Raw genomic sequence first — 220,927 nt, forward strand, 5'->3', positions numbered from 1 at the left:
GACAACGACCGACGCCGCGCCTTGTAGGCGCGGCGAGGATATCCTTTGCTTGACAGACCCAGCCCAAAAAGAGAAGCCCGGCCATTCTTGACCGGGCTTTTTTCGACGGGCGCTGCGATCAGCGCTTGGAGAGCGGCACGTAGTCGCGCAGCGGTGCGCCGATGTAGAGCTGGCGCGGACGCCCGATGCGCTGTTCCGGATCCTCGATCATCTCGTTCCACTGGGCGATCCAGCCGACGGTGCGGGCAAGCGCGAAGAGCACCGTGAACATCGTAGTGGGGAAGCCCAGCGCTTTCAGCGTGATACCGGAATAGAAGTCGATGTTCGGGTAGAGCTTCTTCTCGATGAAGTACTCGTCCGTCAGCGCGATGCGCTCGAGTTCCATCGCGACTTCGAGAAGCGGATCGTCCTTGTGGCCGAGTTCGGCGAGCACCTCATGCGTCGTCTTCTGCATGATCTTCGCGCGCGGATCATAGTTCTTGTAGACCCGGTGACCGAAGCCCATCAGGCGGAACGGATCGTTCTTGTCCTTCGCCTTGGCGATAAATTCCGGGATGCGGTCGACCGAGCCGATCTCGGCGAGCATGTTGAGGGCCGCTTCGTTGGCACCGCCGTGAGCGGGACCCCAGAGGCAGGCAATGCCGGCGGCGATGCAGGCGAACGGGTTTGCGCCCGACGAGCCGGCAAGCCGCACCGTCGAGGTCGAGGCGTTCTGCTCGTGGTCGGCGTGCAGGATGAAGATGCGATCCATCGCCCGCGACAAGACCGGGTTCACCACATATTCCTCGCAGGGCACGGCAAAGCACATGCGCAGGAAGTTCGAGGCGTAGTCGAGATCGTTCTTCGGATAAACGAAAGGCTGGCCGATGTGATACTTGTAGGCCATTGCCGCAATCGTCGGCATCTTGGCGATCATGCGCAGCGACGCGACCATGCGCTGATGCGGGTCGGTAATGTCGGTGGAGTCGTGATAGAAGGCCGACAAGGCGCCGACGCAGCCGCACATGACGGCCATCGGGTGCGCGTCGCGCCGGAAGCCGGTGAAGAACCGTGACATCTGTTCGTGAATCATCGTGTGATGCGTCACGCGATAGTCGAAGTCGTCCTTCTGCGCCTTCGTCGGCAACTCGCCGTAAAGAAGAAGATAGCAGACTTCCAGGAAGTCGCCGTGATCGGCCAGCTGCTCGATCGGGTAGCCGCGATGCAGCAGCACGCCCTCGTCGCCGTCGATATAGGTGATCTTGGATTCACACGATGCCGTCGACGTGAAGCCGGGGTCGTAGGTGAACAACTTGGTCTGCTTGTAAAGCGAGCCGATATCCACCACGTCCGGGCCGATCGATCCCGATCTCACTGGCAGGTCCGCTGCTTTTCCATCGATTGAGATTGTCGCGCTTGTTCCTGACATGGGACCCTCCGTCTTTTGGCGCTGTGGCACGTCGTCCTATGCCACCAAATTAAGCGTTGCGAATTTGCTATATGATTTACTTTCGACTGCCAAGCTGTACGAAAGGCAAATTGTGCGATGCGAAAATGTGCATATGGCGGCGCAACAATCGCATGGTATGGCAATATATCCGCAAAGATCAATGATCGCTAATCTCACGGCTTAGGCTGGTCAGTTCAGCTCTGCCTATTTTTTTGGCAGGTAGTCTTACGATTGCAATAAGGTTCCTTTGGTTGCAGGATCGGTGCGGGCGGCCAGAGGGGGCAGAGCAGAGCGAAATGCGGGAGGGGCAGGGACCGGCAGTAATGCGCGACGCGGAGCGCGGCGCATGGAGCCTGTCAGCCGCCGACTTTGTCGTCGATACGCGCGAAAACCCGCAGATCAAGGCGCACAGCGGTTCCGTCGTAAAGGCCGATCGCCGCTCTTACGCCGGCCGGCTTCGATCTCGGACCGCCGCCGTTGCCGGTTCTCTGCGCGCGATGCTGCGCGAGGAAGACGATTTCGGCCATGGCTTCGTGTTGGTTCCGGTGCTTCTGGCGCTCGGGGCGCTTATCTGGTTTTCGCTGCCGGAGAACGTCGGACTTGCCAAACTCGCACCGCCGCTTTGCGTTTTCGGCATATCTGCATTGCTGTGCCGGGGGAAACTGCGTGCGTGGCGGCCGCTCTTGCTCGCGCCAGCAATCGTGGTCGCTGGTATGCTGCTTGCGGTGATCGAAACGCGCCGTGTCGATACGGTCATCCTTGATGGCCCGGTGACGACGAACCTGCGCGGCACCGTGCTCTCGCGCGAGCCGGACGACAAGGGGCGGTGGCGCTATCTGGTCGAGATCGTCGGCACCTCGGAGCCGACGCTGCGCAGGCCGCCCGGGCAGGCGACGCTGGTGGCCCGCAGTCGCCACGAGCCCTTCGCCATCGGCTCGGCCATCGAAGGCAAGGTTCGTCTCTCGCCGCCGTCCGGACCGGCGCTCCCGGGCCTCAACGATTTCGCCTTCGATGCCTATTTCAAGGGCGTGGGCGCCGTCGGCTTTTTCTACGGTGCGCCGCACAGGCCGTCGGACGCCAACGGCGATCTCTCCTTCTCGTTGCAGATGATCGCCCGCCTGTCGGCGTTGCGGGAAACGGTCGGCAATCGGATTCGGGCGGCAATCGGCGGCGACACCGGCGCCATCGCTGCAGCATTGGTAACCGGCGAGGAGCGCGCCATCAGCCGGGAGATCGTCGAGACGCTGCGGGCCGCCGGCCTTTCGCACGTCCTGGCGATTTCCGGGCTCAATATGGTGTTGGCAGCGGGCACCTTTCTCGTCGGTGCCCGAACCCTGCTGAGCCTGGTTCCCGGCCTTGCGGCGAAGCGCCCGATCAAGAAATACGCGGCCGCCGGCGCGCTCACCATGGTCTTCTTCTACATTCTGATTTCCGGCGGTGCGGTGTCGGCGCTCAGATCCTGGATCATGATCTCGATCATGCTTGTCGCCGTCCTCTTCGACCGCGTCTCCATCAGCCTGCGCAATGTCGCGCTTGCCGCGCTGATCATCATTGTATGGTCGCCCTCGGCCGTGGCGGGTCCCGGCTTTCAGATGTCCTTTGCCGCGACACTGGCGCTTGTTGCCGGCTACGCTCGCTGGCGCGACCATCGGCTACGGAGTGCAGAGGAGAGGCGTTCTCGGCTGAACCTCGGCCAGGTCTCCGGTCCCGTCGTCGCTACCGTCGCGACGTCGCTCATTGGCGGACTGGCCACTGCCGTCTATGCGGCAGCGCATTTCCAGCGGCTGCCAGCCTACGGACTGCTCGCCAATGTCCTGACGACACCGCTGATCGGCATTCTCATCATGCCCTTTGGCCTCTTTGCCATGCTGCTCATGCCTTTCGGGCTGGAATATTACCCCTTGATGGTGATGGGGCAGGGGCTGGATTGGATGCTCACCGTCGCGCGCTACGTGGCGACGCTCGACGGTGAGTGGGTCACCGGACGTATTGGCGCGGCAGGTTTCTTCCTGCTCGCTTTCGGCGGCGTGTTGCTCTGCGTTCTCAGGACCCGGCTCGCCTTCGCCGGTGCGGCGTTGATCCTCGTGGGCGGGTTGTCCGTCGCGTTGGACCGCCAGGCGGAACGGCCCTCCATTACGATTTCCGAAGACGGACAACTGGTCGGCCTGATCGCCGAGGACGCGATTGCGACCAACAAGGCACGTCCGCCGGCGTTCATCTTCTCGCAATGGCAACGCGCGCTTGCCCTTGAGAGCCACCTTGCGCCTGTCGAAGCGTCCGCCGAAGGCCGCGTCCGGGAGGGTGTCGATCGCTCCGCGCGGAGTGCTCCAGGCGCTCAACCCGCCAACAGGATAGCGAGTGGGAACGCCATGCCGTATCTGGCTGCGGCGAAGCCGGGCGCCTTTATTTGTCGCAAGGGCGAGTGGTGCGTCGGTCGCAGCCGGCAAGGTTGGGCGGTTGCGGTGATAGAAGCACCGGATGCCTTCGCGGAGCTGTGCGGCCGCGTCGACCTGATGGTTGCCGCGACAAGGCGGGCGTTGCCGGTCTGTTCGTCGGGCAAAACGCTGGTGTTTACCGGCAGGACGTTGCGGCAGACCGGCGCGATCGAGATTTATGCCGACGCGGCGCAGCCTGCTCGCATGCGCGTCATGACGTCTTTTCTATCGACGCAGAGGCCGTGGCAGCAGCACCGCCGCTATGATTGGCGCAGTGACAGTTTTTCCTCCGAACCGCCCGCGTTCTAAAGGGTCTGCAGCGCCGTTTCGGCGTTGCCTCGCCATTATTCCTGATTATTATACTCCAGATATCCTTGTCATCCGAGCCGGCTTTGCGTAAAGACCGTGCCGGCGAGGAAGTCTGGCCGCTTGCGACCAGCGCCCTCGATTGCCCGAAGCGCCGACGTTGATCGGGAAGCGCGCGAAATAATGAGGAACGAGATGTCGAATCGGAGCCGACCGACCCAGAACCTGTTGCTGGCGGCGACACTTGCCATTTTCCTTTCCGGCCCGGCCATGGTCGCAGCCCAGACGGAACCATCGGCGCCAGTCGGCGAGCAGACCGTTGCCCCGCTGCCGGCCGAGGGTGGAAGCAGCCCGGCGCCCGTAACGGCGCCGGCGCCGGCCGAAGGCGGCGCGATCGCCGCCGAAGGCGCGCCGAACCTTCCGCACGACCTGTCGCCGGTCGGCATGTTCCTCGCCGCTGACGTGGTCGTCAAAAGCGTGATGATCGCACTCGCCCTGGCCTCGGTGGCGACTTGGGCGATTTTCTTTGTGAAGACCCTGGAACTCGCCTTTGCGAAGGTGCGGATGAAGCGCGCGGTACGCGCGTTGACGGCGGCAAACGGTCTGGCAGCGCTGAAACTCGACCGCAAGGCAGGGGTTGCGGGCGAAATGATCGCCGCCGCCGTCGATGAGATGGCTCGTTCCGAGGCGGTCCTGGACCAAGCGCCGGCGACAGGCGTCAAGGAGCGCGCCGCCTCGCTGCTTTCCCGCATCGAGATCCGCGCCGGCAAGAGGATGAGCGCCGGCACCGGCGTTCTGGCTTCGATCGGCTCGGTCGGTCCCTTCGTCGGTCTGTTCGGCACCGTCTGGGGAATCATGAATTCCTTCATCGGCATCAGCAAGGCGCAGACGACCAATCTGGCGATCGTCGCGCCCGGCATCGCCGAAGCCCTGCTGGCGACCGCCATCGGGCTTGTCGCTGCCATTCCGGCAGTGGTGATCTACAACTACTTCGCCCGCTCGGTCGGCGGATACAAGCTCATCCTGGCGGATGCCGCCGCCGCGGTTGAGCGGCTGGTAAGCCGCGATCTCGATCACCGCCAGATCCGCAAGCCTCAGCCGCGCCGGCAGGACGGTTACGGCCATGGTGCCGATGCGTCGATCGCCAGGATCGGGTGAGCGGATATGGCGGGACGGATATCTGAAGGCAGCGGCGACCTCGACGAGAACAGCGAGATCAACGTCACGCCGTTCATCGATGTGATGCTGGTGCTCCTGATCATCTTCATGGTGGCTGCGCCGCTGGCGACGGTCGACATGAAGGTGGACTTGCCGCAATCCGTCGCCAGGCCGACGCCGCGTGACGACAAGCCGGTATTCGTGACCTTGAAGGCGGATCTGTCGCTGGCGATCGGCAATGAGGAGACGGGACGTGACGCCTTCGTCGCCGAACTCGATCGAATCACCAACGGAAACAAGGAAACCCGCGTTCTGCTTCGCGCCGACCGGCTGGTCGACTACGGCGAGTTGATGACCGTCATGAATCTCATCCAGGGCGCGGGCTACGGCAAGATCGCCCTTGTCGGGCTCGAGGCCGCTCCCGGCCGCTGACGATCCCGTCGCACCAACGCCATCAAGCAACCGCATTCGAGCCGCCGGCCTTTCGCTGGCGGCTTCCTTTTTGCGGGCCGAATGCCGCGGTCGCTTGAAACCCGCGGTGCGGCGAATTATGAGCTTAGGCATGTGGCTCTCACGCAGCCAGGCTAGATCGCGCGGAATTCCCAAGATGGCGGCGCCGCGCCCATTCGCACACGAGGCAGCATCATGAACTTCGAAGCAGCGCGCATTAAGATGGTGGACAATCAGATCCGCACGACGGATGTGACCTCCCACTCGGTTCTGACTGCCTTTCTCTCCGTGCCACGCGAGGAATTCGTGCCGGCGAAGATGAAGGAACTGGCGTATATCGACACGGATATCGCGCTCGTCGGCGGCATCACCCCGCGCTACCTCATGGAGCCGTCTCCGCTGGCAAAGCTGCTGCAGCTCGCCCAGATCACCAAATCGGACAAGGTGCTCGAGATCGGCTCGGGGACGGGCTATGCTTCCGCCCTGCTGTCGCTCATCGCCGGCTCGGTCGTGGCGCTGGAGAGCGACGAGGCGCTGGCGGCTACGGCGACTGAGACGCTGGCGCGTCTTGGCTATGGCAGCGTCAGGATGGCAAGAGGCGATCTCACCAAGGGGTACGCCGCCGAAGCGCCCTATGACGTGATCTTCATCAACGGCGCGGTGGAGACGATTCCCGCTTCTCTTTTCGAGCAGCTTCGCGACGGCGGTCGCCTAGTCGCCGTGGAAGGGTTTGGTAACGCATCGCGTGCGAAACTCTACATGCGAGAATCGGGCAGGACTTCCGAGCGATCCGATTTCAATACGTCCGTGAAACCGCTGCCCGGGTTCAATCGCGAGCGGTCGTTTATTTTCTGAGGTGCCACTTATTGAGGCATCTCAGCACACGCCTCTCTGGCTGAAATTTGCAATGTTGCCAATCGGCAACGTGTCATGTGTTTCTTTTTGAAATGCCCCCCTCGCATGCAGTGTACGGTTGTCGTAAGGTCGAATCCGGGGTTCAAAGTGGAACGACGAGGTGATTTGCCCGCCGAGGGGCGGCTGGGCGGATTGCCGCATGGGGATTGAACAGGCCGCCCACGGGGATTTGGTCTGCTGGAAATTGCCGGGTGCGTGACGCCCGGCTGAACGGAGGGAAGATGGTGTCGATTGTCCGCAAAGCAGCCTTGTGGGCGGCTGTCTCGACCAGTGTATTGCTTGCGCCGCACGCCGTGCTCGCTGAGACGATCTTCGGGGCAATGGCCAAGGCCTATGCGAACAATCCGGATCTCAATGCCGCGCGCGCCGGCCTCAGAGCTACCGATGAGGGCGTTCCGATCGCGAAGTCCGGTTACCGCCCCCAGGTTTCTGCCTCTGCAACCGGGACGCTGACGCGCATCGACGCCGAAACCGGTAGGCGGGATACGCATGATGGGCAGGTCGGCATTTCGATCACCCAGACGATCTTCGACGGATTTCAGACCTTGAACAACGTCAGGGCGGCGCAGTCGGACGTCTTCTCCGGACGGGAGACACTGAAGGCTAACGAGATCCAGATTCTTCTGTCGGCTGCCCAGTCCTATGCGAATATCGCTCGCGACCAGCAGATCGTCTCCATTCGCCGTCAGAACCTCGCCTTCCTCCGCGAACAGTTGAACGCCGCCCAGGCGCGTCTCGATGTGGGCGAAGGCACTCGGACCGACGTGAGCCAGGCGGAAGCCGAACTCGCCAACGCGCAGTCGCTGCTCGTCGCTGCGGTTGCCCAATTGAAGCAGAGCGAAGCGGTCTATGTTCAGATCGTCGGCGCCGCCCCGACGGGTATCCGTCAGCCCCGTCCGGCAACGAAGGGCATGCCGCGATCTCTCGATCAGGCAGTTGCCACCGGCCTGCGGGAGAACCCGCAGATCCTCGCAGCGCAGTACAATGTCGATTCGGCGGGCTTCCAGGTAAAATCGGCCGAGGGCACGATGCTGCCGGGCGTCGTCCTCCAGGGATCGGTTACACGCAATACCGGCAATTCCGGCACGGGCATTGATGACACCACTGCGAGCGTCACCGCCCGTCTTGAAGTGCCGATCTACCAGGGTGGCGCTGAATACGGCCAGATTCGCCAGGCGAAGGAAGTTCTCGGTCAGCAGCGCATCCTCGTCGACTCCGCGCGCGCCTCGGTGCAGCAGACGGTCGTTTCCGCCCATGCGCAGCTCGAATCCGCGCTTGCCCGGATCACCGCCAGCCGGTCGCAGATCTCGGCCGCGAATCTTGCTCTGGAAGGCGTCATCGAAGAACGCAAGGTCGGCCAGCGCACCACGCTTGATGTGCTCGATGCGCAGCAGGACGTTCTGGATGCGCAGGAATCACTTGCCGCCGCTCAGCGCGATGCCGTCGTGGCGAGCTACGCCCTGCTTGCGGCCATGGGCAAGCTGACCGTCGCGGTTCAAGGTCTGCAAGTGGCCGAGTATCGTCCGGAACAGCACTACGAAGCCGTCAAGGACAAGTGGTTCGGCCTGCGTACCGTAGACGGACGCTAAAGTTTCAGCCGCATCGTTCTCCTTGAGCCGCCTTCGGTTCAAGGAGAGGGATGATGTTGCCAAGTAGTATGGCGCGCCGTGGGCTACCACCGGTGCGCCATTTGCTTTCGTAGCCTTGGCACCTCCTTTAAAAAACAAATCTGTGCAAGAATTTCCTCAGCTGATTCGCGACATTTGTTTCGTTCGCGAACTCACATAAGGTTCGTTCGAAATCGGCACGCGGACCGCTTCTGACATGCGATTGTCCGCAGCAAACGAGGATTGAAATGGCACAGCTCAATGTCGCACGAGAACCTTCGATGGATGAGATTCTGGCATCCATTCGCAAGATCATCGAGAACAACGAGCCTGGTCTGGCCGGCGCCTCTGCACCGCAAACATTCGAGGACGGCTCTGACGACGAAATCGAGTTGACGATCGACTCCGAAATCGATGCTGAGGCACTCTCGTCCGAACACCGCGTTCCGTCCCGCATCTCCCTGACGGACGCCGAGCCGGCCAATAGCGGCGCGGGAGAGGCGACGGCATCCTCTTCGTCGCCGCTTTCCCTTGCGGACGTGGCGGCGCGCGTGCGGGCGGCCTCCGAGCGCCATGCATCGCATTACGCCGCTAAGGAGCCTTCAATGCTCGAGCGGGCCAGTTCCGTAGAGCAAAACCCGGTGGAGAAAAGTCCGGCAGCGGAGAGCCCGGTGATCACATCGCGGATGGCATCCGTTCCGTTTTCGAATGCGCCCTCGGCCGCGGCCGAGAAGCTGTCCGAAGGCGTGTCGCTGCGCAGCTTTGCCGAAGAGCCCGTGGCTATGGCGGCGGTTCCGTCAGCGCCGGGCTACCCGTTCGTTCCGGAAGCAGCCGGGAGAAGCGACGAGGTCGGCGGGGCGATCCTATCGCCCTCCGTCGGTCGGCAGGTGGCGCGTGCTTTTGACGATCTGGCCCATGCGGTGGATCAGGGGCCGCGGCGGTCTTTCGACGAGATCGCCGAGGCGATGCTTCGCCCGATGCTGCAGGAATGGCTCGACGACAATCTGCCGACGCTGGTCGAGAAATTGGTGCGCGAGGAGATCGAACGGGTCGCGCGCGGTCCCCGGCGCTAAAGCCTTGCGGAACTCCTAAAGGGCGACCGAGCGCTGCTTCTGAGCCTTCGGTGCATCGAGCCGTTCAGAAAAAGACGGCTGGCGGACATCCTTGAGTTGACAGGCCAAAGCCGTGATCGTCGCGGCTTTTTCCCCGTTTGTGTTGACTTGGACGGGCCGTTCCGGTTTACAAACCCTGACATCAATCTCGAAAATCGGTCAAAGAATGCTCGACAAGACCTACGATTCCGCATCCGTCGACCCACGTATCGCCAAGAAGTGGGACGATGAAAACGCGTTTCGTGCCGGCGCCGGCGCAAAGCCGGACGCCGAAACCTTCTGCATCGTGATTCCGCCGCCGAACGTCACCGGCTCCCTGCACATGGGTCACGCTCTCAACAACACCCTGCAGGACGTCATGGTGCGCTTCGAGCGCATGCGCGGCAAGGATGTCCTTTGGCAGCCGGGCATGGACCATGCCGGCATCGCCACGCAGATGGTCGTCGAGCGGCAGCTCGCTGAGCGCCAGCTGCCGGGTCGTCGCGACATGGGACGTGAGGCCTTTATCGACAAGGTCTGGGAATGGAAGGGCGAATCCGGCGGCCTGATCTTCAATCAGTTGAAACGGCTCGGTGCCTCCTGCGACTGGTCGCGTGAGCGCTTCACCATGGATGAGGGGCTGTCCGAAGCGGTCGTCGAGGTCTTCGTCAGCCTCTACAAGGAAGGCCTGATCTATCGCGACACGCGTCTCGTCAATTGGGATCCGAAGTTGCAGACGGCGATTTCGGACATCGAGGTCGAGCAGGTCGAGGTCAACGGCCACCTCTGGCATCTGCGCTATCCGCTCGAAGAGGGCGTCACCTATCAGCACCCGGTCGCCTTCGACAACGACGGCAAGGCCACCGAGTGGGAAACCCGCGACTATCTGGTCGTTGCCACCACCCGTCCGGAAACGATGCTCGGCGACACTGGCGTCGCGGTGCATCCCGATGACGCGCGCTACAAGGGGATTGTCGGCAAGCACGTCATCCTGCCGATCGTCGGACGGCGCATACCGATCGTCGCCGACGAATATCCGGACCCGACGACAGGCACCGGCGCTGTGAAGATGACGCCGGCCCACGACTTCAACGATTTCGAAGTCGGCAAACGCCGGGGGCTTCGCCAGGTCAACGTGCTGACCGCGGACGGCCGGGTCACGATCACCAGCAACGAGGACTTCCTCGAGGGTCTCGATCAGCCCGCAGCGCTCCACGGCGCCTGGGATGAGCTTGAGGGCAAGGACAGGTTCGAGGCGCGCAGGCTGATCGTCGAAACGCTCGAGGCCGCCGGTCTCGTTGACCATATCGAGCCGCACAGGCACGTCGTGCCGCATGGCGATCGCGGCGGTGTGCCAATCGAGCCGCGCCTGACCGAACAATGGTATGTCGACGCAAAGACGCTGGCCAAGCCGGCCATAGCTTCGGTCAGGGAAGGGCGCACGAGCTTCGTCCCGAAGAATTGGGAGAAGACCTATTTCGAGTGGATGGAGAACATCCAACCCTGGTGCATTTCGCGTCAGCTCTGGTGGGGCCACCAGATCCCGGCCTGGTATGGTCCGGATGGCCAGGTTTTCGTCGAGAAGACCGAGGAAGAGGCGCTGCACGCGGCAATTCAGCACTACATCGCGCATGAAGGACCGATGAAGGCCTATGTTGAGGACCTGCTCGAGAACTTCAAGCCGGGCGAAATCCTGACGCGTGACGAGGATGTGCTCGACACCTGGTTCTCGTCCGCCCTCTGGCCCTTCTCGACGCTCGGCTGGCCGAGCGAGACGCCGGAACTCGAAAAATACTACCAGACCGACGTTCTGGTCACCGGCTTCGACATCATCTTCTTCTGGGTGGCGCGGATGATGATGATGGGCCTGCATCTCATGAAGGACGCCGACGGCACGCCGGTCGAGCCGTTCCACACCGTCTATGTCCATGCGCTCGTTCGCGACAAGAACGGGCAGAAGATGTCGAAGTCGAAGGGCAACGTCATCGACCCGCTCGAACTGATCGACGAATACGGCGCCGATGCGCTACGCTTCACGCTGGCGATCATGGCGGCCCAAGGACGGGACGTGAAGCTTGATCCGGCCCGCATCGCCGGCTACCGCAACTTCGGCACCAAGCTCTGGAACGCTACGCGTTTTGCCGAGATGAATGGCGCCACGAGCAGCGAGGGCTTCATCCCGGAAGCCGCCTCGCTGACGGTCAACCGTTGGATTCTGACCGAACTTTCGCGCACCATCCGCGATGTCACCGAGGCGATCGAGGGATATCGCTTCAATGACGCGGCGGGAAGTCTCTACCGCTTCATATGGAACCAGTTCTGCGACTGGTATCTCGAACTGTTGAAGCCGGTCTTCGGCGGCGAGGACGAGACCGCCAAGCGCGAATCGCAGGCCTGCGTCGCTTACGTACTGGACGAGACCTACAAGCTCTTGCATCCGTTCATGCCCTTCATGACGGAGGAGCTCTGGGAGAAGACCTCCGGCCCGGGCCGTGAGCGCGCGACGCTGCTCTGCCACGCCGAATGGCCGGCCGCCTTTTACGCGGACGATCTGGCCGCGGATGAAATCAATTGGCTGATCGATCTCGTCTCGGGGATCCGTTCGGTCCGGGCGGAAATGAACGTCCCGCCGGCGGCGATGGCGCCGCTGGTCATCGTTGGCGCCAAGGGCTTGACGAGCGAGCGGCTCGATCGGCATGGCCCGGCGATCAAGCGGCTGGCGAGGGTGGAGAGCATCGAGTACGCGGCGGTGGCGCCGCGCGGCAGCGCCCAGATCGTCATCGGCGAAGCGACGGCCTGCCTTCCGCTCGGCAGTCTAGTCGATCTGGTGGCAGAAAAATTGCGCCTCGAGAAGTCTATTGCCAAGGTCGAGGCCGAGCGCGAGAGAATTCTCGGCAAGCTGGCCAACGAAAAGTTCGTCGCCAATGCGAAGCCGGAATTGGTCGAAGCGGAGCGGGAACGCTTGGCCGAACTCAACCTGCAGAAGGACTCGCTCGGCGTTGCACTAAGCCGCGTTTCGGAAGCGGGTTAGGCCAGTTCAAGCTTGGATATGATAGTCCGCGGCAGAAATGCCCCGGACTTTTTCGTATCGAAGGCAACTTCGAATCAGTTTCCCCATTGGTCGATCAAGCTGCGAATTACACGCGTGGGTTTTGTTGCGGCGTTTTCCCACGGACAGCGGCGGGTTGTTTTGCAAAAAGCAATATTGTTGTCGTGACGTCACACATTGCTGCATTGTTGGAAAACTCTTCTAATTTGGCGGAAATCATACTCCACATGAGAAAAATCATTCCTCATTATTTGGAATGAGGCCGAATCATGAAATTCTTACGTAAATTTTATGACTGAATTCGTCGCCTTTAGTCCTCCGACTACGAATTGCCAATCACGGCATCGTGACGAATAGTCAGCCCAATTGCGGTGGCGCGAGGTGAACGCCGCATTCATTGAAATGCAGGGGAGGAGCTGAATGGCTCGAAATGGACTGAAGAAGAGCATTCTCGCAGCGGTTGCCGGAGTGCTCGTCGCGTCGGCTGCGCAGGCTGGGGGGCTCGAGCGCAGCGGCTACAATATCGATCTCTTGTTCGATCCCTCAGATTATGCGGCGGAAGCGACGGCGACTTATGTCAACCCGCAACGCGAGCTGAAGGACGTGGAGGATATCAGGCCGGGCAATGGGGTCGGGTCAGACGGCATAGGCGGCGGCAGCACCAGCGTTCAGGATACAGAGAGTTATTGGGCGCCCCGCGTGGGCGTAAAGGCTGGTTTGGGTGACAGCGTTGACTGTATGGCGGACTACTCCCAGCCTTGGGGCGCCCATACCAATCCTGGCAGGAACTGGATGGGCGCCAACGACAATATCGAGACCAAGGTCGAAAGCGATAACTACGCGGCCACCTGTTCTTACAAATGGGATATGGGTCCGGGCTTTGTCCGTTTGATCGGCGGTGCGTTCTATCAGGAGGTTGGCGGCTTTAAAGAGCGGCTCGTCGCGCCTGGTGCCATCGGTCGGCTGGACTTGGAGGGTTCCGGATGGGGTTGGCGAACTGGTGTGGCGTATGAAATTCCTGAATACGCAATGCGCGCCAGCCTAGTCTACAACAGCGCAGTCGATCTGGATGACCTATCCGGTACAATCGATCTGCGTCAGTTTGCGCCGATCGGCGTCAAGTATGACGTTTCCGGTTCCGCCTCGATGCCGGATTCGTTGGAACTCAAGGTGCAGACTGGTATTGCTCCCGGATGGCTGGCGTTTGGCTCGGTCAAGTGGACCGACTGGAGTCAACTCCAGGTCCTCAACTTCTGCCCAGCAACGGGATCTCCGCTTCCGTGCACAAGCCTCGATCTGCTCTATCAGGACGGTTGGACGATCACCGGCGGCATCGGCCACAAGTTCAACGATCAATGGAGCGGCGCGGTCAGCGTGGCCTGGGACCGCGGCACGAGCACCGGGATTGGTACGCAGACGGACACTTGGACGCTCGGCACGGCTGTTACGTATTCCCCAACGCAGAACGTCGAACTGCGGCTTGCCGGCATCGTCGGTATCCTGACCAGCGGGGAGTCAGGCCCTACGACCTATCAGGGAACGACCTACGGCAACGAAGCGAGATATTCATTCGACAACGACTTCGTCGGCGCGATCTCGACATCGCTAAAAGTCAGGTTCTGATTTCCATCGATCATCATTTCAAGGCCCGGTTCTGCCGGGCCTTTCTTTTGGCGGACGGGCGCATTTCGGCCGCCGCTTATAAGCAATCGCGAATGTGACGATTCAGCAACACATTTATTACTATGCTTTGCTAGTATCCGCCCCGTGTCGAATATGTCCATTTCCCGCCACAAAATGGGAGCAGCGATAATAGCGACAAACGTGCGAGTGCCGTGTTTGCGTTTGAGGTGAACTGAGTTTGTGTGCCGCCATGACATCCCTTAGCAACTGGCGCTTGGCGCGTGGTCGGGCCGATATCGATCGCGACGGCGCTGGCGTGCGCGGCAACCGAACCAGCCGGCTGGCGTTGATACGCCAGGACGCTGAAGCGGCACGGGGCCGGGGACTGGTCGATGTGCATGGTGATTGGGTCGGCATAGCCGGTCGGGACGGAAGAAGCTGATTGTGATGCGCGCGGGTGAATTAAAGTCGCTGAAAATGGCGGTGCTGGGCATGTCCCTGGCGGTTGGCGCCACCGCTGCAGGACCGGCGCGAGCCTTCGATCCATCCGCGGGCGTGACAAAGGAGTCGGGTCCGTTCGCGCTCTTCAAGTTCGGCTTCTCCGCCTATAAGAGCGGTCGCAAGGACGAGGCGGTCGAGGCCTACCGCTATGCCGCCGAGAAGGGCCATACGGGGTCGCGCTGGGCGCTTGCCAACATGTACGCCTATGGCGATGGCGTCGCGGAGAACGATCTCGAAGCATTCAAGATCTACAGCGAGATCGCCCAGCAGGGCGTCGAGCCCGGTTCCGAGGATACCGGCTATTTCGTCAACGCGCTGATCGCGCTTGCCGGCTATTACCGACGCGGCATTCCGGACAGCCCGGTCGAGGCTGACCTGCCGCAGGCGCGGCAGCTCTATTTCCAGGCGGCATCGACCTTCGGCATCGCCGAAGCGCAGTTCCAGTTGGCGCGGATGCTGCTTTCGGGCGAGGGCGGCACCGTCAATGTTCAGCAGGCCAAGAAATGGCTGAACCGGGCGCGCAAGAACGGCCATGCCGGTGCCATGGGCGTCTTCGGAAACGTCATCTTCCAGGAAGGCCAGACGGTGCGCGGCCTCGCCTATATGACGGCGGCGCTCGACCAGTGTTCGCCGAAGGACAGGCCGTGGCTCCAGTCCATGCAGGAGCAGGCCTTCTCGCTTGCGACCGAGGACGACCGCCGCGTCGCGATCGCCATGGCCGAGAACATGCATCACCACCAGGCCGACGAGTAAGCCCCTTAGAAAGCAAATTCGGCAGCAACCGGCACGTGGTCGGACGGCTTTTCCCAGGCGCGGACATGCTTTTCGATCGATGTGGAAACCAGCTTGTCGGCCGCCTCGGGCGACAGCATCAGGTGGTCGATGCGGATGCCGAAATTCTTCTGCCAGCAGCCGGCCTGATAATCCCAGAAGGAATAAAGCGGCACCTCATCCGTCGTGGCGCGCACCGCATCGGTGAGGCCGAGATTGCGCATCTGCCGAAAGGCTGAACGCGTCTCAGGCAGGAAGAGCGCGTCATTGCGCCAGACATTAATGTCCCAGCAGTCATGAGCCTCGGGAATGACGTTGTAGTCGCCGGCGAGGATCAGCGGCTCTTCGAGCATCAGCCTCTCCTTGGCGAAGGACGTGAGCCGCTGCATCCATCCGAGCTTGTAGGGATATTTCTCCGTGCCGACCGGATTGCCATTCGGCAGATAGAGGCAGCAAACGCGAATCGATCCGCCTGCAACGGAAAAGACGCCCTCGATGAAGCGCGACTGCTCGTCGGAATCGTCGCCCGGCAGTCCGCGGTTCACTTCGTCAGGCCGCAGCTTGGAAAGCAGCGCCACGCCGTTGAAGCCTTTTTGACCGTGGGTTTCGATATGATAGCCGAGCGCCTCGATCTCCTCCCTCGGGAACGCATCGTCGACCGACTTGATCTCCTGCAGGCAGGCGATGTCCGGGTTCGATGCCTTGAGCCAGGCAACGAGACCGTCGAACCGCGCCTTGATGCCGTTGATGTTCCAGGTGGCGATCTTCATGGGCCGCATCTGCCTTTCTTTTTATGGTCTCGCATTGGCGCCGAGTCGTTTTAGCGGCTGCGGTTTCTTTTGACAAATCTCCGCGGCAGGACGCAATTGGCGCTCCAAAGGCCCGTTTCCTTGCGCCTTCGCTTGAGGAAATGCAGCCGTCGGTGGCGGAATTGATTCCTCATTCGGTCCGTCTATAGTCCCGCGCATGATCGCGTTCATCGAGAATTACTGGCCGCATTTCCTGGCGCTCCTGTCCTTCGCGCTGGGGGTGCCGGCGATCATTCATGCGGCCATGACGAAGGACGATGTCCGCGCCGCCGCCGGCTGGGTCGGCGTCGTTCTCCTCTCGCCAGTCATCGGCGCGGCGATCTATGCGGTCGCCGGCATCAACCGCATTCGCCGTTCCTCGATCGGTCTGCAGCGCTCGCTGCTGCGCGCGAGCGGCCCGGACCCGTTTCTCGGTTCCGACGTCACGGATGAAAACGTGGCAGTCCGATTCGGGCAGCGATTCGCGGCGATGAAGATCCTTGGGGACCGCGTATCGCGTTTTTCGATGTCGACCGGGAACCACATTACCACGCTGGAGGGCGGCGACGAGGTCTATGGGGCGATGCTCGAGGCCATCGACGGCGCTCGCCGTAGCATCCTCTTCGAAAGCTATATCTTCGATCGCGACCCGATCGGGCTTCGCTTTGCCGATGCGCTGATCGCCGCGGTCAAGCGCGGCGTCAGCGTGCGGGTCCTGATCGACGCGGTCGGCGCTCGCTATTCGGTGCCGAGCATCGTCGGCTATCTCCAGGAAGGAGGCGTCACGACCGCGGTCTTCAACGGCAATATCATCATGGGCCTGCGGCTGCCCTATGCCAATCTCAGGACCCACCGGAAGATCGTCGTCGTCGACGGCGCTGTCGCCTTCACTGGCGGCATGAACATCCGCGCCGGCTTCACCACCGAGGTCGCCGGAATCGCCGCTTCGTTCGACACCCATTTCCTGGTTAGCGGGCCGATCGTCGCCGACATATTCCAGGTGGCGGCCGAAGACTGGCAGTTCTCGAGCGGAGAACTGCTCTCGGGAGAAGCCTGGCGGCTAGCGGACCTGGAGGAGCGGGGCGATGCGCCGTCGGTGCTGATGCGCGCCGTGCCCTCGGGACCCGACAGCACCAATGAAACCAACCACAAGATGCTGATGGGGGCCTTCTCGATCGCGCGTCGGCACATCCGGGTCATGTCGCCCTATTTCCTGCCGGACAGGGAACTCATCAGCGCGCTGGTGACGGCTGCGCGACGAGGCGTCGAAGTCGACATCATCGTGCCTGCGGTCAACAACCTGACGCTGGTGGATCGCGCCATGACGGCGCAATTCGACCAGGTGCTCGAAGGCCATTGTCGCGTCTGGCGGGCGAAGGGAAGCTTCAACCATTCGAAATTGATCGTCGTCGACGGCCATTGGGCCTATGTCGGATCGAGCAATCTCGACCCGCGCTCGCTGCGGCTGAATTTCGAGTTCGACCTGGAGATCCTCGATGACGCCTTTGCGCAGGCGATCAGCGACAAGTTTTGCGCGGCGCGCGAGATGGCCGCCGAAGTAACGCTCGCGAGCCTTGAAGCGGAGCCAATGCTCAACCGGCTTGCGAACCGCCTGCTCTGGCTGGGTTCACCCTATCTCTAGAGGCAATCGGGGAAGGCGCTTAGACGGAGAAACTTGTTCCGCAGCCGCAACTTGCAACGGCATTCGGATTCTTGATCTGAAAGGACTGGCCGAGCAGGTTGTCGACGAAGTCGATTTCCGAACCACCCATATAGACCAGCGAGAGGCTGTCGATCAGCACCTTGGCGTTGCCCTTCTCGAGAACGAGGTCGTCGTCGTTTTCCTTGTCCACCAGGTCGAACTTGTAGGAAAAGCCAGAACAGCCGCCGCCTTCGACGGAGACGCGCATCGCCGTCTTGTCGTGTTCGGTCTGGAGTATGGCGGCGATGCGCCGGGCGGCCGCATCCGAAAGCGTCACTGTGTCCTGCATCATGTCTGGCCTCCTGCCGGGGTCAAGAACCGGAGAGATTCGTTTGCAACCTGGCGCTACAATTGCTGGGCTCGAGAAGCGAGCCCCGGGAATTCGCGGTGATTAAGCAGCTATTCCCTCGTCGCTTTCCTGCAACGCATACTATAGGTATGAAGGCTTGAATGTCCCGTCAATGGGATGGCATCACAGGTGTGAAATGGCTTTCGACAGACAGGCCCTGGGTTTCGGTTATGGTGAGCACGCGACCTTTGCTTCCAATCCCTGGGCGTCACGCGGCCGGCTCTATCCCGAAGCTTCCAGTCCGACCCGTTCCGACTTCCAACGCGACCGCGACCGCATCGTCCACACCACCGCGTTTCGTCGCCTGAAGCACAAGACCCAGGTGTTCATTGCCGCCGACGGCGATCACTACCGTACCCGGCTGACGCACACGATCGAAGTCGCGCAGATCGCGCGCGCCCTGGCACGGGCGCTGAAACTCGATGAGGATCTGGCCGAGGGGGTGGCGCTTGTCCACGACTTCGGCCATACGCCGTTCGGCCATACCGGCGAGGATGCGCTGCACGAGGTGCTGAAGCCCTATGGCGGCTTCGACCACAATGCGCAGTCGCTGCGGATCGTTACAAAGCTCGAGCGCCGCTATGCGGAATTCGACGGCCTGAACCTCACCTGGGAGAGCCTCGAAGGACTGGTCAAGCACAATGGGCCGCTGATGACGCCGGAAGGCGAGGGCATCCGCGGCCCGGTGCCGCAGCCGATCCTGGACTATTGCGCCCTCCATGATCTCGAACTGGCGAGTTTCGCAAGCCTCGAAGCCCAGGTCGCAGCGATCGCAGACGATATCGCCTATAATACCCATGATATCGACGACGGATTGCGGGCCGGCTATCTGACCTTCGACATGCTGGAGGACGTGCCGTTTCTCGGCCGCCTGATGTGCGAGGTCCATGACCGTTATTCGAGCCTCGAAAGCAGCCGTTTCACGCACGAGATCATGCGCCGGCAGATCACCGCGATGGTCGAGGACGTCATCGGCGTCGCCCAGGCGAGACTGCGCGACATTCGACCGAAGAGCGCGAGCGACGTGCGCAGGGCCGGCAAGGTTATCGCCACGTTCTCCGAGGAGATGAGCGAGACCGACCGGCAGATCAAGAACCTGCTGATGACGCGCATCTATCGCCACCCGGAGGTGATGCGGGTGCGGCAGGCGGCGGCATCGATCGTCACCGATCTCTATCGGGCGTTCATGGCCGACCCGCTGTTGATGAAGGAACACTACTGGATCGACCAGATCGCCGGAATGGCCGAGCCGGCCCGCGCGCGCCATGTGGGAGACTATCTCGCCGGCATGACCGATACCTTCGCGATCAGCGTGCACCGGCGCTTGTTTGACCACACGCCGGATTTGCGGTAGTGACGCGCCGCGCGGAGGCTGCAGGTTCCCTACGGACCCCGGCCTCCTTTTTGAGTTTTGCGCCATTCTCCAGTTGAACTGGGAAAGAGCGGATGGATCAGATGAACCTTTTCACAGACTTCGAATCAAGAGTTAAAAATATTCTGGAATCACTTGATATCGTTCGTGAAAAGCGATCGGAGATTGATTTCGGGCGGGTCAATATTGAGCCGCCGCGGGACCTCAGCCACGGTGACGTCGCGACGAACGCCGCAATGGTTCTTGCAAAGTCGCTGGGCACGAACCCGCGCGCCCTTGCCGATCTCATCGTCGACAAGTTGCGCCAGGATCCCGAGGTCGCCGAGGTCTCCGTTGCCGGGCCGGGGTTCATCAATGTTCGGTTGTCGGTTTCCTATTGGCAGAAGCTTCTTTCGGCAATGGTGCGGGCGGGGACGGATTTCGGACGCAGCACCATCGGTGCCGGGCGGAAGGTGAACGTCGAATATGTTTCGGCGAATCCGACGGGGCCGATGCATGTCGGCCACTGCCGCGGCGCCGTCGTCGGCGACGCCCTGGCGAACCTTCTCGCCTTCGCCGGCTACGACGTCACCAAGGAATACTACATCAATGACGCCGGCTCGCAGATCGACGTGCTCGCCCGCTCGGCCTTCCTGCGCTACCGGCAGGCGCTCGGCGAAGAGATCGGCGAGATACCGGCGGGACTCTATCCCGGCGATTACCTCGTACCGGTTGGCGAGGCGCTTGCCGACGAATTCGGCACGAGCCTCAGGATTATGCCGGAAGACAAGTGGATGCCGCTCGTCAAGGAGCGGGTCATCGACGCGATGATGGCGATGATCCGCGAAGACCTGGCGGCCCTCAACGTCAACCATGACGTCTTCTTCGCCGAGCGAACGCTGCACGACAATGGCGCCGCCCGGATTCGCACGGCGATCAACGACCTGACTTTCAAGGGGCATGTCTACATCGGCACGCTGCCGCCGCCGAAGGGCCAATTGCCCGAAGATTGGGAGGATCGCGAGCAGACGCTGTTCCGTTCGACCGAGGTGGGCGACGACATCGACAGGCCGCTGATCAAGTCGGACGGCAGCTATACCTACTTCGCCGCCGACGTTGCTTATTTCAAGGACAAGTTCGACCGTGGATTCCACGAGATGATCTACGTCCTCGGGGCCGACCACGGCGGCTATGTCAAGCGCCTGGAGGCGCTGGCGAGGGCAATATCCGAGGGCACGGCGAAGCTGACGGTGCTCTTGTGCCAGCTGGTCAAACTCTACCGGAACGGCGAACCGGTGAAGATGTCGAAGCGCTCGGGCGACTTCGTGACGCTGCGCGACGTGGTCGATGAAGTCGGGCGCGATCCTGTCCGGTTCATGATGCTCTACCGGAAGAATTCGGAGCCGCTCGACTTCGATTTTGCCAAGGTGACGGAACAGTCGAAGGATAATCCGGTCTTCTACGTGCAGTATGCGCATGCACGCTGCTGCTCGGTGTTCCGCCAGGCGAAAGAAGCCTTCCCCGACCTCGATTTGTCTTCGATCGATCTTGCCGGTGCAGTGATCGGGGCGATCGTTGATCCTGCCGAATTGCAGCTCGTCGCCAAGCTCGCAGAGTATCCTCGCGTCGTTGAGGCTGCGGCACTCTCGCAGGAGCCTCATCGAATCGCTTTTTACCTGTATGATCTTGCTGCAGCCTTCCACGCTTTCTGGAACAAAGGTAAAGAAAATCCGGAATTACGTTTTGTTAACGATAAGAACAGAGAATTAAGCATTGCCAGACTCGGGCTGGTGCATGCTGTCGCCTCGGTATTGAAGTCGGGTCTGTCCGTTACGGGCACCTCGGCGCCGGAAGAGATGCGGTAAGTAGTGTCACCATTTCCCCACAATGCGCTGGCAATTCAACGCAGGCAGTTGTGAGTGGAAACTATGGCAGACAAACAATTCGCACGAAGCGGGCCGGCAGAATTCGATAAATTGGCCGATGATGATCCGTTGAGCGAACTTGCCCGCATTGTCGGTTACGATGCTCGGCCAGCTGTTCAGCAACTGCAGGAGTTGCAGCGACATCAGGAGACGATCCGGCGCGATCCGACCTTTGATCTTGAAGACGAGCTGCTGCGCGCATTCGACAGCTATGATGCCCCGCGCGCGGCACCGGTGCACCCCGATAGCGGGCTTGTCGAGCACCCAGGCGCCCATTCGGCGAGCTCGCCTGAGCCTGTGCTGGAAAGCCAAGAGCCGGAAAAGCAAGAGCTGCTCATGGAGCCTTCGGCGCCGGCCGTCGAGCTCGCCGAAGAAGTATCCGGAGAGCCGGTAGCGTTCTCTCCGGAAGATGATCAGGTGTCGAGCGATGGCGAGGCGGATGTCTTTGCAGCGCCGGATGTCGATTCCGCGGTCGATCTGGAGCGCGAACTCGAATTGTCGCTCGGCTATGAAGATCTGTCGGCCGAAGCCGCGCCAAGCGGCGAAGCCATGCATGCGGGTCAGCAGGTCGAGGCGCCGGAGCTCCCAGTATTCGAAGACTGGCAGGAGCCGCTTGCCTCCAGGCTTGCTGCCGCCGGCAAGGCTGCCGAACGTGCCAATATCGCGGAACCGGTTTACCTGGATATGGCGGAGCCCGAACTGCCCCAGGAGGCAGCGGTCACCGAGGCGGTTGCTGCGCATGTATCGCCGGCCCTGCCGCCCGAGCCGGCGGCTCCCGACCACGTGGATCGGCTGCTCGCTGACGTGGAGCGCTTTCCAATAATACCGGTCGTCCCGGCTACAGCCGTTGCGGCCGCATCGGTTGCCGCGCAGTCGGCGCCCGCTATTTCGGCTCCTGTTGCAAAGAAGAACACGTACCCATTTACGCCGACGTTCAGCCGCGCGACGCCGGTCGCGTCGGTGGCCGGTGCGTCTCAGCAGCGAGCCTACGCCACTCCGATCCCGGCGCCTGCCGCCTTGCAGGCGCCCGCTCCGGTCGTCGCACCCGAGGCGCCCGCCGAGCCGGAACCCGTGACCGCGCAGAGCAGCTCATCGCAGGCTGAATCCGAGCCGAGCTTCGATCTCGACGATTTCGAGCTGGAACTCGCCGACATCGCCCTGGACATGGATCTGCCGAAAGACGATGCGCCGAAGGCAGCTGCGGAAGCGCCTCCGGTCGTAGGGCATCCTGCGCTGGTGGAGCCGGCGGCTCAGCCGTTCCTGCAGGCGCTCGCTCCGGCGAACGAGCCGGAGCTGCGTCGTGAACAGGCGCCGGCACGCACGGCCGTTCAAGCCCCTGTGGTTGCCGAGGCCGAAGAAACGTCATCGGAAAGTCCGCTGCCATTCGATCCCGCCATGATCGGCGAGATGGAAAGCGGCGTCGCGCCGATCGCCGATCTCGATGTCCCGCAGCTGCCGTCTCTGGAAGCCGAGGAGAAGCCGGTTTCCTATCCAGGCGATTTCGACCTCGATATCGACGCGGAAATGGCACAGCTCTTCAACACGCCGGCGCCGGCCGCAAAGAGCGGCGCACGTTCCAGCCAGGCCGACATCGCGCCCGCCATGCGCGCCGGATCAGCGGGCAATGGCAGCGCCCCTCTCGCCTCGCTCGACGATTTCGAGGAGTTCGAGAAGGCGATGGAAGAGGACTTCCAGCGTTCGATGTCGGAGCGCCGCAGCGCCGCGCAAGATGCCGAGCGGGTGGCGGCGGTCCCGGGCGCCGAGACCGACGATTTCGCCGAACAGGGCTATGGCCGCCGCTCGCAGCGCACGATGCTGCTGGCCGCGAGCGTTGCCGGTGTCATCATCCTCGGCGGCGCCGCCGTCTACGCCTGGATGGGCGGGAGCAGTGCGGTCTTGTCGGGGGACGGACCCAAGATCATTCTTGCCGACAAGGACCCGGTCAAGATCGTCCCGGAACAGAAGGGCGGCAAATTGGTGCCGAACCAGGACAAGGCGGTCTACGATCGGGTGGCGGGCGACCAGGGCAATGGACCGCGCCAGGAGGCCCTTGTCTCCTCGACGGAAGAGCCGATGGACGTCGTCCAGAGAACGCTGACGCCCGAATCCTTGCCGCTTGAAGGCAGTGAAAACGGGGATGCCCTGCCTGGAGTATCTCCTCCGGAAGAGGAAGAAGTCGCGCGCCTGACGCCGGATGCATCGGCGGAGAATGCCGCTGCCGATGAGGAAGCTGCCCCGGCGGTCGCGCCGCGCAAGGTCCGGACCATGATCGTCAAGCCGGACGGGACGCTCGTCCCCCGTGAGGAGCCGGCCGAAACAGCCAGCACGGCTACGGCTGCCTCTCAGCCCATTCCCGCCAATGCTTCGGCGGAGGCGGGCACTTCCGGCTCCCAGGGCAAAGCAGCGGTCGCGGTTGCGGCAGCCGAGCTGCGCGCCGCCGAAGAACCCGCCGCGCCGGCCGGGAAGGTCGCGCTTGCGGCACCGAGCGAGCCGGCCGGGAACGAGGTTGCGCCTGTTCGCAGCGTCAAGACGACGGCGGTCGGCAGCGAACCGGCACCATCGGCCAAGCCCGCCGCAGAAGCCCCTTCAGCCGCCACCCCGGCTGCAGCGCCGGAAGCTAAGCCGGCCACGCAAACGGCGGCTGCACAAGCCACCGCTCCGCTCGCTACCGCGTCCGTTCCGGCCGGCAGCTACGTCGTCCAGATTGCCTCGCTGCCTTCCGAGGCGGAGGCGCAGAAGAGCTACAACAATCTCTCGGCCAAGTTCGCGAGCGTTATCGGCGGTCGCGGCGTGGATATCCGCAAGGCGGAGATTGCCGGCAAGGGTACCTACTACCGCGTCAGGATACCGGCCGGTTCGCGGGAAGAAGCGAATGCCCTTTGCTCGCGCTACAAGAGCGCCGGCGGAAGCTGCCTCGTGACGAAGTAACCGCTAAGGCTTAAAAGAAAACTGGGCGGGCGCGGCAGAAATGCCGCGCCCGTTTCGTTCCGCCATGCGCTTGCCTGTGCATGGACGCGCCGGCAAACGCTTTGCGGCTTCGCGGTTCGACCGCGGGACACTATGATCGACGCATGAGCGAATCAAAGGCATTCATCTCGGGCTGCAAAGGCCTTTCCCTGACGGCGGAAGAGCGCAGCTTCTTCGCCGGCGAGCGTCCCTGGGGCTTCATTCTCTTCGGTCGCAACATCGGTGAGAAAGAGCAGATCTGCGATCTGGTCGCGGCCCTGCACGACAGCGTCGGCAATCCGAAAGCACCGGTTCTGATCGACCAGGAGGGCGGCCGCGTCCAGCGCATTCGCCCGCCGCTCGTACAGCAATATCCAAGTGGTGCAGCCATCGGCGAGATCTACCGACGCGACGTCGAGATGGGGCTGCGTGCAGCATGGCTGCTCGGGCGCCTGCATGCTTTCGACCTCATGCGCTTCGGCATCACGGTCGACTGCCTGCCGGTTCTCGACGTGCCGGTGCCTGGTAGCCATGACGTCATCGGCAACCGGGCCTATGGCCACGATCCGGCGACCGTGACGGCGATCGGCCGTGCTGTCAGCGAGGGCCTGAAAGCGGGCGGCATGCTACCGGTGATGAAGCACATGCCCGGCCATGGCCGCACCTTCGTGGATTCGCATCACAACCTGCCGGTGGTCGACGCCTCGCTGGATGAATTGAAGCGCGTCGACTTCCAGCCTTTCGCCGCCATGAAGGACGAGGCGATGGCGATGTCGGCGCATATGGTCTTCACGGCGATCGACCCCGACAATCCGGCAACCACCTCTTCCAAGGTCGTGCGGGAGATCATCCGCGGTTATATCGGCTTCGACGGCCTGTTGATGTCCGACGACGTTTCCATGAACGCCCTTGCTGGGGATATGACCACCCGCGCTCGAGGGATTGTCGACGCAGGCCTCGATCTCGTCTTGCATTGCCACGGCATTATGGAAGAAATGAAAGCCGTCGCCGATGTCGTGCCGGTTCTCTCGGGCGACCTGCTGCGCCGCGCGAAGGCGGCGGAGGCCGCCTTCCGGCAGCCTGACGGTTCGGACGAAGACATATTGCGAGCGGAGTTCAATGCGATGTTCTCGCTCGCCTAGAGCATCCTGCTTCCGGGTGGACAGGCAGAAGGCAGAAAAGATACTCTAGATTCAAAATTGTAGAGCGTTTTTTTGCGGCTTCGCATGAAGGTGGGCGATCTATTTGGGAAACGCGGCGCCGCCGCGTCGAAAGGGCATGGGGTCGATGGGGTCTGACGAAAGGCAGGGACAACCTGTGGCAAAGGCGCCGATGGAGCCTTTGTGGCAGGACGAGTCTGCCGATCGCGGCTTGCACGAGGAAGAGCTCGTCGTCGACATTGGTGGCTTCGAGGGTCCGCTCGACCTGCTTCTCCATCTCGCCCGCAGCCAGCGCGTCGATCTTTCGCGAATCTCCGTTCTGGCGCTTGCCGAGCAGTATATCGCCTTCATCGAGCGGGCGCGCTCCATCCGCATCGAGCTTGCCGCCGATTATCTCGTCATGGCGGCATGGCTTGCCTATCTGAAGTCGCGCCTGCTGATCCCCCAGCAATCGAAGGACGAGGGCCCCTCGGGCGAGGAAATGGCGTCCGCCCTTGCTTTCCGCCTGAAGCGCCTCGAGGCGATGCGCGATGCCGCGACGCGGCTGGTCAACCGCAACAGGCTGGGCCGAGACGTTTTCGCACGCGGTGCGCCTGAGCACCTCGTACCGGAACGAAAGTCCGGCTACGACGCTTCGCTCTACGACTTGCTGACGGCCTACGCTACGCTCCGGCAACGGCAGGCGATAACCCAGGTGACGATCGAAAAGCGCCATGTCTGGTCGCTTGCCGATGCGCGCCTCATCCTCGCCAGGATGGTCGGCAGCCTCGAAGACTGGACCGCGCTCGACCATTTCCTCATCCGCTACATGACAGGCCCGAAGGAGCGCGCAACCGCAATCGCGAGTTCTTTTGCCGCGTCGCTCGAGCTAGTGCGGGAGGGACGGTTGGAAATCCGGCAGGAAGCCGCTTTCGCGCCGATCTATTTAAGGCGCGGGCCGAAGCCGATCGATGCCGCGACCCTGGCGGAAATGGAGGCAGCGCGTGGCTGAGGCGCAAAAATACCTGCCCGGACTACCCGATGACGAGGACGACCTCGAGGTGTTCATCGATCCAGGGCTAGCGGAGGAGGCGGAGCGGATCGCCGAAGCGCTCGTCTTCGCATCGGCGCAGCCAATCTCCGAGAGCTATATCGCCAGCCGGATACCCCGTGGCGTCGGTGTCGGCCGTGTCATGGCACGGCTGAAAGCGTCCTATGCGAGCCGCGGCGTCAATCTCGTTCAGGTCGCCGACCACTGGGCGTTCCGCACCGCGGCCGATCTCTCCTTCGTCGTGCAAACTGACGAGCAGGAGATCAAGAAGCTCTCGCGCGCCGCGCTCGAAGTCCTGGCCATCATCGCCTATCACCAGCCGGTGACGCGTGCGGAGATCGAGGACATCCGCGGCGTTCAGACTTCCAAGGGCACGCTCGATGTGCTGATGGAGGCGGGCTGGGTGCGGTTTCGCGGCCGAAGACGCACGCCGGGGCGGCCGGTCACATTCGGAACGACGCGGGATTTCCTCGATCACTTCGGGCTGGAAGAAATCCGCGACCTCCCGGGCATCGAGGAATTGAAGGGCGCCGGTCTCCTGTCCGGTCGGGTTCCCTCCAACCTGCATATCCCGGTCCCTGCCGGTGAGGACGAACTTTCCGACAATGAGGATCCCATCACCCAGATGGACCTCGAGGAACTGGGCCTCTTGACTCCGAAGGCTGAAGGGGACGATTAGGAATCCTGAGTTGGGCTATCGGCTTTAAGGCCGCTATCCCTCCGGAAGGCCTTCGGTCAAGGAATGCGGGTATGGGTTCAGACACGCTCAACGGCGCCGTTGCGACGACGAGACGCCAGGGTGTGTCCTTTGCGGCGAGCCTCGCATTCGAAAACATCAGCCACCGCTATCATTCGAAGGACACGATCAAGAACGTCTCGCTGACTGCCGAGGCCGGCGAAGTGCTGTGCCTGCTCGGCCCCTCCGGGTCCGGCAAGACAACCTTGCTCCGGATCGCGGCCGGCATCGAGATGCAGACCGGCGGCCGACTTCTGCTGAACGGGCAGGAAATATCCGGTCCCTCCGTCTTCCTGCCGCCGGAAAGGCGTGGCGTCGGGCTGATGTTCCAGGATTTCGCGCTCTTCCCGCACATGACCATTCGCGACAATGTCTGCTTCGGCTTGAACGACCTGCCGAAGAAGGAGGCTTTGATGCAGGCCGATGCGGCGCTTGATCGCGTGGGGCTGTTTCATTACGCAGATCGTTACCCGCATGTGCTTTCAGGCGGCGAGCAGCAACGGGTGGCGCTCGCGCGAGCGCTCGCCCCGCGGCCGGCGGTGCTGTTGATGGACGAGCCTTTCTCGGGTCTCGATTCCCGCCTCAAGGACTCCATTCGTGCCGACACGCTGGCCATCCTGCGTGAAACGCGGGCGACGGCGATCGTCGTCACCCATGACGCGGAAGAGGCGATGCGCATGGCCGACCGTATCGCGCTGCTGAAGGATGGCTGTCTCGTTCAGGTCGGCACCGCCGACGAGCTCTATCGCAAGCCTTGCAATCTCTTTGCCGCCGGGTTCTTTTCCGAGATCAACGTGTTCGATGCGCGCGTGCGCGGCGGCCGCGTCGAAACGCCGCTCGGTGGCGTGCCTGCCGGAGAATACAAGGAGGGGCAGCCCTTGAGCGTGGCGGTGCGACTCTCCGGTGTTCAGTTGGAGCCGGAGGGCGGCGACATCCCGGCGCGCATCCTCTCTCGCCGCTTCCTGGGCGTTGTCGAGCTGCTGGAACTCGCCGTGCCGCAGTCGGAGCGGACGGTACGGGCCCGCATCCGCGCCGATCTGTTGCCGCAAGGATTGCGTGACGTCACGCTTTCCGTTAACGAGCGCGACATATTGGTGTTTGAAAAAGACGCCTCGACATCTTAGGTTCGGTCAGAATGACGGCGCGCCTTCAAGCAGCGCCCGAAAAATGACAACGTGATGGCTTTAAATCGATAAAGCCTGAGGGAGTAAGTGGATGGGTTCGTTTAGCATCTGGCATTGGCTGATCGTTCTGGTAGTCGTGCTGCTGTTGTTTGGCCGTGGCAAGATCCCGGAATTGATGGGCGACGTTGCCAAGGGCATCAAGAACTTCAAGAAGGGCATGACCGACGAGGACGCCGCCTCGGCCGACAAGACGATCGACGGCAAGACCGTCGAGCACAAGTCCGACGAAGTCCGCTGACGATCGGAAATGGTCAACCGGCGCGCCTGGCGCCCGGTGAGCCGCATTACGGGTTTGTAGGGCGCGTCGGATGCTTGATATCGGCTGGACCGAGCTTGTTGTTATCGCAATCGTCTTGATCGTCGTCGTTGGACCGAAGGACCTGCCGCCCATGCTGCGGGCCTTCGGGCGGATGACGGCACGGATGCGGGGCATGGCCTCCGATTTCCGCCGCCAGTTCGATGAAGCGTTGCGCGAGGCCGATCTCGACGAGGTCCGCAAGACGATCAGTGATGCGCAAAGCCTCAATCCGACCACGGCGCTTCGCGATGCCATGAACCCGTTGCGCCAGCTCGGGAACGAGATCAAATCCGATTTGCAGCGGGCGACGACGCCCGACGCACCGGCCCAGGCCGTGGCGCCCGAGGCTCCCGTCACGCCTGAACCTCAAATCGAGCCGGCGCTCGCGCCCGCTGGATCGCCGGCGAAGCCGGTCGAGACGGTGGCAGCCGCGGCGGTGGGGTCTGCCTCCCGGCAGATGGAACGCGCAGCGGCGGAGGAGGTAAAAGTTGCGGAGCCGAAGGCGGCCGAGGCGACGCCGAAGCGCGCGGCCAAGCCGAGAGCCGCTTCGCTGAAATCGTCGAGCGGCAAGGAACCGGCTACGAATGGAGCCGCCAAGAGGACCGCCTCCTCGGCCGCGCCGAAGAAGGCGGCCGTCAGGAAGACCACAACTGGCGCGGACGCGCCCGCTGTCAGCGCCGAGAAGACAAGCGCAGCTTCGCGCAAGAAAAAAGGTGACGCATGAGCGGCGATATCGAGGACAAGCCGCAGCCGTTGATCGAGCACTTGATCGAGCTTCGCGCGCGGTTGATGTGGGCGGTCGGCGCCTTCTTCGTTGCCTTCCTTGTCTGCTTCTATTTCGCCAAGCAGCTGTTCAACCTTCTCGTGCTGCCGTTCAAGTGGGCGGTGAGCTGGGCCGGTCTCAGCCATCGCAACGTTGAACTCATCTACACCGCCCCACAGGAATTCTTCTTCACCCAGATCAAGGTGGCGATGTTCGGGGCGCTGGTGATTGCCTTTCCGGTGATCGCCTCGCAGGTCTACAAGTTCGTCGCGCCCGGGCTCTACAAGAACGAGCGGGCTGCCTTTCTGCCGTTCCTGATTGCCTCTCCGCTTCTTTTCCTGCTGGGTGGGGCGCTGGTCTATTTCTTCTTCACCCCGATGGTCATGTGGTTCTTCCTGGCCATGGAGCAGGGCGGCGGTGAGGGGCAGGTTGCGATCCAGCTGCTGCCGAAGGTCTCGGAATATCTGAGCCTGATCATGTCGCTGGTGTTCGCCTTCGGCCTGGTCTTCCAGTTGCCGGTCGTCACCACGCTCCTGGCGCGCGTCGGCTTCGTTACCTCGCAGGGGCTTGCCGAGAAGCGCAAATATGCCATCGTCATCGCTTTCATCGTCGCAGCCGTGCTGACGCCACCGGATCCGGTTTCCCAGATCGGTCTTGCGCTGCCAGCCATCCTTCTCTACGAGATTTCAATCTATACGGCGCGACTCGTTGAAAGGCAGCGGGAAGCTGAAGCACTTGCAGGCGAGTCTGCGTCTTCGCAGGAAGGTTCTTCGGGAACGGTCGGGCCCGCCCAGGGCTGACGTAATCGCGCCGTGACCTGACCGACCAACGCGTGGGACGACTATGCTCGACATCAAATGGATTCGTGAGAATGCTGACCTGCTCGACAATGCGCTCGCGAAGCGGGGCGCGGAGCCGTTGTCGGCATCGCTGATCGCGCTTGACGAGCGCCGTCGCACGGTCTTGCAATCGCTGCAGGAGATGCAGTCGCGCCGCAACGCCGCCTCGAAGGAGATCGGCGCCGCCATGGCGCAGAAGAACGGCGAGCTCGCCGAAAAGCTCAAGGCCGAGGTCGCCGAACTCAAGGACGCCCTGCCGGCTGCCGAAGAGGAAAGCCGCCGGATCGAAGCCGAGCTCAACGATACGCTGTCGCGCATTCCGAACGTTCCGCTCGACGATGTCCCGGTCGGCGCGGACGAGAGCGGCAATGTCGAGAGCCGGGCTGTCGGCGCCAAGCCCACGTGGAATCACAAGCCGCTCGAGCATTTCGAAATCGGCGAAGCCTTGGGGTTCATGGACTTCGAAGGGGCCGCACGCATTGCCGGCTCGCGCTTCACCATTTTGAAGGGTCAGCTTGCCCGGCTGGAGCGCGCCCTTGGCCAGTTCATGCTGGACCTGCATACGCAGGAGCACGGCTATATCGAGGTGCAGCCGCCGCTGCTCGTCCGCGACGATGCGATGTATGGGACCGGCCAGTTGCCGAAGTTCGCGGAAGATCTCTTCCGCACGACGGACGACCGCTGGCTGATTCCGACGGCGGAGGTTCCGCTGACGAACATGGTGCGCGAGCAGATCCTAGAGGGCGAGAAGTTGCCGCTGCGCTTCACGGCCCTGACGCCATGCTTCCGCTCGGAGGCGGGGTCTGCCGGTCGCGACACACGCGGCATGCTGCGCCAGCATCAGTTCAACAAGGTCGAACTGGTATCGATCACCGACGCCGAGAGCTCGATCGACGAGCATGAGCGGATGACGGCCTGCGCCGAGGAGGTGCTGAAGCGGCTCGGTCTGCATTACCGGGTCATGACGCTCTGCACCGGGGATATGGGCTTCGGCGCACGCAAGACATACGATCTGGAGGTCTGGCTGCCGGGGCAGCATACCTATCGCGAAATCTCGTCTTGCTCGGTCTGCGGCGACTTCCAGGCGCGGCGCATGAATGCGCGCTACCGCACCAAGGAAGAAAAGGGCACGAAGTTCGTCCATACGCTGAACGGTTCCGGCGTCGCTGTCGGCCGTGCGCTGATCGCCGTCATCGAGAACTATCTGAATGACGACGGCTCGGTCTCCGTGCCGGAGGTTCTCGTTCCCTACATGGGCGGACTCAGGCGGATCGAGAAGGCGGCCTGAAGCACGGGCAAGCGAAAGAGACCGGAATGCGCATCCTGCTGACCAATGACGATGGCATTCATGCCGAAGGGCTCTCTGTCCTCGAGCGGATCGCCCTGACGATCTCGGATGATGTCTGGGTCGTCGCTCCGGAAGTGGACCAGAGCGGTCTTGCCCATTCGCTGACGCTCTCCGAGCCGCTGCGGCTGCGGCAGGTCTCGGAGAAGCGCTTTGCGCTCCGGGGAACGCCGACCGACTGCGTCATCATGGCGGCGCGCAAGATCCTCGACCGCAAGCCGGATCTCGTCCTTTCGGGCGTCAACATCGGCGCCAACCTCGCCGACGACGTCACCTATTCCGGCACGGTCGCCGGCGCGATCGAAGGCACGCTGCAGGGAATCCGGTCGATCGCCGTCAGCCAGGCTTACCGGCATGCCGTCGGCGGCGCCGTTTCGTGGGCTGTCGCCGAGACCCATGCGCCCGCCTTGATCCGCACCTTGATGAACGTCGAGCTTCCGGATGGCACGCTTCTCAATGTGAACTTCCCCGATTGCGCAGCTGATGCGGTGGGGGGCGTCGAAGTGACCTCACAAGGCAAGCTCGAATTCGGCCTCAGCATCGACGAACGTATCGATGGTCGCGGATTTCCCTATTTCTGGCTCCGCTTCGGCGAGCGTTCCGGCGACTTTCGCTCCGGCACCGACATTCACGCTGTGCGCGATAACCGGATTTCGGTAACCCCGCTTAAACTGGATATGACTGACTATACTGTCCAGGAGCGCATTGCGCGCGCGCTGCGGGAAGGGACAGGGGCTTGAACGAACGCGTTTCGCAGCAGGAAGGCTTTGCAGCGATGGCGCTGCGCCTTCGTTCCGCCGGCGTGGTCAATCACGATTTGCTCAAGGCCGTCGAGCAGACTCCGCGCCGCAATTTCTGTCCGCCGCAATACCAGGACGACGTCTATTCCAAACGCTTGATCCCGCTTGATTGTGGTTCGTTCATGGAAGGCTGCGACTTCGCCGTCCGCCTGCTGCATTGCCTGAACATCAAGCCGGGCCAGCGTATTCTCGAGGTCGGGACAGGCAGCGGCTTCACCGCCGCGGTGATGGGGCGTATCGCCGAACGCATCCTGACCATCGACCGCTACCAGACATTGGTGGGTTCGGCGCAGAAGAACCTCGAAAAGGCCGGCATCCGCAATGTCGTGGTCAGGCATGCGGATGGCAGTTCCGGAGTGCCGGGCGAGGGGACCTTCGACCGAATTCTCATCACTGCCGCCTTCAGCAGCCTTCCCCGCATGTTTTCCGATCATCTCGTCTCCGGCGGTACTCTGCTCGTCCCGATCATGATGAGCGAAACACAGTGCCGCATCGTCCGGGTCAGCCGGACGGGCAGCCGTTTCGATCGTGAAGACCTGTTCGATGCACCCTATCTTCCGATCGTACCGCAGCTCGCTTCGTATCTTTGAAGGAAGGCTGATCTGATTCTCGGCTGCCGGGGCCGGCGCAGGCATCGTTACGACGTTGCGTCGATACAGCAAACGCCTTTCAGATCAGCCCGTTAACGCATTCTTAACCAAATCCAGCTTCGCGCAAGCTTCAGCCCTTAGCTCGGACGGGCACGATGGCTGAAGGCAGGTTTGCCTCGCGCCTGGCGTTGATCGCTTCATCGTGCCAGTGACGGAGACGGTGGATGGAGATTGCGAACAGGCTGACTGCAGCGACAACCGGCGACGGTTTGGGCAATCTCGCCGGCCGTCCCGCCGGGCAGGTCGTCTCCGGAAGCAAGGACGACGGCGGTGTCCAGGCACCGCCCGTAAGCTTCTTTGACCCGTCGCCGCGCATCTCGCTGTCGGTCGATGCTTTGCTCTATCTCAGCCGGACAAGAAAGACGCCGGAGAAATTGCCGCCCTTGACCCGGGACGAATGGAATAACACGCTTTCCCCGCAGCTTGCCGCGCGCGAATATCAGGCCTTCGGAAAACATGCCGAAACCAGCGACTACAGGGCCTACTACAGTTCCTTCATCGACTACTATGACAATCTCCGACCGGAGGACCAGAACAGCCTGCGTTATTTCGGCACGAGGGAGGCGGCCCTGGCCGGCTTGCGCTCGCTCGAATACGATGCCGGAAGCGGATTGGACACGGGCGGAAATTTCGAAAGGCTCGTCAGCGTCTTCCTGGACGAGGACAAGACTGTCACATCAGTCGGGTCCACCGACCTTCCGGTCCGCGAAACTCCTTTCGTCGGCTGGGACGTCGGCAGCATCAGCTATGAGGAGCAGCCGCCTGAATCGCGATCGCTGTCGGAAATCGAGCGCCTCTATTCCGAGCTCCTTTGAGCTTTGCCACTGCGGCGCTTTGAGCAGAACGGCGTCCGCCGTCCGGACGAGCGGACATCCTATGGTTAGCATTTCGTCAAATGAGTCCCGCCCTTAACCGGGCGGTAACTCTAATGCGCTTTAATCATTCCACAGCGAGTTGCGTTCGGAGTGGGTAAGCGTCATGCGTCATTTTTCATCTCCCGGTGCAGGGAAGTCTTTGATCCGCCTGTGCGGGGCGGTTTTGCTGGCAAGCGTCGCGACCGGTTGCAGCTCCGACGTCAGCCGTTTTAACGGGCTCTTTTCGAGCTCGGATGACATTACGACCAGTTCCATCCCGGGCAATGTGCCGCGTGGCGATGTCTCTGGCGGCCAATTGGCCTCGTCCGCCGGTTCTGGCGGCGGCTCTTACGGTCAGGCTTTTCCAACCTCCGCGCAGACCGCCTCCTACGATCCGATGAGCACGGCGAGCACGCCGGTCTCCAGCGCTCGGGCCGCCTCGACGCCGGTCAGCGTTCAGCGCACCGCCTTGGCGGAGCCGGCGACGGCCGCATCGCGTCAGCCACAGGCGCTTCCCGCCGCCCGCCAGCCGCAGCCCATACTCGCCAAGGCTGAGCCGTTGCCGGCGGACATCAAGGCGACTCCGAGCAAGGGTGGCTGGACGACGGCGAACGCACCCACGATCATGGTGCGCCCGGGCGACACCGTTGCCGTATTGGCCCGCCGCTTCGGAGTTCCGGAAAAGGAAATCCTCAAGGCAAACGGCTTGAAGTCCGCAAGCCAGGTGGAGCCGGGTCAACGCCTCGTCGTGCCGACCTTTGGCGGTGCGAGCAGTGCCGCAAAGGCCGCAGCCTCCGGTTCCATCGCCGACTTCGAAGGCGGCAAGAGACAGCCTTCGCCGCTGCCTGCCAGCCAGCGCGAGATGGCGATCCTCCCGGGCCAGTCCCAGTCCCGTGAAAAGAGTGAAGGCCGCAACGACGTGGCTGCGGGCAAGCTCAACAATGCCGGTGCGGGCGACGGCTCGGATGGCGGCTACACCGTCAAGCCGGGAGATTCGTTGAACAAAATCGCCAGGGCCAACGGCGTCTCGGTTGCAGCGCTGAAGCAGGCAAATGGCCTGACAGCGGAAGCTATTCGCGTCGGCCAGAAACTGAAGGTGCCTGCTGCTGGAGCAAAGGCGACCGATGCAGTCGTCACGGCTTCCGTGCCGGCCAAGGCGGAAACGAAAGTGGCGTCGCTCGACCAGGGCAAGCCGGCGGAATACAAGGCTCCGGTCGCCAAGGAAAGCGTTTCGGACGTCGCCATCAAGAGTGATATCGATGAGGAGTCTCCGAAGTCGACCGGCATTAGCAAATATCGCTGGCCGGTGCGCGGCGCGGTCGTTGCCCCCTATGGCGCCAATGTCGACGGCAACCGCAATGACGGCATCAACATTTCGGTGCCTGAAGGCACGCCGATCAAGGCCGCCGAGAATGGTGTGGTCATCTATTCCGGCAGCAGCCTCAAGGAATTGGGTAATGCCGTCCTGGTCCGCCACGATGACGGCACCGTCACGGTATATGGCAACGCCTCGCAGCTCAAGGTTCAGCGTGGCGAGAAGGTACAGCGCGGCCAGACGCTTGCCGCTTCCGGCATGACGGGCAAGGCGAGCCAGCCGCAGGTGCACTTCGAGGTGCGGAAGAACGCGACCCCGGTGAACCCTTCGACCTTCCTCGAATAGTCTTCACCGGGCGCTCGGCGCGTCCGGTCAGGCCGTCGCGTCCAGTTGGCGGCGCAGACGGCCAGCCAAATCCTGAATGAATTGCCAGGCAACGCGGCCGGATCTCGATCCCCGCGTCGTCGCCCATTCGAGGGCCTCGGCGTGCAGCGACGCCGGTTCGACGGGCAGGCGGAAATAGCGGGCATAGCCGTCGACCATGGCCAGATAGTCGTCCTGGCTGCATTTGTAAAAGCCGAGCCACAGCCCGAAGCGGTCCGAGAGCGAGACCTTTTCCTCGACGGCCTCCGAAGGATTGATGGCCGTCGACTGTTCGTTTTCCATCATGTCGCGCGGCAGAAGGTGCCTTCGGTTCGAGGTCGCATAGAGCACGACATTCTCCGGACGGCCCTCGACTCCGCCGTCAAGAACGGCCTTCAGCGATTTGTACGACGTATCGTCGTGATCGAAGGAAAGGTCATCGCAGAAGACGATCACCGGCATATCGGCTTGCCGCAGGATGTCCATCAGGGCGGGGAGGGAGGCGATGTCCTCGCGATGTACCTCGACGAGCTTCAGGCCGCTGCCGCCATCACGCGCCACCTTCGCATGGACCGCCTTGACCAGCGAAGACTTGCCCATGCCGCGTGCGCCCCAGAGGAGCACGTTGTTCGCGGGAAAACCCTCGGCGAAGCGAAGTGTGTTGTCGAAGAGGATGTCGCGGACATGATCGACACCGGTGATCAACGAGAGATCGATGCGATTCGGTTTGGTTACCGGTTGCAAATGGCGGGTAACGGGTGCCCAGACGAAGCACTCCGCCTTGTTCCAGTCGTTCTCCGCCGGCGCCGGTCCGGCGATCCGGTCGAGCGCTGCCGAAAGCTTCTGCATTTCGTTGATCAGAATCTCGAGCTTGCTTTCGCGCATCTCTCTATCTCCAGGAATGTCGTGGTCTGCGGGCTTGGCTCTTGCTCTTGGCGAAGTATGCGGCGCCGGGCAATTGCTTGATTGGTCGGGGCTGCATCTCCTCCGGACGTGGCGATTTTGTCGGTAGCACGGCGGTTTGCGCTGGAAAAGCCTGGCTGCGCGCCCTCAAGGGGTTCTCCTGTTGCGGAAATTGTGTCAGAGGCAGGAGCAACGGAGAAGGGGGCCGACATTTGTGTCGTGGGATTGCTTCCCTATATTCCCGACGGATTTCGCGCGGGCAGGTAACCGCGTGGGTTGAACTCAAGGAGTGATCGATGTTCATTACCGAAGCTTTTGCGCAGACTGCCGCGCCCGCCGCCGGCGGGGCCGACATTTTGATGTCCATCCTGCCGTTCATCCTCATCTTCGTCGTCATGTACTTCCTGATCATTCGCCCGCAGCGTGCGCAGATGAAGCGTCGCGAAGAGCTGTTGAAGAACATCCGCCGCGGCGATCAAATCGTTACCGGCGGCGGTATCATCGGCAAGGTGACGAAGGTCGTCGACGATGCGGAACTCGAAGTCGAAATCGCCGAGGGAACCAAGGTCCGCGTGGCCCGCAGCGGCGTGTCCGAAGTTCGCGTGAAGGGTGAGCCTGTCAAGGAATAACCTCACCTGCCACGGCCGGCCGGGCCTGGCGATGGAGCATCTTAAGGCATGCCCAAGTTCTCGCCGCTGAAGAACACCCTGATCTGGCTGGTCGTTCTGGCCGGTTTTGCCTTTGCTCTGCCGAACATCGTTCCGAGGGAGCAGCTTGCCGGATGGCCGACGTGGCTGCCGCATCGGCAGGTGCCGCTCGGCCTCGATCTCAAGGGCGGCTCCGACATCGTCCTGAAGGTCGATCGCGACAGCATCGTTGCAGATCGGCTGGAAACCACGATCGCAGCGATTGCGCAGGCGCTGAGGAATGCCGATATCGGCTATACGGGTCTTTCCGGCAGCGGGCAGGAAATACAGTTTCGCCTTCGCGATACGTCGAAATCCGCGGCGGCCCGCAAAGCCTTCAGCGCACTCACCACGCCGGTTGAGGCACCAGATCGGCCTGCGAACCCGATCCGGGAATTGGTCGCTGACGAGACCACGGCGCAGGAGCCGGTTCGGCTGCGCCTGACGAATGAGGGCATCGATTTCCGGCTGTCCGCAGCGCTCACCCAGTCAATCGAAGCGGTACGCCGCCGCGTCGGGGAGGTGGTGGCCTTGGAGTCGGTGATCCGGCGCCGCGGCAGCGACCGCTTGAGCGTCCAGATACCCGGCTTGGAGGACCCGCAACGGCTCAAGGACCTCCTGGGCCAACGAGGCAGCGTCGCTTTCCGGTGGCTCGACCCATCGATGCCGGCGCAGCAGGCCCTCGACACACGGCCGCCCGCCGCCTCAGAAGTTCTCTATTCGCTGGACGACCCGCCGGTTCCCTATCTGGTCGAAAGGCAGGCCTTCGCCTCCGCCCAGGACTTTTCCGATGCGCAGCCCGGCATTGATCCCAAGACCGGCGAGCCCGTGGTCGATATCAAGATGACGGCCGAAGCGTCCCCGCGGCTCGCAACGCTGTCGCAAGCTGCGTCGAACCGGCAATTCGCCTTCGTGCTCGACGGACAGGTGGTCTCGACACCGGCGCTTGGCGACGTCATCGAAGGCGATATGGTCCGGCTCTCCGGCGACTTGTCGGAGGAGGGCGCGGAGAATCTCGCCGCTCTGCTGCGAGCCGGGCCGCTTCCGACCTCACTGACGGTCATCGAAGAGCGCACCGTCGGTCCGGAAGTCGGCACGGACGCGATCGCCAACGGCTTAACGGCCGGGTTGGCCGCGGCAGCTGCGGTCGCCGCCTGCATGATCGGGTTCTACGGTTTCTTCGGCCTTGTCGCCGTGGTCGCGGTGATCGTCAATCTCGTGCTCATCATCGCGGTGCTCTCCCTTCTCGGAATTACGCTGACCCTGCCGGGGATCGCCGGGATCATTCTCACGATCGGGGTGGCGGTCGATTCGAATGTGCTCATCTACGAGCGGCTGCGAGAGGAGGTGCGCAGCAGCAGTGAGCCGCTGCGCAAGGCCCTCGACAACGGCTTTTCGCGCGTTTTGAGGAGCATAGTCGATGCGAACCTGACGATGCTGATTGCGGGCGTCATCCTTTTCCTGCTGGGGACAGGGGCGATCAGCGGGTTTGCGGCGACGCTCGCCATTGGCAGCCTCACGACAATCCTGACGGCGCACAGCCTGACCCGCCGGCTGATCCGCGGATGGTATCGCCGCCGCCGGCCGAAACATTTACCCCGGGGCATTCGCACAGGCTTCTTTGCCGAAGCGGACATCCGCTTCATGGCCCTCCGCAATCCGGTGTTCATCCTGATGGCGTCGCTCTCGGTTGCTTCGCTCGTCCTGCTGGTCAGCCTCGGGCTCAACATGGGTGCCGACTTCAAGGGTGGTTCGCTCCTGGAGCTCCGGTCGAAGCAAGGCGCTGCCGACGTCGCGGACGTCCGCGCCCGCCTCGACGAGCTGAACCTCGCCGAGGTTCAGATCCAGGAGCTTGCCTCGGCGCGGGATATCCTGCTGCGCATCCCTTCGCAGGAGGCCGGCGACAACGCCGATCAGACCGCAATGGGGTTGGTCCGCGCCGAACTCGAAGATGACTACACCTTCCGGCGTGTCGAGGTCGTCGGCCCGGCGGTGTCCGGAGAACTGACGCGCGCCGGTTCACTCGCCGTCGCGGCGGCGATACTGGCGATTATCTTCTATGTCTGGTTGCGTTTTGATTGGAAGTTTGCTGCCGGTGCCGTCATCACCACGCTGCACGACGTGCTGTTGACCATGGGCTTCCTGGTGTTGACCGGCATCGAATTCAACCTCGCGAGCCTCGCCGCGCTTCTGACCATCGTCTGCTACTCGCTGAACGACACGATGGTGATCTACGACCGCGTCCGGGAGAACCTTGCACGCTATCGGCGAATGCCGCTTTCGGTCTTGATCGACGCATCGATCAACCAGACCCTGTCGCGTACGATCCTTACGGCGATGACGACGGCACTGGCCCTCGTTGCGCTTTACCTATTTGGCGGGAGCCGCCTCGTGCAGTCCTTCAGCGCAACGCTCCTCTTCGGCGTGGTTATCGGAACGATTTCGTCGATCTATATCGCCGGGCCGCTGCTCATCCTCTTCAACCGCCGAAACAATCGTCTCGGACACGGAACGACGCCGCAGGGTACGGCAACGGGGAGGGCGGCCTGATGGCAAAAGGCATCGAAATGCGCGAAGCGCACTTCCCAGGACGCGCGCCGATCGACGCTTACGGCAATGGCGGCTTCCGCTTCGCCGACATGTCGCACCGCGGCTCGGTGCTGATGCTGCCCTCCGGCGTCTATGCCTGGGACGTCGACGAGGGCGATCCATTGGCGATCGACAAATTTCGGCGCGTTCTTGAGGAGGCTCAAGCAATCGAAGTCCTGCTCGTCGGGACCGGCCGCGACATCAGACCCTTGCCGGCGGATCTGAAGGCGACATTGAAAGCGGCCAATATATCGTCCGATCCGATGAATACCGGCGCGGCGGTCCGCACCTACAATGTCATGCTGGCCGAATCGCGCGCCGTGGCTGCAGCCCTGATTGCGGTGTGATCGAGCGCCGAAGGAATTCCAGCGTGCAAGTGCCAGATGCCCAGATACTCGCGACACTGCGGGACACCGATCGTGATCGCTATCTTGCATGCCTGCTCGCCCCGCCGGAAAAGCGGCACTCGCTTGCCTGCCTCTACGCCTTCCATGCCGAGATCGCCCGCATCCGCGACCTGGTGCACGAGCCGCTTCCCGGCGAAATTCGGCTGCAATGGTGGCGTGACCTGCTGGAGAACCGTTCGGGGGGCGAGGGCCACCCGCTGGCGGAGGCGCTGCTTGCCTGCATTTCCGAGCATCATCTGCCCGTTGCGGTTCTGCAGAACATGATCGACGCGCGCATTTTCGACCTCTACGACGACCCGATGGAGGACACGACGGCGCTGGAAGGCTATGCGGGCGAAACGGCATCCGCACTCATTCAACTGGCTTCTCTCACTCTCGACCCGGCGAATGCCCGAATGTCCGCAGATGCTGCCGGTCATGCCGGCGTTGCGCAGACGGTCGCCGGCCTTTTGCTACTCCTGCCGGTCCATTCTCGGCGCGGCCAGGTCTATTTTCCCGCCGACCTCCTGCGGGCGACCGGGCTCGACCGGGAGACGCTGTTGGACGGGCGCGACGAGGTCGCGATTGGCAGGGCCGTTCGCGCATTCTGCGGGCTCGGCCGCGATCATCTCGCCAAAGCGCGCAGTAGTTTGGATTCGATCTCGCCGCAGAATTTCTCGGCCTTCATTTCCGTTGCTCTTGCCGAGCCGGTGTTTGAGCGCGCCGAGGCCGCCGGAGCGCGGATCCTGCGGCAATCGATCCAGCCGCCCCAGTGGCAACGGCAATGGCGGATGTGGCGCGCAAGCCGCCGCCGGCGTTTTTGACGCATGCCGCTGTTCAAGCTGGCGCAAGCCTCGAGCGATAAGAATGGGCGTTACTTATTCCTGTCGTCCGAAGGGGACGGATGATGCTTTGGTTCATACTCATCGCTCTGGTTGCGTTCGTCGCCGCGTTTTATGTCTGGATGAATGCACGCGCCGAGCGCGACTCCAGCAATCCCGATACCGGTTCTGCCATGGTCGAGTTCGGCCGAGCCTTTCCGGATGAGGCAATCCGGGCGCTGCATTCGACTATCGATGGCAAGGCCATCTTTCTCCGCCTACACGACGGCAAGGCCGGCTTCATCCGGTCTCACGGCACCCATTACGTATGCCATGTCATTCATCCCGATAAGCTGCGGGTGAACAGCTCCGAAAGCGGGCAGGGGCTCATCGTCCATTTCCCGGATTTCGCCTATCTGGACAACAGCTTCGAATTTCGGACGGCGGCCGAGGCGGCAGAGGTCTCGCTGTGGCTGCTCGGCAGCTTCAGCCCGAAATCCGAGCTCGATGCACCGGTCGAAGAGAGAGCGGCGACGCAGACCACCGACTGAAGTTGTTAGAGCGCTTGGTTGCCCAGCCAGTCGCCGCAGTCCTTGAGTGCTCTGGCCGCAGTCGCCTGCTTCTTGGCCAGTGCCTTTTCCTTGCCGCGGAAGCGTTTGGCACCTTCGGGCCTCGTAAGCGCACCCGACTCCAGCGGCGGAAACAGGCCGAAATTGATGTTCATCGGCTGGAACGACCGCTTGCCGGGCTCGTCTTCCGAAACGATGTGCCCGCCGGTGATGTGGTTGAGAAGCGCGCCGAAGGCCGTCGTGTCCGGCGGCAGCGACAGCACTTCGCCCTTGCGCTCGGCAGCGGCGAACCGTCCGGCGAGAAGCCCGATGCTGGCGCTTTCCACATAGCCCTCACAGCCGGTGATCTGGCCGGCAAAGCGCAGGCCGGGACGGGATTTCAGCGTCAGCGAGTGGTCGAGAAGGATCGGCGAGTTGATATAGGTGTTGCGGTGCAGGCCGCCGAGTCTTGCAAATTCGGCGTTCTCCAGGCCCGGAATCATCCGGAACACTTCCGTTTGGGCGCCGTATTTCAGTTTGGTCTGGAAGCCCACCATGTTGTAGAGCGTGCCCAATGCATTGTCCTGACGCAGCTGCACGACGGCGTAGGGCTTGACCGTTGGGTTGTGGGCATTGGTGAGCCCCATCGGCTTCATCGGGCCGTGGCGCAGCGTCTCGCGGCCGCGTTCCGCCATCACCTCGATCGGCAGGCAGCCGTCGAAATAGGGCGTACCTTCCCATTCCTTGAAGCCGGACTTGTCGCTGGCGATCAGCGCATCGACGAAGGCGTTATATTGCTCCTCCGTCATCGGGCAGTTGATATAGTCCTTGCCGGTGCCGCCCGGACCGACCTTGTCGTAGCGCGACTGGTGCCAGCAAATATCCATGTCGATCGTCTCGGCGTAGACGATCGGCGCTATGGCGTCGAAGAAGGCGAGAGCATCGGCGCCGGTTTCGCGGCGGATCGCCTCGGCCAGGCCGGGAGCGGTGAGCGGACCGGTGGCGACGATCGCAAGATCCCATTCCCTGGGCGGCAGGTCGCTGATTTCCTCGCGAACCACCGAGATCAGCGGGTGGCTTTCGATCCGGGCGCCGACCGCCTGCGAGAAGCCATCCCGGTCGACAGCAAGGGCGCCGCCGGCGGGCACCTGGTTGCGATCGGCTGCCTGCATGATCAGCGAGCCGGCGAGGCGCATTTCCGCATGCAGTACGCCAACGGCGTTGCTCGTCGCGTCGTCGGAGCGGAAGGAGTTGGAGCAAACGAGTTCGGCGAGGCCATCGGTCTTGTGCGCGTCCGTGCCGCGCACGCCGCGCATTTCGTGCAGAATGACCGGCACGCCGGCTTCGGCGATCTGCCAGGCGGCTTCCGAGCCGGCCAGCCCGCCGCCGATGACATGAATGGGCGAGTAAGGAGAGGTGGTCCTGTTCATGCGCGGCTTCCTAGCATAGCCATGCCGCGCTTCCAACAAAAACGGCGCCCGTAGGCGCCGTCTTTGAAGTTCGAGGCTTCGTTCCGATTATCGGAAGGAGCGGGCCGCAATGTTGCGGATATCGTAGCGGGTGATGCCGATATCGCTCAGGGCGTGGTTCGAAAGGCCGCCGAGTTCGGCGACAGTGCGGCGGTAGTTGATCCAGCTCTTTGCAAGGCGAATGGGGTTCATGGTCGTTTTCCTCAGATCATTGGGCGCGACAGTGATTTGTCTGCGTCGTTGAGGTTCTTATACGCCTGTCTAATTGGCAGGTGGAGTGCAAAGAAAATGCATCTGCTATGCATTTGTGCACTGCATCGATGTTTTGCTGTGCAGGGGCTCGGAGGAGCCCGAAAATGCATCGCATCTTAGCGGCGGTTAATCTCCGTCCCGTCGCCGTAGCGCGTTGTTTCGCAGCGGTTTTCGCGGACGCTGCCATTGGACGCGAGCCGTTCCAACAAGGCTTTCAGGACCGCCATTATTGCAGTGCGAAATAGATGTGCCAAATGGACTAAACGCGTCCCGTCGCCGAGCGCCAAGCAGGCAATGAAAAACGCCCTCCGGCAGGGCCGGAGGGCGTTTGGAAACAGCAGCCGTCTGTCGCTTACTTGACAGCCTTGCGAGCAACGTAGGGAATGTCCGCGCGGCCGATGCCGAGGTCGTTCAGCTCACGGTCGCTCATGCGGCCGAGCTCGCTGCAGGTCTGACGATACTTGCGCCAATTGTTGAAAGAACGTGCGAGGTTCATGATCCTATTCCTTTCAGGGTCGTTCGCCAGCGCTCTATCTCTCTTGCTGGCCATCATCTTATGGACGGGAATATAATCGATTTGTCCTCGGAAAACAGAGACGATGCTGCATCGCACCCATGCAGCTTTTGCAATCCTCTGTCGGCCGTTAATCCAGTGTTAATTTATGGTGATGACGGGTGTGCCTTGAATCGCCTCGGGTGAGGCGGCGAAGATCGAAATGTGGCTCGAACCGCACAAAAAACAACGCCCGCTGGGGGAGGAGATCCAGCGGGCGTTGCTTGTTCTGATTGGCAACTGGGAGGAGGAGGTTGCCAATCCGTATCGGGGGCGCTGGGAGGAGGAGTGCGCTGCCCGATCGATGATCTGAAGATAGGCGTGCACCCCTAATTTGTATAGGGACACTGCGGAATGGCACATATGCGCGTGATGCATGGCTGCGACGGTCGCCTGGCGGAAGTGCTTCAATACTGTGCAACCACGCTCAGCCTAACTCCACAAGCGTGAAGATCTTATCGCAGGTGCGAAGAACGAAAAACGCCCGCCGGGGGAGGAGATCCGGCGGGCGTCGTTAAGGTGATTGGCAACCGGGAGGAGGATTGTTGCCAATCCTATCGAAACAGCGTTGGGAGGAGGAATACGCTGCCTCGAATTCTGTCGAGCTTCGGCTCGGGGTATTTCCGGAAGTCCGGGAGGGAGACCAACCGCGGGCGGCTTTGTTTCTTCCACGCCGCTCTCAATGTCAGCAATATAAGTCGGCTGGGCGCATTTGTGCAGTGCGATATCGACATGGAAGATCTGCATCCTGCGCAAACCGTCTTTTGCAGCGATCGAATGGCTGCAGCGGCGCTGCGGTCGTGTCACGATGGTGCCCGGTGAGGGACTCGAACCCCCATGCTCTCGCGCTTGGACCTAAACCAAGTGTGTCTACCAATTCCACCAACCGGGCAACGGAGGTGCTTGCGAAGCCTGTAGAACAATGAAAGGCATTTTGGCAAGCCTTGCATAAGGGCGAGCAGGGCGCCGGTGCTGCCTTGGCGTCATCTCGCGCTGCCGGCGCGGCGCGCCGGAAATGCTTGCCATTCGGCTGCCATCGGGTGTATTTGGCGCCCGTGACGAAACCGCGAAGCGTGCCATGACTTCGTGACGCCCTGTCGAGAGCGATAGGACGATTACGGCTAAGTGATTGGGTTCACTGGCGTCTGGTCAACGACATCTCCGTGGCGGTGATTTGAGCCTGCGCAGCAGAGAGATACTGGTTCCAGTCTTTCGAATTGCTCGGGGAGACAATATCTCGGCCACATAGGGGTATTCGACGGTGAGGAGGGGCGGCAAAGTGCCATTTTGCTTGCAAAACGGTTGCGGAATTGCGTAAAGCCACTCCCGGCAAATGGATCGGCTCACGTGCTCGCCGGAACTTATCTAGGCAACAGCACGGTCAACGTGAAGTGAAGGTTTGAACATGCAGGTTATCGAAACGCTCGCTCAAGGGCTGAAGCGCGAACTCAAGGTCGTTATTCCGGCCGATGAAATGGAAACTCGGATGAACGAGCGTTTGGCCGAGGTGAAGGACCGCGTCCGCATCAACGGCTTCCGTCCCGGCAAGGTGCCGGTCTCGCATCTGAAGAAGGTCTACGGCAAGTCGATCATGGCCGAGCTCGTCAACGACATCGTTCGCGAAAAGCCGACCGAAATTCTGACGAGCCGCGGCGAAAAATCGGCCACGCAGCCTGAAGTCGCCATGACCGAGGACGAGGCCGAAGCGGACAAGATCCTCAACGCCCAAGCCGATTTCGAGTTCACGCTCGCCTACGAGATCATCCCGGCGATCGAGCTCAAGGATGCGACCGGCATCAAGGTGACCCGCGAAGTCGTCGAGATCGGCGACGACGAAGTCAACGAGCAGATCCTGCGCATCGCCGAAAGCGCCCGCAGCTATGAATCGAAGAAGGGCAAGGCAGCCGACGGCGACCGCGTCACCATCGATTATCTCGGCAAGGTCGACGGCGTTGCTTTCGACGGCGGCAAGGACGAGGACGCCGAACTGGTTCTCGGCTCCAACCGCTTCATCCCCGGCTTCGAAGAACAGCTCATCGGCGTCAAGGCGGGCGACGAGAAGACGATCACCGTCACGTTCCCGGCCGACTACCCGGCTGCCAATCTCGCGGGCAAGGAAGCAACCTTCGACATCACCGTCAAGGATGTCGCCGGCGCTGCGCCGATAGAGATCAATGACGAACTGGCAACGAAGCTCGGCCTCGAATCGGTCGACAAGCTGAAGGAAATCGTCCGCGGCCAGATCGAAGGCCAGTACGGCTCGGTCACCCGCCAGAAGGTCAAGCGTCAGCTGCTCGACCAACTGGACGAGCTCTACCAGTTCGAAACGCCCGAGCGCCTCGTCAACGCCGAATTCGACAACATCTGGCGCCAGATCAACACCGACCTCGAGCAGGCCGGTAAGACCTTCGCCGATGAAGAGACGACGGAAGAGGAAGCCCGCGTCGAATACCGCAAGCTCGCCGAGCGCCGCGTCCGTCTCGGCCTCGTCCTCTCCGAAATCGGCGAGAAGGCCGGCGTTCAGGTGAGCGATGACGAAATGCAGCGCTCGCTGTTCGAGCAGCTTCGTCAGTTCCCCGGCCAGGAGAAGCAGATCCTCGACTACTTCAAGAACACGCCCGGTGCAGCCGCTTCGCTGCGCGCGCCGCTCTTCGAAGAGAAGGTCGTCGATCACCTGCTTTCGGAAGTCTCCGTGACCGACAAGACGGTTTCCAAGGAAGCCCTGATGGCCGAGGACGAATCCGAAGACAAGCCGGCCAAGAAGGCGCCTGCCAAGAAGAAGGCGGCCGCCAAGGCCGAAGCTGCCGAAGGCGAAGAAGCCGCGGCTCCGAAGAAAAAGGTTCCGGCCAAGAAGAAGGCCGCCGACGAAAGCGCCGAGTAATCGGCCCGTACAGAATCGTTAAAGGCCGCCTTCGGGCGGCCTTTTTCGTTTGCGCAGAGAAAAGCCGCCGAAACCGGCGGCATGAATTGCAGGAGGCAGAGGCGGAAACCTACACCGCCTTGATTTCGCCCATGCGGTTCCAGGCATCGAGCCCGGCAATCTTGTAGGCCTCGGCAAGCGTCGGGTAGTTGAAGGTGTTTTCGACGAAATATTCGACCGTGCCCTTCAGGTTCAGAACCGCCTGGCCGATATGCACGAGTTCGGTGGCACCTTCGCCGATGATGTGCACGCCGAGCAGGCGCCGGGTCTTCAGCGAGAAGATCATTTTCAAGAGGCCCGCATCGAGTCCCATGATGTGGCCGCGCGACGTTTCCCGGAACCGCGCGATTCCGCATTCGTAAGGGATACCGCGTTCCTTCACTTCCTCTTCGGAGAGCCCGCAAGTGGAGATTTCCGGCACCGCATAGATGCCGTAGGGGAAGTATTTCTGCGGCTCCTTGGCGATCGCGCCGACCGCGACACGCGCAGCGACGCGGCCCTGTTCCATCGAGGTCGATGCGAGGCTCGGGAAACCGACCACGTCGCCTGCGGCATAGATGTTCGGAACCGCGGTCTGGAACGTTTCCGGGTTGACGCTGAGACGCCCGCGGCTGTCCGCTTCGAGGCCGGCAGCCGGAAGATTGAGCGCATCGGTTGCTCCCATTCGGCCGGCGGCAAACAGCACCATTTCCGTGGTGATCTTGCGGCCATTGTCGAGCGTAAGCATGACCTTACCATCATCGAGCCTCTCCACCTTCTCGGCTTTCTGGCCGAGATTGAGCTTCATGTTGCGGTCCCTGAGCTGATAGGTGAAATCCTCGACGATTTCCTTGTCGATGAAGTCGAGCATGGTGGCCTTGGGATCGATCACCGTCACCTGCGTGTCCAGCGCGCTGAAGATGGTAGCGTATTCGATGCCGACAACCCCGGCGCCGATCACCACCAGCGAACGCGGCAGATCCTGAATCTCGAGGAGCTCGTCGCTGTCGAGAACGGTCTTCCCGTCGAAAGGTATATAATCCGGTCGGAAAGGTTTCGTGCCGACGGCAAGCAGGATGCTGGTGCCGGAAACCTGCATGCTCTCGCCGTCGTCCTTGACGATTTCGAGGGTCGTCGGATCGACGAAGCTCGCCTTGCCGCGGATGTGATGGACGCGGTTGCGTGCGAATTGATGCTCCAGCACCTCGACTTCGTGGTTGAGCGTGATGATGAGGCGCTGGCGCAGATCCTCGGCGCTGATCTCCTGCTTCACGCGATAGGAGCGGCCGTAGAAGCCGCGCTCGCGCCAGCCGGAGAGATTGAGCGCCGTCTCGCGCAGCGTCTTGGACGGAATTGTTCCGGTGTGCACGGAGACGCCGCCGACCCGCTTGCCCTGCTCGATGACGAGCACTTTCCTGCCGAGCTTGGCCGCCTGGATTGCGCCTCTGCGTCCGGCCGGACCGCTGCCGACGACGATAAGATCGAACTGGTTCATGAGCGCTTCCCCTGATCCAAGCGAGAATCGTTTTTGCAATGCGGCAAAATTCGCGCATGGACATCTATATCGTCAATCGCGCGGCTTGATGAAGTGGCAATGCCGCACCGATCTGTCCTGGATGCGTCCGATCGCAAATATCGCTATGCTGCGCATTCGGCGGAGAAGGAGGAACGGACAGGCATGGCGCTCGAGTGGATGAAGGATCCAGGTTCTCAGACAGCGCAAGGCAATGGCGATGCGCCAGCGCTCGACGGACCGCCGAGCAATCGGCCCGGCGTCGTGGCGGCCGCCGTCTATCAGAACGGCCGACGGGTTCGAGACATAGAGATCGAAGAGGCCGGAGAGTGGCGAAATCGCGAGAATGTCGTCGTTTGGATCGGCCTGCACGAGCCAGACAAGCAATTGCTGCGGCAGGTGCAGAGGCAATTTGACCTGCACGATCTGGCGATCGAGGACGCCGGCAAGGCGCATCAGCGCCCGAAGCTGGAAATCTACGGCGATGCGATCTTCGTCGTGGCGCGCACGGCCCATATGGTCGAGGACGAGATTGCCTTCGGGGAGACGCATCTGTTCGTCGGGCGCGGCTACGTCGTTTCCGTGCGTCACGGCGCCTCGACGTCCTATATGGCGGTGCGGCAGCGCTGCGAGTCTTCCCCGGCGGCGCTGGCCCATGGCGAGAACTACATTCTCTATTCGATCCTCGACTTCATCGTCGACAACTACATGCCGGTCGTGGAGACGATTCACGGCGAGGTCGAGGAACTGGAGGACCGGCTGCTGCGCTCGCGGTTGGACAAGGCGCATATTGAACGGCTCTATCTTATGCGGCGCAATCTGCTGAAGTTGCGCAATGCCGTCGTTCCTCTCGTCGATGTCTGCCGACGGCACGAACATCTCGAACTGCCGGGTATGGACGCGGCCATGCAGCCGCTGTTCCGTGATGTCACCGATCACGTTCGCCGCGTTCAGGAGGACATAGACGCGCTTCGCGAAGTGCTGGCCTTCACCTTCGAGGCAAGCCTGATGATCGGCCAGTCCGAGCAGACGGAAATTTCCCGCAAACTCGCCTCCTGGGCGGCGATCCTGGCGGTGCCGACGGCGATCGCCGGCATCTACGGCATGAACTTCGAAGATATGCCGGAGCTGCACTTCCGCTACGGGTATTTCATCGTGCTGGCGGTGATTATCGGGCTCTGCGCGACGCTTTACCGGCTTTTCCGGCGCGCTCGCTGGCTTTGACCAGTCTCCGTGCGAAGAGGCCTAGAACAGCCGCAGCCCCTTCATGCTGACGTGCCCGTCCTTGCCGATGATCACGTGGTCGTGGACGGTGATGCCAAGTGGTTTGGCGGCTTCGGCGATCAGTTTCGTCATCTCGATATCGGCGCGCGACGGCGTCGGATCGCCTGACGGATGGTTGTGGACCAGGATCAAGGCGGTCGCCGAAAGCTCCAGCGCACGCTTGACGACCTCGCGCGGATAGACGGGCGTATGGTCGATCGTCCCCTGCTGCTGTACCTCGTCGGCGATCAGCGTGTTGCGTTTGTCGAGAAACAGGATGCGGAACTGTTCCTTCGTCTCGTGCGCCATCGCAGCATGACAATAGTCGATCACAGCGCTCCAGGAAGACAGGACCTGCTTGTTGCGCAGCTCACTCTTCAGGGTCCGTTGCGCAGCGGTGGCGATGAGTTTGAGGTCGAGCGCAACGGATTCGCCGACGCCCTTGACCTCCTGCAATAAGTGCTGCGGCGCGCCGAAGACGCCGGCGAGCGTGCCGAAGCGCGCGAGAAGCTCCTTGGCGATCGGTTTCGTGTCGCGGCGGGGAATGAGGCGGAACAGAATGAGTTCGAGAATCTCGTAGTCGGCGAGCGCCGCATCGCCCTGTTCGCGGTAGCGGGCTCTCAGACGATCGCGGTGGCCGTGATAGTGCGCCTCGGCAGTGCCGCCAAGCGTCGGCACCTTGTCGAGTTTCCGCGCCTTTTGTGGCGCGAAGAACTGCCGCTCGTCGGCGGCCTCTCCTTCGTCCGGTTCAGGTAAAAGCGGCGGCTTCGTCACGCCGTCCCCAATGCGCGGACGCCAGGCATGAAAAGACCGGCCGGTGAAAGCGTGAAAACTTCGCAGCCATTTGCCGTAACGCCGACGGTGTGCTCATACTGCGCCGAAAGCGACCGGTCGCGCGTCACGGCCGTCCAGCCGTCCGAGAGCACCTTCACATGCGGCCGGCCGAGATTGATCATCGGCTCGATGGTGAAAATCATGCCTTCCTTGAGTTCAGGACCTTCGCTGGCATTGCCGTAATGAAGGATGTTTGGAGCATCATGGAACAGGCGGCCGACGCCGTGACCGCAAAAGTCCCTGACGACCGAGCAGCGCTCCGACTCCGCATAGGACTGGATGGCCTCGCCGATCGCTCCGGTGCGGGCGCCGGACCGGACCGCCGCTATGCCGCGCATCAGGCATTCGTGCGTGACTTCGAGCAGCCGTTCGGCGGCGCGCTTGATCTCGCCGACCGGGTACATCCGGCTGGAGTCGCCATGCCAGCCATCGACCACATAGGTGACGTCGATGTTGACGATGTCGCCCTCGCGCAACGGCTTGTCATTCGGAATGCCATGACAGACGACGTGATTGATCGAGGTGCAGGACGACTTTGTATAGCCGCGATAGTTCAAGGTGGCGGGCAGGGCTCCGTGGTCCATGCCGAACTCATAGACGAAACGGTCGATCTCTTCCGTCGTTACGCCTGGCTGTACCCTTGATGCCAGTTCATCCAGGCAGCGTGCCGTCACCCGACAGGCCTTGCGCATGCCTTCGAATCCGTCCGGGCCGTAGAGACGAATGACGCCGGTGTTCTTGTAAGGGGCGGCGCCGGCCTCGATGTAAGTTACCATTCCAAGACTTTCGATGTTTCAGGCGGTTTTCTTAAATCAGCATGGACCGGTTCGTCCACTATCATCGCTCCGGCCGGCACGATCTCCAGGGGCGATACGGAGCATCTGATCGCATAGGCTTCGACGCCGCGTTGAGCCGCCCGCTCGAACGCCCGAGCATAAACCGGATCGAGGTCGCGGCATATCCGCAAGACGCCGCAGTCGTTTCTTTGAACAAGATAAAGCATGATCGCCCGGTGTCCCGCTTCGACCATGTCGCCCAGCTCTTCGAGGTGCTTGGCGCCGCGCTCAGTCGGGCTGTCCGGAAACTCCGCCAGGGCCGCGGCGCGGCTGAAGTGGACATTCTTCACCTCGACATAGGCAAGACCTTTAGCCGGGTCGCTGAGCAGAAGGTCGATTCTTGAATTGCGCCCATATCTCTGCTCACGGCGGAGCGTTTCATAAGTGTGGAGGTCGCTGACCAATCCGGCGGCGATCGCCTCCTCGGCGAGCCGGTTTGGCAGGCCGGTATTGATGCCGACCAGCGTGCCGTCCGCCTCCACGATCTCCAGCATGTGGCGATATTTGCGGGTCGGAGAGTCATGCTCCGACAGCCAGATTGCCGATCCCGGCGACGTCAGCCCGCGCATCGAACCGGTATTCGGGCAAGAGCCGGTGATGCGCGTGCCGTCGGCAAGATCTGCGTCGAAGAGAAAGCGCTTGTAGCGCTGCAAGAGCGTTGCCTGAACGAGCGGACGGGAAAAGTTCACGGTGCTTTCCGCGTCTCAGGCACGTACGCGCACGAAAGATCCCGGCGCTTCTTCGATGGAGTTGAGCGGCCCTCCGGCCTTGCGCGCCGGAACGCGCCGCTTGTCGAGCTTTTCGACCCAGTCCTGCCAGTGCGGCCACCAGGAGCCTGGCGTTTCCTTGGCCTTGTCCAGCCACTCTTCCAGATCGCCCTTCGGGGGGCCACCCGTCCAGAACTGGTATTTGCTCTTGTCCGGCGGGTTGACGACGCCGGCGATGTGGCCGGACCCCGATAGAACGAAAGTGACCTTGCCACCAAAGGAACCGCTCCCAAGAAAGACCGATTTCGCCGGCGCGATGTGATCCTCCTTGGTGGCCAGGTTGTAGATCGGGATCTTCACGTCGCCAAGCGAGACCTTGCGACCGGCAAGCTCCATCTCACCCTTGGCCAGCTTGTTCTCGAGGTAGCAATTGCGCAGATAGAAGGAGTGGTTGGCGGCCGGCATCCGCGTCGAATCGGAGTTCCAGTAGAGCAGGTCGAAGGGCAGGGGATCCTGGCCCTTGAGATAATTGTTCACGAAATAGGGCCAGATCAGCTCGGATGCGCGAAGCATGTTGAATGCCGTCGCCATTTTCGAGCCTTCCAGATAACCGGTCTTGCTCATCTTGGCTTCGAGTTGCTCAATCTGGTCGTCGTCGACGAAGACCTTGAGGTCGCCCGCATAGGTGAAGTCCACCTGAGTGGTGAACAGCGTCGCCGAGCGGATCCGGTCGTCGCCTTCGGCGGCATGGAGTGCCAGCGTGGCGGCGAGCAGCGTGCCGCCGACGCAATAGCCGATCGCATTCACTTCGCGCTCGCCGGTTGCCTGCTCGATCGTATCGAGCGCAAAACCGACGCCTTCGCGCGCATAGGCTCCCCAGTCCTTGCGGGCGTGGCGTTCATCCGGATTGACCCAGGAGATGACGAAGACCGTATGACCCTGGTCCACCGCCCATTTGATGAAGGACTTCTGTGGGTTGAGATCCAGCACGTAATATTTGTTGATCCACGGCGGGCAGATCAGCAGTGGCCGCTTCAGCACCGTTTCGGTGCTCGCTTCATATTGGATGACCTGGCAAATATCGGATTGCGCGATGACCTTGCCGGGGGTGATCGCGATATTCTCGCCGATGGCGAACTTGCTGGTATCCGTTTGCCTGAGCCGGAGGTCGCCGCGCCCGGCGGCGATGTCTTCGGCGAGCATCTGCATGCCCTTGACGAGATTCGCCCCGCTGGATGCCACCGTTTCCCGGTACAGTTGCGGATTGGTGGTGATGAAATTGCTGGGAGAGAGCGCGCTGGAGATCTGGCGGACGTAGAAGGCCGCCTTGTGCCGGGTATGGTCGTCGAGTCCCTCGGCCTCGTTGACCATGTTCTCCGCCCAGTCGGATGTCACGAAATAGGCCTGGCGAATGAAATCGAAAAACGGGTTTTTCACCCAGTCCTCGTCCGCAAAACGCTTGTCGTTGCGTTGCAGGCTCTCCGATTCGGCGACATCGTCGCCGGCCATCCGGTGCAATGTCCGCGACCAGATGTCGAAGAAGCTCCCCATCAGATGCGTCTGCGCTTCGAGCGTCCGTCGCGGGTCAGAGAGCCAGTATTCGGAGACTTTGGAGAGCGTCTTGACCATGTCGGAGACAGGCTCGGCATAGGTGTCTTTCTTCTCGCCGGCCTCCCGCGGCGCCAGCCATGCGGACGCGGCTTTTCCCATCTGTTCGACGGCGCGGGCCATGTTGATGGCCAGGTTCTGGGGGTCCTTGACGATATAGGGCTCGACCGATTTTGGATCGAAGCCCGAATAGCCGCCCTTGCCCGTGGTGTCCTCGGCCTTGTCTGATGTCACCCGGCGTCCTCCACAGCACGTTGTTTGTTTTGTATTTTTACATTCTGCCCGAAAATGATTACAAGGGCTAGCGCATCGTCGCACCCTAAAACAGAGGTCATCGCCAGCATGCTCGTCGTCGGAAACCAGCGTTCGCTTTCCCGGATTTCCGGGTTGATTCTTGCAGGCATGCTTGCCGGATGCAATTCGACGGCGGATCTCGCCACCTATCCTTCAGTCTATGGGCAGAAGCCTGCCGCCATGCAGCAGATGACCGACGAAGAGGCGGTGAACATGCAGGGCAGGCTGACGGCGCTTGCCGCCCAGCGCAGATCCGGCGCCATCTCCGAAGCGGAGTATCAGCGCCGTCTGAAGGAATTGCAGTTGCTGGCCGAACAGCATGGGCCCGAAGCGCTGAAACAGATCGAGAATTAGCACTTGCCTTTCTGGCGATTTGGCCGCAAAGCGTTGATTGGCCGTAATGACGGCCTTTCACCCCGCGCATGTTGAGCGATTGCCGATGAGGCCCAAAAACGCGCGCCAAATGAGGTCTGGAGATGGAAGAGTTTCATAAAGTCCGGCGTTTGCCGCCCTATGTTTTCGAACAGGTCAACCGTTTGAAAGCAAGCGCGCGAGCCGCCGGTGCTGACATCATCGACCTCGGCATGGGCAATCCCGATCTTCCCACCCCGCAGTCGATCGTCGACAAGCTCTGCGAGGTCGTGCAAGACCCGCGCACCCACCGCTATTCCTCGTCGAAGGGCATCCCGGGGCTGCGTCGCGCCCAGGCCGCCTATTACGCCCGCCGTTTCGGCGTCAAGCTCAATCCCGAGACCCAGGTCGTCGCGACGCTCGGCTCGAAGGAAGGCTTTGCCAACATGGCGCAGGCGATCACCGCGCCGGGCGACGTCGTCCTGTGTCCGAACCCCACCTATCCGATCCATGCTTTCGGCTTCCTGATGGCCGGCGGCGTCATTCGCTCGATCTCGGTCGAGCCGGACGAGAGCTTCTTCCCGCCGCTCGAGCGCGCCGTGAAGCACTCGATCCCGAAGCCTCTGGCGCTGATCCTCAATTATCCGTCCAACCCGACGGCCCAGGTCGCGACGCTCGATTTCTACAAGGATGTCATTGCGTTTGCGAAGAAGCACGACATCATCGTGCTGTCGGACCTCGCCTATTCGGAGATCTATTTCGACGACGTGCCGCCGCCCTCAGTTCTGGAAGTGCCGGGCGCGATCGACGTTACGGTCGAATTCACCTCGATGTCGAAGACCTTCTCGATGCCCGGCTGGCGCATGGGCTTCGCCGTCGGCAACGAACGGCTGATTGCGGCGCTGACGCGGGTGAAATCTTATCTCGATTACGGTGCCTTCACGCCGATCCAGGTGGCCGCGACGCAAGCGCTGAACGGCGATGGCAGCGACATCGCCGAGGTCCGCAACGTCTACAAGCGCCGCCGCGACGTGATGGTCGACAGCTTCGGCAAGGCCGGCTTCGAGGTGCCGCCGCCGCCGGCGACGATGTTCGCCTGGGCGAAGATCCCGGAGAAGTTTCGCCATCTCGGCTCGCTGGAATTTTCCAAGCTGCTCGTCGAGAAGGCGGATGTCGCGGTCGCTCCGGGCATCGGCTTCGGCGAGCAGGGTGACGACTATGTCCGCCTGGCGCTCGTCGAGAACGAGCACCGCATCCGCCAGGCGGCGCGCAACATCAAGCGCTTCCTGTCGACGGCGGATGAGACGATGCACAATGTCGTCTCACTGAATGCACATCGGTAACGGAAAAGCCGGCTTTCGCGCAAAACAGCCCCGCCAGTCCGGCGGGGCGCCTTCTACATGTTAGGAACGTGCTATGGCAGATGCCCTCAAAATCGGCGTTGCGGGCTTGGGGACGGTTGGTGCCTCGCTCGTGCGGATTCTCCAGGAACGTCACGAGATGCTGGCAACAACGTGCGGAAGGCCGATCGAGCTAATCGCCGTGGCGGCAAGGGATCGCACCAAGGACCGCGGCGTTGATCTTTCGAAGGCCGTCTGGTTCGAGGATGCGGTGGCGCTCGCTTCCGAGGCCGAGATCGACGTCTTCGTCGAGTTGATGGGCGGAGCAGGTGATCCTGCCTATTCCTCTGTCAAGGCGGCACTCGAGCGCGGTATCCATGTGGTTACCGCCAACAAGGCGCTACTTGCCAAGCACGGCATCGAACTCGCCGGCATCGCCGAGGAACAGGGCGCGCTGCTCAACTACGAGGCGGCGGTCGCGGGCGGCATTCCGGTCATCAAGGCGCTTCGCGAATCGCTGACGGGCAATACCGTCTCGCGCGTCTACGGGATCATGAACGGCACCTGCAACTACATCCTGACCAAGATGGAGAAGGAGGGGCTGACCTTCAAAGCCTGCTTGGAGGAAGCGCAGCGTCTTGGCTACGCCGAGGCGGACCCGACCTTCGATATTGAGGGCAACGACACCGCCCACAAGCTCTCGATCCTGACCAGCCTCGCTTTCGGCACGGCGATCGCCGCCGACGATATCTATCTGGAAGGCATCACCAATATCTCGATCGAGGACATCCAGGCCGCCGCCGATCTTGGCTACCGCATCAAGCTGCTCGGCGTCGCGCAGCGCACCGACAGCGGCATCGAGCAGCGCGTCCATCCGACCATGGTGCCCCATGATTCCGTGATCGCTCAGGTCGACGGGGTGACGAATGCGGTCGCGGTCGAGTCCGACATTCTCGGCGAATTGCTGATGGTCGGCCCCGGCGCCGGCGGCAATGCGACGGCTTCGGCCGTGCTTGGCGATATCGCCGACATCGCCAAAAGCCGTCCGGGCGCCCAACATGTGCCGGCCTTTGGACGGCCCACCACGGCCCTCATGCCCTATAAGCGCGCCCGGATGCAGAGCCACGAGGGCGGCTATTTCATCCGCCTGAAAGTGGTCGATCGCACCGGCGTCTTCGCCAACATTGCCGGCCATATGGCGGAGAACGACATCTCGCTCGAATCGATCATGCAGCATTCCAAGCATTATGCGGATCCTGCCGAACCGAAGACGATCATCCTGGTGACACATGCGACGCACGAAGCTTCGGTGCGCAAGGCGATCGTCTCGATCAAGAGCGAGGGCTATCTCGTCGGAGAGCCGCAGGTGATCCGCATCGAGCGGCCCAAGGACTGGTGACCCCGCTCTTGCATTAAATCTGTTGAGAAACCGCTCCGGCATGCCTGTCGCAGGCCGGAGCGCCCGGCCTGCCGGTTTTTCCGCCCCAAAATATTCGTTAAGAACGGATGGAGTTCGGGCGGACGGGTAGCATGGACGTATTGGCGGATCCGATAGAGCGGGCATTTCTCGGCGTCGAACGCTCGGTCAGCGGTCAGCGCTGGGTCTCGCGCCTGGATCGGGCCGGGCAGAACCGGGCGTTGGCAATCAGCCAGGTGCACGGCTATTCGGAGCTCATTGCACGGGTACTGGCCGGCCGCGGCATCGGCTTGGATGATGCGGCACGGTTTCTCGATCCGACGCTGCGCGCGTTGATGCCCGACCCGGACGTGCTTACCGATTGCCGCAAGGCCGCGGAGCGGCTCTCCGGTGCCATTCGCCGGGGCGAGAAGGTCGCGATATTCGGCGATTACGACGTCGACGGTGCGGCCTCCTCGGCACTGATGCTTCGGTTCCTGCGCCATTTCGACATTCAGGCCGAGACTTATATTCCTGATCGCATTTTCGAGGGCTACGGGCCGAACCCGCAGGCGATCGAGCAACTGATTGGCAACGGGGCCGGTCTGATCGTCACCGTCGACTGCGGTTCTACAAGCCATGAGTCGCTGGCCGTCGCCGCCGAGCGTGGGATCGACGTGGTGGTCATCGATCACCACCAGGTTGGCGCAACGCTTCCGCCGTGCCACGCCCTCGTCAATCCGAATCGCGAGGACGATTTGTCCGGGCAGGGGCATCTCTGTGCCGCCGGCGTGGTCTATCTGGTGCTTGTCAATACGTTGCGGGTGCTGCGGCTTGAGGGGAATGCGCGTGCCGGCAGCTTTGATCTGCTGTCACTACTCGACCTGGTTGCGCTCGCCACTGTCTGCGACGTCGTGCCGCTCAAGGGGCTGAACCGAGCCTATGTCGTCAAGGGATTGATCGCGGCGCGCCATATGGGCAATAGCGGCCTGGCAGCCCTGCTGCGCAAGGCTGCGATCGGTGGCCCGGTGACGCCCTATCATCTGGGCTTCCTGATCGGCCCGCGCATCAATGCGGGCGGGCGGATCGGCGATGCGGCCCTCGGTAGCCGCCTCCTGACCCTCGACGACGCCACGGCGGCCGAGGTGATCGCCAGCCAGCTCGACGAGCTCAATCGCGAGCGGCAGGCGATGGAGGCAGCAATGCTTGCCGAGGCCGAGGCCGAAGTGCTCGCAGAGTACGGTACGGGCGAGGGGGCCTCGGTCATCGTCACCGCCAGGGAAAGCTGGCACCCCGGCATCGTGGGCCTGATAGCGGCGCGCATCAAGGAGAAGTTCCGCCGCCCGGCCTTTGCCATCGCCTTTGACCCGAGCGGCCGCGGCACGGGTTCCGGCCGATCGATCACCGGGTTCGATATGGGCAGACTCGTTCGCGCGGCCGTCGACAATGGCCTCCTCGTCAAAGGGGGTGGGCATGCCATGGCCGCCGGCTTGACGGTCGAGCGCGCCAATCTCGGGCGACTGCGCCAGTTTTTCGAGGAGCGCGCCGAGAACCCGGTGCGGGAACTGGTGGCCGTCGAGACCCTCAAGCTCGATGGTGCACTGGCAGCGGCCGGAGCGACGCTCGATCTCGTCGACCTTCTCGACCAGGCAGGCCCCTATGGCTCGGCCCATCCGCAACCGGTCTTCGCCTTTCCCCAGCATCGTCTGCGCGACAGCCGCCAAGTCGGCGCCAACCATGTCAAGGTTACGCTCGAGGGTCACGACGGCAGCCGCATCGACGGCATCGCTTTCCGGGCGAAGGAAACGCCGCTCGGCGATCTCCTGCTCGGCAATCGCGGTTCGACAGTGCACGTCGCGGGCTCGGTGTCGGCGGATCTCTGGCAGGGAACGCGCCGCGTGCAACTGCGCGTGACGGACGCGGCAAAGGCAAGCTGATCACGTTCATCCGCGATAGGGTTGCTAAGCCGGATCAACCGGTTGTGCAATTTGTTTGAGAAGATTTCTGAGGATCGTAATGGCACGCCCAACGGGACTCGAACCCGTGTTTCCGCCGTGAAAGGGCGGCGTCCTAGACCGCTAGACGATGGGCGCCTGCTGCAGCGACCTTGTGCGTCCAAGAACGCGCGGTGCTGTAAGACAAGGCGGCTTATAGAGAGCGCTTCGGATTCCCGCAAGGGAGCAGGAGCCCCAAAAGTTCGATTTTTCTTATGAAAACGAAAACGTCGCACAGCTACTTGGAGCGCAGGCGGTTTTCAGGTCTTGGGTGGGTACCTTCGACCTCGCGCCAAATTGTCCAATGGAAAGAAAGATATGGTACGCCCAACGGGACTCGAACCCGTGTTACCGCCGTGAGAGGGCGGCGTCCTGACCGCTAGACGATGGGCGCCTAAGCCGAAGCGACAGCAACATACTATGAAAAAGACGAAATGGGAAAGGGGAGGAATAGCGCGCCAACGATATTGCCGCTCGCGTTGCTTTTGATGAGCTTTATTGGTGAACGGCTGCTCCCGTTCGCCATCCCGTTACGGTTCGCACGGGTGATATGACCAGCCCCGCACTCTTCTCTAGCGAGGAACGAGCCAAGGCAGTATTATGGCAAGTCGCCCGGCGGGGACACAGCTATGGCAACGCGCAGCCTCACTTTTTTCTGCCTTGTTTTGCTCCTTGGGTTTCCCACAGGAGGACAAACAGCAACTGCCGACAGACCTGCCAACGACATGCTCGAATTGCGTGCAGCGGCCGCGAGGGCGTGGATCAACGATTTAGCTCAGTTGGTGGGGCGCGAACGCGCCAGGGACGCCGCACCCGAGGGAGTACTCCTCGCGGCGAGCGGGGCCGTCGATACGCCCAAAAACGACATGCAACTGGCCGCTGGCAAGCTGGAGGAAATTCTCCGCCGCGCCTTGGCGGCGGCCAAGAGGGACCTCGAGGCGATGCGCCGGGTCGCCGAAAAGCAGCGCCAAAGAGCCGATAGACTCGAGCGCGATCTGACGATGGTGCTGCAAGTCGTCGAAGAGTTGGAGACCAGCGCGGCCGGAGCAACGCGGTCAAAAGCTGCCGCACTCAGGGCGCGGGACGCAGCGGAAGCGTTGCTGGTTGATGCGAGACGGGCACTCGCTGAGGCGCAGCGAAAACAGGAAGCCTACGAGCGCGATCTTACGCAGGCCCGTCCGTCGGCCGCCGTCCCGGAGGCTGGCGGCAGTTTGGCAGCCGCAGAGAAGGCTGCCGCCGTGCAGGCCCGCCAGAATGCCGAGGCTGCGGCGAGGCGGGCGGGTGAAGAGCTCGCATCGGAACGTGAGAAGGCACGGTCGCTCGCTCGGGAGCTCGACGCTGTTCGCCAGGAACGCGACGCCGCGATACTCGCAGCGAAACAGCGGGCGACGGAAAATGAGCGCGATCTTGCGCAGGCCCGTCAGTCCGCCGCGGCCCAGGAAGCTGGCGTCAGTTTGGCAGCGGCGGAGAAGGCTGCCGCCGTGCAGGCCCGCCAGGTCGCTGAAGACGCGGCAAGGCGGGCGGTTGAAGAGCTGGCGTTGCAACGCGAGAAGGCACGGTCGCTCGCTCGGGAGCTCGACGGCCTTCGCCAGGAACTCGACGCCGCAACACTCGCAGCGAAACAGCGGGCGGAGGAGGGTGAGCGCGATCTTGCGCAGGCCCGCCAGTCGGCTGCGACCCAGGAGGCTGGCGTCAGGTTGGTAGCGGCGGAGAAGGCTGCCGCCGTGCGGGCCCGCCAGATTGCCGAAAATGCGGCAAGGCAGACTGACGAAGAGCTTGCATTGGAACGTGAGAAGGCACGGTCACTCGCTCGGCAGCTCGACAGCCTTCGCCGGGAACGCGACGCCGCGATACTTGCAGCGAAACAGCGGGCGACGGAGAATGAGCGCGATCTTGCGCAGGCCCGTCAGTCAGCCGCGAGCGAGGAGGCTGGCGCCAGTCTTGCAGCGGCAGAAAGGGCTGCCGCCGTGCAGGCCCGCCAGATTGCCGAGGCTGCGACGAGGCGGATTAGCGAAGAGCTCGCATCGGAACATGAGAGGGCACGTGCGCTCGCTCGGCAGCTCGACAGCCTTCGCCAGGAACGCGACGTCGCGATACTCGCAGCGAAACAGCGGGCGACGGAGAATGAGCGCGATCTTGCGCAGGCCAGTCAGTCGGCCGCGAGCGAGGAGGCTGGCGCCAGTCTTGCAGCGGCAGAAAGGGCGGCCGCCGTGCAGGCCCGCCAGGTTGCCGAGGCTGCGACGAGGCGGATTAGCGAAGAGCTCGCATCGGAACGTGAGAAGGCACGTGCGCTCGCTCGGGAGCTCGAGGCTGTTCGCCAGGATCGCGACGCCGCAATACTCGCAGCGAAACAGCGGGCGGAGGAGGATGAGCGCGAACTCACCAAAGCCAGCCAATCGTCCGCTGCCCCGGAATTGGACGCCAACTCGGCAGCGGCGGAGAAGGCGGCCATCGTGCTGGCGCGCCAAGTGGCGGAGACCGCGGCAAGTCGGGCTGCCAACCAGCTCGCATTGGAGCGCAAGAAGGCACGGTCGCTCGCTCGCGAGCTCGACTCCGTCCGCGAGGAACGCGACGCGACAAAGAAGCAATTGAACCGGATCTTGGCGGCACAACGGCGTGGGTCGGAGGAAGCGCGCGATCGGGGCACCGGCCGCGAGCGTGCGGCGGAGCCGATGGAAAATGGCGCCCGCAAGAACCGTAATTCGCGCCGCGAGGTGGTGATCCAGCCTATGCCGGAGGCGCTGCCCGATGCGCTCCTCCCCAGACGTCTGGTGCCCGGCCTTTGGTAAGGAGCGAGGATTGATATGCGAAGATGAGGACGTTGGCGATGCGCACTCATACGTCTGCCACATTCCTTGTTGCCTTTGCGCTGGCCCTGGCGCCGGCTCTTGAGTTTGGCGAGGTCGGAAAATTCCGCAGTGTCGGGGTCATCGCCGCCCCGGGTGGCACGGGTGGCGGCTCGTCAAAAACCAGCACCGCTGGCCGGACAAACGCCGGAGCGTCGGCCGGCGCAAAAGCGGGAAAAAGCAGTGGCGCTGCAAGCAATCAAGGGACATCGGTGGGAAGTGGTGTGGCGAGTGGCGGGAGTGGCGGCTCGCCAGGGACGAGTGCCGGAGGCGGAACGAAGGCCGGAGCCTCGGCCAGCGTAAAGGCTGGGAAAAACAGTGGGACCAGCGGCAATGTCGGCCATAAGAGTGGCGGCAAACTGACGGGTGCCGGCAGACGAGCCGCGGTGCCGAAAGGCAAGGGAGCGCCTCCTGCTTCGAGCGGTGCTTTGGCTGGTCCGGTCGTAGGCGCTGGAACTCCAAAGAAGAGCAGGACGCCAAACAGTGTCCGTGCACGAGCGATTGCTGGCATTGCTCCCGCGACGGGCGCGTCGCCATCCGTCGGACTGCCTTCTGCCCTTTGGCCCGTAAAGATTCGGCTCGGCGAGCGCGGTGAATACGAGCAAGGTATTTTTGGCAATCCCGTGACGGACCCGATGATAACGGGAGCGATTTCGGATGGGGCGGGCGGCGTGGTTCGTGCCTGCCTCCAGGCGATCACCTCGGCTGCGCTGCCGCTTGGCGCCGTGCGTATACGCGCGGCCAGCGCCGGCCCTCTCGTCCGCCAACGCGACGGCGCGCTCATGGCTCCAATTACTGTGCGGATTGAATATGCAGCAGGGGGCCTCGTCGAGGTCCGTCAGGCGCGCGTCAGATGCCATCTCGACTCGAACGGCTTGGTCGTTGCCGTGACCTAAGCGTAGCGGAGCCAGGGGGGCGCCGTCGTGCTTAGCTGCGCATTGCGAGTCGAGGCCGTGAATGGCGTTGGGCCTCCTTCCACCATCAAAAGGCGTACTGCGGTTTTGACAGCCAGACAGGCTAGAATGCCTGGTCCATGCACCAGGAAAGGACCACAGGCCATGCACATGATCAGAATGCTCAGCGCCGCCGTGCTCTTTCTCGCCGGTCCAGCCTTCGCGGCCGACTTGCTGCCAGAACCGGTGTCGCCGGTCAGCCACGGCGTTTCGCCGGCCGATCAGCCGACCGTCGACCGCTGCAACGAGGCAATCGCCCAGTGGGCCGCGCCGTACAATCCGGCTGCCATCGACACAAGTCTGACCGAGCCTGTGCGCGCAGGCGCTGCCGGCGAGCGGATAGCCACGCTCGACGTCAAGATCGACTACGAGCGCGAGGGCGCCATCGAGCCGCGCTCGGCGACCATCGCCTGCACGGTGGCGTCGGACGGAGAGGTCAGTGTCGCGGTCGTGAAGCAAGGATAAGACGCGATCAAGCCGAGGCGACGTGCGCCTGCGGCTCGCCGGTCGTCGGTGTCGGTTCAGCGACGCACGCGGGAGGCAGTGACCGATAACGCAACTCGAATCCGCATTACCGCCGTGAAGGGCGGCGTCCTGACCGCTGGACAATGGGCGCCTGTGCCGAAAACCCACCCCAAAAGGAGGGACGTGGCATGAAAGTCGGTATTGTTGGAACAGGCATGGTTGGCAGTGCGGCTGCTTACGCCCTGGGATTGCGAGGGGTCGCGAGCGAGGTTGTACTGGTAGATCTCGATTCGGCTCTGGCCGAAGCACACGCCCTGGACATCGCACATGCGATGCCCTTTGCCTCAGGAACCTCAATCGCTCATGGAGGCTACGACCGCCTTCGAGATGCGGGTGTCGTCATCATAGCCGCGGGGGTCGCGCAGCGATCCGGGGAAACACGGACCGATCTGTTAAGCCGGAACGCCGCTGTCTTCCGCGTCGTTGTGGGAGACATCATGCGTGTCTGCCCCGATGCAATTCTGATCATCGCGTCGAATCCAGTCGATATCATGACCCAGGTCGCCAGTGCCTATTCGGGACTGCCAAACCATCGGGTGATCGGCTCGGGTACGATTCTCGACACTGCGCGGTTCCGCAGCCTGCTAGGGGCGCACCTTCGGGTGTCGCCGCGATCCGTTCATGCCTACGTGCTAGGCGAACACGGCGACAGCCAGGTGCTGGCCTGGTCTGGTGCCAGGGCGGGCACAGTTCCTATCGATCGCCTAGGTGCACAGATTGGCGCGCCCATCACCGAATCTATCCGGGCAGAGATCGACAGCAAGACCCGCAACGCGGCCTATACCATCATCAAGGGCAAAGGCTCGACCTACTACGGAATTGGAGCTGGACTTGCCCGGATCGTCGCCGCGATAAGACAGAATGAACAAGCGGTGCTCTCGGTTTCGAGTGTCACCGCGCTGGTCGAAGGAGTGAGGAATGTAGCTTTGTCGGTTCCCCGCGTCGTGGGTCGCGAAGGCATTTCCACCGAGCTGCTTCCTGATCTTGACGCAAAGGAACGCGCTGGACTTCAACGAAGCGCTTCTCTGCTTCGAGGTCTGTTCGAGTCGGTGTCGCTCTGAAATGAAGCGATGCTGCGCCCGTGCACAGGCCGACCCACCGCACGGGCGGCAACGATCACTGTGAAGCTCATACGCCGCGGCATCCTCAGTCGTTGAATTTCAGCCGCCGGATCGGTCGGGGATGCGGAGGAGAAGACATGGGGGAGGGCGCTTCCGGCTGCGGCAAGAGGATACTGCGTGGGGCTTGCGCGACAGAGGCCGAGCGCAGCTCATGACAAGCACTTGGGGAACTGTATCAGTATCTCAAATCTCTAGAGAGTGGCACGCCCAACGGGACTCGAACCCGTGTTTCCGCCGTGAAAGGGCGGCGTCCTAGACCGCTAGACGATGGGCGCCCAAGACAGGGCGGCTTATAGAAGGCGCTTGGGATTCCTGCAAGTCGTCTGAAACAATATTTTTTATTTTTCTGCCGAGATTGAAAAGCATCGGTGCAGAGGCTTGTCACACACAAACACAGATGCGTGACGAATGAAAATGTCAAAGTATCCGCAAGTATTGGAAAAGAAGAATGGCACGCCCAACGGGAATCGAACCCGTGTTTCCGCCGTGAAAGGGCGGCGTCCTAGACCGCTAGACGATGGGCGCCCAAGACGAAGTGGCTTATAGAGAGCACTTCGGATTCCCGCAAGCGGCAAATCTCACTTTTTCTCAAAAATTTACATCGCGGTGGCAGCCATTCCTCAGCCGTTGCGACGGCGGCAGCGCCAATTCCAATCGCGCTGCCGGCCGATGTCGATATGCACGGATTCGGTGTGGCAATAGGTGCCGACGCCGCCGCGGCCGGGCAGGCTTCTGAGATATTCGGCGAGATCCCACTTGCTGACGCCTTTGACCTGGATGTCAGCCGCTTCGCAGCGCGTGTGAAGCGATTGGCGTTTCCGGTTGACCTTGATCGGCCGAAGCCCCGAGGTGACCATCACCTTTTGACCGTAATGCCGCTCGACGCTCTTCAGCATCTGGAGAAGCGCCGGCTTGAAGCAGCCGGTTTCGACGCTCTCCGTCTGCAGGATGAGGCCGCTTGGCGCCAGACGGGCGAGACCGGAGAGATTGGCAACCTCGACCGGCGCGTCGTCCTCTTCACCCGCGTGGTCGGCATGGTCCATGTTGAACAGCGGATTGAGCTTGACGCCGGGAAGCGCGGTATAGGCGAGCGATGCGACCTGAGGTTCAGCCGCGTTCGCGGCAGTGATCGTCCGCTTCTCGGCGGCGCCGACGTTGCTCTCGCCGCTCATCCGCAGCTTCGGCTTGCGTTTGGCGGCAAAGAGACTTGCGAGCGTCCAGCTCTTGCCCGTGCGCTGCTGGTCCTTCCCGTCGTCCTCGGGGGAGGTGGGCTGAGTGGCGGCCGCCACGGGCGGCGTCACCTGTCCGGCGGATGCGACTTCAACCGCCTGTAGAGGACCGGATGTTTGATCGCGGCGCGCCGCCTGCGCGCTCGTGGGCAAGGGGACGGCGGCGGGAAGATCTGCAGCGCTGGCAGTGCTTTCCGTATCGGGCTGGGCTTTTGCCGGAATTGCGTTGCTCGCGCCTTCCTGGTCCGGCAAGACAGGCGCTGCCGCCGGCTGAGCGCCGGTGAAGAGACTGTTGTTCGTCGCATTGACGCCGGGCTGGGCATCGCCGCCCGATGTTTCCGAGGTTTGGGCGGCGCTTGCAGGCGCGGTCCCCGCGGCGGGCGACTGCCGGTAAATGCTCGACGCGGTGGCATTGAGGCCGGTGCTTTGCATCGTCAGGCCCCGGCGCAGGGCGGCTGAATCCGCCTGGGCGGCCGGATCGTCTGTTTGCTGTTGAGCGCCGACGCCGGATGCGGCGGCCTGGTCATCTGGGCGACCGTCTTCCGCGTTCGGTGTCGTCATGCTCGCTGGAGCTGCGGCTTGCGGCGATTCGACCGAATTGGCGCCCTCGCTCTCCGCAACCGCCGAGACGCAACCGGCGAGCGTAAGGAGTGATACGGAGAACGCCGCGGCGCGTCCGATCGAAAGGAGCGCGCGTTTTGAATCCAGCTGTTGCAACGTCTTATCCCCGCTCTCCGTGCATATCCCCGGTTATCGTGGATCATGCGCAAGTCTCGGCTCCGAAACATTGTTCGGAACAGACAACTTTTCTCTCGCGGCGAGAAGTTCTCCCGCCACGGGAAGGTCAGGCCAAGTAAGGGCGCCGCAAATGATTGCGAAGCATAGCCCCGTTTCAACTATGGCGCGGAAATTAGTGGATACCGCGCAATTTGTAAACTGGCGCTAACCTTCCGCCCACGATCACATGCGAAAGCCCGGCGCGTTGGCCGGGCTTTGATCGTCAGTCGACTCTGTTGATCTTCGCATTCGGTCCTGTGCCGACCTTGGGCGCTCGGGATTGTGCGAGGCTTACCAGGTGCCGGTGTTGGCCATGGAGGCCCAGGGCTCCTCAGCGGAGAGGTGTTCTCCCTTCTGCAGAATCTCGATCGAAATACCGTCGGGCGAGCGGACGAAGGCCATGTGACCGTCGCGGGGCGGTCGATTGATCGTCACGCCATTATCCATCAGGTGCTTGCAAAAGGCGTAGATGTCATCGACCTCATAGGCGAGGTGACCAAAGTTGCGTCCGCCGGTATAGTCCTCGGTGTCCCAGTTGTAGGTCAGTTCCAGGCAGGGCGATACCTCTGCCTTGGCGCGGTCGAGGTCGCCGGGTGCGGCGAGGAAGACGAGGGTGAAGCGGCCTTTCTCGTTCTCGTATCGGCGAATTTCCTGGAGTCCGAATAATGTGCAGTAGAAATGGAGAGCCTTGTCGAGGTCCCTTACACGAACCATCGTGTGCAGATAGCGCATTGGATTGTCCCTGTTTTGCAGAAGATGGCGTATACTTAAGGGACAGCAAGCCAGAGGCAAGCCTGCGGCCCCATAAATGACCTCGGCCAATTTATGTCGAGGGACTTGCGCATGCGCAGCGGGACGATGTTATTCTGGTCCATAAGAATCAGTTAACCGTATCGAGAGTTGCGCGTAACGAGGGGCTGGGAGAATGGCGGACAGAACATCTTCAAAAGGCGTCATCGAGAATGACGGCCTTGGTAATGACGCTCTCGATCTCATCGAGATCACCGGCGTCATCAAGTGGTTCGACGTCGCCAAGGGTTTCGGCTTCATCGTCCCCGACAACGGCATGCAGGATGTCCTGCTGCACGTCACTTGTCTCCGGCGCGACGGCTACCAGACGGTGCTTGAGGGCGCTCGCGTCGTGGCACTCGTGCAAAAGCGTGAGCGCGGCTACCAGGCCTTCCGTATCCTTTCCATGGACCAGTCGACCGCGGTTCACCCCTCGCAACTCCCGCCGGTACGCACCCATGTCCAGGTCACTCCGACGAGCGGACTGGAACGGGTGCTGGTGAAGTGGTTCAACCGCACCAAGGGTTTCGGCTTCCTGACGCGCGGCGAGGGCACCGAGGACATCTTCGTGCATATGGAAACGTTGCGCCGCTTCGGCTTGACGGAACTGCGCCCCGGCCAGGTGGTGCTGTGCCGCTTCGGTGACGGAGAGAAGGGCTTGATGGCTGCGGAGATTCATCCGGACGGCCCGACACCGACGAATCGGTCGCATTGATGCGCATGCTTCACGGCCGCCTTGCGAGAAGCGCCATTGCGGCGCTTTTTTCGTTGTCGCTGTTCCTCGCGTCGCACGCTGCGGCCATCACCTTCGAGAAGGACAGAATCCGGCTCCTCACCAGCGGGGGGAAGGCCCATGACCTGACCGTGGAACTGGCGATCGAACCGGAGCAGCGCGAACAGGGGCTGATGCACCGCCGCCAGATGGCGCCGGACCACGGCATGCTGTTCGATTTCGGCGAGACGCGGCGGGTGATGATGTGGATGCGGAACACCTATCTGCCGCTCGACATGCTCTTCATCGCCGCGGATGGCACCGTCGAAACCATTCATGAGAACGCCGTCCCGCTGTCCGAAGCGATCATCGATTCGAAAGAACCGGTCGCCTTCGTGCTCGAGCTCAACGCCGGAACCGTGCAACGCCTCGGGATAAAGCCTGGCGCCCGGATCACCGGCGCCCGCATCCCGGCCGGAGCGCGCTGAGCCCGCCCTGTGGTCGGTACAGCCAAATTTGCTGTTGCAGGTAAAAGGCGAAGCGTGTATCTCCGCCTTCGTCGGCTCGGAGTGTAGCGCAGTCTGGTAGCGCATCTGGTTTGGGACCAGAGGGTCGGGAGTTCGAATCTCTCCACTCCGACCATTTAAGTCCTTGATCCTGTATCCTATTGAGACCGCGGGCAGTCGATGACGACTCGGGCGGCGACTGCGGGAAAAACTTGCCATCTCGACACGGCCGGCGCGGGCTTGAAAAAGCTATATTTCCGTGTCGCAAGTCATTCCGTTTTAAATCATTCTGCGCTAAGGGAAGACGGAGCATGGAGCAGAACGGCTCGCAGGCACGGTTTTGGCTTGTCAGTGATCCTCGAAAGGCCATGCTCAGAGTTCGAGAGACGACAGCGACTTGGCGCATCGGATGATGCGCCGGTGTCGAGATGGAGAGACGGGAGCCGTTTGAAAGCAATGTCCGCGAAGATTTATCGTCCCGCGAAGACAGCCATGCAATCCGGCAAGGCCAAGACGCATCTGTGGGTGCTGGAGTTCGATCAGGAGAAGCCGCGCACCATCGACCCGATCATGGGCTATACGAGCTCGGGCGACATGCGGCAGCAGTTGCGGCTGACCTTCGAGACCGCCGAGCAGGCGATCGCCTATGCCGAACGCAACGGCATCGAATACCGCGTCATCGCGCCGAAGGACTCGACGCGCAAGAATGTGTCCTATTCGGACAATTTCCGTTTCAACCGGATGCAGCCCTGGACCCATTGAAGGCCCGGCAAACCGGCCCGACGGCCCCTTAGCTCAGCTGGATAGAGCACCTGCCTTCTAAGCAGGTTGTCGCAGGTTCGAGTCCTGCAGGGGTCGCCAAAATTCAAATTTTTGAATTACTTAGTTCTTGCGCAGATTGTACGGGACCTGCTGCTGCAATTCATGTGGTCTTCCTCGTCCTAAACCGCTCCGCCAGTCACCGGATTGACCTTCGGCTTTTCGCTGGTGTCCTTCGCACCGGGCGGTTGAACCAGCGGCGGTGCGATTGAATTCTCGTCGACATGCTTTTGCCGCTCCACAGGCGGTTGCACGTCTTTTGGCTTTTTCTGCTCGGCTTCGGAGTTCGTATTTTTGATGGCCATTGGCATTCTCCTTCAGAATTCAGAACGAAGAGAACTCATCGAGGTTCCGTGCCGCTCTAAGTGTTGCCAGGCTCCTTCTTCGCCGGGGCTCGCCGCTCGATGAGTTGCTGAAAGATCTCCGCCTGTCGCTCGGTCGCTGCGCGGATCGCAACGAGATGATCGAGCATCCCGCCAAAGGCCACCAGCACCAGCCCGCCGGCAATCGTCGCAAAGGTCCAGGGAAGAACGGCGAGCAAGGTTCTGACATCGGGCGAGGGCAGCAGCATCGTGGCGAGCACGACGAGCGTGCCGATGACGATCGCGCCGCCGAGGAATTCGAGAAACTTTCCCATCCGTGGATCCCCTATCTCGTTGCCCAGTCCGACTCGCTGCGGCCTAATGCTGCATCCGCTGCATGATTCCTCAATCGGACAACAATTCAAAGTGCTACGGCCGCGGGTTTCGATGCCGATTGGACGGGTGGATATTTAAGGGCGGAGCCGGCTGGCTCCTTTGTCGTGTTCTTCAGAAAAAACCCGGCGCGGCGCCGGGGAGGGTGAAACCGGGAATCAATAAGAGAACTCAGAATTTTACGCCGACGCCCACCGTGAACTGGTGTTGGTCGAGATCGACATTGACGCCGCCGACGTCCTTGTCATCGAAATCATTGTAGCGATACTCGGCGCGGCCGAACATGCTGTTGGTAAAGGCGTAGTCGATGCCGCCGCCGATCGTCCAGCCGTTGAACGTCTCCTTCTCTTTCGGCGCCCCGGCCACGTCGACGAAGCCGCGGGTAACCGCCCAGCCGCCGGTGCCGTAGAGAAGTGCCTTCTCGCCAAGTGTATAGCCGACCCGGCCGCGAACGGATCCAGAGACATCCGTTCCCACCTCCGTGCTCGCTCCGAAGACCGTGAAGCTCTTGTCGTTCCAGTTGTAGCTGACGTCTCCCTCTACGCCGACCACCCAGTCGCCCATCTGGTAATTGTAGCCGGCGAAGGCGCCGAAAAGGCCGCCGTTGAAATCCTCCGAGGCGCTGGCGCCCGGAACGCTGAGGTCGCTGTTCAGCCAGCCACCTCCGCCCTGCAGACCGACATAACCGCCGGTCCAAACGAAGGTGGGGGTCGTTTCAATGGCGGCCGGGGCAGGTTCCGGAGCTTCGGTGATGTCTGCTGCGTAGGCTGGAGCGGCGGCTAGGGCGGCGCCGAGCATTGCAACAAGCACGTCTCTGATCATCACAGATGCCTCCTGTTGTCCGAGAACGAGATTAGCAACTAATCGGGAACAAGTCTGCGAAAAATGGCGCTTTTTGGATTCCCTCCGCCTCGGACGAAAAAACGGGCCAGTGGATTTAACTCCAGCCGGCCCGCCCGGAATAGTCGCGGAAAGGGGAACGTCTCTTCGCTTGGCGACAAGGCCGCGCGGAAGAGACCGATTGCCACCTGATAATGCCTGAACGCGCTTTTACGCGTTGACATGGTCCGCATGAAATTTGACATTATGCGCATGGCTGCAACCATTGAAAAGACCGTTCCGATCGAGGTGATCGTGGTGGTCCTGCCCGAATCCTCGATCATGTCGCTCGCCTCGGTGCTCGACCCGATGCGGGCAGCAAATCGCGTCGCCGGCCGGGCCGTCTTTCGCTGGCGCCTGCTCTCGGCCGATGGACAGGCCGTGAAGTTGACCTGCGACATCCCGATTCCCGTCGACGGCCGGTTCTCGCTGCCGCTTGCCGGCGACCTTCTCCTCGTCATCGGCGGCTTCAACCTCGACCGGCACGTCGGCAAGCGATTTCTCGCCGCCCTGCAGGAGTGCGCCCGTCATTTCGACATCGTGGCCGGCATCGAATCGGGTTGCTGGCTGCTTGGCCGATCGGGACTGCTCAACGAGCGCAAGGCGACCGCCCATTGGGAAGAGCTCGAAGACTTCAGCCAAGCGTTTCCCGCTCTGACGGTGATCGGCGACCGTTTCGTGACGGACGGCAAATACTGGACCTCGGGCGGCGCGTCTCCGACCTTCGACATGATGCTGCACCTGATCACCGAGCGGCTTGGCCCGGCCCTGGCTCTCGATGTCGCGAGCATCTTCGTCTACGACCAGATGCACAGCCCGACCGATATTCAGCCCTTCGTCTCACTCGGCCGCATCGAAGCGCGCGATCCCGAGCTTGCCGGTGCGATAAGGCTGATGGAGCGCACGCTGGAACGGCCGATGACGGTGGCGGCCCTGGCGCGGCGGCTCGCCATTTCGCAGCGCAAGCTCGAATTGCTTTTTGCAAGGGGCCTGTCGATCAGCCCTGGCGCCTATTATCTGCGCCTGAGGTTGCAGGTCGCCCATCGACTCGTCCGCGACTCCGGCGTTCCGATGCGCGATATCGCGCTGCGCTGCGGCTTCGACAGCCTGTCGGCCTTCTCGCGCGCCTATCGGCGGGAATACGGGGCGAGCCCATTGAAGATGCGTGGCGCCAACCGCCCGGCGAGCGGTCGAGCAGAAAGCGGCTAGTTTCGGGCGTGCGGGCCGCCGGATCCGGAGAGGGCGCAGGCCTCTTCGAACTCCTTGACTGTTTCCGGCGTATTGTCCTCGGGCAGTACCGCGTCGGCAACTTCCTCGACTGTCGCCTCGCCCTCGTAAACAAAGGACTGGATGTAATAGGCGATTTCGCCCTTCCATACCTTGCGACCGTCAATCTGCTTGCAGGCAACCGCCGTCTCGAAATCGGTCTGCAGATCATCCACGCTGGCCGGGGCGGAAGCGCCACCGGAAGGTGCCACGAGCGAGGCAATCAGCAAGGCTGTGAACATGGCGGCAGGCCTCCGGATGGGTCGACGAGGAAACTGCCGGTTCGTTTCCTCGATCTCACTTGGTAGAGGGCGAATCTGCTCCGAACGAAAGAGGAATTTTTGCGCTGATGATTTTTGTTGGGCGATCGATGTGTATAAGCCACAGTCCCCCTCGACGGCATCAAACTCACCGCGGGCGCGCTGAAGGAGGAGCCCCTCCCTCGATTGAGTGAAGGGCTCCGGGTCGTTATTGCACGACCTGAACGACCGTGTAGGTCTTCGGATCGACAATGACGCGCTGCTGGTTGACGACAGCGTAAGCATAGGCCGGGTTCTCCGGAACGGGCGTCAGGACAACAGTGCGCGGCAACGGTCTACCGACGGCGATCTGTTCCTTGATCATGACCGTGTTGGCCGGGGCGGGCTGCTGCTGCACGTAGGTCGTTACCTGCCGCGGCGGCGGCGCGATGACCGCGCCGGCCACCAGCCCGACGGCGCCGCCGATGGCTGCACCCACCGGGCCGCCAACAATCGCGCCAGTAACAGCGCCGCCCGCGGCACCAGTCACTGCACCTTGATTGCTGTCATTTGCAATAGCGGGCGCGGCAAAGATGCCCGTCGCGATCGCGGTAGCAATGATGATCTTGGCATTCATCTGTCGTACTCCCTTGCTATACGTGGGGTACAACGCCGTGTAATTTGATTTGTTCCTGAACGTGACTTTCAAAGTCCACTCGTGTTCTGGTAGTAACGCAGTGTTACATACATGAAATCTTGTGAATACTAACTGAGGCTGGCAGTCATACAGCGAGTCTAACGGGGAGTTGCGGGCGTTCGAGCGAATTCGGTCGCCGGAGCTCCGTTTGCCGCCCATTCAGCGACCGCAATCGCCGAGCCGAGCATGAGGACCGGCAGAGCCAACACCCCGAAGAACCTGAGCACTTGCAGGCGCCGCGTGCGCCTCCCTTTGCGATCGTTCACCATCTCAATTCCGCCGAACCGCATTTCGAAGGACCGGAGAAGATGGAAGCAGACAAGCTCCGATCGGTCAGTCCCCTTGGGAACACGCTGGGCGTGACAGCGCGACGAGTCGAGGGGAGGCATATGACAGACCCCACAGGCCAGACAAGGCAAACGTGCGCGTGCTAGCCACGCCGATGAACTTCTCAAACAGCGCCTTGTCGAAGGATGCATCCCTGCGGTCGCCAGCGGGAATATTTAGGGCCCCGCCGATGTCATAGCGATGTCGCGCCTACGCAGGAAGATGCGCCATGCAAATTGAAACTCCCATCGCCCTTCACGATGTCGACATGCTCAGCATGGTGTTCGAAGAGTTGTTGCAGGACCATCAAACGTCTCGCGACAGCACTGCAGCAGAGGGCATCCTCGCACGCCTGATCTTCACCTACGATCTCGGCGTTCGCGATCCCGTGCTGCTGAAGATGCTTGCGGTGCCATTTCTGCGACAGCGTTTGTCAGGAACGCAGTGACGAGCACTACGAAAAAGCCCCGCACGAGGGCGGGGCAAGTCCGCATCCCGTTGCCTTCAGCGGATGCGGAGATGTAGCCCAGAGATGCGAGCTACGCAGAGACGCTATCTACGGTTTGATCCGAGAGGAAGATCTGATTCCGTGATTCCGGTACGCCTCTTCAAAAAAGCTGTGGGCGAGGTTGACGCTTGTTCACCTTGATGCTTCGAAATTGAGCTTTCTCTAAACGTCGAACGGGGATTGTAGGCGCTGAGGTTTCTCAATAATGGCGCGTCCGAGAACCAGCCGACCGCGGGAATTCAGCCCGGATGTCGGCTCTCCATCAAGCACAAACTTCAACGTCTCGATCACATCGACGGCATTGGCCACAGCATGCCTGATCTGTTCTCCGTAAAGCCTCGAGTGCGTTCGAACGCTTGGTGCAGGTGGGTCGAGCACGGCATGGCCGCGTAGATTGGCGCTAGTTGCCCTGACAGAAAATAGAACGAAGCCATTGGATTTATTATTTTTCTGGTGGTGAGCGCGCAGGGATTCGAACCCTGGACCTACTGATTAAAAGTCAGTTGCTCTACCGGCTGAGCTACGCGCTCCCAGGCCCGGCCTTTAAGCCCGGCGGAAGTGGGCGGACATATGCACGCGAGATTCGCGCGGGTCAACCGAAAAATTGCGCAGGACCAGGATTATAGCCGACGACGCGGTGCGGCAAAATGATCGCCGAAAGGTGATTGGTGTCGCCGTATACATGCGGGTAAGAAAACCACCAGCCGAGTGCCGGAGTTCCGAATTTGTCGATTGCCGATGTCTCCATCTGGACCGCCGTTCTTGCCGGCGCCCTGTCCTTCCTTTCGCCCTGCGTCCTGCCGCTCGTCCCGCCCTATCTCTGCTACATGGCCGGCGTCTCGGTCGATCAGTTCCGCGGCGGCGATGGCGCGACGGTCGGGAACACGCGACGGGCGGTCCTGTCGGCGGCATTGTTCTTCACGCTCGGCTTTGCGACAGTCTTCGTGGCGCTCGGGGCAGGGGCGTCGTCGATCGGCCTCCTGCTCAGGCAATATATCGATCTCCTGTCGCGCATTGGCGGCATCATCATCATCGTCATGGGGCTGCATTTCCTCGGGGTCTTGCGCATCGGGCTGCTTGCCCGCGAGGCGCGCTTTCACGGCGGCGGCAAGCCGGCGACGCTGTCGGGAGCCTATATCATGGGGCTCGCCTTCGCTTTCGGCTGGACGCCCTGCATCGGCCCGGTGCTCGGCACCATCCTCGGTGTCGCCGCAGCGCGTGAAACCGTCGGCGACGGGGCGATGCTGCTCGCCATCTATTCGCTCGGACTTGCCGTGCCGTTCTGGATCGCCGCCGGCTTTTCCGGCGCCTTCATGCGCTTCCTCATGCGTTTCCGCCGGCACCTCGGCCTCGTTGAGAAGCTGATGGGCGCGCTTCTCGTCCTCGCCGGCCTTGCCTTCCTGTTCGGCTTCATCAGCTCTGTTGCGATCTGGTTCCAGCAGACCTTTCCGATCCTGTCGCAAATCGGCTAAGCAAGGCCGGAGCCGGATCGGAGGGAAGAATGGCTGACATTGCGGGCCTGGTGCTGCCGTTCTTCGGGCTCATCTTTCTCGGCTATCTGACGGCGCGCTTCGTCGAGCACCGCGGCGAGGCGATGGGCTGGCTGAACACCTTCATCGTCTATCTGGCGCTGCCGGCCCTCTTCTTCAAACTTGTGTCGCGCACGCCCGTGGAAGAACTGACGCGCGCCGACTTCATTCTCACCAGCGTCGGGACGACCTATGTCGTCTTCGTGCTGATCTTCGCGATCGGAGTGTTCCTGCGCCGAAGCACGATCGCCGAGGCGACCATCCAAGGGTTTGCCGGGGCCTATGGCAATATCGGCTACATGGGGCCCGGTCTGGCGCTGCTCGCCTTCGGGGAAGCGGCCGCTGTCCCGGTGGCGCTGATCTTCTGCTTCGAAAACGCGGCGCATTTCACCGTCGCTCCGGCGATGATGGCGGTTGCCGGCGGACGCCGGCAGAAGCCGGTATCGCTCGTCCTCGGCATCGCCCGCCGGATCGTTCTTCACCCGTTCATCCTGTCGACCTTCGCCGGGGTGGCGGCCGCCTTCCTGGCGATCGAGCCGTCGGCACCGCTGCAGCGATTGATCGATTACCTTGCGCAGGCGGCCGCTCCATGTGCGCTGTTCGCGATGGGCGTGACGCTGGCGCTTCGACCGCTGAAGCGCATTCCCGTCGAGATCGGCTACATCGTTCCGGCGAAGCTCGTGCTTCACCCGGTGCTCATGTATCTGGCGCTGAGTCTTGCCGGCAGCTACGACCCCGTGTGGATGCAGACGGCGGTGCTGCTCGCCGCCCTGCCGACGGCCACCAACGTCTTCGTGATCGGCCATCAATACGGGATCTGGCAGGAGCGGGCCTCCGCGACCATCCTGATCACCACGCTGTTTTCCGTCGCGACCGTGACCGGATTGCTCTACCTCATCCGATCAGGCGCGCTGCCGGCCGACCCTTTCCCATAAGCTTTCCTTGAGCGAGCGCAGCGCGCTGCCCGGATGGATGCCTTCGCGCATCAAGAGGCCGCGAAGCGGACCGGCCGAGGCGATGAATTGCAGGCCCACCGCCCTGAGCGCCTGGATGGGCAGGAAATCCGAGAGCAGCGATCGGTTGAGCAGGTCGACGCTTGCGGTTCGGCTGACGATGTCCATGCGCCGGCGGCCGTCGAATCGGTCTCCGATATCAGCCGCCAGTTCCCTGCCGGTTGCCCGGCCGACGAGTTCGACAAACGTCATCACGTCGCGGAGACTGAGATTGAGCCCCTGCGCGCCGATCGGCGGGAAAGCATGTGCGGCTTCGCCGACAAGTGCGGCACGTCCCTTGCCGAAGCGGCGGGCGGTCATGCCGGAGAGCGGAAAGGATTGCGGCACGCCTTCGGCCGTCACCTTCCCGAGGATCGATTCCATACGGTCCTCGATGGTGCGGGACAGGACATCCAACGGAAGTTTCAGGGCCTCCTCCGCGTCGCGTGGCCTCTGCACCCAGACAAGGCTCGAGCGGTTGCCCGGTAGCGGCACCTGCGTGAATGGGCCGCTCTCAGTGTGGAACTCCGTCGAAACCTCCTGATGCGAAAGCTCGTGGCTGAAGTTCAGCACCACCGCCGTTTGCGGATAGGACCAGGTGAAGGTCTCTATGCCCGCTGCCTCGCGAACCGCAGAGCGCCGGCCATCGGCGCCGACGACAATATCCGCGGTGATCGTTCGCCCGTCCTCCAGACCGATCCGCGCTTCGACTTCCCCGATGTCGAAGGTCATGGCCGAGGCGGTTATCCGCTCGAGCGTCGCCAGGCTCGCTTCGTGCCCTTCCAGGATTTCGAGGAAGGGGGCATTCGGAATGTTGTAGCCGAAGGCGTCGAGCCCGACCTCTGCAGCACGGAAATTGACGGGTGGTGCGCGCAGGAGCCGCTTGGTCCCGTCGATGATGTGAATGGCGACGAGCGGCGCCGTCAGCGGTTCGACCTCGTCCCACAGGCCAAGTCCCTTGAGGTACTCGATCGATTGGTCCATGAGCGCTGTGGTGCGTCCGTCGGCAATGACCGGCCTCGGCCCGACAAGCACGACGCGATGGCCGTCGCGGGCGAGGGCGATCGCCGCCAGCGAGCCGGCAAGTCCCGCGCCGATGATGGCGATGTCGTAATGTTGCATGGCCGTCGCTTTCCCGGGCGGTTGTCCGCCTCCATGTCGATATCGTGATCTTCTTGTAGCCCCTTAGTCCATTGAAATAAATGGGATGAAACGGCGCAGGCGCGTTTGCCGCGTGTCCACAGGACAATGCCGCTTGAGGGGTTGACGAAGGTGAATTTTGCTGGCGATGCCCCGTAAAGGGTGCATATTAGCCGCCGAGTGCCGTCGATCGCGGGTCAGGGCGGTTTGGCGATGGCGCGAAAAGACGAACCGAAGGGAATGGGCGGCAGTCGCAGATGAAATTCTTCAACTACAGACGCGTTCCCTACGCTGAAATCCGCGCGTTTTCCGTGCATATCCTCACGGCGTCCGGCTCCTTCCTGGCCTTTCTGGGCGTCGTGGCTGCTGCCGAGCATCGTTTCGTCGACATGTTCTGGTGGCTCGGGCTGGCGCTGCTCGTCGACGGTATCGACGGCCCGATCGCGCGCAAGGTGCAGGTCAAGGAAGTGCTGCCGAACTGGTCGGGCGATACTCTCGACAACGTCATCGACTACGTCACCTATGTGCTGCTTCCCGCTTTCGCGCTTTACCAGAGCGGCATGATCGGCGAACCCTGGTCCTTCGTGGCGGCCGGCGCCATCGTCGTGTCGAGCGCCATCTACTATGCGGACATGGGCATGAAGACGGATGAGTATTTCTTCTCCGGGTTCCCCGTCGTCTGGAACATGGTCGTCTTCACGTTGTTTGTCATCCAGGCAAGCGAAGTGGCTGCATCGATTGTCGTTTTCCTTTCCGTCGTGCTGACTTTCCTGCCGATCAACTTCCTGCATCCGGTGCGGGTGAAAAGGTTGCGGCCGCTCAATCTCGGCGTCTTCCTCATCTGGTCGGTTCTCGGCATGTACGCCTTGCTGCTGCATTTCGAGACACCGCCCTGGGTGGTCCTTGGCGTGGTGGCGACGGGGATCTATCTCTACGTCATCGGATTCGTTCTGCAGATTTTTCCCAATCTCGGCCGCGTATAGGAGTTGCTCATGCCACAGGCGATCGTTGTCCGCGAACTCGGCGGACCGGAAGTGCTGAAGATGGAAGGCGTCACGCTTGCGGCGCCCGGACCCGGCGAAGTGCAGATCCGGCAGGTCGCCATAGGCCTCAACTTCATCGACGTCTATTTCCGGACCGGCCTCTACAAGTCGGCAACCGGCCTGCCGTTCATTCCGGGCAAGGAGGGCGCCGGCCTCGTGACCGCCGTCGGAGATGGTGTCAGCATGTTTTCCGTCGGTGACCGCGTCGCCTATGCGTCGGCCGACGGCGCCTATGCAAGCGAACGCAATGTCGACGCCTCGCAGCTCGTCAAAGTTCCGGACGGAATCAGCCTCGAGACCGCAGCGGCGATGATGCTGAAGGGCATGACCGCGCAATACCTGCTCAATCAGACCTTCAAGGTTGGGCCGGAAACGACCTTGCTCTTTCACGCGGCTGCCGGCGGTGTCGGGCTGATCGCCGGGCAGTGGGCGAAGGCGCTTGGCGCGACCGTCATCGGCACGGCGGGATCGCAGGACAAGATCGATCTGGCGCTCGCCCATGGCTACGACCATGTCATCAACTACCGAACGGAGAATTTCGTCTCACGCGTGAGGGAACTGACCGGCGGCAAGGGCGTCGACGTCGTCTACGACTCGGTTGGCCGCGACACCTATCCGGCCTCGCTCGACTGCCTGAAGCCGCGCGGCCTGTGGGTCAGTTTCGGCAATTCCTCCGGGCCGGTGGACGCCTTCAATATCGGCATCCTGGCGCAGAAAGGGGCGCTTTACGCGACCCGTCCGACCCTTTTCACCTATGTCGCGGCCCGGCCGGCGCTGGAGGCATGTGCAAACTCCTTGTTTGATGTTGTGCAAAGCAACAAAGTGCGTATCAATATCAATCAAACCTATCCGCTCGCCGACGCCGGCCGAGCGCATACGGATCTCGAAACAAGAAAAACGAGTGGAACGACATTGCTGATTCCCTGACCTGTTTGAGCAGCAGGGGATTCGAAAGAGGGGAAAAGAGGGCAGCGTGCCTGTTAAGGGACAAATTGCGAGCGGCCCGCTGCTGGCCGTGCGCGACCTGACGAAATTGTTCGGCTCCTTCGCAGCCTGCAATACGATCAATCTGCACATAGAACCCGGAGAAATTCACGCGCTCCTCGGCGAAAACGGGGCGGGGAAATCCACCCTGGTGAAGATGCTGTTCGGCGTCCTTGCGCCGACCGCCGGCGAGATCTCCTGGATGGGCGACAATGTCCGGATCACCAGCCCCGGTGACGCGCGCAAGCTCGGCATAGCAATGGTCTTTCAGCATTTCTCACTGTTCGAGGCGCTGACGGTTGCGGAAAACATCGCACTTTCGATGGATCGCAGCATTTCGCTTGCACGGGTTGCCGAAGAGGCGGCGCGGCTGTCGCGCCTCTATGGGCTGCCGCTCGATCCGAGCGCGCATGTCGCCGATCTTTCGGTCGGTGAACGGCAGCGCATCGAGATCGTCCGCGCCCTGCTTCAGAACCCGCAGCTGATCATCCTCGACGAGCCGACCTCGGTGCTGACCCCGCAGGAGGCGGACCGGCTGTTCGAGACTCTGCTAAAGCTGAAGGCGGAAGGCCGCTCGGTGCTCTATATCTCCCACCGCCTCGAGGAGGTGCAGCGCATTTGCGACCGTGCCACCGTGTTGCGGCACGGCAAGGTCACCGGCGCCTGCGATCCGCGCGCCGAGACGCCGGCTTCGCTCGCCCGCATGATGGTCGGCAACGATGTGGCCGTGGTGACGCCCGAGGGCACGAGCACCAAGGGCGACGTGCAACTCGAAGCCCGCGGCCTTTCCGTCGCGGCGCGCACGCCTTTCGCGGTTTCGCTCAAGAATGTCTCGCTGAAGGTCAGGGCAGGCGAGGTTCTGGCGATCGCCGGCGTTGCCGGCAACGGCCAGAGCGAGCTTTTCGACGCGCTTTCGGGCGAGTACCCGGTGACCGACGACAATGCCGTGCAAATTCGCCAGAGGCCGGTCGGAGCGAAGAACATCAATGCGCGACGCCTGATGGGCGCCGGCTTCGTGCCGGAGGAGCGGCATGGGCATGCGGCTGTCTCGTCGCTCTCGCTTTCCGACAATCTCGTGCTGGCGCGCAATCAGTCCGACAAGCGCGCCTTTCTCGGCGGCGGCTTCCTGAAGATCATCCGCCAGGGCGCGGTGAAAGCCGCAGCCAAGCGCATTTCCGAGGCGATGGACGTCCGCAAGAGCGGCGAGGACCCGCCGGCCGGCTCGCTTTCGGGCGGCAACCTGCAGAAGTTCATCGTCGGCCGCGAACTCGACCGGCAGCCGGCCGTGCTCGTCGTCAACCAGCCCACTTGGGGCGTCGACGCCGGGGCGGCCAGCCGGATCCGCCAGGCGCTCGTCGATCTCGCCAAAGCGGGCTCCGCCGTGCTGGTGATCAGCCAGGATCTCGACGAGATCTTCGAGGTGGCAACCGAAATAGCCGTGATCAGCGAGGGAAGGCTCTCCGATCCCTATCCGGCCCGCGAACTCTCGCGTGAGAAGATCGGCCTCCTGATGGGCGGCATGCATGGCAAGATGGAAGGCGCGGGAGCGGCACATGCGCATTGAGCTCGAAAAGCGTCCCAAGGTCTCGGCGCTCTATTCCATCCTGTCGCCCTTCATCGCCTTTGCGCTGACGATCGTCTTCGGCGGCATCATGTTCGCGCTGCTCGGCAAGAACCCGGTGGCTGCGCTTTACAGCTTTTTCGTTGAGCCGCTGAGCGAGGTCTGGTCGCTGCATGAACTGGCGATCAAGGCTGCGCCGCTGATTCTGATCGGCGTCGGCCTCTCCGTCTGCTTCCGCTCCAACAACTGGAATATCGGCGCGGAAGGCCAGTTCATCATGGGGGCGATCGCCGGATCCATCTTTCCGGTGGTCTTCTACGAATGGCAGTCGCCGCTCATGCTGCCGCTGATGCTGCTGCTCGGCATGGTTGGTGGCGCGCTCTTCGCGGCGATCCCGGCCTTTCTCAAGGCCCATATGAACACCAACGAGATCTTGACGAGCTTGATGCTGGTCTATGTCGCCCAGCTCTTTCTCGACTGGCTCGTGCGCGGCCCCTGGCGCAACCCGCAGGGCATGAACTTTCCGGAAACCCGAAGCTTCGGGGTGGATGCGATCCTTCCCGAGATGCTCGCTTCCGGCCGCACGCATTGGGGATTTGCCTTTGCGATCCTTGCGGCGCTGGCGGTCTGGTTCATGATGCGCTACACGCTGCGCGGCTTCGAGATCACCGTCCTCGGCCAGTCGGAGCGGGCAGGGCGCTTCGCCGGCTTTTCGTCGCGGAAGATGATCTGGTTCTCAATGCTCTTCTCCGGTGCGCTTGCCGGTCTTGCCGGCATTTCGGAGGTGAGCGGCGCGATCCAGCAGCTGAGGCCGGTCATCTCGCCCGGCTACGGCTTCACGGCGATCATCGTCGCATTCCTCGGGCGGCTCAATCCGCTTGGCATCATCGCTGCCGGCCTTGTGCTCGCTCTTACCTATCTCGGCGGCGAGGCGGCGCAGCTTTCGATCGGCGTCTCCGACAAGGTGACGCGCGTGTTCCAGGGATTGCTCCTGTTCTTCGTGCTGTCCTGCGACACGCTCATTCATTACCGGATCCGGCTTGTCCGAGAGAGGTTTGCGGCGCTCAAGACGGATGAGGCGCACTGATGGGTATCGTCGAAGCAATTCTCTTGAGCGTCATTACCGCGGCGACGCCGCTCGTCCTTGCCGCAGCCGGCGAACTGGTCGCCGAACGGTCGGGCGTCCTCAACCTCGGCGTCGAGGGCATGATGATCATGGGCGCGGTCTGCGCCTTCGCCGCCACGCAGCTCAGCGGCTCGCCCTATGTTGGCGTGCTTGCCGGTGTCGGTGCCGGCGCGTTGTTTTCGCTGCTCTTCGGCTTCCTGACGCTGACGCTCGTCGCCAATCAGGTGGCGACCGGCCTTGCCCTGACGCTGTTGGGTCTCGGCGTCTCCGGGATGCTGGGCGAGAGTTTCCTCGGCATGCAGGGCATCAAGCTGCAGCCGATCGCCGTTCCGCTGCTCTCGCGGGTGCCGTTCATCGGGCCCCTCCTCTTCCGGCAGGACGCAATCTTTTATCTCTCGATCGCGATCGTCGCCGGCATCCACTGGTTCCTCTTCAGGACGCGTTCGGGACTGAAGCTGCGCGCTGTCGGCGACAGCCACGGTTCGGCACACGCCCTGGGCGTCGACGTCATCCGCACCCGCTACCTGGCCGTGCTTTTCGGCGGTGCCTGCGCCGGGCTTGCCGGCGCGCAGCTTTCGCTGGTCTATACGCCGCAATGGGTCGAGAACATGTCTGCCGGCCGCGGCTGGATCGCGCTTGCGCTGGTGGTCTTCGCCTCCTGGCGTCCCTGGCGGGTGGTTGCCGGCGGCTATCTGTTCGGCGCCGTGTCGATCAGCCAGTTGCATGCCCAGGCCTTCGGGATCGGCATTCCCTCACAGTTCCTTTCCTCGCTTCCCTATGTGGCGACAATTGTCGTACTCATTCTCATATCGCATAACCGGCGCATGACCCTGATCAATACGCCAGCATCGCTCGGCAAACCGTTTGTGCCGGACCGGTGAACAACAACAACAGACGGAATTCTCAAACCGACAGAGGTCAAAAAATGAAAAAACTACTCCTCGCCCTCGCAACCACCACTGCGGTGCTCGGCTTCGCTTCAGCCGCTAGCGCCCAGGAAAAGGCCAAGATCTGCTTCGTCTACGTGGGCTCGAAGACCGATGGCGGCTGGACGCAGGCGCACGACATCGGCCGCCAGCAGGTCGAAAAGGAACTGGGAGACAAGGTCGAAACACAGTTCCTGGAAAACGTTCCGGAAGGGCCGGATGCGGAACGCGCGATCGAGCGCCTGGCGCGGTCCGGCTGCGGGCTGATCTACACCACGTCCTTCGGCTTCATGGACGCGACCATCAAGATTGCCCAGAAGTTCCCGGACGTGAAGTTCGAGCATGCGACCGGCTACAAGACCGCCCCGAACGTCGCGACCTATAACAGCCGTTTCTATGAGGGCCGCTACATCCAGGGCCAGATCGCCGCCAAGATGTCTCAAAAGGGCGTTGCCGGCTACATCGCCTCCTTCCCGATTCCGGAAGTGGTGATGGGCATCAACGCCTTCGTCATCGGCGCCCGCTCGGTCAATCCGGAGTTCAAGATCAAGGTCGTGTGGGCGAACACGTGGTTCGACCCGGGCAAGGAAGCGGATGCCGCCAAGGCGCTCATCGACCAGGGCGTCGACATCCTCACCCAGCACACAGACACCACCGCTCCGATGCAGGTTGCGGCCGAACGCGGTATCAAGGCCTTCGGCCAGGCCTCCGACATGATCGCCGCCGGCCCGAAGACGCAGCTGACGGCGATCGTCGATACCTGGGGCGCCTATTACGTCAAACGCACCCAGGCCTTCCTCGACGGCAAGTGGGAAACGACCTCGAGCTGGGACGGCCTGAAGGACGGCATCCTGACGATGGCGCCCTACACCAACATGCCCGATGACGTGAAGGCGATGGCGGAAGCGACGGAAGCCAAGATCAAGTCCGGCGAACTGAAGCCATTCACCGGCCCGCTCAACAAGCAGGACGGCACCGCTTGGCTCAAGGAAGGCGAATCCTCCGATGACGCCACGCTCCTCGGCATGAACTTCTATGTCGAAGGAGTGGACGACAAGCTGCCGCAGTAAGGGCGGGAGGGCGGCCGCCTTTTGAATCATCTGCAAACCCCGCGCCCAGGCGCGGGGTTTGTTCTTGTGGGGCGTATCGACATTGGGGCACCGGATTCGCGCCGGCCGCCGCCCGCGGGCTCATCGTCGCACTTTCGGGAATCGTATATTCGATCTACTGTTATACAAAGCTTCTCCTGTCGGAATGAGAAGCGGCGATGATACGAAAAGAATGGCGCCTGCCCGCAGCAGGAGGGCACTCTGGAGGGGGACGGGGTTGAAGAGCCTGCTTGATACGGTGATATCCAAGACGCCCAAACGGACGAGCCATGCACAGGTCGTGGATCAACTTGGCAAGGCGATCGTTTCGGGCGAGTTTCCGGTCGGCAGCATTCTGCCCGGCGACCCTGAACTGGCACTCCGCTTCCGTGTGTCGCGCACTGTCTTGCGCGAGGCGATGAAGACGCTTGCGGCGAAGGGCATGGTCGTTCCGCGTGCCCGTATCGGGACTCGCGTGACACCCAGGAAAGACTGGAATCTTTTCGATGCCGATATCCTGACCTGGCATTTCGCCTGCGGAGTTGACGAGGATTTCCTCTATCATCTGAGTGAGGTGCGGCTCGCTTTCGAGACGCACGCCGCCGCCCTGGCCGCGCGCAACGCCAGCGACGCCGAAATCGCCACGATGATGCGGCTGGCAGTCGCCATGGGTGACGCGAGTCACACGGCAGAAACGCTTGCCGTTGCCGACCTGAAGTTCCATCTCGCCGTTCTCGAGGCGTCTGGCAATCCGTTCCTCAGAACGGTCGGCGGCCTGATCGAAGCGGCTCTCGTCGGCGTCTTCAAATTGAGTTCGCCGACGGACGAGAAGGGTGGCATAGACGAGGTGGCCCGCAACCACATCCGCATTGTCGAGGAGATCGGCAGAAGGGACGAGCTCGGCGCGCGGCAGGCGATGGAATACGTCATCACATATGGTCGCAATCGAATCCAGAAGGCCTTCAATCCGGACAAGAGCGCCAAAAACTGAAAGAGCCCGGCGGCTCCGCAACCGCTACTACGAGCTCCGACGGCCCAGATCGCCGGACTGGCCTTGCCCGCACAGTTTCCCTGGCCTATCTGAGACGGCAGTCGTTCCACATCTGACGACCTACCTTGAGCGGTGAACGGAGCCTATGTCCGAGCTTTTTGTCATTTTTCTTCTGCTTCTGATCAACGCCTTCTTCGCGCTCTCGGAAATGGCAATCGTCTCGGCAAGCAAACCCTTGCTGCGTCAGATGGTGAAGCAGGGAAACCATGGCGCGGAAGCCGCCCTGCGGCTGGCCGAGGAGCCTGGAAAGTTCCTCTCCACCGTTCAGGTCGGCATCACTCTCGTCGGCATTCTGGCCGGCGCCTATGGCGGCGCGACCATCGCGGCGAAGCTCGCGCCGACCCTGGACCAGATCGCCTGGATCCACCCCTATGGCAACACCGTTGCCGTCGCGCTCGTCGTCACGCTCATCACGTTCCTCTCGGTAGTAATCGGCGAACTGATCCCGAAGCAGCTCGCGCTCAGGAATTCGGAAGGCTTGGCGATCTTCGTCGCGCGGCCGATGACCTTGCTTTCGCGAATAGCCGCGCCGGTCGTTTATCTTTTCGAAACGGCCGCTCGCCTGGCGATGCGGCTGATGGGCATGAAGGCGGAGGACCCCGATCACGTCACGGAAGAGGAAGTGCATGCGATCATGGCCGAAGGCGTGGAGAGCGGCGCGATCGAGAAGAGCGAACACGAAATGCTGCGGCGCATCATCCGTCTCGGCGACAGGAACGTCAAATCGATCATGACGCATCGCACCGAGGTCAGCTTCATCGACGTCAATGACAGCATGGAGACGATCGGCCGCAAGATTCGCCAGTTCGGCCATTCGCGCTACCCGGTTATCGATGGTCCGGCGGGCGACGTGATCGGAGCGGTGCTGGCCAAGGAGATACTGAACGCCGCGGTCGCGGCACCCTTCGATATCCGCAATTATGTCCGCGAGATTCTGACCCTTCCGGAGACGGCTTCCTGCCTGAAGGCGCTCGAAGCTTTCAAGGCCTCCAGCGTCAACATGGCGATGATCGTCGACGAGTACGGCAGCACGGAAGGCATCATCACCACCGCCGACATCCTGGAGGCGATCGTCGGCGTCATCCCGTCGAATTACGACGATATCGAGCACGCCCATATCCGCGCACGCGAGGACGGCAGCTATCTTGTCGACGGCCGAACGCCGATCGACGAGATCCACCTGCAGATCGGCATTGAAGGGATAGACAGCGACGGCGATTTCGAAACCATTGCCGGTTTTCTGGTGCAGCAGTTGCGCAAGACACCGGAGGAGGGCGACTGCGCCGAGGCGCACGGATACCGCTTCGAGGTGCTGGACATGGACGGCCGCCGCATCGACAAGATCCTCGTCAGCCGCCGCGCCGAGGAACATTCAGCCTGATGGCGAGCAAGTGGCCGGGGTGACGCTTCACCGCGCGTCTTGTGAGATCGGAAGTCAAGCTCCTATCAGCAAATGCCGAACAGGCGCCCGTTGAACGAATTCGGCTTCGACGTGCCGCAACACATGGCGCTGGCCGGCGAACGGTACCATGCCGACCGCAGCTTCGAACGGGACCCAGCAAAATTCGCTGTGCTCGTGATTGATGACCACCTTTGCTCCAGGATCCACGAAACCTACGAAGACAGGCAGTATGCTGATCGCATCCCTGTCGGTCTCATAGAATTGTTCACAGATGTCCGCCGAGTAAAGGCGATCGCAGGTCAGGCCGGTTTCCTCCTTCACCTCGCGCAGCGCCGCCTGCCAGCCTTCTCACCTTCCTCGATGCCGCCGGCAATCTGGCACCATTCTCCGACCAGCGTGTGATTTCGGCGAAGCAGCAACACCTCGGCTTCACCATCGATAACACGCAAAAGGACAGCGGATACGGCAAAGCACCGGATCGGAATGTCAACCATGTGGGCTCGCGTCCTCCAGGTGCGAAACATCTGCCAGCCGAACCACTGCACGGCTACGCCAATAGTCATCCTGCCGCAATTGGGTGATGCTTCCGGGCAGTGCCGGAAAATTCACATATCCGGCGGCGGCGATTGGCATCTTGATCCATGCGGCAATGACGAAGGTCAGAGCAAACCCGTGCGTGACGATGATTTGCGTTTCGCAGGTGCGGCCCACGATGGCATCGACGCATCGATAGACGCGCTGGGCAATTTCACGGCGCGTTTCGCCATCGGAAATTCCGCCACGATGGTCCATCCGGTTATCATCGGGAGCCGGGGTTTGGCGCGCGTTCAGCCACTCCTGCGCCTTTCCGCCCGCCGAACCGTAGCTCATCTCCCGCAGGTCGCTGGTCTCCTCGAAAGTCCGCCCAAGGCGGTCTGCGATGATCGCAGCGGTCTGGGAGGCGCGCAGAAGATCAGAACTGAAAATCTCAACCGGACCATCACCGATCAGCGTGGCAAGCCGCTCTGCGGTAGCCCTCGCATCGGCTACGCCGCTCGCCGTCAGGTCCGTGTCATGCCAACCACCGACTTTTTTCTCGATGTGATGGACGGATTGGGCATGGGTGACGACAAAGAGATTTTTCATGCCAGATTACTCTAGAGAGCGCCGGTCGAGAGTATGCAGTTGCATTTAGCAAATGCCGCAAAATAGGCATCCGGCCTAGGTCAGTCGAGTACCTTTGGTCCCGTCGTTTTGCACGCCCGTTGCCGTCAGCCTCAGGCGGGATCCCGGAGCTTGAGGACGGTGCAGGGGTCACCCGGCGCCGCGGCCGGTGTTTGCGGTGGGCGAACGATGAGGCCGTCCGACTGTGCGAAGACCCCGGTCATCGACGAGTCCTGGCGTTGGAAGGGGTGCGCCATGAGCGACCCATCCGGCTCGCGGGAGAGGCGGGCGCGAACGTAGTCCTGGCGGCGATCATTGGCGGGCAGCGGTTGAGCGAGCTTCGCCGCGATGAGCCGTGAGCGGTCGGGAAGATGTGCGAGCTTGCGCGTCAGGGGTTCCAGGAAAAGCAGGGCGCAGACGAGGCTCGAGACCGGATTGCCCGGCAGGCCGAGCACCGGCATGCCGGCGAGGTCTCCGACCATCAGCGGCTTTCCCGGCCGCATCGCGATGCGCCAGAAATCGAGCGTCATGCCACAGGCGAGGAGCGTCGACTGGACGAGATCATGGTCTCCGACCGAAGCGCCACCGAGCGTGACAAGCACGTCGGCTTGCGCGCCTCGCGCCCTTTCGACGGCAGCGGCAATCGCCGCCCGATCGTCGCGGGCTATGCCGAGATCCAGTATATTCGCGCCATTTTCGCGAGCGATCGCCGCGACGCCAAAGCTGTTCGAGGCGATGATCTGGTCGGCCCCGGGCGTGCTGCCGGGCGGCAGCAACTCGTCGCCCGTGGCAAGAATTGCGATCTTCGGACGCAGGAACACCGGTAGGCTCGGGTGGTTCATGCTCGCCGCAAGCGTCAAGCGGCCGGCGTCGAGCACGCTTCCGGCAGAAAGCGTAATTTCGCCCTTCTCGAAATCCTGGCCTGCGAGACGGATATGGCGGCCCTTCGCCGGCGCGAACAGGGTACGGATCCGATTGCCCTCAAGGCGCTCGGTGTCTTCCTGCAGGATGACTGTGTCGGCGCCGGCCGCGAGCGGCGCACCGGTGAAGATGCGCACTGCCTCGCCTGGTCCAACCCGGCCCTGAAATCCACGGCCCGCCGCCGATTGCCCTATGACGGACAGTTCGGCGCCGATAGCGGCGATGTCCTCATGGCGGACGGCGTAGCCATCCATGGCGGAATTGTCGAAGGGAGGATGGGTGAGCAGCGCTCCCGTATCTTCGGCAAGCACACGGCCGAAGCAATCGTGCAGCGCAAGCCGCTCGGTCTCCGGACGGGGTTGGGCCTGGGCGAGAACTCTTCCGAGCGCCTCTTCGACCGGGAGCAGCGACATCAGCCCAGGTCTCCATCCCGGCGATAGTCGCCGGATCGCCCGCCCGATTTGCTGACGAGGCGAATGCCGCCGATCTCCATTTCGCGGTCCGCAGCCTTTGCCATGTCGTAGATCGTCAGGCAGGCAATGCTGACCGCCGTCAGTGCCTCCATCTCGACGCCCGTCCGCCCCTTGAGCTTCGCCATTGCCTCGATGCGCAAGCCGGGCAGGGCGTTGTCGGGCACGATATCGACCGAGACATTGGTCAGCATCAGCGGGTGGCAGAGCGGAATGAGGTTGGACGTCTGCTTGGCAGCCATGATCCCCGCGAGCCGGGCGGTGCCGATGACGTCTCCCTTCTTGGCGTTGCCTTCGAGGATCAGTGCCAGAGTCTCGGCTTGCATCCGGACGAAGCCTTCGGCGACGGCGACACGCACCGTCTCCGCCTTGTCGCCGACATCGACCATATGAGCTTCGCCGGCGCTGCCGATATGGGTGAGGCGCGGGCCGTTCATTACTCTGCCGCCACGGCGCTTGCCGAACCGGTCAACAGCGTCCGCGTCGCGGCCTCCACGTCTTCCTTTCGCATCAGGCTTTCGCCGACGAGGAAGGTGGTGATACCGCTCTTTTCCAGGCGCCTGCAGTCCTCATGCGTGAATATGCCGCTTTCGCCGACCAGCAGCCGATCGGCCGGCACCATCGGCGCCAGCTGTTCGGAAACGGCAAGATCGACCTCGAACGTCCTCAGGTTGCGATTGTTGATGCCGATGAGAGGAGACGAGAGACGCAGGGCGCGCTCCATTTCCTCCGCATCATGCACCTCGACGAGCACGTCCATACCCAGCGCCGCTGCGGCGTCCTCCAGACGATGGGCGTCCTCGTCGGTGAGCGATGCCATGATCAAGAGGATGCAGTCCGCCCCCCAGGCGCGGGCTTCGAAGACTTGGTAGGTATCGAACATGAAGTCCTTGCGCAGTGCCGGCAGCGAGCAGGCGGTTCGCGCGGCGGTCAGAAACTCGGGGGCGCCCTGAAAACTCGGTGTATCCGTGAGCACCGAGAGGCAGGCGGCACCGCCGGCGGCATAGGCCTCCGCCAGCGCCGGCGGATCGAAGTCCGGACGGATCAAGCCCTTCGACGGGCTGGACTTCTTGATCTCGGCGATCAGTCCGAACTCGCCTTTCTGGCGGCGCGCCGCAAGCGCGGCGTGAAAGCCGCGCGGCGAGGACTGGTCGGCGATCCGCGCCCTCAGCTCGTCGAGCGGCACCCGCGCCTTCGCGGCGGCGATCTCGTCACGCTTGTAGGCCTCGATCTTGCGCAGAATATCCGTCATGTCCTCTCCTCAAGCGGCATTGGAGACGGTGATCAGCCGCTGCAGGGCAGTCTTGGCGGCGCCGCTCGTAAGGGCGTTGCGGGCGATCGCCATGCCGTCGGCGAGATCCTTGGCGCGCCCCGCTATCATCAACGAAGCGGCGGCGTTCGCAAGGGAAATGTCCCGGTAGGCATTCTCTTCGCCATCGAGCACCGCCTGCAATGCCGCCGCGTTATGGGCTCCGTCGCCGCCCTTCAAGGCATCGAGAGTGGTGCGCGTCAGACCGAAGTCGTCCGGCGTCAGCTCGAAGCTGCGAATGTGGCCGTCCTTCAGTTCCGCAACCTTGGTGACCCCGGTCGTGGTGATCTCGTCCAGTCCCTCGCCGTGCACGACCCAGACGCTCTCGGATCCGAGGTCGCGCAGCACTTCCGCCAGCGGATCAACCCATTGCGGCGCATAGACTCCGACAAGCTGGTGTTTGACGCCGGCCGGGTTGGAGAGCGGGCCTAAGAGATTGAAGATCGTTCTCGTGCCGAGCTCGACGCGGGTCGGTCCCACATGGCGCATCGCCGAATGGTGCTGCTGGGCGAACATGAAGCCGACGCCCGCTTCGCGAATGCAGCGGGCAATCGCTTCCGGGCCGATGTCGAGCTTGACGCCGAGACAGGAGAGCGCGTCGGCCGTTCCGGATTTCGAACTCAGGGCCCGATTGCCGTGCTTGGCGACCGGCACGCCGGCACCGGCGACGATCAGCGACGCCAGCGTCGAGATGTTGTAGGTGCCGGCACCGTCGCCGCCGGTTCCGACGATGTCGATGGCGTCCTCAGGCGCCTCGACCGGGAGCATGCGTGCCCTCATTGCACCGACAGCGCCGACGATCTCGTCGACTGTCTCGCCGCGTACCCTGAGCGCCATGAGGAAGCCGCCGATCTGGGATGGCGTGGCCGCTCCGGACATGATGATCTCGAAGGCCGCTCGAGCGTCTTCGCGGCTGAGGGCTTCGCGCGCTGCGACTTTTGCGACGAACGGCTTCAAATCACTCATGCTTCGTTACCTCGTCCGTCAGCGCTGCGCCAATGCCTGCTCGGCAAGCGTCTGGTTGATCGATACGCCATAGACCGACTGCAGTGTCGCGACCATCTGATCGAGTATGTCGTCGCCGCTCGCGCGGGCGATCGCTTCGATCTGGCGGCTGTCATTATCGAGCGCGTTGGCGGGAGCTCTGTCGTCAACGGCCGTCACCTGCATCAGGATCTGGCCTTCGCCGCCCATGCCGGCTGCATTGGCGACATGTCCGTTCGGCCCGGCAAAGGCCGCGGCAATGGCGGCCTGGCTCAGAGCGGCGTCCTGAGTGGAGCGGCTCAATCCGGTCTTCGTTTCGACGACAATGCCGAGTTCGCTTGCGATGTCCGCGAGCTTCGCGCCCTTCTTGATCCGATCCTTCAATTCTGTTGCCTTGGCGGCGAGCGCCACCCGTTGCTGCTCGGCCGTCCAGTCGGCAGCCACCTCGTCGCGAACTTCGTCGAGCGTGCGGTCGCGGGCCGGGATCACCTCTTCGAGGTCGAACCAGGCGTAGCCGTCGCGGCCGATATGGACGGCGAGCGTCTCGAGGCCAACTTCAGCCTTGAACACTTCCTGAAGAAGGGTGCGCTGCTCCGGCAACCCGGTCACCTCGTCGCCATTCTGGTCCTTGCCGGTGGCATCGATTGCGTCGACGGTTGCGAGCTTGAGCTTCAGCTGGTCTGCGACCTCCTTGACGGTTGCGCCGGCTGCCCTTTCGTCCTCGACCTTGTCATGCAGGCCGACGAGCTGATCGCGCGCCACCGAAAGGGCGATCTCTTTGCGCAACTCCTCCTTGACTTCATCGAAGCTGCGAACGGCTTCCTGGCGCATATTGGTGACGCGCAGGATGACGTGGCCGAAGGCGCCTTCGACGACGGGCGTCACGCCGCCGTCCGTGGCGACAGCAAAGGCTGCTTCGGCGACTTTCTGGTCGGGCATCTGCTCCTTGGTGAAGTCACCGAGGAGGACGTCCGCCGCACTCTTGCCTTCGGCCTTGACGAGATCGTCGAAGGAAGTGCCGGAGGCGAGCTTGGCGGCACCCGCGTCAGCGGCCTCGCGAGACGGGAAGGCCAGTTGCTCGATTGTTCGCGTGGCCGGTGTGCGGAAGCTTTCCTTGCGCTTTTCGTAGTCGGCGCGCAGCTCTTCCTCGGTGACCGCGTCGGCGGCAATGAGATCCTCGGGTTCGAGCTTGATGTAGCTGAACTTCCGGTATTCCGGAGCGCGATAGTTCGCCTTGTGGCTTTCGAACCAGGGGGCCAGCACATCGTCGCCCGGCGCCTTGACCGGATCGATATTGGCGTTCGAGAGCAGCAGATAGTCGACGGTGCGCGTTTCATGCCGATATTTGCCGACGGCATCGAGCAGGACCGCGGGCGCCGCGTATCCGTCCGAGAGTGCATCGACGATCTGAGAGCGGACCGCTACCTGGCTGCGGTTGTTGATGTAGTCGTGCTCGGTCAGCCCAGCATTTCGCAGTATAGTCGAGAAGGTAAGCCGATCGAACTGGCCGTTGGCGCCGTGAAAGGCGGGGTCCTCGCCGATCAATCTGGCGAGCCGGTCTTCGGAGAGGCCGAGGTTCATGTCTTCGGCCAGCTGATCGAGAGCGGCGCCCGCGACGAGCTGCGAGTAGACCTGCGCCTCCACGCCGAAAGCGCGGGCCTGCTGCCGCGTGAGCGGCGTTCCAAGCTGCCGCGAAAGCAGGCTCAACTGGCGCTCATAGGCAAGCCGATAGTCGCTGGCGGAAACTTTGACGTCGCCGACCGTTACCACCGCATCGGACGTACCGGTCACCATCAAGGTCTGACCGCCCCACACCATGAATGAGAGGATGAGAATGGCCAGGAGGCCTTTGACGATCCGCGTCTGGGCGGCGTTTCTCAGAGAATCGAGCATGGGGGGCAGAAACCTCGTTCAGTGCAGCGGCATGACGCCGAATGAATTCGTTCCTTAGAACAAACCCAATGGGAATTGAAGGCCGATCAGTCGTAAATCGCGATGCTTTAGAGAGTGGACCGACAGACCCGCAGCTCGGCAGATTCCGAGGCACTGTCAGGCGCTTTCGCAGGGGCATCGCTGTACCAACTGATTGGGGATCGACGCGAACGAGAAAGCCGATGTCGGATTCGTTAGCCGGCAAGTGAATTCATTCTGCAAAATTGTCGGTTTCAGGCTGGTCTCTCTATGGTCAACGAGAGAGATTCGTGTCTTCGATAGTGTCAGAAACTTGATGCCGGGCGGCGGCTGCGGAATTTCCATGCCATGCAATCCACTATCGTAATGGTCAATCTCTTCGGTGCCGTCGCACTGCTTCTCTTCGGTCTTTCACTGGTGAAGGAGGGTGTGACGCGCGCCTTCGGATCACGTCTGCGCGCCGGCCTCGCTCGAGGAACGAATGGCTCCCTGCGCGCATTCGTGACTGGCCTGATTGCCACGCTCGCACTGCAAAGCTCCACGGCCACGGCACTGATGACGGCATCCTTCGTGGAGAAGGGCCTCGTGCGGTCGCGGATGGCGCAGATCGTGCTGCTCGGTGCCAATATCGGCACGGCCATGACGGCCTGGATCGTTGCGATCGGTATCGGATGGCTGTCCCCCTTGTTCATTCTCGCCGGTGTCATGATGCACCGGATGAGCCGCTCGAGCGCACGCCAGGGTGCAGGCTTTGCGCTGGTCGGTATCGGCCTGATGCTTCTGTCGCTCGAACTGCTCGGCACGGCCACGGAGCCGATGCGGGAGTCACAGGCTTTGGCCGCCTTTCTGGGCATGCTCGACAATGCCTGGCCGGTCGCCCTGCTCTTTTCGGCCGGTCTTGCCTTCGCTTCGTCTTCGAGTCTCGCCATGGTCATGCTGGTCCTGTCGCTGTCGTCCGCAGGCGTGCTTTCACCAGGTTTGACCGTGGCGCTGGTGCTGGGAGCCAATCTGGGCGGCGCAATCCCACCGGTGATCGCGACGCTCCCCGCGGCGCCGGGTGCTCGTCGGGTCACAATCGGCAACCTGATCGTGCGCGGCATCGGATGTCTGATCGCACTCCCGCTGGCCGGTCTCAACGCCGACATTCTGCAGGGTCTGCCTTTGCCGCGACAGAACCTGCCGGTCGATGTCCACCTGCTTTTCAACCTCGTCGTCGCGCTGATCGCCTGGCCCTTTGCGGGCTTGCTGTCGCGGATGATGAGCCGTCTGGTCCCGGACGAAGAGGTGAGCGAGACGGGCCCACGCTATCTTGACGACGCGGCGCTCGATACGCCTGTGATGGCCCTCTCCGGCGCGACGCGGGAGGTGCTCAGGGTCGGAGACGTCATCGAGGGCATGCTGCTGCGCGCGTCGGCCGCGTTCAACAAGAACGATATGAGTGAACTCGGCGACATCGGAACGATGGAGAAGCAGGTCGATCTGCTGCAGCAGGAGGTGAAGATCTTCCTTTCGCGGCTGGGCCGGCACGGGCTGAATGAAGAAGACGGGCGTCGCTCGATCGTGATCATCGACTACGCGATCAACCTCGAGCACATGGGCGACATCATCGAGAAGGGCCTTTGCGAGCAGATCCGCAAGAAAGTCACCAATGGTCTGAAATTCTCCGACGACGGCTACCAGGAACTGAAGAACCTGTTCGACCTGACGCTCGACAACTTGCGCATCGCCCAGACGATCTTCGTCTCGCGCAATGCGGACCTCGCCCGTCACCTTATCGAGGTAAAGGTCGATGTGCGCCACATGGAAAAACGCTCCGCCGAACGGCATCTAGAGCGCCTTCGCGACGGGCTGCTTGAAAGCCTGCAGACGAGTTCGCTGCATCTCGACATGCTGCGAGACCTGAAACGCGTCAATGCGCACATCGCCTCTGTCGCTTATCCGATCGTCGAAGAAAGCGGGCTATTGACGGAGAGCCGGCTGCGGCCGCAGGCATGATGTCGCTGCCCGGCGCCCAGCGGACTGCGCCGAGGAATTTTCCCGAGACGGAGAAGCATCTCCCTAAACCGGGGTTAACGCGACGTGATTGTGCGATATATGCATTTCGCAATATCTTGCTGACAGCACGCGCAGAATCGGGCGACCGGCAAGCCCAGGAATACCCGAAGGATACCAAGGAGATCAGAGAATGGAACGGACTTGCCTGGCGATCATCCTGGCGGCGGGCGAAAGCACGCGGATGAAATCGGCCCTGTCGAAGGTGCTGCATCCGGTCGCCGGCCGGCCGATGATTGCCCATGTCGTCGACGCGCTGGCAAGCGCATCCATTTCCGACGTCGCCCTGGTCGTCGGCCGCGACGCGGATGCGGTTTCGGCTGCCGCGAGCACCGGCACGGCCAAGGTCTCCTCCTTCCTGCAGAAGGAACGGCTCGGTACGGCGCATGCCGTTCTTGCGGCGCGTGAGGCGATCGAAAAGGGCTATGACGACGTCCTGGTCGTCTTCGGCGATACGCCGCTCATCACTGCCGCACCGCTCAAGGCGGCGCGCGAACGGTTGGCGGAAGGCAATGACGTGGTCGTCATCGGCTTTGAAGCCGCGGATCCGACCGGCTATGGACGTCTCATCGTCGAGAACGGGGAACTGCTCGCCATCCGGGAACACAAGGATGCCTCCGAAGAGGAGCGTCGCATCACCTGTTGCAACGGCGGCCTGATGGCGATCAGCGGCGGCAAGGCGCTCGACCTGCTCGGCCGCATCGGCAATGCCAATGTAAAGGGCGAATACTACCTGACCGACCTTGTCGAGATCGTCCGCGGCCTCGGCGGCCGGGCGATCGCCGTCGAGGCGCCGGAGGAGGAACTCACCGGCTGCAACACAAGGGCTGAACTCGCCTCTATCGAGCGTCTTTGGCAGCAACGCCGGCGCCAGGAGCTGATGCTTGCCGGGGTTTCGATGATCGCGCCGGAGACCGTCTTCCTCGCTTGGGACACAGAACTGGCGCAGGACGTCCTGGTAGAGCCGAATGTGGTCTTCGGCCCCGGGGTGCGGGTCGAAAGCGGCGCCGTGATCCATGCTTTTTCGCACGTTGAAGGTGCCCATGTCCGCGCGGGCGCGACGGTCGGGCCCTTCGCCCGTCTTCGTCCGGGCGCCGATCTCGGTCCCAAATCGAAGGTCGGCAATTTCTGCGAGGTGAAGAAGGCGGAAATCGGCGCCGGCGCCAAGGTGAACCACCTCACTTATATCGGCGATGCCTTCGTCGGCGCTGGATCAAACATCGGTGCGGGCACCATCACATGCAACTATGATGGCGTGAACAAACACCTCACGCGGATCGGCGAAAATACCTTCATCGGCTCCAATTCGTCGCTCGTGGCTCCGGTGGCGATCGGCGATGGCGCGCTTGTCGCCTCCGGCAGCGTGATAACCGAGAACGTTCCGGCCGGTGCCGTTGCTTTTGGCCGGGCGCGGCAGGAAATCAAGCCGGGTCGGGCTCCCATATTGCGGGAGCGCTATGAGGCGGAAAAAGCGGCCAGGAAGAAGGTCAAGGCTGCCGAATAGTCTCGTTAATCATTGAAACTGAAAGTGAAATCGCAGCGGATTGTTTCCCGCGATAATTTCGCTACCAAGGCTGCTACATTGGCGACGGGGTCGCCGCATTTGAGCTGACACGCCCGACTGGCGTGCGAGGGAACGCGGAGAGCAATATGTGCGGGATTGTGGGTATCGTCGGGCAGCAACCGGTCTCGGAGCGACTGGTCGATGCGTTGAAACGCCTTGAATACCGGGGATACGATTCGGCCGGGGTTGCGACAATCGAGGGTGGAGCGCTGGATCGCCGGCGCGCCGAGGGGAAGCTCGTCAACCTCGAGGCGAGGCTGAAAGAGGAGCCGCTCGCCGGTAGCATCGGCATCGCCCATACGCGCTGGGCAACCCACGGGGCGCCGACCGAACGCAATGCCCATCCGCATTTCACCGATGGCGTCGCTGTCGTGCACAACGGCATCATCGAGAATTTTTCCGAGCTGAAGGACGAGCTGTCCGAGGCGGGTGCCGAATTCCAGACCGAGACCGACACGGAAGTCGTCGCGCAGCTGCTGGCAAGATTTCGCCGCGACGGCCTGGGACGGCGCGAGGCGATGCATGCGATGCTGAAACGGGTGAGGGGCGCCTATGCCCTTGCCGTTCTCTTCCAGGACGACCCGTCGACGATCATGGCGGCCCGCAACGGCCCGCCGCTGGCGATCGGCCATGGCGAGGGCGAGATGTTCCTGGGCTCCGATGCCATCGCGCTCGCGCCCTTCACCAATGAAATCACCTATCTTATCGACGGAGACTGGGCGGTGATCGGCAGGACCAACGTCCATATCTTCGACATGGATGGCAACGTCGTCACCCGCCCGCGCCAGGTATCCTCGGCTGCGGCCTATATGGTCGACAAGGGCAACCATCGCCATTTCATGGAGAAGGAAATCTACGAGCAGCCGGAGGTCATCTCCCACGCGCTCAGCCACTATATCAACTTCATCGACCATCGGGTGCTGCCGGTTTCGGACAATATCGACTTCGCCAAGGTGCCGAGCCTGGCGATCTCCGCCTGCGGCACCGCTTACCTGGCCGGGCTGATCGGCAAATACTGGTTCGAGCGCTATGCACGCCTGCCGGTCGAAATCGATGTCGCTTCGGAGTTCCGCTACCGCGAAATTCCGCTTTCGCCGCAGTCGGCCGCTCTCTTCATCTCGCAATCGGGCGAGACCGCCGATACGCTTGCTTCGCTGCGCTACTGCAAGGAACACGGCCTGAAGATCGGCGCGGTCGTCAATACGCGCGAATCGACGATCGCGCGCGAGTCCGACGCCGTCTTCCCGATCCTCGCGGGGCCGGAGATCGGCGTAGCGTCGACCAAGGCCTTCACCTGCCAGCTTGCGGTCCTGGCTGCGCTCGCCGTCGCTGCCGGCAGGGCGCGCGGCACTGTCAGCGAGCAGGAGGAGCAGGCGCTGGTGAGGAGCCTTGCCGAGATGCCGCGCCTCATGGGGCAGGTGCTCAACAGCATTCAGCCGAAGATCGAGTTCCTGTCGCGCGAATTGTCGAAGTGCCGAGATGTGCTTTATCTCGGTCGCGGCACAAGCTTCCCGCTCGCCATGGAAGGTGCCCTGAAGCTCAAGGAGATCTCCTATATCCACGCGGAAGGCTATGCCGCCGGCGAGCTGAAACATGGTCCGATCGCTCTGATCGACGAGAACATGCCGGTGATCGTGATTGCGCCGCATGACCGCTTCTTCGACAAGACCGTCTCCAACATGCAGGAAGTGGCGGCGCGTGGCGGACGGATCATTCTGATTACCGACGGGAAGGGGGCTGCCGCTTCGAAGCTCGACACGATGCATACGATCGTGCTTCCAAACGTCGACGAAATCATCGCGCCGATGATCTTCTCGCTGCCGGTCCAACTGCTCGCCTATCACACGGCGGTCTTCATGGGCACCGATGTCGATCAGCCGCGCAACCTCGCCAAATCGGTCACCGTCGAATGATCATCCGGCCGGAGACGCAAGGGGACATCGAGTCGATCCGGCACGTGACGGAGGCGGCCTTTGCCGGTCAGCCCTATAGCGACCAGACCGAGGCGCGGATCATCGAACGTCTCCGCGCCGAGGGTGCCCTGACGCTGTCGCTGGTCGCCGAGGACGATGGTGAGGTGATTGGCCACATCGCTTTCTCGCCGGTGACGATCATGCCCTTTGCGGCGGATTGGTATGGACTCGGTCCCCTGTCCGTGCGGCCGGACCGGCAGGGTCGCGGCACGGGCAGTGCGCTCGTCCGGCAAGGGCTTGATAGAATGCGGAATTTGGGCGCTTCCGGCTGTGTCTTGGCGGGCAATCCGGCTTTTTACGGCAGGTTCGGGTTCCGCAACGATCCGGCTCTTGTCTTTCCCGGTTGTGCGCCGCAATATTTCATGGTTCTACCCTTGGCGGAAACACGGGTTTCCGGCACGGTCAGTTATCATCCGGCCTTCGGGGCGGTTTGACGAGATCGATGGCAACGGCATGACGGACGGTTCAAAAAGCGGCATCATCGCAGCCCGACTGCGCAACTATTTTCTCACGGGCCTTATCATCTGCGCGCCCGTGGCCATCACCGTTTGGCTGGTGCGCTCGTTCATCGAATGGGCGGACAGCTGGGTGAAACCCTATTTGCCGAGCTTCTACAATCCGGACACCTATTCTCCGGTGGCAATCCCGGGTTTCGGCCTGCTCGTCGCGATGGTCGTTATCACCCTCGTCGGTTTCCTGACGGCGAACATCATAGGGCGCTCGATCATCCATTTCGGCGAGTCGCTGCTCAACCGCACGCCGCTCGTCCGGACGATCTACAAGTCGCTGAAGCAGATTTTCCAGACGGTGCTGCAGGACCAATCCTCCTCCTTCAAGAAGGCCGGGCTGATCGAATATCCAAGCCCCGGGCTTTGGTCGCTGGTGTTCATCGCGACCGACGTGAAGGGCGAGATCGCTTCCAAGTTTGACGAGCGCGGCATGGATATGGTGGCCGTTTTCCTGCCGCCGACGCCGCTGCCGACCGCCGGCTTCCTGTTGTTCGTGCCGCGCGATAAGATCGTGCCGCTGGAGATGAGTGCCGAGGACGCGGCCAAGCTGTTGATTTCAGGCGGCCTCGTGACGCCGGATCACAAGCCGCTCGCCAACGCGCCGCCGCGGACGATCACGCAACAGAAAAGGGCGTAACATCACTCCCAGACCCAGCGCGTCGAAGCGCCGTATTTAACCGGCGCGCAGGAAGCGGATCGCTTCGTCTCGCCGGTGCAGATAAAGCAGTGTCCGCAACGCCTGGCCGCGCTCCGTCGTCAGTTCCGGGTCGCGCTCGATCAAGTAGGCAGCGTCCTTCCGGGCAATCTCCAGAAGATCCGCATGCGCCTCGAGGCTGGCGATGCGAAATCCTGGTGTGCCGGATTGCCGCGTGCCGAGCAGTTCGCCTTCGCCACGCAGCTTCAGGTCCTCTTCCGCAATCACGAAACCGTCTTCGGTGTCGCGCAGGATCGACAGGCGGGCGTGGCCGGCTTCGCTCAGCGGTCCCTTGTAAAGCAGAATGCAAGTCGAGGCCTCGTCGCCGCGCCCGACGCGGCCGCGCAACTGGTGCAGTTGCGCGAGCCCGAAGCGCTCCGCATGCTCGATCACCATGATCGTCGCGTCTGGCACATCGACGCCGACCTCGACCACCGTCGTCGCCACCAGTACGCGAATCTCGCCGTTCTTGAAGGCGAGCATGACGGCATCCTTGTCCGGCCCGGCCATGCGGCCATGGACGAGCCCGACGTCTTTTCCGAAACGCTGCGCAAGGCTTTGGTAGCGCTCGTCGGCGGACATGGTATCGGTTTCTTCGGATTCCTCCACCAGCGGGCAGATCCAGTAGGCCTTCTTGCCCTGGCGAAGCGCCGAATCGAGCCGCTCGACTATTTCGTCGGTGCGCTCGGTCGGGATGGTGACGGTCTGGATCGGTTTTCGTCCCGCGGGCTTCTCCGTTAGTTTCGAGACGTCCATGTCGCCGAAGGCCGCCAGCACCAGCGTGCGCGGGATCGGTGTCGCCGTCATGACCAGCATATGCGGGGAGATGCCCTTGGCAGTGAGCTGCAGCCGCTGGTGGACGCCGAAGCGATGCTGCTCGTCGACGACGGCGAGCACCAGCTGCCGATAGTTCACTGCATCCTGGAACAGCGCATGCGTGCCGATGACCATCTGCGTCTCGCCGGAGGCGATGCGCTCGAGGATCGCGTCGCGCTCCTTGCCCTTCGTCCTGCCGGTCAGGACGTCGATCGTGATGCCCGCCGGCTCGGCCATCTTCTGGAGCGTTGCATGGTGCTGGCGGGCGAGGATTTCTGTCGGGGCCATCAGCACCGCCTGGCCGCCGGATTCGACAGCGGCAAGCATCGCCATCAGTGCGACGGCGGTCTTGCCGGAGCCGACATCGCCCTGCAGCAGACGCAGCATGCGCTCGGCTCCGGACATGTCGGCAAGGATATCAGCGACAGCAGCCGACTGGCTGGCCGTCAAGGAAAAGGGAAGGGCGGCAATGACCGGTCCGCTCAGCTTGCCCGTTGCATGCACCGGCGTTCCGACAACCTTGCGTAAGCGTTGGCGCACCAAGGAGAGCGACAGCTGTCCGGCGAGAAACTCGTCATAGGCAAGCCGGCGGCGGGCGGATGCCTGCGGGGCGATGTCGGTTTCGTCGCGCGGTTCGTGCAGGTGATGGAAGCAATCCCTTGCGCTCGCAAAGCCTTGCTGGCGCAGCAGCGTTTCGTCCAGCCACTCGGGAAGGTCGGGAACGCGCGCCACCGCCGCCTCGATCGATTTTCGCAACGGCCGCGGCGTGAGGCCGGCAGTCAGGCCGTAGACGGGTTCGACGAGCGGCAGGCTTTCGGCTTCGGCCGAGCGGACCATATAATCCGGATGCACCATCGAGGCGCGTCCGTTGAACCAGTCCACCTTGCCGCTGACGATCACGGTCTCGTCGATCGGCAGGGCTTTTTCCAGCCAGTTTCCCTTGACCCGGAAGAAGGTGAGAGCCAGTTCGCCCGTATCGTCGTGCAGGAAGACGCGATAGGGCACGTTCGGCCGGCCGCGCGGGGACGGCTGGTGCCGATCCACGCGGCCGGTGATGGTGACGATCGATCCCTGCGGCGCATAGGCGATGCCGGGCTGCCGGCGCCGGTCGATGAGCGAGTGGGGCGCGTGAAAAAGGAGATCGATGACACGGCAGTCTTCGATCGACTCGCGTCCGAGCAGGCGCGCATAGAGCTCGCCGGTCCTGGGGCCGATGCCGGGCAGGCTATCGAGCGGCGAGAACAGGGGATCGAGCAGGGCAGGGCGCATGGCCATGAAATTGCGACAAGAAATCCGGCCTTGGCAAGGCTGACAAGCCGCTTTCCAGCGTTTATAGAGCCCGTGAACAGGATCCGCCGCGGCGGCGGTGGCAGGAAGGACGTTCCATGACCGGCATTTCGCGCACAAGCGCCGATCTTGATCCGCGTCGGCGCAGGATCCTCTTCCGCGCCTGGCATCGTGGCATTCGCGAGATGGACCTGATTCTCGGGCAATTCGCGGAGGCGGAACTCGCCACGCTCTCCGATGCGGAGCTGGATGAGTTCGAAACGATCATGCGCGAGGAAGACAACGATCTCGTTCGCTGGATCACTGGGGAAAAGGCGCTGCCCGAACGCTTCGCAACGGAGCTGTTTTCGCGCATAGCCGCCTACCGGCCGGATTTCGACCCCGTTCAGCAAGAGGCGGAATGAGTTCGACGATGATCCCTGGTCTTGACGCGAAAAGAATTCTTGCTGCCGCGCGGGAAGTGACGATCGGGCCCGTTCCCTCCGGCGCCGAAGCGTTGATCCTCGCCGATCTGGCGCGGTCCGGCGCGCCGGTCGCCTATTTTCTGTCCGACGGCCAGCGGATCGGTGATCTCGAGCAGGTGCTCGGTTTCGTGGCGCCCGACATCCCAGTCCTCACCTTGCCTGGCTGGGACTGTCTGCCCTATGACCGTGTTTCCCCGAGCGCCGACACTTCGGCGCGAAGGCTCGCCGCACTCAGCGCCCTGATTGCGCATCGCCACAAGCCGCACCCGGCAATCGTGCTGGTGACCGTCAACGCCGCCCTGCAAAAGATCTCGCCCCACGATGTGATCGAGAGTCTCGCCTTTTCGGCGCGGCCGGGCAATCAGGTGCAGATGGACGATCTCGCCGCGCGGCTGGAGCGAAACGGTTTCGAGCGCGTACCGACCGTGCGCGAGGTGGGGGAGTTTGCCGTGCGCGGCGGTATCCTCGATGTCTACGTGCCGGGGAGCGGCGAGCCGCTCAGGCTGGATTTCTTCGGTGATACGCTGGAAACGATCCGCTCCTTCGATCCGGCGAGCCAGCGAACCACCGGGCAGGTGCGGTCGCTCACTCTCAATCCGATGAGCGAAGTGTCGCTGACGCCGGAGACGATCAGCCATTTCCGCACGGGGTATCTGTCGCTTTTCGGCGCCGCGACGCGCGACGATGCGCTTTATCAGGCGGTCTCCGAAGGACGCCGCTATGCCGGCATGGAGCATTGGTTGCCGCTCTTCTACGATCGCCTGGAAACGATCTTCGACTATCTCGAAGGTTTCCGCATCGTCACGGATCACCTAGCGCGCGAAGCCGCGGCGGAACGCTCGAAACTCATTGTCGACTATTACGAGGCGCGCCAAGCCTCCGCATCTCCCGGCAAGTCGCAGATATCCCATGGCACGCCCTACAAGCCGGTGCCGCCGGACCTGCTTTATCTGAGTGCGAAAGGTTTCGGCGCCGGCCTGGCCGAGCGCAATGCCGTCCGCCTGTCGCCGTTTTCCGAACATGAGGGCGAAGCCCGCCAGGTCGTCACCATCGAGGCTCGGCAAGGGGTGCGCTGGGCGAAGGCGGCAGGGGAAGCCGAGGAGAGTGACGGCGTTCGCGCCAATGTCTTCGATCAGGCCGTGAAACACATAGCCGAGAAGCGGGCGAAGGGCTCAAAGGTGGTAATTTCCGGCTGGTCTGAGGGTTCGCTCGACCGGCTGCTTCAGGTGCTTGCCGAGCACGGCCTGGGCAACATCCGTCCGGTGAAGGCGCTCGCCGATCTTCGCGCGCTGAAGCCGGGCGAGGCAGCCTCCGCTGTCTTGAGCCTCGAATCCGGATTCGAGACCGGCGATCTGGTCGTCATCGGCGAGCAGGACATTCTCGGCGACCGCATGGTGCGCCGCTCGAAGCGCCGCAAGCGCGGCGCCGATTTCATCGCCGAAGTGACGGGCCTCGACGAGGGCAGCTACGTCGTCCATGCCGAACACGGCATCGGACGCTTCGTCGGCCTGCGCACGATCGAGGCCGCCGGCGCACCGCATGATTGCTTGGAGCTCGTCTATGCCGACGATGCGAAGCTGTTTCTGCCGGTGGAAAACATCGAGCTCCTGTCGCGCTACGGCTCCGAGGGGACCGATGCGATCCTCGACAAGCTCGGCGGCGTCGCCTGGCAGGCACGCAAGGCGAAACTCAAGAAGCGGCTGCTCGACATGGCGGGCGGCCTTATTCGAATCGCTGCCGAGCGGCACACGCGGCACGCCCCGGTTCTCGTTGCGCAGGACGGCGTCTATGACGAGTTCGCAGCCCGCTTCCCCTATGACGAGACCGAGGATCAGCTGAACTCGATCGAGGCTGTCCGCGACGATCTCGGCGGCGGCCGGCCGATGGATCGCCTCGTCTGCGGCGACGTCGGCTTCGGCAAGACCGAGGTGGCGTTGCGTGCCGCCTTCATCGCCGCGATGAACGGCGTGCAGGTTGCCGTCGTCGTGCCGACGACCCTGCTGGCGCGGCAGCATTTCAAGACCTTTTCGGATCGTTTCCGCGGGCTGCCGATCCGCATCCAGCAAGCCTCCCGCCTCGTCGGTTCGAAGGACCTGGCGCTGACGAAGAAGGAAGTCGCCGACGGCAAGACGGATATCGTCGTCGGCACCCACGCGCTTCTCGGTTCCTCGATCAACTTCGCCAATCTTGGCCTGCTGATCATCGACGAGGAGCAGCATTTCGGCGTCAAGCACAAGGAGCGTCTGAAGGAGCTGAAGACCGATGTCCATGTCCTGACGCTCTCGGCGACGCCCATTCCGCGCACGCTGCAGCTTGCGCTGACCGGCGTCCGCGAATTGTCGCTGATCACCACGCCGCCGGTCGACCGCATGGCGGTCAGAACCTTCATCTCGCCTTTCGACGCGCTGGTGATCCGCGAGACGCTGATGCGCGAGCACTATCGGGGCGGCCAAAGCTTCTATGTCTGCCCGCGGCTGAGCGACCTTTCCGAGATCCACGACTTCCTGAAATCCGACGTGCCGGAATTGAAGGTCGCGGTGGCGCACGGCCAGATGCCGGCAACCGAGCTCGAAGACATCATGAATGCCTTCTACGAAGGCCGCTTTGACGTGCTTCTGTCGACGACGATCGTCGAGTCGGGGCTCGACGTGCCGACGGCCAACACGCTGATCGTGCACCGCGCCGACATGTTCGGCCTGGCGCAGCTCTATCAGCTTCGCGGGCGGGTCGGGCGCTCCAAGGTGCGCGCCTTCGCGCTCTTCACGCTTCCGGTCAACAAGACGCTGACCGGCCCGGCGGAACGCCGTCTTAAGGTGCTGCAGTCACTCGACACGCTCGGCGCCGGTTTCCAGCTTGCCAGTCACGACCTCGACATTCGCGGCGCCGGCAACCTGCTCGGCGAGGAGCAGTCCGGTCACATCAAGGAGGTCGGTTTCGAGCTCTACCAGCAGATGCTGGAGGAGGCGGTCGCCGAGCTCAAGGGCGAAGAGGAAATCCACGACACCGGCTGGTCGCCGCAGATTTCAGTCGGCACGCCGGTGATGATCCCGGAGGAGTATGTTCCCGATCTCAATTTGCGGCTCGGACTCTATCGCCGTCTCGGCGAACTGACGGACCTCAAGGAGATCGACGGCTTCGGCGCCGAAATGATCGACCGCTTTGGCCCGCTGCCGGTCGAAGTTCAGCACCTCTTGAAGATCGTCTACATCAAGGCGCTCTGCCGCACGGCGAATGTCGAGAAGCTCGATGCCGGGCCGAAGGGCGTCGTCGTCCAGTTCCGGAACAAGGAGTTTCCGAATCCGGCCGCCCTTGTCGGCCACATCGCCAAGCAGGGAACGCTCGCCAAGATCAGGCCCGACCAGAGCATCTTCTTCCAGCGCGAACTCGTCACGCCGGATAAGCGCCTCTCGGGCGCGGCCATGGTGATGACCCAGCTCGCGACGCTCGCGAAGCCAGCGTGAAACGAAGATGGCGCCGGATCCCGGCGCCGTTATTGAGGATCAGTTGGGCGGGCGAGACGCCTTCATCTGGGCGATTTCGCGAAGCGCATTTGTCAGCACTTCGACGGATTGTGCCCCCATCACCGCATATTGCTGCTCGATGATGAAACAGGGAACACCGGTTACGCCGATCTCCCGCGCCATGTCGATTTCCTGCTTGACGGCATCCTTATCGGCATCGGAGGAGAAAAGCGCGGCGATGACCGGCCGGTCCAACCCCGCCTCTTCGGCAATGTCGAGCAGAACGGCGTGGTCGCCGACATTCTTGCCTTCCTCGAAATTCGCCTTGAAAAGCAGCCGCACGGTCTCGGCCTGGGCAGCAGTGCCGCTGGTGGACGCCCAGCGGATGAGGCGATGGGCATCGAGCGTGTTGGGGCTGATCTTCACGGCATCGAAATCAAAGGCGATTCCGGCTTCCCGCCCCAAGCCGTCGAGCATCTGATGCGCCCGGTCGACGGCGTCCTGGCCGCCGAGCTTTGCCGCAAGATGGCGCTTGTGATCGACCCCTTCCGGGGGAAGGTCTGGGTTGAGCTGATAGGGTCGCCACTGGATCGCGACATCGATTTCGCCTGCGACATTGGCGATCGCTTGGTCCAGGCGGTTCTTGCCGAGATAGCACCACGGGCAGACGACGTCCGAGACGATATCGATATTGACGGTTTCCATGGTGGCGGCCTTTCTGTTTGGCGGATCGGCATGCACTCACATCCGTTCGTGCCGCCCCCTGCTTGTTTTCTGCCGCATTCGTGCGACGTCAGGTGATGCCACCTGATTGCAAAATGCCCTGAAGCAGCGACATAGGCCGACCGGCCACGTCTTTCAATGCGTTACCAAAAGGGAACCAGGGTACCTATTGCACCCGCTCGTCCCACCAGGTCGGCAGTTGATAGCCGTAGAGCGGCACCGCGGAGGGACGGCCGATGTGCTTCCAGCGGGCAATCCATTGTTCATCCAGATGGTATAGCGGCACGAGATAAGCGTTGTTGACCAGCAGCCGGTCATGCGCGCGGACGGCGGCGGTGAAATCCTCCGGTGTGCGCGCCTGCAGGATGTTGTTGATCAGCTTGTCGACGTCCTTGTCGGCAACGCCTGCGAAGTTGGAACTCCCTTGGCGTTCCCGCGAGACCGATCCCCAATAGGATATCTGCTCGGATCCGGGAGACAGAGACGAGGGATAGGACTTGATGATCACGTCGTAGTCGAAGGATTGGCTGCGCAGCTGGTATTGGGAATCATCAACCGTGCGGACCGTTGCCACAATGCCGAGCGGCGCGAGGAAGCGCTGGTAGGCGAGCGCGATCTTCTCCTGGCCGGCATTCTGGCTCATGATCTCGAAGGCAAGCGGCGTGCCCTTGGCGTCGACCATCTTGCCGTCCTTGATCGAGTAACCCGCCTCGCGAAGCAGCGTCACCGCTTCGCGCAACACGTTGCGGTCGCGGCCAGAGCCGTCGGTGACCGGCAGCCGATAGGTGCCGTCGAGGATGGCCGGGTTGATCTTCTCCCTGACGTCTCCCATCAGGCCGAGTTCACGGTCGTCGGCCGCGACGCCAAGGAAGGAGAGCGACGAATTCTGCCAGTAGCTCTGGGTCCGCGTATAGGCGCCGTCGAACAGGTTCTTGTTGACCCATTCGAAGTCGAATACCAGGGCAAGGCCCTGCCTGAGCTTGATGTTGCCGAACATTGGCCGGCGGGTGTTGAAGACGAAGCCGAGCATGCCGGAGGGCGTTTTCGGCTTGAAGCTTTCCTTGATCACGTCGCCGGAGCGAACGGCAGGGAAATCATAGGCACGCGCCCATTTGGTGGCGCTGCCTTCCGGATAGAGATCGACCTCGCCCTTCTTGAAGGCTTCGAACAGCGTGTTTTCCTGGAGGAAATATTCGACGGATATCTCATCATAATTGTCGACGCCGATCTTCGAAGGCAGGTCCTTGCCCCAATACTCCGGATTGCGGCGATAGACGATCCGCTCGCCCGGCCGTACCTCGGCAACGCGGTAGGGCCCGGAACCGAGCGGCGGCTCGAGCGTCGTCCTGTCGAAGGCTTCGACATTGATGGCATGCTTCGGCAGCACCGGCGAAAGCGCCAGCAACAGCGGGAACTCGCGGTCGGCATCTTCCTTCAGGGCGAAGCGCACGCTGCGCTCGCCGACCTTCTCCATCTTCTCGACTTTCGCTAGCCGGTTGCTAAAGGGCGCGCGTCCCTTGTCGCGCAGCAACTCGAAGGTGAAGATCACGTCCTCGACGGTCACCGGCTGGCCGTCGGCCCAGCGCGCCTTGGGATTGAGATTGAACTGGATGAAGGTGCGGTCGCCGTCCCACTCGACCGATTCCGCGAGCAGCCCGTACATGGTGAAAGGCTCGTCCTGGGATCGCTGCATCAGCGATTCGTAGACCAGGTTTCCGAACCCCGGATCCCACATTCCCCGCGCGGTCGTGCGCATGCTCTTCAGGATGAAGGGGTTGAGGCTGTCGAAAGTGCCGACGACGCCGTAGGAAATCCTTCCGCCCTTCTTGACGTCCGGATTGACGTAGGGGAAGTGCTTGAAATCAGCCGGCAGGGCCGGCTCGCCGTGCATGGAGATGGCGTGCACCGGTGCGGCGGCGGCTTCATTGGCCGATATGCTGGTCGCCAGAAGCATGACCAGGCCGGATAGAACTGCGCGCAACTTCACCTCCCGTAGGAATAGACGGTCCGATTCCCGGCACGTTACCAATGCGCAGGAATATTTCCAACACGGCAGCGGGAAGACATCCGCGCAGCGGCGCCATGGCTTCCGCATGGACTGACGATGCTTTTGAGCGCCCAGCAGGCGGTATCCGCTGTCGCCGAGTTGCAAAAAATGCAACGAAACACTGGATAAACGGCACGAGCCAATGTAACAGGTGTTTCCGGAATCGGGGCCATTCAAAAGCCTCATTTGGCCAACAGGACGGCGGGCCGACGATACTCACCAGCGGAACGATTGTTCCGTGGCCGGTTTTCAGGAGACGGAATCACAATGATCTTCAAGTCGAACTTCACCAAACGTGCGGGCATGGCAGCACTGGCGCTCTCCGTAGCAGCAGCCGGCGCGCCGGGCATCGCCTCTGCACAGCAGGGCAAGCCGCCGCAGGGTTGGTTCAAGGTTTGCACGAAGCAGGAGGACAACGACGTTTGCATCGTTCAGAACCTGCTCACCGCCAACAATGGCCAGCTTATCACCGCCGTCGGCCTCATCACCGTCTCCGGCAAGGTGAACCGCAAGGTCGTGCAGGTTTCCGTCCCTTCCGCGCGCATGATCCCGCCGGGTGTCCAAATGCAGATCGACGGTGGCAAGGGCGTCAAGCTCGACTACGCCATCTGCATGCCCGACAAGTGCGTTGCCGAGGCGCCGCTCTCCGATGCACTGATTGCCCAATTGAAGAAGGGTAACGAGGTCATCTTCACCTCGGTCAATTTCCAGCGCGCTCCGAACCCGATCAAGATGACGCTGGAAGGCTTCACCGGCGTCTTCGACGGTGAGCCGATCGAGCAGTCGCAACTCGAAGAGCGTCAACGCCTGCTGCAGGAAGAAATGCAGAAGAAGGCTGAAGATGCCCGCAAGAAGCTGGAAGAGGCGCAGAAGGCTGCCAAGCAGCAGTAATCTTCGCTTCCGAAATTGAAGAGCGCCCGGTCATCAGCCGGGCGTTTTTTGTTGGATCAACCGAGGCGGATCAAAAAAGGTGCAAAGGGTTTCCCGCCCGCACCTCGCGTATCACTGGCCGCTTATTCTGACCTGCGATCCGTCAGTGTCGATAATCGGACCTCGGCCTGTAGTGCCCCACATCCGCCTTCTCGAACAGGGCGTCTACCTGGGTGTGGCGGATCGGCTGGTCGCTTTCGTCCGACACCAGGTTCTGTTCCGAGACATAGGCGACGTATTCGCTTTCATCATTCTCGGCGAACAGATGATAGAAGGGCTGGTCCTTGCTCGGGCGGATCTCCTGGGGAATGGAGTTCCACCATTCCTCGGTGTTGGCATATTCCGGATCGACGTCGAAGATGACGCCGCGAAACGGAAAGAACCGGTGGCGGACGATCTGGCCGATCTCAAATTTCGCGTTTCTTTGTTTCATGACGCAACACATCCTTTCAGACGATTATTTGGGGTGTCGCATGTGGAACATCAATAGGCGCACCAACCTCTAGGAAATGCATCGCTTCTGTCGCAATTGAGAAAAGGCGGGCTTCGATCGAAACCCGCCTTTCGCTTTCATCTCGATTGGATCAGCTGCATCTGATGCGCCGATGGCCCCGTCATCAGACGGAATAGTACATGTCGTATTCGACCGGGTGCGGGGTCATCTCGAAGCGCATGACTTCCTGCATCTTGAGCTCGATGAACGAGTCGATCTGGTCGTCGTCGAAGACGCCGCCGGCGGTCAGGAACTTGCGGTCCTTGTCGAGGCTTTCCAGCGCTTCGCGCAGGCTGCCGCAGACCGTCGGGATCTTCTTGAGTTCCTTCGGCGGCAGGTCATAGAGGTCCTTGTCCATCGCCTTGCCGGGGTGCAGCTTGTTCTTGATGCCATCGAGGCCAGCCATCAGCATGGCGGCGAAGGCGAGGTAGGGGTTGGCGGCCGGATCCGGGAAGCGGACTTCAACGCGCTTTGCCTTCGGGTTGCTGCCGAACGGAATGCGGCAGGAGGCCGAGCGGTTGCGGGCCGAATAGGCCAGCAGGACCGGCGCCTCATAGCCCGGGACGAGACGCTTGTAGGAGTTCGTCGATGGGTTGGTGAAGGCGTTCAGCGCCTTGGCATGCTTGATGATGCCGCCGATGAAGTAGAGGCAGGTTTCGGACAGACCGGCATATTCGTCGCCGGCGAAGGTCGGCTTGCCGTCCTTCCAGATGGAAAGATGCACGTGCATGCCCGAGCCGTTGTCGCCGAAAACCGGCTTCGGCATGAAGGTCGCGGTCTTGCCATAGGCGTTGGCAACCTGATGCACGACGTATTTGTAGATCTGCATCTTGTCGGCGTTGCGGACGAGCGCATCGAACTTGACGCCGAGCTCGTGCTGGGCGGCGGCCACTTCGTGATGATGCTTTTCGACCGTGACGCCCATTTCGGCGAGCACCGTCAGCATTTCCGAGCGCATGTCCTGGCAACTGTCGACCGGCGGAACCGGGAAGTAGCCGCCCTTGATGCGCGGACGGTGACCGAGGTTGCCGGTCTCATAGTCCGTGTCGTCGTTTGAGGGCAGTTCGGAGCTGTCGAGTTTGAAGCCGGTGTTGTACGGATCGGCCTTGTACTTGACGTCGTCGAAGACGAAGAACTCGGCCTCAGGGCCGACGAAGACGGTGTCGCCGATGCCGGATGCCTTGAGGTAGGCCTCGGCCTTCTTCGCCGTACCGCGCGGATCGCGGTTGTAGGCTTCGCCGGAAACCGGATCGAGAATATCGCAGACGATGACCATGGTGGACTGGGCGAAGAACGGGTCCATATGGGCCGTTTCCGGATCGGGCATCAGCACCATGTCGGATTCGTTGATCGCCTTCCAACCGGCAATCGAGGAGCCGTCGAACATCACGCCGTCGGCGAACATATCCTCGTCGACCACGGCAACGTCCATCGTCACATGCTGCAGCTTGCCCTTCGGGTCGGTAAAGCGCAGGTCGACGAACTTGATGTCGTTGTCCTTGATCTGCTTCAGAATTTCACTGGCAGTCGTCATGGTTTGCAATTCCTCGTGTGAGATGACGCAGTTGGAAAATCGGGGCCGGGCGGCCCCCAGGATCGGATGGGGGTATTTGGACGGTCAGTCAATCAGATGGCGTCGAGGCCGGTCTCACCGGTGCGGATTCGGATCACTTCCTCCACATTGGACACGAAAATCTTGCCATCGCCGATGCGGCCGGTCTGGGCGGCATTGCGGATGGCCTCGATGACGGCTTCCGCATTCTCGTCCGCCAGCACGACTTCCACCTTTACCTTCGGCAGGAAATCGACGACGTATTCGGCGCCCCGGTAGAGCTCCGTGTGTCCCTTCTGCCGCCCGAAACCCTTGGCTTCCGTGACGGTTATACCCTGCAGGCCGACTTCTTGAAGGGCTTCCTTCACTTCGTCGAGCTTGAAGGGCTTAATGATCGCTTCGATCTTTTTCATGAGAAAATGTCTCTCCGCTTCTCCCTTAAAAGCCGGGTATCACCCGCTCGCCTTCCAGTATGCATGTAGTGTGCCAATTTTATAGAGGCATGATGCGAGACGAGGGACTTTTCACCCGCTCAGGTCGAGTCGGCTGCCACCGGCTTGTCGCTCTCATTCGCACCTGCCTATTTTTTATGAAGATTCACTCCCCGCCACGGGTGATCGCAAGGCGTCCGCTGTCGTTTAATGCGATAAGCCTCAAATTTGAGCACCAATTATAGGCAAATGCATAAAAAATACACAGGCTTCGTTGTTCCTGCGGGCTCTTGTCTAGCGAGCGCGGCCGCGCTTAGATCGGGTCATGGGTGACGCGCTCGAAGATATGCTGGTGACGCCGGTTGAAATGGCGGCGATCGACAAGGACGCAGCCGATTCCGGCATCGACAGTTTCTCGCTGATGCGCTCGGCGGGGCTGGCGGTGTCTGCTGCCGCGCTCCGGCTGTTCCCGGCCGGCTTGCGCTTTGTCGTACTCTGCGGCCCAGGCAACAATGGCGGCGATGGCTATGTCGCCGCAGAAGCCTTGGCGGAGAGCGGTGCGCAGGTCGCCTTATATATCCTGGGCGACGCCGATAAGCTGCGAGGCGACGCAGCCAGGGCGTGCAAGGGCTGCCGACTCGCGGGACTGCCCGTCGAGGCCTACGAGCCGCAGGCGGGCGATATCGTTGTCGACGCGCTGTTCGGGGCGGGGCTCGCCCGCGACCTGCCGGGTGTGGCGCAGACGATTATCAAACGGGTCAGTGCGAGCCGGATACCGGTCCTGGCGGTCGATCTGCCTTCCGGAATCGACGGACGCAGCGGCGAAGTGCGCGGCGCAAGTTTCACGGCCACCCACACGGTCACGTTCATGGCGGCGAAGCCGGGGCATGTGCTGATGCCGGGGCGTCAATCATGCGGGACGCTCGAAGTCTTCGATATCGGCATTCCCACTCGGCTTGTAGCCGCAAGGGCGAGCGACCTGCGGATCAATGGCCCGGCCGACTGGAGACACTATTCCCGCGGTCTCGACGCCGGCACGCATAAATACAAGCGCGGCCATCTTGCCGTCCTTTCCGGCGGACCGACGTCAACCGGTGCGGCGCGGCTCTCCGCCGCAGCGGGCCTCGTCGCCGGAGCGGGGCTGGTGACGCTCGGCTCGCCGCCGGAGGCGCTTGCCGCCAACGCTTCGCACCTGACCGCCATCATGCTCAAGGAAGTTGGCAGCGCCGCCGATCTTGCCGAATGGCTGCGCGACAAACGGCTCAACACGTTCGTGCTTGGTCCGGGTTTTGGCGTCGGCAAGAAGGCGAGGGACTTCGCCCTGATGCTCTGTGACCGCGCCCTGGTCCTCGATGCCGATGGCATGAGTTCCTTTCAGCAGGGAAGGGAAGAGCTGTTTGACAAGATCGCCGGAAACGGCGGCCAGGTGGTGATGACGCCGCACGAAGGTGAGTTTGCCCGCCTGTTCCCCGAGATTGCCGCCGATGCCGCACTATCGAAGATCGAAAAGGCACAAGCCGCGGCAAGGCTCAGCCATGCAGTGATCATCTACAAGGGTCCGGACACTGTCGTGGCGGCGCCGTCCGGCCGAGCGGTGGTGAACGTGAATGCGCCGCCCTGGCTTGCCACTGCCGGATCGGGCGATGTGCTGGCCGGGATCATCGGCGCCCATCTGGCGCAGGGTTTTCCCGCCTTCGAAGCGGCCGCCGCCGCGGTTTGGCGCCACGGCGAGGCGGGCATCTGCGCCGGCCGCGCCTTGACGGCCGAGAGGCTCGTCGAAAACATTCCGCCGCTTGCCTAGATGGCGGCGGGTTAGCCGCGCGTGCCCTTGGCGATCGGCTCCTGATAGGTGAAGCCCATATCCCAGGGGAAGTAGATCCAGGTATCCTGGCTCACCTCGGTGACGAAGGTATCGACCAGCGGCCGGCCCTTCGGCTTGGCATAGACCGCGGCGAAATGCGCCTTGGGCAGCATGGCGCGCACTTCGGCGGCGGTCTTTCCCGTATCGGTCAGGTCGTCGACGATGAGAACGCCGTCGCCGCCATCCTTGGCGATTTCCGGTGAAATGCCCTTGAGCACCTTCATCTGCCCCTGCGTGTCATAATCGTGATAGGAGGCGATGCAGACGGTTTCGATCATGCGGATATTGAGTTCCCGGGAGATGATCGCCGCCGGCACGAGACCGCCGCGGGTGATGCAGACCATGGCCCGCCATTCCTGCCCGTTATCGGCCAACCGCCAGGCGAGCGCACGCGCGTCGCGGTGAAACTGATCCCAGGATACGGGAAAGGCTTTTTCGGGAAGGGACATATGAGGCGCTCCGATATCTGATCGAATAGGTTGGGAGGCGCTCCTGCGGCGCTTCCCGTTGGCGAATGCAATACCGGCAAGGAAGCCCGCAGCGCAAGGGCTTGTATGGGCAGGATTTGGCCGCGGTGAGGGGCGAGCCTAGCCGCCTTGGCGCGAGCGTGAGATCGCCTCGATCATCGCGGCCACATCGGCTTCTGCTTCCGCAATCGCCGACTCGTCTCGCCCGCGGATGACGATGTCGGTCGAGAAGCTCTTGCCGTCGAATTTCGGATAGGAACCGATGCTCGTTTCGGGATGGTGCTTCTGCACCTCCGTCAAAGGAGTGCCGATATCTCCTTCGCCGAAGGGCGACCGCACCGTTCGCGACAGAACCGGCGTACCGGTCGGAAGGCTGGGGAGCAGGCTATCGAGCATCGCCTGAAACACCTGCGGCACCCCGGCCATGACATAGACATTGCCGATCTTGAAGCCGGGAGCGGTCGATACCGGATTGGCGATGTGGTCTGCGCCGAGCGGCATGCGCGCCATCCGCTTGCGCGCCTCGGTGAAATCCATGCCGCGCCGCTCATACATCGCTCCGAGCAGTTCCATCGCCTTCGGATCGTGGACGCATTCAACCCCGAACGCCTTCGAGATCGCGTCGGCGGTGATGTCGTCATGGGTCGGTCCGATGCCGCCGGAGGTGAAGACATGGTCGTAGCGTCCGCGCAGCGCATTGACGGCCTCGACGATCGCCTCCTCGTCATCGGCGACGATACGAACTTCGCGCAGATCGATCCCGACCATCGTCAGCATGTCGGCAAGGTGGCCGATGTTCTTGTCCTTGGTCCGGCCGGAGAGGAGCTCGTCGCCAATGGCGAGCATGGCAGCGGTGACAATACTGGCACTGGTCATTTGCGCTCCGGAATGCTTGGGATCGTTCGACACGATCTTACTGCTAGCCCGTTCTGATAGCAGCATGCGCGTTGATAAATCTTGCCGGCGGCGGCGATCAAGCGGAATTGCCGGACATCCAAGGCGTTCTTCTTCGGTTACCCGCAACGAGGGTAAATTGGTCGGCAAGCAGGGCGCTCATGTGGCGAGCATGCTCGCCATGCGCGCGGACTGATCAAAGTAGAATTAGCCACGTCTGAGCGAGCGCTGCCGCATCAAGTGGCCGCGCTTGTCGTTGATATCGCTGTCTAATTCTAAAATGGTAGGAGGTGGGCGCACCCTCCCTCAAAAAAGGCACAACTCTAGCCAATTTGTGTTAACATCGCCCCGTCCGAGGTGGACTGCCACAGGCAAGGAGGAGCAGTGCGGCCGTGCGGCAACGGTCCAATCGGGGGCAGGAATGTCCCTGGACATCCATGGGAGTGAAGAATGGCGCGGATCATCTATTCGATCGTTCAACACGACGGAGGCTGGGCCTACAAGGCCGCCGAAGCATATTCAGAGCCCTTTCCCAGTCGCGAGCTGGCGCTGGCGGCCGCAAAAGCTGCCGCGGCGGAACAGCAAGTTGGCGGCGATGATGAGGAAATCAGCTTCCAGGATGAGCAGGGAAACTGGCATTTCGAACACGCTGATGGAGGAGATCGACCTGAAGCAACCGTCGAGGACGGCTGAGATAGGGGCCTTTGCCTGCTGACCCCTAAAATCCTGCCCGCCCATGGCGCGAGCGACAGCGCGACGGAGGATATCTATGCACTACAGCGTTCAGATCTTCACCTGGACCGCTCGGGAGGGCGTTCACCAGGTCGGATCGGTCATCGAAGTCGATGCACCCAACCCGAAGGCAGCCGCAGTGTCGCTGCTCGGGTTACGGCTCGAGGATAACGGCGAGTCGTCGAAACTGGCAGTCCGGGTCTGGCGCGGCGAAGACGCCCAGAAGGCCGATTGCGACTGTTTCTTCTATCACTGAGGCGGCGGCCTAAGCATCGGCCCGAAAATCGGAGTCGATTTTCGGAGAGTGCGATGCGTCGGTTCAAAGACTTGCCGCTTCTTTTGTACGTCCTGATGGATGCACTGCGCTCCGGCTTTTAAAAGGTCGGCTTTGGCATGCTGCGCGAATCCAAGGAGGCCGCGCGTCGCCGTTTGACGCCGTCACAGGACGCGTCTCAGCGCGGTTTTCGCACAAGCATGCCAATCCAGCCCGTCCGGTGTCCGGGCAGGTCGCGAGCGCGCAGTTCCGCCTGCCGCGCCTCGATGGCGCTGGCGAAGTCGTCCTTCATCGCGTCGATGGCGCGGCGCTTTTCGGCGAGATCCTCGCTGTCGACCGAAATGTGCTGCGTCATGCCGGCCTCTTCTGGACGAGGGAGCTTTCGATAGACGCGCGGCCTGCCGCCAGCAGCAGGTACTCGTCCCTGGTGCCGGCCTGATATTCCTCGATCAGCATCCGGCCATATCGCTGCGCCTGGGCGCTCTTGCGCGGCCACCGATACTCGCTACACAGCCGGTCGAAGACGCGCTGAAGCGCATCGAGGTCTTCCGGCCACAAAGGTGTGCTGCTGGACGCTCGCAACGGACGCACGCCGATCCCCTCTGCCATCGGTGCCAGGACAGTCTTTGGATCGAATATTGCCAGCAACACGCAAAGATTGAACCCCTGGCGAATCAGGGGTTAGTGCGAATTTTTGCGCGACTCTCGGTGTAAGATTCGGCTTGAGCATGTTCGCAGGGACGCACATCAAAAAACGCGCCGACAGCCCTTCCAATCGCTGTTATCGCAAAGTATGCAAACACAGTATGCGGACGTGGCGAAACTGGTAGACGCAAGGGACTTAAAATCCCTCGCCGCAAGGCTTACGGGTTCGATCCCCGTCGTCCGCACCAAATTGAAATCATTAGACAATTAGCGAAGAGGCGAGGGCGGCGATACGATCGACGAAGATGGCTTGGCCCTACCTGCGGCCCTACCGGCCCCGGCTTGGCCCACTTAACTATTTTTTCTGCTATCCTTCCGCGTGCCTCGGTTCGAGGCCGGGGCGTCACGGATCGATCGGGAGAAACGATCCACGGACGCCCTTTGAGTTTTATCGGGAGCACGCCCATGGATGACCTTGCCGAGATCGCCAAAATGATTCGCCGCCTCGAAGAGACCGGCATGTCGCGCCGAGCCATTGCCGAGGGTGCGAACGTCGGCGCATCCGCTATCAATCCGAGTCTCAGGCTGGTCAACTCGCTCAAGCGATTTTGCAGGGAATGCCTCGATGCCGATCCGCCTCGGCGGGACGAGCGCTTCGCCCCCGGTTGCCAGCCACGGGCGGGACGCTGAAACCTCTCCCGAATTCGGGAATGGTCCGAAATGTTTGCGGACTCCGCAAACTTACGACGGCACCCGTCTTAGCAGTCCGCCCGGTCTCGACTCCTTCACCAGAACCGACTGCACCGCCGCATCGATCCGCTGCCCGAGCGTCCGCGCGTCGTCGTTGTTAGCGGTCACCATGCCCGTTTGGACATCGACCCGGACGTCGCCGAGATAGACATTCCCCGAGTTCACCGAGCGCGCCGACGAGGCCCGCCCCATCGCCCTCGGAATGACGACCTCACCCTTCTGCAGGATCGCCGGGAATTCGTCCGGCATCAGCCCGCCATGCAGCCTCGGCGCATTGGCAAAGACCGCAGGCGAGACCCGGCGCTTCGGTGCAGTCGATCGGACGTCACCGCCGCCGTGGTAGAGGCCGCCCGGTACATCCGGGAACAGTCCGCCACCGCCGCCGAAGAGACCGCCGAAGACGCCGCCGAGGGCGTTCTTCGCGAACATCGCTTCGATTGCCATGTTGACCATGCCGTCGATGATCCGGTCGAGCACGTTGCGGAAGGCTTCGCCAGCATCGACACCATTGCGAAGGTCGTTGACGAGGCCAGAGACCGCCGTCTGCGCGATCCGGGCGTAAGCCTGCCCCATCTGCTCGGCCTGCCGCTTGTGCTCTTCTGCCGCCTGCGCTGCGTCTCTCTGCCGGTCCGCAAGGCCGGTCGCCGCCAGACCCGCCCGCGCCATCGCCTCGGCCTGTTGGTCGATCTTCGCCCGCAATGCGTCGTTGACGGTCAGGCCCTGCTGCTGCGCTGCGTCGAGAAGTTCACTCGCGATGCGCTGCCGTTCGATGGCGAGCGTCTGCTGATCGACAGAGAGAGTCGCATCCGCCCGGACGGCATTTTCCCGCTGCTGCTGCTCGAGCCGCTTCTGATTGGCGGCATAGAGCGTGTCGAACTGCGTCTTTTCCGCCTCGGCGCGCCGCCTAGTCGCTTCCTCGCGGGCCAGTTCGATGTGCCAGTCCTCGTTCTTGAGCCGGAAGACGAGGCCGTAAGCCTCGGCATTGGCATGCGCCCATCGCTTCACCGCCTCGCTTTCGAAGGACAGGTCGGCCGCTTCGCCCCGGACATGCGGCGCATTCATCGACGGTCGGGCAACCCACTTCGCCGCCGCCGCCTCGGACCCGTATTTCCTGACCGCGTCGTTCCACAGTTGCATCTGCCGCTCAATCGTCCGCCGTCCGGACGTGATGGTGATCTGTCCAGCCTGCGAGGCAGCTGCCTCGAGGAAGGCGCGTAGCCGCTCCTGAAAGTCCGGGGCCATGTCGGCGACATGCGACAGCGGCTTGTCGGCCGCGAGATACCGCCGCAGCCCGGAACTGTACGCCTTCGCCGATTCCTCGCCCGCCCGTTCCATTTCGGTCTGCGACGGGAAGAACTTGCCGCCCGCCGCCGTGATCGGTGCCAGCGTGCCGAGTTCCGGCAGGTTGAGGTCGCCGAAAATCTGCCGGACCTTCAACACGTCCTCGCCGGCCCCCCGGACCGCCGGTCGCAGCTTCGTCTCGATCGCCTTGGCGAGGTCCTCGGTCGCGGCAATGCCGAGATTGCGCAGGTCGTCGAACACCCGCTGGAATTCCTGCAGTTCCTTCGTGCCTTCGCGGCCCGCCTCGATTTCCGCCCGCCACGCCTTGTAGGCGTCACGCAATTTCGCCGCGTGCGCCCGCGCCGCTTCGTTGCCGCGGTCCAGTTCCTTGAAAAAGGCGCTTCACGTCCTCCTCGATGTCGGGAACGACCTCCTGCACCGGTTTCAGCGCCTCGGCGACGAGGCGGTTTCGGTCGGCGATCTTCTGTGCCGTGCGGTCGGCCTCTTCGAGCTTGTCGATATAGGCGTCGATGCCGGGCAAGGTATCGCCCCAGCGCTGTCGGAATCGCCTTCAACTCCTCGGCATGCTGCTTGAGCGCCTTGGACGCTTCCTCGGCACCCTCCTCGGTTTCGGTGAAATAGCTCCGCGCGGCGTCGAAGAGCGCGCCGAAGCCGATGATCGCCGCCGTGACGCCGATTGCCTGCGGAGACAGGACGGAAGCGAGCGCCCCGCCGATGCCCCTGAGAAGCCCGCCCGAGCGCCCGAGTTCCTTGATCGCATCGCCCGCTTGGCTCGCCTGCTGAAACGCGACGGTGAAGGGCGATTGCCCGGACAGAAGTTGCGTCGCCACGTCCTGGAACTGGAAGGACAGATTGCGGGTGGCGTTCTGCATCGACGCGCTGATCTGCCGCGCCGTCCGGTCGACCGTCGGCCCGACCTTGCGGAAATTGTCGTTAACGTGGTCGGTGGTGCGCTTGACCGTAAGGTCGGCATCCTTCATCGCCCGCTTCAAGGCGGCGATGTCGGCCGAGATTGAGAGGATGAGTTTGGTATCTTCTGTCGCGGCTGCCATGTTTCACCTTTCGAAAAAGGCGGCCCGGCATCGCCAGAAACCGGACCGCCCCGGCAGATGCGCCGCCCACCCGATTAAAGGCGGCGCAATTCAGTTCGTCCTAAATGCCGAAGGTCCGAATAGCTCGATCAGCTTCTCGATCATCTCGTCGCGGCTCAATCGCTCGGCGTCCATGGACTCGCCTGCCGGGACGCAATGGAAGCCGGTTCCATCGGGCATGATGACGACGGCGAAGAGATCGCCGCCGAAAAAGCGCTTGCTGTCGCGTGCGAGGGCGTCGGCAAGGTCTTCGGGTTGGTGTCTCATCTTACAGCCCTCAAACCCTTGCCGCGCTCGTCGGCAAGTTCCTGCCGCAGCTTTTCGACCTCGAGCGCCAGCCGTTCATAGTCGCGCTTGACGGCGGCCAGTTGAGTGCGCCGCTCGCTGGCCTCGGACTGCAACTGCCGCAGCATTGCGCGAGCGTCCTTGAGAAAGTCGCTGAAATCGCTCTGCGCATCGCGGAAAAGTTCGTCCACTTCGCCGCGCAAATCGCCGATGCCAAGCTCCGTTGCTTCGGTGAGTTCCGCGATCCGGGCGTCTGTGCTTTCCCGCGCTTTAGTGAACAGGCGTCTGCTCGCCTCGACGACATCCGCAACATGCACTTCGAGCGCCGCAAGCCGCTGCTCGAGTCCGGCTTCACGCTTGCGGGCGGCCGCCTCGCTCTGTCGCCGCGCGGCGCATTCGTCGAAGGTCTCATATTCGCCATTGGGACCGGTCGGCGACCGGTAGCTGCCCGGCTCGGCTACCATGCGACGCCCTCCATCCACGCAGAGCGGCCCGCCGGGACAGCCCAGGCGGTCTCAATGATGGCGCGCACGGCAAGCATGTCGGTCTGCCAAAGCGAACGAACCGGGGCTGCGACGGTCGGCGGCGTGCCAGCCGTGCCGATCGCCAGAGGCGTGGTGTCTTCATGCAGGACCGCATCCTTCGAGGCATCGACGACGGCACCGCCGGAACCGGAGATGAATGAAGGTCCATCGACGGCAAGGACGACTCCCCGCGGCACGGCCGGCGTATCGACGATCGGATAGGAGAAGGACGGCACGAAGGCGAGGCTAATAGCCTGTTGCGGGTTGACGACGAAAACCGGCGACGAGCCGCCGCCTGCAACAATTTCACCGACGAGTTTTTGCAAATCGACGCGCATCGCGACAAGCGGGTCGGTCGCGGTGGAAGCGGCGACCGCGGCGACGTTGTAGCGCAGGCCCGGCGGACGCAGCGCGCTTCCCGGTTGGTCATCGACGAGCGCACCGTCGATGATCGAAGCGAGATCGGCCCTCAAGGCGACGTCCAGCAGCGCCTCGATGTCCGTGACCGCGCGTTTCCGCAGTTCGGCGCTGAAGACGCTGACCGCCGCCGCCTTTCGCGGCCATAGGCTGATAGTGCCGACGCTCAAATCATCGACGGGGATCGGCGAACCCTCGGCAATCCAGCCGCCGACCTCGGCAAGGGGTGGACGATACGGAATCCGCAACGTGCCAATCCCTGCGAGCGAGATGCTCCTGCCAAGCGCGGCCAAGCGCGACAGCGCCAGCGGCGCGGTGCCTTCGGCCAGGAATTCACCGACGTCGACCGGCGCAAGTTCGGTCGCCCAGTTCGGCGTCGTGATCATGGCGGGACCCGTCGCGGCGCGCTCTGCATAGCGTTCGCGCCAAACGTCCTCATAGGTAACGCCAGGACCTGTCGCCAATGCTCTGAGAACCGCGTGACGGACGAAGCGGTCGCGACCGGAAAGGCCGGACTTCGTGCCGCGTTTCAGATCGCGCAATGCACGCGAGGTATGGACAGCAAGCTCCTTCGCCTCAGTCGCCTGCCGCGCCACTCGTTCGAGCGTGTAAGTCATGAAAATACCTCCTCGCCAGTGGAAGGCGGGAGGTTCGAAAAACCTACTTTGCTGATGCCGATATTCCAGCGCTTCCACGGCAAGTCCCATGATAGCGAGCGGCTGTTTCATGGTTGAAACGGCGGCAAATTTATTTCGTCCGCAACGTTGAGATTAAGTGTTGACCCTCATCATCAGCGGCATAACCTCAACACTTATGAGCAAGGGTCATGGCAATGTCATGCGGCTTGTGCTTGCCGCTATCACGGACGAATGGCAACCCGTCGTCTATATCGCCGCAGCCATCCACGGCGAACCTGACGTCCGCGTTAATCGATCAGCCGAGGAGTCAACCCGCCGGGCATGCAAGCGACTGGCCGTTCAAGGGGTGGTCGAACTTGGCTATCAGATTATCGGCGGCGACACTGTTTTCGACCGCCCGTCCAACTTTTTCCGAAAGCAATGGCTTGTCGTTCGCCGGACCGGTGACGGTGATCCCCCAGAGAATGCCGAGGATGTGCGGCGGCGAGGGCTTGAGAGGCTACGTCGCTCTGTTCAGGACGGTTAGGAAGCATTGGCGCGGAAACATCTTCAAGTTTCCCGGAGAAACTTGATTTTGCTTTCTCGCTTGCTGCGCCGAGCCTCGCGAATGTCGTCGATGGCGGTTGCGATCAGGGCAGGATCGCCGTCCTCGAGGGCGGCTTCGAGATAGCCGGCCTGTTGCTCGGTCCGAATGAAGTCCTGAATGTCGAAGCGAATTGTTTCCAGTGCCATGCGGCGACGCTACACGATAGCGGCGGGTTGGGCGAGGTTCGAGGCGGGTTGCAGAGGCCGAAAAAGGGCCGTTTTGTATAGACAAAGGGCCATTTTATTTTTCCCGAAAACGCGCGCTCGACTGCGCCGCCGGTCCCCGAGGGGACGTCGAGGATTGGCGACCCCCCGCCCCCTGCCTGCCGCGTGCCCCCGATGCAATCCCCGATAGGTAGATGCCGACCGTGGCCTGCTTTTACCTACCAGAGGTAAGCAAATACGCAACTTTGGTGCGTATCTACCTACCAGAGGTAGGCAGATGCGACCGAGGTGTCGCTTTTACCAACCGTCGATGGTTTTACCGGGCGCGGCGAGGTTGCGATGAAGGGGAACGGAACATTTAGTCGCGCTGAACATTCATTGACTGTTAAGGTAGACCTATATAAAAGATAGGTGTTCCTCCACGATAGAAGGCTTCGAAGTGAGCAACATCATTCCGATGAAGGCACCGCAACCGAAGAAGCTATCTCGGCAGGAATTCAAGAACCACGTGCTGAAACTGCTCGAAACTGGACAGGTGAAGGTAACCGCGCATTTGCGACGGGACCACCCCGAACGTGCGATTTCGTTTCGTCAAATTGAAATGTGCCTTGAGAAGGGCACCGTGCAAACGGACCCTTTCTTGAACGCCTATGGAAACTGGCAAGGCGAAATCTACCGTCACATGGCCGGGCAAGAGCTAATCGTTGTAGCCGCATTAGAATGGGAAGAACAGGTCATAGTCATTACGGCTTTTGAACCTTGAAGGGCGATGGTGATGAGCTATCACTACACAGACTCCGGGTTGGATAACATTTGGCTAGAAGACGGATACACCGTCGAGGAGCATCCAAATTACGGCCAACTCATATCAGTTAAGAACGTCCGTGGCCTTCATGAGGCCATCGGCAGATGGCTGGTAGGGCAACCACGCACACTCAACGGCGCGGAATTCCGTTTCCTGCGTCTGGAACTGGACCTTTCGCAGAAGTCGCTTGGCGTCATCCTCGGCGTCACCGAACAGGCCGTCGCCAAATGGGAGAAGGCGAAGGACAAGGCTGTTGCCAACAGGTCGGCAGAACGCCTCTTGAGGCTGGCGTATATCAACTATCTGGATGGCAAGCCGGAATTCTCGGCGGTCATCGACCGGATCACGCAACTCGACGCGGAGATCGCGGAACATGAATTGCGGCTCACCAGAGAGCAAAATGGCTGGCACAAGATAGCCGCATAAGTGAGAAAAACCCCGAACACAATTCGGGGTTTCTTCTTTTGCGCTTTTCCTTTTTTCTTCTCGAAGCGCGCGACGCCTGCCCCAAAGGGCAAGCGCGCTTATTACGTAGTAATAGGGGCGGGCGAACACACCCCTTAAATGATTGAAATCGCAGCGAAATCGCCAAGGCTGGAACAGGCCGGAAAAAGGCGGGCGAACACAGTGCTAGAAGTTGCATTTCACAACCTCCAATCTGTATTGCCTTTTCGACGGCGGACCATGCGCAACATTGGCAATCCGCCCGTCATTCAACAGCGCATACATGGCCGCCTTCAGCGATTTCAGCGACACGTTTTCGTTCTGCGGATCGCCGTAAAAAACCTTCGGCGCGAAGCTGTTGGATGAGGGACTAGCGGAAACAAAAAGGTTCTGGCTGTTGTGGATTTGCAGGAGTCTCAGGAACACCCGCTCGGCCTTGTCCGCCCTGCCGATGTCCGATCCCGCGCGTTCCTGCCTGTCGGTGCAGCGATAGCAGCCCATGTCCCACTTGACGTTGACGACGAGGCCCTGCGGACCGTAATTCGGCTTTTGGCTGACGAGTATCCGCCGCCCATCGTCCGGGCCATCTGCCTCGGCATCGTCCGGCTTCCGCATGTCGACTTGATTGCGGATGGTGTTCGTCCAGCCGGTCGAACCGGAATTGCCGGTCTTTTGGTTGAGGCCCGCGAGCGACGGATGCGCGAGCACAATCAGCGTCGTGCCGTATTTCTTGGCGAGCGCCCGGAGATAGTTGCTGACCTTCGTCGCTGCATTGCGGTTTATTTCGTCGATGTCGGCGAGTTGCGCGCGGTTGTCGAGCACGACGAGTTCCGGTTTAAGATGTCCGATGGTGTTTTCCAGCAGCCGAAATAGCAGCGTCTTCTTGACGTAGCTCCTTTGCCCGACGAATAGCGCCTTGTCCTCAACATCGGACAGGTCGCAGATTTCGAGATTGTAGAGCAGCCGCGCCTCGAACATTTCCGCTGCGGCGATGTCGAGGACTCGTTGGTGGTTGACGTCTAGTTCGTCCTCTGCGCTGACATAGAGCACCTTGCCACGGCGGCGGACGGGACGCCCGAGCCAATGGGTCTCGGGATAGTCCCTTTCGGGAAGCGCGACGGCGCAGGCGAGTTGCAGCGAGGACAGGCTTTTGCCGATGGCCCCCGCGCCGGTCAGGTAACTGAGATCGTCGGCAAGGAACAATCCATGCCCGTCGAGGAACTCGATCGGCTTCAATTTCATGGGTCATCCTCACCGTCGATCTCTGTTGCTACCATCGAATAGTAGATGATCACGTTTGATGGATGAAGAGTGTAGAAACTTGACGTGTTCGTTAGCGTGACGATGAAACTATGTATAAAGTGCAGATTTGCATCTATTTGACGCTAAGTAACTCAAACAAAAGAAAGGAAAGGGGGCGACGCGCCCCCTTGTGTTCATTGGATTAGGCTTTTCCCGTCAACCGTTCCGCGAAAGTTCCTTCACATCTGCTGTAGGTTTGTTGAAGACGTTGATAATCCCGGCTGTCCGCTCGACGCCCTTGCGCGCGAGACTTTCGGAGCGCTTCACGTACCGCATCGCCATCGCTGGCGTCTTCCAGCCGAAGGTCTGCATCAGTTCGGAGACGTTGGCACCGTTCACAGCGGCATGCGTCGCGCACGTTGATCGCAGCCGGTGAGGGGTGATCCGTTCGACGCCCGCTTCCTCGCAGACGGCGGTGAGCGCCGCGAGAACGTCAGAGTAACCGATGGGTTGCCTACCTTTCCGGTTGGAAAACACATAGCCCATCCGGTGCGGCTGGTTGTCGATGAGCATGGCGGCATCGGTTGAAAGCGCGGTCGCGTGAATCTTCGTTGCTTTGTCGTCGAGATGCACTTCGAGGCGCTGCAAGCTCACCTGATCCCACCGCAGCAGCCGCGCTGCCGAAATCCGCCAGCCGGAAACCGCGACGAACCGCAAGAGGTCGCCCATCGGACCGTCTACCTTACCGAGCGCGACGATGAACGGCGGCAGCGCCTGTTCGTCCAGCCATGTGTCGTTCGGAGTCTCAGTGAAGCGGGGAACCTTTGAGCAAGGGTTATCGGTTCGCCAGCCTTGCAGCATCGCGAAGGACATCATCTTCGACAACACCGCCAAGGCGCGATTGCAATCGGTCTTCTTGTGTTTGAACTTCACCCGCAGCGCATCGACCTCGGCGCGGGTGATGTCAGCGACACGGCGACCCCTGAACGACGGTTCGATGATGCGGCGGTAACGACCGCGATAGTCTTTCGGCGTCTCTCCGGATTTCATTGCAAGATGTTGTTCGTCGAACAGTTCCCAAAGCTGCTCAATGGTCGGTTGCGCCTTTTTCGCGGCCCGGATCGCGGCCGGATCATCTCCGTTCTTGACGGCTTGCAGCATCTGCCGCGCCTGTTCGCGCGCCTCGTCGGCAGTGAACGTCGGCGACTTGCCAATCGACAGCCACTTTCGTTTCGGCTTCTCGCCATCCTTGACCTTTAGCGGCGGCAGATACTCGACGAGGAACTCGCGGGTAATGCTGTCGTCGGCGGTGCGGCGGCAACGCAGCATGAAGCCGGTCAACTTGCTGTCGCGAACTTTAAGGGCATCCTTGCCCCTCATCAGTTTCGGAACGCGGTTCTTAACGAAGTCCTCGGAAATGAAGTCAGCCATAAATCCCTTGTCCTTTTTTGGCCCGACATTTGGCCCTACTTTTCATGATGTCGAGCGATATCAGTCGCTACTGTCTGATGACAGTTATATGTCGGAAATGCTTGATTTACAATGGTTTTGAGGAAGCAAGCGGAAGCAGTCAGAAGCGGCAAAAAATTGACTTAAAATCCCTCGCCGCAAGGCTTACGGGTTCGATCCCCGTCGTCCGCACCACCAATCACTGAAATGCCGGCGCTGCCCTCTCAATCACTCCGCCGCAATCTTGAACGGCTGGTCGACGGTCGCGCTCTTGCCGCTGTTGATGTCGTTGAAGCGGAAGCGCAGGACGTAGTCGCCAGCAGGCGCGCCGCTGACGTCGACGGTTAGCGTCGCATAAATCTCCTGGTTGCGGAGATAGCCGGTGAAGGTGAAGTCGCCGAAGGCCTTGCGGGTCGCGAGCACCTCGCCCTTGGGGCTGACGATGTCGAGATCGACGGTGAAGTGCGTTTCGAGCTTGCCCTTGGCGCTTGCGTCCTTCCAGGTGAGACCGACCGGCTCGACATAGGAGAGCAGCGTCTCGCCGGGTTTGAAGACCGAATCCTGCTTCGGCTCGTACATGGCGTAGCCTGCCGGTTCGGCCGTGACGAAAAGCGCCTTGCCGATCGCGAAGGGAAGGGTTTGCGAGAAGGCGCTGATAGCTTGCCGCAGCGTGTCGCGGGCGCCTGCCGCGTCGCCTTCGCTTGCCTGTTTTTCCGCTTTCACCGCGGCATCGGAAAGCGGCCCCGCTTCGGTTTCGGAAGCGGCCAGGGCAGGGGCCGCCAGGGCCAGCATCGCCAGCATGGAGAGATAGTTCGCCATCGCAGTTTCCCAGCATCCCGATTGCTGAAAAACTGTCGGCATTTGGCATGCGCAAGTCAAGATGAAGGAGACTGCCGTGACCGCAGCCGATCGGCGTAGAGTGACGGTTCGCGAGTGTTTGCCAAGCCCAGGCGCGCATCATGTCAAAACGATGGTTTCAGTCACAGCAATGTGCGATAGCGACAGAAATCAAGATCGTACGGGTGATGGCACGAGATGAAGCAGGATGTTGAACAGGCGGCAGCGGCGATGCGCGAGATCTTTCCGGCGACGCCGCTGCAGCTCAACGATCACCTGAGCGCGCGCTACGGCGCCACCATCTATCTGAAGCGCGAGGATCTTTCGCCGGTGCGCTCCTACAAGATCCGCGGCGCCTTCAACTTCTTCCGCAAGGCACTTGCGGCGGGTGCTTCCGGCAAGACCTTCGTCTGCGCGTCGGCCGGAAACCATGCGCAGGGCTTTGCCTTCGTCTGCCGGCACTTCGGCGTTCCGGGCATCGTCTTTATGCCGGTAACGACGCCGCAGCAGAAAATCGACAAGACCCGCATCTTCGGCGGCGAATACATCACCATTCGCCTTGTCGGCGATATATTCGACCAATGCTACCAGGCCGCTCGCGACCATGTCGAGGCAATTGCCGGCGTGATGGTGCCGCCTTTCGATCATGCCGATATCATCGAAGGGCAGGCGACCGTCGCGGCGGAGATCGTCGAGCAATTGCCGGAGGGGCTGCTCCCCGATCTCGTCGTGCTGCCGGTCGGCGGCGGCGGACTGGCGGCAGGCGTCACCGGGTATTTCCGCGATGCCCTGACGAACGACCGGTTCATGTTCTGCGAGCCGGAGGGCGCGCCGAGCCTCAGGCGTAGCCTCGAGGCGGGCAGCGTCGTGACGCTCGATCAGGTGGACAATTTCGTCGACGGCGCTGCGGTGGGGCGGATCGGCGACCTCAATTTCTCGGCGCTCCGCGGTTTTGCGCCGGAGCAGGTGATGCTTCTCGCCGAGAATGCCATCTGCCTGACCATCACCGAGATGCTGAACGTCGAAGGCGTGGTTCTCGAGCCGGCCGGCGCGCTGTCGATTACTGCGCTGGAAGTACTCGGTCGCGAGCGGCTGGGAGGCAAAACGGTGGTCGCGGTCGTTTCCGGCGGCAATTTCGACTTCGAGCGCCTGCCGGACGTCAAGGAGCGCGCCATGCGCCATGCGGGGTTGAAGAAATACTTCATTCTGCGCATGGCGCAGCGGCCGGGCGCCTTGCGCGATTTCCTCAATCTGCTGGGCGAAGAGGATGACATCGCCCGGTTTGAATATCTGAAAAAGTCGGCGCGCAATTTCGGCTCCGTGCTGATCGGTATCGAGACCAAGCATGCGGAGAACTTCCCGCTGCTGAAGCAGCGTTTCGACGCGGCCGGGCTGCGATACCAGGACATCACCGAGAACGAGATTCTCGCCAATCTGGTCATCTGACGGCCATTGCCGCTGCGTCGCGCAAGTGAATCAACTTTTGGCTTTGACAGAGGCCGAAGCCACAGCTAACCATGAGCTATGGCATCGTTTTTCTCGAAATTGTTCGGCCTCTCCGGCGGCTCCGAAAAGCCGGCCGAGCCCGCTCCGGGCAAGACCGAGTCCTATGCGGATTGCCTGATCCGCGCGACGCCGATGCGCGAGGGCGCGCAGTTCCGGCTTGCCGGCAGCATCGAAAAGGTGTTGCCCGGCGGAACGAAGGTGCGCCATTTCATTCGTGCCGATCTCTTCACGTCCGAGCAGGACGCCATCGATTCGGCACTCCGCAAGGGCCGGCAGATCGTCGACGAGCAGCGCGCGGCGCTCTTTGCCGATGAGGCACAGTCGCGCTCGGTGTAAGCAGGACAATCTTGTTCTGCAGCAATCGGTTGCAGTGTTTTCTTAACATGTAAGTCAAGTTCTTGGGGCGCTCGCCCCCTCTGGCCTACCGGCCGGGCCGGCACGCCAGAGGCCACCTGCTCCCTCTATAGCCTGATGCGGAAGCGCGCAAAGCCGTCGGCGCCGTCGCCGGCGTCTTCGACGTCGACGGCCTTGACCTGAGCCAAAAATTGTCTTGCCTTCGGGCCGCTGTCGAAGACGACGCTGGTGTCCTTGAGCGGTGCAAATTTCCAATTGGCGTCGGCCGACGGATTGATCGTCCCTTGCTCCACGATGTAGCGCACGATCACGTCGCGGTTGGTGTCGGGAGCTACGAAGACGACCTTGTCGGCTGCGATCTCCGGGAAATGCCCGCCGCCGCCGGCGCGGTAGTTGTTGGTTGCCACGACGAATTTCTGGGCGGGGTCGATCGGCTTGCCGTCGAACTGCAGGTCGCGGATGCGGCTTGCCGAGGCGTTCACCAGATTGCCGTCCTTGTCGTATTTGGCCGGCTGAGAAAGATCGATCTGATAGGTGACGCCGTCGATCACGTCGAAATTATAGGACGGGAAGTCGCCGTTGATGAGGTTCGCGTCGGTCGAGCCCGGCGCGATCTGGTTGAAGATCCCGGCAGACATTTCGAGCCAGTTTCGGACCTGTTCGCCGGTGATGACGACAGCCTGCACCGTGTTTGGATAGAGGTAGAGGTCGGCGACGTTCTTGATGGCGATGTCGCCGGCCGGAACGTCGGTATAGTAGTCGGCGCCGCCGCGTCCGCCGGCCTTGAAGGGCGCCGCCGCCGAAAGCACCGGCAGGTCCTTGTGCTCGGTATCCTTCAGCATGTCGCGGATGTACCAGGTCTGCGCCTGGCTGACGATCTGCACCGAAGGATCGTCGGCAACGAGGGCGAAATAGGAATAGAGCGGCGCGGAGGTCTTGCCGACGGGGGTGCGGACATAGGCGAGCGTCGCCTCGTGATCCTTCTGCGCCGCCGCCAGCACTTCCGGCTTGTCGCCGACCTCGGCGATGACCTTCTTCTCCTCCCGCCGGTAGATCGGCCGTGCTTCGCTCGTCGAACCGATCACCCGCCACGCACCGCCATCGCGCTCGAGGAGGAGATCGATCAGGCCGAGATGTGAGCCCCAGAAGCCACCCATCACGCCGGGTTTGCCGGAGATGAGCCCGGTCTTGTTGTCGACGCCTGCGACCGCATCGAACTTCGGCCCCGGAAAGTCGAGATGGCTGTGGCCGGTGACGATGGCGTCGATGCCGTCGATCGCCGCCAGGGGCACGGAGGCGTTTTCGAGATTTTCCGCATAGGCCTGCTGTCCAATGCCGGAATGGGAGAGGGCGATGACGATATCGGCGCCTTCCTCGCGGATCTGCGGCACCCAGGCTTCGGCGGCCTTGACCATGTCGCGGGCATTCGCCTTGCCTTCGACATTCTTGGCGTCCCAGGTCACGATCTGCGGTGGCACGAATCCGATCAGCCCGATACGGATCGGGTGTTCCTCCCCGGCGCCGTCCTTCACCTTCCGATCGAGGATGACGTAGGGCTTGAGGAAAAGTTCGTCCTGGCGGGGGCTGGCGGCGAGCGCGCCCTTGGTCAGGTTGGCGCAGACGATCGGAAAATTCGCGCCGTTCAACACATTGAACATGAAGTCCAGGCCGTAGTTGAACTCGTGGTTGCCGAGCGTGCCGCAATCATAGCCGAGCACGTTCATGGCGGCGATGATCGGGTGCATGTCGCCGGCCTTCATGCCGCGCTTGTAGGCGATGTAGTCGCCCATCGGGTTGCCCTGCAGGAAGTCACCATTGTCGACGAGGATGGCATTGGTCGCCTCGGCACGGATCGCGTCGACGATCGAGGCGGTGCGCGCCAGCCCGAGCGTGTCGTTCGGCTTGTCGGCGTAATAGTCGTAGGGGAACACATGCACGTGCAGGTCGGTCGTCTCCATGATCCGGAGATGGGCCTGGTTGGCGGCAGCTCTGACGGAGAAGGGATGCAGCACGGCGAGGGCCGAGGAGGCAGCCAGCCCGCCGAGCAGGGCGCGGCGGGAAATGGGATGCAGCGCGATCTTTGAAGTCATGGCGGTCTCCGTATTCAAGCCCCGTTCGGGCGCGTCAAGAACGTGCAAGGCGCCGGCAATGGCGCGCCCGCAGCGCAACCTGTCCGCGCGACTATGACCGACTGGAGCGGAACGGCAAGCGGCAGAATCTTGCCTGTTTTTCGCCGCGTCGTAAGCCGGTAAAGCTTTGTTCAATTTCTAGCTTTAAGGAACGGTCGAGTGAAAACGGAAGTCTCCTGCGCGCATGCCAAACGCCAATCTCATGCTCCTGCTTGCCGAGGCCTTGGTTTATGTCGCGTCGATGATTGGGCTTCTTCACCTGCGCGCTCGCCTGGGGCTCGGCGTTTTCGTGGCGGCCCTCGGCGTCATGCATTTCATCGAGACCTATCTTGCCGCCGTCTTTTACGTTCAGCTGCCGTTCGGGGTGATCTCTCCAGGCTCGGCCGTGTTCTTTTCCGGCAAGCTCATGATGATCCTTCTCCTTTACGTGAAGGAGGACGCGGCGACGGTCCGCCAGCCGATCTACGGCTTGCTTGCCGGCAACTTTTTGACGGTGGCGCTCAGCCTGCTCTTGCGGCGGCATGATACCGTCTCGGTCGTCGCCGGTCGCGTCGCCGATATCGCCTTCATCGACGAGATGGGCTGGCTCATGGTCTGGGGCACGACGCTGCTCTATTTCGATTCGCTGATCATCATCCTGCTCTACGAGAAGCTGGGGCGATGGTTCCGCCGCTTCGTCACGATGCGCTTCCTGATCTGCGGCGTGATCGTGCTGACATTCGACCAGCTCGGCTTCTATGCCGCGCTCCGCTTCGTGAACGGTGCGCCCTGGGACGTGTTCTGGGGCGGGTGGATGGCGAAGATGCTGGCCGCCCCCTTCTATGCCGTAGCCATCGGCTTTTACCTCAGGTCCTCGCGTCATGCCTTCCTGGCGATTTCCGAACGGCCGCTCGGCGACGTCTTCAACGACCTCACCTTTCGCGAGCGCTACGAGGATCTATTGTCGCGTTCCGGTCACGATACCCTGACGGGCGCGCTGGACCGTGGTCGCTTCGAAAGAGAAGGGCAGCAGATGATGCGCGACGCGGCGGCGGAGGGCGCGCCGCTCAGCCTGATGCTCATCGATGTCGACCGCTTCAAGAGCGTCAACGATCAGTTTGGCCATATGGAAGGCGACCGCGTGCTGAAGAAACTGGCCGAAGCGGTCAAGGCAAACCTCCAGCCCGACGATCGCCTGTTTCGTTATGGCGGCGAGGAATTCGTCGTGCTTTGCCCGGGGCTCCCCTATGCGGGTGTGCATTCGCGGGCCGAGGACATACGGCTGGCAGTCTCCACGGGAGTAAAGACGCCGAACGGTCACTCGGTGACCACGAGCATCGGCGTGTCGTCGACGCTTGCCGATGGCGCCGGGATCAACGAATTGCTGGCGCAGGCCGATATTCGTCTCTATGCCGCCAAGAATACCGGCCGCAACCGGGTGGTCGGCCGTTGATCGGCGCGAGTGTCAGATCCCGACATTCGGACGGTCGATGATCTCGCGCAGCGAGAAGCTCGAATTGATCTTGACGACATGCGGAAGCGCCGACAGCCAGTCGCGATGAATGCGCTCGTAATCTTCGAGATCCCGAGCCGCGACACGCAGGATATAGTCGTATTCCCCGGACATCAGATAACAGACGAGCACATTCGGGCAGAGTTTGACTGCCCCTTCGAATTCGGCGAGCGTTTTGGCGAACTGGCCGGAGAGTGAAATGTGCACGATCACCATGATCTTGTAGTCGAGCGCCTTATGGGCGATACGGGCGTGATAGCCCGCGATCGTGCCGGTCTTTTCGAGGATGTCGACCCGCCGCGAACAGGCGGAAGGCGACAGGCCGACCTTGGCGGCAAGATCGGCATTCGAGATCCTGCCCTCTTGCTGCAGGATCCTCAAAATCGAACGATCAATGGCGTCTAGCTCACCCATTCGTGTTTTCCCTCAATCAGAAAGTTTCTCACGCAACAAACGTCGAAAGCAATGCGCCGAGGGACGCGCCTTTGCAAGGACATTCTCGCCGGCATCTGCTTTCCTTGTCTGATCATCAATGCTGCGAAAGCGGACAGACAGGAGAGGAACGCGAAGATGCGTGTCGGTTGCCCGAAGGAAATCAAAAATCATGAATACAGGGTCGGCCTGACGCCGGGATCGGTACGGGAATATGTCGCCCACGGCCACGAGGTGATTGTCGAAACGAAGGCCGGAGCGGGCATCGGAGCCGACGACGACGCCTATCGCGCCGCCGGCGCGCGGATCGTTCCGGCGGCCAAGGACGTGTTCGAAAAGGCGGACATGGTCGTCAAGGTCAAGGAGCCGCAGCCGTCCGAGTGGACGCAACTGCGCGAAGGCCAGGTTCTCTATACTTATCTTCATCTGGCGCCGGATCCCGAGCAGACGAGGGGATTGCTGAATTCGGGCGTCACCGCCGTTGCCTATGAGACGGTGACGGATGAGCGTGGCGGCCTGCCGCTGCTTGCTCCCATGTCTGAAGTGGCCGGGCGGCTTGCCATCCAAGCTGGCGCCACCTCACTTCAAAAGGCCAATGGCGGCCGTGGCATCCTGCTCGGCGGCGTGCCCGGCGTGCTTCCCGCCAAGGTGGCGATCATCGGCGGCGGCGTCGTCGGTCTGCACGCCGCGAAGATGGCCGTTGGCCTCGGCGCCGACGTTTCGATCCTCGACCGCTCGATTCCGCGTCTGCGCCAGCTCGACGACATCTTCAACGGCCGCGTCCATACGCGCTATTCGACGATCGACGCCCTGGAGGAGGAGGTGTTTTCCGCCGATCTGGTAATCGGCGCCGTGCTGATTCCGGGCGCCGCCGCACCGAAGCTCGTCACACGCGAAATGCTGTCGGGCATGAAGAAGGGCGCGGTGATCGTCGACGTCGCAATCGACCAGGGCGGCTGCTTCGAGACCTCGCATGCGACGACCCATTCCGAGCCGACCTATGAGGTGGACGGCATCGTGCATTACTGCGTCGCCAACATGCCGGGCGCCGTGCCGATCACGTCGGCGCATGCACTCAACAACGCGACACTCTATTACGGCCTTCAGCTTGCCGATCGTGGGCTCAAAGCGATTGCCGAGGACCGGCATTTGCGGGCGGGCCTCAACGTCCATCGCGGCCGGGTGACCAATGCCCCCGTCGCCGAGGCACTCGGCTATGATTCCCATGCTCCGGAAAGCGTCCTCCACGTCGCCTGAGCGGTGAAGATAAACCTGGCCCGGCGTAGTACGTTGTAGGATGCCGGGCCGGGCTTCAGGCCGCCTCGATGCGGCACTGGTAGCAATTGTATTTGGCGGAGCGCACATGGACATAAGCGATGTCCGTCCGTGCCAGCAGTTCTTCTGCACGCTGCTCGAGCATCTCCGCAGGGAAGACGCCGCCGCTCCCGTAGACGATGCGCTCGTCGCTGCCGTATCCGCGAAGGAGGTATTCCTTGCTGGATGCGAGGATGGGCGGCAGTAAGGCTCCGTCCGGCGCCCGGCATTGATCGGCATGCATGAAGATCGGGCCGGTTTCAGCGTAAGGCTGGGCTGACGAAAACGGCCGATAAGCGAGGATCAGATAAGCGTCACCCTCTTCGACATTGCGCAGGCAGTGTCGGCACGGAACGCCGACGCCGTCAGAGATGTGCCGTTCCGGCAGGTTTCCATAGGCATCTCGTCCGCCCTGCCATAGCCGTGCCGCGTCCCGGTCGGGCATCGCGATATATCGCAGCGTCATGGGTTCTTCTCCTGTTCTTGTCGACGAGGAGAATGGGCCCTTGCGCCTGGTTGCGACACCCGAAACTTGCCGGAGAGGTCAGAGCTTCTTCGCGAAGGTGAGCAGCTCGTCGTCGCTCAAGGGGCGAACGATCGCCTCCCGCGTCGCCACCGGAGAAAAGCCGAACTGCTGGTAGAGCTGCAATGCCCGAGGGTGGTCGAGGCTGTTCGTGGTGACCCTGACCTTACGCGGGTCCATCGCCCAGGCGGCAAACAGCGTCTGCAGTAGGAACCATTTCCCGAGGCCGAGGCCGAGGGCATGTTCCATGAGCCCGAAATGGGTAAGCTCGATGACGTCGCCATCGCGCTGCTGCAGTTCGAAGAAGCCGGCGGGCGCACCGTTGACATAGAGGACCGTCAGGTTCGTCTTCTTGTTGTGGAGTACCGCCGCCAGGTCTTCATCGCTCATCCGCAGTCGCTCCGCCCAGTGCCAGCGCTTGCCGACACGCAGATAGAGGAAGCGGTAATAGGGAAGCGGAATGTCGGACACCCGCAGGATCGCGGTGTGGATGTTGACGGGCACCGGCAGGCTTTGCTTTGGCGGCGCCGTCATCTCGAGCTCAGTCACGTGGGCCGTGATCGCAGCGGGCTTCGATCCTTGCATGGTTTTCACTCTCTACCGATGGCAACCGGGGTATCGGGGCGGCTACCCCATTCCGACCAGGAACCATCATAGAGCGTATTGTCCGTATGTCCCAATGATTGAAGCGCAAGCGTGATGATTGCCGCCGTCACACCGGATCCGCAGGTCGTGACGACCGGCTTGGTCAGGTCGATGCCGGCCTCCGCGAAGGTCTGGCGCAATGCGTCGAGATCCTTGAGCTTGCCCGCTTCTGAGAAGGTCCCGGAGGGAAGGCTTAGAGCGCCGGGCATATGCCCCGACCGCATGCCGGCGCGAGGCTCCGGTTCCTCTCCGAAAAAGCGGCCGGTGCTACGGGCATCGGCGACCTGGGCGAGACGGTTTTCGACGATGTCCTTCATGCGCTCGAAGGAGGTGACGGCCTTGGCGTCGAAGCTTGCATGGAATGAACGCGGTGCGGGGCTCGAAATCTCGGCGGTCGTGGGGCGTCCCTCGGCCTTCCAGCCGTCCATGCCGCCATCAAGGACGAAGACGTTCCTCGCGCCCATGATGCGGAACAGCCACCAGACCCGCGGCGCGGTGAAGATGCCCGGTCCGTCATAGACGACGATCGTGTCGGTCTCGCTGATGCCCATGGCGCCGACGGCTTCGGCAAAAGATTCGGGAGAGGGTAGGGTATGCGGCAACCCGCTCGACTGGTCGGCGATCGCATCCTGATCGAAGAAGACGGCCCCCGGAATATGCGCGGCTTGGTATTCCGCCTTGGGGTTGCGCTTCTGCGCCGGCAGGTACCAGGCGGCATCGACGATCTTGACGCTGGGATCGTCAAGGCGCTGCTCGAGCCAGTCCGGGGAAACGATGAAGGCGCTTCTTTTGTTGTTCTCGTTGTTCATTGTCGTTTCCTCCGTGGACTTTAAGAGGCGGCACGGTCTTCGGGTGTTCCGAAGCGGATCCGGAACCGCCGGTTCTCCTTACCCTTCTTCTCGATCTTGGCGATGTGAATGGCGCCGACTTCCTGCGTCTCCGAGACATGGGTGCCGCCGCAAGGCTGGCTGTCGATGGAGGAGTCTTCGCCGATGCACACGAGGCTCACGCGCCCCATGCCGATGGGAGGGCGGACATTCTTGGATTTGACGATGCCCGGATTAGCGGCGAGTTCGTCGTCGGTGATCCATTGCACATAGACCGGATGGTTCGCATCGACGAGCTTCATCAGCGCCGCCGTCACTTCGTCCTTGTCGATTGTCTCGCCCATGTCGAAATCGACGCGGCTCTCCTCCTCGCCGACGGCGGCGCCGGTGACGGGGTAGGGGCAAATGACGGAGAGCAGGTGGCATGCCGTGTGCATGCGCATCAGCCGGTAGCGGCGCGGCCAGTCGATGTGGAGAACGAGCTTCTCGCCGAGCGTCGGCCGTGCCTGTCCGTCGGCGGGGACATGCACGATGACATCCTTGGTTGCGCCATGCCGGGTCTCGACGATCGGAATCCGACTGCCGTCCTTGCGCTCGAAAAAGCCCGTGTCGCCAGGCTGGCCGCCGGACGTGGCATAGAAACAGGTCTGGTCGAGTTCGATCCCGCCGTCTTCCAGGACCGCCGTGACGCTTGCTTCGCAGGTCGAGAGGTAGAAATCCTCGCGGAAGAGGGCGGTCACGGTCCTGGTCATCGAGAGACTATCCGACGGGTTCGTATGGAACGGTGATGTTCGAACTTCTATTCAGCCAGGCCGGGACCGGAAGGCCCTTCGAGGCGAGGAAGTCCGGATTGAAGAGCTTCGACTGATAGCGGTTACCATAGTCGCAGAGGATCGTCACGATCGTATGTCCGGGGCCGAGCTCGCGGGCCAGTCGAACCGCACCGGCAATATTGATGCCGCTGGAGCCGCCGACGCAGAGGCCTTCCCTCTCTATGAGGTCGAAGACATAGGGCACCGCTTCCGAGTCGGGAATCTGATAGGCGAAATCCGGCGTAAAGCCCTCGAGGTTGGCGGTCACGCGGCCCTGGCCGATGCCCTCGGTGATAGAGCTTCCGCTCGCCTTCAGCTCGCCATGGGCATAGTAGTTGAAAAGTGCCGCCCCTTCCGGATCGGCTATGCCGATCTTGACGGCCGGGTTCTTGGCGCACAAGCCCTGCGCCACGCCAGCGAGCGTCCCGCCGGAGCCGACGGCGCAGATGAAGCCGTCGACCTTACCATCGGTGTCGCGCCAGATCTCCGGTGCCGTCGTCTGGACATGCGCCTCCCGGTTCGCGACGTTGTCGAACTGGTTCGCCCAAATGGCACCGTTCGGTTCGGTCTTGGCGAGTTCGGCCGCCAGCCGGCCGGAGACCTTCACGTAGTTGTTGGGGTTCTTGTAGGGCACCGCCGGAACCTCGACCAGCTCGGCGCCGAGGAGTCGCAGCGCGTCCTTCTTCTCCTGGCTCTGGGTTTCGGGGATGACGATCACGGTGCGATAGCCGAGCGCGCTGCCGACGACCGCCAGTCCGATGCCGGTATTGCCTGCCGTTCCTTCGACGATCACGCCGCCGGGGCGCAACTGGCCGGCCTTCTCGGCCTCGCGGATGATCCAGAGCGCTGCCCGATCCTTCACCGATTGACCGGGATTGAGGAACTCCGCCTTGCCGAGGATGGTGCAGCCGGTGGCTTCGGAAACGGCGTTGAGCCGGATCAACGGCGTATTGCCGATGGCTTCGAGCACGGACGGATGGACACTCATCTTGGAAAACCTCACGCTGGACGGAACGATGGCCGGGCCTCAGCCAAGCATTAACCTCGACGAACGGCAAGCGACAAACAATTGAAGCAGAATCGCCGAAATATTGGCGTGTTTTCGGCTCAGGCTGTTCAACAGGCAAGAAATAGCGTTTCGCCGCTTTCCTGTCCCGGGCAAAAATCGTCTCCGCGGTCAAATTGATGGGCGGGAAGCGGAAAACGGGGACTGGATCTGCCGTCGGAGAGGCAACTGGGTTCGGACCTGCCGAGCCTTCCGGGAAGGAATTCCTGGACGACGTGCGAGGACGAAATGATGACTGCATTTACCGCCCGCCCCGAACATGGATGGGCATGGGTCACCGGGGCAAGTTCCGGAATAGGGCGCGCCGTTGCGCTGCGACTGGTGGAGGAGGGCTATTCGGTCGTCGTCACGGCGCGCAGTCACGAGAAGCTTGTCGCTCTTCAGCATGAGGTCGACGGGCCGGGGAAGATCGTCGTGCTCGACGGCGACGTCACCGACCCGCACGACATGGAGCGGTTGCTGACGGCGGTCGAATACGATCATGGCCGGGTGGCATTGGCGATTCTCAACGCCGGAGTTGCCATTCCCGTGCGCGGTGACGACCTTCATCTCGAGGCGTTCGACAAAAGTTTCGCGGTCAATCTGCATGGTGTCGTCAATTGTCTCGTGCCGTTGGTCGAGCACATGAAGGCAAACGGCCACGGGCAAATCGCCATCATGTCGTCGGTGGCGGGCTATGGCGGGCTGCCGATGAGCGCCGCCTATGGCGCCACCAAGGCGGCCCTCATCAACATGACCGAGAGCCTGAAATTCGACCTCGATCGGATCGGCATCAGGCTCCAACTGATCTGTCCCGGCTTCGTGGCGACGCGTGGCTCGGTGAAGAACAACCTGCCGCGCCCGGCCCTTGTCAGCGCCGACGAGGCGGCGGAATGGATTTGCACCGGATTGAAGTCGAGACATTTCGAGATCACTTTCCCGAAACGCTTCACTTATGCCGTCAAGTTGCTGCGGCTCCTGCCCTACGGCGCCTATTTCGCCCTTCTCGACTGGCTCGTGTCCGGCCCCGGCCCGCATGGTACAGCTCCGAAGCGCAAGCAGTCGCCATCCGACAAGCGGCCGCGTCAGGCGGTGTGAAGCACCAGCACTGCGCCGAAGATGAGGATCAGGCCAAGCCAGCCGATCGGCTTCAGCTTCTCTCGCCAGCGCGATGCGGTCCTCCGGCAGCGGTCTCGGTGGAGGGTGTTGACTACCCGATACCTACTTCCGGTGTTGGACGCTACTGGAAGGATGATCTCTGGAGTGCCGTGCACGCGCCGCGCGTATCGTAGCGCTGCCGCTGCACGCGCCTTGAGGCAAATAGACGTTAATCGGGAGCTGTCGGCCAGCGAATGAGCGGAACAGGACGCCCCCGGCTACGCTGCGTCCTTTTGCAGCGATTATTTAACCTGCATGAGGGTCAGCTTGCCGTTGACCCGCTCGGCGACGAACTCGACATTCCTTCCTTAAGCTTCTGCAGGATGGCGTCTCCCCCGACGCGGAACACCATCGTCATCGCAGGCATGTCGAGGCTCTTCGTTCCTCGCGTGAAGCGTCACCTTCTTTGCCTTGCAGTCGATTTTCTTGACCGTGGCCTTGGTGAACTCGGCTGCGAGAGCGCCGTAAGTGGTGCCAAGCGCGAGGGCGCAGGCGAAGATGAGCTTGAGCGGTTTCGTCAGCTTTCTCATATTCTCTGCATCGGCGTTCTCCCTGCTTGATGAATCCCGGCGGCTGATCAAGGTCCCGCGCGCTCTTGCCAGTGCTTCGAACCGCTCCCATCCTTCTGTCAGCAATGGAGGAGAACCATGGCAGACGATCCGAAGAAGCAAGGCCGCGACCGCAAGCTTGCATCGACGCAAGAGCACGAGGTCGCCTAGTAAAGCAGCGAAGGTTTTGCGGCAGAAGGCTCTGGAGGCGATCCGCCCAGCAGGGCCGAGCCGAGATGATGGAATATCTCGAAAAGAAGTAGCAGATTACGTTAGGAGACTGACCATCTAAAGGCAAAGAGCACCAGCACGGCAAGGATCAAGACGATGCTCAACTTTACGCCGGCGTATCGGAGGTCCCGGAGGTTCCCGCCAAACGTCACATCGGCCGGTTCTGTTTCTATCCCATGAGCGTCATCCACGCCGGATGGCGAGCGTCTTCAGCAGTTCAAGATCTCGCACACCTGACTGGTAGAGCGTAAACACTCTGGCTGCGAGATCTTCCGCTTCCGGCCCTTCGTTTGGAATACAATACTCTGCCAGCAACTCATCGAACACTATGCCGAGCATATCCACTTCGGCAGTAGTGATTGGTCGGGAAGGTTCATCGCGGCGCTCCATGGCGCCTCCTCGGCCCGGTTGCGTGACTGGAGTTCCCAGCCGTGCGGCCATGCCTTGCATTAGGGCTTTATTATATACAGCATACGCGTGCTCCGCGCACGATGTAAGATCGTCAATCGGTTAATGTGACGCTTCGCGGTCCTTTGGCATTAGATGGCAAGACATATGCGAACACCGCAGCCAGCCTTCGGCATCCGTCGTTCAAGAGAAGCGACGATTATGAGTTGACATAGATCGGACTACGCCACTCGTCCTCTTAGCACGCGCTATTCCTCACGCGGTTCGGCAAGGGCCGTTCTCGGCCGTGCCGCGGTTATCGCTTCCTTTGTCGGTGCCGTCGCCACCGTGTTTTTCCTGGCCCCGGCCGTTGTTTCCCTTGGCCGTCTCTTCAGGTGGGCAGTAATCACCAGCGTGATCAGATGCTCGCCCACCTTCACGCTGCCGATGGCGTCGCACGCGAAGCCGCAGTGCATTGGCATCGTCTTTTTGGCTACGTGCTGGTCGACTCCGACAATGTTTCGCCCCGTCCCCAAAACGGCCCCATTGGCTTTCCAGCTAAATTCCGCCGGTGCCGAAGGTTGGCAGCGGGGTGAAGTCGGGAAAGCCAAGCCGGGGATAATCGCAGCGAATATCGTACTTGGACGGTAATTCAGTACGGCGACAGCTCGGGTCGGTTTCGTAGGCGTACCCAGGCAGATACACATATCGGCTGCTTTGGTTACAGCCCAATATCAATGCCCAAATGAGGGCTGATTTTAGCAGGACTTTCATGACGTGACCCCTCGAGAGAACATACCCGCGCAGGTACTAGTCACATGTCTGCTTTGTCGGCTTCGAGTCTCTCTGATGACCGGCGGACCAAAAACAAACTCTCTCATGAAACAGTGTGAACTGCGATTTGAACAAAAGTGTTAGCGCGAGCTGAGCGAACTCCGCCTCCTGATCAGAGAAGGAAAGCGAGAGCCCTGCGGCATTCTGGGTCGGTCTAAGTTCCGCTCCGCACCCAGGATAATCTCGATCAACGCTGCGGTGATGAACCGACTGGCAGAATCTCTGACTGGCAATTTTTCGAGCGATCGTCTTGCTCGTTTCACCGTTTAGCAGTCGCTTCAGGTGAAGCTGCGCGCCCGACGGCGCCGTAGCTGGTGACGAAGCGGTTGTCATCGATGTTCCCCGATAGAGTCGGGTTGCTGGCATCGAGCTCTAGGGAACAATCGATGACCGACGATATGATGAACCTGCGCGCGCTATGACTCCGAATTGCGATTTGCTGCGCCAGATGATCGGCTTCGCCGCCGAGCGGCTGATGGGGCTCGAGGTCGCAGCCCCCACTTTCGCCGGTGACCGGCGAAAGTGGGGGCTGCGACCTCGAGTGTCCTATCATTTGGAGGACCGATAATGGGCCGCCGAGGGCGCCGCGACAAGCCCATTCACTGAACGAGCCTGATAGCGCCCGGATTCAATATCTGGTTGTCAGCCAATTCGCTCTCACAGTCGATTGCAAATCCGCTGTTGCCGATCATGGTGATTTCTTGCGCGATGATGCGCACACATTCGCCTCCGCTTGATCCATTGCCGGAATATTGGATCTCCTTGGATGCAGGCATGTATATGATACCGCTCAGCAAGGAGTTGCTGTTGCCGTTGATCACGGCCGGCTCCGTATTGTTCCGGCCTGAAACGATTACGAAGCCGGCCCACTCACCGCTTGTGGCTGCTGTCACACGAAAATCGGAGCCACCATGAAGGTCGACCTCAGCGCCGTTGAGAAGGAAGAATGTCACGCCCTCGCCACTGACTGTCGACTGGCTCGCGAACTTCAGGACACCGCCGTCGATGATGTAATTACCGGGCAGAAGGGTTACCTTTCCTTTGATCTCGAGTTCCCCGTAGGTGCCTGGTTTCAGCGTAACACTGTATGCATCCGGAACCTTGCTCGGCGTCTTGCCGGTGCCGTTGCAGTCCCCATTGCCGCCCCCATTTCCTACAAACTCTTGACCGCAACCAGACAGATTCACCCAGTTTCCCGCCGTCGGCATGGCTTTCTTTCTGAAGGGATCTGGTGTTCGTGAAACGCCCTCACGGGCCTGCTGGCAAGCCAACTCCAGATGAGCTAGGGCCGCATACACCTTGCCGGTTGCGTAAAGACATTCAGCTCTGAGAGTGGCTGTCCCGCTCAGGTAGATTGATTGTGTGTCATCTGAGTTCGACGTAATCGTACAGTTTGACGTATCTACCGCCGCACTTCCGCTAACCTCTATTGCGCGACTGGCCGTCGGATGCAGGGCTAAAATGCAAGCTTCCCTATCCGCCAGTCGCGCGGCAACGCTTATTTTACTAATTTCGAAAGGCTTCAGGCCCCAGAACACCGGGTTATACTGTGCGGCATAATATGCCTGAACCCTCGTCTCCTGGCCAACCTCAGAGAAGGTAAATTGCACTGCAGGTCCTTCAGGAGAGGCTGAATTGTATCCATCGGCGGCAGAAGGCGTTTGAAAGTTGGCAAAAAACAATCTGTTCGCATCAATCCGCACCGCGTTCTCGCTCTCGCCTTCCCCGTAGGACCGCACGGCCTTTATGGCCGCAGCATCTAGCGCATCTTGCATCTTGGAAGCTTCCCTGGCCGCGTTCGCTATATTCACCGCCACCGAACCGCCAAGGAATAGCACCGGAACCAATAGAGCCGTCATGAGGCCGAAGTTGCCGCTCTCATCCTTCAGCAGACGCTGCATCGTAGTTAAGACTTTAATCATGTCTATCGATGCCCCCATTTCAGGAAATGACGACTCTAGGCGTTGTTCATTGAACTCCCGTTTGCAAATTCATTAGAATTTTTGCATCTGGCTATTACCAGAGCGCGACGATGAAATTGGGAGGATCGGCAAAGATATATGTGTTTAACGTCGATGAGCGTTGATCGCTTCCACTACGGATCGCGAACGATGTCCAGGGATACCCAGCCTATTCCCGGAATATCGTCAGTCACGACGGTCGACGTAGGATCGAGCTGCGGCGTCACGGCCCTCCACATCTAGAGCAACGGACGTTCAAGTGAATCCATATCCTGCGGCGTTGAAGTAGTTTCTGCATTCGGCTGGAGAGAACAGGGCGCAGATGTCGCCGATGGCTTTCCAGAGTGCTGCGGACGGTCTTTCCTTTGGAGCGGATGCCTCGGCTTGGCGAGCGGCGCGAGTCGCGAGGGTTCGAGGCGTTCAGCTTGCGCTCGGCTGCGAAAAGATCACTTCCTTCCTGACCCCACGAAGGCCGGCATCGGGATTAGATAGCTCCCGTCGACGGAGCGAAACTGCTTTATGCCGTTCGCAATCGTAGTGGAGATGGCGCTTCGCACCGCCTCGGTTTGGGCCATCAGAAGGCCACGGGCGCGCACACCCCCTTCGAGGATCGCGGTTATCATCCCGAACGGATCGTCCATTATCCAAGTCTGATCCACCCCCGCGACGGTCACGTCCACAAACCCGGATTCTTCGAATGCTGCCCTCAATTTCGCCGGCTCGCTGAACTGAAAGAAATCGGGGCCGTGGGGCAGGGGTACGTCGAGGTTGCCGTGCTTCTTAATTGCGCCGAAGAGCAGGCCAAAGCCGTTGGTCGGTTCTGGCGCCTGCCAAACACTAGCGGCGAGATATCCCCCTAGCTTCAGCACACGATGCATTTCGGAGAATGCGGACCGGGGATCTGAAACGTGGATTATGCCGTATCCGCAAACGATGGCATCAAAGTTTTCGGCGTCAAACGGCAAAGCTTGGGCGTCACCCTCCAGAAACTCCGCCTCGGGCACGTTGCGTCGGGCGATTTCTATGACTTTGCTGGAGAAGTCGAGACCGACGACTTGCGCGCCCAAGTCGACCGCTGCTCGGGCGAGCATTCCCGGGCCGGTGCAGACGTCGAGGACGCGCATTCCCTTCGCAACGTGGGCGGCGGCCAATAGAGTTGGCACGGTTTCCGAGGTAAGGCGGGCAAAATGCTGGTCGTATCCTAGGCTGGCATCTTCCCACCCGGTGTGTTCGAATTCACGAAAGGCTGTTGGATCGCGAGAACTCTCCATCGTACCCTCCTGCAAAGAAGAGAGAAAATCATTATGCAGCAATACTAAATTAGTTTCATGGCACTTCTAAATGGAGCGGGACGCTTTCTCTCCGCTCTGCATCAGGTCTTTGTTCTTCAGAACAAGAGCACGCAAATGCCGGCCTCGGGCAAATCCATCTATGCAGGATGATCTGCCCTTTGGGTGAGGTGGTTCACCAGACGCAAGGCCTCTTCAGCAACCCCTGGTATGGTGCCTGATTTGCGCGTCGTTGCGAAATCGAGACCGGCAAAATAGACTCCGGGAACGGCCGCTATCCCGTCCTTGTGGATGGGCTGTCCGCTCGCATCAAGAACGCCGGGAATTTGGATCCATTGGAAATTCCCCTTAAAGCCGGTGCACCAGATGACCGATCTGATGTTGCTCGTCGACAAGGCGATCGAGCGGATTGGTGGATCAGGAAGGCACCGTTCTATCATCTCGGCAGGGTCATCCTCGGCTGACGGCGCGTTAAGCCCCGCGCGTTCGATATACCGGTCAATAAAGCGCTTGACCTCCGCTGAACTCTCGTCCGCAAAGCGAATGTGATCAACCAAGTCATTGTCGAATAGCAGGGCGTTTTTTTCGGCGCCGATGAACCGCCCTAGCAACACAATGCCCTGAGCACTCAGTGATTGCAGGCTGATCGTATGAGTGGCACCGAGCAAAGCTCGTGGCGGCAGCTTCCCGGAAGGTAAAACGAGTTCTTCGCGCGGCACGTCCAGATAGCCCGAGAGGGTCATCCAATTGAAGATGTCGCCGCCACGATACCGGCGCACCAAGCGGCCGGCGCGGCTGGTCGCCAGAAAAACCGAGCGACCGGCAAGCACCAGGTCCTCGGCGATCTGTCCCCCCGACTGACCGCTACCGACCACCAGGACCGAACCGTCCTCCAGATCGGCAGCATTGCGATAGTTGGAGGCATCAAGCTGGTAAAGTGACCGCGGCAGTTGCCCCCACCAATGCGGCCGCATCGGGCAATTCAGGCTGCCGCTGGCGACCACCAAATTACGGGCGGAGAACCGACCCTGCGGCGTCGCCACCTCAAACAGCCTATCGTCTCCCGTCACTTCGTGGACCGGAGTTCTGGCTCTCACCGGCAGTCCATGTCGGTCGGCGTAGCTCTCAAGATAGATGACGAAATCATGCTGGGTACTCGCACCCCAAGGGTCCGGCCCATCGTAGGAATCGCCGGGCAGTAGCGATCGTATTCTCGGCGAATTTAGCCGGAACGAGTCCCATCTCTGCGTCCGCCATGTCTCGCCGATCCGCTTTCGCTCGAGCACCTCATGATCGAGAGCTCGTTGCTTGAGGAAGTAGCTGACGCCGAGTCCCGCTGAGCCGGCGCCTATGACGACGGCATCAAGAATCCCATTCATGCTACCCCCTAAGGTCGCGCGGTGAGAGGAGGTGAAAACTACGTCCACCATGTCGCAGCCGAGTTGGCCATTCAACCAGCTCTGGGGCCGAGATCGGATGGATCCTGGACTTCTCCGTGCCCAGATCTCGCGGCCTCCTGTAGTGTGGCCGAGTCTTTCTAGGCTTAGGCTAGTTCTCAATAAGGCTCCGCCGACCGCTGTCGAGGATCGGGGCAAGAAGATATGTGAACAGGCTCTGCTCGCCGTCCATGAGCATGACCTCCGCCGGCATCCCCGGAATAAGGTGCACGTCGTCGAGCTTTGCAAGGTCCGTAGGCGCGACCACCACTTTCGCCAGGAAATAGGTCGTTCCCGTTCGTTCATCGGCGATCGCATCCGCTGAGATCGAGCGCAGCCGGCCATGAATGAGCGGCAAGTTCCGCTGTCGATAAGCCGTGAGAATCACGCGGGCGGACATCCCGGATCTGACGCGCTCGATGTCGATCGGTCGGACCCGGGCGTCGATGACCACTCCGCTGTCATTTGGAACCAGGTCGAGCAGCGGCTGTCCTGGATCGATGACGCCTCTCTCCGTCGTGACGCGCAGATTCATCACCGTGCCGGGAAGCGGAGCTCGAATGACTGTGCGCTCAAGTATGTCCTCGCGTGTCGGTAGCTGGCTTTTGAGCTCAGCCAGGATCCGGCGCATTTCGGCGAGCTCCGCACCGAGCTTTTCCTGGCGCTCTTCGGCTATCGTAAGCAATTGCAGTCTCGTTTCGCCAACGGCTTGTGCATTCTCGGCGATCTTCGCCCGGTTCGCTGCCTTTGCGGCTGCGATGTCGGCACGATGACGCTTGAGAGCCAATATTCGCGGTTTGCGCTCCAAATGCTTTTCGAGGAGGTCCTGCGCGGCCGTAATTTCTTCGTCGATCAGCGCGATCTGCTCGGTTTCAGCGGCGATCACCTCCCGCAGGCCCGCGTTCTGCTCCTCGAGTTGCCGAGTGCGCGCCTCCAGGATCTGTATGCGCCCCTGATGCGCTGCTCGCCGGCTGACAAATAGTTGCCGCTGCCCTTCCATCAGTCGCTGTAGGCCCGCAGAGCTGCTGTTGTGAATGAGAAAGTCCGGAAAGCCGATTTCGGCAGCGTCGGTCCGCTCGGCCTCGAGTCGAGCCTCCGTTGCCAGAACGTGCAGAAGCCGCTCCCGTATTTCCGCGTCTTGAGACCTGGCCCTGATGTCATCGAGGGTAATCAGCGGATCTCCAACCTTGACCACATCACCCTCGCGAACGTGAATCGACCGAATGATCCCGCCTTCGAGGTGCTGAACGGTCTTGCGATACCCGTCGGGGCTGACGACCCCCGGGGCGAGCGACGCGCTCGCCAGCGGGGCGAGCACGGACCAGCCGCCCAACACGAGGATGAACAGTATGATTGCCAGAAGCCCCAAACGACGCGGCATCCGGGTGGCGGTCGCGAGCGCATCGGGCGACTTTTCGGCGCCGCGTCGACCGCTGAAGCGAAGCGTGCGCGCAAGGACGAAAAAGACGACCGCTGCAGTCCCCGAGACGATGAGTGCAATGGTCGTGTCGCTCAATTCGATGCCGGCAAGCGCCAACTGGTCACGGATCGTAGTGATCGTCGCGGCGTAACCGGCCGGCAGCGCCTCCATGGCGCGGGATAGCCGCGTCTCGGTCCAGATCACAGCAAAATTGATCAAATCCAGCATATCAGACATGCTTCATTCCCACGCGGAAAGGTGGTTCTCGCGGCCGACAACCTGTGTTCGATTTTCTGGATGAGGAGCTTGCAGGGGTCTTGCGGGCGCCGTTCCCGGCGGCTGTACTTGCCGCACCATCTGCTCGCGCGGGCCGAAGGCAGCAACGGCGCCGCTATGAAGTGCCAGGACCTTGTCGGCGCACTTCAGCACGGAAGCGCGGTGCGTGACGATCAACACGGTCGTTCGAAGCTGCTTGAGCGTCGTCAGTGCTTCGATCAGAGCCCGGTCTCCGGCCTCATCCATGTTCGCATTCGGCTCGTCCAACACGACGAATGCCGGATCGCCGTACAAGGCGCGCGCCAGCCCGAGGCGCTGCCGCTGCCCCAGTGAGATCCGCTGCGAGTGCAGTGCGATTTCGGTTTCGTAGCCGTTCGGCAATGAGAGGATCAGTTCGTGAACGCCGGCGACTTCCGCTGCCTGGATCAGCGCGTTGCTGTCCACCTCCCGGAAACGTGCGATGTTCTGAGCCACCGTGCCTGGCAGGAGCTCGACCTGCTGCGGCAAATAGCCGATATGCGGACCTAACTCCTCCGGGTCCCAATCGAAAACGTCGGCCGCGTCGAGGCGGACGTGACCCTTGGTCGGTTTCCAGGCGCCGACAGCGAGGCGACAGAGCGTCGATTTGCCGGCGCCAGACGGTCCGACCACTGCACAGTTTTCGCCCGGTTGGATCGCGAAGCTGATGGCGCTGAGGACAGGCTCCTGTGTGCCGGGAGGCAAATAGAACACGTTCTCGAAGGCGAGCCCGCCTTTCGGACGGGGGAGGGTGACGCGGTCGTGGTCACCGTTTGACGTGCCGGCGAAGAGTTCCTTCAGGTTTGCATGGGCGTTCCTTGCTGCCACTAAGGAACGCCAGGCACCGGTCGCCCGTTCGATCGGCGCGAGCGCGCGGCCCATGACGATGGACCCTGCAATCATCGCGCCCGCGGTCATCTCGCCGAGAAGGACGAAATAGGCGCCAACAGCCAGGATAGCAATCTGCAGGATCAGCCGTAGGCTGCGCGAAATCGAAAGGATCGTGGTCGTCCGATCGGCCAGGAGCTGCTGTTCGGCCACCACTTCGGCCTGACGGCGGCGCCAACGGTCGAAGACAGCCTGTGCCATGCCGAGAGGTCGGATCGTCTCGCCGCCATCGACATAGCGCATGGCATTCTCCTGATGGGCCTTGGTGACGGCTGTGACGCGCTTCTGGCGGTCCCGTGTCAGCGCATCGTTTGTCAAGGCGAGCCCGAGGAGGATGGCGGCGCCGCCGGTGGCAACCACACCCAGGGCAGGGTGCAAAGCCCAGATGAAGGCGAGGAAGATGACGCTCCAGGGCATGTCGAGTAGGGCGAGCACGGCATCGCCCGCATAGAAGGACCTGAGGTCGGTCACGTCGCGGCTGCCAGCGCGCCCTTCCTTGCCCGCGAGCCGCACTTCCATGGCGCGTTTCAGCATCGGCGCGTTGAGCTCGCTGTCGAGCCAGCCGGCCGCACGGCCGAGGACCACCCGCCTTGCCTGCTCGAGCGCGCCGTAAATGACCACGGCAAAAATCGCTATCAACGTCAGCCACAGGAGCGTGTCCAGCGACCCGCTCGACAGCACCCGGTCATAGACCTGCAGCATGTAGATGCTGCTGACGAGGAGCAAGAGGTTGAGCAGGCAGCTCAGCAAGATCAGCAGCGGGAACTGCCTGCGGATAGCGCTTATGACTTCCTGGAGACGGGTTGTACTGGTATGAGCTGGCATCGATTACCTTCCGCGACTGGAAACCTTGCTGGGAAGGTGCGAGCCCACCCACCGGGGGCGGGCTCGCAGCCGTGTCAGACAACCGCCTCGATCAGATCGATCGAGAACGAATCGGAACTGCTGTCGCCATCGCCGTCGAACAGGGTCGCGGTGAAGTCGAGCTGGAGCGGCTCGGGGTCGAACACCTGCTCGACCGAGAACGCGATCACCGGGATCTTGATGGTCCCCTCTCCCATGGTGAGCTGGACCGCGTCGATTTGCTTGGCCCCACCGTCGATCTCGAAGGAAAAGCCGCCCGCCGCCACGCCCGAGGTGACCGGGGTCAGCATGCCGGCCGTGACCTTCGTCGCCGCCTGGACGGTTCCGTCGGTATAATAGACGGTGAAATAGAGCTCCTCGGTGGCCGGGTTATAGCCGCCGACGGAGTTGTCGATGAACACCGTCACCTTGTCCACTACCGTCTCGGGGTTGACGACGAAGCTCTCGTCGCCCGAGGTGATCGAGGTGCCCGCAAAGGCTCCAGTCCCGGCGCCCTCACTCGCACCGTTGAGATTGTTGTTGTTGATGCCGATGCCCGAGGTCGACACGTTCATCTGCGTCGACGGGTTGATCAGGCTCGGGATCGGGAACAGCCCCTCGATCTGCGCCTCCGTCAGGTCGCCGGCTCCCTCGACAACGAGATCTTCGATGTCGTTAGTCGGGGGTGAGGACACGCCTTGGATCGGCGCCGTCGCGACGACGCCGAAGAACACGATGTCGTCGGCTCCCGCCTCGCTGCCGCCGAACAGCAGAGTCTGCACTGCGTCGGGTCCACCTGCCTTGAGCGATCCCTGCGAGGTGTCGAAGGTCCTAGTAGTCGGAGGCGGCGTCGTCACATCGAGGTCGTAAGTGTCGTTGACCGGATCGAAAGTCAAAGTGAAGCCCACCGTCTCATCGGTGCCGTCGCCGTTGAAGTCGTCCGTGATCGACCCGGTGAACGTGAAGTTGCCCGTCTTTGTCAGGGCGGTGTCGACGGTGATAAGTCCATCGTCGTCGATCTCGTAACTGTCAAAGTTCACGCTCAGCGACGCGAACCCGTCGCTGCCGGGATTGTTGTCGTCCCAGGTGCCCTGGGCACCGTCGTCATAGTTTCCATTCGAGTCAGCGACCGTGACGGCCGGCCCGTCATCCTCGAAGTCGATCAGGCTGCCGAGCTCGATCTTGTCCGAGCCGGTGTCACCATCGCCGTCGGTCAGTGTCGCCTGCAGTTCGACCAGTCCGGAGGCCATGCTCACTGCGCTGTCATGGTCGTTCGAGTCCGCGCCGTGGCTGAGTGCCCGGTAAAGCGTGGTCGTCACGTTGCCGGTCGCGCTGGCAACCGCGATGGTAAACACCAGGTGGTTGCCGGTTGCGCTGCGGCCCTCGATCACGCCGCCATTGTTGACGAGCACCACGGCCGAGCCTGTGGCGATGTCGGTGAGGCCGGTCGCGCCGGCATTCAGCACCAGCGAATAGGCCTTGCCATCCTGGCCGTCGGAGCCCGCATCGACGGTCTCGCTGAACAGCGTCGCCGCGGTCGTGACGGCGTAGCCAATCGCGCCCGCCGGCGCCCCGGCGGTGGTCTCGTCGTTCGGCTGCGCATTGCCGGGCTCATCCTTGGCCGAGCCGCCGGTGCCGACCGACTCGTCGACCCCGATAGTCGGCGCCAGTGAGGTCAGGTCGATCGCCGGCCCGTCATCCTCGAAGTCGATCAGGCTGCCGAGCTCGATCTTGTCCGAAGCGGTGTCGGTATCGCGGTCGGTCAGCGTCGCCTGCAGTTCGACCAGCCCGGTAGCCATGCTCACCGCGCTGTCATGGTCGTTCGAGTCCGCGCCGTGGTCAAGCGCCCGATAGAGCGTGGTCGTTACGTTGCCTGTCGCGCTGGCAACCGCGATGGTAAACACCAGGTGGTTGCCGGTTGCGCTGCGGCCCTCGATCACGCCGCCATTGTTGACGAGCACCACAGCCGAGCCTGTAGCGATGTCGGTGAGGCCGGTGGCGCCGGCATTGAGCACCAGCGAGTAGGCCTTGCCGTCCTGGCCGTCGGAGCCCGCATCGGCAGTCTCACTGAACAGAGTCGCCGCCGCCGTGACTTTGTAGCCGATCGCGCCAGCCGGCGCCCCGGCGGTGGTCTCGTCGTTCGGCTGCGCATTGCCGGGCTCGTCCTTGGCCGAGCCGCCTGTGCCGACCGACTCGTCGACTCCAATTCTCGGCGCGAGCGAGGTCAGGTCGATCGCCGGCCCGTCATCCTCGAAGTCGATCAGGCTGCCGAGCTCGATCTTGTCCGAGCCGGTGTCTCCGTCGCCGTCGGTCAGCGTCGCCTGCAGTTCGACCAGCCCGGAGGCCATGCTCACCGCGCTGTCATGGTCGTTCGAGTCCGCGCCATGGCTGAGGGCCCGGTAAAGCGTGGTCGTTACGTTGCCGGTCGTGCTGGCGACCGCGATGGTGAACACGAGATGATTGCCGGTTGCGCTACGGCCTTCGACAACCCCGCCGACGAGAGAGAGCACCACCGCCGAGCCTGTGGCGATGTCGGTGAGGCCCGTCGCGCCGGCTGTGAGCACGAGCGAATAGGCCGTCCCGTCCTCTCCGTCCGAGCCCGGCTCGGTTGTTTCGGAGAAGAGCGTCGCTGCCGCCGTGACCGCATAGCCGATCGCGCCCGCCGGCGCCCCGGCCGCGGCCTCGTCGTTGGCCGCTGCACCGCCCGGCTCGTCCTTCGTCGAGCCGCCGGTACCGACCGACTCGTCGACCGCGATTGTCGGCGCGAGCGACGTCAGGTCGATCGCCGGCCCGTCATCCTCGAACCTGACCTTGGAGCCGACCTCCTCGACGTCACTGGATACCTGCGTGATTGTGAAGCCGCCGAGATCGAAGGAAACGTTGCTGCCTTGGCCCGATGCCGGCTGATCGTTGCGGATCAGCACGCGATTATGATCGTCGGTGGTCGTGTACTGGATGATGTCGTCATCCTTTACGCCCGTGATCGTGGCTATGCCGCCACTTATCGTGACGTTCACACCGAGGGTGCCGGTGACGTCGACCCCGCCGCGGATGACCTGCACCGACGCGATGGCGACGGCGGCATCACCCGTCGTGAGCGGATTATTGTCGATATAGCCGGTCCCGCTTGCGTCTGCCGTGAGAAAGGCTTGAAGCTCCACGGTCGCGGTCGTGTTGGCATTTCCGGGCGTCATTTGCGAGATCGTGAACGCGGCGCCCGTAACGTCCTGGGCATAGCCGCTGAAAGCGATGTTGGATTCGAGGTTTGCTTCCGTCGGCGTGAGACCGGGAACGAGGAAGTTGGAATTGGCCCCGGTCACGAAGGTGACGACCAACGCCTTCTGGGCCTTGATCTGCTGACCTTCGGTGCCGAGCGTGGTGGCACCGCCGCCCTGGCCGGTATTGACCGTGTCGCCGTCATTCGACACATTCTGGCCAGCCGACTGGTCGGCCGGATCCTCGCCGGTGACAAGGATTGCCAGCGACGTGTTTCCGAACATCATGAAGAGGTTCTGGCCGGAAGGCGCATTTGCGAAGGAAAAGTCATTCTCCGCGACAGCGGCGACGAACAGCTTGTCCGCCAGGTCGAGGGACTCGTCATGGTCATCCGTGGTGTGTGCCAGCGTGTAGCCGTCCGCGAGCACGGTCCACATCTTGGCCCCGATGGTGATGTTGCTGGCGTTCTTCACCTCCTCGAGATAGATGGCGAACACGATGGGATCGTCACCGCTATCCCCAGCCACGCCGTAGACAATATTGTTGTCGTCCGGATCGGCGAAAAGATAGATTTCAGTGATAGTCCCGTCAGGAGCTACGGCAGACAAGCCGCTGTTGAGGGTGGAGGTCGCGCCTGCCTCATAGGCCGTGAACGCGGCACCATTCTCGCCTCTAAACGCGAAGTCGGTGGTAGCCGTGGCGCCAGTGACAGTGATGATGTTGGCACCGGTGTTGCCGGCGGCGCCGTTGTGGCCGCTCAGCGCCGCCTCGGCGAATGTCACCACCCCATGTGAGCTCAGCGCGGTCGAAAACGCCGCCGGCAGGGGGTTGCTCGTATCGTTGTCATCAGCGTCACCCGCGGGGGACGGTGTTGCAGTTGCGTTCTGCAGGTCTTCGGTCTCGTCGAGAACGACAAACGCGCCAGCTGATGTGATCGCGATAGCCATGTTTCATCCTCCCTCATAAACCGCCCTAGCGGTTGTCAGTGGTGTGCGAGTCCCCAGGCCGCTGGAAAGGCCAGGGTACACCTGCTGTCATGGACGTGATGGGGAAGTGGCAGCCGCAGGCCGCCTGCAAAAAACGGACACCCAGAGAACCGCCGGCTGCGCATCGTCTTGCGGACCAGCATTCACATCGCTGTGGCGATGGAAAGAATCCCCTTGTAGCGCTCTTCAAGGCTGCCATCGCTGAACTCCTCCACGCGTGTCCACGTGAAGGCACTCCCTCGTTCAGATGAGGTCGTCAGCCATCTGTCGGATTAGGAGCCTACCCCTACTCGTTACCTGCTCCCATGCTCGGTAGATAGCGGCGGCATTCTTTTAGAGAGCGCTTATTTTCAGTGTTCTTCAAGTCACCCTTAAGAGGTACTCAGAATGGGCTATCATTCTCTGCCGGATAATGTCTTTGGAGTAGCCCATGGAGCGATCATAGACATTTGTCCCATCTATTGCAGAGGAGGGCATGACAAGCTCCGGGTTGCTGAAGGTGATCCGCCGCCGGCAGATCACGCTGTTTCAGAGCGGTCAGGCGGCCGTGCTCTTCATCTAGCCAAAAGCAGCCAGAAGCGCCTGCGCTGCCTCACTCGATGAGGCCGGGTTCTGACCGGTGATGAGCTGGTCATCGACGACTGTGTGCACGCCCAGTCCTTGATCGTGGAGGAGACCGCACCGAGGCTGATGAGCTCGCCCTCGACGAGGAACGGCACGACGTGCGTGAGACCTACAGCCTCTTCCTCGCTGTTGGTGAAGCCAGTGACGTAGCGCATGACCATGCCCAAAAGCGGGCTCTAATCCGCTCCCACTCACGACAAACGCTGTGAATGTAGCGAAAATTCGCGCATATTTACTCTTCGCTAATGTGCCCCGCAGGAGCGGACATCGCTGTGGATCGAAAGCTCGCAGCCATTCTTTCAGCCGATGTTGCCGGGTTCAGTCGCCTTGCGGCACTGGACGAGGAGGGCACGCTTCAGGCACTTGATCTGTGCCGCAGCCGGATTGCCGAATTAGTGGACCAACATGGCGGCCGCATCTTCGGCAGCGCAGGTGACGGCCTTGTCGCCGAGTTCCCAAGTGCTGTTCAGGCCGTCCGGTGTTCCGTAGAAATCCAGCGCGGCCTTCCCAGCCTTTCAGAAAACCTCCCACCCGATTACCGCTTGGAATATCGCATCGGCGTTAATCTCGGCGACGTGGTTGTGTCGGGAGACGATCTTCTCGGCGACGGCGTCAACATCGCGGCACGCCTGCAGGAGATCGCTGCCCCGTCAACCATCTGCATTTCCGCATCGGTGCGCGAGCATCTCGACGGCAAGGTGCCGTTCAGGCTGACCAGCCTCGGCGAACGGACCCTGAAGAACATCCCCAGGCTCATTTACGTGTTCCGGGTCGACTGGCAGCAGGAGACATCCAACGGGCGCGGCATTGCGTCCGTCTTCGCACCGGCGATCCACGGTGAGAAGGATAGGCCTTCCATCGCCGTCCTGCCGTTCGAGACCGGGGGACCCGACCAGGAATGGTTCTCCAACGGGATTGCGGAAGACATTACCACGGCGCTGGCGAAGAGCCGGAGGCTGCGGGTCGTTTCGAAGAATTACAGTTTTGCCTTCAAGGGGCACGACATCCGGGGAAACGAGATCGCACGCGAGCTCCACGTCCGATATCTCCTGGAAGGAAGCGTGCGCCTGTCGGGCGAGCGCGTGCGCGTCTCCACGCGGCTGCTTGAGGGAGCGACCGGAGAATTGCTCTGGGCGGAGCGGTTCGACCGGGAGTATGCCAACGTATTTGCGATCCAAGACCAGATCACCGAAGCTGTCGTCCAGCACTTGGAACTCGAACTGATGCCGGAGGAGCGCCAGGCCATCCAGCAGGCCCGTACGGACAATGTCGAGGCCTATCACTACGAGCTGCGGGGTCGGCAATTGGCGCTGGCATTGACGAAGTCAAATCTCCAGCTAGCCCGGAGCATGTTCGCCAAGGCGGCAGAACTCGATGCCGGCTACGCGCGCGCCTATGCCGGCATGGTGATCTGCGATTGTTACCTGCGCGAGTGGCACGGCCAGAAGGTACCGGCGGGTGAGATCCTGCCCATCGCGGACAAGGCGGTGGATCTCGACCCCGGTCTTCCGGAGGCGCACACAGCACGGGGATTTGCGCTGTTCTGCAACGAAAAATACGATGATGCAGACCGCTCATATCGGCAGGCTCTCTCCATCGATCCGAACTCATACGACGCCAACTTCTTCTTCGCCTCGACCATCGTGCGCTTCCGAAACGACCGGGAGAGGATGGTGTCGCTGTTCAAGCTGGCCGCCCGGCTGCGGCCGGACGACTACGTTTCGCCGATGATGATCGCCGGCTTTCTCGGCAAGAACGATCCGGAAAGACTGGAATGGGCAAGGGCATGTGTCGAACGGGCGGAACGCGCTGTGGACCTCTATCCTGAGAATGCCTCGCCATTGCATCGCGGCGCGGTGGCGCTTGCCTACCTCGGCGACGGGGAGAAGGCCCACTCCTGGCTGGCGCGCGCTCTCGCGATCGACCCGGATGAGTTTATTGCACTGGTCAATGCGGCGAGCATTCATGCTCAGTTCGGCGAAGTGGAAGACGCGCTGCACTATCTCGAAAAGGCCACCCGGAAAGTCCCGCAGAACACGATAGATATGCTGCGAAACGATGTCGACTTCGAGGCAATCCGAGATCACCCGCGCTTTTCGCTGGTTCTTCGCCCGCGCAATTCGTGAAGTATCGGCGCCGGAAAATCTCCTCCGGGAGCCAGCCTCACGTCAGAGGGAGATTCGATCCTCAAGTCGAGCCACTTACGAGTGGCTGCCCGAACGCAATCTCGCGCCACATCGAAGCAGCGTTTTAGACGGTGATACTCGTCCCTATGTCGCCGTTCAACAGCCGCCTCAGGTGAAAGCTCGCAAGCCGGTCCTCCGCGTTGCGGCCGACCAAGGCGGCAAACGACGCGACCGCATCACAATCGCCGACCTCCAGCTTTTCGAAAGCCTCCACGTACGCCCTTGTTTCTGCGCTGGCACATTGATCGGCTTTGAGCGGCTCGAAAGCGCGGATCGGCACGGTGCGACCTCTGAGGAGGAGGTCGCCCACAGGGCGGCCGCAAAAGTGCTGCGCGTTGGTGGCAATGCTGGCGCTCACACACACTCGGGTCCCGAACGTCTTGTTGGCTGCCTGCAGGCGCGCGGCAACGTTAATGGTGTCGCCATAGGCGCTGTAGTCGAAGAACCTTCCTCCCCCGAAGTTTCCGACGACGGCGGGTCCGGCATGCACGCCAATCCGCGTGTGGCCGAGAGCAATTCCTTCTCCGCACCAGTGTTCGCGGAACGAGCAGGCAAAGGCGTCAAGTTCGAGTGAACAGGCGACTGCGCGCGTGGCGTGGTCCGGCTGATCGGAGGGCGCCCCGAACAGCACGTGGAGCGCATCACCGATGATCTTGGCCACCGTGCCATCATGCGCGAACACAATGTCGGTCATCCCGGCGATGTAATCGTTCAAAAGCTGCCCGAGCAGCTTCGGTTCAATCGTCTCCACGAGGGTGGTAAAACCGGTCAAGTCGGTAAAAAGAGACGCAACCTCTCGGCGCGTTCCGCCGAGATTGACGGCATGGATGCCGCTGGCAAGGCGATCAGCCAGATTAGGTGAGAAGTAACGCGAAAGCGACGCGCGCGCCTGCTCCGCCTCCGCCTGTCGGCGCTGAGCCTCGCGCAGGGCCTCGACGTGGTGAATCGTCTTTGCGATTGTAGCTTCGAGATCGTAAAAATCGATCGGCTTCGTGACGAAGTCATAGGCACCGCGGTTCATAGCAGTGCGGATGTTGGCCATGTCGCTGTATGCGGAAACAACGATCGTCGAGAGTTCGTCCCGCCTCTCCTGAAGCTTCGACAACAGCGACAGCCCGTCCATGCGCGGCATATTGATGTCGCTCAGCACCAAATCCACATCTTGGTGGTCAGCCAGTACTGCCAGCGCCTCAACACCGTCGCGGGCAAAGAGAAAGCGCAGCGTCCCGCCCCGGATCTGCTTGCGGAACTTCTGGACGAGAAGAAGTTCCAGATCCGGCTCATCGTCGACGACGAGAATGCAGGTGCTCATCGGAGGCTACCAACACGGTTCTCGATTTCTTCTCTGAGTGCAACGAAGTCGATCGGCTTCGCAAGCAATGCCTCGGCGCCACCTTCAAGGGCTCTGCGCTTCGTTTCCGGATCTCCATAGGCGGTAATCATGATCACGGGCACATCAGGCCGAATGCTTCTCGCCATCGGCAGCAATTCGAGGCCGCTCATGCCTGGCATGTTAATATCCGACAGGATGAGAATGAGTGTAACATCGCTGGCATCAACGATTCGCGCGAGTGCGGACGCCGCCGACTGTGCGAACTCCATTGCGAAACGTCCAGAACGCAGGTCTCGGCGGAATTGCTGGCGGAAAAGCAGCTCGATATCCGGTTCGTCATCGACGACTAGAATGAGAAGGCTCATGATCTGCCCTCCTGCTTTGCAACCGGAGCCGCGATCCGTGGTAATCGGATGCGAAACTCGGTGTATTGACCAAGTTCCGTATCGACTTCGATCGAACCTCCGTGTTGCTTGACAACGATGTCGTGGCTGAGGGAGAGGCCGAGCCCTGTGCCCTCGCCAGCAGGCTTGGTTGTAAAGAAGGGATTAAACATCTTCTCCCGTACCTTGGCCGGGATGCCGGGCCCATTGTCGCGAATAATGATCTCGACGCTGTCACCGAGGTTCCTGGTTTTTGCAGCCAGTGTCGGCTCATACCGTTCACGGGTATCGGAAGCTGCGCGCCTGCCTGTGGCATAGAAGCCGTTGGCGATCAGATTAAGGAGGACCCGCGTGATCTCTTGCGGGTAAAGGTCGACCTCACCGGCGGCCGGGTCGAGGGATTTCTCGAGCGTTATGTTGAAGCCCTGCTTCTCGGCACGGGCGCCGTGATAGGCGAGATTGAGGCTCTCCTCGACGAGGGCATTTATGTCGACTGCTCGCCGCTCTCCCACCCCTTGGCGTGAGTGCAGAAGCATGTTCTTGACGATTGAGTCGGCACGCTTCCCATGTTCGACAATCTTTTCGAGATTGCCCCTGAGCATCACAGCCAACTCGTCTATCTCGGCCCGCGCGCTCCCCTCGGAGACCGCGCCGTCGAGCGCCCGTTGCAACTCCTCCACCAGTTCGACCGAGATCGCCGAAAAGTTATTGACGAAGTTCAGTGGGTTTTTGATTTCGTGCGCGATGCCGGCGGTCAGTTGCCCAAGTGAAGCGAGTTTTTCGGTTTGAACCAACCTGTCCTGCGCGGTCCTCAACTCCTCGAGCGAGCGTGACAGCGCCTCGGTTCTCTCCTGCACTTCCTGAAAGAGCCGGACGTTTTCGATGGCGATCACCGCCTGATCGGCGAAAGTCGACGCCAATTCGACCTGCTTGTCGGTGAATGGCCGAACGGCCGAGCGGGTCAATGCAAGCACGCCGATTGGGCTCCCCTCGCGCAAGAGTGGCACACCGAGCACCGTACGAAATCCACCAAGTCGTTGCCCTTCGCGCAGCTCGTATTCGGGATCATCAAGGACGTCGGCTACCTGGACGGGCCGAACCTCGAGCAGGGTTCGCCCAACTATGGTCCCGCGCCCCGGCTCCAGCGGGAGAGCCCGCAGATATCGTCCGAACTCCTGCGACAAACCAAAGTCGGCGACCGGATAATGCGCGTCTCCCATCGGCCGGGTCATCGTTGCCATGTCCGCATCGCAAAGCCGGGCAGCGGACGCTACGAGCGTGTCTAGCACCAATTGAAGGTCGAATGCCGATCGGCTGATAACCTTCAGAACGTCGGCGGTCGCCGTCTGCTGCTCCAGCGCCCCCGCGAGCTCTGCTGTGCGCGCATTCACTTCGTCAAACAGCCGCACGTTCTCGATCGCAATCACCGCCTGGTCGGCAAAGGTCTGGAGAAGTCCAATCTGCTTCTCGGTGAAAGGCTTGACTTCGGTCCGGCGTATGACGAGACCACCGATAGCTTCCTGCCGCCGGAGCAGGGGCGCCGCCAAGATGGTACGATGACCCATCCGCACGGCCATCCGGTGGCCGTCCGGGTATTCGTCGGCCTCGGTCGTCAGATCAGTCACATGAATCGGTCTTCTGTCCAGGACGGCCCGGCCAGTGACCCAGTCCCGGGACACTGGCCAGCTAAAGAAATCCATTGGAATCGGCCCATGATGGGCTCTCGCATGGAGCGAGTCTCCATCCTTCAGCAGTATCACTGCATCGTAAGCGTCGCAAAGCCGCACGGCAGACTCAACAAGCGTGTCAAGCACCGCCTGGAGGTCGAATGCTGACCGGCTGATGACTTTGAGGACGTCCGCTGTCGCAGTTTGCTGCTGCAGCGATTCTTTGAGCTCAAGATTGCGCTTGTCCAGATCGGTGAAGAGCCGAACGTTCTCGATCGCGATCACCGCCTGATCGGCGAAGGTTCGCAGCAGCGCGACCTGTCGCTCCGGAAAACATCCGACCTCGCGCCGATCGACGCCGATTGCTCCGATGGGACGGCCGTTCAGCGTGAGCGGCACACCGATGGCACTGCGGTAGGACATGATCTTCGCCAACGAGAGGAGTTGATACTCGGGATCGGCAAACACGTCCGCAATTTGCTCTATGGTACCGCTGAGAAAGGCACGCCCCGTCACATTGGTCCTGCTTGGCTTCCGGGGAAAAATGGCACGGGTCGCTTCTATGCCTTCGCGAGAGACACCATGATAGGCAACCGGGTGCATGAGTTCCCCGTCGAACCGGAAGACAAAGCAGAATTCCGCCGCGCACAGCCTCGCCGCGTTCTTTGCGATTGAGTCGAACACCGGCTGCACGTCGGTGGGCGAAGTTGAGATGACGCGCAGGATCTCACTTGTGGCCGACTGCTGCTCAAGTGCCTCTGTGAGCTCTCGATTGCGCGCTTGGGCCTCTTCAAACAGGCGGACGTTCTCGATGGCGATCACCGCCTGATCGGCGAAAGTTCGCAGGAGCTCGACATGGCGCTCTGGAAACAAGCCGCCCTCGCGTCGAGTAACGGCGATTGATCCAATTGGCCGCCCGTTGAGGACCAGCGGCACGCCGATGGCGCTGTTGTAGGATACGATTCTCGCGAGCGAGAGCATCTTGTAATCAGCGTCCTCATAGACGTCGGGAATTTGCTCGACGGCACCGCTCAGAAAGGCTCGCCCGGTGACATTACCTCTACTAGGTCGCTGCGGAAAATTGGCACGTACTGCTTCAATACCTTCCTGTGAAACTCCGTGATAGGCTGTCGGGTGTAGCAGTTCTCCATCGAACCGAAATACGAAGCAAGATTCTGCTTCACACAGCCTCGCTGCGTTCTCCGCTATCGCCTGGAAAACCGGCTGTACGTCGTTGGGGGAGAGCGAAATGACACGCAGGATTTCGCCGGTCGCCGCCTGCTGTTCGATTGCCTCGGCAAGCTCGCGTCTGAGCAGTTCCACCTGACGTCTGATGCTCCGGCTCGACTGCTCCACGGTACGCCCCCCAGCAGTGCTCACAAGCGACCGGTTCAGCACGGTCTTCAGCCTCGCGGTGACCAATGGCAGGGCCGCAATGCCAACGAGAATACCTTATTCGGTTAGCGGTGACGAGATTTAGCTCCTGCTTATGAGCTGCGGGTGAGCTTCCATGTGGAACGCCCAGGCGCGCCAGCTGGGGGTTCCGGCGGACCCATCTGTGACACGCGGGGCGGATTGCACGCGCCTTGCAGCCACGCGGAGCAGGATTTTGCAGTGCTCGTGTGGGGATGCCGCGTACGCGTCAACCGGACATGCAAATGTGTTCAACTCAGTCCAGCCCTCAACGGGTAATCCCGCCTTCACCAGTCCTCAGCGGAATTGCTCGGACCCACCCCTTTAAGCCAAACGATGACTGTCTCTGATTTAGGCCTATTCTGCGTTGAACCGACGGTCTGCAATGGTCTCAAGCCAAGACGTTCATCGCGTTCACCGTAGATGAAAGGGGCGAAGAACCTGGAGTTCCAGCCTAGCGAGGGGATTCCACGCCAAAGAGGTCGGTCCTATGGTGCATCCGTGGCGGCGTAAATCTGCCAACTTCCGGGAACGTCACGTAGGGTCACTTCACCAAGTGCCTTGAATGCGACACCGGCGCCGACCACGAGATCCTTGACCGTGCCGGAGACGATGACGTCGCTCGCCCCGGCGTGATCGAGCAGGCGCTAGGCGAGGTGCACGGCGATCCCGCTCAAGTCATTGCCCCGCTTCTCGCACTCCCCGGTGTGGAGGGCGGCACGCACGGCGAGCCCCATGTCGGCCGCCCGATGGCGTATCGCAGAAGCGCATTGGATGGCCCGGCTCGGTCCGTGAAAGACTGCCAAGAAGCCATCTCCGGTCGTCTTTATTTCACTGCCGCCGAAGCGATCGAGTTCAGCTCGCACGGCAGCATCGTGGCGGTGCAGGAGCTCCTCCCACCGCCGATCACCGAGCTCGGCCGCGATGGAGGTGGAGCCGACGATGTCGGTGAACAACACGGTGAGCAGGATGCGTTCCGACGCTGGCTGCGGTCGAATGCCGGTCAGAAACTCCTCGATTTCGTCGAGAGTGCGGTCGGCATCGCCGGCCCAAATCACGTGATCGTCGCCCGGAAGTTCCACCCATTTTGCTCCTGGAATGTGATCGGCGACGTAGCGGCCCTCCTCGACATTCACCCATCGGTCTCCGGTCCGGTGCAGGACGAGCGTGGGAACATGGATGGCGCTGAGAATTCCGCGAACATCGATCTCGGTGTTCCAGCGCCAGAGGTCGATGGCATCCTGCGGCGAGGCGGAATTGCGCAAGTATCCGGCAAGCCAGTCGCGCGCCTCCTTATCGTGGACGTGACTCGGCGCCGCGTTGCTGAGATCAAATGCTCCGCCCCAGTCTCGCGCGATCGCGGCGAGTTCTTCGTCGACCTGCTCGCGGGTCTTCGCCCATGGGTAATCTTCTGCCCACAGTCCTTTGGCGAAAGATCCGTTGAGCACGAGTGCGGCGGTCTTCTCAGGATAGGTGGCCGCGAACAGCATGCACATATTGCCGCCTTCGGAGGTGCCCATCAGCGCCGCTCGGCGAGAACCTGCAGCATCTAGGACCGCCTGCATGTCTCGCATTCGTTCCTCCAGAGTTGGAAACCCGACATTGCGATCGGACAGACCCGTGCCGCGCTTGTCGAACAGAATCAACCGCGAAAACGCGCTCAGCCGCTCGAACACATGCGCCAAAGGAGGAAAGATCCAGGCATAATCCAGATTGGATACCCAGCCCGGCACATAGATGATATCGAGCGGGCCATCGCCGATCGTCTGATAAGCGATGTTCAATCCGTCACTTCTTGCGTAGCGTGTGCTCGGTCGCATTGTACAAGAGTAGCACGATGCACCGACGCTCGCATTGCCAATGCAGAGGCTGGAGGGCGGCTTCGGCCCAATCGGTGGCGCCCGTTTCCCCTTTCACCGGCGACTCCATTGGGGCTGGTTTGCTTGTTCCTTTAAAGCTCGCCAAGGTGGAAACCGCACCATTTTGACGAGCAAATGTTGGGGCCGCTGACATCGCTCGGCCGATTGCCTCATTCCTATGGCCTTGTCTATAGACTATGGTTCCCGTCATGGTGGAGCCGTTCTATGCCTTTGGTGATTTCGTGCTTGAACCCAGCCGCGGCCTGCTGCAGCGGAGCGGTAACGCCGTCGCTATTGGCCAGCGCGGCCTTGCGCTCCTTCAGGCGCTGCTCGAGGCCCGAGGACAGGTCCTGTCCAAGCATGACCTGATGGAACGAGGCTGGCCGAATACAGTCGTCGAAGAAAGCAATCTTACCGTTCAGATTGCGGCCTTGCGCAAGGCGCTCGGCACGGCTCCCGACGGGCGGGAGTGGATCACGACGATCCCGCGCACAGGCTATCGATTTGTCACGTCTGCGGGGGGCGAGTGTTGCTGCCGATTTCATGCCGATCAGGCCAACGCTTGCGGTTCTGCCCTTCATCAATCTCGATGGCAGTCCCGACCAAGATTATTTCGCAGATGGCGTAGTGAACGACATCATTACGGCGCTCACCCGCTTCAGGAGCTTCGCAGCGGTCGCCCGGCATTCCTCGTCCGCGTACAAGGGGAGTTTTCCGGATGTGCGCCTGGTCGCCAAGGAACTCGGCGTCAGCTACCTCCTCCAAGGCACCGTCAGGCGGTCGGGTAATCGATTAAGGATCGCGGCGCAACTCGTCGACGGCGACAGTGGAATACACCTTTGGGCCCAGAGTTTCGACGGTGAAATTGGCGACCTGTTCGATTTCCAGGACCGGATAACCGAGAGTGTCGCGACTCTGGTCGAACCGCATATTCAGACCGCCGAGATCGAGCGATCGCGGCGGGAGCGGTCGGGAAGCATCGCCGCCTACGACGTCTATCTGCGGGCCCTGGCAAAAATCTCGACGGAGACCGAATTCGATAACGCCGAAGCGTACGCGCTCCTGCTGAAGGGGTTGGAGGCCGAACCTGACAACGCCCTCCTACTTTCCCATGCCGCCTGGGCTCTCGAACATAGGCACACGATGGGCTGGCCCCCGCTAGGTGAGGACGACGTGGGAGAATGCGCGGCGCTGGCGCGCCGAGGCCTCGAACACGCAGCGGGAGATGCTATAGTGATGGCGCATTGCGGCGTCGCGCTGTTGCAGACCGCCAAAGAGTACGATTGGGCGATGGCGGTCCTGCAATCTGCGGCGGAAGCCAACCCGAACAATCTAATGGTTGTCGTCAGAGCGGGCCTTGCACATCTTCATTGCGGCAGCCTTGAGGAGGCGCTCGCCCATTTCCAAAGGGCCAACCGGCTGAGCCCCGGCGATCGAGGCGCGCACTTCTCGCTCTGCGGGATCGCGGACGTGCACCTGATCCGCGGCGACTACGACGAAGCCACATCTTGGGCTGCTCGCGCACTCGCAAGCAACCCCAACTTTGACCCGACCCTCTGGGTGCTGATCGCTGCCAATGCGCATCTCGGCTGCATGGAGGAAGCACACCGCTATCTCCGCGCGCTTAAGCGGCTCACTCCGGCAGTTACAATCGTCCGCATCAAGGCAGGGCAGCCTGCCAAGGATCCGACGAGGATTGCCGCCTTGCTCGAAGGGCTGCGGAGGGCGGGCGTCGAGGAAGGCTGACAATTTAGAACGCTTCGGAATTTTTTCGAGGGCGATTCAAGACAGGAAGGGCGTCGTGATCGAGCCTATCCCCCACACGCGACTGACCGCGATGAGGACGGAGCAGATGCTTACGACGTTGACCATACTGTCCCGAGACCAAGGCAATATTTACGTTCCGCATCGCGGATATAATCGCGAGAAACAGTCCGAGTCACGAGATGCAGTCGTGAAACAAGCGAGCGGTCCGTGGCAACTCCGGAATTTCTCCATGGGCTTCCTGGGCCTTCCCAGGCGAAATCTGTTCCACATCTCCTCGGTGAAGGGTCCAGTCAAGGGCTTGTGACAGGCAAGCCTCGAAAGCTCGTCGCGACAGGCCGTCAAGATTTCGCGGGTCCATTCTCTGTGCGCAAGGAGGCGATTGCTCACGCGGCCCGCGGTCGAAGCAGTCCGGAGATAGTCTCCGTTATCTAGTCCGAACGTCGCACAGCATCTCGTCTGAATGGCGACCCTTTGATCACCGAACTGATCAGGATGGAGATTTTCTGCGGAACGGCCTCTATTAAGAGCATAGGGGGGCAAATGGGCGAAGCGTCTTCGACCAGCCCAATCGACCGTCGTTTGGCTGCTGTCGTCGTCGCGGACGTCGTCGGCTATTCCCGTATGATGGAGGCAGACGAGTCGGAAACATTACGTGCTCTCGCTGAAGCCCGCGAGGCCGTGGTCGAACCGCTTGTTCGGGAGTGCAGCGGCAGGATCGTCAAGCTCCTCGGCGATGGTCTGCTCCTCGAATTTGCGAGCGTCGTGCGAGCGGTCGACTGCTCGATCCGTATTCAGCGGCAGATGAGGGAAGCCAATGCCTCACTTCCGGACCTGCGAAGGATAGTCTTCCGAATAGGAATAAATCTCGGCGATATTGTCGGACGCCTTGCGCTATTCGGAAATTGCTCTTGCCATGAGCCCACGCGACATCAACGTGCAAGTCGCGAGGGGGATGGTTCTCTCCTATGCTGGCCGCCACGACGAAGGGCTCTCCCTCGTGCGGCGTGCATGCAGCTTCGAGCCATTGTTGCCGCCGACGTTCGTCTCCAGCTTGGGGGACTGCTGTTATCTGTCCCGCGAATTCGAATCGGCATTGGAGGCTTACCGATCGCTCATCGATCCTCCGCACTTCTTCCGACTGAACGAGGCGGCCTGTCTCGCCCAGCTCGGGAGGATCGAAGAGGCCAAGCAGGCTGCGCGCGAGTTACCCGCCGACTTCGATGCAGCATTGTACGCACTATTGACCGCGGAGATCTACAGCTTGGACGAGGATGCCGACCTTTGGACTGATGGATTGCGTGACGCTCAAGCGGCAACTCCGGCGACTTCGAGCAAAAGGAAGAGACCGTCAATAGCCAGCGTTGCAGCCGATCGGAAATCACAGGGGCCTGCCATTACTGCCGTCGTTCGTGTCGTCCTAGCCGAGCGTTCGATTCCAGGAAGCGATGCGCCTCGACGATCTGGTCGAAGGGAAAGGTCCCTGGCGATGACGGGCGATCTGAACGCTCTGCCGCTTCAGAACCAGATCGCTTTGATTTCCATCAGATTTCGGAGCTTAGTCCGTTTTGTCGCCCGGTGGCCACGTAAACGCTATTTCCTGCAGGAACTCCTGCCGCTGCTCCATGTCCGCGCCGTCGCCATATTTCGGCCGGCCGAACTCGTGCCCCATCAGATCGGCCTGCATCCGCTCGGAGCAGCCGGCGCTCTCGATGCGGTCCTGGAAGCTATGACGCAGCGAATAGATAACGTGATCGGCGCTGGGGAAGAGCTTAGCGTTCCGCATCACCTTGTTGATCAGCGCCGAGGCGTGATCGGCCTTGTCCTGGTAGCGTTTGAAACCTTCAGGGCGCTTTCTCATCGCCCATAGAGAGACGCCTACGAGCGGCACCCGCCTGATCGAATAATCGGTCTTTTGCCGCCGATCCTCGCGATCAGCGACCTCGACATGCGGAACCTCATCATCGAGCCGAATATCCTGCGGACGCAGATTGCAGACCTCACCTAAGCGCAGGCCTGTCTCCACCATTGCATAGACGATAAAACGCGCATCCTCGTTCATGTTATCGAGCGCACCTGGCGCCAGAATTTTCTCGCGGATCCAAGCGATGGGAAAGGGGGGGCGCTTCTTAAGCTTGGTCGCGTTAGTTTCCTTGATGCGTGCCCTTTCCCATGCCAAATGAAAATCGGTATGCAACGCATCGTCGATCACCGACAGCATACCCATAATGTCGCTGAAGCAGCGATTCGCGCTGTAGGCTGTCAGGCCCTCTCTAGCAATTTTGCTCGTCCACCACTCTCGGAGCCTCAGGACATCCCGCCTGCGAACCCCCGCCAACTCCACGTCGCCGAGCTCCTCGATCGCGTAACGAATTGCCCTCTTGCGCGAGGTTTTATGCTTTCGCAACTGATCCTTGGACATGCCCGTCAGGCCGGCGGCATTGTGCCGCTCGTAGAGCGTCCAAATATCGCTGAGGCGTGGTGAGGGCTCAACGACTACGCCCAAGACCGCCTCTACGATGGCCGGCTGGCTTGCGTGCCTCCTGGCGACAGTGAGTCGTTCGTGTAATTCGTCGAATGGCCCCGTCGCCAATTCGGTGACCGGCTTGTACGTATAACCGAGCGAGTGAACGATCTTAACCGCGGCCTCGTAGCGCGCGAAGGCGTTGTCATTTTCATTTCCGGCGAGGAGCGCGCGCCAGAAGTCCTCGGCTGCGTCATGCACCAGTTGTCCCCGCTCCAAGGCAGTCTTCAGGCTCTTTGTCTTCAGCGACTTCTTGATATGGGAGCGTTTGTCGAGATGAGCGACATCAGTCGGAACACGGCGGTAATATCGGTAGATGCCGCTTGCTGGGTGTTTCACAACGTAACGTGAAATATCATCCGAGCCCATCGAATGCCGCTTCTCCGCTGTCCTGTAGGTCAAAAAGTACCCAAAAAGTACCCAAAATGGCAAGTTCCAATCGAACTCTACGAGGTGCGGCTCGCGCACTTGTCTTGATAAGTCTTTGAAGGTGAAAAGAAAAAGGCCTGCACCATTAGAAGTGCAGGCCTTTTGAAACTGGCTCCCCGGGCCGGATTCGAACCGGCGACCTATCGATTAACAGTCGAGTGCTCTACCGCTGAGCTACCAGGGAACATCTGCGCCGCAGAAGTGAGGCTGCTAATACAAATGCTTTTCCGATTTGCCAAGCGATTTTTCAAAAAAAATCTCGGGCCGCGGTTGTCACCCTGTGGAGAAGGCACCAACTGTTGGGAAGTTGGTTTAAAGAGGCATAATGGCAAACGGCGGCAAGAAGAGATATTTCGGCATCGATCCGCAAACGCATCAAATCGTGCTCGGCAGGTGGCGAATCCGGCTGCCCCACTCGCCGGCCCTGCGCATCTTGATCGGCTCGCTGCTCGTCGTTTGTGGTCTGCTCGGTTTTCTTCCGGTTCTCGGATTCTGGATGGTGCCGCTCGGGCTGCTCGTTCTGTCGCATGACATACCTGCGGTGCGCCGCGCCCGCCGCAAGCTTGCCGTCTGGTGGGCGCGTCGACGCGGAACGGAGAATTCCGGGAAGTAGAGCCGGCCGGAACTCAGTGACGCTTGCTTCCACCCACGTCGTTTAACGCATTCCGACACTTCCGTGATGCACCAGGCACGGGCGGTGGCTTGTCACTTACGCTGAGATCAACGGCGCCAGGTTACGGCGGCCGCCGCTTGCAACCGTGGTGGCTCCGATTCTGCGCTGTTACCGTGGCAGGACTGCAACTGCCATATACTATGTAAGGTAGAGATAACGCCTAGAGGCACGCTTCTCTTGAATTTTCCCCACGGACACAGTCTTGTTACAAAACTGTCATAATCCGGGGCTCAGAAAAATGTTCGACGACAGGATCGAACTTTCTAATTGGCGTGAATGCGCCGCTGGCCATCAGCGCAGCATCTTCGAGAATCGGCTCTATCCGAGTGTTCTCATCAAGGTTCTGAAGCTGGGCTCCAGAGAAGCAAGCGGCGCGCGTATCTCAAAGAGAGCGTTCCTCAACCGGTTCAAGCGTTTCGGGGCCTATCGAACGTTTCGGCGTGAAGTTGACGAGTTCCTCGAACAGGCGAGAAAGTTCTCCCTCGCAGACGGTATCGAACTGCCGATACCGAAGATATTCGGCTTTGCTCAGACCGAGCACGGCCTGGGCCTCGTGGTGGAAAAAATCACCAGGCGCGATGGGCAGCTCGCGCCCACCCTCGCTCAACTGGCGTTTTCGGGGCAGCTCACCGCCAGGCATCTCACGATGGTCGACGAAATCTTCGAGCGGTTTCGCCGCCTGCACATCGTCATGATGGATGTAAATCCGGGCAATTTCGTCGTTACCGATCGCCGTGGTGACGATGAACTCATCTGCGTTGACGGTACGGGAGAGAAGAGTTTCCTGCGCATTTTCGCTCTCTCTCGCCCCGCGAACGACATCAAGCTCAGGCGGATGCGCCTGAAACTGCTGACGAAGCTGGCGAGAATATTGGAGCATCCCGCCGCGGTACCTGGAGACAAATCTGTCTACGCCGCACTGACGCGCCACTCAAAGCCGACCGGCCGCTATCTGCGCTTGTCAACTGCCTCGCCGCATCCGGCGCTCTTGGCGGCGCTCTTGTCGAGCGTACCGGTCTAATCGGCTCAACAGGTAGAGACTTCGGGGCCGCTTCGCGCCAAGCCTAGCCTATAGGGCCCGGCAGGCGAAAGACGCGGCGATTTAATTTTGGGTCGCGGCTCGACGACCCATAAACAACGACGTGAGCTGTGGGAAAGCCGGGAGCAGATTGCTACCAGCTAAGGGCGTTGCGCCGGATCGAGCACCTGATCGCGTGGCGTAGAATCGATAATTGAGTGTCTAATGGAGGCCTCGCCCGGAATTGAACCGGGGTACAAGGATTTGCAGTCCTCTGCGTCACCACTCCGCCACGAGGCCTCTCGTGCTCGGAAAATCGAGCGATGGCGGGCGTTTAGCCCTTCCGATCCGATTTTGCAATAGCGGATTTCTGAAAAACGTCCTTGGCCATTTCTGAAATTGCGTTTTCGGACTGTTCTTCCACAGCCTTGCCAGAAGTCGCCCCCATGCGCTTTTTCGTGGCTTCCAGAACGCGCTTTTCCGTCTCCTTGGCGTAGCCTCGATAGGCCTTCGCCGTCTTGTGCTTCGACAGCACCCGGCCTTGACCTTCGGTCAGGCCCATCTCTTCCAACTCGGTCATGCCGCCATGCCGGCATTTATCCAGGCTGAAGCCTTCGATCCCGAGTTTATCTCCCATCTCCCTGACCTCGTGCGCCAGGTACGTCCCGTCGCCGAAGAGCTGGCCGTTCTTCTTGCACACGATCGACGTGCCGTAGCGGGGTGTCTGCCCCAGGACCTCTTCGGCGTCCTGGTAGAGCATCACCGTCGTGCCGTCCTCCTCGGTGAATTCCAGCGGGTGCGAGGCGGATTCCCCGTTCTTCCTGTGTTTGATCTGGATCTTGTCCGGATCCGAAGGGCCGCGATAGCCGCTCCAGGCGGCATAGCCGGCGCCGATCGACGACGGGCGCATCAGCCACTCGAAGGCGAGCACCGCGGCGGCCGCCAACTCTCCCCGTCCTTCCTTGATTGCTCCCTTGGCAAACTCGTAGACCGTCTCACGGTCGACATGTCCCTTCACGGCCTTTTCCCGCTTCTTCACCGTGACGCCTTCCCAGGGGTTCGGCGTGTCCTTGCGGAACAGGTCAGGATGATGCGGCTGCATGCGCTTCCACATGGCCTTGCAGTACGTGATGACCTTCTCCGATGTCCGTGCCGCGCCTTCGCCGTGGAACGCGTGATAGAGCTTCTCCGCCGTGCTGACGCCGATCTGATTGATCTTGGCATCGCCGAAACGGAATAGCGGGCCGGTCGCGCCGGCCTTAATCTTCATGTCGCAGACGCGGTCCAGCACCCGGCGGTAATCCGGCCGGCTGAATTCCGCGACGCGCTCGAGAAAGCTGTCATGCTTGAGATACGCGTTCACCAGCCACTCAACCGTGCCGTATCTCGTCAGGTCAGGCTCTTGGAAGGGATTGCGCTCTTTGCGCCACTCGTCCAGACGCTCATTCCAGACGGCCGCCGCCTCGTTCAATTCCTTCTGCGATAGGTCGTGCCCGAGCGTGGCGGAGGTGTAGGGTGCGCCGGCTTTGCGAAAGGCGGTCGGGCAGGTCCAGAAATAGGAGATCGAGCCGTTCTGTTTGCGCTTGAACGAGGTGTAGCGCGGCATGGACACCGGAACCATTAAAGTGCCTCCGGGTCTCCGCCGGCGGCCGCGGCCTCGGGATTGATCACCTTGTCTAGGTCGGTCTTCCGCCATGCCCGGAATTTGCCCTTGCCCGTGCCCATGTCGATAAAGGGTAGGGGCCAAATGGTCCCGACCCGGCTCATAAAGGCATCGACTGTCTTCTCGCCAGCATAAGCGGCGGCGAGCTCGTCGCGTAAGACGGCCGGCCAGCATCCTGTGGGAATGACAGCGTGCTTGGTCATCTTATCCCCGATTTCCAATAGCGCCATCTGGCGGGGCGAGGGCGTTGTCGATCAAGTCGAGCACTTCGTCTTCAAACTCGGCATGGTCCTTGGCGATCGTCAGAGCGTTGATCAGCTTCCCGACTAACGCCATCGTTTCCATGCGGGTCATCGTCGGGCCGACGAGTTCTTCCGCGCGAGCGCGGATGTCCGCCGGCAGCTCGTAAAATTGGATGGTGGCTTCGGTGTAGGTCATGGCTTGGCATCATTCTCAGGAGCGGGCAGAAGGCCTTGCGACGTCGTGCGCTCGTAAATGGTCTCGCCGGTCGGAAGCAGGATCTGCCCGAGGAAAGCGGCGTCGAATGATAGGATGCCGGTCTCGATCGCTGTCAACTGCCCTTTGATCCAATCGCGAAGGATCGACCAGACAGCAATCTGACCTTTCTCGAGTGCGCGCCGCTCGTGCTCGGCCTTGCTCATCCGCATCCGGCTAGAATACGGGTTCTCCTTCAGCCAGGCGGCCGCGTAGCCTTTCGCGTTGGCCTCGACCTGCACCATCCGGCCGCGATACTCGAACTGGATGATGACCTTGCCCTCGGCGAAATCTTCCATAGGGGCGAACTTCGAGCATCCGAAAGCCTGGATGGTCTTGCGGATATCGTCCATCGCCGAACGGCCGGACGTGCTGTTGGAGTAGGGAAGGCTCATCGGCTGACGACCTCCCCCGTGCGGCGGTCAACAACCGTGCCGTCCATGCAGCGCTTGAAGCGCGGGTGGGAGAGGCTGGATTTCGGTTTGGTGATGCCGAGGTGCTTCTTCCGAACCTTGGCGATCTTGGATTTCACCTTCATCTCGACGGCCGTCTTGCGGCGGTGCGGCTCGCGCAGTGCAGGGAAGAGATTGCTCTCCCGGTGCTCGCCGCCAAGGATCAGCGCAACCTTGTGCTCGACGTCCCATTCATCCCGGATCGGATCGATCTTCCGGCCGGTCAAATAGCAGATGCCGCCCTCTCGATCGAAGACGCGCATCCGGACACGCGGCGGGACCTTCTGGTCGTCGTTTCTTCCGATCCATTCTTCCACCGAGCGAGCCATCACGCACGCCCCCAGCAATGAATTCTCGATCTTGCGATCGACGCAGGAACCTTGTTGGTCAAACGCCGTTGAGCATTCAACAGGCGCGAAGGAGCGCTGCGATGGACTTTAAAATGATGATGCACATCCATGCACGGATGGGCCCTTGCGGAACGGAAAATCCTCCGTATCTCCGTAACCGGTCGGCGATTAAGCAGACCGATAAGTCGAAAACATCTTCCGGTGAGGGCGCGAACGTCGGTAGCAACCGAAAAGGTGAAAAGGCGCCCGATCAGACTTGAGAGAGCTGAATTCATCATGCTCTCCCCGTCAGCTTGCGCGTCCGCTGCAAGGCGTCGAGCTGCTTGTTGGTGGTTTCTATCGAGGACGCTGCAGGGCGCGATTCGGTCCGCTCGCTGTCGACCTGGTCGATGTTCTGCTTGATGACCGTGAAAGTGTAGGCGGCAACCCAAGGGTTAGCGTCCCACGCGCCGGCCCCGTTGATCTGGTCCCAGAGCCATGCATACCAGCCGATCGGATAGGCGTCCTTGATCTCGGCGATGCCGGTTCTCGCGCGCTGCTCAGGGGCCGGCCACCCTTCTGCGGCGGCATCGTCTTCGCTGATATCCTGCAACCGCTCGACGCGAACGTCGGTGACGATCAGCGTCAGGCGCGAATCCTGCCGGCGCATGAAGATCGACGAACGCCAGCGAGAAAGCTCCGGTTGCACGTCATCGGCGCGGTAGTAGACCAGCTTGGTAAGGTCCGGGCAGGCCATGTGATCATCGCCGTTGTCGCCAACGCGAGCGTGCGTTTCTTTGACCCATAAGCGGTCTCCAACATAAGCCTTCACGACCATTGGTGTTGCAGCGCCTGGCACTGTCTCATCCCACCAGTCGCCGTTTTCCAAATAGGGCGCGGTTGGCTGCGGCTTGATGAGACGCCGCGTCTGCGTCTTGCGGCCGGCGAGGAGCGACTGAACCATCGGACCGGAGAAGAGGATAGGGCGATCAGCCATCACGCGGCTCCCTTCGTTGATTTGGCGTAGGCCTCGAACGCTTCGCGATCGCCGTTGCAGCAGGTGTAGTAGGCGTTCGTCGGGCCGATCTTGTGATGGCTGTCCATGCGGAAGTGCGCCGGGCCAATCTGCATGCCCGGGAAGCGGAAGGCGACCATGATTTGAGCCCTGTGCCAGAAGCGCGAGCCCCAGGATCGCGTCAGGTAGGCGTGGTGGCCTCGGAACTTGTCTTCGTCGTCGCAGAATTCGGCATCGGGGAACCGCTGACGGACGATAGCCTTGAAATCGTCGATGGCGGCCGCTTCCTCCTCTTGGCGTCGGGCTTCCTTCTTCATGCGCCGCCACTTGCAGCGCGCGCAGCAATAGACAGCACCGTGCATCGTTCCGACGACGCCGGAGACGGGAAGACGATGCTCCGTCTCCAGATCTTCGTCTATGGTGATGCCGCAGCCGCTGCATTCGAAGCGCCAGCCATGATCGACGGAAACCTTTGCCGGGACGCCCTTTCCGGCAAATGCGTCGGCCCACGGCGCGCGGCGGCACTGGACATACGACAGCTCGCCGTCGCTATACTCGGCAGCGCCGGCCTTGGCGGCGACGATGGAGCGGTTTGCGAAATAGATGTCTCCGGTGAACTCGTCCTTTTCGAGCACTGCATAGGCCTTGAGGGGCATCGCGTTCATGCCGCACCGCCTTTCGCCGGCCAGATTGTTACGGTCTCGCCGTGCTCAAGCGCTTCGCGAACCAGCCAGACTATCTCCTCGTCGGTCTCGAACGGCGCATGGGTTCGGCAAAGGTGGCCGTCGTCATCGCGGGTTTCCGCCTGCCAACCGGCCTTGCGCACATCTTCGGACGTCTGAAGGTTGACAGGGAACGGGTTCTTCATGCTGCGGCTCCCGCATTTCGTTGACTTGTGCCGCGCTCGACGCCGATCAGATCGTCGAGGAAGTCGAGGACAGCCGTTTTGCTTTCCTGAAATTCCTGCTTGCCCATGGCCTTCATCGACTGGCTTTTCGCCACGTACCGGGTGACCGTCGCCTCTTTGACGTCAACGACCGAGAAGGCGTCGATCGGCCGGATGAACGCAGCCATGCGCGCCGCCTCTGCTTTCGAGCTGCAGACGATCGTGTGAGCGTCGCAGTAGCCGGTCCGGATCAGCGCATAGGCGCGTAGGTGCTCGGCGGATTCGGCGAACGGCAGCCCGGAATAGTGCTCCGGCAGATTGCGCCAGGTGTCGGCGACGGCGGCGAAATAATGCCGGTGCGAATTCATGCTCCGGTCGTTGTGGTCGGCGAGCGTATAGAACTCGCCGACCACGAAGCGCTTGTCGCACTCGCGGGCCCAGTGCCGGTTCGCCGGCTCAAAGGCCTCGCCGTTCCATTGAAGAAGGACAGGGCCGCCCATGGTCAGCCCGCCGCCAACGGTTGCTTGAGAAGCTCGGCGTCGGACGGCCCCTTCGCCACCGGCCGGCTCGGCTTACGCGCGATTGCCGCCTCGATTTCCTTCTTGAGTGCGAGCGCGTCGCCCGGCTGCAGAGCCCAGAAGCGCTTCAGCGGCTCTCGGTTCGCGTCCTGCCACTTCGCCACGGTCTCAGGCGTCGATTCCTTGATGAAGCGCATCACCTCGTCGGCGAACTTCCCGACCGGAACGTTTTCGAGCGCCCAGTTGTCGCCCCAGGTGACGGTGATGGAGTTGTCGGCGCCGATCGCGCGCATCCGGTTGTCTTCGCGCTCCCTGAGGACGATTTCAGAGGCGGTGAGGTCGAGAACCTTGGCGCGGTCCAGTTCGGCTTCGTCATAGAGACCGGTGAACTGCTCGGGCCAGCCGGCGCGCAGCGCCTGCATTTCGGCGCACTTGGCGATCATCAGGCGCGGCATACGCGCCCAGTTGCCGCTATCGTCGAGTGTCTGATTGCCGGTCTTGTAGTTCTTGCCGGTCTGCTCGTTCTTCGCCCACTCCTCCTTGATCGGAGCGAACTCGTCCCAGAAGGACTGCCCGGCGACTTCGTACCATTCGCCAGACTTCGGATCCTGCTTCCACAGGAAGACAGTCGCGGAAACGATGCCGTGCGGGTTCAGCGGACCTTTCAGCCCCGGATCGAACTCATAGGACGGGGGCTTGCTCGCCGGCCGGTAATCGCCGCAGCGCTGCGCGATAACGCGCTGGCCGTCGCGGCTGATGATGATGGTCATGTTGCGCTTCTCGGCATTGTTCTTCGAGAAGACCATCGGGATGATCTGTTTCAGGAACGGGTCGAGGCGCTTGGCCTTCGCGACTTCCATGTAGAGGTTGAATTCTTCGTCATTGCAGTCCTTCGCAATGGTCTGCTTGACCAAAGTGATCTGCTTGGACGTCAGGTCGAACGTGGTGATAGAATTCATGGTCACTTCCTCCGGACCGTGAGAGAGAACGAGCCGTTGTCGAGCGTGGCGCCGGGAATGGTGGCGCCGCCTTCGCGCAGATCGGCGGTGAGAGCTTTCTTGTCGAGCTTCGGCGCGGGGCGCGGCTGCTCAACCCAGTATTTGGCCGGTATGTCGGCTTCATCGGTGACGATCAGGCCGGCGGCGCGCTTGGTGAGCGACAGCGTTGCCGTCGGCAGCTTAAGTGAGGTCTGATCGGTGGCGAGCATCGCCTGCTCGATCAGGGTGCGGATGCGCTCGGCGCGCTTCTCGACAGCCTTGCGGCGCGCCTCGAACTCGGCTTCCTTGGCTTTGAGCCCAATCACGAGAACATCGCATTCGTCGAGTTCCGCGATTGCCTCTTCGATGGCCTCCATGAGGTTCGTTTCGCCTTCGATGGTGTCGGCGACCAGTTCGGCGTCGTCATCGGCGCCTCGGTTGCGGAGATCGGCCAGAAGGGCCTTTGCCGCCTCGGTCTGACGGCGGATGCTGTGTTCGATTGCTGGTGCGGTCATGTCAGACGCTCCTGGCTTTGACGATTTGAAGGTGGACCTGTTCCGTCTTCCAGAAGCCGACGGCGAGCACGCCGAGAAAAGTCGCGAGGAAGATCAGGAACAGAGCAGTAGTGTAGGTTGCTCGGTTGAACTGCTTGAGCGCAGTCAGGTCCGGCTCGGGCTTGACGCAGCGGTTGCAGGAGCAGCCGAAAGCGGCGGCGGGGCACTCTTTCATTCTGCCGCCTCCAATCGCGCCCCATGCGATATCCGCACGCGGTTCTCGTATTCGCGCTGATCGATGTAGAAGCCCTCGCCGAAGCCGGAGGCGCGCAAGATCGCGCAGGCATCAAGGATCGCACGGTTATAAGCTTCGTCCTCGGCGGAGAACGAGCCGCCTCCGAGCGCTTCAATCTCGCGGTACAGTTCGTGCAGCTTCACGCGGCGCGGGGTCATGCGGCGCTCCTTTCGGCGGCAATTGAAAGAGGGAAATCAGGGAAGGCAGACCAGCGCTCGAAGCCTTCGACGGTCGTGCCGGGGAAGGCGGCGGCTTCCTCGATCGCAGCTTCTTCCGAACGGAAGATCAGAGCGTCGTCGACCTCGTAGGAGAAGAAGCCCTCATCGGTCAGGACGCGGCCAACCTCGTCTTCAATGCGGTAGCGGGTAACCATCGTGCCCATGTCCAAACCCCTTCGGCAGGAAGTTGCCGTGTCGATAGGAGGACTATAGGAAAAAGCCTATTTACATGTCAATAGGAAAAATAGGAATTAGCCTATACGCGATCGGTTTTTCTCTGGAAGAGGCTGGCGTGAACGTTTCCGAGGCGGACTGTCCAGATAACGAAATGTTATCCAAGTACGGAAAAAGTGACCGTTCGATTCAGGCACAAAAGCTGTGCCGCGTTGAGCCGAAATCGCCGGAAACTTGAGTATTCCCTAAACTACGTTCCAGAGAACCCTAGAAAAGTGCCGGCGGATAAGCAGTGGATTGTTAGAAAGCTGTCTTAAAGGTTGAGGCGCTCGGCGCTCGGTCGCGGAAAGTATGACAGTTCTGTGACAACCCACAAATATTCCCTTAAAGAAATACTTCTGTCGGAACATGCAACTGCTGCGTTAACGTGCAGGGCGTACCCAAAATCGGTAAGCTGTTGCAGCGAGGCGCAAAATGCATGAGCTATTTAATCCGAACCTTCCGCCCGAAGCTCTCCTGTCTGGTCGCTTCCGCATCCATGCGGTGAAATCCGACGCGATGGAGCCGGCGCTCCGCGGAGGGCGCGATTATGCGCTTCTCGCACCGGTAACTGCATATCAGGGAGAGGGGACCTACCTCATCGACGACGGCCTCTCGCTCGACCTCTACCGCGTTACCAACACGCTGGAGAAATGCGGCGCCCTTTGTCTGTCCAGGGAAAACCCACGCTACGGATCGAAGACGATCGGCAGGGATGATTTCAACGAAAGAGTTGTCGGCATCGTCGTGGCCGATATCAAAGTGCGAAACGAGCGGTTTCTCGCAGCTAGACGGTGAAGCGGCCGATGTAGCGACCCACGATGTGGATCTCGTCGAGAGTGAACTCGCGCTCCGAATGGCGCGGGTTATCGGAGATTATCTTCACGGTCACCGTCTCGGCGCCAGGACGCGATGTCACCTCGAGGCGCTTCACGACGACTCCGCCAAATTCATCTGCAAGCGCGTAGACGCCATCCGGTGATGGCACTCGATGACGCGTATCGATGAATACTACGTCGCCGTCACCAATGGTAGGTGACATAGAGTCCCCCTGCGCCGGGAAGGCGGCAACGTGAGCCGCCTTTACGCCCATCCTCGCCAGCATCCACTCGGGAAGGCGCCAGTGATCGCGGACGACTTCTTTCGCGAAGGTGATGCCGTTCCGGCTGGTTTGCTCGAGAGCACTGAAACCGCCGGCGCCGAGGCCTGCGACCAGGTCAATCTCGGGAATGTCTTTGCTCTTGTCATCGGTAGACCGGCCGTCGCTACGTTCAGGAGCTCCCAAATCGCCTTCCGGCAAGTCCAGGATCTCCGAGAGGCGTGAGCGGACATCCTCTTTGAGCTTGGCCGGAATGTTCCTCTCCATGAACTGCTGCATGTAGGCGGCGTTCTTCCCAAGCTCCAGCGAGACCTCTTTGTAATTCAGGCCTCGCTCCTGCATCCGCTTCAGAATCGTTCGTCTCACCTGGTCCATGAAAAAATCACTGGCATAGGAATTGACAGGAAGCGAATAGGAATGTACCTATCATTATAGTGATAGTCCTATTAGGAATTGGGCGGTGTCCGAACTCGAAGCTTTCAAGACCACGGTGGAAACCTTCATCGCCGATCGGAACATGACGCCGACGCAGTTCGGCAAGCAGTTCGCAGGCGATCCGCTTTTCGTCTTCCAGCTGAGAGACGGGCGCGAACCGAGGACGCAGACGCGCGAGCGCATCCTGCAGGCGATGGAAGCTTCTGAACAGGAGAATGCGGCATGACGTCACTTCTCCTCAAGCGCCCGCAGGTCGCGGCACATTTGCCAGATGACGTCCTTCGGCATCCTCAGGCGAACGGCAATGACCGCCTTCTCAACGCCATCGCCGTTTCGGGAGAGGGTGGCGAACGTCAATCGGATGATCCCGTCGACTTCCTCGATCTCGGTGACGATGTCGCTGAACAGCGCCGGAGCGCCGTGATCGAAGATCGGTGCGACACCGTCCGGCCCTCCCTTGAACCGGGTTTTGCCGACCGTCTGCTTCATGCTGGTTCCCCCTCTGTTGGCTGGCGTGCTCGGCGCGCTTCGATCGACGAGATGAATGCGAGGGCGGCGCGATGACTTCCGACGCTCAGATCAAAGCTTTCATCGACCGCATCCTTCGCTTGAAGGAAGAGCAAGACACGATCGGCGAAGACATCCGCGACATCTACGCGGAAGCCAAGAGCATGGGCTTCGACAAGACCGCCATGGGCAACGTCGTCGCGCACCTCCGCAAGGTGTCGAAGAAGGGCCATGACACCGTTGCGGAGCAGGGCGCCATCTTCGATCTGTACCTGGCTGCATACGAGGGTCATGCGCCTGCGCCCGCCCGCGCACGAGAAAACATTGAGAAATTTGACCGCGAAGCACGCGCCAAGCGCCGCACTTCCGAAGCTATGGATGACAACAAAGCATTCTCTGCCGAGTTGGCTGCAGCTGGCCTGATCTCGGAAGAGGCGCACGCAGAACACGTCGCACTCTCCGATGCCGTCGCCAGGAAGTACGGGGCAGGAGTCGTCGACCACGAGACCGGCGAAATCCTCGACGATCAGCCCCGTTCCGACGGTGGCCTGAACATCGTCACCAAGCACACCGAAATCGCCTCGTCCCCTCAAGGCGAAACCGCATCCCCCAGCGCTGAGGTGGAAGCCGCCAGCGCCAACGCAGGAGGCGAAGATGTAGACCGCAGCGCGGAGCGCGCCACCGCCGCACGTAACGAAGCGGATGCCACCGTCACTCCGGCATCCGCTTTCACCGCCAAGCCCAGAAGCGCACTCCGGCCGAACTGCCGGAACCCTGAAGCATGCGCCGGATATGGCGACAAGCATTGTCATGCCTGCACCGTTGCGAAGCGCCAGCAAGAGGAAGTCGCCTAAATGTTCAACGCCTTTGTCCGCCTCTCCAAAGCTGAAGACGCCATGGCGCAGCGCGCGATTGAAAAGGGCGTCGGTCTCGATCGCGCCCACGTATCGCGCATAGAGCTTTCGCAGATGGTCGCCGACTTCGCCGCCAAGAAAGGCGTCCGCCGGTTCGATCAAGGCGAATCCGGCTCCTACGAAGGCGTGCAGCACTTCCTTCTCTCCCGCGGCTACGAGCTGCGCCGCCGCGTCCACAAGTTCGAACTGAAGAAGGTCGGAACGGGCGGCCGCGCGAAGAGCATGGACTGGGGCAGCGTCCTCGACTTCGTCGACCAGCTGCGCGTCGGCGAGGGCAAGGAAACGCTCAAGAGGAGGGCTGCCTGATGCCACTGATGTTCTTCCTGTTACCGGTGTTCCCAATGTTCCCGTTCGTCGCCGTGCTGGCGGCTTGGGAAGACATATGGGGGTCGAAGCAATGAACGCGCTGGATCTCGGCAACGACGAGCGGATCAAGAAGGGGGTCCCCCATGTCTAGTTCTCTTTCGGTCACCATTGCCACCACCGGCGCGACTATCTGGCTTCTGCTGTTGCTGATGCCGTTTCTGTCCCGGTTCATCGCCCATGAATTCCGCCGCCGCGGATACACGGCAAAGGATTGAGCGCTTTCACCTCCTCCCGAGGCGCTCAACGCTGGTCCCGGTCCTCCTCCTCCCGATCGGGGCCAGCAACTCTCAACCTGATGCGCTTGTTCGCCAGGTTCATGACCACGGCTCGAACAGCGACACCCAAGGGGATGGGAGCCGGCGACGACGAGGTCACGTCGCCGGCTGTAGGGGCGGACGTTGCGGCGGAGCCCCTACGAAGCGGAAAGACTTGGGAGGGACCGGCAGCCGTTGGCGCGGTCCGGTCCTCTCCCTCGGAAGTAATGCCTGTGCGCATGCGCTTCTCCTTCACAAGAGAAACGATCTCACAGGAGACTCACAAGGTGCTGGAATTCAGAAACACGACCTTGTCCAAACGTGACAAGGCGAAAAGGAATAAGGCAATGTCCGATGTTTCTTATGCGCAAAATCTTTTCAGAGAAGCATTTCCAGAGAAGCGCTACGGCAGTGTCAAGAACCTGTTGTTTGAAGCTCAGCGTTTCATCTCCAAACACGTACGGAAAGACTTCACCCATCGTCGTGCGCGTTCGATCTGGGAAGGATCGGCCCGCCGCATCGACGCTGAAGAAATGGACGCGCTGCGGATCGCAGCAATCGAGGAGAGCAAGCGTGAACAACGAGAAATCCGTGCCCGTCTGGCTGTCCTGGATGCGAAGCTTGCCGCTGTCCGTGCGGCTGAAGCTCGCTCGCCGGTGGCAGCGCATCGCAAACGAGCGCGCTGACTGGGTCGAGTACATCGCTCCTGAACTGAAGGACGAGGACAGCCAATGAGCATCTATGTTCTCCGATCAGACAATCTCGTGAAGATCGGTTTCACCGACGATCTCCGGGCCCGAGTTCAGGCGATTGTTGCAGCTGTGCCGGTACCCGTGGAGTTCGTCGGGCATATGCCGGGAGGCAGGGAAGTCGAAGCGCATCTTCACGGCGTCTTCGCTCAATCGCTCTTCGCGAGGGAATGGTTCGTAGAGACGCCGGCTATGCGGTCGCTGTTCGAAACCATCCTCATCCCGAACCTACCTGAAGTCGCCACTCAAAAGCAGCGCAAGCGGACAGCTCAGACAGAAGCGCAGGCGGAACTCTCCACACGGGTCAGAGACGCTGCGGAACAGCGCTGGCCCCGGCTTAGCAAGGCCGAACGCGTTGAAGCTCTCGCCGCTGATCTTGGTTGGAACCGAGGCAGGGCCAAGGATCTCTACTACGCCGATCCCCGCGTTTCTTTAAGGGATTTTGAGCGCGCGGAACTCGATGTGTGGTTCGCGCGGCGCTTGGAATACGCCATCGCGCCTGAGCTGCGTGAGGAAGAAGGCGAGAAGGAACAGGATCAATGATGGTTTCAATGCCCCAGCGGCAACTAGGCCTCGATCGCCTTCATGCTGAGCAGGAGTTTGCCGTTGTACTCCGCGCCGTCGGCGCCCGAATGAACTCGACGATGGCAGTTCGGGCAGAGCGCGATGACGAAGCGCGGGTCGTCCGGCCCGCCGTCGGTGAGCCGGCGAATGTGGTGGGGCTCGAGGTAGGGCACACCGTTAGTCCGGAGGAACGGCGCCGATTGAGTGCACCCTTCACAATGTCCTTTGGCACGGGCAACGACATAGTCGCGAACGTCGCGGCTGCGTTCGAATACGGTGGCCGTCGACTTAGCCTTGCCAGGAGCAGGGGTGGCAGCCGCGAATGCACGTTTGCGCAGCTCTGCGAGGTTGTCGGTGGCCGGGAGGATATCGTCGACGACGGTGGTCACATTGTCGATTGGGCGAAGCTCAAAAACGAAAGCGTCCCGCATGTTCCCCGCTCGATCTGGCGCGCGGCGTGTCTGGTAACCCTCGCAGATCATTTCGCCCTCAAATTCCACGCCGTTCGGCAGAATTTTGAAGAGCAGAATGCTCTTTCCATTGACGGCCTGTTCCGCGATCGCGCGGTTGCCCTTCTGCATGACCATGTCGCCGATCTGGCCTTCACCGAAATACTCGAAGACGCCGTCGTCGCGCCACCGGTCGCTATAACCGTGTGCCTCACCTTCCTCGCCGGTGAAAATGACGATGACGGCATGCTCCGCGGGCGTGACGATCCCGCCGCGCTGCTGACCGTTAAACCTGCCATGTATATCTGCCCGGCGATTGTAGATCCGGCCCCGCTCAAAACCCCAAGACATTCTTTCCCCCGTCGCTCGATTGAGCGAGTTTTCGCATCTTCGGGTTGCGTCAGGGTTAATGTGGCGAGGGCGCGCGCATGACCATCTCGCACGCCACAATCATCGAATGGGCCGAAGCCCAGAAGCGCCAGAAGTTCACTTGGCTGGAAGATCACGGCCCGCGCTCCAAGCGCCCCCGTCCTGAGACTGAAGCCGAAAACAAGCTGCGCGACATCGCCATGCTCGACGCCGTCATTGCCATCTGCAAGGCGAGGGTGGCTGCATGAGAGCGGGAAGGGCAGGTACGACCTCAGTTGGTCATCCTCTGCGGGATCTCCTCGCCGGGCAGCGGACTGATGTCGGGGGCCTCGTCCGGGCCTACGTCGGGCTCTGGCTCTTCGATCGGTGGCTCCGGCAGATCTGGCGGCACATCCGGCGGCATGTCTGGCGGGAATTCAGGGTCATTGGGCTTCGGAATCGGCGTCCTAGGCATTCAGGCCTCCTCTTTGATGGCGCAACCGATACTGGGCCGTGTTTGTTCCAGGAGCCGGGAGGTGAGGCGTGACCGATTGGTTCTTCGACCCGCTTCTCCCGCTCCATTACGAGATGATCGTCATCGATATCCCGTGGCCGTTCGATCTCTACAGCGACGCCGGCGCGAAAAAGTCTGCGTCTGCTCAGTATGAGACCATGACGACCGAGCAGATCCTCGACCTGCCAGTCGGGCAGCTCGCGAGCATGGATTGCTTGATTTACTCATGGGCGACCGCGCCGCATCTCCCGCTCGCCATCGAGTGCCTGAAGGCATGGGGCTTCGAATACAAGAGCTTCATGACCTGGCGGAAGACGACGGCAGCCGGCAAGGTTCGCATGGGAACCGGCTACCGTGTCCGCACGACCGGCGAGATCGTGCTTGTCGGCACGCTCGGCAACCCGAAGCAATCCCATGTGCCGCCGACCATCTTCGACGGCGTGGCGCGCGAGCACAGCCGCAAGCCAGATGAGTTCTATGACCTCTGCGATCGGGTGATGCCGCACGCGCGGCGCGCTGACGTATTCGCTCGAGAGAGCCGCGCCGGCTGGCATGCGTTCGGGAACCAGGCGACCAAATTCGATGAGGTGGCTGCATGATCCCGCTCAGCCACGCTGACAAGCGTCTATCTCGCTCGGCCGCCATGAGCGGCAAGATGGATGAACGCCAGGCACTCGCTGCCATCATCCTCTGGAATTCAGGTCATTTCGACACATTCGACATCGCCCAGGTGCTCTCCTGCGGAGAAGACGCCGTGTGCCGGACCCTGCACGCTGCACGTCATGTAGGGAAGGGCGGTTGATGGCCGTGAACGCTTACTTCATCGAAGGCCCAGCGCTGATCTCGTTCTCTGGCGGGCGCACCTCGGCATACATGCTCTATCAGATCCTGCAGGCGCATGGCGGGAAGCTGGCGGATGATGTGATTGTCTGCTTCGCCAATACCGGCAAGGAACGTGAGGAAACTCTTCGCTTCGTCTACGAATGCGGCTCTCGTTGGAACGTCAAAATCCATTGGGTCGAATGGCGGCGGGGAAAGCCAATATACGAAGAAGTCGGCTTCAACAGCGCCAGCCGCAACGGCGAGCCCTTTGCTGATCTGATCGCGTGGAAACAGCGCCTCCCTAACGGTTTCGAGCGATGGTGCACCGAGTTCCTCAAAGTCAAGGTCATGTTCTCCTTGGTCGAAGACAAACTCAGTCTGAAACCGGGAGAGTTTACCGAGGTCATAGGACTTCGGGACGATGAGGGGATTCGCATCTTTCGCGGCCTTGAGGCTGCCGAGAAACACGGCCGCCGTGTTGCTTACCCGCTGGCCCGTTCGAAGGTCCGTAAACCTGACATCTGGAAATTCTGGCTTGGCGAGAATCGAGACCCGAAACGCCTCACGCATCCGTTGCCGCAAGGGTTCGACTTAGGTCTCTACCCGTGGGAGGGGAACTGCACCCTATGCTTCCAGAAAGGGAAAGGCATCCGAAAGCGGATCATCCGCGACAACCCTTCGGAGGCGCCATGGTGGATTTACCAAGAAGCCAGCCAGAACGGTTGGTTCGATAAGCGCGATCTCGTCGCGGAATTGGTCGCCCAGGTCCGAGCCAACCCCAGCTTTTTCGATGCCGACGACGACATGGATTACGACGTCGAGTGCGGCCTTCATTGCCCCTCGGAGGTAGCAGCATGACACTCGAAGACGCAGCCGACGCCGTCCGAGCCTACATCAAGGAGAAGGGCTATGAAGGTGGCCGCTACCGATCCGAATGGCTGGACATTGTCGATGAAGCCGTAACCGAGATCCGCGTGGAATTGGCGAACGGTCCAGTCGTCTTCGGGAAAGCTCCTGTTTGGGGTGAGCAGGAGGCGGTTGAGTGAGCATAATCGCCACCGCTTTGAAGCACATGCTCGCCGCCGGCATGGATCACGATGCGATTGTCGCTGCCGTCGCCGAGATGGAACGCGACATCGCGCCGGCCGTCGACCATGCTGCGGATAAGCGGCGGGAGTGGGATCGCGAACGGAAGCGGAAACAGCGGAATTCCTCTTTGTCCGGTGGAAGTCCGGTGGAAACGGGTGGAAATCAGGTGGACGCGGAAATCCTTTCCGCCCCTGAGGTTCCCCCCCACACCCCCCTTCCTAACCCCTCCAATCCTATTCCCCCTTCGCCCCCTAAAGGGGGCTCTTCCCCCGCCGAAGTCGATCAGGTCGTCACGGCTTTTTCGGACATGGCTCGCCAGGCCGGTCTTTCGGTGCCCAAGGCCATCACGGCTTCTCGCCGTCGGTCGCTGCTGCTGCGGATCGAGGAACACGGCTTGCCGGCCGTCCTCGACGCCATCGAGCGCATTGGCCGCAGCCGCTTCTGCCGCGGCGAGAACGATCGAGGATGGCGCGCCGATCTCGACTTCCTCTGCCAGCCGAAGAGCTTCGTATCGATCCTCGAAGGCAAATACGACGATCGGCCATCGCATCCGCAGCAAGCGCCACCGCGCCCCCAGAGCCCCTCCATGCAGCGCCACCACGAAATCCACTCAAGGCTGAAACGAGAACTCTACGGTGAACCAGATGACGAATTTGCCGGCACGACTGTCGACCTTGCAGCAGGAGATTTCCGCTCTCACTGAGAAGCTCGGCCCGGCCAGTGCCGACGAGATCGGCCAGTGCATCGAAGGCCTCATGAGCGGCGGCATGCGGGTCTCCGAAAGCATCACCGCGGCGAACCCCGTCGAGGAATACCGCCTCTCGCTGCGGAACGTCCCGGTCTACGGCCTGCGCCGAGCCTACGTGAAGCTCAAGCGCGGCGAATACGAAAACATCAACCTGGCCTTCATCCCGCTGCCGGCGGAACTGGCGGCCATGGCGAATGCCGAGTGCCGAATCCTGCGTGAGGACCGCATCCGCAAGCAGGAGACGCTTCGCGCGATCGAGGACAGCGTGAGCAGGACGTTGCCGAGCGCTCATGGTCTGATGGACTTGCGTGTCACCCAGCGCGAGCGCGCCAACGAACTGGCGGCCAAAGGCTTCTATCTGGTCGCCCAGGGCGTCGATCATCAGGAGTTCGCGACGCTAGCCAGGTCGAGGGAACTGCCGGCCGGCTCAATCCTCCTTTGGGCCATCGACGAGGTCTGGTCGCCGATCGCGGTCCGCGTGAACCGGAGCGCCATGCACACGCGCCTGAAGGTCCAAGCAGCCGAACCGATATCGCCTGAGCGGGCCGACGAGATCGCCCGCATGTTGGCGCTTCCCGATGCTCGCGAGGTCAGCGCCGAGCAGATGGCTTACCGCCGCAAGGCGCAGGAGGACATTGACGCCGTAGAGCCAGTGGAAGAGGAGCGCGCAGCATGACCACGCATGACCCGGCATTCATCGAAGCAGCCGCGAAGCTTTGGAGGGACGGACTGTCAGCCTCGAAAATCGCCAAGGCTCTCGGCGGCAGCCGCAACGTTTTCGTCGGAATTGCCTACCGCAACCGGGACTTGTTTCCGAAACGGACGAAGCGAAAGCTACAAGTTAGGGCGCCGGCGCCACGCGTTCGTAAATCGCTGCAATTGCCCGCGCCCGCGTCGGCGTCTGCTGCGATCGAGGTCGGAATTTCGGCCATGGCGGACGGCGCCGAGCGGCTGCCTACCTCAAAGCAGCTTCATGAACTGAAGGCCGGTCAGTGCTGCTGGCCAATCAATAATGGCGGTCCGTATCTGTTCTGTGCAGCGGAAACGACAGGCCGCTACTGCAGCAACCACGCGGCAAGGTCCTTGAAGAAGAACGAGGTGCAGGAATGAGAAGATCACGTTGGTATGCAATCAGGGTTGCGCCAGGTTACCAGCGCATGGCCGCCGCCGACGATCGGCTGCCGGAAAGCCGGCGCATGGAGTCGATCATCGAGCGGAACTGCCGCAAGGATGGCTTCGACATCTTCATGCCCTCGTTCTACGCCGAACTGAAACACCACAGGACGAACAAGCTCATCCAGAAGCGCTTTCCATTCCTGGTCGGTTATGCCTTCGTGAACCTGCCCAGGTTGAACTTCGAGGAGTTGCGCCGCGTCGACGGTGTGGTGTGCTTCCTCCGCGGCGGAGCTGGCGGCCATGGTCCGCTCGAATTTCCAGACGGCATGATCGAGGCGCTGTACTTCGCCGAGCATGAGCGTCGGCAGACCTTCCTCTATGAGCAGCATTGCCGGAAAGAGAACGAGCGCCAGGGGCGGGTCGAGCACCTCAGGGGCCAGCTCCGAAAAATACTGCCGAAGGGCAGAAAAGCGCGCGCCTCGATGGTCGGGCAAGCCGAGAGAGCTATAGATTCTCTGAGCCCTCAGATCAAAGAGCGCGTGCAGAATATAATCAGTGAATTGAAAGCGCTCACCAGCGATGTTGATGTTGAAAATCTCCGGGAGGCCGTATAGATTTCCTGCAGTGATTTGCGGTTGTACAGTTGCGGACCTCACGTAGGGAACACTCGCCGGACCGCTGCCGAAAGTTCACCCTCGGCGCATAGGAGAAATGCGCCTTTTTCTCGGCTCTCAGGTGCCTCCGCTTCTATCATCGATTCTGTTGAACCAGGCCTGGCGCGCCACCTTGCACGCCTTTCGCGTTGACGATGTAAGGTGTTTTGCCGCCACGATTTGGCCTGCCGCGCATGGAACGTTTTATGGCTTTGATCGCTAACTGTGCCTGATGACGTTTGAGCTTGTAAGTGAAGTATCGCGTCCCCGTCGATCGCGACATCAGCAATTCGATGCGCCTGATTAGCTCTTTGATCCTCTCGATTTTGGCTTTCTTTCGCCCGTTTTCGACTCTGAGTTTGGGGCTGGCCCGGTATTTCTTCCTGCTCATCAGATCTCCCTGAGATGCACATAGGTGACGCGAGCAAAGTCAAGAGCGGCCACCCATCGACCGCCGTCTATGCGGTAGGGTGGTCGCCTTTCCGGTTCAAAAAGCAAGCAACGTCTCGGATAGTTTTTTGCCTGAATCTATAGCTGCACGCCAGATTGTGATTTCACCCTCAATCAGATCGGCTTTTTCGGCAGGCGTGTAAGTGTCGTAGTCCCCAATCTCTGCTCGCTTGATGGTCAGGTAGACAGCATTGACCATGCCATAGAAGAGCACGAGTTCCTTGGTTATTGGGCCGAGGCTGCCGATGCTTGAAAGGTTCGCTGTGTAGATCGGGAATTGACCCTGATTGCGCTCTTCCTCTGCGAGGAATCCACGCAATTGAACGTCCATCCCAGACCGAGCTTGTCGTGCCATGTGTTCGGCCATCCGAATCTTGCCCCGACGCTCGGTAATCTCAAGGAAGGACTTGATCTCGGCGCCAAGGGCGAAGGCCAATGATCGCCGTCGCGCGGCGATATCGGCATTTCTTGATCTGGTCTGCGCCAAATAGCTTGCTGTCGCGCCAATGATGCTGCCTAGCAGCCCCGACAGGCCGGTTATGATTTGGGGCCAGTAATCTGCCATCTGATCCACCGTGATCACTGCACCGATCGATGTCACGACCAGAGGCATCTGTCGCACAAAGGGTTCTTGGGGTCCGTTGCTTCCCACGAGGGCATCGGGTTCTGACAGTGGATGCAAATTGTGCCTGACCGCTGTCGGTCGGCAACACCCCAGGATCTTAACCAGGTGTCCTGGGCCTTCTCTCGCAGTTTAATGGCATTGTCGCGGCGCTTAAACTCTGCCGCGCGTTCTTCATCCGTAAAGCCGCTCATCCCATCCTCCATGATACAACCGTTGGAGGATTACTCAGCGGGCCAATGTAAGCAAGTGGTGAATTGATACGCCCTCAACCACGGGCAGCAATGTTCGAGGACAGCGTTTCGCCATCGTTCGCACCCGGGCTGGGAGCGCGACCACCCTGTGACCGCCATCTATGCGGTAGGATGGTCGCCTTCTTTTCAAGAGATCGGGCGGCGGCTGCGTCGGTCGAGCCACGGCAGGACGACGACAGGTCGTGGTTAGTCGGTTAAACGGCAGACAAAAACCCAGGTAGGCTGCCACCCTTCGGGGCCGATTATGGTGCGCCCGGTACTTCATTCGTGCCGCCGTGAAAACGGATGGCCGCCTCAAGCCGGCGATATCGGGTCGCCGGGCGGTCACAGACGGGAAGAGCTGACATCTATGCGCCCTCGCTACGGCGAGGCTTCCCGGTAGTCATCAGTAGCAGTCTGTAGCCCCGCCGCTCACCCGGTAGCGGGGCTTTCATTGTCCACCAGAAAGGAAAAAGCATGCGCAGCTTCCGAAGTATGATCTTCGCCGGCCTGGCAATGATTGCCTGCGCCATGATCGTGACGCCAGCCGCGGCGTCTGTGCCGATCGATCCTGGCATCAACGCCCCGCCCTCGGTCCTCGATGACCATCAGGCTCCGGTCCAGATCCACATCGCCAAGATGGCACTGACCTGCGAAGCCCGCGACATGCCGGCGCCGATCGCCCTTCGAAGTAGCTTCTCCACTGGCCACATGACCGTGGCCGCTCGCAGCCTGACATCCGGAGCCGTCCGCTTCATCGAACTCCGAAGGCGATGCTAGCGGGACTAATCATGGCGATTAAGAGAAATTGCCCGGAAGCGCCGTCAATCGCTTCCGGGCTAACCGATGTCTCAACTTGTGCCCTCAGGAGAGGGTAGAGGATGGAACATCAGCCACGGCTTAATCGCCCATTTACGCCGGCTTCACTATTTTGAGAATGCTCTCCGCGGACAGCGAGCCAGCAGTCAACCCGCGGCTACGCACCTCTTCGTTGTAGATCAGCAGCATCCTCCTATAAGAGGGAAGACTGCTCTGGGTATGGGAGTTCAACTGGCGACCTCGGAATTCGGAAAAGCGGCCTAGCTCATTGATCATAAATGACGCCACGCCGTGGTGTTCGTCGTGGTTTCCATCAAATCCTGAGAATTCCAAGTCGAACGGGTACGCATCCTTCTCAAGCTGGGCTTTGTCTGCGGGCGAAAGCTGGCGAACGCTGTGCTCGATGTAAGACCACATACCGAGGATTTCGGCAGTCTCGTCCGCTATTCTCGGGTCTGTGTCGTCCGTGGGGATTCCGGGAAACTGCCACGTGAGAGCCCATGTATTGCCGCTTAAGATAGCGGAGCGGATGAAGCCCAAGTCTAGCTCCTCCTTGCCATCTTTTTCTGCGGCAAGAGCCATCAATATCAGTTTTTCACCTTGTGACAGTTCATGCGCGATCCTTTCCGTTTTGAGGTGAAGTAGATGTATTCAATCTCAACGCGAAGTGGCAAGCAGATCGGTGCTCGAAGAGCTCGAAAAGTCGCGGTTCCTTAATGGGGCAGCCTCTCTGCCAGAAGCGACCAGCGCCACCGGCAACTATTTTCGATGTTAGCGGCTCACCATTCGTTGTTGCCGAGGACATGCCGGAATGGGTAGAGGCGACCTTCCTCGATCCAGCCTCACCGGTCCATAACCCGGACCATCTCCACCTGCGCTCCGCAGACATAGGCTTCCTCTGGACCATAGTCGGCAACAGCAAGAAGGGCCGCCGCGTCATCGGCCAGTGCGAGACAGGATCTCCGCAGGGTACGATGGGCAAGTGGTCCCGGGCCCGGGCTGAGATGCAGGTCAAGCAGTGGTTCGGCCACGTGCCGGACTTCATCATCACGCTGGACGCTGAATACTGCCGAGAATGCGGAGACGCCGAGTTCATGGCGCTGGTCGAGCACGAGCTCTATCACGCCGCCCAGGACGTCGACGCATTCGGCGCTCCCAAGTTCAGCAAGTCGACCGGCCGGCCGGTGTTCGTCATCCGTGGACATGACGTTGAAGAGTTCGTCGGCGTCGTTCGTCGCTATGGGGCAGATGCTGCCGGTGTCCGCGCAATGGTCGATGCGGCAAACCAGAAACCCGAGATCGCCAGAGTGCAGATCGCACATGCATGCGGCACCTGCCAGCTTAGGGTCGCGTAACTGACCGGAGCCTGACCGAGACATGGCCAAGGGCAAACTTAAAGATGAGGTAAAGACCTTCATCGTCCAGAGCCTCGCCTGCTTTGACACTCCCTCGATCGTCGTCGAGGCAGTCAGGAAGGAATACGGCGAGACGATCACGCGCCAATCGGTCGAAGGATATGACCCGACCAAAAAGGCCGGCGGCAACCTCGCAGTGAAGTGGAAGCTGCTGTTCGAAGAGACCCGTAAGACGTTCCTCGAGGATACGGCGACCATCGCCATCAGCCATCGCGCCGTTCGGCTTCGCGCTCTTCAGCGCATGGCGGAGAAGGCTGAAACTCAGGGCAACATGGTGCTGGCAGCATCGTTGATGAAGCAGGCAGCCGAAGAGGTGGGTAACGCCTACACGAACCGGCGCGAACTGACGGGGAAGGATGGAAAGGACCTGCCGGTACCCGTATCGCCGGTGACGATCTTCCAGTTGCCCGATAATGGCAGAGGCTGAGCAAGGGCAGGGCGCCCAGACGATCATCCGGCCCCAAGCTGGCCCGCAGACAGCATTCCTCGCCTCGCCGGCGGATATCGCCATTTATGGCGGCTCGGCGGGCGGCGGGAAAACATGGGCGCTGCTCATGGAGCCGCTGCGCCATGTCGCGAATCCGCAGTTCGGCGCCGTGTTCTTCCGGCGCACGCTAGTGCAGGTCCGGAACGAGGGCGGTCTCTGGGACGAGAGCGAAAAGCTCTATCCCAGCCTGATGGCAAAGCCGAGAGTGGCGCCGGATCTGTCGTGGACGTTTCCGTCTGGGGCGTCGGTCAGTTTCGCGCACCTCGAGCACGACAAGACGGTATCGAACTGGCAGGGCTCGCAGATCCCGCTGATTTGCTTCGACGAGCTGACGCACTTCAGCGCCAAGCAGTTCTGGTACCTGCTGTCGCGTAACCGATCGATGTGCGGTGTCAGGCCCTATGTCAGGGCTACCTGCAACCCGGATGCGGATAGCTGGGTCGCCGAGTTCATTTCCTGGTGGATCAACGAGGACACCGGGCTGCCAATTCCTGAGCGGGCTGGCAAGCTTCGTTGGTTCGTCCGCATTGGCGATGCGGTCATCTGGGCGGATAGCCCGGAAGAGCTTGCCGAATACAAGAGCCCGGTGGACGGCACGCCGATCCCGCCGAAGTCGGTAACCTTCATTCCGGCGAAGCTGACGGACAACGCCGCGCTCATGGCGGCCGATCCCGGCTACCTCGCCAACCTGATGGCCCTGCCGACGGTCGAACGCGAGCGCCTCCTCGGCGGCAACTGGAAGATCCGGCCGGCGGCTGGCCTTCTGTTCCGCCGCGGCTGGTGTGAGGTCGTCGACGCTATCCCCGCCGGCGCGCGCTGGATGCGCGGTTGGGACTTTGGCGCGACACCGAAGACGGAGAGCAACGATCCGGACTGGACCGCCGGTACCAAGATCGGGAAGCTCCCGGACGGGCGGTACATCGTTGCTCACCACTGCCGCGATCGTCTGTCGCCATCTGGAGTCGAGCGGCTGCTCAAGAACACGGCCGAAGCCGACGGCAAGGATGTGCATATCTCCCTGCCGCAGGATCCGGGCCAGGCCGGCAAATCGCAGGTCACGAATCTGACGAAGCTGCTGGCAGGGTTCACCGTTCGGTCGTCACCCGAATCCGGTGACAAGATCACGCGGTTCAGCCCGTTCTCTGCTCAGGCTGAAGCGGGCAACGTGCTGGTCCTTCGCGGCCCTTGGAATGAGACCTGGTTTTCGTCGCTGGAAGGCTTTCCCGAAGCCGTGCATGACGACGACGCCGACAGCACGAGCCGAGCCTTCAACGCGCTTCTGAGCGCAAGCACGTACACGCTGGCGAACGTGTGACCGTCATCGGCTATTGCATGAGGTCGCGCTCGCCTTGCCTTCGATAGAACGCGGGGATCAGTCGATACCATTGCGTATACCCTAGCACAGCAAAGATCGGCGTTATTACGAGCGTAGTCTCTGCAGGCGTCGAAAGACCCTTGTACAACAGAACAATGCCGATCGCTGATGCAAAGATCCCGAGAGGAAATGTCAGTGCGGCGAGCGTCCAGTGACTTATCGCCATTAAAAGAAGCTCGTTTTGGGGGAAAACGAAATTCGCAATGATACTCCCGAGACCGACGACGAGAACTACCAGTATGTAGGCTGCTCTATAGCGCCGCATTCACCACCCCCTGTGCTCATTGCCGGCACGCATGCATACGTTAAGCCCTGCCCAGCTGCAAGCAGCGCGTGCAAGAACAATCTCAGGAGCGGACATGGCCAACATCATCGCGTTCGTCCGCGACAGCCTGACAAACATGGTCGCCAATCTCGGGACAAGCCGGGACAAGGCGGCGGCTTCGTTCTACTCGATGCCGATCCTTGCTGATGAGGATCTGCTCAACGCCTACCGTGGCGCCTGGCTGCCGCGGAAGATTGTCGACATCCCGGCCTTTGACAGCATGCGCGCTTGGCGGGACTGGCAGGCAAAGAAGCCGCAGATCGAGGCGATCGAGGCCGAAGAGAAGCGGCTGAACCTCAAGGGGAAGCTTCTCGAAACCCGCATCAAGGCGCGGCTCTGGGGCGGCGCTGCCATGGTCATCGGTACGGGCGACCAGGACCTGACGCAGCCGCTTGACGCCGAGCGCGTCGGCAAAGGCGGCCTGAAATACCTCACGGTCATGACGCGCCGCCAGCTGACGGCCGGCGAGATCGATCGTGACCCGGCCTCGGAGTGGTTCGGCAAGCCGAAGCTTTACCAGATCCGGTCCGCTGAAGGCATGCAGGTCGATATTCACCCGTCGCGCCTGGTCATCTTCAACGGCAACCCGCCGCCAGATGATGAGATCGTGACCACGACCTATGCAGGATGGGGCGACAGCGTGCTCCTCTCCGTCGTCGATGCGATCAAGCAGGCCGACGGTACCGCGGCGAACATCGCCAGCCTTGTGTTCGAGGCCAAGGTCAACGTGATCCGCATTCCGGATTTCATGCAGAATCTCGGCGACGAGCGGTACCGGGCCAAGATCCTCGAGCGCTACACCCTCGCAGCCACTGCGAAGGGCATCAACGGCGACCTCCTCCTCGACAAGGAAGAGGAATACGAGCAGAAGCAGGCGAGCTTCGCGACTTTGCCAGAAGTCCTTATGTCGTTTCTGCAGATCGTCTCCGGCGCCGCGGACATTCCGGCAACCCGTCTTCTCGGGCAGTCCCCGGCCGGCATGAACGCCACCGGCGAAAGCGACCTGCGCAACTATTACGACCGCCTGCAGGCCATGCAGACCGTCGAGATGACGCCGGCGATGGCGCGCCTCGACGAGTGCATCATCCGGAGCGCCCTCGGCTCCCGCGATCCGGACGTATACTACGAATGGGCGCCGCTCTGGGGCATGTCGGAGAAGGAAAAGGCCGACGTCTTCAAGACGAAGGCCGACGCCGCCCGCCAGCTGGTTGGTACGACGCCCGGGCAGGAGATCATCCCGCGTGATGCGGTGTCCGACGCTCTCGTCAACACGCTCGTCGAGGACGGCTCGCTGCCTGGCCTCGATGCTGCGATCGAAGAGCACGGCAAGCTCTCCGAACAAGAGCCCTCCGAAGAGGAACTTGCCGCGGCAGCAGCCGCGCAAGCAGCGAACGAAAACCAGCCGGCCCGCAACAAGCAGGCGGCAAACGACGCCGCGCCGCGCACGCTCTACGTCCGCCGTGACGTCATCAACCGTGCTGAGATCGTCCGCTGGGCGAAAGAGCAGGGTTTCACCGACGTCGTGCCCGATCTTCACGTCACGATCGCCTATAGCCGCACGCTGGTGGATTGGTTCGAAATGGGCGAGAGCTGGTCGCCGCGGCTTGAGATCGCAGCCGGTGGTCCGCGCCAGATGGAAGGTCTCGGCCCGGATGGTAAGTACAAGGCTCTGCTCATCACCGCATCTGAACTGGTCTGGCGCCACCGCGCGATGATCGAAGCCGGCGCGTCGTGGGATTGGCCGGAATACCAGCCGCATATCTCTATACAGATCGGTGGCAATATCGATCTGTCCAAGGTCGAACCCTACCAGGGCAAGATCATTCTGGGACCGGAAATCTTCGAGGAGCTTAGGGAAGACTGAAGCCTAGGAAGCAAAGAAGCTCGAGGCGCCGGGATCTCCCGACGCGCTCTTCCTTTTCAGGCCCACTAGCCGTTCAAAGCGTTCTGCAGCGCGGTCACGACTTCGTTCTCAGGCTGCACGACCGAGATGATGACGCAACCGCTACCGTCGCTGCGGGGGACCGTGGTGTGGATATTTGTGTAGTTGCTGAAAGTGTCGACAGCGACAACCTGCAACGGGTTCACGAAAACCCTCGTATTCAGCGGGATCGTGCGAGTGAAAGATGCATAGCGCATTGTACGGCTCCTGGTTGTTTGAAGACTACCAAGTCGCCCATGTCCGGCGTCCAGTGTCCAGACTGACAAAGGACTGATAGAGGTTATCAACCATGAAATTCACCGATCTTGCGCCGATCGCGGGCACGCGACGGACCGCTGACTAGATCAGGCAAACGGAACTTTAAAACTCTTCGATCTGGTAAGGCGCATCTCCATCCCAGTCGTTGCCAAAAAAGTTGATGCGCTTGAAGACACCGCTGAGAAGGCCCTTCTCACGGAGATATTCCACCTGATAGTCAGCGCCCATGTGCCGATGCGTTGAAAACGGAACTCCTATGTCTCGTAGGGCCTGGCACATCGCAAACACAGCACTGGTCTCCGCCCGGAATACATAGACACGTTCGGAGCCGTCGAGTTGCTCGAAGCCGAGTCGCGTGAACGGCTCGACTGGCTCGGAACTGCCAACCTGCAGCAGGATACGCTCGCTCCCGATATCAGTGACCCTCGTTGGGCGCATCCCGGCGTTCCGGCTGGAAGGGGGCAATTGCCCCTGGTCTTTGGTCACTGCCATTGAGCGTTCTCGATTCTTTGTTGCCGTAGGAAACAATATCATGCGCTTCATTGATGCTTCAACCATCGCGGGTACGCGGCGGACAGCTGACGGCTACCTAGTTGCTGACGTCCGCACGGCAAGGACCGGCATCCAGCTTTATGCCGGCCGTGAAGTCGGCAAGCCGGAAATGCAGGTGGTCAAGGTCTACCGCCCAGAGGATGAGGTATTCGACAAGGCGAGCCTCGGCAGCTACGCGCACAAGCCGGTGACGAACGATCACCCAGTTGAGGCCGTGACCCCGGATAACTGGAAGGCCGTTTCGGTCGGGCAGATCGGCGACGAGGTCGCCCGTGATGGGGAATTCGTCCGCATCCCGCTCATCGTCATGGATGCAGCCGCGATCAAGGCGATCGATGACGGCAAGCGCGAGCTCTCCGCCGGCTACACCTGCGATCTCGCATGGGAGGCTGGCACCACGCCAGAGGGCGAGAAATACGACGCCATTCAGAAGGATATCCGGATCAACCACGTCGCCATCGTGCAGCGCGGCCGTGCCGGATCGGAAGCTCGCATCGGCGACGGTGCGGGGAAGTGGGGCGTGAGCCCCGTCAACACCCAGATAGCAGATGAAAGGATACCCAAGATGGATCTGCGAAAACTTCTGGTCGATGGGCTCACGGTCGAGACGACCGATCAGGGCGCACAGGCCATCATCAAACTGCAGAAGGACTTGGAATCGTCCGCTGCAAAGTTCGCCGACGCCGAAAAGGCACATCAGACGGCTCTGGCCGCCAAGGATGCCGAGCTCGCGAAGAAGGATGCCGAGATCGATGCGCTGAAAGGCAAGATCCTTTCGGACGCCGACCTCGACAAGCGGGTACAGGCTCGCGCCGGTCTCGTCGCGAAGGCCAATGTGCTCGCCAAGGACGTCAAGACCGAAGGCCTTTCCGATGCCGCCATCCGCAAGGCTGTCGTCGTCGCCAAGCTCGGCGATGCCGCCATCGCCGACAAGTCGGAAGCCTATATCGACGCCCGCTTCGACATGCTGGTTGAAGACGCCAGCAAGGGCGGTGGCGCCGATCCTTTCCGCGTCGCTGTGCAGCAGGGCCTCTCGCAGGTCTCTGACGCCAGCGCCTCCGTAACCGCTCACAAGGCCATGGTCACCGATCTCGAATCGGCCTGGCAGACGAAGGGAGCTAAGTGATGCCTGCAGTTCAGACCACTTACAGCGCCCAGCACGCTCGCTGGGTCGAGGGCATGAACCTCAACATGGAGCCGTCCGTCGTCGTCACCCGCCTCGCTGAGGACGTGGAAGGCATCGGCTTCGGCAAGGTGTGCGTTCAGGGCACCGCCGACAATCAGGTGGTGGACTCCGAAGCGACTGCCAAGTTCGTCGGCATCGCCGTGCTCGACATCACCCGGCCGACAGGCAAGTACGAGCAGTACGAAAACGTCGCCGTCATGAAGAAGGGCGTCATCGTCGTGCAGGCCTCCGAAGCCGTCGCCGTCGGCGATCCCGTCTACTACACCCCGGCGACCGGCGTCCTTTCCAAGACGTCGACGTCGAACACCCTCATTGCGAATGCTCAGTGGGATACCAGCACCGCTGGTGCCGGTCTCGCTGCTCTTCGCCTCGGCTAACAGGAGCGATCTCGATGAATGCCATTATCACTCAGGACGCTCAGCAGGTCGCAATGAGCTTCCTTATCCGTCAGGCCTCGCTTATCGAGCCGACGGTCTATGCGATCAAGTACCAGGAGATCCAGTACGCCCAGCTGATCCCCGTCGACACCTCGGCGCCGGAATGGATTCAGTCTGTGACCTACTTCTCCATGGACGGAGTGGGCCAGGCGCAGTGGTTCTCCGGCCTGGCGCACGATGTGCCGAAGGTCGAACTGACCCGCGAGAAGTTCGAAACCGGAGTCAGCATGGCCGCCATCGGCTACGGGTACACGCTCGAGGAGCTCGGCACTGCTCAGCTGCTCGGCATGAACCTCAGTGCCGATAAGGCCACTCTCGCTCGCCGCGTCGCGGAAGAGAAGATCGACACCGTCGCTTTTGTCGGCGATACCGGCAAGGGCTTCACCGGCCTGGTGAACGCTTCGACGCCGACGGCTACCACGGCCCCGGCCGACGGTACCGGCTCGGCAACGACCTTCGCCAGCAAGACGCCGGACCAGATCCTCCGCGACATCAACGGCCAGCTCACCGGCATCTTCACCGGCACGCTTGGCGCGGAGATCGCGGACACGCTGCTCCTGCCGTATTCGGTGCTGCTCGATCTTTCGACGCGCCGGATCGACGCCGTCAACCAGACGACCATCCTCGAATGGATTCGGCGGAACAACATCTACACGCTGACGACCGGTCAGGAACTGACTATCCGCGGCGTGTTCGGCTACCTCGATACGGCCGGCGCCGGCAGCACCAAGCGCATGGTTGCCTACCGCCGCTCGCCCGAGGTGCTGAAGATGCACATCCCTATGCCTTTCCGGTTCCTGCCGGCCTGGCAGACCGGACCGATGAAGTTCGACGTTCCGGGCATCTTCCGCGTCGGTGGCGTCGACATCCGCCGGCCGAAGGCTGTCCGTTACCTCGACGGCATCTAAGGGGAGGCGATGATGAAAGTCACCAACACCCAGGCAGGCCCGCGGGGCATCAACACGGTCAACGGCCCGGTTCTCATCGAACCGGGCGAGACTGTTGAAGTGGAAGTCTTCGATCGCGAGAAGGCGCACATGGAGGCGTCCAAGTGGTTCGATGTCGACGGCGACTACACCGAGAATCCGAGCGTCACCGCGGCGCCCGCGTTGAAGGAAGCCGCCGAGAATACCGAATCCGAGCTGGAGCGTCTCCGCGCACAGCTTGCCGAGCGCGACGCCGAACTGGCGAAGCTCAAGGCAGAGCAGCAGGAAGAGCAGCCCAAGACGGCGGCCGAGGTCCTCGACATGGCGAAGGATCCGAACGTGCAGTTCATGTCCTTCAAGGCAGCGGCTTCGAAGCTGCTCGGCGACAAAACGCCGGCCAAGAAGGACGAGATCCTCGCCGCGCTCGAAGAGCTGGCCACCAAGCCCTGACAATCAGCCCGGCGGCTATCTGCCGGGCCACACTTGCATCGGAGATCGACATGGCTGGATACGGCGACAATGCAGGCTTTACGTCTTACGCTGAAGCGGCCGGCTATGTCTTTCCCGATGGCACGAGCGATGCCCAGAAAACCGCTGCACGCCAGCGCGGCTCTCTGGTGATCGATCGGTATGAGCCGCGGTTTAGCGGCAAGCGGACCGGTGGGTATGCCCAGGAGCGGGCATGGCCGCGCACAGGCGCCACGACCTATTACGGCGAGGCGCTTCCGTCGGACACGGTCCCGGTCGCGATCATCAATGCCTCGTATGAGGCGGCCTTCATCGAGCTGACAAATCCCGGCAGCCTTTCACCTGTCGTTACCGGGACATCCACGGTAAAACGCGAGAAGGTAGGACAGCTTGAAGTCGAATATTCAACTTCTTCTTCAACTGAAATTGATCAGATAGTTGCCCTTGCCACGCCAGTCGTCACGCTGATCGAAGGGCTGCTCTGGCCGTTTCTTGTGCCGATCCTCCCCGGGGCTCTGGTTGTCTGATGGCGAACCCTCTTTTCGCCCGCCTGCAAGCGACTGCGCAGCGCCTCATTGCCAAGTATGGCCAGACGGGCACCGTAACGCGCATCTCCGAGCCTGATCCGGTCAACGGTGGCGATCCGGTACCGACGCCGCACACGGCCACGCTTGTGCCGATGCAGTACGAGGCGAAGGAGATCGACGGTACCGAGATCCTGGCCGGTGACATGCAGATTTACATCAGCAGCGTCGGCCTCGCGATCGTCCCGACCGTTGGTGACCTGGTCAGCGCCAGCGGCAAGACATTCCGCATCATCAATGCGGACCCGAACAATTACGACGGCCTGACCAACGTCGTTTTCATCGTCCAGGGACGGATCGCCTCTTAGTCGTGACCAGGCGCCGACCACTGGAGCTGGAACAAGACGCTATCATCGCGCGACGGGAACCAGCAGTGAGCATCGAGACCGGATGCTTCAGCTTCGGCGCTAGGGTCCTTGAGAACGTAACAACCAGCATACGTCTTCACCGACTTGCAAAGCCGCTCCAAATCCGAATGGCGGACATTTCTGACTAGAACAGGCTCAAACTCTTCCATTGGTTCGCTCCCCTGCGATCCGGCGGCAAGAGACTATTATCGAAAGCTAATGTTGAAAAGAGAGGATTCCAGCCATGAAAATCCGCTTCGTGAAGGGCTATAACTCCCACGCCGTCGGCGACGTCGTCGATGCGTCCGACCTGTCGGGCGGGCTCGCCCAGGGCCTGATCAATCTCGGCATCGCTGAAAAGATGCCTGAGGAGAAGGTCGCCAAGAAGGGCGAGAAGGCCGGCGCCGCGGAGTAATGGCAACCCTTCGCCAGCAGCTCGACGCGCTCATCGACGAGCTTTCCCCGGTAATGGAGAAGGCCTTCCGCGAGGCGATCGAGGACATCAAATCCGAGATCGTGCTTCGCGAAGTCGTCGAGCGGCTCGAGCGCCGGGACATCGAGGGCGCCATTGCGGCGCTGCATATCGACCCGGCTGCCTTCCGGCCGCTGTCCGAAGCGATCCGCACCGCCTTCAACGCCGGCGGTCTCCTCGTCGCCAAGAACATGCCCCGCCTGGCAGACCCGATGGGCGGCCGTGTCGTCTTCCGCTGGGACGTTCAGAACCAGCGCGCCGAGCAGATTATCCGCGAAGCCTCGTCGACGATGATCACGCATGTCACCGAAGACACGAAGCAGATGGCCCGGGAGCGGATCGAAGCCGGCTATGCCAAGGGGCAGGGGCCGAACACGATCGCACTCGATATCGCCGGCCGGGTGAACAAGGTCACCGGGCGCCGCGAGGGTGGCTTGCTCGGCATGACGTCGCAGCTGGCCCGCACCGTCGAGAACGCGCGCACGGCGCTGCTGTCGGGCGATGTTGAGGGCATGAAGCACTACCTGACGCTGACGCGTCGCGACAAGCGCTTCGACCGGCAGGTCGCCAAGGCCATTCGGGAAGGCAAGCCGCTACCGGCCGACGCCGTCGCAAAGATCACCGGGAGGCTTGCGGACCGATATGTCCAGCTTCGGGCCCAGACGATCGCGCGGACGGAAACGCAGGCATCGGTCCATGCGGCCAAGCACGAGGCATACCAGCAGGGGCTGGACCGCGCCGGCCGCGATGCTGCTCTCGTAACCAGGCGCTGGCGTTCTGTCGGCGACGGCCGGGTGCGCCACACACACCAGGCCCTGAGCGGCGACGAGCTCGCCGGTATGGATCTGCCGTTTCAATCGCCGTCGGGCGCCCTGCTGCGCTTCCCGGGCGATACGAGCCTCGGCGCCGGCGCGGCTGAGATCATCGGCTGCCGCTGCCACGTCGAATACAACTTTGACTTCGCGGAAGAATACGCGAGATCGCGAGGCCGCTGATGGCGGAGAACAGTTTCGCTGCCCAGGTCTCTGAATGGGTGACGCAGGAGAAGGCCCGGCAAGAGGCTGTGTTGCGCGAGGCCGCGCAGATGGTCGCGAACAATGTGCGGACGTCGGTGGCTGCCGGAGGCAGAATGCCGGTCGATACCGGCAACCTCAAGAACTCCCTGATGGCGTCCACCTCGGCCATGCCGACGGTCGATCAAGGTGAGAAGGCCTATCCGGACAGTAGCGGCGAGATCGAGCTCATCATCTCGAACCTAGAAGTCGGTGGCACGCTCTATCTCGGATTGCAGGCCGCCTATGGGCCGCGCATGAACTACGGCTTCGTCGGCGAAGACAGCCTCGGGAGGGTCTATAACCAGACGGGATACGGCTTCGTCGACGCCGAGGCCCAGACCTGGCCGCAAACCGTGGCCGCAGCAGAGGCTAAGGTTCGCGGTCGGTTTGAGAGAGATTGACGCCTTCGGAAAGGCTCAGAAAAGCAGCCTGAATAATCGACAGATCTCGGATCGCCATGGAGATCACGTCTTGAGCGTGCTTCGTGCGAACGGTGCGGTTGAGCAGCAACGCAAGGGCTTGATGGATGAGGTCGTAAACCTCTTCGTCGCTGAGCGGGTGATTATCGGCCATGGGCCTAGAGGTAGCAGATGGCTGACACCGTTGAAAAGAAAATCTATCAGGCGCTGCTCATCCAAATGCAGGCCTTCGTTCCACCGGCAGGCGTAACCATCGTCCTGCCCGGGCAGACATTCACGCCGACGGCGACAAGCAAGTTCGTCTCGGTCGAGGTGCATTTCAACCGCTCGATCGAAACCGATCTGTCCCTCGTCATGGACCCGATCCGGCAAGGCTTCATGCGCACCAACGTCATGTGGCCGAAGGGATTGGCCATCGTCGACGGCTACGACGTCGCCGGCCAGTTGCGCGGGCACTTTCGCCGCGGCACCAAGCTGTTCCGGACCGACACGCAGGTTCGCATCGACGAGGATCCGGAGATCGGCGTCCTGGTGACAGGCGACACCCATCACAACATTCCCGTCACCACCCGGTGGCGCTGCTATCCGCAAGTTCCGGCCTGATTGGCCCTGCCGTTCCGCGCCTTCGGCAAGCGCAATCAGACATGAGAGGAAAACTCAATGCCCCAGCTTTATCCTGTGGCAGGCGCGAAGATTTATATCGGGCCGGCCGTCAACTCCGTACCGGACGATGCTGACGTCATCGAATCCCTGTTCACGTCGGTGAGCTTCACCGAGGTCAAGGGCTGGCAGACCATGGGCGCGATCGGCGACGCTGCAACGCTGATCACCGAATCCGTCATTTCTTCCGGGCGTGATCTCAAGGCGAAGGGCACGCGCAACGCTGGCTCGATGCAGAACAATTTCATCATTCTGCCGACCGACGCGGGCCAGATCGCGCTGATCGCGGCGGAGAAGACCGACTACAACTATCCCTTCAAGCTCGCATTTGACGACGCACCGCCGGCGAAGACGTCGACGGTGACGATGACGATCGCATCCCCTGGCGTCATCTCGTGGACCGCTCATGGCCTTGCTGCCGGCACGCCGATCAAGTTCAGCACGACCGGCGCTCTGCCGACGGGTCTCGTGGCAGGCACAACCTACTATGTGGTCAGCCCCACCACCGATGCCTTCAGCGTAGCGGCAACCGCGGGCGGCGCTGCGATCAACACCACCGGCACTCAGTCGGGCACGCACACCGCCACGACCGTTCCAGTCGGCACAATCAAATACTTCTACGGGATCATCATGACCGCCCAGGAGAACGGCGGCGGCGCCAACACCGCCCGCCTGCTGCAGGGGAACGTCGAGATCAACTCGCCGATCCTGACGATCGCTCCGATCGGTTGAGGTGATTGATGTCTGAAGAGTTCGTCGACCTTTCCGGCCTCGAAGCCCTCGTCCAGTCTCAGGAAGAGGGCATCGAAATCACCATCGTAAATGAGCAGGGCAATCCGATCGGCCTCAAGATCGGCGTCGTTGGCCCGGACAGCGACCGCATGCAGAAGGCAATGCGGGAAGTCGCCGCGGAGTTTGCCAAGAAGGCGGCCGAGCGCGAGAGCCTTGGCGAGCCGCTGGCGGATGAAGCAGACGCCCGTCTGATCGCCATCCTGGCGAAGGCAACTACGCATTGGGCGCCTAACCCGAAGATCGCCGGCCAGGTTGTTCCCTTCTCGGAAGAGAACGTCCGGAACCTCTACACCAAGTTCAAGATCATCCGTGATCAGGTGGAGGCGAAGGCCGCGCGCCGCGCATCTTTTACAAAGGGCTGATCGACAGGCTCTGTCAGCTTATCGTCGATCAGCAGGAGGGGCGGAAGCTCATCGTACCGGCCGCCGGCCAACAAGTCTGGTTTTGGTTCCAGGAGCTTGATGCGCAGCGCACCGGCAACGGCTACGGGCCCAACGCTCTCGGGTTCCAGTCGATCGGAGAATGGGCGAGGCTTCGCGGCCTCGTCCTCAAGCAGTGGCAGCTGGATGCCATTCTGGCGATGGATTTGAAGCGCCGCGAAGTCATGGCGCGCAAGGATGAGGCGCCTGATCCGGAAAATGCGCCGGTCTCAGAGCGTCCGCTCACTGCGCGTCTGTTCGACGCGCTGTTCCCGGGCAAGCGGAAATGACGCGGCTTATTGACGGGCCTTCTTGGCGCGCTCGTAAGCACGTTCGATATCTCCAGCCGAGATGAATCCGTTCATTGCGCAGTTCGACAGAACTGGCGTGTCATCGGCGCTCATTTTGCCGTGTTCGATCTCAGATAGCCGCTCCCGGCAATCTCGATCGGTCACCGTCTCGCTAGCGTGTGCGTTCCATGCGGCCAAGACTGCCGCCGCCAACATTGCAAATCGCATGTATCTCCCCGCTTCTAGTGCTGTAGGTGTTCACGAATGACCGAAGCGACCCTTGGTTTCAAGATCGATAGCTCTCCGGCGGCCAAGGGTGCAGCTGATCTCGATCAGCTTACGGCGTCTGCCGGTCGGACGCAGCAGGCCGTCGGAAAGCTCGAGAACGAGGTCGAGCAGCTGGGTGATGCTCTCGGTAAAGCGGGGCAGGGCGCGGGCAAGCTCAAGCCGCCGATCGACGATCTCGGCCGTTCCTTCGGCTCGCAGGACGAGCACGTCCGCGCCTTCCGGATGGAAGTTGAAAGGTTGACGCTCAAGTATCAGCCGTTGGCAAAGGCCACGCGCGACTATGAAGCGTCGGTTGGTGAGATCCAGCGTGCGCATAAGCTCGGCGCCATCACCGCCCAGGAGATGACCGCTGCGCTCGATCGGGAACGCCAAGCCTATGAGCGGCTAAAAACTTCAGCGACGGCCGCCGGCGCCGCGGTGAAGGCCGCCAACAGCAACAGGGGAGGTGCGCAGAGCTTCAACTCTGCCAATGCGGCATTCCAGTTTCAGGACATCGCGGTCACTGCGGCGATGGGCATGAACCCGCTTATGATCGGCCTGCAGCAGGGCACGCAGCTCGCTGCCGTCGTTGGATCGATGGAAAGGCCGGTTGCCGGCCTTGCGGCTGCCTTTACGTCGCTCATCAACCCGGTGTCGGTGGTCACGATCGGATTGACCGCTGGCGTGGCTGCTCTCGTCCAGTATTTCACGACGGCCGAAGGCGGGACCGGCAAGACGAACACTCTGTTTGAAGAGCAGAACGATCTGATCCGGCGCGCGGCCGCGCTCTGGGGAGATGCCGCGCCGCAGCTGAAGGCCTATGTCGACGAGCTCGATCGCGCCGACAAGATCACTCAGGGCCGAGAGGCTTCCGAGATCCTGGCTGGCCGTGAGCTCGATGGCCTTGGCGAGCAGTTGCAGGGCATCGGGCAGCAGTTCTCCGAAGCCGTGCGGGGGCTCCGCGGTATCGATGCGGATCCTGCATTCATCCGCGACTTCTCGCAGGCCTTCGGTGATCTGCGCCAACGTCTTGACGACGGCACGGCATCGATAGCCGACATCAACAACGCTCAGCGCCTCTTGTCTGAAGCTGTCGACCGTTACGGCATCAAGTCCGTTCTCGGATTCCGTGATGCTTTCGATCTCATCACCAAATCGATCCGCGACAGTATCGAGGCTGCAAAGCAGGCGAGGGCGGAATGGATTGCGGCCATCGCCGGCGGCACCAATGTACAGGACATCATTTCCGGCTCGTTCTTCACTGACAACGGCCGGACGATGCGCACGGCGGACTTCGTGCCTCTCAATCCGGCCGTTCCGTCGCGGCGCCCGAACATCGAACTGAGTGGCGATCCGGATGCCACGACCATCCTCAATCCCGATGGCCGCTTAACGAACGTTCCGGTCCCGGGACAGAAGCCGAACTTTTTCGAGCTCGAGGAGCAAAAGGAGAAGGTCGACGACGTCACGAAAGCGTACCGGCAGGCGGCTGAAGCCAAGGCTGACTTCTGGCTCGACGTCTCGTTTCAGGAGCGTCAGGCCGAGCGTAGCGCGATCGACCGGCAGGTCGCCAGCACGCTCAGCCGCTATGGCATGAACGAGGACCTGAACTCGCAGGAGGCCAACGCCATCCGGTCGCAGCTTCAGCGCGAGCAGAACCGGGAACTGGTAGGCAGCTTCCTGACCGACTTCCGTGACGGCCTGCTCGAAAACAGCGGCGATATCGGCAAGGCGATGGGCGACGCGATCAAGAACGCGCTGCTCAATGCTTTGGCCAAAGCAAGCGACCAGGCGATCGAGCGGCTCACCAACTCGCTCGTGAACATGTTCTTCAACGGCGGCACCTCGTCTTCAGCATCCGTCGGAGGCGGCGCGGCCACGACTACACTCGGCGCTCTGCTGGGCTATGGCGGCAAGGCGGCAAACGACAACCGCTCAGCCGGCGGCATCAATGCCTACGCCAAGGCTATCCAGTCGATCGAGAGCGGGGGTAACTACGGCGCGCTCGGGCCGATCACACGATCGGGAGACCGTGCCTATGGCGCCTATCAAGTCATGGGCGCGAATATCGGTCCCTGGTCGGAGGCGGCGCTCGGGCGTCGGCTGTCAGCATCGGAGTTCTTGCGCGATCCGTCAGCGCAGGACTCGATCTTCAATCATCGCTTCGGCGGCTATGTCGACAAATACGGCGCATCGGGCGCAGCGCAGGCGTGGTTCGGCGGACCCGGCTCTGTCGGTAAGGGCGGCATGGGTGCGGATATCCTCGGCACGACCGGGAACGCCTATGTCGCAAAGTTCAACAACGCGCTGGAGAAGGCCAGCGGCAGCCTCGGGCAGTTCGGGGGCGGCCTCAGCCAGTTCGGCCAGGTGCTCGCCTCGGGCGCGAGTGGCGGCGGCTCCGGTCTCCTAAGCAGCCTGTCATCCTTCGGCATGAGCGTGTTCTCGCGCTCGGGCCAGTTCGCATCGGCGATGCTCAGCGGCGGGATTGGCCTCTTCGCAAATGGCACGAGCTATGCCCCGGGCGGCCTGTCGATCGTCGGCGAGCGGGGTCCGGAGCTGGTCAATCTTCCACAGGGCTCCGGCGTCACGAGCAACCACAAGCTCATGCAGGCTCTGAACGATAACGGCTCCCGGTCGACCAGCAACCAGCGGCCGCAGCTGAACGTCTATGTCCAGGGAGCGAACAGCGACGCCCAGATCCGCGAAATGTCCCGGCAGGGCGCCCAGGAAGCGCTCTACCGGTACAACGAAGATCAGGCGCGATCCGGGTTCGGCGACAACCAGAAGAAGTTCAATTCTCGGAAAGGCTGATCATGGCAGTTTACACCGGTCAGCCGACAGTCCCGATCATGTATCTGCGGCCAACCCGGGCCAGCTTCGACAATCCCGGGTCTGGGATCGATGGTGGCGTAAATGGCGTCGGAGAATCTATCAGCATCGAGACGAGTGGCGGCGGTATAGTCACCTGCACTTACGAAAACTGCGTTTTGCAGGCTGATGACACCGAGCGCCACGAGATCATCAACTGGCTCGGGGCGCGCGGGAACGGCGGGCATCGCTTCTTCAACGTACCGATCATCAACGATGGCATCGGACCGTTCCCGGTCATCAATGGCAAGCGGCGGCCCATCACGACCGGCATTCCCCATTCCGACGGCTCGCTGTTTTCGGATGGCGCGGGCTACAGCCAAGCGACGGTCTACGCGCACCTGACACAGTCCGCCGCCCTCGGCGCAGGCATCCTGAACATTCGGGTAACCAACGCAGCGAGGCCGCTGCGTTGGTCGGATTGGTTCTCCATCTATCATCCGTCAAAGGGATGGAGAGCCTATCGCTATTGGCAGGTGATCTCCAAGACCGAGGAGACGAACCCGATCTACTCGCTGGCGATATCGCCTCCATTGCGTGAGGCAACAGCGATCGGCACGAGGGTCGAGCTCGCCAGGCCAATGTGCGTCATGAAGTTTCCGCGCGGCTTTACGCTGCCCTGGGACTATGAGGGCTGGTACCAGTCCCGGCCGACGCTCCAGTTCGTCGAGGCCTTCTGATGGGCTGGGTTCCGGACAATGTGACCGAGGCGATGCGCGGCAGCCATCAGCTCGGGCTTTTCCTGCGCATCGATACCGATCCGGCTCTGCACATCTACTTCGGGGTCAACGACATCCCGATCGGGTTCGACAGCATCGATCCTGACGGGACCGTTTATCTCGGAGGAGGGCGCCTCATTGGTATTCCCTCGCTCGAGGTGCTGGTGAATGGGACGTCAGATGCGGTGGACTTCACTGTATCGGGCATCGACCCGGCGACCGGCGCAAGAATGCTCGACAGCATCCCGCCGGTCCGCGGCAAGCTGGTGCAAATCGGTCTCACAACACTGGATGATTACTACCAGCCCATGAGCACGATCATTCCGATTTGGACCGGCATTGCCTCCCACCCGAAGGAGGGAAAGCCGCCAATTCGCGAGGGAGAAACGGCAACCCTGGCCCTCAGTCTCGCCGTTGTGGCGGGCGAAAATACCCGGTCCCGTGCATCGCGGTCCCTCTGGTCGGACGCGATGCAGAAGGCGATCTCGCCGACTGATGATTTCTGCAAGCAAACCGCGCGCTTGGCACGCGGCACGCAGCCGGTATGGCCCAACTACTGAGGCACGCATGACATTGCACGAGTTTTTGGCGCTTCCGCACCGCTTCAGGTGGGGTGGCGCAGGCGGCGACGATTGCACGACGTTCTGTGCCCGCTGGGTCGAGGAGAACGTTGGCGTTGATCCTGCAGAGGCGTTCCGTGGCTCCTATTCGACGGCAGATGAGGCCCAGCGGATCATTGAAGCGCACGGTGGCGTGGTTGCTCTGTTCGCAGGCCAAGTCGAGCCCCTTGGGCTGATACGCGTCCAGCAGCCTGAAACCGGCGATATCGGCGTTATTCGCGCGCAATCCGCCATCGTAGACGGGAAGGTTCTTGTCGGCGCCATCCGGTTCGGCCCGCTTTGGGCCGTGCTCACGCCTGGCCGCGTCGTAGCCAAGGCTGCTCAGCATGTGGCCGCATGGCGGCTGCCGTCGTGAGAACCCGTTACATCCTGAATGGGCTCGATCTCGCAAACAGCACTTCCCTCTATAGCCAGATTGCCTTCGACCCGATCTTCACGCCGATCTTCACGTCGTTCTTCGCAAGCCTCGGCTTCAGCGCCACGACTGCAAGCATTCTCGGCTCGGTAACGACCGCCATTGCAACGACGGCGATTTCGATCGGTCTGCAGGCTGCGATGGCACCGAAGCCGCCAAAGCCGGAAGACGGGAAGGTGCCTATTACCCAGTCGGTGCCTTATCGGCATTGGGTTGTTGGCCGCACCCGTGTCGCCGGAGCCTACATGCTCTGGGAGGCGAAAGGGGGAGGCCTGTTCTCGGTGCAGGCGATCGCCGGGCACAAGATAAAGGCAATCAACAGGTATTACCTCCACGACGATGAGGTAACCGTCGGCGCCGGCAACTATGTAAACGGGCTGCCTGGCGGCCGCTATGGCGATCAGAAGGTTCAGGTTTTCCACCGGCTCGGGCTTTCTCCTGAAACAGCTTATTCCGAGATCGTCACCTATCTCGGTTCCGAGGGCATCTGGACCAACAATCACCGCGGCGACGGGCAGGCTTCTCTCGCGATGATCGCGAGAACCCCGAGCCAGAAGGACTTTAACAAGAGGTTCCCATACAACGCGCCGCGGATGTCTGCTGAGGTCGACGGCGCCTATGTGTTCGACTACCGGATCAGTTCGGATCCGGAGAACGCAAGCGCATGGGTGTGGTCACGCAATTCAGCACTGATCATGTGCTGGCATCAATGCTTCAACGAATTCGGCCACCGTCGGGATTTCAACAGGGCGATCCTGCCTGTCCTCGACATGTGGATCGAAGAGGCCAACATCTGTGATGAGGACGTCGCGCTTGCCGCCGGCGGCACAGAGAAGCGCTACGAGACCAACGGTTGGGATACGACAGAGAACGGGCCAAAAGCGGCCACGAACGCTATTCTCGCCTCCTGCGACGGCTGGATCTGCGAGCGAGGCGACGGAGCCCTGCTGTTCACCGTCGGCAAGTTCCGGGAAAGTCGCGTCGCGACCTTAACGGACGCCGACCTGGTCGGACACCAGATCCAGTACGATGTGCTCTTCGAGGACGAGGTCAACAAGCTCATCCCGAAGTTCACCTATCCGGCGATCGATTACGCAACATCGGACACGGATTCGTTCGAGGATGTAGATGCCCAGCTCGTCGCCGGTCGGGTTCTTGCGCAGGAAGCCGATTACTCCTGGTGCCATCAATGGCGCCAGGCAAGGCGGCTCGGCATTCGAGACTGGCGCCGCCTTCAGCAGAAGGTGTCCGGTTCTCTCGATGTACGCCTGTCTGGCATTAACGCGGTCTACAGCCGCTGGGTACGACTGCAGACGCCATTCTCGATCCCGCGTCTGGATGGGAAGCTGATTGAGAACCGGAAGTCCATTCTGGCGCTGATGTCCGGCGGCTTCAGCATGGATATCATGCTGCATCCGGACAACATCGACGACTGGAACCCGGCAGTCGATGAAGGGCAGCAGCCGCCTGTTCCGATCAAGCCAGCGGTGTCCGACATTCCGGTGCCCGTGGTGAATACGGTGCAGGCTGTGCCGAGCTCCGGTTCCGTCTCGCTTCGCATCGTCATCGTCGATCCCGACGATGATGGCCTGACCCCGACCGTTCGCTATCGAGTATCGGACACGGGCAGCGGGTCTCCAGGTCCTTGGGTGGAACAGCAGATACCCGATGCTGAGCCAGCTGGCGGCTTTGTGACATTGGACACAAACACCGTCCCGAATGACCGCGACTTGGACGTCCAGGTGGCATTCATCACCAGCAAGGGCACTTACGGCAACTGGTCGATCACAGAAGAGGTGTTTTCGGCCGCGGACCAGACGGCGCCGGCAGCGCTTGCAACTTTCACGCTCAGTGGTTCAGCTCCGCGTCTCGGGAATGCCGTCTTCGGCTTCTCAACGGGGAACGACTCCCATGTCCGGACCGTCAATATCTACCGCGTGGCTACAGGCGCAGCATTTGACCCTGACACAGCAACCCTTGTGGGGACACGAGCTGTCGCGCCGTCAGCGAGCTACTCGTTCACCGATGGGGATGCGACCAGGACGAACCTTCTCAGTAATCCTGGGTTCGACAGCGACACCGTCTGGACCAAGGGTACCGGCTGGACGATCAGCGGCGGCAAGGCGCACAAGGCAGCTGGCACCGCGGCCGTGATCTCGCAGGCCGCCGCAACAGCCAACGGCAAAAAGGCACGCATCAAATTCGATGTGTCCAGCTATTCGGCTGGTGAAATACGCGCCCGCATTTCTACCGCCGGCACGGTCTTCAACGACAGCCCTGACCGCACCGGCAATGGCACGTTCCTCGAGAGCATTACCGCCACGGCAGCGCGCGACACCGTAGCGTTTCGCGCAAGCTCAACCTTCGTCGGATCGATCGATGACGTCGTGATGTTCGAGGAAACGGCCTCCTGCGCCCCGCAGGGCGTCTGGGATTACTACGCCTTGCCTGTGAACGGCTCGGGCGTGGAAGGCCCGCACTCGGGTCCTCTGGCTGTCACCATAGTCTGATCCACCAAACTAACGCCCTGGCGAAGCCAGAGCTATTCTCATGGGGAATTTGATGGGAAACGAAATCCAGTCGGCCTTCGACAGCGTGTACGCTGATGGCCCTGCAAGCGATCCGATCGAGCCGAAGAAGTCTGATATCCGGTCGGTAGTTGGCGGCACTCTGCAGACGCAGTTCGATAACGCCTACACCCTCGTAGCAAGCGGCACACAATGGAAGATTCCGGTCGTTGCGGCTTCGACCGGGAACGTCAATATCGCGACAGCTCTTGAAAATGGTGACACGCTCGACGGTGTGACCTTGGCAACGGGCGATCGGGTGCTCCTTAAAAATCAAGCCACGCTCAGCGAAAACGGTATCTATGATGTGCAGGCCTCGGGTGCTGCAGTTCGAAGCGCCGACGCGAACGATGGAACGGAAATCCTCGGCGCAGCGGTCTTCATCCGCAACGGGACCGCGAACGGCGGCAAGCAATACGTCTGTGCTGCAGAAGCGCCGATCACGATCGGAAGCACGGCGCTGCCATTCCGAGAGATCTCCGACCAGTCGGCGCTGAACGCGTCGATTGCCGAGAAGGCCGACCAGACCGAAGTCGACGAGATCAACAAGAAGCCGCTGCCATCGGCCATCTTCAGCGAACAGTATGCGGCAATTCTCGCAACTGACGACAATGACCAAGTGCATGTGGCAATTCGCCAGGACGGATCGATCCATCCTCTGGAAGCACCTGGCTATAAGCGCTTTATCACCTATGTCACGGGCACTTCGCCGAATCGCAAGGTGATGGTCGAGCGCGATGATGGCCTCGTCTTCGAGGTCGCCGGCGGCTTCGAAGGCGATGCCTATAATCCGGCGATGGCCGGCTCGAAATGCCGCTACTATGTCAACCGCGGCGGGCGCGTGTACCTTGAATATCAGGAGATGGAGCCGACGGCGGGGCTGGATCCCGACGTGACGACGATCGCTCACATCGTCACCTATGGTCAGTCGCTTGCCGTCGGTGCCTATTCCGGGGCGCTGCTCAACCCGACGCCGACATTCGCCGCACGGTCGCTGATGTTCAAATCCGGCATTCGCACCCTCGACCTCGACCACTCGCCGGTCTACCGCGACCGGCGGCAGGACGTGGCACTGCTCGATCACCTGACCGATGCCTTCGAGAAGACGGCCGGGAACTATGGCGAGACCGGCTGGGCGCGGCTCGCCGCGGCGGTGCTTGCCGGGACAAACGCGCTCTCGGCCGCGCATGCGGCGCTGGTGACGGCGCATGGCATCGGCGCCAGCTCCTACGCCTCGCTGAAGAAGGGAACGGTGCCCTATACCAACCTGCTCGTCGGGGTGCGGCGGGCCTATAATGCCGCTCGTCTGCTCGGCATGGCCTATCGCCTGCCGGCGGTCATCTTCGTGCAGGGCGAGGGGAATGCGGCGGCGACCACGGCCGCAGAGTATCAGGACAACCTCGAGGAGCTGCAGGCCGATCTCGATGCCGACATCAAGGCAATCACCGGCCAGACCGAAGACGTGAAGCTGATCATCGACCAACTTTCGAGCTGGACCCGCTCCGGTGTCGCGACCTCGGGCGTGCCGATCGGCCAGCTGGAGGCGGCGAAGGCGAACCCGACGAAGATCTTCCTCGTCGGCCCGAAATACGCGCTCGCCTATGCCAGCGACGGCATGCACATGGTCGCGAACGGCTATGCCCGCCATGCGGAGGAAGTGGCGCGCGCCTGGCGTGCGATACAGGCGGCGGCCGGCTATTCGCCGCTGCGGGTAAGTTCGGCTGTGCGCGCCGGCGCGACGATTACAGTCGCGACGACAGGCGGAACCGGCAACCTCGTGATCGACACGACGCAGGTGCCGGCGAAAGCGAATTCCGGCCTCGAGCTGTTCCAGACCGGCGGAACACCCGTGACCATCTCCACTGTCGCCGTCTCCGGCACGAACATCATTGTCACGCTGTCTGGCGACCCTGGCGCCGCGACGCTGCAGCTCGGCTTCGGCTACACCGGCACGATCAATGCCAATGCCGGCACGGCAAACGCGCCGCTCACCAACATCCGCGACAGTTCCGCCGATGCTTCTCTGTATGGCGGTGCGCTCCAGAAGTGGCTCTGCCACGACCTCGTAAACGTTGCATAAGGGAAACCATTCATGTCCTTTCTGATCCGAGAGCCGGGCCTGCTCAGGCCGGACGCGCAGGCGCCTTTGTTTGCTGCCGATCCCGACGACGAAAATCTGGTCGCGCTCGAGCTCAAGAAGAACGGCCTTGTTGGCTACATCGACGCTTTCAGCTTCGACGCCGTCGATCCGATGTGGATGCAGGAGAAGGCATTCGGCCGCCAGGTGGTCGCTTCGGCGACTCGCACGCCATCGCGGATCGCCTCCGATCCTGCGTTCAATGGCCGGCCGAGCTTCGACTTCGCGACGATCGCGCATGCGCTGCGCTCTGACATGCGGGTGCGGCGGCTCTTCACGACTCAGGATTTCACCTTCATCACCGTGATGACGCGGCCGACGGCGCCGACAGCCACCAATCAGGTGCTGATCAGTGGCGGCATCTATAACGACGGCACCACGGTGCGGGCGACGCGCATGTTCGGCGTGCTGAACGACGGCCGTCTGTTCTTCTCAAACACCGGCCGTGGTGCTGGCAACTTCAACAATGTCGCCGTCGCAAGCTTGCCATCTGGCAGCACGGCGGCGATCTATGCCCTGACCTATCGCGACGCGGTGAAGGCATCACAGTGGCGCATCAACAATGGGGCGCTCGGGGTGTACTCGCTCACGCACACTGACAACGTTCAGGCGCTCGCCAACGACGAGACGTGGATCGGCCACTACAGCGGCACTTCCTACGAAGGCTGGACAGCGAAGGCGAGCCAGATATTCATCTTCGATCAGGCGCTCAGCTTCACGAACGTGCAGCTGCTGACAGACCTGCTGGCAGCCCTGCGGACGAATTACGCAATCGCGTGATCAAAGAGATAGCGGGGTGATCTTATTGTAGACGGACCAATCCGGTTGGATTCTTTCCCGTTGAATGAAGACTTCTCGGATATATGCCTTCCGGCTGTCCCTATCGATTGGGCGGCCGTTGGACTCGCACCAGTAAACCAAACTCTCCGGCTTAACCTCTACTCCTTCATGGAAGATCCAGTCACCGCGCGTGGCCCTGCCCATGAGCTTCTCCATCTGGAGCTTCCAACTGATGAAACGTTCGGGGAGGGGGTCGCTGCTAATCTTCAGAAGCTCTGGATAATCCTGCTTGGAAATCTCGAATCCGACGAAGATCATCCTTGCATCTCTAAATGGCATTTGTCGGCCCTCTACTGCTCATGCGGACATTCAAGGCTTCTACAGGTTGGCCTGAATCTCGACAAGTGGTAGACGGGCACTGTGGTGGAGGCCAGGAACGGATGAGTTTAGAGAGGATCTTGAGATTAGTCGAAGGGGCGACTGGCTCGGATCGTCGCCTCGATGTCATTCTAGGCCGACTGATCGGCTACAAAATGGTGGAAGGCGGATCAACTGATGCGGATCCTTTAGAAGCGCACTGGGTAAGAGAGGACGGGAAGCCCGTGAAGATGCCCAGGTTCTCTGAGTCCGTTGACGCCGCCTGGCGATTCTCTTCGTCCCTGTGCCCCGGGGCAGAAATTTTGGCGGTGACGTTCGGTCAGGATATGCCAAAGGCCCAGGTCAATTCATCAAAGGCTGAAGGGTTGGCGGAGCCAGCGTTGGCGCTTTGCGCTGCTGCTATTCGGGCGAGGCTGGAGGGGGATAGGAGACCGCCCATTTGATTACTCCGATCGAGGCTTTCGCCTACTGAAGTTGCGCTCCTCAATCTCCTCTGGAGTAAGATTGTTGTCCTTCATAATTTGGCTGATCTGTGCGCCAAAGAAGCTCCTGATTAGCACGTTCAATGCACGCGCCTCTCTTGCGAGCATACGAACATTGTCCAGCGTGTAAACAATATCAGGGGAGTGATACCAAGGGAGGGCCGTCTTTACCTCTTTTGGAACTGCTCGTGGGGAACAGCAGACCGTGGGGGGGTTAATGACCGGGTTCAAGAATTCAGTGCGGTGGGCAATGTCATTGCGGGCGTCGTAGATTCTATTGAGGCCTTCCTCAATGGATTTGATTTTGTCTTCAGAACCTGTGACCGCCGTTGCAGCTATCTTCTTGAAACGATCTCTATCTCGCTTGAATTTCGCATCATCGGAAAGTGAGTCCTCGTCGGGAACATCCTGTAAAGCTGTCCCGTAACGCTCATTGTACAGTCTATTTGTTTGGGCCATCGTTTTATTCATCCGGTGCAGCGTTCCTTCCACTTGGGCCCACTCAACGATGAAGTCACCGATTGCTTCATTTAGAGCGGCCCGGTTCTTTCCAATCGGATCGTCCATGTACCTACTCCGAGAATCAGCAACGTTGCGCAATTCAAGAGTGCGGAGCGCTTGAGCGCAATAGCCCCGCTCCGGCGGGTTTTTTTGCCCATAGGGCAGACACTTCAATACCCGAAGGGAAGGGGTGTCCTAGCGCCACCGGTCGCTCTTCTGCCCTTCCAGCATCGCAACTGCATCGGCCTGAATGTCGCGGCAGAGCTGTTCATACTCGGCCAACAATTCCTCTCGGCAGGGAACTTCCTTGCGGAGATCATCGGCGGTCAACGCGGCGATCTCATAGACCCTGCACAGGCTTTGAAAGGCAGTGCTGTGGGTACTTATCACCTGCTCGCGATGATGAGGGAGGGCGAGCCTGAGGCGTGCTCTACCGGCCTTAGCCAACGCTATCCCAGAGTCCATTTGCGCGCTCAGCAGATCGGATTCGTCCGGACGCTCGCCCGCTTCATTGTCGTTCATGGGTGCTTCCTATTCACGAGCATTCGTCGTGCCGGCATTCGATACCGCTCATTTACCCCTACCACAAGGGCGAGGCCCACCAGGGGCTGCGGCCGGTGACGGGCCTCTGGGCCGCATGAGGTGGAAGGCGACCGTAGTCAAGTCTAAGCCCGGCCAGCGCCGATCACCATACCCCGTGCGGCTTAGCCCGCTGATCAGTTTTCTTCCAAAACACAAGGTGGCCCATGAACACGATCGTGCAGTCCCTGCAGCGGCGCTTGCTCGCGCTTGGTTTCCCTCTCCCGAAGTTCGGACCAGACGGCGATCCGGGGCCAGAGACGATCGCAGCGATGACTGCGCTGGACGAGATCGAAGCGCTGCGAGGTGACAGACCGCCTTCGATGCCGCAACCGCCGCCGGCCTCCTCCATCGTCCCGGCCGACTGGATGCCTCGGGCGAAGATGGATCGGATCATCTGCCACTGGACGGCCGGGGCGCACAAGGCCAGCGAGTTCGACCGGAGCCATTACCACATCCTGATCGAGGCAGATGGCAAGCTGGTTCGGGGCATACCTTCGATCAAGCTCAACGAGGCGCCGGCGAAGAAGGGGTATGCTGCCCATACCCTTAACTGCAATTCAGGCTCGATCGGCGTCTCTCTCTGCTGCATGGGCGGCTCGACAGAATCACCTTTCGACCCCGGTATCTATCCGATGACGGGCCAGCAGTTCGATGCCTTGACATCCGTCGTCGCCGATCTGTGCCGGCACTACTCCATTCCGATCAAGGACACGACTGTCCTCTCTCATGCCGAAGTCCAGAACAACCTGGGCATTCAGCAGCGCGGGAAATGGGATTTCACGCGGCTCGCGTTCGATCCGTCCGTGAAAGGCGCAAAGGCTTGCGGCGACAAGCTGCGCGCCGAAGCAAAAGCCAAGCTTTAAACCTCCAACATCAAAAGGAAATCACATGCTGAAGTCTCTGCTCCTCGTAGCAGCGGCGGCCTTTGCGCTGTCCGCTTGCCAGACTACCTCGTCCATCGACACCGCCATCCAAAAGAACCTGCCGCAGATCTGCTCGGCTGCGGCGACAGCTCACTCGGCGTTCGTGATTGTCGCCAGCACCGGCGGCATCAAGCAGCGCACCGTCGCGCGAGAGGCGGCTGCCTATGCGGCTCTCGAAACGATCTGCAAGGATCCGGGCTCCGTCACTGCGGCAACCGCGCTCGTGAAGGCCGCCGAGGCTTATGCGGCAATCACGCTCGCGCTCCGCGAAGCCAAGGCAGCGGAGTGACGACGATGGACGCGAGACAGAAACTCGAGAACAAGATCATCGGTGCGGTTGTAAGCGCCGTTGCCAACCCTGCGGTGCCAGCGCAGCCTGGCGCTGTGTCTCCCATCGCCGAGGCCGTTACAAAGAAGATCGCACCGGAGATCATTGCGGCGACGAATAATGAGCCTTGGTGGCAGAGCCGGGTAACGCTCGGCGCCATTCTCGCGGCGGCCGCCGGCGTGCTCGGCCTGTTCGGTTACGCATTCCCGGCAGAGGTTCAGGGGAAGATGATTGAGCTCATCATCGCTCTGGGCCCGGTGATTGGCGCCGGCATCGCTCTCTACGGGCGCTGGGCGGCAAGAAAGCCGATCGGCGAATGACATCATACGGCCGCCGCATCCCCGCGGCGGCCGATTTCCTTGGATCGCATAAGCATGGGGCATCGGGGACATAATGGCGGATGATGACATGAACGGAAACGGAAGCGACGCTCAGAGGCACTATCAGGATGCGATGACCGCCCAGCTGGGCGAGCGCGTCACGAATCTCGGCCGCCGACAGACGGATCTCGAAACGGAGATGCGATCCGGGTTCCGGCAGATGGAAACGGCAGTTGCCTCTCTCGCCAATGAAATGCGGACGTCGGTCGCCGCGCTCTCAACAAATCTGGCGGAGCGGAACAAGCCCCATTGGCAGGCGCTCGGCGTCGCCCTGACCTTCTGCACCATCTTGGGTGCTTTGGCCTATTGGCCGATCAATGCCGCGACGAGCGACCTGAAGGCCTCCGTCGCCAGCCTGGCGGCAAACATGGTGACGCAGAAGGAAATGGAATGGCGATCGGCGCGCGGGGCAGAGGACAGGATGCGGCAGGAGGCGGCACTGAACGACCTTAGGGATGCCCAGGTACCGCGTCAGGAGCTCGATCGCGTCTGGACGAGCTATGATCAGCGCTTTGCCGATCATCAACGGCAGATCGACGAGGTGAAGCAGGCGCAGGGTAGCGTCTACAGCCAGCGCGACATCATCCTCGACCTGAAGGAAAACCAGCAGCGGCTGGAGCGGGAGATCGCCAGGCTGATGGCTGCAAGCGGAGGTGCGGTGGAGCGGTGATTGCTGCGAGTTAAAATTCTTCACCTGTTGACAGGCGCCGGACAGCGGGAGCTCTGTACCCTCGCGCTTTGATGACTTGCTGCGTAGACTGATTTGCGAAACGGGGCCTGGCGAAAGCGAGGCCCCTTTTTCTGTCCTGCAAATACCACCTTGCCGGGTAAAAATTCGTGCCTACCTTCTCTTGGGATGAGAGGAGGGAAGAATGCCGGACGATCTCAGAAAGAAGGGGCGCGACAGTGAGTTTGTCTCAACCCAAGAGCATGAGATTGCCTACCTCATGAGGGCCGCGAATAAGACCAGGGAAGAGGTGCTCAAGGCGATCCGCGAAATTGGTCCCGACCGCCAGATGGTGATGGAGTATCTCTCCAAACGGCCGCTTATGACTCGCCCAAGCGGCAAATGAGAGATAAACTATCCATGCTTTCCTTCCAAATAGTTGGTGCTCAACGCCCGCCGAACAAGCGGGCGTCTTCTTAGCGCGTTGCGTTTCACCAGCGTTGCACGCGCGTTTCATGGCTCGTCGAAGTCATTCTTCCGGTCCCATAGAAGTAACGAGCCAGCGATTGGGCACGCTGGATGCTTCGTTTCGCACCTCTGGAGCTACCGAATGCAAGCGTGAAGAGCGCAGCTCTTGGGCTGCGCCCCATTCTTTGCGTGTCATACGACAAAGAAGTCGGCTGCGGTGATTCCGAGGTTTGTGCCGATTGTCGCGAAATGCANTTTTCCGGTATCGCTCTCATAGATGATCCGGTCATTGGAGTCGGCTGCAAGCCCGGTTGTGTTGTTGACGAACTGCGCTGCGGTCAATGTTCCTGTGCCCACAATCGCGGTGAAGACAGAGTTCTCCAGCCTGACGGTGTCATTGGCGACATTGAAGTCGGTGATGGTGTCGACATTGCTGGTCGCGGAGAGCGTCGAGTTGAAGAAGAAGCTGTCGTTTCCGAGGCCACCCGTCAGCTTATCCTTCCCGGACGAACCGTTCAGAATGTTGTTGCCGCTGTTGCCGATCAGCGTATTTGCAAGGCCGTTGCCCGTTGCGTTCGTGTTGCCGCTTCCGAGCAGTGTCAGGTTCTCGACGGCTCCTACGACGTTGGCTCCGGTGACGAGGCTGAAAGAGATCATCGACCTGACCGTGTCGATGCCGCTACCGCCCTCGGCGACTTCATTGACCACATCGCCGCTTTCATTGACGACATAGGTGTCATTCCCGCTGCCGCCGATCATTGTGTCAGCGCCGAGGCCGCCATCGATATAATCATTACCGGCCATGGCCCGGAAAGAGTTATTCCCTGCGTTTCCGGTCAGC

220 protein-coding genes, 11 tRNA genes and 9 pseudogenes are annotated in these 220,927 nt (G+C 61.5%); 131 read left to right on the forward strand and 109 right to left on the reverse strand.

The genetic code is table 11. The features are described 5' to 3' along the window. Positions 1-118: 118 nt before the first annotated feature. Positions 119-1,408 carry a citrate synthase gene (gltA, locus tag ATC00_RS16110; RefSeq protein WP_064253570.1) on the reverse strand — a complete coding sequence of 430 codons (1,290 nt, stop codon included), beginning with the start codon at positions 1,406-1,408 and terminating at the stop codon, positions 119-121. A 317-nt stretch (positions 1,409-1,725) separates the two neighbouring features. Between gltA and ATC00_RS16115 the strand changes: the two genes are divergently transcribed. The 9 genes from ATC00_RS16115 (at position 1,726) to exoR (ending at position 15,317) form a co-directional block, all read left to right on the forward strand. Further along, a complete protein-coding gene (locus ATC00_RS16115) occupies positions 1,726-4,173 on the forward strand; it encodes a ComEC/Rec2 family competence protein (protein WP_064253571.1) in 2,448 nt (815 codons plus the stop codon). Between the two features lie 192 nt (positions 4,174-4,365). Further along, on the forward strand, positions 4,366-5,328 hold the full coding sequence (exbB, locus tag ATC00_RS16120; protein WP_064253572.1) for a tonB-system energizer ExbB: 963 nt from the start codon (positions 4,366-4,368) through the stop codon (positions 5,326-5,328). A 6-nt stretch (positions 5,329-5,334) separates the two neighbouring features. Next, positions 5,335-5,760 (forward strand): TonB system transport protein ExbD, encoded by a 426-nt coding sequence (gene exbD / locus ATC00_RS16125; protein WP_037384564.1) that lies wholly within the window; start codon positions 5,335-5,337, stop codon positions 5,758-5,760. A 213-nt stretch (positions 5,761-5,973) separates the two neighbouring features. Beyond that, positions 5,974-6,633, forward strand: a complete 660-nt coding sequence (locus ATC00_RS16130) for a protein-L-isoaspartate O-methyltransferase family protein (RefSeq protein WP_064253573.1) — start codon at positions 5,974-5,976, stop codon at positions 6,631-6,633. Between the two features lie 281 nt (positions 6,634-6,914). Next, positions 6,915-8,282, forward strand: coding sequence for an outer membrane channel protein TolC (gene tolC / locus ATC00_RS16135; protein WP_037384553.1), 1,368 nt, complete (start codon positions 6,915-6,917; stop codon positions 8,280-8,282). A 266-nt stretch (positions 8,283-8,548) separates the two neighbouring features. Continuing rightward, positions 8,549-9,373 (forward strand): PopZ family protein, encoded by an 825-nt coding sequence (locus tag ATC00_RS16140; RefSeq protein ID WP_064253574.1) that lies wholly within the window; start codon positions 8,549-8,551, stop codon positions 9,371-9,373. A gap of 205 nt (positions 9,374-9,578) precedes the next feature. Continuing rightward, positions 9,579-12,422: a valine--tRNA ligase gene (locus tag ATC00_RS16145; protein ID WP_064253575.1), complete on the forward strand. Its 2,844-nt coding sequence runs from the start codon at positions 9,579-9,581 to the stop codon at positions 12,420-12,422. Between the two features lie 438 nt (positions 12,423-12,860). Further along, positions 12,861-14,063, forward strand: a complete 1,203-nt coding sequence (locus ATC00_RS16150) for an OmpP1/FadL family transporter (protein WP_064253576.1) — start codon at positions 12,861-12,863, stop codon at positions 14,061-14,063. Positions 14,064-14,510: 447 nt separating this feature from the next. Further along, positions 14,511-15,317, forward strand: coding sequence for an exopolysaccharide production regulator ExoR (gene exoR / locus ATC00_RS16155; protein WP_064253577.1), 807 nt, complete (start codon positions 14,511-14,513; stop codon positions 15,315-15,317). 5 nt (positions 15,318-15,322) lie between these two features. Here exoR and xth read toward each other — a convergent pair whose 3' ends face one another. After that, positions 15,323-16,105 carry an exodeoxyribonuclease III gene (gene xth, locus ATC00_RS16160; RefSeq protein ID WP_064253716.1) on the reverse strand — a complete coding sequence of 261 codons (783 nt, stop codon included), beginning with the start codon at positions 16,103-16,105 and terminating at the stop codon, positions 15,323-15,325. A 196-nt stretch (positions 16,106-16,301) separates the two neighbouring features. On the opposite strand from xth, the gene ATC00_RS16165 reads away from it, so the two are divergent. Continuing rightward, a complete protein-coding gene (locus ATC00_RS16165; RefSeq protein ID WP_064253578.1) occupies positions 16,302-17,765 on the forward strand; it encodes a phospholipase D-like domain-containing protein in 1,464 nt (487 codons plus the stop codon). A 19-nt stretch (positions 17,766-17,784) separates the two neighbouring features. Here ATC00_RS16165 and erpA read toward each other — a convergent pair whose 3' ends face one another. Further along, a complete protein-coding gene (gene erpA / locus ATC00_RS16170; RefSeq protein WP_037384536.1) occupies positions 17,785-18,117 on the reverse strand; it encodes an iron-sulfur cluster insertion protein ErpA in 333 nt (110 codons plus the stop codon). Between the two features lie 193 nt (positions 18,118-18,310). Here erpA and ATC00_RS16175 point away from each other — a divergent pair, with 193 nt between their 5' ends. Together ATC00_RS16175 and argS are read left to right on the forward strand one after the other, a co-directional pair. Next, positions 18,311-19,528, forward strand: coding sequence for a deoxyguanosinetriphosphate triphosphohydrolase (locus ATC00_RS16175; protein WP_064253579.1), 1,218 nt, complete (start codon positions 18,311-18,313; stop codon positions 19,526-19,528). Between the two features lie 101 nt (positions 19,529-19,629). Continuing rightward, on the forward strand, positions 19,630-21,390 hold the full coding sequence (argS, locus tag ATC00_RS16180; RefSeq protein WP_037385153.1) for an arginine--tRNA ligase: 1,761 nt from the start codon (positions 19,630-19,632) through the stop codon (positions 21,388-21,390). A gap of 6 nt (positions 21,391-21,396) precedes the next feature. Here the strand turns inward: argS and ATC00_RS33520 are convergent, their stop codons facing one another. Further along, a complete protein-coding gene (locus tag ATC00_RS33520) occupies positions 21,397-21,726 on the reverse strand; it encodes a hypothetical protein (protein WP_234782330.1) in 330 nt (109 codons plus the stop codon). Between the two features lie 60 nt (positions 21,727-21,786). On the opposite strand from ATC00_RS33520, the gene ATC00_RS16185 reads away from it, so the two are divergent. The 13 genes from ATC00_RS16185 to ATC00_RS16245 all read left to right on the forward strand — a co-directional run bounded on the left by ATC00_RS16185 (position 21,787) and on the right by ATC00_RS16245 (position 35,715). Next, positions 21,787-24,378: an SPOR domain-containing protein gene (locus ATC00_RS16185; RefSeq protein ID WP_234782331.1), complete on the forward strand. Its 2,592-nt coding sequence runs from the start codon at positions 21,787-21,789 to the stop codon at positions 24,376-24,378. Positions 24,379-24,521: 143 nt separating this feature from the next. Further along, a complete protein-coding gene (gene nagZ / locus ATC00_RS16190) occupies positions 24,522-25,538 on the forward strand; it encodes a beta-N-acetylhexosaminidase (protein WP_064253581.1) in 1,017 nt (338 codons plus the stop codon). A gap of 145 nt (positions 25,539-25,683) precedes the next feature. Continuing rightward, positions 25,684-26,547, forward strand: coding sequence for a segregation and condensation protein A (locus ATC00_RS16195; RefSeq protein WP_161951919.1), 864 nt, complete (start codon positions 25,684-25,686; stop codon positions 26,545-26,547). Next, positions 26,540-27,265 (forward strand): SMC-Scp complex subunit ScpB, encoded by a 726-nt coding sequence (scpB, locus tag ATC00_RS16200; RefSeq protein WP_064253582.1) that lies wholly within the window; start codon positions 26,540-26,542, stop codon positions 27,263-27,265. Before ATC00_RS16195 ends, scpB begins: the two co-directional genes overlap by 8 nt. A 71-nt stretch (positions 27,266-27,336) precedes the next feature. Then, positions 27,337-28,446 (forward strand): ABC transporter ATP-binding protein, encoded by a 1,110-nt coding sequence (locus ATC00_RS16205; RefSeq protein WP_037384522.1) that lies wholly within the window; start codon positions 27,337-27,339, stop codon positions 28,444-28,446. A 91-nt stretch (positions 28,447-28,537) separates the two neighbouring features. Further along, the gene (locus ATC00_RS16210; RefSeq protein ID WP_018239649.1) at positions 28,538-28,744 is read left to right on the forward strand and encodes a twin-arginine translocase TatA/TatE family subunit; all 207 of its coding nucleotides are present in this window, start codon (positions 28,538-28,540) and stop codon (positions 28,742-28,744) included. Positions 28,745-28,814: 70 nt separating this feature from the next. Then, complete coding sequence (gene tatB / locus ATC00_RS16215; protein WP_064253583.1) at positions 28,815-29,528, forward strand: Sec-independent protein translocase protein TatB; 714 nt, start codon at positions 28,815-28,817, stop codon at positions 29,526-29,528. Further along, the gene (gene tatC / locus ATC00_RS16220) at positions 29,525-30,367 is read left to right on the forward strand and encodes a twin-arginine translocase subunit TatC (RefSeq protein ID WP_037384517.1); all 843 of its coding nucleotides are present in this window, start codon (positions 29,525-29,527) and stop codon (positions 30,365-30,367) included. The genes tatB and tatC overlap by 4 nt, the downstream gene beginning before the upstream one ends. A gap of 43 nt (positions 30,368-30,410) precedes the next feature. Next, on the forward strand, positions 30,411-31,694 hold the full coding sequence (serS, locus tag ATC00_RS16225; RefSeq protein WP_064253584.1) for a serine--tRNA ligase: 1,284 nt from the start codon (positions 30,411-30,413) through the stop codon (positions 31,692-31,694). A 26-nt stretch (positions 31,695-31,720) separates the two neighbouring features. Further along, complete coding sequence (gene surE, locus ATC00_RS16230) at positions 31,721-32,491, forward strand: 5'/3'-nucleotidase SurE (protein ID WP_064253585.1); 771 nt, start codon at positions 31,721-31,723, stop codon at positions 32,489-32,491. Next, on the forward strand, positions 32,488-33,141 hold the full coding sequence (locus ATC00_RS16235) for a protein-L-isoaspartate(D-aspartate) O-methyltransferase (RefSeq protein ID WP_072642806.1): 654 nt from the start codon (positions 32,488-32,490) through the stop codon (positions 33,139-33,141). The genes surE and ATC00_RS16235 overlap by 4 nt, the downstream gene beginning before the upstream one ends. A 224-nt stretch (positions 33,142-33,365) precedes the next feature. After that, positions 33,366-34,016: a hypothetical protein gene (locus ATC00_RS16240; protein ID WP_037384506.1), complete on the forward strand. Its 651-nt coding sequence runs from the start codon at positions 33,366-33,368 to the stop codon at positions 34,014-34,016. Between the two features lie 163 nt (positions 34,017-34,179). Next, positions 34,180-35,715, forward strand: coding sequence for a LysM peptidoglycan-binding domain-containing protein (locus ATC00_RS16245; RefSeq protein ID WP_064253586.1), 1,536 nt, complete (start codon positions 34,180-34,182; stop codon positions 35,713-35,715). A 27-nt stretch (positions 35,716-35,742) separates the two neighbouring features. On the opposite strand, the gene ATC00_RS16250 is transcribed toward ATC00_RS16245, so the two are convergent. Next, positions 35,743-36,618, reverse strand: coding sequence for an ATP-binding protein (locus ATC00_RS16250; RefSeq protein WP_064253587.1), 876 nt, complete (start codon positions 36,616-36,618; stop codon positions 35,743-35,745). Positions 36,619-36,932: 314 nt separating this feature from the next. Between ATC00_RS16250 and yajC the strand changes: the two genes are divergently transcribed. The 5 genes from yajC (at position 36,933) to ATC00_RS16275 (ending at position 41,669) form a co-directional block, all read left to right on the forward strand. Continuing rightward, positions 36,933-37,265 carry a preprotein translocase subunit YajC gene (gene yajC / locus ATC00_RS16255; RefSeq protein WP_037384499.1) on the forward strand — a complete coding sequence of 111 codons (333 nt, stop codon included), beginning with the start codon at positions 36,933-36,935 and terminating at the stop codon, positions 37,263-37,265. Between the two features lie 48 nt (positions 37,266-37,313). After that, the gene (secDF, locus tag ATC00_RS16260; protein WP_064253588.1) at positions 37,314-39,872 is read left to right on the forward strand and encodes a protein translocase subunit SecDF; all 2,559 of its coding nucleotides are present in this window, start codon (positions 37,314-37,316) and stop codon (positions 39,870-39,872) included. Further along, positions 39,872-40,258 carry an Mth938-like domain-containing protein gene (locus ATC00_RS16265; protein ID WP_064253589.1) on the forward strand — a complete coding sequence of 129 codons (387 nt, stop codon included), beginning with the start codon at positions 39,872-39,874 and terminating at the stop codon, positions 40,256-40,258. Before secDF ends, ATC00_RS16265 begins: the two co-directional genes overlap by 1 nt. A gap of 23 nt (positions 40,259-40,281) precedes the next feature. Continuing rightward, positions 40,282-41,121 (forward strand): phytoene/squalene synthase family protein, encoded by an 840-nt coding sequence (locus tag ATC00_RS16270; RefSeq protein WP_064253590.1) that lies wholly within the window; start codon positions 40,282-40,284, stop codon positions 41,119-41,121. Between the two features lie 83 nt (positions 41,122-41,204). Then, on the forward strand, positions 41,205-41,669 hold the full coding sequence (locus tag ATC00_RS16275; RefSeq protein ID WP_037385148.1) for a hypothetical protein: 465 nt from the start codon (positions 41,205-41,207) through the stop codon (positions 41,667-41,669). Positions 41,670-41,674: 5 nt separating this feature from the next. Here ATC00_RS16275 and trmFO read toward each other — a convergent pair whose 3' ends face one another. The 3 genes from trmFO to ATC00_RS30585 all read right to left on the reverse strand — a co-directional run bounded on the left by trmFO (position 41,675) and on the right by ATC00_RS30585 (position 43,883). Further along, on the reverse strand, positions 41,675-43,096 hold the full coding sequence (gene trmFO / locus ATC00_RS16280; RefSeq protein ID WP_037384487.1) for a methylenetetrahydrofolate--tRNA-(uracil(54)-C(5))-methyltransferase (FADH(2)-oxidizing) TrmFO: 1,422 nt from the start codon (positions 43,094-43,096) through the stop codon (positions 41,675-41,677). 87 nt (positions 43,097-43,183) lie between these two features. After that, entirely contained in the window at positions 43,184-43,327 is a 144-nt protein-coding gene (locus ATC00_RS34070; protein WP_014328242.1) for a DUF1127 domain-containing protein, read from the reverse strand. Positions 43,328-43,739: 412 nt separating this feature from the next. Beyond that, complete coding sequence (locus ATC00_RS30585) at positions 43,740-43,883, reverse strand: DUF1127 domain-containing protein (RefSeq protein WP_064506642.1); 144 nt, start codon at positions 43,881-43,883, stop codon at positions 43,740-43,742. A gap of 220 nt (positions 43,884-44,103) precedes the next feature. Here ATC00_RS30585 and ATC00_RS32615 point away from each other — a divergent pair, with 220 nt between their 5' ends. After that, positions 44,104-44,253 carry a hypothetical protein gene (locus ATC00_RS32615; protein WP_156911494.1) on the forward strand — a complete coding sequence of 50 codons (150 nt, stop codon included), beginning with the start codon at positions 44,104-44,106 and terminating at the stop codon, positions 44,251-44,253. Between the two features lie 496 nt (positions 44,254-44,749). Here ATC00_RS32615 and ATC00_RS16285 read toward each other — a convergent pair. Further along, positions 44,750-44,832, reverse strand: a tRNA-Leu gene (locus ATC00_RS16285). A 513-nt stretch (positions 44,833-45,345) separates the two neighbouring features. Between ATC00_RS16285 and tig the strand changes: the two genes are divergently transcribed. Continuing rightward, positions 45,346-46,821 carry a trigger factor gene (tig, locus tag ATC00_RS16290; RefSeq protein WP_037384484.1) on the forward strand — a complete coding sequence of 492 codons (1,476 nt, stop codon included), beginning with the start codon at positions 45,346-45,348 and terminating at the stop codon, positions 46,819-46,821. 109 nt (positions 46,822-46,930) lie between these two features. Here tig and sthA read toward each other — a convergent pair whose 3' ends face one another. Next, a complete protein-coding gene (sthA, locus tag ATC00_RS16295) occupies positions 46,931-48,334 on the reverse strand; it encodes a Si-specific NAD(P)(+) transhydrogenase (protein WP_064253591.1) in 1,404 nt (467 codons plus the stop codon). A 183-nt stretch (positions 48,335-48,517) separates the two neighbouring features. On the opposite strand from sthA, the gene ATC00_RS16300 reads away from it, so the two are divergent. After that, the gene (locus tag ATC00_RS16300) at positions 48,518-49,576 is read left to right on the forward strand and encodes a magnesium and cobalt transport protein CorA (protein WP_153045234.1); all 1,059 of its coding nucleotides are present in this window, start codon (positions 48,518-48,520) and stop codon (positions 49,574-49,576) included. 21 nt (positions 49,577-49,597) lie between these two features. Here ATC00_RS16300 and radC read toward each other — a convergent pair whose 3' ends face one another. The 4 genes from radC to phaC are packed head-to-tail and all read right to left on the reverse strand — an operon-like array spanning position 49,598 to position 53,834. After that, a complete protein-coding gene (gene radC, locus ATC00_RS16305) occupies positions 49,598-50,389 on the reverse strand; it encodes a RadC family protein (protein WP_064253592.1) in 792 nt (263 codons plus the stop codon). Next, on the reverse strand, positions 50,386-51,225 hold the full coding sequence (map, locus tag ATC00_RS16310) for a type I methionyl aminopeptidase (protein WP_037384474.1): 840 nt from the start codon (positions 51,223-51,225) through the stop codon (positions 50,386-50,388). The genes radC and map overlap by 4 nt, the downstream gene beginning before the upstream one ends. Continuing rightward, on the reverse strand, positions 51,219-51,974 hold the full coding sequence (sfsA, locus tag ATC00_RS16315; protein WP_064253593.1) for a DNA/RNA nuclease SfsA: 756 nt from the start codon (positions 51,972-51,974) through the stop codon (positions 51,219-51,221). The genes map and sfsA overlap by 7 nt, the downstream gene beginning before the upstream one ends. A gap of 15 nt (positions 51,975-51,989) precedes the next feature. Beyond that, on the reverse strand, positions 51,990-53,834 hold the full coding sequence (gene phaC, locus ATC00_RS16320) for a poly(3-hydroxyalkanoate) polymerase subunit PhaC (RefSeq protein WP_064253594.1): 1,845 nt from the start codon (positions 53,832-53,834) through the stop codon (positions 51,990-51,992). A gap of 108 nt (positions 53,835-53,942) precedes the next feature. Between phaC and ATC00_RS16325 the strand changes: the two genes are divergently transcribed. The 4 genes from ATC00_RS16325 (at position 53,943) to recJ (ending at position 58,918) form a co-directional block, all read left to right on the forward strand. Then, positions 53,943-54,248 carry an SHOCT domain-containing protein gene (locus ATC00_RS16325; protein WP_037384468.1) on the forward strand — a complete coding sequence of 102 codons (306 nt, stop codon included), beginning with the start codon at positions 53,943-53,945 and terminating at the stop codon, positions 54,246-54,248. A gap of 122 nt (positions 54,249-54,370) precedes the next feature. Next, positions 54,371-55,588 carry an LL-diaminopimelate aminotransferase gene (locus ATC00_RS16330; RefSeq protein ID WP_037384467.1) on the forward strand — a complete coding sequence of 406 codons (1,218 nt, stop codon included), beginning with the start codon at positions 54,371-54,373 and terminating at the stop codon, positions 55,586-55,588. Between the two features lie 73 nt (positions 55,589-55,661). Continuing rightward, the gene (locus ATC00_RS16335) at positions 55,662-56,984 is read left to right on the forward strand and encodes a homoserine dehydrogenase (RefSeq protein ID WP_064253595.1); all 1,323 of its coding nucleotides are present in this window, start codon (positions 55,662-55,664) and stop codon (positions 56,982-56,984) included. Between the two features lie 131 nt (positions 56,985-57,115). Then, the gene (gene recJ / locus ATC00_RS16340) at positions 57,116-58,918 is read left to right on the forward strand and encodes a single-stranded-DNA-specific exonuclease RecJ (RefSeq protein ID WP_064253596.1); all 1,803 of its coding nucleotides are present in this window, start codon (positions 57,116-57,118) and stop codon (positions 58,916-58,918) included. An 80-nt stretch (positions 58,919-58,998) separates the two neighbouring features. On the opposite strand, the gene ATC00_RS16345 is transcribed toward recJ, so the two are convergent. Further along, positions 58,999-59,074, reverse strand: a tRNA-Glu gene (locus ATC00_RS16345). Between the two features lie 220 nt (positions 59,075-59,294). Beyond that, positions 59,295-59,369, reverse strand: a tRNA-Glu gene (locus tag ATC00_RS16350). A 472-nt stretch (positions 59,370-59,841) separates the two neighbouring features. Between ATC00_RS16350 and ATC00_RS16355 the strand changes: the two genes are divergently transcribed. From ATC00_RS16355 to ATC00_RS16370, 3 genes are all read left to right on the forward strand, one after another. Then, positions 59,842-61,764, forward strand: a complete 1,923-nt coding sequence (locus tag ATC00_RS16355; RefSeq protein WP_234782332.1) for a coiled-coil domain-containing protein — start codon at positions 59,842-59,844, stop codon at positions 61,762-61,764. 1,115 nt (positions 61,765-62,879) lie between these two features. Further along, positions 62,880-63,239 carry a hypothetical protein gene (locus ATC00_RS16365; RefSeq protein ID WP_037384449.1) on the forward strand — a complete coding sequence of 120 codons (360 nt, stop codon included), beginning with the start codon at positions 62,880-62,882 and terminating at the stop codon, positions 63,237-63,239. Between the two features lie 188 nt (positions 63,240-63,427). Continuing rightward, positions 63,428-64,360 (forward strand): L-lactate dehydrogenase, encoded by a 933-nt coding sequence (locus ATC00_RS16370; RefSeq protein WP_064253599.1) that lies wholly within the window; start codon positions 63,428-63,430, stop codon positions 64,358-64,360. Positions 64,361-64,619: 259 nt separating this feature from the next. Here ATC00_RS16370 and ATC00_RS16375 read toward each other — a convergent pair. The 4 genes from ATC00_RS16375 to ATC00_RS16390 form a co-directional block, all read right to left on the reverse strand. Then, a tRNA-Glu gene (locus tag ATC00_RS16375) sits at positions 64,620-64,695 on the reverse strand. Positions 64,696-64,869: 174 nt separating this feature from the next. After that, positions 64,870-64,945 (reverse strand) — tRNA-Glu (locus tag ATC00_RS16380). Between the two features lie 95 nt (positions 64,946-65,040). Then, positions 65,041-66,366: a YcbK family protein gene (locus ATC00_RS16385; protein WP_064253600.1), complete on the reverse strand. Its 1,326-nt coding sequence runs from the start codon at positions 66,364-66,366 to the stop codon at positions 65,041-65,043. A gap of 351 nt (positions 66,367-66,717) precedes the next feature. After that, the gene (locus ATC00_RS16390; protein WP_037384441.1) at positions 66,718-67,158 is read right to left on the reverse strand and encodes a VOC family protein; all 441 of its coding nucleotides are present in this window, start codon (positions 67,156-67,158) and stop codon (positions 66,718-66,720) included. A gap of 193 nt (positions 67,159-67,351) precedes the next feature. Between ATC00_RS16390 and ATC00_RS16395 the strand changes: the two genes are divergently transcribed. The 5 genes from ATC00_RS16395 to ATC00_RS16415 all read left to right on the forward strand — a co-directional run bounded on the left by ATC00_RS16395 (position 67,352) and on the right by ATC00_RS16415 (position 69,294). Then, positions 67,352-67,930, forward strand: a complete 579-nt coding sequence (locus ATC00_RS16395; RefSeq protein ID WP_037384439.1) for a cold-shock protein — start codon at positions 67,352-67,354, stop codon at positions 67,928-67,930. After that, positions 67,930-68,415, forward strand: coding sequence for a DUF192 domain-containing protein (locus ATC00_RS16400; protein WP_037384436.1), 486 nt, complete (start codon positions 67,930-67,932; stop codon positions 68,413-68,415). Before ATC00_RS16395 ends, ATC00_RS16400 begins: the two co-directional genes overlap by 1 nt. A 77-nt stretch (positions 68,416-68,492) precedes the next feature. Then, positions 68,493-68,569: transfer RNA gene (locus tag ATC00_RS16405), tRNA-Pro, on the forward strand. 320 nt (positions 68,570-68,889) lie between these two features. Beyond that, positions 68,890-69,195: an ETC complex I subunit gene (locus ATC00_RS16410; RefSeq protein ID WP_037384434.1), complete on the forward strand. Its 306-nt coding sequence runs from the start codon at positions 68,890-68,892 to the stop codon at positions 69,193-69,195. Between the two features lie 22 nt (positions 69,196-69,217). Next, positions 69,218-69,294 (forward strand) — tRNA-Arg (locus ATC00_RS16415). An 80-nt stretch (positions 69,295-69,374) separates the two neighbouring features. On the opposite strand, the gene ATC00_RS16420 is transcribed toward ATC00_RS16415, so the two are convergent. The 3 genes from ATC00_RS16420 to ATC00_RS16430 all read right to left on the reverse strand — a co-directional run bounded on the left by ATC00_RS16420 (position 69,375) and on the right by ATC00_RS16430 (position 70,769). Continuing rightward, entirely contained in the window at positions 69,375-69,557 is a 183-nt protein-coding gene (locus ATC00_RS16420; RefSeq protein WP_037384431.1) for a hypothetical protein, read from the reverse strand. 56 nt (positions 69,558-69,613) lie between these two features. Beyond that, positions 69,614-69,889 (reverse strand): hypothetical protein, encoded by a 276-nt coding sequence (locus ATC00_RS16425; protein WP_064253601.1) that lies wholly within the window; start codon positions 69,887-69,889, stop codon positions 69,614-69,616. 229 nt (positions 69,890-70,118) lie between these two features. Continuing rightward, positions 70,119-70,769, reverse strand: coding sequence for an outer membrane protein (locus ATC00_RS16430; RefSeq protein WP_064253602.1), 651 nt, complete (start codon positions 70,767-70,769; stop codon positions 70,119-70,121). Between the two features lie 249 nt (positions 70,770-71,018). Between ATC00_RS16430 and ATC00_RS16435 the strand changes: the two genes are divergently transcribed. Beyond that, positions 71,019-72,035 (forward strand): GlxA family transcriptional regulator, encoded by a 1,017-nt coding sequence (locus ATC00_RS16435; protein WP_082912390.1) that lies wholly within the window; start codon positions 71,019-71,021, stop codon positions 72,033-72,035. Here ATC00_RS16435 and ATC00_RS16440 read toward each other — a convergent pair. Both ATC00_RS16440 and ATC00_RS16445 read right to left on the reverse strand, forming a co-directional pair. After that, entirely contained in the window at positions 72,032-72,334 is a 303-nt protein-coding gene (locus ATC00_RS16440; RefSeq protein WP_037384421.1) for a hypothetical protein, read from the reverse strand. The genes ATC00_RS16435 and ATC00_RS16440 overlap by 4 nt on opposite strands. Before the next feature lie 226 nt (positions 72,335-72,560). After that, the gene (locus ATC00_RS16445; RefSeq protein WP_037384418.1) at positions 72,561-72,968 is read right to left on the reverse strand and encodes a DUF1236 domain-containing protein; all 408 of its coding nucleotides are present in this window, start codon (positions 72,966-72,968) and stop codon (positions 72,561-72,563) included. A gap of 616 nt (positions 72,969-73,584) precedes the next feature. Here ATC00_RS16445 and ATC00_RS16455 point away from each other — a divergent pair. Further along, positions 73,585-73,803, forward strand: coding sequence for a hypothetical protein (locus ATC00_RS16455; protein ID WP_064253604.1), 219 nt, complete (start codon positions 73,585-73,587; stop codon positions 73,801-73,803). 514 nt (positions 73,804-74,317) lie between these two features. Here the strand turns inward: ATC00_RS16455 and ATC00_RS16460 are convergent. After that, positions 74,318-74,393: transfer RNA gene (locus ATC00_RS16460), tRNA-Lys, on the reverse strand. Positions 74,394-74,588: 195 nt separating this feature from the next. On the opposite strand from ATC00_RS16460, the gene ATC00_RS16465 reads away from it, so the two are divergent. Both ATC00_RS16465 and ATC00_RS16470 read left to right on the forward strand, forming a co-directional pair. After that, positions 74,589-75,335 (forward strand): cytochrome c biogenesis CcdA family protein, encoded by a 747-nt coding sequence (locus tag ATC00_RS16465; RefSeq protein ID WP_037384412.1) that lies wholly within the window; start codon positions 74,589-74,591, stop codon positions 75,333-75,335. A gap of 29 nt (positions 75,336-75,364) precedes the next feature. Beyond that, positions 75,365-76,327, forward strand: a complete 963-nt coding sequence (locus tag ATC00_RS16470; RefSeq protein ID WP_037384410.1) for an AEC family transporter — start codon at positions 75,365-75,367, stop codon at positions 76,325-76,327. Here ATC00_RS16470 and ATC00_RS16475 read toward each other — a convergent pair. Continuing rightward, positions 76,295-77,506 carry a UbiH/UbiF family hydroxylase gene (locus ATC00_RS16475; protein WP_064253605.1) on the reverse strand — a complete coding sequence of 404 codons (1,212 nt, stop codon included), beginning with the start codon at positions 77,504-77,506 and terminating at the stop codon, positions 76,295-76,297. The genes ATC00_RS16470 and ATC00_RS16475 overlap by 33 nt on opposite strands. A gap of 275 nt (positions 77,507-77,781) precedes the next feature. Here ATC00_RS16475 and pcsA point away from each other — a divergent pair, with 275 nt between their 5' ends. The 8 genes from pcsA (at position 77,782) to ATC00_RS16515 (ending at position 86,684) form a co-directional block, all read left to right on the forward strand. After that, positions 77,782-78,507: a phosphatidylcholine synthase gene (pcsA, locus tag ATC00_RS16480; RefSeq protein ID WP_037384406.1), complete on the forward strand. Its 726-nt coding sequence runs from the start codon at positions 77,782-77,784 to the stop codon at positions 78,505-78,507. A gap of 9 nt (positions 78,508-78,516) precedes the next feature. Further along, positions 78,517-79,494 carry a quinone oxidoreductase family protein gene (locus ATC00_RS16485; protein ID WP_037384404.1) on the forward strand — a complete coding sequence of 326 codons (978 nt, stop codon included), beginning with the start codon at positions 78,517-78,519 and terminating at the stop codon, positions 79,492-79,494. 46 nt (positions 79,495-79,540) lie between these two features. Then, a complete protein-coding gene (locus ATC00_RS16490; protein ID WP_037384402.1) occupies positions 79,541-81,115 on the forward strand; it encodes an ABC transporter ATP-binding protein in 1,575 nt (524 codons plus the stop codon). Next, positions 81,105-82,199 carry an ABC transporter permease gene (locus ATC00_RS16495; protein ID WP_037384398.1) on the forward strand — a complete coding sequence of 365 codons (1,095 nt, stop codon included), beginning with the start codon at positions 81,105-81,107 and terminating at the stop codon, positions 82,197-82,199. Before ATC00_RS16490 ends, ATC00_RS16495 begins: the two co-directional genes overlap by 11 nt. Beyond that, positions 82,199-83,119 (forward strand): ABC transporter permease, encoded by a 921-nt coding sequence (locus tag ATC00_RS16500; protein WP_064253606.1) that lies wholly within the window; start codon positions 82,199-82,201, stop codon positions 83,117-83,119. Before ATC00_RS16495 ends, ATC00_RS16500 begins: the two co-directional genes overlap by 1 nt. A gap of 44 nt (positions 83,120-83,163) precedes the next feature. Continuing rightward, positions 83,164-84,234, forward strand: coding sequence for a BMP family ABC transporter substrate-binding protein (locus ATC00_RS16505; RefSeq protein WP_037384393.1), 1,071 nt, complete (start codon positions 83,164-83,166; stop codon positions 84,232-84,234). A 256-nt stretch (positions 84,235-84,490) separates the two neighbouring features. Continuing rightward, complete coding sequence (locus tag ATC00_RS16510) at positions 84,491-85,243, forward strand: FadR/GntR family transcriptional regulator (RefSeq protein WP_412458392.1); 753 nt, start codon at positions 84,491-84,493, stop codon at positions 85,241-85,243. 145 nt (positions 85,244-85,388) lie between these two features. Beyond that, a complete protein-coding gene (locus ATC00_RS16515) occupies positions 85,389-86,684 on the forward strand; it encodes a hemolysin family protein (RefSeq protein ID WP_037384388.1) in 1,296 nt (431 codons plus the stop codon). 54 nt (positions 86,685-86,738) lie between these two features. Here ATC00_RS16515 and ATC00_RS16520 read toward each other — a convergent pair. The 7 genes and pseudogenes from ATC00_RS16520 to ATC00_RS16550 all read right to left on the reverse strand — a co-directional run bounded on the left by ATC00_RS16520 (position 86,739) and on the right by ATC00_RS16550 (position 93,425). Next, a pseudogene (locus tag ATC00_RS16520) lies at positions 86,739-87,199 on the reverse strand (NUDIX hydrolase). After that, positions 87,192-87,830, reverse strand: coding sequence for a histidine phosphatase family protein (locus tag ATC00_RS16525; RefSeq protein ID WP_064253608.1), 639 nt, complete (start codon positions 87,828-87,830; stop codon positions 87,192-87,194). The pseudogene ATC00_RS16520 and the gene ATC00_RS16525 overlap by 8 nt, the downstream one beginning before the upstream one ends. Positions 87,831-87,961: 131 nt before the next feature. Next, positions 87,962-89,182, reverse strand: a complete 1,221-nt coding sequence (locus tag ATC00_RS16530) for a molybdopterin molybdotransferase MoeA (protein WP_037384383.1) — start codon at positions 89,180-89,182, stop codon at positions 87,962-87,964. Then, positions 89,182-89,676, reverse strand: a complete 495-nt coding sequence (moaC, locus tag ATC00_RS16535; protein ID WP_064253609.1) for a cyclic pyranopterin monophosphate synthase MoaC — start codon at positions 89,674-89,676, stop codon at positions 89,182-89,184. The genes ATC00_RS16530 and moaC overlap by 1 nt, the downstream gene beginning before the upstream one ends. Continuing rightward, the gene (gene trpC / locus ATC00_RS16540; RefSeq protein WP_064253610.1) at positions 89,676-90,491 is read right to left on the reverse strand and encodes an indole-3-glycerol phosphate synthase TrpC; all 816 of its coding nucleotides are present in this window, start codon (positions 90,489-90,491) and stop codon (positions 89,676-89,678) included. The genes moaC and trpC overlap by 1 nt, the downstream gene beginning before the upstream one ends. Before the next feature lie 9 nt (positions 90,492-90,500). Continuing rightward, a complete protein-coding gene (gene trpD, locus ATC00_RS16545; protein WP_064253611.1) occupies positions 90,501-91,514 on the reverse strand; it encodes an anthranilate phosphoribosyltransferase in 1,014 nt (337 codons plus the stop codon). 18 nt (positions 91,515-91,532) lie between these two features. Next, positions 91,533-93,425 carry a peptidylprolyl isomerase gene (locus ATC00_RS16550; RefSeq protein ID WP_037384373.1) on the reverse strand — a complete coding sequence of 631 codons (1,893 nt, stop codon included), beginning with the start codon at positions 93,423-93,425 and terminating at the stop codon, positions 91,533-91,535. 366 nt (positions 93,426-93,791) lie between these two features. Here ATC00_RS16550 and ATC00_RS16555 point away from each other — a divergent pair, with 366 nt between their 5' ends. The 5 genes from ATC00_RS16555 (at position 93,792) to ATC00_RS16575 (ending at position 100,178) form a co-directional block, all read left to right on the forward strand. Next, positions 93,792-95,438, forward strand: coding sequence for a Na/Pi cotransporter family protein (locus ATC00_RS16555; RefSeq protein WP_064253612.1), 1,647 nt, complete (start codon positions 93,792-93,794; stop codon positions 95,436-95,438). A gap of 190 nt (positions 95,439-95,628) precedes the next feature. Further along, positions 95,629-96,999: a bifunctional UDP-N-acetylglucosamine diphosphorylase/glucosamine-1-phosphate N-acetyltransferase GlmU gene (gene glmU / locus ATC00_RS16560; protein WP_064253613.1), complete on the forward strand. Its 1,371-nt coding sequence runs from the start codon at positions 95,629-95,631 to the stop codon at positions 96,997-96,999. 146 nt (positions 97,000-97,145) lie between these two features. Then, positions 97,146-98,972, forward strand: coding sequence for a glutamine--fructose-6-phosphate transaminase (isomerizing) (gene glmS / locus ATC00_RS16565; protein ID WP_064253614.1), 1,827 nt, complete (start codon positions 97,146-97,148; stop codon positions 98,970-98,972). After that, positions 98,969-99,466 carry a GNAT family N-acetyltransferase gene (locus ATC00_RS16570; protein ID WP_064253615.1) on the forward strand — a complete coding sequence of 166 codons (498 nt, stop codon included), beginning with the start codon at positions 98,969-98,971 and terminating at the stop codon, positions 99,464-99,466. The genes glmS and ATC00_RS16570 overlap by 4 nt, the downstream gene beginning before the upstream one ends. A gap of 19 nt (positions 99,467-99,485) precedes the next feature. Beyond that, a complete protein-coding gene (locus tag ATC00_RS16575) occupies positions 99,486-100,178 on the forward strand; it encodes a DUF502 domain-containing protein (RefSeq protein WP_037383637.1) in 693 nt (230 codons plus the stop codon). A gap of 36 nt (positions 100,179-100,214) precedes the next feature. On the opposite strand, the gene recG is transcribed toward ATC00_RS16575, so the two are convergent. Then, positions 100,215-102,320 (reverse strand): ATP-dependent DNA helicase RecG, encoded by a 2,106-nt coding sequence (gene recG / locus ATC00_RS16580; RefSeq protein WP_064253719.1) that lies wholly within the window; start codon positions 102,318-102,320, stop codon positions 100,215-100,217. A gap of 116 nt (positions 102,321-102,436) precedes the next feature. Between recG and ATC00_RS16585 the strand changes: the two genes are divergently transcribed. Then, positions 102,437-102,742 carry an FAD assembly factor SdhE gene (locus ATC00_RS16585; RefSeq protein ID WP_037383635.1) on the forward strand — a complete coding sequence of 102 codons (306 nt, stop codon included), beginning with the start codon at positions 102,437-102,439 and terminating at the stop codon, positions 102,740-102,742. An 8-nt stretch (positions 102,743-102,750) separates the two neighbouring features. After that, positions 102,751-106,263 carry a transcription-repair coupling factor gene (mfd, locus tag ATC00_RS16590; RefSeq protein WP_037385033.1) on the forward strand — a complete coding sequence of 1,171 codons (3,513 nt, stop codon included), beginning with the start codon at positions 102,751-102,753 and terminating at the stop codon, positions 106,261-106,263. 39 nt (positions 106,264-106,302) lie between these two features. Here the strand turns inward: mfd and ATC00_RS16595 are convergent, their stop codons facing one another. Both ATC00_RS16595 and ATC00_RS16600 read right to left on the reverse strand, forming a co-directional pair. Beyond that, complete coding sequence (locus tag ATC00_RS16595; protein ID WP_037385030.1) at positions 106,303-106,968, reverse strand: DsbA family oxidoreductase; 666 nt, start codon at positions 106,966-106,968, stop codon at positions 106,303-106,305. Positions 106,969-107,152: 184 nt separating this feature from the next. Continuing rightward, positions 107,153-108,967: an extracellular solute-binding protein gene (locus ATC00_RS16600; RefSeq protein WP_082912383.1), complete on the reverse strand. Its 1,815-nt coding sequence runs from the start codon at positions 108,965-108,967 to the stop codon at positions 107,153-107,155. A gap of 333 nt (positions 108,968-109,300) precedes the next feature. Between ATC00_RS16600 and ATC00_RS16605 the strand changes: the two genes are divergently transcribed. After that, entirely contained in the window at positions 109,301-109,924 is a 624-nt protein-coding gene (locus tag ATC00_RS16605; protein ID WP_037383632.1) for an invasion associated locus B family protein, read from the forward strand. Between the two features lie 142 nt (positions 109,925-110,066). Here ATC00_RS16605 and hspQ read toward each other — a convergent pair whose 3' ends face one another. From hspQ to ATC00_RS16620, 3 genes are all read right to left on the reverse strand, one after another. Then, a complete protein-coding gene (hspQ, locus tag ATC00_RS16610) occupies positions 110,067-110,396 on the reverse strand; it encodes a heat shock protein HspQ (protein WP_037383631.1) in 330 nt (109 codons plus the stop codon). A gap of 184 nt (positions 110,397-110,580) precedes the next feature. Beyond that, positions 110,581-111,990 carry a type I glutamate--ammonia ligase gene (glnA, locus tag ATC00_RS16615; RefSeq protein ID WP_037383628.1) on the reverse strand — a complete coding sequence of 470 codons (1,410 nt, stop codon included), beginning with the start codon at positions 111,988-111,990 and terminating at the stop codon, positions 110,581-110,583. 92 nt (positions 111,991-112,082) lie between these two features. Then, entirely contained in the window at positions 112,083-112,421 is a 339-nt protein-coding gene (locus ATC00_RS16620) for a P-II family nitrogen regulator (RefSeq protein ID WP_003528058.1), read from the reverse strand. Between the two features lie 343 nt (positions 112,422-112,764). Between ATC00_RS16620 and ATC00_RS16625 the strand changes: the two genes are divergently transcribed. Further along, positions 112,765-114,240, forward strand: coding sequence for an NAD(P)H-hydrate dehydratase (locus ATC00_RS16625; protein WP_064253616.1), 1,476 nt, complete (start codon positions 112,765-112,767; stop codon positions 114,238-114,240). 11 nt (positions 114,241-114,251) lie between these two features. Here ATC00_RS16625 and gpt read toward each other — a convergent pair whose 3' ends face one another. Together gpt and ATC00_RS16635 are read right to left on the reverse strand one after the other, a co-directional pair. Next, entirely contained in the window at positions 114,252-114,749 is a 498-nt protein-coding gene (gene gpt / locus ATC00_RS16630; RefSeq protein ID WP_037383621.1) for a xanthine phosphoribosyltransferase, read from the reverse strand. Between the two features lie 138 nt (positions 114,750-114,887). Further along, positions 114,888-115,643 carry a competence/damage-inducible protein A gene (locus ATC00_RS16635; protein WP_064253617.1) on the reverse strand — a complete coding sequence of 252 codons (756 nt, stop codon included), beginning with the start codon at positions 115,641-115,643 and terminating at the stop codon, positions 114,888-114,890. 468 nt (positions 115,644-116,111) lie between these two features. On the opposite strand from ATC00_RS16635, the gene ATC00_RS16640 reads away from it, so the two are divergent. Continuing rightward, the gene (locus ATC00_RS16640) at positions 116,112-116,354 is read left to right on the forward strand and encodes a DUF2188 domain-containing protein (RefSeq protein ID WP_037383616.1); all 243 of its coding nucleotides are present in this window, start codon (positions 116,112-116,114) and stop codon (positions 116,352-116,354) included. Between the two features lie 76 nt (positions 116,355-116,430). Further along, positions 116,431-116,649 carry a hypothetical protein gene (locus tag ATC00_RS16645; protein WP_037383614.1) on the forward strand — a complete coding sequence of 73 codons (219 nt, stop codon included), beginning with the start codon at positions 116,431-116,433 and terminating at the stop codon, positions 116,647-116,649. Between the two features lie 196 nt (positions 116,650-116,845). Here ATC00_RS16645 and ATC00_RS32965 read toward each other — a convergent pair whose 3' ends face one another. Then, the gene (locus tag ATC00_RS32965; protein ID WP_162843168.1) at positions 116,846-117,022 is read right to left on the reverse strand and encodes a hypothetical protein; all 177 of its coding nucleotides are present in this window, start codon (positions 117,020-117,022) and stop codon (positions 116,846-116,848) included. Continuing rightward, positions 117,019-117,258: a hypothetical protein gene (locus tag ATC00_RS16650; protein WP_064253720.1), complete on the reverse strand. Its 240-nt coding sequence runs from the start codon at positions 117,256-117,258 to the stop codon at positions 117,019-117,021. Before ATC00_RS16650 ends, ATC00_RS32965 begins: the two co-directional genes overlap by 4 nt. Positions 117,259-117,475: 217 nt before the next feature. On the opposite strand from ATC00_RS16650, the gene ATC00_RS16655 reads away from it, so the two are divergent. Next, positions 117,476-117,560 (forward strand) — tRNA-Leu (locus tag ATC00_RS16655). A 217-nt stretch (positions 117,561-117,777) separates the two neighbouring features. Further along, positions 117,778-118,002, forward strand: coding sequence for a hypothetical protein (locus ATC00_RS16660; protein WP_064253618.1), 225 nt, complete (start codon positions 117,778-117,780; stop codon positions 118,000-118,002). Between the two features lie 51 nt (positions 118,003-118,053). On the opposite strand, the gene ATC00_RS16665 is transcribed toward ATC00_RS16660, so the two are convergent. The 6 genes and pseudogenes from ATC00_RS16665 to ATC00_RS16690 form a co-directional block, all read right to left on the reverse strand. Then, a complete protein-coding gene (locus tag ATC00_RS16665; RefSeq protein WP_064253619.1) occupies positions 118,054-119,685 on the reverse strand; it encodes a M15 family metallopeptidase in 1,632 nt (543 codons plus the stop codon). Further along, a complete protein-coding gene (locus ATC00_RS33530) occupies positions 119,678-119,884 on the reverse strand; it encodes a hypothetical protein (protein ID WP_064253620.1) in 207 nt (68 codons plus the stop codon). Before ATC00_RS33530 ends, ATC00_RS16665 begins: the two co-directional genes overlap by 8 nt. Positions 119,885-120,023: 139 nt before the next feature. After that, positions 120,024-120,416 (reverse strand): annotated as a pseudogene (locus ATC00_RS33965) (phage tail length tape measure family protein); the annotation flags it as partial. Between the two features lie 90 nt (positions 120,417-120,506). After that, positions 120,507-120,722, reverse strand: coding sequence for a hypothetical protein (locus tag ATC00_RS16680; protein ID WP_064253622.1), 216 nt, complete (start codon positions 120,720-120,722; stop codon positions 120,507-120,509). Beyond that, positions 120,719-121,204 (reverse strand): hypothetical protein, encoded by a 486-nt coding sequence (locus ATC00_RS16685; protein ID WP_064253623.1) that lies wholly within the window; start codon positions 121,202-121,204, stop codon positions 120,719-120,721. The genes ATC00_RS16680 and ATC00_RS16685 overlap by 4 nt, the downstream gene beginning before the upstream one ends. Beyond that, entirely contained in the window at positions 121,198-122,298 is a 1,101-nt protein-coding gene (locus tag ATC00_RS16690) for a phage major capsid family protein (protein WP_161951921.1), read from the reverse strand. The genes ATC00_RS16685 and ATC00_RS16690 overlap by 7 nt, the downstream gene beginning before the upstream one ends. A gap of 160 nt (positions 122,299-122,458) precedes the next feature. Between ATC00_RS16690 and ATC00_RS16695 the strand changes: the two genes are divergently transcribed. Next, a complete protein-coding gene (locus ATC00_RS16695) occupies positions 122,459-122,845 on the forward strand; it encodes a hypothetical protein (RefSeq protein ID WP_064253625.1) in 387 nt (128 codons plus the stop codon). A gap of 23 nt (positions 122,846-122,868) precedes the next feature. Here ATC00_RS16695 and ATC00_RS16700 read toward each other — a convergent pair whose 3' ends face one another. Continuing rightward, complete coding sequence (locus ATC00_RS16700) at positions 122,869-123,051, reverse strand: helix-turn-helix domain-containing transcriptional regulator (protein WP_064253626.1); 183 nt, start codon at positions 123,049-123,051, stop codon at positions 122,869-122,871. Positions 123,052-123,508: 457 nt separating this feature from the next. Here ATC00_RS16700 and ATC00_RS16705 point away from each other — a divergent pair, with 457 nt between their 5' ends. Both ATC00_RS16705 and ATC00_RS16710 read left to right on the forward strand, forming a co-directional pair. Further along, positions 123,509-123,832, forward strand: a complete 324-nt coding sequence (locus ATC00_RS16705; protein WP_153045228.1) for a DUF4258 domain-containing protein — start codon at positions 123,509-123,511, stop codon at positions 123,830-123,832. A 12-nt stretch (positions 123,833-123,844) separates the two neighbouring features. After that, positions 123,845-124,300, forward strand: a complete 456-nt coding sequence (locus ATC00_RS16710; RefSeq protein ID WP_064253721.1) for a helix-turn-helix domain-containing protein — start codon at positions 123,845-123,847, stop codon at positions 124,298-124,300. 204 nt (positions 124,301-124,504) lie between these two features. Here the strand turns inward: ATC00_RS16710 and ATC00_RS16715 are convergent, their stop codons facing one another. The 3 genes from ATC00_RS16715 to ATC00_RS16730 all read right to left on the reverse strand — a co-directional run bounded on the left by ATC00_RS16715 (position 124,505) and on the right by ATC00_RS16730 (position 127,828). Then, positions 124,505-125,560 (reverse strand): AAA family ATPase, encoded by a 1,056-nt coding sequence (locus tag ATC00_RS16715; RefSeq protein ID WP_064253628.1) that lies wholly within the window; start codon positions 125,558-125,560, stop codon positions 124,505-124,507. 216 nt (positions 125,561-125,776) lie between these two features. Then, the gene (locus ATC00_RS16720) at positions 125,777-126,991 is read right to left on the reverse strand and encodes a tyrosine-type recombinase/integrase (protein ID WP_064253629.1); all 1,215 of its coding nucleotides are present in this window, start codon (positions 126,989-126,991) and stop codon (positions 125,777-125,779) included. A gap of 246 nt (positions 126,992-127,237) precedes the next feature. Beyond that, positions 127,238-127,828 (reverse strand): hypothetical protein, encoded by a 591-nt coding sequence (locus tag ATC00_RS16730; protein ID WP_037383610.1) that lies wholly within the window; start codon positions 127,826-127,828, stop codon positions 127,238-127,240. A 216-nt stretch (positions 127,829-128,044) separates the two neighbouring features. On the opposite strand from ATC00_RS16730, the gene ilvA reads away from it, so the two are divergent. Both ilvA and ATC00_RS16740 read left to right on the forward strand, forming a co-directional pair. Then, positions 128,045-129,292 carry a threonine ammonia-lyase gene (gene ilvA / locus ATC00_RS16735; RefSeq protein WP_064253630.1) on the forward strand — a complete coding sequence of 416 codons (1,248 nt, stop codon included), beginning with the start codon at positions 128,045-128,047 and terminating at the stop codon, positions 129,290-129,292. Between the two features lie 78 nt (positions 129,293-129,370). Further along, positions 129,371-129,688, forward strand: coding sequence for an HlyU family transcriptional regulator (locus ATC00_RS16740; protein WP_064253631.1), 318 nt, complete (start codon positions 129,371-129,373; stop codon positions 129,686-129,688). Positions 129,689-129,813: 125 nt separating this feature from the next. On the opposite strand, the gene ATC00_RS16745 is transcribed toward ATC00_RS16740, so the two are convergent. Further along, positions 129,814-131,796, reverse strand: a complete 1,983-nt coding sequence (locus tag ATC00_RS16745; RefSeq protein ID WP_064253632.1) for a bifunctional 2',3'-cyclic-nucleotide 2'-phosphodiesterase/3'-nucleotidase — start codon at positions 131,794-131,796, stop codon at positions 129,814-129,816. A gap of 223 nt (positions 131,797-132,019) precedes the next feature. Here ATC00_RS16745 and ATC00_RS16750 point away from each other — a divergent pair, with 223 nt between their 5' ends. Next, positions 132,020-133,267 (forward strand): GGDEF domain-containing protein, encoded by a 1,248-nt coding sequence (locus tag ATC00_RS16750; RefSeq protein ID WP_064253633.1) that lies wholly within the window; start codon positions 132,020-132,022, stop codon positions 133,265-133,267. 12 nt (positions 133,268-133,279) lie between these two features. Here the strand turns inward: ATC00_RS16750 and ATC00_RS16755 are convergent, their stop codons facing one another. Next, positions 133,280-133,741, reverse strand: a complete 462-nt coding sequence (locus tag ATC00_RS16755) for an Lrp/AsnC family transcriptional regulator (protein WP_064253634.1) — start codon at positions 133,739-133,741, stop codon at positions 133,280-133,282. Positions 133,742-133,897: 156 nt separating this feature from the next. On the opposite strand from ATC00_RS16755, the gene ald reads away from it, so the two are divergent. Next, a complete protein-coding gene (ald, locus tag ATC00_RS16760) occupies positions 133,898-135,016 on the forward strand; it encodes an alanine dehydrogenase (RefSeq protein WP_064253722.1) in 1,119 nt (372 codons plus the stop codon). Between the two features lie 55 nt (positions 135,017-135,071). Here ald and ATC00_RS16765 read toward each other — a convergent pair whose 3' ends face one another. The 5 genes from ATC00_RS16765 to ATC00_RS16785 form a co-directional block, all read right to left on the reverse strand. Further along, positions 135,072-135,539: a DUF1203 domain-containing protein gene (locus ATC00_RS16765; protein ID WP_037383596.1), complete on the reverse strand. Its 468-nt coding sequence runs from the start codon at positions 135,537-135,539 to the stop codon at positions 135,072-135,074. Positions 135,540-135,617: 78 nt separating this feature from the next. Then, a complete protein-coding gene (locus tag ATC00_RS16770) occupies positions 135,618-136,181 on the reverse strand; it encodes a GNAT family N-acetyltransferase (protein ID WP_037383594.1) in 564 nt (187 codons plus the stop codon). 5 nt (positions 136,182-136,186) lie between these two features. Next, positions 136,187-137,050, reverse strand: coding sequence for a 3-mercaptopyruvate sulfurtransferase (sseA, locus tag ATC00_RS16775; RefSeq protein ID WP_064253635.1), 864 nt, complete (start codon positions 137,048-137,050; stop codon positions 136,187-136,189). A 20-nt stretch (positions 137,051-137,070) separates the two neighbouring features. Then, positions 137,071-137,820: an alanyl-tRNA editing protein gene (locus ATC00_RS16780; RefSeq protein WP_064253636.1), complete on the reverse strand. Its 750-nt coding sequence runs from the start codon at positions 137,818-137,820 to the stop codon at positions 137,071-137,073. 7 nt (positions 137,821-137,827) lie between these two features. Beyond that, a complete protein-coding gene (locus ATC00_RS16785; RefSeq protein WP_064253637.1) occupies positions 137,828-138,868 on the reverse strand; it encodes a cysteine synthase A in 1,041 nt (346 codons plus the stop codon). Between the two features lie 309 nt (positions 138,869-139,177). On the opposite strand from ATC00_RS16785, the gene ATC00_RS16790 reads away from it, so the two are divergent. Next, positions 139,178-140,023, forward strand: coding sequence for an SDR family NAD(P)-dependent oxidoreductase (locus ATC00_RS16790; RefSeq protein WP_037385024.1), 846 nt, complete (start codon positions 139,178-139,180; stop codon positions 140,021-140,023). 302 nt (positions 140,024-140,325) lie between these two features. Here the strand turns inward: ATC00_RS16790 and ATC00_RS16795 are convergent. Next, positions 140,326-140,613: pseudogene (locus ATC00_RS16795) on the reverse strand (copper-binding protein). Positions 140,614-140,730: 117 nt separating this feature from the next. Between ATC00_RS16795 and ATC00_RS33540 the strand changes: the two are divergent. Beyond that, positions 140,731-140,923: pseudogene (locus ATC00_RS33540) on the forward strand (DUF3606 domain-containing protein). A gap of 122 nt (positions 140,924-141,045) precedes the next feature. Here ATC00_RS33540 and ATC00_RS16800 read toward each other — a convergent pair. Together ATC00_RS16800 and ATC00_RS31230 are read right to left on the reverse strand one after the other, a co-directional pair. Further along, a complete protein-coding gene (locus tag ATC00_RS16800; RefSeq protein ID WP_064253638.1) occupies positions 141,046-141,252 on the reverse strand; it encodes a hypothetical protein in 207 nt (68 codons plus the stop codon). A 555-nt stretch (positions 141,253-141,807) separates the two neighbouring features. Continuing rightward, positions 141,808-142,023 (reverse strand): hypothetical protein, encoded by a 216-nt coding sequence (locus ATC00_RS31230; protein WP_072642807.1) that lies wholly within the window; start codon positions 142,021-142,023, stop codon positions 141,808-141,810. A gap of 446 nt (positions 142,024-142,469) precedes the next feature. On the opposite strand from ATC00_RS31230, the pseudogene ATC00_RS33545 reads away from it, so the two are divergent. Continuing rightward, positions 142,470-142,591 (forward strand): annotated as a pseudogene (locus tag ATC00_RS33545) (IS256 family transposase); the annotation flags it as partial. A 91-nt stretch (positions 142,592-142,682) separates the two neighbouring features. Here ATC00_RS33545 and ATC00_RS16810 read toward each other — a convergent pair. From ATC00_RS16810 to ATC00_RS16840, 7 genes and pseudogenes are all read right to left on the reverse strand, one after another. After that, on the reverse strand, positions 142,683-144,005 hold the full coding sequence (locus tag ATC00_RS16810) for a TadE/TadG family type IV pilus assembly protein (RefSeq protein ID WP_064253723.1): 1,323 nt from the start codon (positions 144,003-144,005) through the stop codon (positions 142,683-142,685). Between the two features lie 485 nt (positions 144,006-144,490). Further along, positions 144,491-145,315, reverse strand: a complete 825-nt coding sequence (locus ATC00_RS16815; protein WP_064253640.1) for a class I SAM-dependent methyltransferase — start codon at positions 145,313-145,315, stop codon at positions 144,491-144,493. A 158-nt stretch (positions 145,316-145,473) separates the two neighbouring features. Further along, positions 145,474-146,712 (reverse strand): flavin-containing monooxygenase, encoded by a 1,239-nt coding sequence (locus ATC00_RS16820; protein WP_064253724.1) that lies wholly within the window; start codon positions 146,710-146,712, stop codon positions 145,474-145,476. Positions 146,713-146,881: 169 nt separating this feature from the next. Next, a complete protein-coding gene (locus ATC00_RS16825; protein WP_064253641.1) occupies positions 146,882-148,426 on the reverse strand; it encodes an HlyD family type I secretion periplasmic adaptor subunit in 1,545 nt (514 codons plus the stop codon). A 3-nt stretch (positions 148,427-148,429) separates the two neighbouring features. Next, positions 148,430-150,196 carry a type I secretion system permease/ATPase gene (locus tag ATC00_RS16830; RefSeq protein WP_064253642.1) on the reverse strand — a complete coding sequence of 589 codons (1,767 nt, stop codon included), beginning with the start codon at positions 150,194-150,196 and terminating at the stop codon, positions 148,430-148,432. Positions 150,197-150,270: 74 nt separating this feature from the next. Beyond that, the gene (locus ATC00_RS16835; protein ID WP_064253643.1) at positions 150,271-154,377 is read right to left on the reverse strand and encodes a DUF5801 repeats-in-toxin domain-containing protein; all 4,107 of its coding nucleotides are present in this window, start codon (positions 154,375-154,377) and stop codon (positions 150,271-150,273) included. 597 nt (positions 154,378-154,974) lie between these two features. Beyond that, positions 154,975-155,192, reverse strand: a pseudogene (locus ATC00_RS16840) (type 1 glutamine amidotransferase domain-containing protein); the annotation flags it as partial. A gap of 120 nt (positions 155,193-155,312) precedes the next feature. Between ATC00_RS16840 and ATC00_RS16845 the strand changes: the two are divergent. Further along, complete coding sequence (locus ATC00_RS16845) at positions 155,313-157,166, forward strand: TPR end-of-group domain-containing protein (protein ID WP_064253645.1); 1,854 nt, start codon at positions 155,313-155,315, stop codon at positions 157,164-157,166. A 124-nt stretch (positions 157,167-157,290) separates the two neighbouring features. Here the strand turns inward: ATC00_RS16845 and ATC00_RS16850 are convergent, their stop codons facing one another. The 4 genes from ATC00_RS16850 to ATC00_RS16865 all read right to left on the reverse strand — a co-directional run bounded on the left by ATC00_RS16850 (position 157,291) and on the right by ATC00_RS16865 (position 163,806). Next, complete coding sequence (locus ATC00_RS16850; protein WP_064253646.1) at positions 157,291-158,538, reverse strand: adenylate/guanylate cyclase domain-containing protein; 1,248 nt, start codon at positions 158,536-158,538, stop codon at positions 157,291-157,293. Then, positions 158,535-158,924 carry a response regulator gene (locus tag ATC00_RS16855; protein WP_064253647.1) on the reverse strand — a complete coding sequence of 130 codons (390 nt, stop codon included), beginning with the start codon at positions 158,922-158,924 and terminating at the stop codon, positions 158,535-158,537. Before ATC00_RS16855 ends, ATC00_RS16850 begins: the two co-directional genes overlap by 4 nt. Further along, positions 158,921-161,965 carry a GAF domain-containing protein gene (locus tag ATC00_RS16860; RefSeq protein WP_064253725.1) on the reverse strand — a complete coding sequence of 1,015 codons (3,045 nt, stop codon included), beginning with the start codon at positions 161,963-161,965 and terminating at the stop codon, positions 158,921-158,923. Before ATC00_RS16860 ends, ATC00_RS16855 begins: the two co-directional genes overlap by 4 nt. A gap of 704 nt (positions 161,966-162,669) precedes the next feature. Next, the gene (locus tag ATC00_RS16865) at positions 162,670-163,806 is read right to left on the reverse strand and encodes an adenylate/guanylate cyclase domain-containing protein (RefSeq protein ID WP_199275548.1); all 1,137 of its coding nucleotides are present in this window, start codon (positions 163,804-163,806) and stop codon (positions 162,670-162,672) included. A gap of 284 nt (positions 163,807-164,090) precedes the next feature. Between ATC00_RS16865 and ATC00_RS16870 the strand changes: the two are divergent. Next, positions 164,091-165,627: pseudogene (locus ATC00_RS16870) on the forward strand (winged helix-turn-helix domain-containing protein). A gap of 1,576 nt (positions 165,628-167,203) precedes the next feature. Here the strand turns inward: ATC00_RS16870 and ATC00_RS16880 are convergent. Beyond that, positions 167,204-168,538, reverse strand: a complete 1,335-nt coding sequence (locus ATC00_RS16880; protein WP_064253649.1) for a DUF6538 domain-containing protein — start codon at positions 168,536-168,538, stop codon at positions 167,204-167,206. A gap of 169 nt (positions 168,539-168,707) precedes the next feature. After that, positions 168,708-168,782, reverse strand: a tRNA-Asn gene (locus ATC00_RS16885). Positions 168,783-168,923: 141 nt separating this feature from the next. On the opposite strand from ATC00_RS16885, the gene ATC00_RS16890 reads away from it, so the two are divergent. After that, on the forward strand, positions 168,924-169,211 hold the full coding sequence (locus ATC00_RS16890; RefSeq protein WP_037383579.1) for a hypothetical protein: 288 nt from the start codon (positions 168,924-168,926) through the stop codon (positions 169,209-169,211). A 298-nt stretch (positions 169,212-169,509) separates the two neighbouring features. After that, positions 169,510-170,292, forward strand: a complete 783-nt coding sequence (locus ATC00_RS16895) for a YrbL family protein (RefSeq protein WP_064253650.1) — start codon at positions 169,510-169,512, stop codon at positions 170,290-170,292. Positions 170,293-170,515: 223 nt separating this feature from the next. On the opposite strand, the gene ATC00_RS16900 is transcribed toward ATC00_RS16895, so the two are convergent. From ATC00_RS16900 to ATC00_RS16970, 15 genes are all read right to left on the reverse strand, one after another. Beyond that, positions 170,516-170,589: transfer RNA gene (locus tag ATC00_RS16900), tRNA-Cys, on the reverse strand. A 34-nt stretch (positions 170,590-170,623) separates the two neighbouring features. Further along, the gene (locus ATC00_RS16905; RefSeq protein ID WP_064253651.1) at positions 170,624-171,910 is read right to left on the reverse strand and encodes a hypothetical protein; all 1,287 of its coding nucleotides are present in this window, start codon (positions 171,908-171,910) and stop codon (positions 170,624-170,626) included. Continuing rightward, entirely contained in the window at positions 171,910-172,155 is a 246-nt protein-coding gene (locus ATC00_RS16910; protein WP_064253652.1) for a hypothetical protein, read from the reverse strand. Before ATC00_RS16910 ends, ATC00_RS16905 begins: the two co-directional genes overlap by 1 nt. A gap of 1 nt (position 172,156) precedes the next feature. Further along, entirely contained in the window at positions 172,157-172,390 is a 234-nt protein-coding gene (locus ATC00_RS16915) for a hypothetical protein (RefSeq protein WP_064253653.1), read from the reverse strand. Continuing rightward, on the reverse strand, positions 172,387-172,842 hold the full coding sequence (locus ATC00_RS32800) for a hypothetical protein (RefSeq protein ID WP_082912387.1): 456 nt from the start codon (positions 172,840-172,842) through the stop codon (positions 172,387-172,389). Before ATC00_RS32800 ends, ATC00_RS16915 begins: the two co-directional genes overlap by 4 nt. Beyond that, positions 172,839-173,228: an HNH endonuclease gene (locus tag ATC00_RS16925; protein ID WP_064253654.1), complete on the reverse strand. Its 390-nt coding sequence runs from the start codon at positions 173,226-173,228 to the stop codon at positions 172,839-172,841. Before ATC00_RS16925 ends, ATC00_RS32800 begins: the two co-directional genes overlap by 4 nt. A gap of 295 nt (positions 173,229-173,523) precedes the next feature. Next, a complete protein-coding gene (locus tag ATC00_RS16930; RefSeq protein ID WP_064253655.1) occupies positions 173,524-174,225 on the reverse strand; it encodes an ASCH domain-containing protein in 702 nt (233 codons plus the stop codon). Continuing rightward, complete coding sequence (locus tag ATC00_RS16935; protein WP_234782333.1) at positions 174,225-174,908, reverse strand: hypothetical protein; 684 nt, start codon at positions 174,906-174,908, stop codon at positions 174,225-174,227. Before ATC00_RS16935 ends, ATC00_RS16930 begins: the two co-directional genes overlap by 1 nt. Then, a complete protein-coding gene (locus ATC00_RS16940; protein WP_064253656.1) occupies positions 174,905-175,111 on the reverse strand; it encodes a hypothetical protein in 207 nt (68 codons plus the stop codon). Before ATC00_RS16940 ends, ATC00_RS16935 begins: the two co-directional genes overlap by 4 nt. Continuing rightward, positions 175,108-175,629: a hypothetical protein gene (locus ATC00_RS16945; protein ID WP_064253657.1), complete on the reverse strand. Its 522-nt coding sequence runs from the start codon at positions 175,627-175,629 to the stop codon at positions 175,108-175,110. Before ATC00_RS16945 ends, ATC00_RS16940 begins: the two co-directional genes overlap by 4 nt. A 2-nt stretch (positions 175,630-175,631) precedes the next feature. Then, complete coding sequence (gene bet, locus ATC00_RS16950; RefSeq protein WP_064253658.1) at positions 175,632-176,606, reverse strand: phage recombination protein Bet; 975 nt, start codon at positions 176,604-176,606, stop codon at positions 175,632-175,634. A 2-nt stretch (positions 176,607-176,608) separates the two neighbouring features. Continuing rightward, a complete protein-coding gene (locus ATC00_RS16955) occupies positions 176,609-177,139 on the reverse strand; it encodes a siphovirus Gp157 family protein (protein WP_064253659.1) in 531 nt (176 codons plus the stop codon). Between the two features lies 1 nt (position 177,140). Next, the gene (locus ATC00_RS16960) at positions 177,141-177,353 is read right to left on the reverse strand and encodes a hypothetical protein (protein WP_064253660.1); all 213 of its coding nucleotides are present in this window, start codon (positions 177,351-177,353) and stop codon (positions 177,141-177,143) included. Then, positions 177,350-177,571 (reverse strand): hypothetical protein, encoded by a 222-nt coding sequence (locus tag ATC00_RS16965; protein WP_064253661.1) that lies wholly within the window; start codon positions 177,569-177,571, stop codon positions 177,350-177,352. Before ATC00_RS16965 ends, ATC00_RS16960 begins: the two co-directional genes overlap by 4 nt. Next, positions 177,568-177,795: a hypothetical protein gene (locus tag ATC00_RS16970; RefSeq protein WP_064253662.1), complete on the reverse strand. Its 228-nt coding sequence runs from the start codon at positions 177,793-177,795 to the stop codon at positions 177,568-177,570. Before ATC00_RS16970 ends, ATC00_RS16965 begins: the two co-directional genes overlap by 4 nt. A gap of 484 nt (positions 177,796-178,279) precedes the next feature. Between ATC00_RS16970 and ATC00_RS16975 the strand changes: the two genes are divergently transcribed. Further along, positions 178,280-178,642 (forward strand): hypothetical protein, encoded by a 363-nt coding sequence (locus ATC00_RS16975; protein WP_064253663.1) that lies wholly within the window; start codon positions 178,280-178,282, stop codon positions 178,640-178,642. Here ATC00_RS16975 and ATC00_RS16980 read toward each other — a convergent pair. Then, positions 178,632-179,318, reverse strand: coding sequence for a S24 family peptidase (locus ATC00_RS16980; RefSeq protein ID WP_064253664.1), 687 nt, complete (start codon positions 179,316-179,318; stop codon positions 178,632-178,634). The two genes, ATC00_RS16975 and ATC00_RS16980, sit on opposite strands and share 11 nt — an antisense overlap. 85 nt (positions 179,319-179,403) lie before the next feature. Between ATC00_RS16980 and ATC00_RS32805 the strand changes: the two genes are divergently transcribed. After that, on the forward strand, positions 179,404-179,604 hold the full coding sequence (locus tag ATC00_RS32805) for a hypothetical protein (RefSeq protein ID WP_064253665.1): 201 nt from the start codon (positions 179,404-179,406) through the stop codon (positions 179,602-179,604). Between the two features lie 2 nt (positions 179,605-179,606). Here the strand turns inward: ATC00_RS32805 and ATC00_RS16990 are convergent, their stop codons facing one another. Then, a complete protein-coding gene (locus ATC00_RS16990; protein ID WP_064253666.1) occupies positions 179,607-179,867 on the reverse strand; it encodes a hypothetical protein in 261 nt (86 codons plus the stop codon). Between the two features lie 71 nt (positions 179,868-179,938). Here ATC00_RS16990 and ATC00_RS16995 point away from each other — a divergent pair, with 71 nt between their 5' ends. The 3 genes from ATC00_RS16995 to ATC00_RS33835 all read left to right on the forward strand — a co-directional run bounded on the left by ATC00_RS16995 (position 179,939) and on the right by ATC00_RS33835 (position 181,380). Beyond that, positions 179,939-180,739 carry a DUF2312 domain-containing protein gene (locus ATC00_RS16995; protein WP_064253667.1) on the forward strand — a complete coding sequence of 267 codons (801 nt, stop codon included), beginning with the start codon at positions 179,939-179,941 and terminating at the stop codon, positions 180,737-180,739. After that, entirely contained in the window at positions 180,740-181,105 is a 366-nt protein-coding gene (locus tag ATC00_RS17000) for a hypothetical protein (RefSeq protein ID WP_064253668.1), read from the forward strand. 143 nt (positions 181,106-181,248) lie between these two features. After that, positions 181,249-181,380 (forward strand): hypothetical protein, encoded by a 132-nt coding sequence (locus ATC00_RS33835; RefSeq protein ID WP_268801733.1) that lies wholly within the window; start codon positions 181,249-181,251, stop codon positions 181,378-181,380. A 25-nt stretch (positions 181,381-181,405) separates the two neighbouring features. Here ATC00_RS33835 and ATC00_RS33550 read toward each other — a convergent pair whose 3' ends face one another. Next, the gene (locus tag ATC00_RS33550) at positions 181,406-181,660 is read right to left on the reverse strand and encodes a hypothetical protein (RefSeq protein ID WP_064253669.1); all 255 of its coding nucleotides are present in this window, start codon (positions 181,658-181,660) and stop codon (positions 181,406-181,408) included. Between ATC00_RS33550 and ATC00_RS17010 the strand changes: the two genes are divergently transcribed. Then, positions 181,647-182,105, forward strand: coding sequence for a hypothetical protein (locus tag ATC00_RS17010; RefSeq protein WP_064253728.1), 459 nt, complete (start codon positions 181,647-181,649; stop codon positions 182,103-182,105). The two genes, ATC00_RS33550 and ATC00_RS17010, sit on opposite strands and share 14 nt — an antisense overlap. 45 nt (positions 182,106-182,150) lie before the next feature. Next, positions 182,151-182,711, forward strand: coding sequence for a GIY-YIG nuclease family protein (locus tag ATC00_RS17015; protein ID WP_234782334.1), 561 nt, complete (start codon positions 182,151-182,153; stop codon positions 182,709-182,711). 23 nt (positions 182,712-182,734) lie between these two features. Here ATC00_RS17015 and ATC00_RS17020 read toward each other — a convergent pair whose 3' ends face one another. Further along, the gene (locus ATC00_RS17020) at positions 182,735-183,532 is read right to left on the reverse strand and encodes an HNH endonuclease (RefSeq protein WP_064253670.1); all 798 of its coding nucleotides are present in this window, start codon (positions 183,530-183,532) and stop codon (positions 182,735-182,737) included. 77 nt (positions 183,533-183,609) lie between these two features. On the opposite strand from ATC00_RS17020, the gene ATC00_RS17025 reads away from it, so the two are divergent. Then, a complete protein-coding gene (locus tag ATC00_RS17025) occupies positions 183,610-183,798 on the forward strand; it encodes a hypothetical protein (protein ID WP_064253671.1) in 189 nt (62 codons plus the stop codon). Positions 183,799-183,821: 23 nt separating this feature from the next. Here the strand turns inward: ATC00_RS17025 and ATC00_RS17030 are convergent, their stop codons facing one another. After that, positions 183,822-184,004 carry a hypothetical protein gene (locus tag ATC00_RS17030; RefSeq protein WP_064253672.1) on the reverse strand — a complete coding sequence of 61 codons (183 nt, stop codon included), beginning with the start codon at positions 184,002-184,004 and terminating at the stop codon, positions 183,822-183,824. Positions 184,005-184,072: 68 nt separating this feature from the next. On the opposite strand from ATC00_RS17030, the gene ATC00_RS17035 reads away from it, so the two are divergent. From ATC00_RS17035 to nusG, 8 genes are read left to right on the forward strand one after another with little or no spacing between them, the layout of a single operon-like run. Next, positions 184,073-184,642 (forward strand): MT-A70 family methyltransferase, encoded by a 570-nt coding sequence (locus ATC00_RS17035; RefSeq protein ID WP_234782335.1) that lies wholly within the window; start codon positions 184,073-184,075, stop codon positions 184,640-184,642. Continuing rightward, a complete protein-coding gene (locus ATC00_RS17040) occupies positions 184,639-184,845 on the forward strand; it encodes a hypothetical protein (protein WP_064253673.1) in 207 nt (68 codons plus the stop codon). Before ATC00_RS17035 ends, ATC00_RS17040 begins: the two co-directional genes overlap by 4 nt. After that, positions 184,845-185,723: an adenine nucleotide alpha hydrolase family protein gene (locus tag ATC00_RS17045; protein ID WP_064253674.1), complete on the forward strand. Its 879-nt coding sequence runs from the start codon at positions 184,845-184,847 to the stop codon at positions 185,721-185,723. Before ATC00_RS17040 ends, ATC00_RS17045 begins: the two co-directional genes overlap by 1 nt. Further along, the gene (locus ATC00_RS17050; protein WP_064253675.1) at positions 185,720-185,911 is read left to right on the forward strand and encodes a hypothetical protein; all 192 of its coding nucleotides are present in this window, start codon (positions 185,720-185,722) and stop codon (positions 185,909-185,911) included. Before ATC00_RS17045 ends, ATC00_RS17050 begins: the two co-directional genes overlap by 4 nt. Before the next feature lie 26 nt (positions 185,912-185,937). Further along, positions 185,938-186,657 (forward strand): DNA replication protein, encoded by a 720-nt coding sequence (locus tag ATC00_RS33555; protein WP_234782340.1) that lies wholly within the window; start codon positions 185,938-185,940, stop codon positions 186,655-186,657. Continuing rightward, positions 186,599-187,378, forward strand: coding sequence for a hypothetical protein (locus ATC00_RS17060; RefSeq protein WP_064253676.1), 780 nt, complete (start codon positions 186,599-186,601; stop codon positions 187,376-187,378). Before ATC00_RS33555 ends, ATC00_RS17060 begins: the two co-directional genes overlap by 59 nt. After that, complete coding sequence (locus tag ATC00_RS17065; protein WP_064253677.1) at positions 187,375-187,812, forward strand: GcrA family cell cycle regulator; 438 nt, start codon at positions 187,375-187,377, stop codon at positions 187,810-187,812. The genes ATC00_RS17060 and ATC00_RS17065 overlap by 4 nt, the downstream gene beginning before the upstream one ends. Next, positions 187,809-188,432 (forward strand): transcription termination/antitermination protein NusG, encoded by a 624-nt coding sequence (nusG, locus tag ATC00_RS17070; protein WP_064253678.1) that lies wholly within the window; start codon positions 187,809-187,811, stop codon positions 188,430-188,432. The genes ATC00_RS17065 and nusG overlap by 4 nt, the downstream gene beginning before the upstream one ends. Positions 188,433-188,568: 136 nt before the next feature. Here nusG and ATC00_RS17075 read toward each other — a convergent pair whose 3' ends face one another. Beyond that, complete coding sequence (locus ATC00_RS17075) at positions 188,569-188,862, reverse strand: hypothetical protein (RefSeq protein WP_064253679.1); 294 nt, start codon at positions 188,860-188,862, stop codon at positions 188,569-188,571. 96 nt (positions 188,863-188,958) lie between these two features. Next, the gene (locus ATC00_RS17080; RefSeq protein ID WP_153045230.1) at positions 188,959-189,486 is read right to left on the reverse strand and encodes a hypothetical protein; all 528 of its coding nucleotides are present in this window, start codon (positions 189,484-189,486) and stop codon (positions 188,959-188,961) included. Between the two features lie 767 nt (positions 189,487-190,253). Between ATC00_RS17080 and ATC00_RS17085 the strand changes: the two genes are divergently transcribed. Beyond that, a complete protein-coding gene (locus ATC00_RS17085; protein ID WP_064253681.1) occupies positions 190,254-190,556 on the forward strand; it encodes a hypothetical protein in 303 nt (100 codons plus the stop codon). 132 nt (positions 190,557-190,688) lie between these two features. Here ATC00_RS17085 and ATC00_RS17090 read toward each other — a convergent pair whose 3' ends face one another. Further along, entirely contained in the window at positions 190,689-191,177 is a 489-nt protein-coding gene (locus tag ATC00_RS17090) for a YfbU family protein (protein ID WP_064253682.1), read from the reverse strand. 221 nt (positions 191,178-191,398) lie between these two features. Between ATC00_RS17090 and ATC00_RS17095 the strand changes: the two genes are divergently transcribed. The 4 genes from ATC00_RS17095 to ATC00_RS17115 all read left to right on the forward strand — a co-directional run bounded on the left by ATC00_RS17095 (position 191,399) and on the right by ATC00_RS17115 (position 196,061). Then, positions 191,399-191,950: a putative metallopeptidase gene (locus tag ATC00_RS17095; protein ID WP_234782336.1), complete on the forward strand. Its 552-nt coding sequence runs from the start codon at positions 191,399-191,401 to the stop codon at positions 191,948-191,950. A 22-nt stretch (positions 191,951-191,972) separates the two neighbouring features. Then, positions 191,973-192,437, forward strand: coding sequence for a DUF2280 domain-containing protein (locus tag ATC00_RS17100; RefSeq protein ID WP_064253684.1), 465 nt, complete (start codon positions 191,973-191,975; stop codon positions 192,435-192,437). Next, complete coding sequence (terL, locus tag ATC00_RS17105) at positions 192,424-193,812, forward strand: phage terminase large subunit (RefSeq protein WP_064253685.1); 1,389 nt, start codon at positions 192,424-192,426, stop codon at positions 193,810-193,812. Before ATC00_RS17100 ends, terL begins: the two co-directional genes overlap by 14 nt. Before the next feature lie 419 nt (positions 193,813-194,231). Then, positions 194,232-196,061, forward strand: a complete 1,830-nt coding sequence (locus ATC00_RS17115) for an anti-CBASS protein Acb1 family protein (RefSeq protein WP_064253687.1) — start codon at positions 194,232-194,234, stop codon at positions 196,059-196,061. A 65-nt stretch (positions 196,062-196,126) separates the two neighbouring features. Here the strand turns inward: ATC00_RS17115 and ATC00_RS17120 are convergent, their stop codons facing one another. Both ATC00_RS17120 and ATC00_RS17125 read right to left on the reverse strand, forming a co-directional pair. Then, positions 196,127-196,336 (reverse strand): hypothetical protein, encoded by a 210-nt coding sequence (locus ATC00_RS17120; RefSeq protein WP_064253688.1) that lies wholly within the window; start codon positions 196,334-196,336, stop codon positions 196,127-196,129. Between the two features lie 163 nt (positions 196,337-196,499). After that, on the reverse strand, positions 196,500-196,889 hold the full coding sequence (locus ATC00_RS17125; RefSeq protein ID WP_234782337.1) for a hypothetical protein: 390 nt from the start codon (positions 196,887-196,889) through the stop codon (positions 196,500-196,502). A 40-nt stretch (positions 196,890-196,929) separates the two neighbouring features. Here ATC00_RS17125 and ATC00_RS17130 point away from each other — a divergent pair, with 40 nt between their 5' ends. From ATC00_RS17130 to ATC00_RS17155, 6 genes are read left to right on the forward strand one after another with little or no spacing between them, the layout of a single operon-like run. After that, a complete protein-coding gene (locus ATC00_RS17130; protein WP_064253689.1) occupies positions 196,930-198,075 on the forward strand; it encodes a DUF2213 domain-containing protein in 1,146 nt (381 codons plus the stop codon). Then, positions 198,075-198,512 (forward strand): DUF2190 family protein, encoded by a 438-nt coding sequence (locus tag ATC00_RS17135; protein WP_064253690.1) that lies wholly within the window; start codon positions 198,075-198,077, stop codon positions 198,510-198,512. The genes ATC00_RS17130 and ATC00_RS17135 overlap by 1 nt, the downstream gene beginning before the upstream one ends. 14 nt (positions 198,513-198,526) lie before the next feature. After that, positions 198,527-199,480: a DUF2184 domain-containing protein gene (locus tag ATC00_RS17140; RefSeq protein ID WP_064253691.1), complete on the forward strand. Its 954-nt coding sequence runs from the start codon at positions 198,527-198,529 to the stop codon at positions 199,478-199,480. Between the two features lie 12 nt (positions 199,481-199,492). Further along, on the forward strand, positions 199,493-199,948 hold the full coding sequence (locus ATC00_RS17145) for a hypothetical protein (protein ID WP_064253732.1): 456 nt from the start codon (positions 199,493-199,495) through the stop codon (positions 199,946-199,948). Between the two features lie 50 nt (positions 199,949-199,998). Continuing rightward, the gene (locus ATC00_RS17150) at positions 199,999-200,493 is read left to right on the forward strand and encodes a DnaT-like ssDNA-binding protein (RefSeq protein WP_064253692.1); all 495 of its coding nucleotides are present in this window, start codon (positions 199,999-200,001) and stop codon (positions 200,491-200,493) included. Next, positions 200,493-200,858 carry a hypothetical protein gene (locus ATC00_RS17155; RefSeq protein ID WP_064253693.1) on the forward strand — a complete coding sequence of 122 codons (366 nt, stop codon included), beginning with the start codon at positions 200,493-200,495 and terminating at the stop codon, positions 200,856-200,858. The genes ATC00_RS17150 and ATC00_RS17155 overlap by 1 nt, the downstream gene beginning before the upstream one ends. Here the strand turns inward: ATC00_RS17155 and ATC00_RS33970 are convergent. Further along, positions 200,855-201,067 carry a hypothetical protein gene (locus tag ATC00_RS33970; RefSeq protein WP_064253694.1) on the reverse strand — a complete coding sequence of 71 codons (213 nt, stop codon included), beginning with the start codon at positions 201,065-201,067 and terminating at the stop codon, positions 200,855-200,857. The genes ATC00_RS17155 and ATC00_RS33970 overlap by 4 nt on opposite strands. Positions 201,068-201,141: 74 nt before the next feature. Here ATC00_RS33970 and ATC00_RS32975 point away from each other — a divergent pair, with 74 nt between their 5' ends. Genes ATC00_RS32975 through ATC00_RS17170 form a run of 3 tightly spaced genes read left to right on the forward strand, consistent with a single transcriptional unit; the run spans position 201,142 to position 202,825 of the window. Next, positions 201,142-201,312: a hypothetical protein gene (locus tag ATC00_RS32975; protein ID WP_162843169.1), complete on the forward strand. Its 171-nt coding sequence runs from the start codon at positions 201,142-201,144 to the stop codon at positions 201,310-201,312. Beyond that, on the forward strand, positions 201,312-202,364 hold the full coding sequence (locus ATC00_RS17165; RefSeq protein WP_064253695.1) for a phage minor head protein: 1,053 nt from the start codon (positions 201,312-201,314) through the stop codon (positions 202,362-202,364). Before ATC00_RS32975 ends, ATC00_RS17165 begins: the two co-directional genes overlap by 1 nt. Further along, the gene (locus ATC00_RS17170) at positions 202,364-202,825 is read left to right on the forward strand and encodes a hypothetical protein (protein ID WP_064253696.1); all 462 of its coding nucleotides are present in this window, start codon (positions 202,364-202,366) and stop codon (positions 202,823-202,825) included. Before ATC00_RS17165 ends, ATC00_RS17170 begins: the two co-directional genes overlap by 1 nt. On the opposite strand, the gene ATC00_RS31245 is transcribed toward ATC00_RS17170, so the two are convergent. Continuing rightward, positions 202,794-202,997: a hypothetical protein gene (locus ATC00_RS31245; protein ID WP_072642809.1), complete on the reverse strand. Its 204-nt coding sequence runs from the start codon at positions 202,995-202,997 to the stop codon at positions 202,794-202,796. The genes ATC00_RS17170 and ATC00_RS31245 overlap by 32 nt on opposite strands. 17 nt (positions 202,998-203,014) lie before the next feature. On the opposite strand from ATC00_RS31245, the gene ATC00_RS17175 reads away from it, so the two are divergent. From ATC00_RS17175 to ATC00_RS33840, 5 genes and pseudogenes are all read left to right on the forward strand, one after another. Next, a complete protein-coding gene (locus ATC00_RS17175; RefSeq protein WP_064253697.1) occupies positions 203,015-203,446 on the forward strand; it encodes a phage tail terminator-like protein in 432 nt (143 codons plus the stop codon). A 57-nt stretch (positions 203,447-203,503) separates the two neighbouring features. Further along, positions 203,504-204,235, forward strand: a complete 732-nt coding sequence (locus ATC00_RS17180; RefSeq protein ID WP_064253698.1) for a hypothetical protein — start codon at positions 203,504-203,506, stop codon at positions 204,233-204,235. Between the two features lie 8 nt (positions 204,236-204,243). Beyond that, a complete protein-coding gene (locus ATC00_RS17185; protein ID WP_064253699.1) occupies positions 204,244-204,657 on the forward strand; it encodes a hypothetical protein in 414 nt (137 codons plus the stop codon). Between the two features lie 50 nt (positions 204,658-204,707). Next, positions 204,708-204,869: pseudogene (locus ATC00_RS34200) on the forward strand (phage tail assembly chaperone); the annotation flags it as partial. 6 nt (positions 204,870-204,875) lie between these two features. Next, the gene (locus ATC00_RS33840) at positions 204,876-205,004 is read left to right on the forward strand and encodes a hypothetical protein (protein WP_268801734.1); all 129 of its coding nucleotides are present in this window, start codon (positions 204,876-204,878) and stop codon (positions 205,002-205,004) included. A 6-nt stretch (positions 205,005-205,010) separates the two neighbouring features. On the opposite strand, the gene ATC00_RS17190 is transcribed toward ATC00_RS33840, so the two are convergent. Then, positions 205,011-205,232: a hypothetical protein gene (locus ATC00_RS17190; RefSeq protein WP_153045231.1), complete on the reverse strand. Its 222-nt coding sequence runs from the start codon at positions 205,230-205,232 to the stop codon at positions 205,011-205,013. Positions 205,233-205,268: 36 nt separating this feature from the next. Here ATC00_RS17190 and ATC00_RS17195 point away from each other — a divergent pair, with 36 nt between their 5' ends. From ATC00_RS17195 to ATC00_RS17225, 7 genes are all read left to right on the forward strand, one after another. Then, positions 205,269-208,082: a phage tail length tape measure family protein gene (locus tag ATC00_RS17195; RefSeq protein ID WP_064253701.1), complete on the forward strand. Its 2,814-nt coding sequence runs from the start codon at positions 205,269-205,271 to the stop codon at positions 208,080-208,082. Positions 208,083-208,084: 2 nt separating this feature from the next. Then, complete coding sequence (locus tag ATC00_RS17200; RefSeq protein WP_064253702.1) at positions 208,085-208,819, forward strand: hypothetical protein; 735 nt, start codon at positions 208,085-208,087, stop codon at positions 208,817-208,819. Next, a complete protein-coding gene (locus tag ATC00_RS17205; protein WP_064253703.1) occupies positions 208,819-209,418 on the forward strand; it encodes a hypothetical protein in 600 nt (199 codons plus the stop codon). Before ATC00_RS17200 ends, ATC00_RS17205 begins: the two co-directional genes overlap by 1 nt. 7 nt (positions 209,419-209,425) lie before the next feature. Beyond that, positions 209,426-209,833 (forward strand): DUF6950 family protein, encoded by a 408-nt coding sequence (locus ATC00_RS17210; protein ID WP_064253704.1) that lies wholly within the window; start codon positions 209,426-209,428, stop codon positions 209,831-209,833. Next, positions 209,815-212,403, forward strand: a complete 2,589-nt coding sequence (locus tag ATC00_RS17215) for a phage tail protein (protein WP_064253705.1) — start codon at positions 209,815-209,817, stop codon at positions 212,401-212,403. Before ATC00_RS17210 ends, ATC00_RS17215 begins: the two co-directional genes overlap by 19 nt. Before the next feature lie 52 nt (positions 212,404-212,455). Further along, positions 212,456-214,540 carry a sialate O-acetylesterase gene (locus ATC00_RS17220; RefSeq protein ID WP_064253706.1) on the forward strand — a complete coding sequence of 695 codons (2,085 nt, stop codon included), beginning with the start codon at positions 212,456-212,458 and terminating at the stop codon, positions 214,538-214,540. A gap of 66 nt (positions 214,541-214,606) precedes the next feature. Beyond that, entirely contained in the window at positions 214,607-215,377 is a 771-nt protein-coding gene (locus ATC00_RS17225; protein WP_153045232.1) for a hypothetical protein, read from the forward strand. Here ATC00_RS17225 and ATC00_RS17230 read toward each other — a convergent pair whose 3' ends face one another. The 3 genes from ATC00_RS17230 to ATC00_RS17245 all read right to left on the reverse strand — a co-directional run bounded on the left by ATC00_RS17230 (position 215,378) and on the right by ATC00_RS17245 (position 217,260). Continuing rightward, positions 215,378-215,695 (reverse strand): hypothetical protein, encoded by a 318-nt coding sequence (locus ATC00_RS17230; protein WP_064253708.1) that lies wholly within the window; start codon positions 215,693-215,695, stop codon positions 215,378-215,380. A gap of 503 nt (positions 215,696-216,198) precedes the next feature. Continuing rightward, entirely contained in the window at positions 216,199-216,804 is a 606-nt protein-coding gene (locus ATC00_RS17240) for a hypothetical protein (protein WP_064253710.1), read from the reverse strand. 129 nt (positions 216,805-216,933) lie between these two features. Beyond that, a complete protein-coding gene (locus ATC00_RS17245) occupies positions 216,934-217,260 on the reverse strand; it encodes a hypothetical protein (protein WP_064253711.1) in 327 nt (108 codons plus the stop codon). A gap of 224 nt (positions 217,261-217,484) precedes the next feature. Between ATC00_RS17245 and ATC00_RS17250 the strand changes: the two genes are divergently transcribed. From ATC00_RS17250 to ATC00_RS17270, 5 genes are all read left to right on the forward strand, one after another. After that, positions 217,485-218,183, forward strand: a complete 699-nt coding sequence (locus tag ATC00_RS17250; RefSeq protein WP_064253712.1) for a peptidoglycan recognition protein family protein — start codon at positions 217,485-217,487, stop codon at positions 218,181-218,183. A gap of 25 nt (positions 218,184-218,208) precedes the next feature. Beyond that, positions 218,209-218,532, forward strand: coding sequence for a cell wall anchor protein (locus ATC00_RS17255; protein WP_412458394.1), 324 nt, complete (start codon positions 218,209-218,211; stop codon positions 218,530-218,532). A gap of 5 nt (positions 218,533-218,537) precedes the next feature. Further along, complete coding sequence (locus tag ATC00_RS17260; RefSeq protein ID WP_064253713.1) at positions 218,538-218,891, forward strand: hypothetical protein; 354 nt, start codon at positions 218,538-218,540, stop codon at positions 218,889-218,891. Positions 218,892-218,979: 88 nt separating this feature from the next. Next, positions 218,980-219,621, forward strand: coding sequence for a hypothetical protein (locus ATC00_RS17265; RefSeq protein ID WP_234782338.1), 642 nt, complete (start codon positions 218,980-218,982; stop codon positions 219,619-219,621). 202 nt (positions 219,622-219,823) lie between these two features. Continuing rightward, a complete protein-coding gene (locus ATC00_RS17270; RefSeq protein WP_064253715.1) occupies positions 219,824-220,024 on the forward strand; it encodes a DUF3606 domain-containing protein in 201 nt (66 codons plus the stop codon). Between the two features lie 317 nt (positions 220,025-220,341). Here ATC00_RS17270 and ATC00_RS17275 read toward each other — a convergent pair. Next, positions 220,342-220,927 (reverse strand): annotated as a pseudogene (locus ATC00_RS17275) (calcium-binding protein); the annotation flags it as partial.

The organism is Sinorhizobium americanum (assembly GCF_001651855.1).
Taxonomy (GTDB): domain Bacteria; phylum Pseudomonadota; class Alphaproteobacteria; order Rhizobiales; family Rhizobiaceae; genus Sinorhizobium; species Sinorhizobium americanum.

Excerpts from the sequence above, each read along its gene's own strand:
- ATC00_RS16335 (WP_064253595.1), top strand. The coding sequence starts at position 55,662 with ATGGCAGATGCCCTCAAAATCGGCGTTGCGGGCTTGGGGACGGTTGGT.
- nagZ (WP_064253581.1), top strand. The coding sequence starts at position 24,522 with ATGAGCGAATCAAAGGCATTCATCTCGGGCTGCAAAGGCCTTTCCCTG.
- ATC00_RS16165 (WP_064253578.1), top strand. The coding sequence starts at position 16,302 with ATGATCGCGTTCATCGAGAATTACTGGCCGCATTTCCTGGCGCTCCTG.
- exbB (WP_064253572.1), top strand. The coding sequence starts at position 4,366 with ATGTCGAATCGGAGCCGACCGACCCAGAACCTGTTGCTGGCGGCGACA.
- ATC00_RS16395 (WP_037384439.1), top strand. The coding sequence starts at position 67,352 with ATGGCGGACAGAACATCTTCAAAAGGCGTCATCGAGAATGACGGCCTT.
- ATC00_RS16440 (WP_037384421.1), bottom strand. The coding sequence starts at position 72,334 with ATGTTCACAGCCTTGCTGATTGCCTCGCTCGTGGCACCTTCCGGTGGC.
- ATC00_RS16975 (WP_064253663.1), top strand. The coding sequence starts at position 178,280 with ATGCATGAGCTATTTAATCCGAACCTTCCGCCCGAAGCTCTCCTGTCT.
- sseA (WP_064253635.1), bottom strand. The coding sequence starts at position 137,050 with ATGAACAACGAGAACAACAAAAGAAGCGCCTTCATCGTTTCCCCGGAC.
- ATC00_RS16515 (WP_037384388.1), top strand. The coding sequence starts at position 85,389 with ATGTCCGAGCTTTTTGTCATTTTTCTTCTGCTTCTGATCAACGCCTTC.
- exoR (WP_064253577.1), top strand. The coding sequence starts at position 14,511 with ATGCGCGCGGGTGAATTAAAGTCGCTGAAAATGGCGGTGCTGGGCATG.
- ATC00_RS16500 (WP_064253606.1), top strand. The coding sequence starts at position 82,199 with ATGGGTATCGTCGAAGCAATTCTCTTGAGCGTCATTACCGCGGCGACG.
- ATC00_RS33970 (WP_064253694.1), bottom strand. The coding sequence starts at position 201,067 with ATGGAAGAGTTTGAGCCTGTTCTAGTCAGAAATGTCCGCCATTCGGAT.
- ATC00_RS30585 (WP_064506642.1), bottom strand. The coding sequence starts at position 43,883 with ATGAACCTCGCACGTTCTTTCAACAATTGGCGCAAGTATCGTCAGACC.
- ATC00_RS16890 (WP_037383579.1), top strand. The coding sequence starts at position 168,924 with ATGGCAAACGGCGGCAAGAAGAGATATTTCGGCATCGATCCGCAAACG.
- ATC00_RS17050 (WP_064253675.1), top strand. The coding sequence starts at position 185,720 with ATGACACTCGAAGACGCAGCCGACGCCGTCCGAGCCTACATCAAGGAG.
- ATC00_RS16780 (WP_064253636.1), bottom strand. The coding sequence starts at position 137,820 with ATGACCAGGACCGTGACCGCCCTCTTCCGCGAGGATTTCTACCTCTCG.
- ATC00_RS16820 (WP_064253724.1), bottom strand. The coding sequence starts at position 146,712 with ATGAATGGGATTCTTGATGCCGTCGTCATAGGCGCCGGCTCAGCGGGA.
- ATC00_RS17030 (WP_064253672.1), bottom strand. The coding sequence starts at position 184,004 with ATGCCTAGGACGCCGATTCCGAAGCCCAATGACCCTGAATTCCCGCCA.
- ATC00_RS17255 (WP_412458394.1), top strand. The coding sequence starts at position 218,209 with ATGCTGAAGTCTCTGCTCCTCGTAGCAGCGGCGGCCTTTGCGCTGTCC.
- ATC00_RS16905 (WP_064253651.1), bottom strand. The coding sequence starts at position 171,910 with ATGGTTCCGGTGTCCATGCCGCGCTACACCTCGTTCAAGCGCAAACAG.
- ATC00_RS17095 (WP_234782336.1), top strand. The coding sequence starts at position 191,399 with ATGCCGGAATGGGTAGAGGCGACCTTCCTCGATCCAGCCTCACCGGTC.
- ATC00_RS16325 (WP_037384468.1), top strand. The coding sequence starts at position 53,943 with ATGCTCGTCGTCGGAAACCAGCGTTCGCTTTCCCGGATTTCCGGGTTG.
- ATC00_RS17040 (WP_064253673.1), top strand. The coding sequence starts at position 184,639 with ATGATCCCGCTCAGCCACGCTGACAAGCGTCTATCTCGCTCGGCCGCC.
- ATC00_RS17190 (WP_153045231.1), bottom strand. The coding sequence starts at position 205,232 with ATGCGATTTGCAATGTTGGCGGCGGCAGTCTTGGCCGCATGGAACGCA.
- ATC00_RS32965 (WP_162843168.1), bottom strand. The coding sequence starts at position 117,022 with ATGACGCAGCACATTTCGGTCGACAGCGAGGATCTCGCCGAAAAGCGC.
- ATC00_RS16530 (WP_037384383.1), bottom strand. The coding sequence starts at position 89,182 with ATGTCGCTGCTCCCGGTCGAAGAGGCGCTCGGAAGAGTTCTCGCCCAG.
- ATC00_RS16745 (WP_064253632.1), bottom strand. The coding sequence starts at position 131,796 with ATGACTTCAAAGATCGCGCTGCATCCCATTTCCCGCCGCGCCCTGCTC.
- ATC00_RS16965 (WP_064253661.1), bottom strand. The coding sequence starts at position 177,571 with ATGACCCCGCGCCGCGTGAAGCTGCACGAACTGTACCGCGAGATTGAA.
- ATC00_RS17175 (WP_064253697.1), top strand. The coding sequence starts at position 203,015 with ATGGCTGACACCGTTGAAAAGAAAATCTATCAGGCGCTGCTCATCCAA.
- ATC00_RS33555 (WP_234782340.1), top strand. The coding sequence starts at position 185,938 with ATGCTCGCCGCCGGCATGGATCACGATGCGATTGTCGCTGCCGTCGCC.
- ATC00_RS17145 (WP_064253732.1), top strand. The coding sequence starts at position 199,493 with ATGAAAGTCACCAACACCCAGGCAGGCCCGCGGGGCATCAACACGGTC.
- ATC00_RS17265 (WP_234782338.1), top strand. The coding sequence starts at position 218,980 with ATGAACGGAAACGGAAGCGACGCTCAGAGGCACTATCAGGATGCGATG.
- tatC (WP_037384517.1), top strand. The coding sequence starts at position 29,525 with ATGAGCGGCGATATCGAGGACAAGCCGCAGCCGTTGATCGAGCACTTG.
- ATC00_RS17205 (WP_064253703.1), top strand. The coding sequence starts at position 208,819 with ATGGGCTGGGTTCCGGACAATGTGACCGAGGCGATGCGCGGCAGCCAT.
- secDF (WP_064253588.1), top strand. The coding sequence starts at position 37,314 with ATGCCCAAGTTCTCGCCGCTGAAGAACACCCTGATCTGGCTGGTCGTT.
- ATC00_RS17240 (WP_064253710.1), bottom strand. The coding sequence starts at position 216,804 with ATGGACGATCCGATTGGAAAGAACCGGGCCGCTCTAAATGAAGCAATC.
- ATC00_RS16620 (WP_003528058.1), bottom strand. The coding sequence starts at position 112,421 with ATGAAAAAGATCGAAGCGATCATTAAGCCCTTCAAGCTCGACGAAGTG.
- ilvA (WP_064253630.1), top strand. The coding sequence starts at position 128,045 with ATGAAGCAGGATGTTGAACAGGCGGCAGCGGCGATGCGCGAGATCTTT.
- ATC00_RS16635 (WP_064253617.1), bottom strand. The coding sequence starts at position 115,643 with ATGACCAGTGCCAGTATTGTCACCGCTGCCATGCTCGCCATTGGCGAC.
- ATC00_RS16935 (WP_234782333.1), bottom strand. The coding sequence starts at position 174,908 with ATGAACGCGATGCCCCTCAAGGCCTATGCAGTGCTCGAAAAGGACGAG.
- ATC00_RS17210 (WP_064253704.1), top strand. The coding sequence starts at position 209,426 with ATGACATTGCACGAGTTTTTGGCGCTTCCGCACCGCTTCAGGTGGGGT.
- ATC00_RS16195 (WP_161951919.1), top strand. The coding sequence starts at position 25,684 with ATGGGGTCTGACGAAAGGCAGGGACAACCTGTGGCAAAGGCGCCGATG.
- ATC00_RS16955 (WP_064253659.1), bottom strand. The coding sequence starts at position 177,139 with ATGACCGCACCAGCAATCGAACACAGCATCCGCCGTCAGACCGAGGCG.
- ATC00_RS16275 (WP_037385148.1), top strand. The coding sequence starts at position 41,205 with ATGCTTTGGTTCATACTCATCGCTCTGGTTGCGTTCGTCGCCGCGTTT.
- ATC00_RS17010 (WP_064253728.1), top strand. The coding sequence starts at position 181,647 with ATGCCTGTGCGCATGCGCTTCTCCTTCACAAGAGAAACGATCTCACAG.
- ATC00_RS17065 (WP_064253677.1), top strand. The coding sequence starts at position 187,375 with ATGACCACGCATGACCCGGCATTCATCGAAGCAGCCGCGAAGCTTTGG.
- ATC00_RS16660 (WP_064253618.1), top strand. The coding sequence starts at position 117,778 with ATGGATGACCTTGCCGAGATCGCCAAAATGATTCGCCGCCTCGAAGAG.
- ATC00_RS16810 (WP_064253723.1), bottom strand. The coding sequence starts at position 144,005 with ATGATTAAAGTCTTAACTACGATGCAGCGTCTGCTGAAGGATGAGAGC.
- ATC00_RS17080 (WP_153045230.1), bottom strand. The coding sequence starts at position 189,486 with ATGGCAGATTACTGGCCCCAAATCATAACCGGCCTGTCGGGGCTGCTA.
- ATC00_RS16240 (WP_037384506.1), top strand. The coding sequence starts at position 33,366 with ATGGAGATTGCGAACAGGCTGACTGCAGCGACAACCGGCGACGGTTTG.
- ATC00_RS17120 (WP_064253688.1), bottom strand. The coding sequence starts at position 196,336 with ATGCGCTATGCATCTTTCACTCGCACGATCCCGCTGAATACGAGGGTT.
- ATC00_RS17025 (WP_064253671.1), top strand. The coding sequence starts at position 183,610 with ATGACCATCTCGCACGCCACAATCATCGAATGGGCCGAAGCCCAGAAG.
- ATC00_RS16815 (WP_064253640.1), bottom strand. The coding sequence starts at position 145,315 with ATGGAGAGTTCTCGCGATCCAACAGCCTTTCGTGAATTCGAACACACC.
- recJ (WP_064253596.1), top strand. The coding sequence starts at position 57,116 with ATGGACGTATTGGCGGATCCGATAGAGCGGGCATTTCTCGGCGTCGAA.
- ATC00_RS16485 (WP_037384404.1), top strand. The coding sequence starts at position 78,517 with ATGCCACAGGCGATCGTTGTCCGCGAACTCGGCGGACCGGAAGTGCTG.
- ATC00_RS17250 (WP_064253712.1), top strand. The coding sequence starts at position 217,485 with ATGAACACGATCGTGCAGTCCCTGCAGCGGCGCTTGCTCGCGCTTGGT.
- ATC00_RS16685 (WP_064253623.1), bottom strand. The coding sequence starts at position 121,204 with ATGGTAGCCGAGCCGGGCAGCTACCGGTCGCCGACCGGTCCCAATGGC.
- ATC00_RS32615 (WP_156911494.1), top strand. The coding sequence starts at position 44,104 with ATGTGGCTCGAACCGCACAAAAAACAACGCCCGCTGGGGGAGGAGATC.
- surE (WP_064253585.1), top strand. The coding sequence starts at position 31,721 with ATGCGCATCCTGCTGACCAATGACGATGGCATTCATGCCGAAGGGCTC.
- ATC00_RS17060 (WP_064253676.1), top strand. The coding sequence starts at position 186,599 with ATGACGAATTTGCCGGCACGACTGTCGACCTTGCAGCAGGAGATTTCC.
- ATC00_RS17000 (WP_064253668.1), top strand. The coding sequence starts at position 180,740 with ATGTTCAACGCCTTTGTCCGCCTCTCCAAAGCTGAAGACGCCATGGCG.
- ATC00_RS16980 (WP_064253664.1), bottom strand. The coding sequence starts at position 179,318 with ATGGACCAGGTGAGACGAACGATTCTGAAGCGGATGCAGGAGCGAGGC.
- ATC00_RS16800 (WP_064253638.1), bottom strand. The coding sequence starts at position 141,252 with ATGGAGCGCCGCGATGAACCTTCCCGACCAATCACTACTGCCGAAGTG.
- glmU (WP_064253613.1), top strand. The coding sequence starts at position 95,629 with ATGGAACGGACTTGCCTGGCGATCATCCTGGCGGCGGGCGAAAGCACG.
- ATC00_RS16770 (WP_037383594.1), bottom strand. The coding sequence starts at position 136,181 with ATGCAAGGATCGAAGCCCGCTGCGATCACGGCCCACGTGACTGAGCTC.
- tolC (WP_037384553.1), top strand. The coding sequence starts at position 6,915 with ATGGTGTCGATTGTCCGCAAAGCAGCCTTGTGGGCGGCTGTCTCGACC.
- ATC00_RS17180 (WP_064253698.1), top strand. The coding sequence starts at position 203,504 with ATGCCCCAGCTTTATCCTGTGGCAGGCGCGAAGATTTATATCGGGCCG.
- bet (WP_064253658.1), bottom strand. The coding sequence starts at position 176,606 with ATGAATTCTATCACCACGTTCGACCTGACGTCCAAGCAGATCACTTTG.
- moaC (WP_064253609.1), bottom strand. The coding sequence starts at position 89,676 with ATGAACGGCCCGCGCCTCACCCATATCGGCAGCGCCGGCGAAGCTCAT.
- ATC00_RS16445 (WP_037384418.1), bottom strand. The coding sequence starts at position 72,968 with ATGAATGCCAAGATCATCATTGCTACCGCGATCGCGACGGGCATCTTT.
- ATC00_RS32800 (WP_082912387.1), bottom strand. The coding sequence starts at position 172,842 with ATGAGCCTTCCCTACTCCAACAGCACGTCCGGCCGTTCGGCGATGGAC.
- ATC00_RS16550 (WP_037384373.1), bottom strand. The coding sequence starts at position 93,425 with ATGCTCGATTCTCTGAGAAACGCCGCCCAGACGCGGATCGTCAAAGGC.
- ATC00_RS16265 (WP_064253589.1), top strand. The coding sequence starts at position 39,872 with ATGGCAAAAGGCATCGAAATGCGCGAAGCGCACTTCCCAGGACGCGCG.
- ATC00_RS17245 (WP_064253711.1), bottom strand. The coding sequence starts at position 217,260 with ATGAACGACAATGAAGCGGGCGAGCGTCCGGACGAATCCGATCTGCTG.
- ATC00_RS16765 (WP_037383596.1), bottom strand. The coding sequence starts at position 135,539 with ATGACGCTGCGATATATCGCGATGCCCGACCGGGACGCGGCACGGCTA.
- ATC00_RS16400 (WP_037384436.1), top strand. The coding sequence starts at position 67,930 with ATGCGCATGCTTCACGGCCGCCTTGCGAGAAGCGCCATTGCGGCGCTT.
- ATC00_RS16830 (WP_064253642.1), bottom strand. The coding sequence starts at position 150,196 with ATGCCAGCTCATACCAGTACAACCCGTCTCCAGGAAGTCATAAGCGCT.
- ATC00_RS16420 (WP_037384431.1), bottom strand. The coding sequence starts at position 69,557 with ATGGCCATCAAAAATACGAACTCCGAAGCCGAGCAGAAAAAGCCAAAA.
- ATC00_RS16715 (WP_064253628.1), bottom strand. The coding sequence starts at position 125,560 with ATGAAATTGAAGCCGATCGAGTTCCTCGACGGGCATGGATTGTTCCTT.
- ATC00_RS16825 (WP_064253641.1), bottom strand. The coding sequence starts at position 148,426 with ATGTCTGATATGCTGGATTTGATCAATTTTGCTGTGATCTGGACCGAG.
- ATC00_RS16430 (WP_064253602.1), bottom strand. The coding sequence starts at position 70,769 with ATGATCAGAGACGTGCTTGTTGCAATGCTCGGCGCCGCCCTAGCCGCC.
- glmS (WP_064253614.1), top strand. The coding sequence starts at position 97,146 with ATGTGCGGGATTGTGGGTATCGTCGGGCAGCAACCGGTCTCGGAGCGA.
- ATC00_RS16855 (WP_064253647.1), bottom strand. The coding sequence starts at position 158,924 with ATGAGCCTTCTCATTCTAGTCGTCGATGACGAACCGGATATCGAGCTG.
- ATC00_RS33520 (WP_234782330.1), bottom strand. The coding sequence starts at position 21,726 with ATGGGCGCCTGGGTGCTCGACAAGCCCGCTATCGGGGTGCACCGGTGC.
- ATC00_RS17045 (WP_064253674.1), top strand. The coding sequence starts at position 184,845 with ATGGCCGTGAACGCTTACTTCATCGAAGGCCCAGCGCTGATCTCGTTC.
- ATC00_RS16475 (WP_064253605.1), bottom strand. The coding sequence starts at position 77,506 with ATGCAACATTACGACATCGCCATCATCGGCGCGGGACTTGCCGGCTCG.
- ATC00_RS17185 (WP_064253699.1), top strand. The coding sequence starts at position 204,244 with ATGTCTGAAGAGTTCGTCGACCTTTCCGGCCTCGAAGCCCTCGTCCAG.
- ATC00_RS16185 (WP_234782331.1), top strand. The coding sequence starts at position 21,787 with ATGGAGCCTTCGGCGCCGGCCGTCGAGCTCGCCGAAGAAGTATCCGGA.
- ATC00_RS16645 (WP_037383614.1), top strand. The coding sequence starts at position 116,431 with ATGCACTACAGCGTTCAGATCTTCACCTGGACCGCTCGGGAGGGCGTT.
- ATC00_RS16145 (WP_064253575.1), top strand. The coding sequence starts at position 9,579 with ATGCTCGACAAGACCTACGATTCCGCATCCGTCGACCCACGTATCGCC.
- ATC00_RS16495 (WP_037384398.1), top strand. The coding sequence starts at position 81,105 with ATGCGCATTGAGCTCGAAAAGCGTCCCAAGGTCTCGGCGCTCTATTCC.
- ATC00_RS16300 (WP_153045234.1), top strand. The coding sequence starts at position 48,518 with ATGGCGCTCGAGTGGATGAAGGATCCAGGTTCTCAGACAGCGCAAGGC.
- xth (WP_064253716.1), bottom strand. The coding sequence starts at position 16,105 with ATGAAGATCGCCACCTGGAACATCAACGGCATCAAGGCGCGGTTCGAC.
- ATC00_RS16365 (WP_037384449.1), top strand. The coding sequence starts at position 62,880 with ATGCACATGATCAGAATGCTCAGCGCCGCCGTGCTCTTTCTCGCCGGT.
- ATC00_RS32975 (WP_162843169.1), top strand. The coding sequence starts at position 201,142 with ATGAAAATCCGCTTCGTGAAGGGCTATAACTCCCACGCCGTCGGCGAC.
- ATC00_RS16960 (WP_064253660.1), bottom strand. The coding sequence starts at position 177,353 with ATGAAAGAGTGCCCCGCCGCCGCTTTCGGCTGCTCCTGCAACCGCTGC.
- ATC00_RS16640 (WP_037383616.1), top strand. The coding sequence starts at position 116,112 with ATGGCGCGGATCATCTATTCGATCGTTCAACACGACGGAGGCTGGGCC.
- gpt (WP_037383621.1), bottom strand. The coding sequence starts at position 114,749 with ATGTCCCTTCCCGAAAAAGCCTTTCCCGTATCCTGGGATCAGTTTCAC.
- ATC00_RS16945 (WP_064253657.1), bottom strand. The coding sequence starts at position 175,629 with ATGGGCGGCCCTGTCCTTCTTCAATGGAACGGCGAGGCCTTTGAGCCG.
- ATC00_RS16910 (WP_064253652.1), bottom strand. The coding sequence starts at position 172,155 with ATGACCAAGCACGCTGTCATTCCCACAGGATGCTGGCCGGCCGTCTTA.
- ATC00_RS17125 (WP_234782337.1), bottom strand. The coding sequence starts at position 196,889 with ATGGCAGTGACCAAAGACCAGGGGCAATTGCCCCCTTCCAGCCGGAAC.
- ATC00_RS16785 (WP_064253637.1), bottom strand. The coding sequence starts at position 138,868 with ATGAGTGTCCATCCGTCCGTGCTCGAAGCCATCGGCAATACGCCGTTG.
- exbD (WP_037384564.1), top strand. The coding sequence starts at position 5,335 with ATGGCGGGACGGATATCTGAAGGCAGCGGCGACCTCGACGAGAACAGC.
- ATC00_RS17170 (WP_064253696.1), top strand. The coding sequence starts at position 202,364 with ATGGCGGAGAACAGTTTCGCTGCCCAGGTCTCTGAATGGGTGACGCAG.
- ATC00_RS17135 (WP_064253690.1), top strand. The coding sequence starts at position 198,075 with ATGCCTGCAGTTCAGACCACTTACAGCGCCCAGCACGCTCGCTGGGTC.
- pcsA (WP_037384406.1), top strand. The coding sequence starts at position 77,782 with ATGAAATTCTTCAACTACAGACGCGTTCCCTACGCTGAAATCCGCGCG.
- ATC00_RS16205 (WP_037384522.1), top strand. The coding sequence starts at position 27,337 with ATGGGTTCAGACACGCTCAACGGCGCCGTTGCGACGACGAGACGCCAG.
- ATC00_RS17200 (WP_064253702.1), top strand. The coding sequence starts at position 208,085 with ATGGCAGTTTACACCGGTCAGCCGACAGTCCCGATCATGTATCTGCGG.
- sthA (WP_064253591.1), bottom strand. The coding sequence starts at position 48,334 with ATGAACCAGTTCGATCTTATCGTCGTCGGCAGCGGTCCGGCCGGACGC.
- terL (WP_064253685.1), top strand. The coding sequence starts at position 192,424 with ATGGCAGAGGCTGAGCAAGGGCAGGGCGCCCAGACGATCATCCGGCCC.
- ATC00_RS16505 (WP_037384393.1), top strand. The coding sequence starts at position 83,164 with ATGAAAAAACTACTCCTCGCCCTCGCAACCACCACTGCGGTGCTCGGC.
- ATC00_RS16525 (WP_064253608.1), bottom strand. The coding sequence starts at position 87,830 with ATGAAAAATCTCTTTGTCGTCACCCATGCCCAATCCGTCCATCACATC.
- ATC00_RS16990 (WP_064253666.1), bottom strand. The coding sequence starts at position 179,867 with ATGAAGCAGACGGTCGGCAAAACCCGGTTCAAGGGAGGGCCGGACGGT.
- ATC00_RS16175 (WP_064253579.1), top strand. The coding sequence starts at position 18,311 with ATGGCTTTCGACAGACAGGCCCTGGGTTTCGGTTATGGTGAGCACGCG.
- glnA (WP_037383628.1), bottom strand. The coding sequence starts at position 111,990 with ATGACGACTGCCAGTGAAATTCTGAAGCAGATCAAGGACAACGACATC.
- ATC00_RS16595 (WP_037385030.1), bottom strand. The coding sequence starts at position 106,968 with ATGGAAACCGTCAATATCGATATCGTCTCGGACGTCGTCTGCCCGTGG.
- ATC00_RS16755 (WP_064253634.1), bottom strand. The coding sequence starts at position 133,741 with ATGGGTGAGCTAGACGCCATTGATCGTTCGATTTTGAGGATCCTGCAG.
- yajC (WP_037384499.1), top strand. The coding sequence starts at position 36,933 with ATGTTCATTACCGAAGCTTTTGCGCAGACTGCCGCGCCCGCCGCCGGC.
- ATC00_RS17270 (WP_064253715.1), top strand. The coding sequence starts at position 219,824 with ATGCCGGACGATCTCAGAAAGAAGGGGCGCGACAGTGAGTTTGTCTCA.
- ATC00_RS16575 (WP_037383637.1), top strand. The coding sequence starts at position 99,486 with ATGACGGACGGTTCAAAAAGCGGCATCATCGCAGCCCGACTGCGCAAC.
- ATC00_RS16130 (WP_064253573.1), top strand. The coding sequence starts at position 5,974 with ATGAACTTCGAAGCAGCGCGCATTAAGATGGTGGACAATCAGATCCGC.
- ATC00_RS16790 (WP_037385024.1), top strand. The coding sequence starts at position 139,178 with ATGACTGCATTTACCGCCCGCCCCGAACATGGATGGGCATGGGTCACC.
- ATC00_RS16250 (WP_064253587.1), bottom strand. The coding sequence starts at position 36,618 with ATGCGCGAAAGCAAGCTCGAGATTCTGATCAACGAAATGCAGAAGCTT.
- ATC00_RS16470 (WP_037384410.1), top strand. The coding sequence starts at position 75,365 with ATGGCTGACATTGCGGGCCTGGTGCTGCCGTTCTTCGGGCTCATCTTT.
- ATC00_RS16835 (WP_064253643.1), bottom strand. The coding sequence starts at position 154,377 with ATGGCTATCGCGATCACATCAGCTGGCGCGTTTGTCGTTCTCGACGAG.
- ATC00_RS16555 (WP_064253612.1), top strand. The coding sequence starts at position 93,792 with ATGCAATCCACTATCGTAATGGTCAATCTCTTCGGTGCCGTCGCACTG.
- ATC00_RS16425 (WP_064253601.1), bottom strand. The coding sequence starts at position 69,889 with ATGGGAAAGTTTCTCGAATTCCTCGGCGGCGCGATCGTCATCGGCACG.
- serS (WP_064253584.1), top strand. The coding sequence starts at position 30,411 with ATGCTCGACATCAAATGGATTCGTGAGAATGCTGACCTGCTCGACAAT.
- ATC00_RS17100 (WP_064253684.1), top strand. The coding sequence starts at position 191,973 with ATGGCCAAGGGCAAACTTAAAGATGAGGTAAAGACCTTCATCGTCCAG.
- ATC00_RS16925 (WP_064253654.1), bottom strand. The coding sequence starts at position 173,228 with ATGGCTCGCTCGGTGGAAGAATGGATCGGAAGAAACGACGACCAGAAG.
- ATC00_RS16895 (WP_064253650.1), top strand. The coding sequence starts at position 169,510 with ATGTTCGACGACAGGATCGAACTTTCTAATTGGCGTGAATGCGCCGCT.
- hspQ (WP_037383631.1), bottom strand. The coding sequence starts at position 110,396 with ATGAAACAAAGAAACGCGAAATTTGAGATCGGCCAGATCGTCCGCCAC.
- tatB (WP_064253583.1), top strand. The coding sequence starts at position 28,815 with ATGCTTGATATCGGCTGGACCGAGCTTGTTGTTATCGCAATCGTCTTG.
- ATC00_RS16355 (WP_234782332.1), top strand. The coding sequence starts at position 59,842 with ATGCAACTGGCCGCTGGCAAGCTGGAGGAAATTCTCCGCCGCGCCTTG.
- erpA (WP_037384536.1), bottom strand. The coding sequence starts at position 18,117 with ATGATGCAGGACACAGTGACGCTTTCGGATGCGGCCGCCCGGCGCATC.
- ATC00_RS17150 (WP_064253692.1), top strand. The coding sequence starts at position 199,999 with ATGGCTGGATACGGCGACAATGCAGGCTTTACGTCTTACGCTGAAGCG.
- ATC00_RS16730 (WP_037383610.1), bottom strand. The coding sequence starts at position 127,828 with ATGGCGAACTATCTCTCCATGCTGGCGATGCTGGCCCTGGCGGCCCCT.
- ATC00_RS16690 (WP_161951921.1), bottom strand. The coding sequence starts at position 122,298 with ATGACTTACACGCTCGAACGAGTGGCGCGGCAGGCGACTGAGGCGAAG.
- ATC00_RS17220 (WP_064253706.1), top strand. The coding sequence starts at position 212,456 with ATGGGAAACGAAATCCAGTCGGCCTTCGACAGCGTGTACGCTGATGGC.
- ATC00_RS17230 (WP_064253708.1), bottom strand. The coding sequence starts at position 215,695 with ATGATCTTCGTCGGATTCGAGATTTCCAAGCAGGATTATCCAGAGCTT.
- ATC00_RS17195 (WP_064253701.1), top strand. The coding sequence starts at position 205,269 with ATGACCGAAGCGACCCTTGGTTTCAAGATCGATAGCTCTCCGGCGGCC.
- ATC00_RS16940 (WP_064253656.1), bottom strand. The coding sequence starts at position 175,111 with ATGAAGAACCCGTTCCCTGTCAACCTTCAGACGTCCGAAGATGTGCGC.
- ATC00_RS33835 (WP_268801733.1), top strand. The coding sequence starts at position 181,249 with ATGTCTAGTTCTCTTTCGGTCACCATTGCCACCACCGGCGCGACTATC.
- ATC00_RS16930 (WP_064253655.1), bottom strand. The coding sequence starts at position 174,225 with ATGGCTGATCGCCCTATCCTCTTCTCCGGTCCGATGGTTCAGTCGCTC.
- ATC00_RS16245 (WP_064253586.1), top strand. The coding sequence starts at position 34,180 with ATGCGTCATTTTTCATCTCCCGGTGCAGGGAAGTCTTTGATCCGCCTG.
- recG (WP_064253719.1), bottom strand. The coding sequence starts at position 102,320 with ATGCGCCCTGCCCTGCTCGATCCCCTGTTCTCGCCGCTCGATAGCCTG.
- trpD (WP_064253611.1), bottom strand. The coding sequence starts at position 91,514 with ATGAGTGATTTGAAGCCGTTCGTCGCAAAAGTCGCAGCGCGCGAAGCC.
- ATC00_RS34070 (WP_014328242.1), bottom strand. The coding sequence starts at position 43,327 with ATGAACCCCATTCGCCTTGCAAAGAGCTGGATCAACTACCGCCGCACT.
- ATC00_RS17130 (WP_064253689.1), top strand. The coding sequence starts at position 196,930 with ATGCGCTTCATTGATGCTTCAACCATCGCGGGTACGCGGCGGACAGCT.
- nusG (WP_064253678.1), top strand. The coding sequence starts at position 187,809 with ATGAGAAGATCACGTTGGTATGCAATCAGGGTTGCGCCAGGTTACCAG.
- ATC00_RS16605 (WP_037383632.1), top strand. The coding sequence starts at position 109,301 with ATGATCTTCAAGTCGAACTTCACCAAACGTGCGGGCATGGCAGCACTG.
- ald (WP_064253722.1), top strand. The coding sequence starts at position 133,898 with ATGCGTGTCGGTTGCCCGAAGGAAATCAAAAATCATGAATACAGGGTC.
- mfd (WP_037385033.1), top strand. The coding sequence starts at position 102,751 with ATGATCCCTGGTCTTGACGCGAAAAGAATTCTTGCTGCCGCGCGGGAA.
- ATC00_RS17075 (WP_064253679.1), bottom strand. The coding sequence starts at position 188,862 with ATGAGCAGGAAGAAATACCGGGCCAGCCCCAAACTCAGAGTCGAAAAC.
- ATC00_RS16750 (WP_064253633.1), top strand. The coding sequence starts at position 132,020 with ATGCCAAACGCCAATCTCATGCTCCTGCTTGCCGAGGCCTTGGTTTAT.
- ATC00_RS16330 (WP_037384467.1), top strand. The coding sequence starts at position 54,371 with ATGGAAGAGTTTCATAAAGTCCGGCGTTTGCCGCCCTATGTTTTCGAA.
- ATC00_RS16210 (WP_018239649.1), top strand. The coding sequence starts at position 28,538 with ATGGGTTCGTTTAGCATCTGGCATTGGCTGATCGTTCTGGTAGTCGTG.
- ATC00_RS16435 (WP_082912390.1), top strand. The coding sequence starts at position 71,019 with ATGAAATTTGACATTATGCGCATGGCTGCAACCATTGAAAAGACCGTT.
- ATC00_RS16700 (WP_064253626.1), bottom strand. The coding sequence starts at position 123,051 with ATGGCACTGGAAACAATTCGCTTCGACATTCAGGACTTCATTCGGACC.
- ATC00_RS16150 (WP_064253576.1), top strand. The coding sequence starts at position 12,861 with ATGGCTCGAAATGGACTGAAGAAGAGCATTCTCGCAGCGGTTGCCGGA.
- map (WP_037384474.1), bottom strand. The coding sequence starts at position 51,225 with ATGGTAACTTACATCGAGGCCGGCGCCGCCCCTTACAAGAACACCGGC.
- ATC00_RS16390 (WP_037384441.1), bottom strand. The coding sequence starts at position 67,158 with ATGCGCTATCTGCACACGATGGTTCGTGTAAGGGACCTCGACAAGGCT.
- ATC00_RS17020 (WP_064253670.1), bottom strand. The coding sequence starts at position 183,532 with ATGTCTTGGGGTTTTGAGCGGGGCCGGATCTACAATCGCCGGGCAGAT.
- ATC00_RS16710 (WP_064253721.1), top strand. The coding sequence starts at position 123,845 with ATGAGCTATCACTACACAGACTCCGGGTTGGATAACATTTGGCTAGAA.
- ATC00_RS16915 (WP_064253653.1), bottom strand. The coding sequence starts at position 172,390 with ATGACCTACACCGAAGCCACCATCCAATTTTACGAGCTGCCGGCGGAC.
- ATC00_RS16570 (WP_064253615.1), top strand. The coding sequence starts at position 98,969 with ATGATCATCCGGCCGGAGACGCAAGGGGACATCGAGTCGATCCGGCAC.
- ATC00_RS33550 (WP_064253669.1), bottom strand. The coding sequence starts at position 181,660 with ATGCGCACAGGCATTACTTCCGAGGGAGAGGACCGGACCGCGCCAACG.
- argS (WP_037385153.1), top strand. The coding sequence starts at position 19,630 with ATGAACCTTTTCACAGACTTCGAATCAAGAGTTAAAAATATTCTGGAA.
- ATC00_RS16370 (WP_064253599.1), top strand. The coding sequence starts at position 63,428 with ATGAAAGTCGGTATTGTTGGAACAGGCATGGTTGGCAGTGCGGCTGCT.
- ATC00_RS16850 (WP_064253646.1), bottom strand. The coding sequence starts at position 158,538 with ATGAGCACCTGCATTCTCGTCGTCGACGATGAGCCGGATCTGGAACTT.
- trpC (WP_064253610.1), bottom strand. The coding sequence starts at position 90,491 with ATGACGGATATTCTGCGCAAGATCGAGGCCTACAAGCGTGACGAGATC.
- ATC00_RS17090 (WP_064253682.1), bottom strand. The coding sequence starts at position 191,177 with ATGGCTCTTGCCGCAGAAAAAGATGGCAAGGAGGAGCTAGACTTGGGC.
- ATC00_RS16995 (WP_064253667.1), top strand. The coding sequence starts at position 179,939 with ATGACTTCCGACGCTCAGATCAAAGCTTTCATCGACCGCATCCTTCGC.
- ATC00_RS16680 (WP_064253622.1), bottom strand. The coding sequence starts at position 120,722 with ATGAGACACCAACCCGAAGACCTTGCCGACGCCCTCGCACGCGACAGC.
- ATC00_RS16140 (WP_064253574.1), top strand. The coding sequence starts at position 8,549 with ATGGCACAGCTCAATGTCGCACGAGAACCTTCGATGGATGAGATTCTG.
- ATC00_RS17155 (WP_064253693.1), top strand. The coding sequence starts at position 200,493 with ATGGCGAACCCTCTTTTCGCCCGCCTGCAAGCGACTGCGCAGCGCCTC.
- ATC00_RS17140 (WP_064253691.1), top strand. The coding sequence starts at position 198,527 with ATGAATGCCATTATCACTCAGGACGCTCAGCAGGTCGCAATGAGCTTC.
- ATC00_RS17015 (WP_234782334.1), top strand. The coding sequence starts at position 182,151 with ATGAGCATCTATGTTCTCCGATCAGACAATCTCGTGAAGATCGGTTTC.
- ATC00_RS16410 (WP_037384434.1), top strand. The coding sequence starts at position 68,890 with ATGTCCGCGAAGATTTATCGTCCCGCGAAGACAGCCATGCAATCCGGC.
- ATC00_RS16625 (WP_064253616.1), top strand. The coding sequence starts at position 112,765 with ATGGGTGACGCGCTCGAAGATATGCTGGTGACGCCGGTTGAAATGGCG.
- ATC00_RS16970 (WP_064253662.1), bottom strand. The coding sequence starts at position 177,795 with ATGGGCACGATGGTTACCCGCTACCGCATTGAAGACGAGGTTGGCCGC.
- tig (WP_037384484.1), top strand. The coding sequence starts at position 45,346 with ATGCAGGTTATCGAAACGCTCGCTCAAGGGCTGAAGCGCGAACTCAAG.
- ATC00_RS33840 (WP_268801734.1), top strand. The coding sequence starts at position 204,876 with ATGGATTTGAAGCGCCGCGAAGTCATGGCGCGCAAGGATGAGGCGCCT.
- ATC00_RS31245 (WP_072642809.1), bottom strand. The coding sequence starts at position 202,997 with ATGGCCGATAATCACCCGCTCAGCGACGAAGAGGTTTACGACCTCATC.
- ATC00_RS17165 (WP_064253695.1), top strand. The coding sequence starts at position 201,312 with ATGGCAACCCTTCGCCAGCAGCTCGACGCGCTCATCGACGAGCTTTCC.
- ATC00_RS16455 (WP_064253604.1), top strand. The coding sequence starts at position 73,585 with ATGCAAATTGAAACTCCCATCGCCCTTCACGATGTCGACATGCTCAGC.
- ATC00_RS17115 (WP_064253687.1), top strand. The coding sequence starts at position 194,232 with ATGGCCAACATCATCGCGTTCGTCCGCGACAGCCTGACAAACATGGTC.
- ATC00_RS16585 (WP_037383635.1), top strand. The coding sequence starts at position 102,437 with ATGACCGGCATTTCGCGCACAAGCGCCGATCTTGATCCGCGTCGGCGC.
- ATC00_RS17215 (WP_064253705.1), top strand. The coding sequence starts at position 209,815 with ATGGCGGCTGCCGTCGTGAGAACCCGTTACATCCTGAATGGGCTCGAT.
- ATC00_RS17085 (WP_064253681.1), top strand. The coding sequence starts at position 190,254 with ATGCGCAGCTTCCGAAGTATGATCTTCGCCGGCCTGGCAATGATTGCC.
- ATC00_RS16740 (WP_064253631.1), top strand. The coding sequence starts at position 129,371 with ATGGCATCGTTTTTCTCGAAATTGTTCGGCCTCTCCGGCGGCTCCGAA.
- ATC00_RS17260 (WP_064253713.1), top strand. The coding sequence starts at position 218,538 with ATGGACGCGAGACAGAAACTCGAGAACAAGATCATCGGTGCGGTTGTA.
- trmFO (WP_037384487.1), bottom strand. The coding sequence starts at position 43,096 with ATGAACAGGACCACCTCTCCTTACTCGCCCATTCATGTCATCGGCGGC.
- ATC00_RS16720 (WP_064253629.1), bottom strand. The coding sequence starts at position 126,991 with ATGGCTGACTTCATTTCCGAGGACTTCGTTAAGAACCGCGTTCCGAAA.
- gltA (WP_064253570.1), bottom strand. The coding sequence starts at position 1,408 with ATGTCAGGAACAAGCGCGACAATCTCAATCGATGGAAAAGCAGCGGAC.
- ATC00_RS16115 (WP_064253571.1), top strand. The coding sequence starts at position 1,726 with ATGCGGGAGGGGCAGGGACCGGCAGTAATGCGCGACGCGGAGCGCGGC.
- ATC00_RS16880 (WP_064253649.1), bottom strand. The coding sequence starts at position 168,538 with ATGGGCTCGGATGATATTTCACGTTACGTTGTGAAACACCCAGCAAGC.
- ATC00_RS31230 (WP_072642807.1), bottom strand. The coding sequence starts at position 142,023 with ATGAAAGTCCTGCTAAAATCAGCCCTCATTTGGGCATTGATATTGGGC.